Raw genomic sequence first — 226931 nt, forward strand, 5'->3', positions numbered from 1 at the left:
CTTTCGGTGTGACCCTGCCGCTCTATCCGGCGCTGCTGCTCTGGCAGTGGACCGGCGAGCCATGGATGCTCGACTTCCATATGGTCTTCTTCGTCACCATCGCGATGCTGACCGTCCTCGCCGACTGGCGCGCGATCGTGCTCGGCGCCGGGGTGACCGCGGTCCACCACCTGCTGACCAACTTCGTCGCACCCAGCCTGGTCTTCCCGGGCGGTGCCGATCTCGAACGCGTGATCCTGCACGCCGTGGTCGTCGTCGCCGAAACGGCGGTGCTGGTCATGGTCGCGAGCCAGGTAGAGAAGCTCGTCATCGGCCAGGCCTCGGCCCATGCCGAAACCAACCGCCTCGAAGCCGAGACCGGCGCGGAACGCAGCCGCGCCGCGGCCGAACAGCGCCAGGTGATCGACAGCATCGGCGGCGGCCTCAAGGGCCTCGCCCAAGGCGATCTCGCCGCGCGGCTCGATTCGCGCTTTCCCGAAAGCTACGAGGACCTGCGCGCCTCGTTCAACGCCGCCGCCGCCGATCTCAACCGCATGGTCCGTGCGGTCAGCGATTCGGCCGGTGCGATCGACGTCGGCTCGACCGAGATCCGCAGCGCCTCCGCCGATCTCGCCCAGCGTACCGAGCAGCAGGCCGCCACTCTGGAAGCCACGGCCTCGGCGCTCGACCGGATCACCGGCACGGTCCAGGACAGCGCGCGCAGCGCCGTCGATCTCCAGGCGACGGTGCGCCGCACGCGCGACGATGCGGTCCAGGGCGGCAGCGTCGCCGAGCGCACCGTTGCGGCGATGACCCAGATCGAGACCTCGGCGCAGGAGATCAGCCAGATCATCGCGGTGATCGACGGCATCGCCTTCCAGACCAACCTGCTCGCGCTCAACGCCGGCGTAGAAGCCGCACGCGCGGGCGAGGCCGGCAAGGGCTTCGCCGTGGTCGCCGGCGAGGTCCGCGCGCTCGCGCAGCGCTCGGCCGAGGCGGCCAGCAACATCAAGACGCTGATCGAGGCTTCGGCCGCGCAGGTCGCGCAGGGCGTCGCCCTCGTCGGAGAATCGGGCCAGTCGCTGCGCGCGATCGTCGAGGACATCGGCCAGATCGGCGATGCGATCGAGCGGATCGCAGTGAGCTCGCAGGAACAGGCGGGCGAACTGCTCAAGGTCAATGCCCGCACCAAGCAGCTCGATCTCAACACCCAGCAGAACGCAGCGATGGTCGAACAGACCACGGCCGCGGCGCGCACCCTGTCGAACGAGGCGGCGAATCTCGCCGAACTCGTCACGCGCTTCCAAACATCGACGAGCGAGGCCAGCGCACGCGCCATACCCCAGGGAAGCCTGCGCGCGGCGGCGTGAGCCGGAACTTTTACTGGCGTAGCAGATGCCCCTTGCCACCCCGGGTTCGTCTGACTATAGGCCCGCTCCTGCCTCACGGACGCCTGCTTCGGCACGGCGTTACGCGAACGGTCGGGGAATAGCTCAGCCTGGTAGAGCACTGTCTTCGGGAGGCAGGGGCCGGAGGTTCGAATCCTCTTTCCCCGACCACTTCACTGCCTTGAATATCGGCGGATTCCCTTTGTTTTCAGGGATCCGCCCGGTCCCGGCAACAAGGGCTGCACCTCGGGCGGCCGGGAGCGCCCAGTGCCGCCTCAATCGGGCCGGCTTTTCCGCATCAGATAGATATCCATGATCCAGCCGTGCCGAGCGCGCAGTTCTGCTCTCGTGCGGGTGATGCGGCCTGCCGCCTGCTCCAGTGCGCCGCTCTCCAGCGCCTCTTGCGCCATGCCGAGATAGGCGCCCCACCAGATCGTTACGCCACCCGGCGCCAGCGCCGCGAAGGCGGATCCCTGATCCAGCATGACCGCAACGGTATCGGCCCCCTCGGGCCAGCCCTGTGCCCGCAGCATCCGACCCGTGGTGATGACGACCGGTGCGCCGAGATCGTTGAGCGGGATGGCATGGGCGGCGGTCAGCGCCTGCAGGCTGGTGATGCCCGGAACGACGCGGACGCTGATCGCCACGCCGCTATGCCGGAGCCGATCGGCGATGCGCAGGCTGCTGTCGTAGAGCGAGGGATCGCCCCAGACGAGCAGCGCCAGCCTGCCGCCATCGGGAAGGTGCCGCGCGATCTGCTCCGCCCAGGCCTGCGCGATGGCATCGTGCCAGGCGTTGACGCCGCCGAGATAGTCGCCGCCGGCCGCGCGTACGGGCAGGTCGAATTCGACCACGCGCACCGGCCGGGTCAGCACCGCGGCACAGATCCCGTGGCGCAGGTCGACGAGATCCGACTTGGCATCGCCCTTGCGCGGAACGAGGACGAGATCGGCCTCGTTGATCGCCCGCGCCGCCTGCGCGGTCAGGTGATCGGGATTCCCCGTGCCGATGCCGATGAGCTGGAGTTCGATCATCGCTCGCTCGCGACCATGTGGAAGAAGGTGCCGCTGACCAGACCGCGCCGCGATCCCGCCTCGGCGACTGCCGCGCCATCGGCGTCGGTCACGCGCATCAGGGGCGGATCGTCCTGCCGGGCCGTGGTCGAATAGTGGAACTCGTGCCCGCGCAGCCTGGCGCCCGCGGGCAGGCCGGCGAGCGGCGAAAGCAGTTCCGCGCGGCGATAGCCGAGGTGCAGCCGGCGTTCGGCATGACTGGTGACGAGGCTGAGCAAGCCCGCCATGCGATGCGCCGTGCCGTCGCGGTCGATCAACGCCTCGCCCAGAACCATGTAGCCGCCGCATTCGCCGTGGATCGGGCGACTCTCGGCATGACGACGCAAGCCCGCCCGGAACGTCTCGGCCGCGGCGATCCGGCCGGCATGCAGTTCGGGATAGCCGCCCGGCAGCCACACGAGATCGGCATCGAGCGCCGGGGCCTGGTCCGCCAGCGGGGAAAAGGGCAGGAGTTCCGCGCCCGCGCGCCGCCAGCCTTCCAGCAGATGCGGATAGAGGAACGAGAAGGCTCGATCGTGCGCGATGGCGATGCGTTGCGCGGGCGGATCGGACAGGCCCGCCTCGGTACAGGCCGCGCGCCCGACGCGCGCGGCGTCGCGGAGGGCGGCAAGGTCCACCCGCTCGCGCAGCAGCCCCGCATAGCTGGCAATGATCGCATCGAGACCGGCCTGTTCCTCGGCCTGGACCAGACCGAGATGCCGCTGGGGCAGGACAAGGTCGTTGCGCCGCGGCAAGGCGCCGAAGACGCGGATGCCCGCCGCCTCGAAGCCCGCACGGACAAGCCGCTCGTGCCGGGGACTGGCGACGCGGTTCAAGATCACACCCTCTACAGCGACGCCGGGATCGAAACGGCCAAAGCCCAGCGCCGTGGCGGCAGCGGACTGCGCCTGGCCCGAAACGTCGACGACGAGCACGACCGGCCAGCCCATGTGCCGGGCAATGTCGGCCGCCGTGCCGTGGCCACTCGCGCCGTTCCCTGAGACACCGTCGAACAGCCCCATCGCGCCCTCGGCCAGCACCATATCGGCGCCCTGCCCTTGCGCGGCGATGCCATCGATGAGCGCGGCGTCCATCGCCCAGCTATCCAGGTTGAACGATGCCCGCCCGCAGGCGGCGCGGTGAAAGCCCGGGTCGATGTAGTCGGGCCCGCACTTGAACGGCTGGACCGCCACACCATCCTCGCGCAGCGCGCGCAGCAGGCCGAGCGTGACCGTGGTCTTGCCGCTGCCCGAGGCCGGCGCCGATATCAGCAGGCCCGGCGGTGTCACTCGGCCGATCCGGCGTAGCGCGATTCCACATGCTGCGGCCGAAACCGGCGGTCGTACCCCTGCGCATAGAGGCTGCTTTCGGCGAAATCCTCGGCATCGAGCGCGCGGCCGACCAGGATCAGCGCGGTCCGCTCCATGGTGCTCGCAACCGCCGCCTCGATGGTCGCCAGGGTGGCACGGACGATGCGCTGGTCGGGCCAACTCGCGCGCCAGACGACCGCCACCGGGCAGTCGGCGCCATAGACCGGGGCGAGATCGGCCACGACCTTCGCCAAATTGTGGATCGACAGGTGGATCGCCAGCGTCGCTCCCGTCACCGCGAAGTTCTTAAGGCTTTCGGCGGGCGGCATCGTGCTCGCACGGCCCGGCGTGCGGGTCAGCACGAGCGACTGCGCCAGTGCCGGCAGCGTCAGTTCGGCCTCCAGCGCGGCAGCGGCAGCGGCGAAGGCCGGTACGCCGGGCGTCACGGTGAAAGGAATGTCGAGCGCACGCAGACGGCGGATCTGTTCGCCCATCGCCGACCAGACCGAAAGGTCGCCCGAATGCAGGCGGGCCACGTCCTGCCCGGCGGCATGAGCCGCGGCGATCTCGGCGACGATCGCGTCGAGGTCCATCGGTGCCGTGTTGACGATCCGCGCGCCCGGCGGACAGTGATCGAGCACGGCCTCCGGGATCAGCGAACCGGCATAGAGGCACACGGGGCTGGCCGCGATAAGGTCGCGCCCACGCAAGGTCAGCAGGTCGGGCGCGCCAGGGCCGGCGCCGATGAAATGAACCGTCATGTCGAAACTCCTGCCGCCAAGGCGCAAGTCGCCATGCGGTCGTGTGAAATGCTGCGGGGAGCCAACAGGCGCGCGCCGGGGCCGGCCGCAACGAGCGCGCAGGCCTCGGCCACGCTGCCCGCGCCGCGCGCCGCCTGCGAGGCCAGCGATCGCGTCGGGGTGGCGAGGCCGAAGATGCGCGCGGGTGTGACCGCGATCAGCGGCAGCACCAGCAACCGCGCGAGCTCGGCCAGCGCCTCGGCCTTGTCCTCTATCGTCGCCAGATGGGTGACCGGCCAACCAGCGATCCGCGCTGCGTCGAGCGCCGCCCGCAGCGAGGCCGCCGTCGCTCCAGAGCGGAAGCCGAAGCCGGCGACGATCACAGCGTCACGCTCCACTGGACAACCGGATAGCGCGACCGCCAGCCGCGACGGCCGCCGAGCGGCGCCGCGTCGGCCAGTTCGATACGCAGGAGGCTGCCGCCGCGCCGTTCGTGCCAGAGCGCGAGCAGCACTTCGGATTCGAGCGTCACGGCATTGGCGACCAGCCGCGTGCCAAAAGGCAGACGGGTCTCGAGGCTTTCGAGCAGGCCCTGCGACAGTCCGCCCCCGACGAACACCGCCTGCGGCGGTGGGCCTTCGGGCAAGACTTCGGGCGCGATGCCATGGAGCACTTCGAGCCGGTCCACGCCCAAGGCCAGCGCATTGGCGCGCGCACGATCGGCGCGGACAGGATCGGCTTCGACCGCGCAAGCACGGTTGGCGGGATGGGCCAGCAGCCACTCGATCGCGATCGAGCCCGATCCCGCGCCTATGTCCCACAGCATCTCGCCCGCACGCGGCGCGAGCGCGGACAGGGTGAGCGCGCGCACCGGCGCCTTGGTGATCTGCCCATCATGTTCGAACAAGGCGTCTGGTCGCCCGGCGGTCGCGGGCAGGACAGAGCCCTCGCCGTAAACCTCCAAGCCCACCGCCACGGGATGCGCAATGTCGGCGAGCGTCATCGCGCCCGCCTCGACGACACGCCGCCTTTCGCGCGGACCGCCCAGACGCTCCAGGACGTGCAATTGCGAGGGACCGAAGCCCTGCATCGACAGATAGTCAGCAAGCCGTTTCACCGCATCACCGTCGCGCAACAGCACCAGCGCGCGAGCGCCAGGCGCGAGATGCGGGCGCAGGCGTTCGAGCGGTGCTGCGTGAAGGCCTAGACAGGCGGTGTCCTGGATGGCCCAGCCCAGCCGCGCCGCGGCCAGGCCGAAAGTGGATGGTGCCGGATAAGCCGTCCATTCGTGGGCATCGAGCCGATGCACGATGCTGCTCCCCGCACCGAACCAGAACGGATCGCCCGAGGCCAGCACCACGATGCGCTGCCCGCGCCGCGACAGCAGGCGCTCTACGCCCTCGGCGAAGGGCACTGGCCATTCTTCCAGCGCGCAGCTAAGCGCGGGCAGCAGTGCGAGATGCCGGGCCGATCCCATGACCAGCTCGGCCTCCGACAGCGCCGCCAGGCTCGCTATGGACAGGCCATCCGCACCGTCCTCGCCAATGCCGACGATCGTCAACCAGGGCGGAGCATCCGTGTCAGCCACGCCGAATATCCTTCTTCTGGGCGGCACCAGCGAAGCGAGCGCATTGGCGCATCTGCTCGCCACGCGCGGGGACGCGGCGGTGTTCAGCTATGCCGGGCGTACGACCAACCCGCGCGGCCAGCCGCTGCCGCTTCGTGTCGGCGGTTTCGGCGGCGTCACGGGTCTGATCGACTATCTGCGCCGCCACGGCATCACGCACCTGATCGATGCCACACACCCTTTCGCCGCGACGATGAGCGCCCATGCGCTCGAGGCCGCACGCGCGACGGACGTGGCCCATGTCGCGCTGACCCGCCCGGCCTGGCGTCCCGAGGCGGGCGACCGCTGGCGCCATGTCCCCGACTTGGCCGCCGCGGTCGATGCGCTCGATGGACCGGGCCGCAAGGTCATGCTCGCGCTCGGCCGCATGCATGTGGATCGCTTCGCCGCCCGGCCGCAGCATCACTATCTGCTGCGCTTCGTCGACGCGCCCGAGGTCCCCCCGGCCCTGCCCACGCACAGGCTGATCGTCGATCGCGGCCCCTTCACGATCGAAGGCGACCAGTTGCTGATGCAAGAGCACGGCATCGAGCTCGTGGTCTGCAAGAATGCCGGCGGCCCCGGCGCCGTCGCGAAGCTGGCGGCTGCGCGCGCGTTGGGCTTGCCGGTGCTGATGATCGATCGCCCGGCGCTGCCCGATCGGATCGAGCTTCACCGGCCGGAGCAGGTGCTGGACTGGCTCGATCATGGCACTTCGTCCGGGATCGAACGCGGCGTGTAGAGGATCGGCCCGCGCGCCCGCTCGATGACGCGCGTGCGGCTGGAGCCCAGGATCACCATGGTCCGCATGTCGGCCATTTCTGGCCGCGCCTCACCGAGGCTGACGATCCGCAGATACTCCTCCGGCGTGGTCACCGCGCGCGCGAAGAGAATCGGCCGCGCATCGCCGCAAGTCTCGCGCAACACGGCCAGTGCGCGCGCAAAGCCCTCGGGCCGCGCCTTGGAACGCGGGTTGTAGAAGGCCATGGCGAAGTCCGCCTCGGCCGCCAGCCGCAGCCGCCGTTCGATCACGGCCCAGGGCTTGAGATTGTCCGACAGGTTGATCGCGCAGAAATCGTGCCCCAACGGCGCTCCGGCCCGCGCCGCCGCGGCCAGCATCGCAGTGATGCCGGGCAGCACGCGGATGTCGAGATCGCGCCACGACGCGGGTCCGGCTTCGAGCGCCTCGAACAGCGCCGAAGCCATGGCGAAGACCCCCGGATCGCCCGACGAGACCACGACCACGCGCTGCCCCGCCGCCGCCATTTCGAGCGCTTGCGCGGCCCGATCGATCTCCACGCGGTTGTCCGAAGGATGCAGCACCAGCCCTTCGCGCGGCGCCACGCGGGCAACGTAAGGGATATAACCGACCACGTCGGTCGCCTCGGCCAGCGCGGTGCCGACCTCGGGGGTCACCAGCCCTTCGCCGCCCGGCCCGAGGCCCGCGACCGCGACCCAGCCGCTCACGGTCTACGCCCCTGTCCGTGGATCAGCAGGATCGAGAAATAGGGCGTGACCGTATCGACCTCGGCCAACCGCGTGACCCGCTGGCCCGGCATGGCGGCGTGCTCGACCAGCCAGGCGGCCTCGGCGCGGCCGGCGGCCTCGACCGCGCGGCGCAGCTTGGGCAAATGGCGCCCGATCTTCATGACCACCAGCGCATCGGTGTCGCGGATGCGCCGCACCAGTTCCGCTTCCGGCAGCGTCGCCATGGCGACGGTCAGCACGTCGTCGCCCCAGGTGATCGGTACCTGGGTCGCGTTCCAGGCGCCCGCCATGCCGGTAATGCCGGGCACCACCTCGACCGGCACGCTCCCCGCCAACCGGCTGTGCAGGTGCATGAACGAGCCGTAGAAGAAGGGATCGCCTTCGCAGAGCACGACGACGTCGGCGCCGGTCTCGGCCACCGCCAGCAACCGCTGCGTGCATTCGGCATAGAAGGCGGAAAGGCATTCGTTGTAGCGCGGATCGGTCAACGCGATCTCGGTGGTCACCGGATATTCCATCGCCAGCTCGACCACATCGGCGTGGAGCATACCCTCGACGATCCGCCGCGCCTGGCCCGGCCGCCCGGCCTTGCGGAAATAGGCGATATGCCGCCCGCCGCGCACCAGCCGGTCGGCGCGCACGCTGAGCAGGTCCTGCGCACCGGGGCCGAGGCCTACGCCGTAGATCGTGCCCGTCTTGCTCATTCGGCGCCGCTCGCCAGCGCGTTGATCACCGCGACGGTCATCGCACTGCCCCCCAGCCGCCCCTCGACCACGCAGCACGGTACCGGCTGCGCCTGCCACAACGCGGCCTTCGATTCCGCGGCGCCGACGAAACCGACCGGACAGCCGATGATCGCGGCGGGGCGCGGACAATCGCGATCTTCGAGCATGTTCAGCAGGTGGAACAGCGCCGTCGGGGCATTGCCGATCGCGACCAGCGCACCGGATAGATGCGGCCGCCAGAGTTCGAGCGCGGCGGCCGAGCGGGTGTTGCCCAGCACACGCGCCAGGTCGGGCACCGCGGCGTCATGGAGCGTACAAATCACGGCATTGTCGGCGGGCAGACGCGCGCGCGTGACGCCTTCGGATACCATACGTGCGTCGCAGAGGATCGGCGCGCCCTGCGCCAGGGCGTCGCGCGCCACCGTTGCGAAACCGGGCGAAAAACGGATCGACGACGCAAGCTCCACCATGCCCGCCGCGTGAATCATCCGCACGGCGACCGGCTCCTCATCGGCCGAGAAGAGCGCGAGATCGGCCTCGGCACGGATCGTGGCGAAGGACTGGCGATAGATCGCCGCGCCGTCCTTCTCGTAGTCATGGGGCATCAACAGGCTCCGAAATGGGCAAGGAGATCGGCGGCGGTCAGGCCCGCGCGCAAAGGTTCGGCATCGGCGCGGGCGTCCAGCGCAAGGTCGTATCGGCCCGCGCGCCCGGTCAGCATCACGTCGGCCGGGGCCGACCGCGCACAGCCCTTGGCGCAACCGGAGACGTGGAGGCGTCCCGCGACATGGGGGGCGAGGTGGCGCGCCAACGCTCGGGTCTCCACGCCCGCTTGCGGGCAGGCCGGTTGGCCAGAACAGGCATCGACACGCAACAGCGGCGCGGCGGGGTCGGTCGACAGGTCCGGAGCCTCGATCGCGACGTGAGCGCCTTCGACCAGAAGGATGCGCCACGGCGAGACGCGGAAACCGCTCTGCCCATCGGCGAGGCGCAGCAGCGCCTCGACTTCGACGCGACCGAAAGCGAGACCATAGGCCATGCCGCGCGGCCAAGGTCCCGGCAGCAAGTGCGGTCCCGGCGATGCGAGCCGGGCGGCGCCGGCAGCCCACGGCGGAAGTGGCGCATCGTGCCGGGCCATACGTCCTGCACGGCCGCCGCCGCTGGCGACGAACCAATGGGCGAGCCCGATCAAGGCATCGACTTCGCCGCCGCGATCGACGGGCATTCCCACCTGCCGACCATCGGCACGAAGCATGATCCCACCGTCGGCCGCACGTTCGAGCCGGAAATCTCCAGGTTCGTCGGCAAGAACGGGCGCGACGCCGGCATCGATCACGAAGCCGACCTTCCCCGGCAGTTCGGGAAGCTCGCCGATGCGTTCGAGCAATTCGCAGGCCAGGCGATGGCTGTCGTCGGCCTCGCGCCATTCGGGCGCGATCAGCACATTGCGGGCGCGCTCGTGCTCGGCTTGGGCATCGACGAGCCCCGCGTCGAGCAGGCGATCGAGCAGCTTGGGCCAGCTTGCCTCGGTCACCCCGCGAATCTGGAAGTTGGCTCGGCGCGTCAGGTCGATCAGGCCGTTGCCGTGTTCACGGGCTGCGGCGCACAGTTCTGTGATCGCGTCGGACGTCAGGCAGCCGAGGCGCGGCTTCACGCGGACCAGCAGCCCGTCACCCGCCATCATCGGACGCCAGGCGTCGGGGCACCAGCCCCTCACCGCAACGTTCCTGCTGGCTTCGGCCTCGCGGCTCACACCCGATCTCCGCCGCGCCGAACGACGAATGGCGGGGCTTGCCGGAAGACCGGTCGACGCGCGGCGGCGGGCAGGCGCGGCAGGCACCCGTCGCAACGCGACCGTGCAGCCCCAGCCGCACAGTTTCGTCGCCCAGACGGGAATGGACCGTGCCGCGACCAATCCCTGGGTCAGGGCAAGAGCGACCAGAGCGCCGGCAGGTCTCCTGGCTTGCGGGTCGTCGCTCGATGCACACCTTCCCAGACGGATCATATCCGTCCAGTGGCTGCCCTTTCGGACTCGTGCATCTCGCTATCCGCTCACAGTTGCAGGGACAGCCGCGGATTTGGGGGCGAGCCCCGCACCGCATTCCCGATTAAGTTCCTCGCGGAACACCGGCACATTCATGGCATGCCCAAGATTGCTCCGGGGCATCGGCCAGCCCCTAGTGGAAATCAGCCACCAAGCCAAGGTGCGTCACGGTATCGACAGGTCGCGGTAGCGCGCCTTTCCGATTCCGATCGCAACGCGTGAATGGGACAGGTCGCCCTCGCCCCATAAAAGACAACGATGTCATTTGGCTGTAGTGAATAGCTCCTAGCAGCCCCTTCATCCAATGAGGGGGACTGTTACGATGCATGTCGCAGCCAACAAGATTCAGATTATCTCGCTTCTCGCCTCGGCCTCCGCTCTGGCCTGGGCACTGCCGGCCTCAGCGGCTTCGCGCGACGATGAAGCAGCGGCCGAAGCGGCAGCCGATGCCGCTCCCGCGGTGGGCGAAAGCGACATCATCGTCACCGGGGCCGCGCGCGCGCAGCGCCGTTTCGACGTGCCTTACGCGGTGAATTCGTTGTCGCAGGCCGAGGTCGAGCGCATCGCGCCCAAGAGCTTCGCCGACCTGCTAGGCACGGTTCCCGGCATCCAGGTCGAAGCGACCGGCGGCGAAGTGCAGAACATCACGCGCATCCGCGGCATCCCGACCGACCGCGGCTACATGATCTTCCAGCAGGACGGCCTGCCGCTGTACCATGAGATCGACGGCGTGTTCTTCAACTCGGGCGAAGGCATGAACCGCTACGACCTGATGACCGAGCGGGTCGAGATCGTCCGCGGTGGTCCGGCGCCGATTTACGCCTCGAGCGCGGCGGCGATAGCCAACAACATCACCGTTACCGGCACCGACGAGGCGCGCGGGCGCGCTCAGGTGACGATCGGCGATACCGGCCTCTACCGCCTCGATGCGGTGCAGTCGGGCCCGCTCGGCGAGCGTACCTACTACGCGATCGGCGGTTTCCTGCGCCAGCACGACGGCTATCGCAAGAGCGGCTTCCCCAGCGACAAGGGCGGCCAGATCCGCGCCAACCTGAAGCACGATTTCGACAACGGCTTCGTCAAGGTGGCCGTGACCTACGTCAACGACCACAACCTTTTCTATCTGCCGATCCCGATCGCCGATCCGCGCAACCCTGCGGTCTCTCTCGACCGGTACATCGACTATCATCGCGGCACGATGAACTCGCCGGCGCTGCGCAACGTCAACATCAAGTACCGCGATGGCTCGGGCACCGTGCAGGGGCTGAACCGCGATCTCGCCGATGGTCGCCACATGCGCTTCTTCAACGCCAACCTGCACTACCAGGGCGAATTCGGCGACTATGCCGTGTCCGCCAAGGTCGGCTTCACCAAGGGCAAGAGCAGCTTCGACGCGTTCTATTCGACGACCAACCCGGCCGATGCCACCACCTTCGCCAACGGCTATCTCGCCGCTGCGCGCACCGCCTTCGGCGCGGGCGTGGCACGGATGGGCTATGCGATCGCGGGCACCAACGGCGCCACGGCCTATGATCCGAGTACGGCCTCCGGCCTCGTCATGTCGGGTCAGTATCGCGCGGTTGAGGCAGACTTCCACTCGACCCAGGCCGATCTGAGCGTCACCCGCAAGTTCGAGACCGGCTTCGGCACGCACGACATCCGCGTGGGCACCTATGGCTCGATCTATGGCAACAAGAGCCTGCAGGTCTATCAGGACATGCTGATCGAAGTCCGCGGTCAGCCGCGCACGCTCGATCTCCTGGCCTATTCGGCAACGGGCGCGGTGCTCGGCTCGGTCACCGACAAGGGCGTGCTGCGCTATACCACCACGCTCAACCAGGGCGAAGGCGACGCCAAGATGATCGCGGTCTATGCCAACGATACCTGGGACATCACCCGCGGCCTGCGCCTCGACGCCGGCATCCGCAAGGAATGGTACGACCTCGACGGCTTCGCGCTGCTCTCGGCCAATGCCAACCTCGGCGACGCGACGACCCTGGCCGACGACACCACCCGCGCCTTCACCGGCGCAATCGTTTCCAACAAGCTCAAGCCTTCGGCGACAAATTGGACGGTTGGCCTGAACTACGACTTCAATGGCAATCTGGGCGCCTATGGTCGCGTCTCGAACCTGGAAGTTCCACCCAACCTGGGTGTCACGACGAGCACGGCGCCGACCATCATCAAGACCAAGGCCCGCCAGTACGAAGTGGGCCTCAAGGCCAGCTTCGGCCCACACTATCTCTACGTCACAGGCTTCTATACCAAGTTCGATCCGTTCAACGCCTCGTTCGTCGCGTTCAACCCGATCACCGGCCGCAACGACCAAGCCGTGCCGTTCATCGGCGAGGCCGTGTCCAAGGGCGTCGAAGTCGATGGTCGCCTCGCGCCGACCTCGTGGTTCGAGTTGGCCGGTTCGGTCACCTGGCAGGATCCCGAATATCGCAACCTGGCGAACACTGCGGGCGCCGATCCCAGCGCGGTCAACGGCAACCAGATCATCCGCGAGCCCAAGTTCTTCGGCAATCTGCGCCCCACCCTCCACTTCCCCGTGGGCGACGGCGAACTGGAGGTTTCCGGCCGCTACGAATGGACCGGCCGGCGCTATGTCGATCTGTTCAACCTGACCGGGCTGCCCGCCTTCCAGACGATCGGCGCCTCGGTGTCGGTCACCCAGGGCGGCTGGCGTTTCCAGGTGGTCGGCGACAACCTGACCAATGCCAAAGGACTGACCGAGGGCAACCCGCGCACCGACCAACTCGCCGGTCAGGGCGCCAGCGATGCGATCTACGGGCGTCCGTTGTTCGGCCGCAACTTCCGCTTCATCCTCAGCCGGAGCTGGTAATATGCGCAGGTCCTGCGCCGCGGCGCTGATCGCCTGCCTTGCCGCATCTGCGATGATGCCGGCGGCAGCCTCGGCGCAGGACCCGGCCGGCTATGCCGCGCCGTTTTCCGACACTCTCGAAACGCGGGTCTTCCCCCTGTTCGCGATGCTGCACGCGGCGCCGGGCTGGCCGCAGGCGCTCGCGCGCGATCCGGCGCTGCGCAAACTGGCGGCGGATCGCGCCGCCCGCGCGGCGCAGGAGACATGCTCGCCCGCGCCGCTGTGCCTGGCCGATGCCTGGACCTGGACCCCGGCCGACGTGGCCCTGGTCGAGACGCGCCTGCGCGCGCTGTTGCACGACCGGGACCTGGCCGCGGCGCTGATCTCTCGCCAGATGCGGCCTTCGGGTCGCTTCGCCGCCCACGCCGCGTTGCCCGATGGGGATTTCGTCGGCGCGGCCTGGCGCGATGCCGCCGCGGCGATCAACCGAACGATCGCGGTCTATGCCAAAGGCGAAGCACCGCGTTATCCCAAGATCGACGGGTTCATCTTCGACCTCGCCGTGCCCGAATACACACAGGTACTGAGCGCCCACGGCGTCGCGACCGCCGGCCAGGCTCGCGAAAGCGACCTGTTCTTCGATCCTGCCCAGCGCTACGCGGTGGGTCTCCTCCAGATCAACGAGCGCACCGATGCGGCCGGATACCGCCCGCTGCTGGCCGGCGAGAACGCAGCCGCCACCGCCGCAGTCAAGGTGACCGACTGGAGCGTCAAACCCTATGTCGCACTCCTCGTCTTCGGGCACGGGCCGGAGGACGCTCAGTCGCGCACCGGGGTCATGGGCCATATCCGCATGCGCATCGCCGCCGATCTCTTCGCGCGCGGCCTCGCCCCGTTCATCGTGGTGAGCGGCGGCAACGTCCATCCCAACCGCACGCCGTTCAACGAGGCGATCGAGATGAAACGGCTGCTCGTCAGCCAGCACGGCGTGCCCGCCGACCGCGTGCTGATCGAACCACACGCGCGCCATACCACGACCAACCTCCGCAACTGTGCAAGGCTGCTGCTGGCAGCCGGCTTTCCGACCGACCGCCCTGCCCTGATCGTCTCCGATCATCGCACGATCCAATATATTGCGGGCGAGGAACTCGCGCAGCGAAACCTGCGGGAGATGGGTGTGCAACCGGGCCGCATGGCGCCGGGTCCCGATCGCTTCACCGCGCGCTTCACCCCCGATCCTGTCGCCTTCCACGTCGAAGCTGTCGATCCGCTCGACCCATGACGCACACTGGGAGGTTTCTGCTCGGGCACGCCGCCAGCGCGATGATGGGCCTGGCCTCGCCGAGCCAGGCCGAGGAACTCGGCCGGCTGGTCGATCCTTTCGTCGGCACGCTCGCCGATTTCGGGCAGTTGAGCCCGGCCGCGGTGGCGCCGTTCGGCATGGTCCAGCTCGGCCCCGACACGAGCCCCGCAAACCACGCTGGCTACGACTACGCCGCGACGCAGTTGGCCGGCTTCTCGCACACCCGCGCCGTTGGCGTGGGCTGCAGCGGCGCGGGCGGCGACGTGCGGGTATCGCTGAACTATGCCGGCGCACCCGCGCTGGCGCCGATCGACAAGTCCAGCGAACGCGCGCACGCCGGCTTTTTCCGCGTCAGCTATGGCGCGAAGATCGTGGCCGAGATGACCGCCACGCGTGGCGCAGGTGTGATCCGCTACAGCCTGCCGACGAGCGGCCGGATCGCCATCGCGGTCGCCTTCGACCGCGGCTATTCCAAGCGGCTGGACTCGCGCTGGCAGAACGAAGACGGCGATCTGCGCGCGAGCTTCTCGGCGGGCACGGTCTGCGATGCCGGCGCCTATCATCTCCATTCGGCGACGCGCCTGCTGCGCGCGGGTCGGCCGCTGGACCTGCGCTGGGAAGGTCAAGGGTCAGGGGAGGCACGCGCCTGGCTCGACGTGCGCGCCGGCGACACGATCGAGGTCCGCACGGGCCTCTCGTCGATCGACCCCGCCGCGGCGGCTCAGGTGCGCGAGCGCGAAATGGGCGACCTCCCTTTCGCCGCGATCGCCGGGCAGACCCTCGCCGACTGGAATCGAGAGCTCGGGCGGCTGACCATCGACGGCCCGCGCGAGCAACGCGCGCTGTTCTACACCGCGATGTTCCGCGTGCTGCAAACCCCGGTCGCCATCGCCGATCCCGACGGCCGCTTCCGCGGCAGCGACGGCCGGATCGCCACGCTGCCCGCGGGCGAGCAGCACTACACGAGCTGGGCGCTCTGGGACAATTACCGCACGCAGATGCCGCTGCTGGCGCTCGTCGATCGGCAGCGGGCGGGCGCAATCGCCCGTTCGCTCGTGCGCCTGTACCAGACCGGCAAGCAGCGCTGGGCCACGCACGACGAACCTTTTCTCACGGTCCGCACCGAGCATGCCGGGATCGTCCTGCTGGATTTCCGGCGCAAGGGCATCGTCGATTTCGACGCGCGCGCCGCGCTGGCCGGCATGATCGCCGAAAGCGCCACTCTCGCGCGCAAGACGCCCGACGAGCAGATCGAAGCCGCCTATGACGACTGGGCGATCGCCGAACTCGCCGCGGATCTCGGCGAGACGGAGGTCGCGGCGCAGTTCCGTGACAAGGCGCTGTCCTATCGTACGATGTGGCTCGCGACCTTCCGCGATCTCGGCACCGATGCCGACGTGGTCCACGCGCGCGGCCTATACCAGGGAACGCTCGCACAATACCGCTGGGCGCCGGTGTTCGACCTGCCCTGGCTGGCCCAGACGCTCGGCCCGCGCCTAAAGCCCGAGCTCGCGCGGTTCTTCACCGACAACCTGTTCAACATGACCAACCAGCCCGACATCCACGTGCCCTATCTGCTGGCCTGGGCCGGCGCGCGCGCAGAGGCGCAGAGCATCATCGATCGCTACATGCGCCGACCCGTCCCCCATCGCTACACGAACGCCGGCGTACGCGCCCAACCCTGGATCGGCCCGAGCTTCGCGCTCGCGCCGCAAGGCTTTGCCGACGGAATGGACGACGATGCCGGCACCATGTCGGCCTGGTACGTCTGGTCGACGCTCGGCCTCTATCCGCTGACGCCCGGATTGCCGCACTATGTCGCGACGCCCCCGCTGACGCCGCGCGCAAGGCTCGGCCGAAAAGTGATCGGTCCTCGCTCGAGTGGGACCGCCGCGATCGTCGACCATAGCACCGTCGCCGCCCCCTGAGCCTCGCCGGCTCGACCAGCGCCGACTAGACCGCGACCACGGCCTTGTCGGCCAGCCGCGTCGAATTCTCGATGGCGTGGAGTCTATCCTTCAGATCCTTGATGGCAGCGCGATGCGCCGCCTGGATCTGCGGGTGGGTCTCGATCACGAGGCCCGCGGTTTCGACATCGATTGCCGCAAGCGTGATTGCGCGTAGCTGAGATGAGTCCATGTCTGCATCATACCTCGCACGACCACTATAGTCGGTCACGTCGGGGCCCGGCAATCTCATTGCTCGACGTGGCCCATTGCAGGAAGTGGGACGCAGGTTGCCGACTTCGCGATACGCCCTGCCGTCGCTCCCGGTCTAGTCGCTCCCCCGACGCAGCTTGGGGGCGAAAGAATGTTGAGAACGGCTTGCTTTGTGAGTGGTCTGGCGCTGGCGACGGCATTTTCGGGCGGGGCTTTGGCGCAGACCGGTTCGGACCCCGCCGACAGGGACGAAGGCGATGCGATCATCGTCACGGGCACGCGCTCGCAAGGGCGCGAGGCGCTGAAGTCCTCGGCGCCGGTCGACGTGGTGGACGCGCAGAAGCTGGCGGCCACGGGCTATCCCGACCTCGGCCGTGCGCTGAACTTCCTCCAGCCGGCAGTTAACTTCGCGCGGCCGGCGACGACGGCGACCGCGGCCAACGTCCGGCCGATCACCCTGCGCGGCCTGTCGCCGGACCAGACGCTGGTGCTAGTCAACGGCAAGCGCCGCCACGCCAACGCGATCCTCAACGTCAACAATTCGATCGGGCGCGGCACCGCGGCGGTGGACCTCGATGCCATCCCGGCAAGCGCGATCGCGCGCATCGAGGTGCTGCGTGACGGAGCAGCCGCACAGTACGGCTCGGACGCGATCGCCGGCGTGGTGAACATCATCCTCAAGTCCGACGCCCAAGGCGGATCGATCAGCCTTCAGGGCGGCGCGACCGAGGAAGGCGACGGCGAGAACGGCACGGCGATGCTGACCTATGGTCTGCGCCTAGGCGACGAGGGGCACCTCACCCTCTCGGCGCTCTACCGCATCGAGGAGCCGACCAACCGCGCGCTCGTCGACCAGCGCTTCGGCCGCGTGACCTACCGCATCGGCGATCCCAAGAGCGAAGTCGGCAGCCTGGCGCTGGACTTCGCCGCCCCGCTCGGCAGTGGTGAAATCTACGGCTTCGGAACCTATACCCACAAGCGATCGAACAATGGCGCGGGCTTCCGCGTTCCGGGTTTTTCGCCGCTCTATCCCTGGGGCTTCCTGCCGATCATCGAACCGACGATCGACGATGCCGCCGCGACCCTCGGCTACCGCATCTATCTCGGCGACCGCTGGAAAGCCGACCTCAGCCAGACTTGGGGCTACAACGACGCGCATTTCCGCGTGTTCGACACGGCCAACGTCTCGCTCGGCCTGGCCAGCCCGACCGCGTTCGATGCGGGCACGGTGACCTACCAGCAATTCGTCACCGACGCCGTGCTGTCACGCCCGCTCGACGGCGTGCTGGCGGGCGGCAACATCGCCCTTGGCGGACAGTATCGGCACGAGACCTACGAGATCGGCAACGGCGAGCCCGCCGCCTATTCGGGCACCGGTGCCGACGGCTTCGCCGGCTTCAACCCGCGCAATCCCACCGACGCCGGCCGCAACGCCTGGGCCGCTTTCGCCGATCTCGAGCTGCGCCCGGTCGCTGAGCTGCTGCTCGGCGGGGCGCTGCGCTATGACCATTACGACGATTTCGGCGGCAAGCTGACCTGGCGCGCCACCGGCCGCCTCGACCTGATCGACGGCTTCGCGCTGCGCGGGACGATCGGCACTGGCTTCAAGGCGCCCTCGCTCCAGCAGCAGTATTTCAGCGCCGTCCAGGGCGCGCTGAGCGGCGCGACCTTGGTGACGGTGGGCACCCTGCCCGTCTCCGATCCGGTTTCGCGCGCGCTCGGTGCCTCGCCGCTCAAGGCCGAGCGTTCGCGCAACGTCACGGCGGGCGTGGTGGTGACGCCGACCCCCCGCCTGTCACTGACCGCGGACTTCTACCACATCCGCATCCGCGATCGCATCGCCCTGTCCGAGCAGCTCGGCGGGGCGGCGGTCACAGCGATCCTGCAAGCCGCCGGCATCGCCAATTTCCAGCAGGCCCGCTTCTTCACCAATGCCGTCGACACCACCACGAAAGGCGTCGAGGTCAGCGCCCGCTGGCGGGGTGATCTCGGGCCCGAGACGCGCTTCGATCTCGGTCTGGGCTACGGCATCTTCGACACCAGGCTCGACCGGTTGCGTGCCAACCCGGTGCTGCCCACGCTGCCGCTGCTCGGGCTCAAGTCGATCCTGCTCCTCACCCAGGGACAGCCCGAGGACAAGTTCACCGCGCAGCTGACGCTGACCCACGGCCCGGTCGACCTCCAGGTCAACTACGCGGCCTTCGGCAAGTACCAGTCATTGCCGCTGACCCAGCAGCAGGCGTTCCCCGGCAAGTCGACCACCGACGCCGCGCTCGGCTACACCGCCGGGGCCCTGCGGATCGTCGGCGGCGTCCAGAACCTGTTCGACGTTCGGCCGCAGGAGATCGTCTACACCGCCGCCGCCATCGCCTCGACCGGCGGCTCCTTCCCGACCGGCGAGGAAACCCCGATCGGCCTCAACGGACGGACCTGGTATGCTCGCGTCGCCCTACGCTTCTGACGCGGCAAGCGCGAGCGGCGCGAGCGGCGCGAGCGATTGGATGGGAGCGGCGCTTTCGCACCAGCGGTCGAACCGGTCTGCCGAAGCGCGGATCTCGTGCCGCAGCCAGTCGACGAAGACTCGGGCCACAGGCCGCGCGCGGACCTCGGCATTGCTGTGATAGAGCGCGTAGCCCATGCCCACGGGAACCGCCTCGGCCAGGCACGGCCGCAGCCGGCCATCCTGGAGGAAGCGCTCGACCAGGAGCGGCACGGCCAGCGCGACGCCGAGGCCGCAGGCGGCCGCTTCGTACATCAGGTCGTTGGTGTCGAAGACCATGGCCACCGGCGGCACTTCCCCGAAGAAGCCCGCAGCGGCCAGCCAACGCGGCCAGATCCCGGCGGGCGCGCGAACGCCCAGCAGCCTGTGCTCCGCCAGATCGCCGAGCGTTACAGGCGCCGGCCGGCCGTCGGCCAGCCGCTTCGTCGCCACGGGTACGCCGGCCAGTTCTATCAGCATTTCGCCGACGATGTCGGCATCAGCGTCGAACCCACCCCAGACCGCCAGGTCGGCCGCGCCCATGCGCAGGACCTGGGCGTCGCGGGTGATCACCAGTTCGATCTCTATGCCGTGGCGCTGCTGCAGGCCGGCCAAGCGCGGCATCAGCCAGCCGACCGCGAGCGAATGCGAGGTCGCGAGCCGCAACCGCCGCCCGCGCCCGCTGTCGCGCAAGGCGCTGGTCGCCCGACGGATCGCGTCCATCGCGGGTTCGATCTGGTCACGGTAACGCAGGCCCGCCGCGGTCAGAACAATGGCCGGCCCCGAACGATCGAACAGCGCGATACCGAGGAAACTCTCGAGGGCCTGGATGCGCCGCGAGAAACCCGAAGGGCTCAGCGCCAGCGTCTGCGCCGCCGCGCGGAAGCTGGCCGAGCGCGCGGCCACGAGGAAGGCTTCGGTCGCTTCGAGAGGCGGGGCTTGGCGCAGCATGGGAAACTCCGGTCGATCGACCGTCACGCTATCCCGCGATTGTCACAATACCGCGACAATACCCCGACCCTGCCCTGGATGGACTGGAATTCACGATGAGACGGCGCGAATTGCTCAAGAACGGCGTGCTCCTGTCGAGCGGCCTGATGCTCCCGGCGGCCGCGCCCGCGATCGTCGCGTCCGACGGACGGCGCCCTATCGCGCCCCTCGGTGTGATGAGCGGCGATGTCGCCGGGGACCGCGCGATGATCTGGAGCAGCGCCGATCGCCCTGCCCGCATGGTCGTGGAATGGTCGGACGACGCGTCGTTCCGCCAGGCGCATCGCCTCGCCGGTCCGCTCACATCGCCGGACAGCGGTCTCACGGCCAAGCTCGACCTGACGGGCCTGCCCGCCGATCGCCAGATCTTCTACCGCGTCGCTTTCCACGATCCCGACGATTCCCGCGCGATCGGCGAATGGACCACGGGCCGTTTCCGCACGCCGTCCACCATCGCACGGCGTCCCGTGCGCTTCACCTTCGCCGGCGACGAGGCCGGCCAGGGCTTCGGCATCAATCCGGACATCGGCGGCTACCGTATCTACGAAGCGATGCGACGCCAGGCGCCCGATTTCTTCATCCACCAGGGCGATCAGATCTATGCCGACGGCCCGCTGAAGCCGGAAACCGTGCTGCCCGGCGGCCGCGTCTGGCGCAATCTGATGACCGAGGCCAAGTCGCACATCGCCGAAACGCTCGACGACTTTCGCGGCGCCTATGCCTATAACCTGCTCGACGAAAACAAGCGCCGCTTCCTCGCCCAAGTGCCGATGCACGTGCAGTGGGACGATCACGAGGTGCGCAACAACTGGTTTCCGCAAAAGCGGCTCACCCAAGGCCCCGACATGCCCGAACTCGTCGGCCATGCGCGCCGCGCGCTGCACGAATTCAACCCGATCCGCCTGTCCCCGAACGCGCCGGGCCTCTATCGCAGCTTCCGCCACGGCCTACTGATCGAGGTCTTCCTGCTCGACGCGCGCAGCCACCGCTCGGCGAACCAGGCCGGCGGCGGCGCGCGGCTCTTCGGCCCCAGCCAGGTGGCGTGGCTCAAAGCCGGCCTGCGGCGATCGACAGCAACCTGGAAGTTGATCGCCACCGACATCCCGCTGTCGCTGACCGTGCCCGATCTCAACAAGGACATGCCGGCCGGATCGATCGAAGGCCTGGCCGACGGCAAACCCGACGCCCCCGGCAGTCGCGAAGCCGAGCTGGCCGAAATCCTGTCGTTCCTGCGCAGCCAGAAGATCCGCAACACCGTTTGGATCAGCGCCGACGTCCACTACGCCGCGGCAATCGAGTACGAACCCGGTCGCGCGCGTTTCGGTGATTTCGATCCGTTCTGGGAATTCGTCGCCGGGCCGATCAACGCCGGGACGGGCACGCTGGCCGGCAACCCGGTGGACACGACCTTCGGCGCCGAAGTCGTGTTCAAGGCCGTGCCCGAAACGCTGACCGATGCCAGCCCGCTCTCCGGCTTCCAGTTCTTCGGCCAGGGCGAAGTTGATCCGGTCACGCGTGCGCTGACCATGTCCATCCACGACATGACCGGATCCGAGCTGTATCGGCGCGAACTTCCAGCGACCTGATCAAGCCGTCGTGTAGCGCTTTCGCAGGGCCAAGAGATCGGCATGATCCAGCCCGAGCCGGTCGCGCAGATAGCCCTCGGCGCCGCCCGGATGGCTGTCGATCACGCGGAACACGCCCTCGATGTAGCTACGGTCGACACCCATGAAGGCTTTCGCCACCTCGGGCGGGACCTGCCGCCAGATGGCCATGGCCGGATCGGCGGCAGCCGTGGTCAGGTCCGGCCGGAAGCGCTGGTTGGACAGCAGATAGTCCTCGATGATCGTTTCGCGCGGGACGTTCAGCGCCGTCAAGATCAGCGCTGCCGCCACGCCGGTACGATCCTTGCCGGCCGAGCAATTGAACGCCAGCGGCGCATCGGCCGCCAACAGGCGATCGAACAGGCTGCGGTACTGATCGTTGAAGTTGTCGAGGATCCCCGGATAGATCGCGGCCATCCGAGCCCGCGCGCCCTCGCCGGTCAGCTTGGCCAGATCCACGTTTTCCAGCCCCATCGCGCCCTGGCCGTAGTCCCGGACGAGGATCTGCGGCGCGGCCTTTTCCGGCCAGGGCACGGGGGCCGCGGCGCGCTCCTCCGTGCTGCGCAGGTCGACCACCGTTTGCAGGTTCAGCTTGGCGAGATAGTCGAAATCGGCCGCGGTCAGATGGTTCATCGCGCCCGAGCGGAACAGCGTCCGCCACCGCACGGTTCGTCCGTCGAGCGTCTTGTATCCGCCCAGGTCGCGGAAGTTCTGCCCACCCTGGAGCAGCAGCGAGCGGCTTGGCGCCACGGCTGGCGGCGGCGCCTCGAACGACCGGGCGGGCGCGGCGTGAAGCGGCGCGACGCCAGGCAGAGCAGCAAGGGCGATCCCGGCAAGCGCGCGGGCAAGAAGCGTGTAGCGCACGGTCATCCTCCCTTCGCTCAGAACCGGACCGTGGCGTCGACGCCGTAGGTGCGAGGATCGTTGAACATGCCGAACGAGCCGAGCGTCGGATTGGGGCCGCCGCGGTAGAACAGATGGTCCTCGTTGAAGAGGTTGCGGCCCCAGACCGCAAGCTCGAAAGTCGCGCCGCGGCCGAGCTCGATGTCGCCGAGCGAGATGCGGCCGTTGAAGATCGTCGAGGGATCGGACAGCACGTCGGTGCCCGAGGCGACGCGATAGCCGTCAGCGAAATTGCCATCGAGGTGGAAGCGCAAGGTCGCGCCGCCGAGCGGCAGTTCGTAGTCGATCGCCGTGCTCAGCGCGTTCTTCGGCGTGAACACGACATAGGACGGAACCAGCGCGGTGCTCGTGTCGAAGGGATTGTCCGCCGGCGGCAGCTTGCTCTTGGTATAGGCATAGGAGCCGGTCAGCGTCAGGCCCTCGACCGGCGCGATCGTGAGGTCGGCTTCGAAGCCGTCGATCGTACCCTTGCCCGCGGCGTTGACCGTTTCGATCGTCGTACGGTTGCTGCCGCCGAGATTGACCGCGTTGAAGTCGATCTGAATGTCCTTGAACGAGGTGTGATACGCGGCGAGGTTCAGGCGCACGCGGCGGTCGAGCAGTTCCGCCTTGATGCCGCCCTCGATCGTCGAGACCGTCTCGGGGTCGAAGGCGCGATAGGCCAGTGAGCGCGAATTGGCGCCACCGGCGCGATAGGCGGTGCCCCAGCGGCCATAGACGTGGACTGCGTCGGTCGGATCGAAGGCCAGAGTCACCATCGGGTCGAAGCGGTCCCACTTGCCCTTGAACGGAATGTTGCCGGTCACGCCGTTGAGCACGGGCACGGTGCCGTTGACCTTGGTCAGCGCGCCTTCCTTCTTGTCGCTGGTATAGCGGCCGCCGACCGTCAGGTGCAGGCGTTCGTCGAGCACCGGGGGCGTCCAGGTCGCTTGGCCGAACACCGCGATCGAGTCGGTCTTGGCCGTGCTGGCGCGGTCGGGAAACACCGTCGCGGCGCCGGCTGCGAGCGTGGGCAGGCGGGTTGCCGCCGTGCCTGTGGCGTTCCACACCATCGTGTTGGGCGACCAGGCGTCGTCGTCACCCTTCTCGTGATAGTAGAAGACGCCGCCGACGAATTCGAGGCTGTCGAACTTGCCGAGGACCTGCAGTTCCTGGCTGAACTGCTCCTGGCGCAGCGAGGCCAGGCTGTAGCGCGCGAACTGCGCGTTCGGCACGAAGCGACCCGAATGGGCGCCGATGGAATTGTCGAACTGGCTCTGGTCGAGCTTGCGATAGGCGCTGATTGAGCGGACCTCGATGTCGTCGGCCGGATGCCAGGACAGGTGCAGCATGTGGCCGTGGATGTTGCCGATGCTTTCCTGCTGCGGCAGCCCGACGTCGACCACGTCGGTGCGGCGCGCCTGGACCTGGACGAGCGGCGCGAAGTTGGCGGCCGGGGCGCTTGGGTGGCGGTCGATCAGCTGGACGTAGATCGGCGTCGTGCGGTCCTGCGAGATGTCGAAGTCGTAGCGCGCCGAGAAGCTGTCGCTCGGCACCCACTTGGCGCCGAGGTGCAGGCCGCGGCGATCGTAGGCGTTGAAGTCGTCCTCGCCCTCGAGCGTGTTCTTGACCGTGCCGTCGCGCTTGGTCAGCACGCCGTCGATCTTGACCGCGATGTTATTCCAGCTCGGCAGGTCGAGATGCGCCTCGACGCGATGCGCGCCGTAGTTGCCCACCCCGGCGGTCGCGCGCAGGCCGAACTTGCCGCTCGGTTCGCGCGTGACGATGCTGACCGCGCCGCCCGTCGAGTTCCGGCCGAACAGCGTACCTTGCGGGCCCTTGAGCACCTCGATGCGCTCGATGTCGAACAGCGCCGCGCCGAGGCCCTGCGAGCGGCCGAGGATAACGCCGTCGAGATAGACGCCGACGCCCTGGTCGCGGCTGGGCTGGTTGGCGTCGGACGGGACGATGCCGCGGATGCCGACGCTCACGGCCGACTGGCGCGAGAAGAACGGCGCGATGCGCAGCGACGGCACGCTGCCGTCGATCAGGTCGAGTAGGCTCTGCACGCGACGGTTCTTGAGGTCGTCGCCGCCCAGGACCGAAATTGCGATCGGCGTTTCCTGGAGGTTGGTCTCGCGCTTCTGCGCGGTGACGACGATGCTTTCGAGACCCACCGTGGCGTTACCGGCCTCGGCCTCTGCCCTGGCGGTCTCGGCAAGGTCGGCGCTGGTGATCGCCGCCGCGGTCGCGGAATCCGAAAGCTCCGCGGCCGAAACTGCGGTCGCGCCGAACATGGCACTAAGCGCGGCACCGGCCAGCAGCCAGGCGCGCGGATCGGATGAAGAGGTCGGTCGCATATTAGGGTTCCCCGCTCTTGAGTTGGCGGGCCACTAGAACGATTGTATTTCCCTTATGTGACGCTTGTCTTCGCCACTGCGATGTCCGAATATGTCGGCACAGAGGGGAGAGCGGGATGCTGGGCGAGTTCTCGAACGCTTTGGATAATGCCGAAAAAACGCCACAAAGGCTTGTTTCAGCGGTTCTTTCTGCGTGGGAAACGCAGGGTACCACCGGTGCTACGGCGCGCAATTTGGCCGCATTGGCCCACATCCCTGTCTCTTCGATCTATCATCACTTCGGAGATATGGAACATTTGTTACAGGCCGCGCAGGACGATGCCCTGCAGGCTGCGAACCGCTGGTGCTACCGGCAGGTCGAACTCGTGCACGGCGCCCGGGCGAAAGGGCCCGCGGCGCTGGGATCGCTGCTGGCCGCGATCATCGACGACTGGTGCGAAACCCAGCGGACGCTGGCATTCGCCTTTCGCCAGTCGCAGCTCATGGCCCTGCGCGACCTGCAGCATCGCCCCACCCGCGCACATTGGAGCGCGGCCTGGCGATCGCTGTGGCAGAGGATCTGCGGGCATCTCGACCTTGCGGACGTGGCGCTGGCCACGGCGTGGTTCTTCGAAGGCGCGATCGCGCTGCATCTGCTGCGCTGGCGCCGGCCGGTGGATCGCGCTGCCCTGGAAGAGCTTTGCCATGGCTGGGCGGACTGGCTGGACGGCCACCTGGCCGGGCCATCGCCGTGGTTCGACGGCGCGCGCGACGCCGCTGCGGCTCTCGCCGCCGCACAGCGCCTGGCCCCGGCCGAGACCAACGCCGCGAGCATCGCCGCCGCTGCGGCGCGCACGATCGAGCGGCACGGTATCGTCGGGCTTACTCACCGCGCCGTCGCTGCCGAAGCGGGCGTCACGCTGGGCGTGGTCTCGCACCGCTACCGCACCAGTGCCGACCTGCTCAACGCCGCGTTCGAAGCCATCTACTGCCGGATGGTGCCCACCGAGGAGACACGCGAACCAAAACCCATGCCGAGGCAGGAAGCGACCGACCTCCTGCAAAACGCCTATGCCCGGCGCGAGAACGCGCTGGGCCTGGAAGAACTGTCCGTGGCAACGGCCCGCGATCCCGCCTTCGCCGGCTTCGCAGCACAGCTCCGCTATCTTCGTGGACGATCATCAGGGCCTTACTTCCAGGCGATCCTCGGCGAAGAGCGGAGCATTTCGGCGATCGATGCCGCGATCTTCTCAGCTTTTCTGAGCGGGCGCGGCAACGCCTGCCTGCACGAAGACTGGCCAGCGACGGCGGCGGACGTTTCACCCTTGCTCGCGCGCTTGAACCGAACGCGCGCTGTGGTGGGATAAATTCAAGTTGCCGCTCACATCAGACCCTAGTGCGACCATTGGCCAGGGTCAGATCGCGAAATAGCCGGTCAGGAAATCCCATTTGCCGAGGTCAGCAGCGCTTGGGCCCGCATAAGGCCAGGGCTCCGCTCCGAACTGGGGAACGTCGCGATCAGATCCGCCAGCAGGCTCCGCGCCTCGTCCTGCCTGCCGTCTTGGAGCAACAGGTCGGCCAGGGCCGTCGCCGCGCGCAGATCCCAGGCCTGCGCGCTCTGCGCGCGCGCCAGGTCGCGCGCCTCGCGGAGCAGCGCCTCGCTTGCGGCGCGATCGCCGTGCGCGCCGTGAAGTATCTCGGCCTTGATCCGCATCAGTTCGGGCATGGCGAAGAGTTCACCGTTCAGCCTGCAGCCGGCCATCGTCGTATCGACCACCGCGCGCGCTTCGTCGAACCGGCCGTCGAGCGTCAGCGCGCGGGCCAGTGCGAGCGAGAAAAGCGTGGTCTGCAGTTCGTAGCGCGCGTCGCGCATCCGCGACAGGCTCTCCTCAAGTGCGTCGATCGCTTCGCCGGTGGCGCCGCGCTCGATCGCCAGTTCGCCATGAAACCCTACGGCCGCGGCGATGTAGGGACCGAGCGCGTTGGCATGGGCACATGCGGCAAAAGCCGCGAGCGCCGTGTCGGCCGAGGCGAAATCCTCATCCCAGAGATGAACCGTCAGCGACCAGATCAGGGCAATGCAGTGTGTGACGGGGTGATCGAGCCGTTCGGCCTCGGCTACGGTTCGTTCGACGACCCGCCGCGCATCGTCCGGATGCCCCGACAGCCACAGGGCACGGGCCAGCGCGATGCCCGATCGATTGCGATGATCGAAGCCATAGTGGATCGTGCGGCTGCGCTGCGACGGTGGGCTGTTCGCGAGGGATAGTTCCAGCTCGCGGCGCGCCCGCGCCTGGTCACCGGCCAGATGCTGCGAGATCCCCGATAGCGAATAGGCGATACCGAATGCCTCGGGCTCGCCGATGTGCTCGGCCACGCGCACGGCCCGTTCGGCATGTTCTACGGCGATGGCGTAGTCGCCGATCCGCTCGTGGAAGATATGGAGCCGACCGAGCATCCGCAGCTCGTTCCAGCGATCCTCGAGCAAGGTCGCGATCTCGAGCGCGCGATCGAGCGCGGCACCCGCCGCATGGCTGTTGCCGCGTGTGAACATCAGCGAGAGGCCGAGCGCGCCCTGCAATTCGAGCTCGGTCGCGGTCCCTCGCCCGGAATCCTCGATCTGGCCGAGCGCCTGCGCGCACCAGCCGCGGCATTCGATCAGGTGCGAGAGGTTGAGAAATACCGGAGCGCTCGCGGCGGCGAAGCGCACGGCCATTGCGCTGTCGCCGTCGTCGCCGAAACTCCAGGCGAGCGCGCCACGGATGTTGCCCAACTGCTGGCGCAGCGGAGCCATGTCTTCGAGCGCGTTCTCGCCCTCTTCGGGGATCGCCTCAAGCTCGCTCAGGTAGTAAGCGGCATGACGCCGGGCGACGGCCGCGACGGCCTCGCTCCCTTGGGACGAGAGCTTTTCCCGCGCATAGGCGCGCGTCATTTCGAGCAGGCGATAGGTGCCGTTGCGCGCGCGATTGGGGGTGACCAAGGACTTGGCGACGAGTGCATCGAGCGCAGCAACGACTACGTCGGAGCCCAGATCCCCATCGCCCACCACGGCGAGCGACGCATCGATCGAAAAGGGACCGACGAAGACCGAAAGCCGGGCGAGGACGAGCCGTTCGACCGGCGAAAGCAGATCGTGGCTCCAGTCGAGCATGGCCTGCAGCGTCTGCTGGCGCGGCTGCGCCGTGCGGAGACCGGACCAGGAGAGGCTGAAGCGTTCGCCCAGTTGATGCGCGGTCGCGGAAATGCCGTGCGTGGCAACGCGCACCGCGGCGAGTTCGATCGGCAGGGCCATGCCGTCGAGCCGCTGGCACATGTCGCCGATCAGCCGCGCGGCCTCGGCATCGAAGACCATTGAACTGTCGGCAGCCGAGGCGCGCTCCCAAAAGAGCTGTACGGCGGAATAGGCGAGCAATTCCTCGCGCGAGAGCCGCGCGGAATCCTCGGGATAGTCGAGCGCGTGGAGCCGGTGGATGTGCTCGTCGCGGATCCGCAGCGGCTCACGCGACGTGGCCAGGACCCGCACACCAGGACACTCGTCGATGATCCGCTCGATGATCCGGGCGGCGGGCTCGATGATGTGCTCGCAGTTGTCGAGCACGAGCAGGAAGGACAGGTCGCGCAGATGGCCGAGGATCACCGCGAGCGGATCCTCGCTGAGCACGCCGATACCCATGGCGCCCGCGATCATCGACGGCACGAGCGCCGGATTCTCGAGCATGCCGAAGTCGACGAACACGACCTGGCCTTCGAAGCGATCGACCAACCGATGGCCGACCTCGATCGCCAGCGAAGTCTTGCCGACGCCACCCGAACCCAGGATGGTGAAGAGCGGCGTTTCGACAATGCGCGCCTCGAGCAGCGCAAGATCGGGTTCACGGCCGATGAGCTTCGAAAGCCGCGGCGGCAGGTTGACCGGCTTTCCGACATGCTCGATCTCGGACGCCGCGGCCGGCTCGGCCACGGGTGGCGATCGCAGCGATTGCACCGGTGCCACGAAGGCATAACCCACACCGACCTGCGTCGCGATGTAGCGCGCGCCGCCTTCGCCATCGCCCAGCGCCCGGCGCAGGCCGACCATATGGAAGCGCAGGCTGCCGTCCTCGACGATGACGTCGGGCCAGACGCGCTGAAGAAGTTCGCGCTTGGACAAGACCTTACCGGGTTGCTCGACCAGGGCCGTCAGCAGGTCGAGCGATCGCCCGCCGATCTCGATGCGCTCGCCCGCGCGCGTCAGCGAGCGTTCGCGCGGGTTGAGGCAGAAAGGACCGAAGGCCACGTTTCCGATCGAGGAAAGAGCAGGCCTGTCCTCCACAATCAGATGCCTTCCAGCTAGCGCCGCGCAGGGCCTTGAGACCGCCGGTATCGCGCCGTGGGCAGCTCAGCCCAAGTATCCATTGGTATGAGCTTTCCTCGCTTGCGGGACACAGGTCAATGGCGGCGGCCAGTGGCACCAGCGCAAGTTCGGACTGTCCTGGGGGCATGACGGCTTCCTGCTCATCGTCGACCATCCGACAATGCCCGCTTTGCCGCCCGCGACCAGTTAGCCGATGTTAGCGCGCGCGACTGGCGCGGCATGCACGATCTCACGACGCATAACGGGCTTTTCCGACCAATGCCGCCTAGCTCGATAGGCAGCGAAGACCCCACCGGAAGGATGCACGACATGACCATCTTCGACGCATCGAACAGCCTCGATTTCCAGCGCCGCGACTTCCTCGGGTTGGCGACGCTCGCCACGGCCGCCGCGCTGGTGCCCGCCGGCTCCGCACTGGCCACGTCCGTCGCCGCGCCGTTCACCGGGCTCAAGCAGGTCGATGCCGGTCCGCTGAACGTCGGTTATGTCGAGATGGGACCCGCGCGTGGCAAGCCGGTGCTGCTGTTCCATGGCTGGCCTTACGACATTCACGCCTTCGCCGAAGTGGCGCCCATATTGGCGGCGAAGGGCTACCGCGTGATCGTGCCGCACCTGCGCGGTCACGGCACCACGCGCTTCCACGATGCCGCCACGCCACGCAACGGCCAGCAGGCGGCGATCGCCGCAGACGGCATCGCGCTGATGGACGCGCTGGGCATCCGCCAGGCGATCGTCGCGGGCTTCGACTGGGGTGCCCGCACGGCCGACATCATGGCCGCGCTCTGGCCCGAACGGTGCAAGGCGCTGGTCTCGGTCAGCGGCTACCTGATCGGCAGCCAGGCGGCCAATGCCAAGCCGCTGCCGCCCAAGGCCGAACTGCAGTGGTGGTATCAGTTCTACTTCGCCACCGAGCGCGGTCGCGCCGGCTATGCCGCCAACACCAGTGCCTTCAACCGCCAGATCTGGGAACTCGCCTCGCCCCAGTGGGCCTTCGACGACGCCACCTTCGCGCGCTCGGCGGCATCTTTCGTGAACCCCGATCATGTCGACATCGTCATTCACAACTATCGCTGGCGGCTGGGCCTGGCCGAGGGCGAGGCACAGTACGACGCGCTCGAAGCCAGACTCGCGACGGGTCCGACCATCGCGATCCCGACGATCACGATGGAAGGCGATGCCAACGGGGCGCCGCATCCCGATCCGGCCAGCTATGCCGGGAAGTTCACAGGCAAGTATGCGCACCGCCTGATCACCGGCGGGATCGGCCACAACCTGCCGCAGGAAGCCCCCGCAGCCTTCGCCCAGGCCGTGATCGACGTGGGCTCGCTGTGATGCCTCGCACGATCAACCGCCTGCGCGCCGCTGCGGCCGGCCTGGGACTGAGCGCGGTGCTAGTCGTGGCCGTGACCGCCTCTGCTGAAGCAGAGGGCACGCCAGAGGCGTCGCTGGCATCACCGATCTACGGGGTAACCCTGCCCCAGGGCTATCGCAGCTGGGAACTGATCGCGCCAGCCCAAGAGGCCGCACCGCTCGACGAACTGCGCGTCACCCTTGGCAATCCGACCGCGATCGAGGCCTACCGCGAGGGCAAGCTGCCCTTCCCCGACGGGACGGTGCTGGTGAAGCTCGCCTGGAAGCATGTGCCCTCACCCGAGTTCGGGCCAGCTTCGATCCCCGGCGCGGCGACGACCGTCCAGGTCATGGTCAAGGACGCGAAGCGCTATGCCGCCACCGGCGGCTGGGGCTTCGGTCGCTTCGTGAACGGCAAGCCCGTCGATCGGGCGCAACACGAGACCTGCTTTGCCTGCCACCAAGGCTTGGTGAAAGGCCACGACTACGTCTTCACCCGCTACGCGCCCTGATCGGGCCGGGCAGCCATCTTCCCAAGGAAAGGAAATAGCGATGTCAAAAGTTTGGCTGGTCACCGGCAGCGGCCGGGGACTGGGGCTCGAAGTCGTGCGCGCGGCGCTCGCTGCGGGCGACAGCGTGGTCGCCACCGCGCGCGATACCAGCACTCTGGCGCGGCTGCTGGCAGAGCACGAGAACGCGTTGCGCCTGTTTGCGCTCGACGTCACCGACGCCGATGCCGCGCAAGAGGCGGCGGACTTCGCGGTCGCCGCGTTCGGCCGGATCGACGTGCTGGTGAACAACGCCGGCTATGCCCATCTCGCGCCATTCGAGCTGATTGCGGAGGGCGACTTCCGCAATCAGGTCGACACGAACTTCTATGGCGTGATCAACCTGGTCCGCGCGGTCCTTCCGGTCATGCGCCGCCAGCGGGCCGGCCACGTGATCAACGTATCGTCGGTCGGCGGGCGCGTGACCACGCCGGGGCTGTCCGCCTATCAAGCCGCCAAGTGGGCCGTCTCGGGCTTCACCGAAATCCTGGCCAAGGAAACCGCCGGTTTCGGCGTGCGAGCGGTTTCGGTCGAGCCTGGCGGCATCCGCACCGACTGGGGAAGCGGCGCAACCGAGGACGACACCCCGATTCCCGCCGACTACGACGGCTCGGTCGGCGTGGCGCACCGCCGGCTCGCCGAACATACCGGCAGCGAGGTTGGCGATCCCGTCAGGATCGCGCAGGTCATTGTCGACCTCTCGCGCCGCGACGACCTGCCGGCCCATCTGATCCTCGGATCCGATGCGCTCGCAGCCTTCGCCGCCAGCGAGGACTTGCGCCGCCGCGAGATGGCAGCCTGGCTTCCGGTCAGCCAGTCCACCGACTTCTGAAACAGCGAATGGCGGCGTGCCTCCGGGGCACGCCGCCATCGCCTTGCCTTGCGGCCCGCTTCAGTTGGCGACCGCGGCCTTCTCGATCAGCGCAGCGACCGCCGCAGGGTTCGAGACCATCACGACGTGAGAGGCCCCCTTGACCACCACGGTCTGCCGCGAACGCGCGCGTTCGGCCATGAAGCCCAGCGCCTGCGGCGGAATGTTCTTGTCCTTGTCGCCATAGACGAACCAAGCCGGCACGTGCTTCCAGGCCGTGGCGGTCGAAGCCTCGTTGAGCGCCACGTCGGTGATTGGCCGCTGGCCCGCGGCCATCAGCTTGGCCTCCGCCTCAGGCACGTCGGCAGCGAACTGATCGTGGAAGCGTGGCTGCTGGATGTAGAGATCGTTGCCGCCCCCCGCGAGCGGTACCGGCGGCGCCAGCGCCGGCCCCAGGGTCGAACCGGGGAACTTGCCGCTGAGGCCCGCAGCGGTCTCGCCGGTTTCGGGCGCAAAAGCCGCGACATAGACCAGCGCCTTGACGTTGGCATGGCCTTCGGCCGCCTCGCTGATCACCGAACCGCCGTAGGAATGGCCGACGAGGACGACCGGCGCCGGGATGCTGGTGAGCACGTCGCCGACCGCGCGGGCATCGCCGTGCACGCTACGCAGCGGATTGGCGGCGGCGACCACCGGATAGCCATCACGCTCAAGAATGCGGATCACGCCGTTCCAGCTCGAGGAATCGGCGAAAGCGCCGTGGACCAGCACGATCGTCGGCTTGGTGGCCGACGTCTGTGCCTGGACAACGGGGGCGATCAATGCGGCGGTCAGCGCGAGAGCGCCGAAAGCGGCCTTCTTCATGGCAATATCCCTTCGGAATCGGAATCAGACGAGAATGACGGCGGCGTCGATGTTGCCGGCGACCGCCTTCGAATAGGGGCAGGTCCGCGAGGCGGCGTCAATCACCGCCTGCGCCTGCGCGGGATCGAGCCCCGGCAGGCTGACCTTGAGCCGCGCGGCCAAGGTGTAGCCGTCGTCGCCGAGACGCAGATCGACCTCGGCGTCGATCGCCAGGTCGGCCGGCAGGCTGACACCCTGCTGCTTGGCGGCGATGCCCATCGCGCCCTCGAAGCAGGCGGACCAGCCCGCGGCGAAGAGTTGCTCGGGGTTGGTGCCCCCACCCGTACCGCCGGGCGCGGCGAGCTTGATGTCGAGCCGCCCGTCGGAACTGCGCGCCGCGCCTTCGCGGCCGCCGGTGACGTGGACATGCGCGGTGTAGAGCGTCTTGGGACTTTGGGTCATCACGGGTCTCCTTGCGGGTAAGATAGGGACGATCAACGCAGCGGACGGAAGGCAGCACGGACTTCTTCGGTGAAGATCGCGGGTTGCTCCCAAGCCGCGAAATGTCCGCCATTGGCTGCTTCATTGAAATAGGCGAGATTGTGGTAGCAACGCTCGGCCCAGGTCCGCGGCGCGCGGTAAATCTCACCGGGGAAAACGGTGACCGCGACCGGCAGCGCCGCGATGTCGATCGCGTTGAAATTATTGCTGTGGTCTTCCCAATATATCCGCGCGGCCGAGGCGCCGGTGCGCGTCAGCCAGTAGAGCGAGATGTCGTCGAGCATCTCGTCTCGCGTCAGCACCCGCTCGGGATCGCCGCCGCTGTAGGTCCAGGTGGCGAACTTGTCGTAGATCCACGCGGCGAGGCCGAGCGGCGAATCCACCAGCGAATAGCCGATCGTCTGCGGCCGCGTGAGCATCATGCCGGCATAGCCCGAGCTGTCGCGGTAGAAGGTCTCGAGCGCGTCGAAAGCAGCGCGCTCCTTCGTCGAAAGCGTCGCTGGCGCGGGTCCGCCAGCTTTGAGGATCGCGGCGATCTCGGCGGGAACGGTGCCGGGCATGTTCAGATGGATACCGATGAGCCCCGGCACTGTCTGCAAGGCCATGCGCTGCGAGATGACCGAGCCGCAATCGCCGCCCTGCGAGACATAGCGATCGTAACCGAGCCGCCGCATCAGCGTGGCCCAAGCGCGGCCGATACGGTCGGAGCCCCAGCCCTTGCCCGCCGGCTTGCCCGAGAAACCGAAGCCCGGAATCGAAGGCACGACGAGATGGAAGGCATCTTCGGCGCGGCCGCCGTGCGCCACGGGATCGGTCAGCGGACCAATGACCTTGAGGAACTCGAGGATCGAACCCGGCCAGCCGTGCGTCATGATCATCGGCATGGCGTTTTCGTGCCGCGAACGGACATGGATGAAATGAATGTCCAGCCCGTCGATCTCGGTCAGGAACATCGGCAGAGCGTTGAGCTTGGCCTCGAGCTTGCGCCAGTCGTAGGCGCCCGCCCAATGCCGCATCAGCGGCTGGAGCCGATCGGTCTGAACGCCCTGGCTGTCGTCGTCGACGGTCTCGCGCTCGGGCCAGCGCACCGCGGCGACACGGCGCTTCATGTCGTCAATCTCGAAGGGGGGAACGGCAACTTTGAAAGGCCGGATCGGCGGCATGGCGACCTGGGCGCGGACCGCGGCGGGGATTATGCCGGCCGCGCCGGCCAAAGCCGCGGCGGCCACGAACTGGCGGCGTGACGTGGTGAGGCTATCGTCCAAAGTCCATCTCCTGAGGCCGCGACGGCGGCGTGCCAGGTAAATAGGCCTGCGGATGAGCCAGGGCTCGTTATGCCATGTGATGGCGTGTGAGCCGCCGGCCACGCGGAACTAACGCAACCACATCATGCCTAACGCGTGTTCCGCCATTCGCTCTCCTATGTCTCCTTTGCGCGGAAACGCTTCACCGGCGCCCGGGAAAGGAAGTTCACATGTTCAACAAACGCCGATCGCTGGGTTTCACCGCGATCGCCCTGTTCGCCGGCGTCGCGACGACCGCGATCTGCCTGGCCAGCCCTGGCGCGCCCGTCGGTCTCGACGGCACCGCCATCGCCGATACGCCGCCAGATCCGATCCCGCTCCTGCTCGCAGGCCGGGCCTGGCTTAACGGGCGGCCGACGCCGGAAACGCTGCGCGGCAAGGTGGTGCTCGTCAATTTCTGGACCTACTCGTGCATCAACTCGCTGCGACCGCTGCCCTACCTGCGCGCCTGGCAGGCGAAGTACCGCGACCGTCTCGTGGTGATCGGCGTCCATACGCCCGAGTTCGGTTTCGAGAAGGACCCGGCCAAGGTGCGCCGGGCCTTGACCGATCTCGGCATCGACTATCCCGTCGTGCTCGACAGCGACTATGCGCTCTGGCGGCAGTTCGGCAATCAGGGCTGGCCGGGGTTTTACGTGATCAACCCGCAGGGCCGGGTGCGCGGCTATCGCGTCGGCGAAGGCGGCTATGCAGCGATCCAGCGGCTGCTCGATGCGCCGCCGGGGGATATCCCGACGGTCGACGGTCAGGGCATCGAGAAAGCGCCCGACTGGGCCGACCTCGCCTCGCCCGAGACCTACGTCGGCTTTGACAAGGCGATCCACTTTCGCTCACCCGGAGGCCTTCGTCAGCGGCGCTCCTTTGCCTACAGCCCCGCGCCCGACCTGCCACTCAACCACTGGGACCTCTCCGGCCGGTGGACCGTAGGCGGCGAATTCGCGACGCCCGACGAGCCGTCGGCGCGGATCCGCATGCGCTTCCACGCCCGCGATCTCCATCTCGTCCTCGGCACTCCGCAGGATGGCCGCACCGCGCGGTTTCGCATGCTGATCGACGGCAAGGCACCGGGCGCAAACCACGGCACCGACGTCGATCCCGACGGTTGGGGAGAGGTGCATCAGGACCGGCTCTACCAGCTCGTGCGCCAGACTGGAGCCATCGCCGACAGGACAGTAACGATCGAGTTCGAACAGCCGGGAGCGCGGGTCTATGTGTTCACCTTCGGTTGATTGCGGACGGGTACTTGACCATTCGTTCCAGAACCCCCACCTAGCCTCCATGGCAAGACCCAAGCAATTCGATCGCGACCAGGCACTCGACGCGGCGATTGCGGTTTTCCGCGAGCACGGTTTCGCGGGATCCTCCGCGGCGATGCTGACCGATGCCATGAGGATCGGGCGACAGAGCCTCTACGATACCTTCGGAGACAAGTGGCGGCTCTATGCGACGGCGGTTCAGCGTTATGCGCGGGCGGAAACGCAAGCGCATCTCGATGCGCTGCGCAGCGGGGAGACGCCGTATGACGGGCTTCGCCTGATGCTCGAACGCGTCGCAAGCGAGGCCCATACCGCCTGCCTCGGCGTGAACTCGATCTGCGAGTTCGGCAAGGCGAATACAGAGCTCACCGAAATCCGTGAAGCGGCCGGCCGGGTGCTCCACGCCGGTTTCGTCGCAGCCTTGCGCGCAGCGCAGGCGGACGGCGACATCGCGGCCGACGTCTCGCCAGAGGAGGCCTCCGCCTTCCTCAACGCCAGCATTGCTGGCATCCGCATCGCCGCCCGTGACGGCGCCGACGAAGCCCAGCTCCGATCGCTCGCCCGCATCACGCTGCGCGCATTCGCCTGATATTTTTTTGCCCCATAATTGAATGATCATTCAAGAAAGGAAGTCATGATGAATACGGATACGAACAAGGTCGCCCTGGTCTTCGGCGGTTCGCGAGGGATAGGCGCCGCCGCGGTCGCGCGCCTCGCGCGGGACGGACATCGCGTCGCCTTCAGCTATCTCGCGCGCGCCGACAAGGCAGCCGAACTGGTCGACGCCGTGGCGGCAGAGGGTGGCGAGGCCTTTGCGATCCAGGCCGACAGCGCAGATCCGCAACAGATCCTCAGCGCGGTCGGCGAAACGGTTGCGCGGTTCGGCAGGATCGACGTCCTGGTCGTCAATGCCGGCATCTTCCAGCTGGGTGCAGTCGACGCCGTTCCGCTCGAACAATTGGACCGGATGATCGACGTCAATGTGCGCGGCGTCTTCCTCGCCATCCAGGCCACCGTTCCCCATCTGAACGACGGCGGCCGGATCATAACGGTCGGCAGCAACGTCGCGATCCGCACCGGCATGCCGGGTTCGAGCGTCTACCAGTTCACCAAGGCATCGCTCGGTGCCATGGTCAAAGGCATCGCGCTCGACCTCGCGCCGCGCGCGATCACCGTCAACAACGTGCAGCCCGGTCCCACGGACACGGACATCAATGCGGGGAGCCTCGAGGTGCTGGCGACCATGGTTCCGCTGGGACGCGTCGCCACGCCGCAAGAGATCGCGGGACTTATCGCGTACCTTGCCCGCGACGAATCCGGCTTCATGACCGGCGCCAGCCTCACCATCGACGGAGGTTTCACGCTCTGACCGCTCAGCGCCGAGGATCAAAGCCCCAGGGCATCCATCCTCGGCGCTTCGTAGGCGCCGTCCTCCCCCGGATACCGCAGCCGGCCCTCATATCGACCGTCGGCCTTGGCCAGAGCCCAGACGAGGCTTTGCCCCGCAGGAAGCCCTTCGGGCTCGCGTGCGAGCAGCGGCGACGCGAGCGCCTTGTCCGCATCGACGAGGCGCCAGCCGCGCTCTTCGAACATCGCCAGCATGTCATCCAGGAACAGCCCCGTCGTGAGCCTGTGGTGGAGCAGGATCGTGTGATCGATCGAATGACCGAACAGCGACTGCGCGAGACCGTCGTAGAACGTCGCCCGCTCCCAAACATGGCCGAGATAGAAGCGCCGATAGGGCTCCATCGACTGCCGCGGATCGGCCAGCAGTCGGGCTTTCAGGCGGTTGTCGACGTACCAGTCCGACGTATCGATGGTCACCGGCGCGTTGCGATAGCCATGCCGCTTCAGCAGCGCGCGCATGGTGTCGCGTCCCGCGGCGATCTTGCCTTCGGCAAGGTAGGGAAAGCGGAACAGCCGGCGGAAGCCCGCGTAGCCGGAGAGCAATGGCTCGCACTTCAGGACGTCGGCCATGAAGCCAGCGGGATCCTCACCACCGAAATAGCGGTGGGAGAAGCTATGGTTGCCGAGGATATGTCCACCATCCGACCAGCGCGCCAGAACAGCAGGGTCGAGACTATCACCGACATACTTCCCGGCCACGAAGCCGGCCGCCTTCACCCGGTGTCGCGCCAGGGCCGCGCGGATCGCGGCATCGCGCTCTTCGCCGCTCATCAGCGGCGTGTCGGTCAGATCGAAATCGTCGATGGTGACGGCGATCCCGGGAGACCGCGCTGTGCGCCCCTGGGCGCCGGATGCCCATCCGGCAGCGAGACCCGACATCGCGAGACCAGCGAGCACGGACCGACGGTCAGGAGCATGCCGCATCATACGCCCCTGTCGCGTCAGCCGGGATCGCGCACGATGCAGCGGAAGCCGACGTGGCCGGTCGTCGTGTCAACCGGCTGGGCGTAGCGCGCCGCGGGGCGATAGCGCTGACAGTAGTTCTCGGCGCAGAGGTGCGAACCACCCTTGAGCACCTTGCGCGGCATCTTCGCGAGGTCCTGCTTGACGATCGAGCCACCGCGCGTGCCCCCGCGCGGATTGGCGGGGACGCAGCATGAGCCCTTGGCCTTCCGCTCGAGCTTCGGCTGACCATACCAGTCGGCGGTCCATTCCCAGACATTGGCGATCATGTCGTAGAGACCGTAGCCGTTGGCCGGATAGGTTCGCACCGGCGAAGTGCGCAGCCAGCCGTCGGTCAACTGGTTGGCAAAGGGGAACAGCCCCTGCCAGTAGTTCGCGAGCATCACGCCTTCGGGCGCCAGTTCGCTGCCCCAGGCATAGTCGGCGCCGTCGACTCCGCCGCGCGCGGCGAATTCCCATTCGGCCTCGGTCGGCAGGACCTTGCCCGCCCAGGCGGCATAGGCCTCGGCGTCGGCGTGGGCGACATGGACTACCGGATGATCCTCAAGTCCCGCGATCGAACTGCCCGGTCCGGTCGGCGCGCGCCAGCTCGCACCGAAGCGGAAGTGCCACCAGCTCGGCACGCCCGTGTCGACAGGGCGGTCGGTCATCTCGAAAACGGCCGAGCCCGGCTGCGCGAGCGCAGGATCCATGCCCGGATAGTCCTTGGGATCGGGCGCGGTCTCGGCCAGCGTCACGTGCCCCGTCGCCGCGACGAATGCCGCGAACTGGCCATTGGTGACGGGCGTCTCGTCGATCCAGAACGGATCGACGCGCACGCGCCGCACCGGCGCCTCCTCGGGATAGAAACGGTCCGAGCCCATGGCGAATGCGCCGCCGGGCAGGTGGATCATGCCTTGGGCCATCGGCTTAGCGGTCCTTTCCGAGCCAGCCGCGCGGATTGCCCGCCACGGCCTTGCGCATCGTGTCGAGCGCGCCTTGCAGTTCCCGCCGCTCCGCCGGATGCCTGGTCGTCACATCGTGGGATTCGTTGTCGGCCGCCAGATTGTAGAGCCCGCCCTGCCCCCCGGTCGCGCGCTGGCGGGCGATCAGATCGTCGTCGCTCACCGGATCGCGCAGCTTGAAGCCGGCATCGCGCACCGCCTCGATCCGGCCCGCCCAGGACGCCGTGTAATAGAGATGGTCATGTGGCGACTTCGCGCCGGTCAGGATCGGCGCAATGTCCTTGCCGTCGATCACCCGGTCCTTTGGGAGCGGAATGCCGAGCGCCGAGAGGATCGAGGGCAGCAGGTCGATGTTCATCGTCATCTCGTCGCTGACCGAACCCGGTTTCGTCAAGCCGGGCCAGACCACGAAGGCCGGTACCCGCATGCCGCCCTCGAAAGTATCGCCCTTGCGGCCGCGCAGATCGCCGACGCTGGCGAGGAAGTCGCCGCCGTTGTCGCTCGTGACGATGACGATGGTATCGTCGTCGAGCCGGCGCTCGCGCAGCGCCGTCAAGATTCGCCCGACATTGTCGTCGAGATCCTCGACCACGTCGCCGTAGAGCCCGCCTTCGGATAGACCCATGTGGCGCGGATTGGCGAAGTGCGGCCGGTGCGGCGCGGTGAACGAGGCGAAGGCAAAGAACGGCTTGCCGGCGCTTCGATCGATGAAGGCGATCGTTTCGTCAGCGGTCTTTTCGGTGATCGTCGCCTGGTCGAAGCGGGCGGCCGGCGTCTCGATCTTCGTGCCACGCCACAGGTCGGTCGGCTCGGTATCGTTCGGATAGAGCAGGCCGAAGAACTCGGTGAAACCCATGTCGGTCGGGAGATGGCCGGGCGTGTCGCCGAGGTGCCACTTGCCGAACAAACCGGTGCGATAACCCGCGCGCTGGAGCACCTCCGGCAGCAGAATCTCGTCCGCGGGCAGTGCGTTCGTGAGGCCGCGGCTGCGCCGATAGGCCGCCTCGTTCGAACCCGTCGGCATCAGGACATGCGTCGCGAGCCCCGAACGCAGCGGATAGCGCCCTGTCAGCAGTCCCGCGCGCGACGGTGAGCAGACCGGCGAGCTCGCATAGGACGCCGTAAGCTTCATCCCGCGCGCCGCCAGGCCATCGATGTTGGGGGTCTTGATGAGCCGGTTGCCGAACGAAGACAGGTCGCCGTAGCCCAGGTCATCGAACAGGATGAGGACGATGTTCGGCACCTTGCCCTTGGGCTTGCGCAGGCCGGCGAGATAGGCCGCCTTCTGCGCCAGATGCTCGGGCTGCGGCTCGGCGACAAGCGCGGCCGAACGGCGGATCAGGTCGTTCTTGCGCAAGGTCACCACGAGCTGCGCAGTGGCTTCCGCGGGTACATCCACCGTCGAGAAATCGCTCGCAAGGCCCGTCGCCGTGATCGAGACCCTGATTGGCCCGCCGGGCACGGCGGCGATGCGGAAGCGGCCATCCTTGCCGGTGACGTTGCCGCGCTGCAGATCCTCGACCATGACTTTCGCGCCGGACACCGGCTTGCCGTCGGGACCCGTGACCGCGCCGACGATCTCGCCGGCGCCGGCCTGGCCCGCCACCCCGGCCAGCGCCAAGGCGGCACCGGCCAGGAGCATTCGCCGTAGCCCCGTCATGACTCAGTCCCCCAGTTCGTCGTCGAACTGGCGCATCGAGCGGATCGCCTTGGAGGGCTCGGCCAGCGGCGGATCGCTGTACTTGCGCGCCTCGCTCCACCACAGGTTCTGCAGTTCACGCAACTTCTTGGGATAGCGCGCCGCCACGTCATGGGCTTCGGCGAAGTCGGTTGCGGTATCGAACAGGAACCACTTGTCCTGGGCGAAGTCGGTGTCGAAACGATGGATCGCGACGGCCTTCCAGCGCCCCGAAGTGATCGCCCGGTTGCCGCGCAGTTCGAAGAACTGGACCTTGCGGGCGCCCGCGGTCTTCGACGTGAAGCTCGCCGAGATCGACCGGCCCGCGACCGGAATCTGGCGGACGCCGTCGACCTGGTCACGGAACGCTGTGCCCGCGGCGTCGAGCAGGGTCGGCCCGACGTCGATCACGTCGACCATCTGGCCGCGCAGTTCACCCTGCGCCTTGATGCGATCGGGCCAGGACACGATCAGCGGCGTCCGCGAGCCACCGGCGAACGGCCAGAGTTTGTAGCGGTGGAACGGCGCCGAGCTCGCCGCGGCCCAGGGCCGCTGGTAGAGCGCCTGCGTCTCCGGGCCACCGAGCTTGTCGAGCTCGCGCGCCATGTCGGCGACGCTCGTCCCGTCCTGGCGCGCATAGGCGCGGTAACTGTAGGGATATTTGAAACCGCCGGTCTCGTTGCCTTCGGGGGCGCCGCCGTTGTCGGACAGCAGCACGATCAGCGTGTCGTCGTATTGGCCGGTCTGCTTGAGATGCGCGACGATCCGGCCGATCTGCTCGTCGGCGTGGGTAATGAAGCCGGCATAGGTCGCCATGAATCGCGCGAAGACGGTCTTCTCCTGGGCGCTCAGATCAGCCCAGGCCTTGTCGCCCTCCGCGCGAGCCGGAAGTTCGGTATTCGCCGGGATGACGCCCTGCGCCTTCAGCCGTTCGAAGCGCTCGGTCCGGATCGCGTCCCAGCCCTTCGCATAGGCACCTTCGTAGGCATCGATGTAGGCGGGCGCGACCTGGATAGGTGCGTGGGCCGTGGTCGGCGCGAAATAGACGAACTTGGGCTTGCCCTCGGGCGCGGTGTCGCGCGCGCCGAAGGCCGCGATGGCGTGATCGGCCAGGTCCGTGGTCAGGTGATAGCCGGACGTCTTCGGGCTGGTGATCGGCTCGTTGTCCTTGACGAGATCCGGCTTGTACTGATCGGTCCAGCCGCTGAGATAGCCGTAGAAACTGTCGAACCCGCGCTGCAGCGGCCAGGAGGCCTTGGTATTGCCGGGCTTGGCGTCATAGCCGGGCGCGAGGTGCCATTTGCCGATCGCGAAGGTCTGGTACCCCACGGCCTTGAGGGCCTGCGGGACCATCTCGGCATTGCGCGGCAGTTCGCCGCGCGAGGCGGCGCTCTGCGTCGGATCGGGCGCCTGACCCGCGGCGAGGTCCTCCATGTTGACTGTCTGGTTGTTGCGCCCGGTCAGCAGCGAAGCGCGCGTCGGCGAGCAGATCGCCTTGGTATCGAAGTGGTTGTAGCGCAGCCCCTTGGCGGCGAGCGCGTCGATGTTGGGTGTGCGGATTTCCGAGCCGAAAGCGCCGAGATCGGAAAAACCGACGTCGTCGAGGACGATCAGCAGGATGTTCGGCCGCGCGGCCCGAGCAGGCTGAGCCACGCTGGCCGGTTTGGCGAGCGCGGCCGGGGCAAGACCGAGGCCGGCGGTCGCGATCGCCGCGGCGCTGAGGAGGAGGCGGATGCTTCTGGTCATGGGAACGAGCCTTCGTGGTCGATCGGAGGGGGAAACAGAGGTTGAGGCGTGACGAGATCAGCCGGTTCGGCGCGGCCGGCTGCGGCCCTCGCGTTGCAAGACATCCAACGTCGCGGAGAGGCGCGCGACGATCTCAGGACGCCGGTCGTAGAGGTTGTCCTCCTCGCGCGGATCGGCAGCGAGGTCGTAGAGCTGCCCTTGCGGACCGCCGGCAGCCGGTGCGACCGTCTTGGGGGCGGTGAAGCCGCCCGAGCCGAGCCCGACGATCAGCTTCCAGTTGCCCTCGCGAATCGTGAACAGGCCGTCGAGCGAGTGGTCGACGATGTTCGGACGAACCGGCGGACCTGACCGCTGTTCGAGCGCGGGCGTCAGGTCGAAGCTGTCCTCCGCGGCATCGTCGGGCAGCGCCAGTCCGAGTGCCCCGGCCAGTGTCGCCATGACGTCGGCCAGCGATCCGGTCTCGTTCGAGACCGATCCCGGCGCGACTCTTCCCGGCCAGCGTATGACGAAGGGAATGCGGTGCCCCGCTTCCCAGGCATCGGCCTTCTCACCACGCCAGGCCTGGTTCGCCCGGTGGGCGAAGCGCGCCGCATCCTCTGGCTTCCAGTCGGCGCCGTTGTCACTGGTGACGATCACGATGGTCTCTTCGGCGATGCCGCGCGCATCGATCTCGTCGAGCAGGCGGCCGATCATCGCGTCGGTCTCGACGACGTAGTCGCCATAGTCGCCGGCCTGCGACTTGCCGCGATACTCGGGCAGCGGCACCCAAGGCGTATGCGGCGAAGGGAGCGGGAAATAGAGGAAGAACGGATTGCCGGCCTTCGCCGCCTGCCGGACGACGCCGATGGCCTTGTCGGTCAGGGTCGGCACGACCTCCTCCATGCGGAAGCCGGGCGCGATCGCACCGGCGCGCCAGAACACGCCGCGCGGCGTGGCGCTGCCATCGGTATGCGCGGTCGGCGCCTCGACCACGCGATCGTTCTCGAAATAGAGATAGGGCGGAAAGTCGAGCGATGACGGGATGCCGAAATAGTAGTCGAACCCGTGATCGCGCGGGCCGGGCCGCAGCGGCTTGGTATAGTCGGCCGTCTCGCCGCTGCCGAGCCCGAGGTGCCACTTGCCGACCCCGGCGGTGTGATAGCCCGCGCGCTTGAGCAGACCCGGCAGGGTCAGCCGGCCAGGCTCGATCAGATTGGTGCCCGTCCCGTCGAGCACGCCCTTCTTCAACCGCGACCGCCAGCAATAGCGCCCGGTCAGCAGGCTGTACCGGCTCGGCGTGCAGACCGCCGAGGACGAATGCATGTCGGTGAAGCGCATGCCCTCGCGCGCAAGCCGGTCGATGTTCGGCGTCGGGATCGCCGACCAGGGATTGTAGGCCCCCGCATCGCCGATCCCCATGTCGTCGAGCAGGACCACGACGACGTTCGGCCGGCGCTGCCGCGCCGGGGCGGCGACAGCGCCCGCCCCGGCCCAGAGCGCCGCCGCGGCGACGCCCGAGCGCAGGAAGGCGCGGCGATCGAGCCCCGGCACGCTGCTCACCACGCGAACCGCACGCCGCCGAACAGCCGCTTGCCCGCGTCGAGGTAGGACTGCGGCAGGTTGCTGCCGACGAACCGCACGCGCTCATCGGTGTCGAGGATGTTGACGGCTTCGAGCACGACAGAGATCTGGTCGGTGACCTTGACGTTGATGCTGCCGTCGAGCGTGCCGTAGGACAGCGTATATTGGCTCATCGCCGGCGCCACGGCCGCCGTCGACAGGAAGCCGCTGCGCCACGAATAGGACAGGCGCACGCCGATCGGGCCCTTCTCGTAGAACCCCGTGAGGTTGAAATTGTGCTTCGATGCTGCGGTCAGTTGCTGCGGATCGCTGTTGTCGATGAAGGTGTAGTTGAGCACCGCACCCAGACCGTCGAAGGGCTTGGGCAGGAAGGTGAAAGCCTGCTGGTAATAGGCCTCGAAGCCCTTCACCTTGACGCCCTTGCCGTTGACCAGCTTGCTCACCGTGAAGTCCACCGTCGCGGCCTGCTGCGTGCCGTTCGAGTAGAGATAGGTGATCGGCAGGCTCTGCACGGTCGTCTCGCGCCGGATCAGCGAGCGCAGGTCCTTGTAGAACAGCGAAGTGCCGAGCACGCCATCCTTGCTGAAATACCACTCGGCGGTCAGGTCGAGGTTGTTCGAACGGAAGGGATCGAGCAGCGGATTGTTCTGCGTGACCGTACGCGCCGGCCCGTTCACCGTCGTGGTCGGCGAGACGTCGGCGAGATTCGGACGCGAAACCGTGCGCGAGGCCGAGAGGCGGAACAGCAGTTCCTCGGTCGGCTGCCACTTGAGGTTGAAGCTCGGCAGGAAGTCCCAGTAGGAGCGCTTCACCGCCAGCGGAGCCGAGGCCGGCACGCGCGTGATGTTGCCCGCGTCGGGCTGGATCGTGATGCCTGCAAGATCGGGACTGACGCCGATCGTCGATTGCTGCGTGCGCACGGCGCGCAGACCGAGATTGCCACTGAGCGTGCCGAAGGCGAAGTCGGCGCGGCCATAGCCGGCCAGCGTCTTCTCCTGGACATTGGTGATGCCCGTCGCGTCGTTGGTCAGGCTGCCCGGCGATGCAGCGATCAGTTGGGCGTCGGTGAAGCGCGAGACGAAGGCCAGCGTGTTGGAGGCCAGCCAAGATCCCGCGAAGACGGCATCGCCGCTGTAGGAACCGAGGTAGGCCCCCTTGCCGGGGCTGACCACGCGCATGAAGGGCGCGGCGCTGAACGAACCCGCGATCGGACCGGCCGGCAATCCGCCATAGAGCGCCGAGACGCCGGCGGCGGTGACGGTGAGCCGCGAATTGTCCTGATAGACCTTGCGATCGAGATAGCGCACGCCGAAGCGCAGCGCGGTCAGGCCCTCGTCGCCGAACTCGCGCGCGACGTCGCCCTTGATCTGCCACACGCGGTCCGAAGCCTTCTGGTTCAACGGTCCGTTGAGGCTGGCCACGCGATAGGTGTTCGGATTGAAACGCGCCTGATCGAAGCCGTTGTTGAAGATCATGCTCCAGAGCGAGTCGCCCGGGTTGGATACGAATTCGGCGTCGCCCGTGGTGATGTCGGCGATATTGAGCTGGTCGAGCTCCTGCTTGGACGAAGCGTAGCTGCCCTCGAGCGAAGCCGTCCAACCGTCCGCCTCGTACTTGGCGTTACCCGTCAGCGAGTAGAGCCGGGACTGGCGGTCCTCGGTCCGGCTGCCACCGCGCATGTCGACGTCGGCGACACGAAGCCGCGTCGTCGTCGGCAGGCCGTCGAGCACCTGTGTCGTCGCGCTGATCACGCGGTTGGCATTGGCGAATATCTGCAGGAACTCGTTGGTGTTCGCCTTGACGTTGAGCTCGCTGTAGAAGCCGTCGAGCGAGAGCGTGAGCGCGTCGCTCGCCTTGAACTGCAGCGAGGCGATCCCGGAGATGCGCTCGTTGTCCTCTTCGAACATGTGATAGTTCACCTGGTTCGGGAAGCGCACGCGCAGGTTCGGCTCGATCACGCCGTTGCCGTTGAGATCGTCGGGACCACTGCCGGCGGGAATGCCGCTCGCCTCGGTCGAGGTCGTATACCCGAGACTCGCGGCGTGGGTCGCAGGCTTGCGGCGGGTGTAGGACACGCCGACCGAGATCCCGAACCGATCGTCGGCGAAGGTGTCGGAGAAGAAAGCCGAGGCGCGCGGGGCGATCTTGCCCGAATTGGTCTCGTACTCGCCCTGGACCGAGGCCGAGAGCACGCGCTTGCCGATCTCGAACGGCCGAGGCGTGTGGATGTCTACCGTACCGGCCAGCCCGCCCTCTTCCAGATCCGCCGTCGTCGACTTGTAGACCGACAGCGTCCGCACGAATTCGGGCGGCAGCACCATGAAGTCGAAGACGCGGCTGCCGGCGGAATCGCCGTTGGCGTTGGGCAGCACGTGGCCATTGAACGTGGTCAGGGTGAAGTTTGCCGGAAGCCCGCGGATGTTGACCGTGCGGCCCTCGCCGCGCGTGCGGTTGATCTGGACGCCGCTGATGCGCTGCACCGATTCCGCGATGTTGACGTCGGGGAACTTGCCGACGTCCTCGGCGCTGATCGCATCGACGACGCTGGCCGCGGCGCGCTTGACGTCGAGCGAGCGATCGAGGCTCGCGCGGATGCCCTGAACGATGATCTCGCCGCCGGCTTCGTCGGCACCGATCTCCGCTGCGACATCTCCGGCCGCGACGTCGTCGGCCATCGCCGAGGTCGGCAGAAGGAGCGCAGCGGCAAGCACCGCACCGGAGGCACCGGCACGCCAGTCATTTCGCAGAAACATGAGAAAACAAACCCTTCCTGAACGCTTTTAAGCAGATCAGTCGGGTGGTCCCGTCCTGACGGACGCGAATGTCTATCGATATAGTAGATTTATAGGACAATTGAGTTTTTCTAAACCCGGCGAAAGCGAAGCTTGCTCCGCCGCCCGCTTGCCAGGGCGGCGATCGATCCCTTAGCTTGCGTCCGTGCCCGGGCGACCACGCCAGGCGCTCCTCCCCGCACGATCTTGAAAACCCGCTTCGTCGGCGCCCTTAGGCGCCGCGCTCACGATGGAGTTCACCCATGCGCGCTCTTGGTCCCCTTCTGCTCGGCGCGGCGGCGATCGCGCTGTCCGGCACGGCCCATGCGGGCGAAATCGAAGGACGCCTGACCGGACCCGACGGCAAGCCCCTGGCCGGCGCGCGGGTGCTGGTCGACGATCTCCAGCGCGGCGCCATTTCGCAGGCGGACGGCAGCTTCCGCATCGCGCAGCTTCCCGCAGGCCCCGTCCGCATCACCGTGACGAGCGCGGGGCTCGCCAGCGAGACGCGGACGATCGAAGTTCCGCTACAAGGCAACGCCACGAGCACCCTGGAACTGCGACCGAACGACCTCATCCGCCGCGCCGCCGCGCTCAACGTCGAGCCTGCGCCCGAACATCTGGCGCAGAAGGCCGCCTACCTGCGCGGCGTGAAGCCGCTGCGGGGCAAACAGCCGAATATCCTGCTGATCCTGTTCGACGATCTCGGCGCGGGCGACCTGTCGAGCTATGGCAATCGCCTGATCAAGACGCCGAACGTAGATGCTATCGCGGCCCGCGGCCTCAAGTTCGACCAGTTCTATTCGAGTTCGCCGGTCTGCACGCCGTCGCGCGCCGCGCTCCTCACCGGGCGCTATCCGACGCGTGCGCATGCCGCGAACCACGTCTACATGCCGACCGGCACGCCGACGGCAACGCTCCGCGCCAGTCGTGGCTGGGCAAATGCCCTGCCCCGCGACGAGATCCTGCTCCCCGAAGTGCTCCAGCGTGCCGGCTATCGCACGGGCGCCTTCGGCAAGTGGCACCTCGGCGACATTCCCGGCCACCGGCCGACCGACTTCGGCTTCCAGGATTATTTCGGCCTGCTCTACAGCAACGACATGAACCCGACCAACGTCTGGCGCGGGAACGAGATCGTCACTCCGGCGGCGCAGATGGACCAGGCGACGATCAACGAGCGGATCGCCGACGAGGCCATCGGCTTCCTCGATCGCAACGCGGCACGACCGTTCTTCGCCTATGTGCCGTTCAGCGCGCCGCATAGGCCGCACGTTGCCAATCCCCGGCACAAGGACATCTCGGCCGGCGGCACCTACGGCGACGTGGTCGAGGATCTCGACAGCCAGGTCGGGCGGATCATGGCCAAGCTCCACGAGTTGAAGCTCGACGACGACACGATCGTGATCGTCACCAGCGACAACGGCGGCGACTTCGACGGCAGCGTCGGCAATCTGCGCGGCCGCAAGACCGAGACCTTCGAAGGCGGCATGCGCGTTCCCGCCATCGTGGTCTGGCCGGGCCGCACCTCGCCGGGCAGCACGAGCGCCGAGATGGCCATGAACATCGATATCCTGCCCACGCTCCTGTCGAGCCTCGGCATAACCTTGCCCCGCGACCGCATCATCGACGGCGCCGACATGGCCCCGATCCTGAGCGGCGGACAGTCGCTCCACGACCGTCTGTTCTATGTTTCAACCTGGAGCGGCCAGTACGAAGCCGTGCGCGACCGCGCGTTCAAGTTCCGGGACCCCGTGACCGACGGGACGCTCATTTCGCCTCCGCGCGGTGGGGCCGCGCGTACGGCGCTCTATTCGCTTGTCGACGACAATGAAGCCCACGATGTGTCCGCTAGGCACCGGGATGAACGCGCGAAGCTTCAAGCGCAATTGGAGGCGTTTCGTGCCGAGGCCGGTCGCAACGTCCGCGGCTGGCAGGAGCACGCAGCCTCGGCAAATGGCAACTAGGAGCCCGCTCTGCCGCCGTCGCTTACTCTTCCGCCGGTTGCGCGCCGGGCCTGATCAGAACCCGCGATCGTTGGGGAGCGTCTGCTCTTGCCGACCGGCATAGAGCTCCATCACTCGCTCCGGCAGGGCCCGAAAGCTGAACGGCTTGGATATAACGCCGAGCAGTTCCGTCTTCTCCAGCGCTTTGAGCTCGGGATCCATCAGGGCGGCCGAGATGATGATCGCTGGCAGATTCTCGTAGCCCCTCGTGGTGCGCGCTTTTCGTATGAAGTCGACGCCGTGCATCGCGGGCAGTCGAAAATCGACGAGAGCCAGATCGTATTGCCCAGGGCAGTTGGACAGATCTTCTAGCGCTGTGGCGCCGCAATCGAACGACGTCACGTCGAAACGCTGGGTTCTTTCGAGCGACAGTTTGACGATGAACTGGATGCCTTGCTCATCTTCAACCAGAAGGACGCGAATGACCGACATGGGCGGCGGCTTTCTCGAAAGGGGCAGCACCGCCCCGTGGAGCGATCAGCATAATGCACAGAACGCCGATCCAGCCAATTCGTGCCCCATTTTCAAGCCTGGGTTCTTTGCCTCTCGCCAAGCCGTGCCCTTGTCTCGGTCGCTTTCCTATTCCGTGGTCTTGGCGCGCGCCGCCGCGACGATCGCCTGCGGATCGAAATAGTAGGGCTTGATCTCGCAGCACTTGCCGTCGCGGAAGCGGAACAGCTCGCACAGTTCGGCGGGCGGGATCGCCGGATCGGCGAAGCGCATGGTCAGGATCGTCACGGCATAGTCGCCGCCCGCGGTCGTTTGCGTGCGATCGAGCGCGGCGACGTCGAGCATGCCCATCACCTTGATGAACAGGTCGCGCAGCGCATATTTACCGCGATAGACGCCCGCCATCGGCAGGCACTCGGCTTCGGTGATGAAGAAGTCGTCGGTCAGCATCGCCGCAGCCTTGTCCCAGTCCCCTACCCCGGTTGCGGCGTAGAGATCGTCGACGAAAGCGATCATGTCTTCGTGAGTCATGGCCATGGCGTCTCTCCTTGATCGGCGGAGATTGCGGACAATCGCGCGGCAGCGAAACCTAGCGATTAAACTAGCCGTGCCGGCCGCGCGCGGGCGCTATGAACCGGTCATGGAGACCGTGCGCCAGATCGTCCTCGTCCGCCGCCCCCAGGGTGTGCCCCAGCCCGACGACTTCGCGCTCGCCGAAGCGCCGATGCCCCAGCCCGGCGACGGCGAGATCCTGGTGAAGATGCGCGTCGGCTCGGTCGATCCGGCGATCCGCGGCTTTCTCGACGACCGGCCGAGCTATCTGCCCCCCGTTGCGCTGGGTGCACCGATTGCCGGCATGTCGCTCGGCGAGGTCGTCGCCTCGAACAATCCGGACTATACGGCCGGCACTTTGGTCCGCGCCTTCGCCACCTGGTCCGATCATTACGTCATCGGCGCCGATGCGCTTGGCCTCGAAGTGGTGAGTCCCCAGCCAGGCACCGACCTCCATCACTACATGGGCGCCCTGGGTCCGGTCGGCCTGACCGCCTGGGTCGGCCTTTTCGCGGTCGGCGAAGCCAAGCCGGGTGAGACCGTGCTCGTCAGCGCTGCCGCCGGCGCAACGGGTTCCACTGTAGGCCAGATCGCCAAGGCGCGGGGCTGCAAGGTCGTCGGCCTCGTCGGCTCGGCGCAGAAGGCCGAAGTGATCCGCGACCTCGGCTTCGACGCGGCGATCGACTACCGCGCCACGCCGGACATCGCCGCAGAGATCGCCAAGGCCGCGCCCGAAGGGATCGACGTCTATTTCGACAATGTCGGCGGCGAGACGCTCGAAGCCGTGCTGCCGCTGATGCGGCTGCACGGCCGCGTACCCGTCTGCGGCATGGTCGGCCAATATAACGACGCCGATCACCCGCACGGCGTGACCACCTTGTGGCAGCTCGTGGTCAACCGCATCAAGATGCAGGGCTTCATCACTTACGACTATCCCGAGGTTCTCGAACGCGCGCAACGCGAGCTCGACGGCTGGGTCGCCGATGGTCGGCTGAAACCGCTCGCCAATGTCCGCGACGGCTTCGAGAAACTGCCCGAAGCCTTCATCGACCTGATGTCCGGACGCACGATCGGCAAGACGATCGTGCGGATCTAGGCATCCGAATTCATAACCAAAAAGGGAGAGACCAGAGATGCCATTCACCGGCCCCAGCGAAGACCGCCTGGCGATCCGCGAACTGCTCGAGACCTATGCCGATGCGGTGACGCGCAACGATCCCGCGGCTTGGGGCGCGACCTGGGCCGAGGACGGAGAATGGTCGCTGCCCGACTATCCCGAGCTCGGCACCACCAAGGGCCGCGAAGCGATCGTCGCGATGTGGATCGAGGCGATGAAGGCCTATCCGGGCATCATGTTCGAGGCCTGGCCCGGTTCGATCGAGATCGCCGGCGACCGCGCGACGATGCGTAGCTATACCTCGGAAATCTATGACCAGGACGGTTTGACCAAGCGCGACCGCGGCGCCTACGAGGACATCTGCGTCAAGCGCGACGGCCGCTGGCTGTTCCAGAGCCGCACCTTCCGCAACATCCACCGCCAGCACGCGCCGACGGGCGTCTGAGCACAGCTAGCGACCGAGCAAGCCCGCGACCATTGCGAGCAACTGCGCCTCGGTGAAGGGCTTTACCAGGATCGGGATATCGCGAGCCGCCAGGTCGAGCGTCTGCGGCTCGTAACCCGTGGTGACGCCCCAAGGGATACCCAGCGCGTCGCAGCGATTGCCGACGTCGTAGGAGAAGGTGCCATGAAGATTGAGATCGAGAATGGCCGCGTCCACCCTGCTGCCGCGCAGCAGTTCCAGCGCCTGCTCGACATTGGGGACCGGACCCACGACATCATAGCCGGCATCGCTGAGAACCCCTTCGACGACGAGCGCCGGCAGCATCTCATCTTCCAGGAGAAGGATGGTGGGGCGCGCTCCGCTCGTCGTGGCATTGTTCACGTGACGCTCCTCGCTGCGGCGGAAGCGCGCTAAGTCGCCCAGACGCTGACGGGCCGGAATAGGTCAGCGACACAACGCTGTAGCACGGCTGCCTTGGCAGTCGACACGTATCTCTGACTGACGCTGCGGCCTACCCAGGGCCACTTGGCTATTTGGATACGGCCGGTCCGGCCTTGCTCGCGGCAACCATCGAATCCCAGGTGGCCCATTCGATCGAGCGTCCCGGATAGACGACACTCTTGAACGGCCAGTCCTTCTGCACCCAGGCGGTCACCCACTTGTACAGCTCGGCGTCGAAGCCCGCGTCGTAGTCGGCTTTCGTCACCCACATCCGGACCGTGGCATCATGGCCTTTCACCGGGCTCGGAGAGACATAGACGCTGCCGCGCTCGCGCTTTCCGTCGGGCGTGAGCACGGCATAGGCGAAGGACTTCCGGCCCGCGAAGCGCGACTGCTCGTTTTCCATGTCGCGCAGGGCATCTGCATCGGTGATGCCCTGACGCGGCCAACGGTCGCTACGGGAAAAGGTCCGCTGCAAATGCTCGATCGACGACATGTAGGCGTCGAAATCGACCTTCACGAGATCGGGGCCTAGCGGGACGAGCTTGAAGCCCGGCCCCTCGATCAGCGTCGGAACGGCGAAATCCGCCGCGACGAAGGACGGCTGCGGCGCAGATGCCGTCATTGCGACCGTCTTGGTCGCTTCGCTCACCTCCGCGAAGGCCGGGTATCCGGCGATCGCCAGACTCGCGAAAATCAGCCCTGCGCCTATGTCCCTAAGTCTCAACGTCATCGCCCCTTGAACTGTGAGTTTGGCGCCACGGCGCAATGCGCGTTGCCGGTCCGGCATTCCAAATGCGCCATCACCAGGCCAGCGGCAAAAGGCCTATGTGGCGCATAGACGCGGCCTATGCCTGCGTTTGCCCGACATGCGGAATAATCCGCGACATGGCGCGGGATTGAAGCGCCTCGGCATCCGACGCCGAGAGTGGACGTGGGCTTTGCTCACAGCGCCACGATCAACGCCATCGGGTGGTTTACGGTCAGAGACATGCTAGGCACGTTGGCATGACGAAGATCCACAGGCTTGCCGGTACCGTTGATGTAGACGGGCTACGATACGAATGGGAACTCCGGAGCGAGCCGCAGTGGGGCGAGACCGAGGGCTGGAAAGGGATGACCGTGGCGCTGCTGCAGCGCGATGGACCGCGCGGAGCGCTGTTGGAATTCCCTCCGCCAAAGCGCCTGATGAAAGGAATGCAGCGGGGCCGCCTCCAGATGAGCGACGCCACGATCTCCCGGGGCATCCGTGCAGCCTTGCTGGCCGGATGGGACCCTGGCTCAAGAGGCAAGCCCATGGTGTTCATGGTCGACGCGGACGGGAACTAGCCGCAAGTTGGTCCGCGGGAAAATGGCGTGGTTGCGGCTTACGTCGACCAGGTCGCTCACCCTCGCCCAAGCGAAAAAGGGCGGAGCCAAGCCCCGCCCTTTCCGGCATCACGCGCGGTGAGGAACTAGAACCGCTTGGTCACCTGCACCCGCACCGTGCGCGGCAGGTTGGCGAAGCCGAGCTGGTCGGCCTTGACGCCCACCGCCGTGCCCGTGCCGCTGCCCGTCGACGGGCCGTCGACCACACCGCTGACGTAGAAGGCGTTCGTCAGGTTCTTGCCGACCAGTGCGATCTCCCAGTTGCCGTCCTCGGCGCCGAAGCGCACGCCGGCGTCGAGCGTGACGTACTTGTCCTGGCGCGAGCGCGGATTGCCGAAGCCCGAGGCGAGGTAGGAACCGCTGTAGCGGGCATCGACGTTGATGCCGAACTTGAAGCCGTCGCCCACGGCTGCATCGTAAGCGACACCGAGATTGCCCGTCCACTTCGGCGCCACCGAAAGCGCCGCACCGGTCAGGTTCTGGTTCGAGAAGATCCCGCCGATCAAGGTGCAGCCCTCGGCGATCGTCTGGCCGGCGTAGCAGGGCGCGTTGGGGAAATCGGTGTACTTCGCGTCGGTATAGTTGAGCGAGCCGTGCAGGTTCAGCCCGTCGACGCTGCGCGGCGCATATTCGAATTCCATCTCGACGCCCGAGGTCTTCGCATCGGCGGTCAGGGTCTGGAAGGCGAAGATCGGCGAGTTGAAGAAGTCCACCTGCAGGTCGAGGTACTTGTAGGTGAAGGCCGTGAGGTTCAGACGCAGCTGATTGTCGGCCAGCGTGGTCTTGATGCCCGCCTCGAAACCGCGCGCGCGTTCGGGATCGAAGGTCAGGTCGGCCAGCGGATTGGTCGAGAACTTCGAGTTGATGCCGCCGTTCGAGAAGCCGCCCGACTTGTAGGCGGTCTTGAACGCGCCGTAGACCATGATGTCGTCGCTGGGCTTCCAGGTCAGCGTGACTTCGGGCGACCAGTTGTTGAAGGTCTGGTCGGCGGTGATCCGGCCGAGCCCGTCGGGATCGGTCTCGGGGCGGAAGATCGTGGTCACGCCCGGGTTGTTGTAGGGCTGGGTGAAGAAGCTGTCCTTGGTCTCGTGGGTGTAGCGCACGCCGCCCGCGAGCTCGAGCGTGGGGACGATCTTCCACGAGAGCTGGCCGAACACGGCAAAGGTCTCGCCCTTGGTGTAGCTGGTCTTGCGCGTCGCGACGTAGAGGTCGCTGCCCGGCGCGGCGCTGTTCCGCAGGCCGGCGAAGGCGATGTATTGGCCGAAGTCACGCCGCGTCTTCTGATAGAGCGCTCCGATCATGCCATTGAACGGACCGTCGAGCGTGGTCTGCGCGCGCAGCTCCTGCGAGAAGGCCTTCCAGGTCGAGTTCTCGGTCGCCCACTGGCCGGTGTTGCTCGTCTGGAAGTCGCAGGCGCAGGCCCAGCGGTTGTTGTTGGTGTTGTAGTTGGTGACCGAGCTGATCGTCAGGCCGTCGAGCTCGTAGGCGATGTTGCCGTTGAGCGCCCAGGAGCGATAGCGGTTGTAGAGCGAGCCGTCCTTTTCGGCATAGGGGAAGTTCGCGGCGATGTCGGCCGGCATGTTGTTCTGGTGGGTGACGAAGTCGCGCTCGCAGCGATAGCCGGTCAGCTGGCTGAGCCCGCTGGCGAGGCCGCAGTCGAACGCGACGTAGTTCCACGAGGAATTGTTGACCTTGTTGTAGTCGTAGGCCGCCTTCAAGGTCGCGGTCAGACGATCGTTGGGCGTGAACTTCAGGGTCAGGCGCGCGAGCAGTTCATCCTCGCCCGGCGATCGCGACGCGGCGGGGGTAGCGGTGTGACTAATCGGATTGCCGTTGCCGCCCGCAAGCAGGCTCTGGATGTCGGCGGTGACGTAGGTGCGGTTGACCGAGACGTTGCGGAAATAGCCGCCGTCCATCTTCGAACCGCGCACCGCGAGGCGCACGCCGAAGGTGTCGGACAGCGGACCCGAGGCGATGATCTCGCCCTGGTACTGGCGCGAGCGGAACTCGTAGCCGGCGCGGGCGATGAATTCGGGATCGGAACCGGGATCGTTGGTGGTCAGCGAGATCACGCCGGCCGTGGCGTTCTTGCCGAAGAACAGCGCCTGCGGCCCCTTGAGCACCTCGACCCGCTGGAGGTCGAAGAAGCCCTCCTGGATGATGCGGCCCTGGCCGTAGTAGGCGCCATCGACGACGACCGCGACCGACTGCTCGATGCCGATCGAGGTCGAGGACGAGCCGATGCCGCGCAGGGTCAGCTGAGCGCCAGAGCCGTTCGAGGCGCGGCCGACCGTGAGGTTCGGCGTGGCGGAGGCGATCTTCTCGATCGAGGTGATGTCGCGCTGGAGGATGATCTCCTCGGAGATCGCGGTCACGGCAACCGGGACGCTCTGCGCGGTTTCCTGACGCTTGCGCGCGGTCACGACGATGTCCGACAGGCCGCCCTGTTCCTCGACCGCGGGATCGGTGGCCGGGTCCGCGCTCTGTGCCAGAGCCGGCACGGCCGACAGCGAAAGACCGAGAATGCTCGAAGCGAGCAGGCCTGCCTTGGCAAGCGACATCCTAATACCTCCCAATTATTTGACTTGAGAGCGGTTCTAGGCGCGCACCGTCGCTTTGATTCCTGACGAAAATAATAGGCCTATCCCTTTGAGCAGGTTCTCGCTGGACGGCGGATCGGCAGGCCCTGTGCCGGGAGAACCGACATGACGACCAATCGCTTCTGGCAACTCGACCGCCATCCGCAGGGCAGCGACTTCGCCGCTGCGCTGAGCCTGCGCGAGGAGGAACTGCCGCCGCTCGCAGAAGGCGCGGTGCGCGTGCAAACGCTCTGGCTGTCGATGGACGCCGGCACGCGCATGTGGATGAGCCCGCGCACCGACGGCTACCAGCCGCCGCTGCCGCTCGGTTCGAAGATGATCGGCCTGTGCCTGGGCCGCGTCGCCGAGAGCCGCGATCCGCGCTTTCCCGAAGGCACGCTCGTGCGCGGCTTCGGCCAATGGGCCGACTATGCCGACGTCTTGCCCGATCTCGCCGGGCTCGAGGCGCTCGACGAGAGCCTGGCCGATCCGCGCCAGCATTTCGGCGCGCTGGGGATGAACGCCTGGACCGCCTATGTCGGGGTCAAGGAAGTCGCTCTGGTCAAGCCCGGCGAATGGCTCGCGGTCTCGGCTGCGGCCGGGGCGACGGGGAGCCTCGCCTGCCAGGTCGGGCGCAATCTCGGCGCGCGGGTGATCGGCATCGCCGGCGGCGCGGAAAAATGCCGCTTCCTGCGCGAGGAGATCGGCGTCGACATGGCGATCGACTATCGCACAGAGGACGTCGCGGCGGCGCTGGCCACGGTCGAGGGCGGCGTGAACGCCTATTTCGACAATGTCGGCGGGCCGATCCTCGATGCGGTGCTGCCCAACATGGCGCACTACGGCCGGATCGCGATCTGCGGCCTGGTCGCGAGCTACGACGGCGACAAGCCGATGCCCGGCCCCGCGCGCTTCGACCAGATCCTGATGCGGCGGCTGCGCGTCGAGGGCTTCTTCATTCCCGATTTCCTCGAGCGCGGCGCCGAATTCCTGCCGCAGCTGCGCGCCTGGCACGAGGCCGGCCGGCTGGCGACGCTGTTTGACGAGTTCGCCGGAATCGAGCGGACGCTTGAGGCCTATGCCCACATGCTGAGCGGCGGGAACATCGGCAAGGTCGTGGTCAAGGTGGGGTGATGCCCCTCCCGCAAGCGGGAGGGGCGCTCGCTCACTGCGCCGACATGCCGCCGTCGACGATCATCTCGGTCCCCGTGACATAGCGCGATTCGTCCGAGGCCAGGAACAGGTTCATGTTCGCGATCTCGATCGGATCGCCCATGTAGCCCATCGGGATCAACGCGACCGTGGCATCATAGTTGGCGGCGTTGTCCTCGGCCGCAACGTCCTGCATGTTGGTCAGGATCATGCCCGGATGCACCGAATTGCAGCGGATCTTGTCCTTGGCGCCCTCGACCGCGATGACCTTCGAGAACAGCCGGACGCCGCCCTTCGAGGCGGCATAGGCGCCGCAGGCGGGCACGCCGAACAGGCCGGCGACCGACGAGATGTTGATGATCGAGCCACCGTTGCCCGCCTTGCGCATCGCTGCGACGGCGCGCTTGGAACCCAAGAACACGCTGGTCAGGTTGACCTCGTTCTGGAGGTTCCACTCGGCCAGGGTCATCTCCTCGATCGGGCGCAGCACGGCGATGCCCGCGTTGTTGACGAGCACGTCGAGCCGCCCGTGGGCGCCGTCGATGTCCTTCATCACGCGGTCCCAGTCGGCCTCGCTGGTCACGTCGTGCCCGGCCGAGCGGGCGCGGCCGCCCTTCTCGCGGATCGCCGCGGCCACCTTTTCGGCGCCCTCGGCATCGCGGTCGGTCAGCCAGACGATCGCGCCTTCTTCGGCGAAACGCTGCGCCGTGGCGCTGCCGAGCCCCGGCACCGAAGCCGCCCCCGTAACCAGTGCAATCTTGTCCTTGAGGCGGCTCATGGTGTCTCCAATCGTGGGGTTTACATCTTCACGCCGAGCGTCACGCCGTAGGTGCGCGGCTCGCGGGCGGTGGCGAAGGACCAGAGGCCGCCGACGGTGAAACCGTGGGTCATGCCTCTGTCGTTGGCGAGGTTGCGACCGAACACCGTCAGGTAGGCTTCGGTATCGTCGCCGATGGTGAAGCGGGCCGAAAGGCTGGCGTCGAGCAGGCCCTGCGGATCGGTGCGGACGCGCGGATCGTTGCCCGTGACCACGACCGGGCCCGTGGTGAGATTGCCGGTCAGCGTGTTGGTCGAGATCTGCTGGTCGTAGCGGCCGATGTAGCGGTAGCCGATATTGGCAACGACCTTGCCGAAGCTCGTCGGCACTTCGTAGTCCGCGGCGATCGAAGCGGTGACGTCGGGGTTGTAGATCAGGTCGTTGTTCGAGAAGTCGAAGGGGATGACCAGGCCGGTCACCGGCGAGATGCCGCCGACCACGAAGCCCTTGAACTTGGAATCGAGCAGGCCGAGCGAGCCGGTGATCCGCAGCCCTTCCGCCGGCCGCGCGGTGAAGTCGAGCTCGAGGCCCTTGATCGTCGCCGAACCGACGTTCGAGGTGACGGTCTCGTTCTGCGTCGCGCAGACCGCGCAGAACAAGGTCGTGTTCTGCTGGAGATCCTTGTACTTGGAATAGAACGCCGCGACGTTGAACTGCAGCTTGCGGTCGAACAGCTCGAACTTGGCGCCGACCTCGTAGGAATCGACCGTCTCGGGCTGGTAGGATCGGCTGGCCGAGGCCGGCGAACCGGCGCGCGGGCTGAAGCCGCCCGAACGGAAGCCGCGCGACCACGAGGCATAGACCATCATGTCGTCGTTGGGCCGGAAGTCGACGCCGACTTTGGGCGTGAACTTCTTGAACGTGTCCGAACCCTGGCCGATCTGCACGCCACCGAAGGCGTTGCGCAGCGACTTGCGATCGCGCGTGAAGCGGCCGCCGAACGAGAGGCGCCACTGGTCGGCGAACTGCCAGTTGAAATCGCCGAAGAAGGCATAGGACGTGGTCTTGCCGTTCACCTGCTGCGGGTTGGTGTCGAAAACCTCGGGTGCGATCGCGGGATTGAACGCGAACAGGCGTGTCCACTGCTGGAGCTGATACTTCGAGCGGAAGTAATAGCCGCCGACGACGTAGTCGAAGCTGTCACCGATCTTGCCCGCGGCGCGCAGTTCCTGGCTGAACTGGTCGTAGGTCTGCTGACGCAGCACGTAGTAGAGATCGGCGGTCGAGCCGTCGAAGTCCTGCGTCTGCGTCTCGGTCATCTTGCGCCAGCCGGTGACCGAGGTCAGCTTCACCCCGCCAAGGTCGAGGTTCATCTCACCCGTTACCGAAGGCGCCTTGTAGAGCGAGACGTTGGGCAGGCCGAAGACCGTGTAGATATCCGTCGTCTGGTTGCGGTTGCACTCGTTGGCCGGGATGAAGGTGCAGAACAGCTCGCCGGTCTTGGTGATCTCGGCGACCACCGGGTCCATCTTCTGTTCCTGCTGCTCGACCGTGATCAGCGCGTCGAAATTGCCGCCCGGCGCCTTGAACTGCAGCGAGCCGCCGTAGTTCTCGTTGTTCGAGAAGCCGCGCGGCTTGCCGGTCTGCGCCTGCTTGTACCAGCCGTCGGCCTCGTTGTGGAAATAGAAGACCTTCGCGGCCAGCGTCTCGCCGGCCAGCGGCACGTTGATCACCGCGCGCGTCGCCAGCGTGTTGAACCGGCCATAGGAGGCCTCGATCTTCGCGCCGAACTCGCCCGTGGGGCGCGAGCGGCGGATGTTGATCACGCCGCCGATGGTGTTGCGGCCGAACAGCGTGCCCTGCGGCCCGCGCAGGACCTCGATCTGCTCGATGTCGAAGAAGTCGAAATACTGGCCGGTGCTGGTACCGATGAAGATGCCGTCGACGACGACGCCGACAGTCGGTTCCTGCGATTTCTCGATGTCGGCGTAAGTCAGGCCGCGTATCGACAGGTTGGCGGCGGCGGCGCCCGAATTCTGGTTGGTGATGATGAGGTTCGGCGCGGCGCCCATCAGGTCGCCGAGGTTGATCGCCGCCTTGTTCTCGATCATCGCCGCATTGACCGCGGTGATCGCGATCGGGGTGTCCTGCAGCGTCTCGTCGCGACGACGCGCCGAGACGATGATCTCGTTGGGATCGACCGTGGCATCCGAGGCCTGCTCCTCGGCGACACCTTCGGCGAATGCGGGCGCCGCGAGTCCGACGAGCGCAGTTGTGGAAAGCGCTACAACGAGCGCGCAACGACGATATGCGAAGCGCATGAGATCAGTCCCCCAATGGTCCGCGGGACTTCTGCCCGCTGGTACGAACAGGGTATGCTACGATCGGCCGAGGGGGATTAACTGCCAAAAGAAATAGGTGCGTCTTTCCCGTCACCGCGCGAGGTCTAGCCGTCATTTTACGGAGCGCCTTCATGACCGGGAATCGTCAATTCTTGCTAGTACGGCGGCCACAGGGCGCGCCGGTCCCCGAAGATTTCCGTCTGGTCGATACCCCGATCCCGACACCGCCGCCGGGCGGCTTCATCGTGCGCAACCGCTTCGCCTCGCTCGATCCGGCGCAGCGCGGCTGGATGGACGATGCCGAAAGCTACATGCCGCCGATCCCGCTCGGCGATCCGGTGCGCGCGACGACGGTGGGCACGGTCCACGCCTCGGACAATCCCGACTTCCAACCGGGCCAGTGGGTGCTCGGCGTCAACGCGCTCGAGGACTATTCGATCGCCCTGCCCGGCGGCTTCACCATGCCGATCGACGTCGGCCTGGTGCCCTCGCCGTCGAACTTCCTCTCGGTGCTCGGCGCGGTGGGGCTTACGTCCTACTTCGGCCTGCTCGACATGGCCAAGCCGCAGCCGGGCGAGACCCTGCTGGTCTCGGGCGCGGCGGGCGCGGTGGGCTCGGTGGTCGGCCAACTCGGCAAGATCGCCGGCTGCCGCGTGATCGGCATCGCCGGCGGCGCGGACAAGTGCCGCCGGCTGATCGAGGACTACGGCTTCGACGTGGCGATCGACTACAAGGGCAAGACGGTCGCCGCACTCTCCGCCGAGATCGCGGCGGCTGCACCCGATGGCGCGAACATCGTGTTCGAGAACGTCGGCGGCGACGTGATGGACGCCGAACTGCTCAACCTAGCGCTCAACGCGCGCGTCGTGCTCTGCGGGCTGATCAGCGAGTACAACGCGCCCGAGAAGATCGGCATCCGCAATCTCTGGGAGGTCATCGCCCGCCAGGCGACGATCCACGGTTTCCTCATCGCCGCCTATGTCGACCGCTTCGGCGAGGGCGCCGCGGCAATGGCGCAGTGGGTGGCCGACGGAAAGCTGCGCATGGACGAGGATATCCAGGAAGGCCTTGAGCACGCCTATCCCGCGTTCATGCGACTGTTCAGCGGGGCGAATACGGGGAAACTGGTGCTGAAGATCGGGTAATTTCAGGTCCTCCCCCTTTATGGGGGAGGGATACGGAGGCTTGGCGACTTGTCGCCTAGCCGGAGTTGGGTGGGGGTGCGCTCGCGTGCGGACGCCGCACCCACCGGCCCCCTCACCCCCATCCAGCTATGACTAGGTTCGCTACGCTCACCAAGTCTTCGCATCCTTCCCCCATCAAGGGGGAAGGACAGAAAAAACGCGGCGGGCCCGAAGACCCGCCGCGCCAGGTGCGGAGTGGAACCAAAGCCGCTTAGAACTGCACGCGCTTGGTATAGCCGCCGTCGATCACGACATTGGTTCCGGTGGTATAGGATGACGCCGGGCTGGCCAGGAAGGCGATGGTCTTGGCGACCTCTTCGGGCCCACCCCAGCGGCCAAGCGCGAACTGCGCTTCGGTCGCGGCGTGAAGCTCGGGCGCGCCGGCCTTGATCGCTTCCCAGTTACCGCCGGAGAAAGTGATCGGCCCCGGCGAGACCGTGTTGACGCGGATGCCCTTGGCGCCGAGCTGCTGGCCGAGCTGGCTGGCATAGGTGATCAGCGCGCCCTTGAGCGCGTTGAACGCCTGCGGGACCAGAAAGGTCTCTACGCCCGCGGTGCTCGACATGATGACGATCGCGCCAGTGCCCGACTTCTCGAGATATGGCTCGAGCGTCTCGCAGCCGACGACGGTGCCTTTGACGTCGACGTTGTAGCAGGTGTCCCAATCACCCGTCGCGCCCGACCCAGAGGCGCTGGCGCCGGCGACGAAGACGTCGCAGCCGCCCAGCTTTTCCGCAGCGGACGTGAGCCAGCCGGCATAGGCATCGAGGTCGCTCATGTCGAAGGCCTCGCCGATCACCTTGCCGCCGTGGCGCGACAACGAGGCGACCGTCTCCGCGACCTGTTCGGCATTGCGCGAGAAGAAAGCGACGTCGGCGCCTTCCTCGGCGAAGATTTCCAGCGCCGCGCGGCCGATGCCGCGGCTGCCGCCGGTCAGAATGACCTTCTTGCCTTTCAGTCCGAGATCCATCGCGCGCTCCTCACCATAACGTTTTGTCGAGCCGCCTTCTCGCCCCTCGCCTCCTGCCGAACCACTGTTTTTTTGGTCAGGATGGGCGCGGCGCGCGACATGCTAGCCCCCGCAGAAACCAGACGAGGAACGATGCATGGGACAGCTTGCCGGCAAGACCGCCGTGGTGCTCGGCGCCAGCAGCCCGGACAACATGGGCCAGCACATCGCCCGCCGCTTCCTCGCCGAAGGCGCCAGGGTGCTCGTTGCGGGGCGCAAGGCTGAAGTGCTCGACAGCTTCGCCAACAGGACCGACTGCACCTGGGCGGCTTGCGACCTGACCGACGAGGCCAGCGTCTCCGCGCTCGCCGACACCGCGGCGGCAGAGCTGGGCAGCATCGACATCGCCGTCAACGCCACCGGCTGGGGCCTGCTCAAGCCTTTCCTCGAGACCACGCACGACGAAGTTCTGGCGATGACCGCGCTGCAGTTCGTCGGCCCTTTCCACTTCTACCAGGCGATGGTCCGCAAGATGGCCAGGAGCCGTGGCGGACGTGGCGGATCGATCATCCAGATCTCCTCTGCCACGGCGACGATCATGCTCGAGGACCACGCTGCCTATATGGGCACCAAGGCCGGCACCGATCACGTCATCCGCTGCGTCGCGCACGAATTCGGCCACGAGGGCATTCGCGCCAACTCGATCTCGCCGGGGCTCACCGACACGCCGATGACGGCCGGGGCCAAGGAGGTACCCGGCCTATTCGACGCCTTCCTCGCGGGCTATCCGCTCGGGCGCATCGGCACATCGGACGACATCGCCGCAGCCGCCGTCTGGCTGGCGGCCGACAGCTGCTTCATGACCGGCGAGAACCTGCAGGTGAACGGCGGGCTGACCCTGCGGCGCAACCCGAGCAACGCCGAGATCGCCAAGGCCGTGGCCGCGGCTAGCGCTCCAGCTTCGTCTTGATGTCCGCGCGGAGCTGATCCTTGCGTACCTTGCCCGAGGCCGTGCGCGGGAAGTCGGCGACCAGCTCGAACCGCTCGGGGATCTTCTGCCGCGCGAGGCCGCTTGCGGCGACGTGGGCGGCGAGCGCAGCGGGTAGCGGCACCTCGCCATCCTGCGCGATGACATAGGCGCAGACCCCCTCGCCCAGCCGCGCGTGCGGCATGGCGACGACCGCGGCCTCGCGCACCATCGGGTGCAGGTGCAACACGTCCTCGATTTCCTTGGCCGAGATGTTCTCGCCGCCGCGGATGATCAGGTCCTTCTTGCGACCGGTGATCGTCAGCGCCCCGTCGGGCGTGCGCACGCCGAGATCGCCGGTGCGGAAGAAGCCGTCGGACGTGATCGCCTCGCGCGTCTGCGCCTCGTCGGCATAGCCGAGCATCATGCCCGGTCCGCGCGCCAGGATCTCGCCCTCGGTGCCGTCGGGCAGGTCGCGGTCGTCGGCGTCGACGATACGCACCCGGTAGTCGACGATCTCGCCGTCGGTGGTCGCGGCCAGATGCGCGTCACGCGGCCAGCCGAAGGTCACCAGCGGCACTTCGGACGAACCGAAGACGCGGAAGGCCCGGCAGTTCTCGAAAGCGGCATTGGCGGCAGGGATCAGGTCCCCAGGCACGGCCGCGCCGCCGCAGGCGAAGTAGCGGAACGAGGGTAGCCGGTTACCGCTCTCGCGCGCCGCGGCCGCGAGCTCGACGAGGAACGGCGTCGCCGCGGTCGTGCCGACGCAGCGGTGCCTGGTGATCAGCGCCATCGCCTGGGCCGCGTCCCAGCTTTCCATCAGCACGGTGCGCGTGCCGCAGACCAGTGGCGCCTCGAGCCCGTTGGCATAGCCCGAAATGTGCGTGACCGGCGAGGGCATCAAGGTCGCCTCGCCCGGCTGTACGCCCCAGGCGCGCGCCGATTCGGCAAGGATGCGCTGGAGCGTGACATGGCTGTGCAGCACGCCCTTGGGCCGTCCGGTCGTACCCGAGGTGTAGAGCACCAGCTTGACCCCGAGCGGATCGACCCTGGGCCGCGCGAAACCCCGCCCCCAGCCTTCGGCAACGAGCGCGCTCATGTCGTCGGCGCCCGTCCCACGCACAGTGAAGACATGCGCGAGATCAGGCAGGACATCGCCGATGCGCCGGGCCATCGCCGCGAAGTCGTAATTGCGGAATGAGGCCGCGACGAAGAAGGCGCGCGCGCCGCAATCCCCGAGCATCTGCGTGACCTCGTGGTCGCGGTAGATCGTGACGATCGGATTGATCACCAGGCCCGACATCGCCGCCGCGAGATTGATCACCGCCGCCTCGCGCCAGTTGGGCACCTGGAAAGCGATAACGTCCCCCGGTCGCAGGCCACGCGCGTACAAGGTCGTGCTCAGCGCCTCGGCCGCGGAGAGAAGCATGGCGCGCGTCGATACCGCCTCGCCCTCGACGAAAGCGACGAAATCGGGATCGGCACTCGCCAGGACATAGGCCTGGTCGGCGATCGTGCGCTCGTCCCACAGGCCCTGCCCCGCGAATTCGCGCTGGTGCGGCGCCGGGCTTTCCAGCCAGGCCCAGGTCGGTGTCATCCTCTCACTCATGGCGCATGACCTGCCCCTCCCCCGTCGCGCGGCCAACTGGCGAAAAGGCCAAGCTACCTGTTACCTCTCGCAGCTTGTCGGCGCCCCAGGGCTTTGCTCAATTCCTCCCCGAAAGACCATACGGGAGAAAATCGTGGATCGCGTGGAACAGCTTGGCGACGTTGCCGAGATCATGCTCGACTACGTCGAGAACAAGACGACCTTCCAGACCGCCAAGCCGATGACCGTCCCGACGCGGTCCTATACCGACAGCGACCAGTGGCGCGCCGAGATGGAGCTGGTGTTCAAGCGCGTGCCGCTGATGCTGGCCTTCACCGCCGAACTGCCCAATCCCGGCGACTACAAGACGATGGATGCGGTCGGCCTGCCCGTGCTGATCAACCGCGCGAAGGACGGAAAGGCGCGCGCCTTCCTCAACGTCTGCTCGCACCGCGGCGCGCCCGTCGCGGAAGGCAAAGGCAACTGCGCGCGCTTCACCTGCAAGTACCACGCCTGGACCTATGGCCAGGACGGCAAGCTGCTGGGCATTTCCGAGGCGAGCACCTTCGGCGAGATCGACAAGCCGGGACACGGCCTGCGCGAACTGCCCTGCGAGGAGCGCGCGGGGATGATCTTCGTCTGCCTGACGCCCAATGCGCCGATCGACCTCGACCACTATTTCCAGGGCTTCCTCGAGGATTTCGAAGCGCTCGACTTCGCCAACTGGTCCTATCTCGGCTCGCGCGAGATCATCGGCGCCAACTGGAAGATCGCCTTCGACGGCTATCTCGAAGGCTACCATTTCGCCTCGCTCCACCCCGAGACGATCCACCCGCGCACGCCGTCGAACTGCACGCACTACGAAGGCTTCGGCCCGAACATCCGCATCGGCTTCCCGCAGCGGCGCATCGCCGAGGCCTTGAGCGACGTGCCGCGGGCGAAATGGGGAGAGCAGGAGAACAACGGCTACGACTTCGTGCGGATCTTCTTCCCGAACGTGTCGATCTTCATCGCCCCCGAGATCACCCAGATCGCGCAGCTGTTCCCCGGGCCGACGCCCGACCGCAACCGCACCGTCCTGAACTACCTGCGCCGCGAAGCGCCGCGCGACGATGCCGACCGCGAGAGCCTCGAAGGCATGATCAACTTCTTCCGCGACGTGACTTACAACGAGGACTACGTGATCGGGCTCGAGATTCAGCAGGGCCTCGAAAGCGGCGCGCACGACGACCTGACCTTCGGGCGCAACGAGCGCGGCAACCAGTATTTCCACGAATGGCTGAACTGGTATCTCGAGGACGATCCGACCTTGCCCGAACCGGTGATGTGAGAATTGGAGATCCTCCCCTGTAAGGGGAGGTGGCAGCGCGGAGCGCTGACGGAGGGGTGTCGCCTTCTCGATAGCAGGACACCCCTCCACCACCCGCTATGCGGGCGGTGCCCCTCCCCTTGCAGGGGAGGATCTTGGCCTTACCAGGCGTGCTCTTCGCCGTTCCACTTGTAGAAATCGCCCGACCGATCGAGCGTCCAGCGCTCGGCCAGCTCGCGGATCCCCGTGGCGCTGTCCTCGGGAGTGATGTCGGCGCCCGCGCCGCCCATGTCGGTCTGGACGTAACCGGGGTGGATCAGCCCCACGATCACGCCGCGATCCTTGAGGTCGATCGCCACCGAGCGCATCAGCCGGTTGAGCCCGGCCTTGGCCGCGCCGTAGTCGTAGAACCCGCCATAGGGCCAGGTCGAGGCGGCAAGCTGGCTGGTGATGTTCATCACCTTCGCACCCGCCTTCATCCGCGGCAGAAAGGCGAGCAGCACACGCAGCGGCCCTTTGACCATGACCTCGACCGCCTTGTCGAACTCCGCCCAGTCGACATTTTCGAGCTGCGCCGCCGGCGTGCCGAGGATGCCCGCAACGTTGTAGAGCAGATCGATCGGCGCCGCACCCGTGGCCGCCGCGCCAGCCTTGACCGAGGCGTCGTCAGCCACGTCCATCGCATGGACCGTCAGCAGGCCGCTCGATTCCGCCGCCAGCGCATTCAACTCCGCGGCGCCCGCCGGATCGCGGGCCAGGGAATAGACGCGGTCGCCCTGGGCCAGATGCTGGCGCACGAGTTCGAGCGCGATGCCGCGCCCCGCGCCGGTGATCGCCACATTCGCCATTGCTCGTCTCCTTCGTCGCCCTTGCGCGACCCTAGGCCATCGTAGGACCCGGGCAAGGCGGCAAAACTGGCCGAAGTGCCAGATATGCCGCGCCGCCGCCGGTGGCAGACTGCCCGCAAGAACCAGCGGGAGAATCCATGTCCTTCGACCTCGAAGCCGAAGTCCGCGACCTGGCCGCGCGGCGTGACATCACCGAGGCCGTGCACCGCTACATGCGCGGGCTCGACCGGCTCGCCCCCGACCTGCAACGCGCCGCCTTCCACGCCGACGCCTGGATCGACGCGGGAATTTTCAGAGGCGACGCCGCGGCGTTCGTCGGCTTTTGTCAGGATTTCCTCGGCGCGATGGACGCCTCGCACCACCTGCTCGGCCAGGTGCGGATCGAGACGGACGGCAGCGATAGCGCGCGCGGCGAGTGCTATTTCCAGGCCTGGCACGGCATTCGCGACGAAGCCGGAAACCCGCGCGACCTGTTCATCGCCGGCCGCTATATCGACGACTACGCCTGTAAGAATGGCGAGTGGAGGATCGCGAAGCGCAAGCTTATCACCGACTGGGTGAAGGACGATCCGGCCGACCACGGCTTCTTTGCCGCAAACCCCACGACCAACCGCGCCGGACGCCGTGGAGAAGATTTCAGCGACACGCGCTCATGGCAGCGCTGATCGCGATCCTGAGGATGCCAAGATGAACGCCGAGAGCAAGGTTTCCCGTTACTCGCCCGACTTCGACCAGCCGGTCCGCGGCGATGCGATCACCGCCGATCGCTATATCTCCAAGGACTGGATGGATCTCGAGATCAGGAACCTCTGGCCCAAGGTCTGGCACCTGGGTGGAGTGCTCGCCGATCTCGAGGACGAGGGCGACATCGTGCGCCACAACTTCGCCAAGGAATCGGTGATCCTCGTCAAGCAGGAGGACGGCTCGGTCCGCGCCTTCTACAATTCGTGCCCGCACCGCGGCAACCGGCTGATCCTGGGCGAGACGACGAGCGTGCCCGCGATCACCTGCGGCTACCACGGCTGGAAGTACGACCTCGACGGCACCCTGATCCAGGTCCAGGACCCCGACGACTTCGAAAGCGGCAATCCCTGCGGCCGCGTCCACCTGTCCGAGCTGCGCTGCGAGACCTGGGGGCCTTTCGTCTTCTGGTGCATGGACGACGACGTCCCGCCGCTGGCCGAATGGCTGGCGCCCTTCCCTGAGCGGCTTGCGGGCTATGGCCTGGAAAACTGGGTGCGCGTGCTCAACGTCTCGGCCGACTGCGAGTTCAACTGGAAGATCATCCGCGACAACTTCAACGAATCCTACCACCTCCCGACGATCCATCCCGAGCTGGCGACCTTCATCAACGACGGCCTGCCCGACACGCTGTTCGAGATGTATCCTTCGGGTCACAACGCGATGTGGATGAAGGGCCACCAGGCGACCACGCGCAAGGACTACGCCTCGGGCGAGGTGCCCACCCCGCTCGACGCGATCGCCCAGGCCTGGGGCGTCGATCCCGCCGCCTACAAGGGCCGCACCGACGAGGTGCGCGCGGCCATAGTCGAGGCCAAGCGCCGGCTCGGCGCCGAGCGCGGCTATGCCAATTACGACCAGATGACCGACCAGCAGCTCGTCGACTATTTCCACTGCACGCTGTTCCCCAACCTGACGATCACGATGTCGCCCGAGCAGTGCCAGATCCTGCGCACCGAGCCGCACCCGACCGATCCCGAGAAATGCGTGTTCCAGCACTGGTGCCTCTATCCGCCGGTTCCGGGGATGACCGAAGTCGAGACCCCGGTCGGCCCGCTGCCGCTGCGCCACGATGCGCTGAAGCGGCACTCGGTCTACGGCGACGGCGTCTCGGTCGGCTATGTCGCCGACCAGGACCTGTCGATCGGCACCAGCCAGCAGCAGGGCCTCAACTCGCGCGGCTTCAAGGGCTGCCTGCTGCCGCTGCAGGAGAAACGCGTGCAGCGGTTCCACGAACTGCTCAACGACATGGTGCTGGGCCAGTGATGGCGCCGATAGAAGACCGCCTGGCGATCGAGGACCTCGCCGTCGCCTACTGCAGCGCGGTCGATCGGATCGGCGACGTCGAGGGCGTCGCCGCGCTGTTCACGGAAGGCGGGGTCTACGATCTCGCCGAACTCGGTCTCGGCCGCTTCGAGGGACGCGACGCAATCCGCGGCTTCTTCTCCGGCGCCTTCCCGACGATGGCGCACAACGCCCACTTTCTGAGCAACTTCGCCTTGGCCGACTATGCTGCGGACGGCGCCAGCGCGCAGGCCTATGTCCACGGTTTCAGCCGCGGCACCGACGGGAGCGAACTGGAGGTGAAGGCGCGCTACACCTTCGACGTCGCGCGCGAAGACGATGGTTGGAAGATCGCGCGCGTGGGCGTGACGATTTTGATTCCGTAAGCCGCAAAGCCTCGGACTTCATTTCTTCCAAAGCATCGTCATCCCCGCGAAGGCTGGGATTTATCACTCGTCCTGACCCGCCTGCGCGGGGATGTGGGTAAGTCTGCGGACGAGCGGAACGCGGCGAAATCCGCCCGCCAATCTCAATGGTTCGGCAAATGCGTGCCCAGGTGCTTTCCGGCGAGATAGCCGAAGGTCATGCCCGGGCCGAGCGTGCCGCCGGCGCCGCCGTAGCCCTCTCCGAGCACCGCGGCCATGGCATTGCCCGCCGCGTAGAGGCCGGGGATCGGCTCGCCCTGCCAGTCGAGCACCTGCGCGTCGCCGTTGGTCCTGGGGCCGCCGGCCGTGCCGAGCGCGCCCGCTTCCATCTTCACCGCATAAAACGGCCCTTGGTCGATCACGCCCAGGGTGCGGTACGGCGGCTCGAAGTCGGCGTCGCCCCACATGTAGAAGTTGTCGTAGGTGTTGTCGCCGCGGTTGAAATCGTCGTCGTGGCCCTGGCGCACCATGCCGTTGAAGCGCTCCACCGTCGCCGTCAGACCCGCGGCATCGATCCCAGCCTTCTCGGCCAGCGCCGCGAGCGTATCGGCCTGGATCACGAAGGAGGGCAGCGGCGAGGACGGCATCGCGTTGAACAGCGGATACTTGTCGCGATAGCGCTGATCGAGGATCAGCCAGTAGGGCAGGTTGGCATAGGCGTGGGTGCCGGCATCGAAAGCGTGGAGCGCCTTGCCCATCGCGTTGTAGTTCGCCGCCTCGTTGACGAAGCGCTTGCCCTTGGCGTTGACCAGGATCGCGCCGGGCCGCGCGCGCTCGTCCGAGCCGAGCAGGTAGTTGGGCTTGGCCGCGCGGTGCTGCGGCTTGAACTCCAGCACGCTCTGCTGCCAGAATGCGTGCTGCATGTTGCCGAGCTGCGCGCCGGCCTCGATCGCCATGAGCAGGCCGTCGCCCTCGTTCTCGGGGACCGAGACCGGACCCGTCAACGGACCGCGCAGGAAGGTCTTGACCAGTTGCTCGTTCCACTCAAACCCGCCCGTGGCGATGACCACGCCGCGGCGCGCCCGCACGCGGAAGTCGCGGCCGTTGGCGTCCTCGGCGATCACGCCGATCACACGGTCTCCGTCCTTGACCAGCTTGCGCGCGCGCTTCTCGAACTCGACGGGAATGTCGCGGTCGAGCACGGCCTTGAACAGCGAGCCGGCGAGCGCCTGGCCGAGGCCGCGGTAGTCGCCGGCCTCGCGTTCGGCGAGCGTGGCTTCATCGAGCGTGCCGTTAATCGCTTCCATCAGGCTGCCGCGCACCGGGTAGGCCATCTTGGTCGGATTGACCCGCGTCGCCCATTTGCCGAGCCGCTCGAACGAGAAGGCCTCGTTGTCGAGCGAGCGCCCGCCGTCGGCCTTGGCGCCGGGCAGATAGGGCTGGTAGTCGGGGAAGTCGGCATAGGCGTGGAAGCGCACGGGCGTCTTGTCGCGCAGGTAGTGGATGAGCTCGGGCCCGCCTTCGAGGAAGGCCCCCAGCGTTTCGGGATCGAGCTGGCCCGGCGCCAGGGCATCGAGATAGGCGACCACGTCCTCGTCCGAATCCGCGATGCCGGCTTCGACCTGGTAGGGGTTGTTCGGGATCCACAGCATGCCGCCCGACATCGCCGTGGTGCCGCCGACCATCCCGCTCTTCTCGAGGATGACCACGTCCTGCGCGCCAAAATCCTTCGCGGCGATCGCCGCGGTCATGGCCGCGCCGCCGGACCCGAGGACGACGACGTCGGCCTCGCGGTCCCAGTTCAGATCTTCCGACATTCTTGTCTCTCCCGCGTCTGGCTCAGACCTGGCTGAAGCCGCCGTCCATGAGGAATTCGCTGCAGGTCACGAAGCTCGCGGCTTCGGAGCAGAGGTAGACCACGCCGCCGCCCATTTCGTCGGGGCGGCCGAGCCGGCCGATCGGATGGCTCGCGACCATCGCGTTGTACGAGACCTCGCGCGAAGGCACCGCGCCGAGCTCGACGTAGCGGTCCATGATGCTGTCGAGCATCCCAGTCTCGATCCCGCCCGGATGCACGGAATTGCAGCGGATGTTGTAGCCAAGTGCGCCGAACTCGGCGCCCATGCACTTCGACAACATCTTCACCGCCGCCTTGCTCGTGCAATAGGCCGCGTTGAACGCCGCACCGCGCAGGCCGCCGACGCTCGAGAAGTTGACGATCGAGGCCCCGCCCTTGCGCGCCTTGCCGCCCTCCTTGAGCAGCGGCAGCAGGATCTGCGTGCCGATGATGATGCTGTCGACGTTGATCGCGTTGACCCGGTGCCATTCGGCCAACCGCGTGTCCTCGATCTTGCCGACGATCGAGATCGCCGCGAGGTTCACCAGCGCGTCGAGCCGGCCATAGGTCTCGCGTACCAGCGCCTCGACCGCCTGCCAGTCGCCCTCGCTGGTCACATCGTGGCGCAGATAGTGGTCGGCGCCGGGAATGTCTGCGCTGTCGGCGATGTCGGTGGCGATCACCGTCGCACCCGCATCCTTCATCTGCTGCACGACCGCGCGGCCGATGCCGCCGGCGGCGCCGGTGACGACCGCAACTACGTTTTCGAGCCCGATCATTGTGCCGTCCATCCTCCGTCCATGACCAGTTCGGCGCCGGTCATGTAGGCGCTGTCCTCGCTGGCGAGGAAGAACACGCCCGCGGCGAGTTCGGCAGGATCGGCGAGGCGCCCGAGCGGCGTCTGCGCGGCGACCGCGTCGACCAGGTCCTGCGGCTTCTCGGCCGCGCCCTTGTCGACCCAGCGCTGGAAACCTTCCTGGAGCAGCGGCGTCACGACGAAGCCGGGGTGCAGCGAATTGGCGCGGATCGGCATCGCCTTCTTGGCAAACTCGACCGCGATCGACTTGGTGAACAGCCGCACCGCGCCCTTGCTGGCGTTGTAGGCCGAAGTGTCGGTGTAGCCGACCAGCCCCATGATCGAGCTGACGTTGATGATCGAGGCGCCGCCGCGGAATTCCTTCCCGTGTTCGGCGAGCAGGGGCACGAAGGTCTTCACCCCGAGGAACACGCCGTCGACGTTGATGTCCATGATCCGCCGCCAGCCTTCCATCGTCAGGCTCTCGACCGGGCCGGTCAGGTCGATGCCGGCGTTGTTGACCAGGATATGGAGCTTGCCGTGACGGCTTTGCACGGCGTCGCGCGCGCGCTGCCAGTCTTCCTCTTTGGTGACATTGGCCTGGACGTAGCTCGCCGCCTGGCCCAGCCGGCCGCGCACTTCGCTGGCGAGCGCGCTGTCGGGCGCGTCGAGATCGGACAGCACGACCTCGGCGCCTTCGGCGAGGAAGCGCTCGACACAGGCAAGGCCGATGCCGCGCAAACCACCCGAAACGAAAGCGACCTTCCCGGTCAGCCGCTGAGACCCAAGATCCGTCATACACCCATCATCCCTGCCGTGGTTGCCCCGTCGATCACGTATTCGCTGCCCGAAACGAAGCGCGCCTCGTCCGAGGCCAGCCAGGCGACGAGCCCGGCGATCTCGTCGACCCCGCCCATGCGGCCGAGCGGCGACATGCCCTCGTAGGCCGCGCGGGCGGCAGCGGGATCGGGCGCGTTCTCGATCTGCCCGCGGATGATCCCCGTCTCGACCACGCCGGGCAGCACCGCGTTGACGCGGATCTTGTAGCCGCGGTTGCCGCAGTGGACCGCGGCCGACTTGACCAGCGCCACGACCGCCGCCTTCGACACCGAATAGGCGACGAAATTGCCCATGGCCCGGTGCGCGTTCATCGACGAGTTGATGATGATCGAGCCCGTGGCGCCGTCGGGATTGCGCGCCATCGCGCGGATCGCGTGTTGGACGGTCAGCATCGCGCCGGTCTGGTTGACCGCGATCACGTTGTCCCAGCCCTCGATGCCGATGTCCTCGACGCTGGCGTCGCCGTGCTCGGTCCCGGCATTGGCGAAAGCGATGTCGAGCCGGCCGTGCTCGGCCAGGATCGCCTCGATCAGCCCCGGCCAGGCCGCGGCATCCTGCACGCGGTGCGCACGGAACGTCGCGCCGGTCGCCGCGCAGAGCGCCTCGGCGGCCGCGGCGTTCGAGCCGGTGAAAACCACCTTCGCGCCCTCGGCCGTCAGCCGTTCGACCGTGCCGGCGCCGATACCCGACGTGCCGCCCGTAACGAGCGCGACCTTGCCATCCAGCCGTTTCGTCACGGCGTTCTCCCATTTGTTCGTCGAGCCGGTGTGACCGATTCCGCGCCGGCTGCCACCTATGCTTTCGACAAGGTGACGCCCGCTTGCCGGAGCGTCAAAACCGTCGGAGAACCATAAGCGGGAAAAGAGGAGTCGAACCATGGCCGAGCGCGATCCGGGGCTTAACGACGACAAGAACCGGGGGATCAGCTGGACCGATCTGATGGCGATCGATTCGCGTCCGGCGCCCAGTTCGCTGACCGAGGAGAGCTACGAATATCTCGGCTCCGAGCCGCTGCCGGTCAGCCGCTACATCAGCGAAGATTTCGCCAGGGCCGAACGCGAAAAGATGTGGCCCCACGTCTGGCAGTTCGCCGCGCGCGAAGAAGACATTCCCGAGGCCGGCGACTACACCGTGTTCGAGAACGCCGGTCGCTCGTGGCTGATCACCCGGCAGGAGGACCTTTCAGTCCGCGCCTTCCACAACGTCTGCCTCCACCGCGGCCGCAAACTGCGCGCCGAGGACGGCAACGCCGACAATTTCACCTGTCCGTTCCACGGCTTTTCTTGGAACACCGACGGCTCGTTCCGCCAGATGCCCTGCTCGTGGGACTTCCAGCACCTGAGCCAGGAGAAGCTCCAGTTGCCCGAGGCGGAGGTCGAGTCCTGGGGCGGCTACATCTTCCTGCGCGAGGAAAAGGGCGGTCCCAGCCTCGCCGAATTCCTCGCCCCCCTGCCCGAGCATTTCACCCGCTGGCGGCACGAGGAGTGCACGACGGTGATCTGGGTGGCCAAGGAAGTCGCGGCCAACTGGAAGGTCACCGCCGAAGCCTTCATGGAAGCTTGGCACACGGTCGTAACCCACCCGCAGCTGCTGCCCTTCACCGGCGACAGCAATGCCGCCTACTGGACCTGGGGCGACAACGTGAACGTCAACCTCGTGCCCTTCGGCATCGTCTCGCCGCACCTCGGCGATACCGGCCAGCCCGAGCAGTGGATCGTCGACCAGTTCGTCAAGTTCAACGGGCGCTCGGCCGACAATTACGAGACCGCCGAGGCAGATCCCTTCGCGGTCCAGGTGCCCGAGGGCAAGACCGCGCGCGAGGCGCTCGGCGATGCCATGCGCGCGGGCTATACAGCGCAGACCGGCTACGACCACGACAGCGCGACCGACGCCGAACTGCTCGACGCGCTGGTCTACAACGTCTTCCCCAACTTCTCGCCCTGGGGCGGCTTCATGCCCAACGTCGTCTACCGCTGGCGGCCGGGGAAGACCCCCGACACTTGTCTGATGGAAGTCCGCATCCTCGCGCGCGGCAAGAAGGGCGAGCCGCTGCCCAAGGGCGTGCCCATGAACCTGCTGCGCAACGACCAACTCTGGACCGACGCGCCCGAGCTCGGCGTGCTGGGCTCGGTGTTCGAGCAGGACATGGCCAACCTGCCCTTCGTGCAGGAAGGCCTCCACGCCTCGAAGACCGGCGAGATCCAGCTCGGCGACTATCAGGAGGTCCGCATCCGCCAGTTCCACCAGACGCTCGACAAGTACCTGTCGGGCGAACTCGGAGCCAAGGCGTGAGCGAGGCCCATCCCCCCCGGATCGACTGCGTCCTGATCTGCGGCGGGGTCTGGCACGACATGGACTTCGCGCGGCTCGAGCTGCTCAAGCTCCTCGCCGAGGACCAGCGCGTGCGCACGCGCGTGTTCGAGGACTACGAGAATGTCGAAGCCCTCGCCCAGGCCGACATCATCATCACCTATACCTGCGACGTCACCCCCTCGATGGCGGCGCAGGAGGTGCTGCGCGACTGGCTGGCCAAGGGCGGGCGCTGGTACGCGCTGCACGGTACCAATTCGGTGCTGCGCCTGCTCGAAAGCGGCCTGTGGGACGCGCCGCGCTGGGCGCCGCTGTTCATGGACCTGCTCGGCAGCCAGTTTCTCTCGCATCCCCCGATCGCACCCTACACGGTGACGGTCGCCGACCCCGGCCATCCCCTCGTGGCCGGGGTCGAACCCTTCGAGACCACCGACGAGCTCTATCACGTCGAGCGCCACGGCGATCTCCACGTCCTGCTCGAAACCGAGTGCACCGAACCAGGCACCGGCTTCGTCGAGGCCGAGGACGCGCCGGGCACCCAGCCGGTCTGCTACATCAAGCGACACGGCGCGGGCGCGGTGCTCTACCTGACGCTCGGCCACTGCCGCGGGCACTACGATCTCCAGCCGATGGCCGACTGGTGGCCCACGGTCGACCGCTGCGCCTGGGACCTGCCGGTGTTCTACGACCTGCTGCGCCGGGGTATCGGCTGGCTCAAGGAGCGCGAGGCGGCGGAGGCCGAGGGCTGACCCCGCCGACATGGGAGAACGGGGCGATGAGGGCGTATTTTAATCGCCCAACCAATTGGCTGTGATCTCGCCCCTATGCCCCCCGGGTGCCAGCGTGGCGCGCAGGGCTTCGAGCAGAGGCGGCAGCGCCTGCGTGAAGGCGTAGGGCGGGTTGACGATATAAAGGCCCGCGCCGTTGTAGATGCCGGGCTGATCGATATCGTACAACCAGTGCTCCACCGACAGCAATTTCGGAATGCCGAGCTTGCGCAACTGGTGCTTCCACTGCGCATGCGTGGGCCGCTCTTTCAGCGGATACCAGATCACCGTCACGCCATGCGCCCATTTGCGGCAAGCCGCGGCGAGGGTGGCGGTGATACGGGCGCGTTCGTCCGGCTGCTCATACGGCGGGTCGACCACCACCACGCCGCGCGCGGTGCGGGGCGGCACCATCGCCAGCCAAAGCTCGTAGGCGTCGCGCTCATGCACGGCAGCGGATGTGTCGCGCATCGCGCTGCGCAAGGCATAGACGTCCTCGGGATGTTTTTCGTTCAGAACCAGGAAATCCTGCGGGCGCAGAAGCTGGGCCAGAACCTGCGGCGAGCCAGGGTAGAGGTGCAGTTCGGCTCCGACATTCACCGCCTGTACGGCAGCGCGGTAGTCGTTCAGCAAGGGGTTCGGGTCGGCAAAGGCCCGCATCACGCCCTGCGTGGCCTCGCCGGTGCGTTGGGCCTCATCGCCGTTAAGGTCGTACAGCCCGCGGCCGGCATGGGTGTCGATCAGGGTCAGCGCGCTCTGTTTTTGCTGCAAGGCGCGCACGAGGGCGATCAGCAGGCTGTGCTTGACGACATCGGCGCTATTGCCGGCATGGAAGGAGTGGCGATAATTCATTGTGATTCAAGATCCTGCCGATTTGCCTTGTACGCGCAGCTGGGCGCGGAAGCCGAGCGCGATGCGATTGAACTAACCAATCGGGTGCTCGTATAAAGTCTGGCGGAAACCTTCAAAGCACTTCTGCGCGAGGCCTCGAGCCCGCGTTAGCGATCGTCACGAGAGGCGGAGGCGCAAGGCTCCGGGGCGGCGCGGGAATGTTCGATCATCGCGGAGCCGGACGCGACTGGCATTAGCGCCTAGCGCCCGTTCGCCTGATGTCGGCAGGACGTCCATATCACACCGAAAATCAGAACGGACGCTTCTACTTCCGCGTCTGCCTGTGTCCTCCAAGACGACAGGCAATCCGAAATTCGCTCTAAAACCGGCTTGACCGGACCCTACGACAAGGCCGCGAAACCGCTCTCCTACACGCCATCGGCCTCACACGATGCCGCGGCGCTACGCCTTCATCGGCACGCCGGCTCTTTGACAGGTAAAGCGATCCGCAAGGGTGTCGCCCGTCCCTGCAAATCGTTACTTACAAAAGAATTCCTGGCCCTACCTTGGGTGACAGGGGGTGACTTGTGTCACCCTAGCCCCCCGCCGCCGCGAACCGGTCGAGCGCCGCATCGGGCCCGTCGGGCCAGCGCGACAGGACGAGCAGGCGCTTGTGGCCGTGGCCGATCGAAAGTTCGTCGGTGACGCCCATGCCGCCGTGGAACTGGATCATGTCGTGGCCCAACGCGACCGAGACTTCGGACACGAAGGCCCGCACGCCGAGCACAGCGCTGGCGAAGGCGGGCTGCCCCCAGGACACCATCGCCAGGTTCAGCAGGCCGCGCGCCTGTTCGGTCGCGGCATAGTGCGCGACCATGCGGTGCTGGAGCGCCTGGAACGAGGCGAGCCGCGCGCCGAACTGCTCGCGCGTTCGCAGGTATTCGAGCGTCTCGGCGAGCAGGCTTTCCATGATGCCGAGGGCTTCGGCCGCACGGGCAAGGCTCGCAAGCTCCTCGGCCGCCGCAATCTCGGCGAGCCCGCCGGCCAGGCGCCGAGCCTCGACACCGTCGAAACGCAGCGAGGCCGCGACCAAGCCATCGGCCATGCGCCAGGGCTGGATCGTCAGGCCCGAGGCATCGGTGGCCACGAAGAACAGGCCGGCACCCTCGCGATCGTCGGGCGCCCCTGACAGCCGTGCCGATACGACGAAACCGTCGACCCCACCCGCGGCAGGCACATAGGCCTTTGCGCCATGGAGCGTGCCGTCGGCGGCGAGCCGCGTCTCGATCCAGCCGCTGGCGTCGCGTCCGCCGGCCTCGACATGGGCGAGCGCGATCCGGCGGCGCCCCGAGAGCAGGTCAGGCAGCCAGGCTTCGCGCAGCGGTTCGGGCGCGGTGGCGGCGAAGAGCCGGCCGGCCAGGAGAATGTTCTCGATCAGAGGCTCGACCACGAGGCCGCGGCCAAGCGCCTCGAACAGGGTTGCGATGCCCGTGGCGTCGAGATCGAGCCCGCCCGCCTCGGCATCGAACAGCGCGGCGATCAGGCCGAGATCGCCGAGCAGCGACCAGTTGCGCGCGGAAAATCCATCGGGTTCGGCGAGAAAGCGGCGGCGGCTCTCGATGTCGTAATGATCGACGACGAAACGCTCGGCCAGCGCCTTCACCATTTCCTCGTCTTCGCTGAGATCGAAATTCACCCATCCGCTCCCTGGTTGTCGGGACGGATGTATCATCATCGGCGCGCCGGCCCCGCTGAGCAAAAGGTTAGGGTCGCAGGTCCGAATTCGTCGTTCTCCGCAGCGGTTTCCCGTGTACAACGCGCAGGCGGGGAGAAGAGAAATGTCGTTGCTGTCGCAGGCCAACATCGATGCGGTCCGGGTCTCGGGCACCGAGGATATCCGGCGCGCGGCCGAGGCGCTGCATGAGATTGCGATGTCCTGCGGCATGCGCGCAGCTCCCGCCCACGACATCGCCGACAAGCGCACGCCCGTCGATGCCGAAGGCAACCTGCTCGCGCGCGACGTGTTCGGCTGGAACGACGACGACCGCGTCTGGTGGCGCAATTCGCGGATCGCGCTCGATTCGCCGCTGACCACGGCCTGCCGCTTCGAAAGCCAGCCGTTCTGGGTCAATGCCGAGGGTTTCCGCACGCGCCAGCCCAACGCCTATCTCGATGCGATCGACCTCACCAATTTCGAGCAGCGCGCGCTGACCTGGGCGGCGATCGGCGTGCCCGTGCACCTGCCCTTCGGCCAGATCGGTGCGGTCAGCTTCAACCCGCTCGAACGCGACAAGACCGACCTTGCCGAGGATTTCCTCGCGCTCGGCGACGCGTTGGGGCTCTATGCGCGCACCTTCATCTCGACCTACGTCCAGGTCATGGGCTCGGCTCAGGCGCTGCCGGCCGCATCGCGGCTGTCGAAGCGCGAGGTCGAGTGCCTGCGCTGGGCGGCGATCGGCAAGACCGACCTAGAGATCTCGATGATCATCTCGCGCAGCCGCGCGACGGTGCGCTTCCACATCCACAACGCCGCGACCAAGCTCAACGCGGTCAACCGCAGCCAGACCGTGTTCAAGGCCGCACAGCTCGGCTACATCTCGCTGAACAACTCGCGCTAGGGCCCGGAGCGGCCACCTCTACGACCAATGTCCAATTGCGGCGAAGCGCCGCAGTCCCTACCGGCGTCTCCTCGCCGAGGAGCCCGTTCATGCCATTGCCGCGCGCAAAGCACAGCCGGTTGCAAAGACCCGCGCACCCGGACGTTTCGGCGTCGATCTATCAGGTGATGGACCTGGCCCGGTCGCTGGTCGCGACCGCAGCGGGGGTTCCTTTGCACAAGGTGCACATCCGGATCACCCGGACCGATTGAGGCCTTTCAGCCCCGACGCTCTTCCAGCATCAGCCCGGCGCCACGCAAGCCCACGGCCATGGCCGGCGCATTGGTATTGCCGGTGACGTGCCCCGGCATCACCGAACAGTCGGCGACGCGCAGCCCCTCGACGCCGTTCACCCTCAGCCGCGGATCGACCACGGCTTCGGCGTCGCCGCCCATGCGACACGAGCGGATCGCGTGGAGCCCGCAGGACGACAGCTTGCGGAAGGCGGCGAGCAGGTCCTCGTCGCTCTCGACACCCGGCCCCGGCACCATCTCGGCCCCGACCATCTGCCCGAGCGGCGGCGCGGCCATATAGGCGCGCATATATCGCATCAGTGCGACGGCCGATTTCCGGTCGTGTTCGGTCGAGAGCCAGTTCGGCAGGATTTCGGGCGCGTCGGTGCTCCGGGCGCCGGTGATCCGCAACGAACCCTCGCTGGTGAGCCGCAACAACTGGCCGTAGATCGTCACGCCGGGGCGCGGATCGATCTTGTCGAGCGGGACCGGATCGTTGTCATCCCCGACCTTGAACGTATAGCCGCCCAGATAGAGCTGGGTGTCAGTGCGCCCGTCGGGATGCGCGACGTTGCAGAAGGCGCCGACCTCGAAAGGCCCGGTTGCCATGATACCGTCGTGGCGCAGCAGATAGCGTGCCATCGCCAGTGCCGCACCGATCCCGAAGAAGCTCGTGTTGGTGCCTTTGCCCTGCTCGAGCCGATAGGGCATCGACAGCGACAGGTGCTCGATCATCCGCTCGCCGACATCGGGCGAATGGGCGACGACCTCGACGCCGGCAGCCTTGAGCCGATCGCCATGCCCCACGCCCGAGCGTTGGAGCAGCAGCGGGCTTTCCATCGCGCCGCCCGAGACCACGATCTCGCCCGAGCAGTCGAACCGTCGCGGCTGGCCGTTGACCACGGCCTCGACCGCGACAGCCCGACGGCCTGCGAAGACGATGCGCTCGGCCAGCGCACCGGTGACGACTTGGACATTGGCCCGCTTGCGCGCGGCGGCGAGATAGGTGCGCGCGGCAGACTCGCGCTTGCCCTTGCGGATGTTGTGGCTGAACAGGCCCACCCGCGGCCCGGTGCTGCCGTTGAGGTCGTCTACATGGGTCATGCCCAGCGCTTCGCCCGCCTCGATCATGCGATCGGCCAGCGGATAGGAGTAGATCGCCGGGTCGACGTGGACGAGGCCGCCGACCCCGCGCATCAGGCCGGGGCCGGCGGCGTGGTCCTCGAGCGCGAGAAAGGCCGCGGTCATGGTGTCGCCGTTCCAACCGGTGGCGCCGGATTCGCGTTCCCAGGCGTCATAGTCCTCGGGCTCGCCACGGCTCCAGATCATGCCGTTGATCGACGAGGAACCACCGAGTCCTTTGCCGCGGATCCAGACCTCGCCGAGCGGGCCGCCAGGCTCACGCGGCTGGCTGACCGGATAGGTCCACATGTGCTCGGGCTTCTGGACGAGCTTGGCGACGCCCTTGGGCAGGGTCACCCAGAACGAAACGTTCTCGCCCCCAGCTTCGAGCACGAGCACGCGCGACCGGCCGTCGGCGCTCAGACGCTCGGCCATGACGCAGCCGGCCGAGCCCGCGCCGACGATGATGTAGTCCCAATTTTCGGCCATGTTCCGTCTCCCGAGGCATGACCTCGCATGGACTGGCACAAAGGCTACCCTAGCGTTTTGATGAGTCGGAAAGGCGCACCTGCCGGGCCTACACATTACCCATCCGGACCAAATAGCACCGGGGTGGGAGAACGATGCGCGCTATCGCCGAAGGCCTGTTTACCGACGAGACGCCCCCGCGGCTGATCGGCGGGCGCAACCGCGAGACGGGCCGGATCGTCTTCCCCTGCCCCGAGGGCCACGACTACGAACCCCACCCGCTGCGCCGCGAGGGCACGCTGTGGTCCTTCACGATCCAGCGCTATCGCCCCAAGTCGCCGCCATACGCCGGGCCCGAGGCCTTCACCCCTTGGGCTATCGCCTATGTCGAGCTGGCCGGCGAGACGATCGTCGAGGCACGCCTGGCGAACGTCGCGCTCGACGAGATCCGCATCGGCATGCCGCTCGAACTGACGCAGATCGTGCTCGATCCCGCGGCGGCCGAGCCGGTGCTGACCCACGCATTCCAGCCGATCGGAGCAGCAGCATGAGCGACGTCTGCATCGTCGGCGTGGGCATCCACCCCTTCGGCCGCACCGACGGCGTTTCGGGCATCGAGCAGGGCGTCTTCGCCGTGCGCCAGGCGCTGGGCGATGCCGGCATCGACTGGCCGGCGATCCAGTTCGCCTATGGCGGCTCGGACGCGGCGGGCAATCCCGATACGATGGTCGAGCGGCTGGGCCTGACCGGCATCCAGTTCATCAACGTCAAGAACGGCTGTGCCGCGGGCGGATCGTCGCTCGCCTCGGCCTCGATGGCGATCCAGTCGGGCCAGTTCGACCTCGGCCTCGCGGTCGGCTTCGACAAGCACCCGCGCGGCGCCTTCAACGCGCTGCCCAGCGAATATGGCCTGCCCGACTGGTACGGCGAAGCCGGCTACATGATCACCACGCAGTTCTTCGCCGCGAAGATCACCCGCTACATGCACGAGCACGGCATTTTACAGACCACGCTCGGCCGCGTCGCCGAGAAGGCCTTCCGCAACGCCGTCCACGCCCCGCACGCCTGGCGGCGCGAGCCGGTCGACCTGCAGACCATCCTCGACGCGCCCTTGGTCAGCGATCCCTATACCAAGTTCATGTTCTGCTCGCCCGCCGAGGGCGGGGTCGCGCTGATCCTCGCCAGCGAGAAGAAAGCGCGCGAGTTGGGCAAGCCGCTGATCCGCCTCAAGGCCGCAGCGATGCGCACGCGTCCGCCGGGCTCGTTCGAGGTTTTCGCGCCGTCGATCGACGTGACGCGCGGCGGTTCGGCCACCAACATCGCCTCGGCCGACGCCTTCCGCCTGGCCGGGATCGGCCCCGAGGACATCGCGGTCGCGCAGCTCCAGGACACCGAGGCCGGCGCCGAGATCATGCACCTGGCCGAAAACGGCTTCTGCCGCGACGGCGAGCAGGAACAGTGGCTGGCCGAGGGCCGCACCGAGATCGGCGGCGCGCTGCCGGTCAACACCGACGGCGGATGCCTCGCCTGCGGCGAACCCATCGGCGCCTCGGGCCTGCGCCAGGTCTACGAGAACGTCGTGCAGCTGCGCGGCGACGGGGCTGGCCGGCAGGTGCCGGGCGATCCCAAGACCGCCTACAGCCACGTCTATGGCGCCCCCGGCGTATCCGCCGTCACGATCCTGGAACGCTGATGGATATCGACCTTCCTCCCGAAGATGCCGCCTTCCGCGACGAGGTGCGCGCCTTCCTGGCCGCGCACCTGCCCGAAGCGATCCGCGCCGGTGCAGCCGCCTCGCCAACCGTCTTCGTCGAGCCCGAGATCGGCCAGGCCTGGAACGCCGTGCTCAACGCCAAGGGCTGGCTCGGCTATCAGTGGCCCGAAGCGCACGGCGGCACCGGCTGGTCGCCGCTGCGGCGCTACATCTTCGAGAAGGAATGCGCGCTCGCGGGCGCGCCGAACCTGACCGTGCTCGGGCTCAAACTGGTCGCACCGGTGATCTGGACCTTCGGCACCGAGGCGCAGAAGGCCTTCTACCTGCCGCGCATCCTCAGCGGCGAAGACTACTGGTGCCAGGGCTTCTCCGAGCCCGGCAGCGGTTCGGACCTCGCCTCGCTGCAGTGCCGCGCCGTCTTGAACGGCGATCACTACGTGCTCAACGGCTCGAAGATGTGGACCACCCACGCGCACCACGCCAACCGCATGTTCTGCCTGGTGCGCACCGATCCCGGCGCGAAGAAGCAGGCGGGCATCTCGTTCCTGCTCGTCGACATGAACCAGCCGGGCATCTCGGTGCGCCCGATCCTGACCGTCGCGGGCGACCACGAGGTCAACCAGGTGTTTCTCGAAGACGTGGTCGTGCCCGCGCGGGATCTGGTCGGCGACGAAGGCCAGGGTTGGGCGATCGCCAAGTTCCTGCTCGAGAACGAGCGCGGCGGATCGTGCCACGCGCCCAAGTTGATCTACGATCTCGACCAGCTCCTGCAGGCGGCCAAGGGCGAGAGCGACGGCCGTGGCGGCACGATGGCGCAGGAGACGCACTGGCAGCGCCGCGCGGCGCGCGCGCGGCTCGGCGTCCAGGCGCTCGAGATGATCGAGCTCAAGATCATTTCCGAGCTGGCGCAGGGCCGCAAGCCGGGGCCGCAGACCTCGCTGGCCAAGCTGCTCGCCTCGAACCTGCGGCAGGAGATCGACCTGCTCGCGGTCGACCTCTACGGCCCGGCCGGGCTGCAGCTCGAATGGACGCGCCCGCTCTATGGCGACAACGCGCCCGCGCCCGTGCATTCGCGCGATGCGCAAATGGCCGCGCCGCGCTATCTCAACAGCCGCGCCTGGACGATCTTCGGCGGAACCAACGAAGTCCAGGCCAACATCATCGCGCGGTCCGTGCTCGGGCTGGGCGGCTGATGCAAAACAGAATGATCGGGAGCCTGAAATGCAATTGAGCCGCGAGGCGCTGCTGCGCGCCTACCGCCAGATGAAGGTGATCCGCGAATTCGAGGAGCGCCTGCACACCGAAATCCAGACCGGTGAGATCGCCGGCTTCACCCACCTCTATTGCGGCCAGGAAGCCGTGGCGGTGGGCGTCTGCGAGCATCTCGACAATGCTGACAAGATCGTCTCGACCCACCGCGGCCACGGCCATTGCCTGGCCAAGGGCTGCGATCTCGACGGCATGATGAAGGAGATCTGGGGCAGCCGCGAAGGCCTGTGCAAGGGCAAGGGCGGCTCGATGCACATCGCCGACGTCGACCAGGGCATGCTCGGCGCCAACGGCATCGTCGGCGGCGGTGCGCCGATCGCGGTGGGTGCGGCGCTGGCGGCCAAGCTCGATGGCCAGGGCAAGGTCTCGATCGCCTTCTCGGGCGACGGCGCCTGCAACCAGGGCACCACCTTCGAGGCAATGAACATGGCTGTGGTCACCCAGGCCCCGGCGATCTTCGTCTTCGAGAACAACCACTATTCGGAGCACACCGGCGTCGAATATGCGGTGGGCACCCAGAAGGACATCGCCAGTCGCGCCGAAGCCTTCGGCATGAAGGTCTGGCGCGCCGACGGCACCGACTTCTTTGCGGTCCACGCCACGATGCGCGAGGTTCTCGACTTCGTCCGCAACGGCGGCGGCCCGGCCGCGGTCGAGTTCGATACCGAGCGCTTCTTCGGCCACTTCGAGGGCGATCCGCAGCGCTATCGCGGCCCCGGCGAGGTCGACCGGCTGCGCGCCACGCGCGACTGCCTGACCAAGTTCCGCGAGAGCGTGACCGCAGCCAAGCTCCTCGAGGGCGGCGATCTCGACGCGATCGACGCCGAGGTGATGGATGCGATCGAAGCCGCAGTCCAGGCCGCCCGCGCCGCGCCGCGCCCGACCGCCGACGACGTCCTCGCCGACGTCTACATCGCGTACTGAGGACGTAGCATGACCAAGATGATGTACCGCGATGCCGTCGTCTCGACGATCGCCGAGGAAATGGAACGCGATCCCAATGTCGTCGTGCTCGGCGAGGACGTCGTCGGCGGCATGGGCACGGCCGGCGGCCCCGAGGCGATCGGCGGGATCTGGTCGACCTCGACCGGGCTCTACGGCAAGTTCGGCAAGGACCGCGTGATCGACACGCCGATCTCCGAAAGCGCTATCATCGGCGCCGCCTCGGGCCTCGCGCTCGCGGGCAAGCGGCCGATCGCCGAGCTGATGTTCGCCGACTTCATCGGCGTCTCGCTCGACCAGATCTGGAACCAGATGGGCAAGTTCCGCTACATGTTCGGCGGCAAGACCAAGTGCCCGGCGGTGATCCGCATGGCCTATGGCGCGGGCTACAACGCCGCCGCCCAGCACAGCCAGTCGGTCCACCAGATCCTCACCGGCATGCCGGGCCTCAAGATCGTCATGCCCTCGACCCCGGCCGACGTGAAGGGCCTGCTGCGCCAGGCGATCCGCGACGACGATCCGGTGATCTTCCTCGAGCACAAGGCGCTCTATGGCGTCACCGGCGAAGTGCCCGACGATCCCGACTTCGTCATCCCCTTCGGCCACGCGCGCCTCTCCCGCGCGGGCGAGGACGTGACGATCGTCTCGTCCGGCCTGCTGCTCGGTTTCTGCGAGCAGGTCGCCGACAAGCTCGCCGCCGAAGGGATCGGCTGCGACGTGATCGACCTGCGCAGCACCAGCCCGCTCGACGAGGAAGCGATCATCGATTCGGTCGAAGTCACCGGCCGCCTCGTCGTGGTCGACGAGGCGCCGCCGCGCTGCAGCCTCGCGACCGACATCTGCGCGCTCGTCGCTAACAAGGCCTTCGCCAGCCTCAAGGCGCCGCCGCAGGCGGTGACCCCGCCGCACACGCCCGTCCCCTTCGCGCGCGAGCTCGAAAGCGCCTACCTGCCCTCGGCGGACAAGATCGAGGCCGCGGTGCGCAAGCTCCTGGCCTGGCGCTGAGGGAGGATAGGGCCATGGCCGACATCCGCCCCTTCTGCATGCCCAAGTGGGGCATCGAGATGACCGAAGGCGTGCTCGCCGAATGGCAGGTCGCGCAAGGCGATGCCTTCAAGCGCGGCCAGACCTTGTGCCTGATCGAGACCGCCAAGATCACCAACGAGGTCGAGGCCGAATACGACGCGGTCGTGCGCCGCGTGCTGGTGCCGGCCGGCGGCGAGGCGCAGCCCGTCGGCGCGCTGCTCGCGGTCTTCGCCGAGGCCGGCGCGAGCGAGGACGAGATCGACGCTTTCGTCGCGAACTTCCGCCCCGCCGACACTGCGGTCGCGGCCAAGGCCGGTGCGCCTACGTCCACACCTTCGCCCTCGCCGGCTCCAGCGCACGCCGAGCCCGCGAAGATCGTCACCAACCGCCCGATCAGCCCCGAAGCGCTCAAGCTCGCCGAGCTCGAAGGCGCAGACCTTGCGACGATCGAGGGTTCGGGCCGCGACGGCCGCATTACCTATCAGGACGTCCAGCAGGCCTTGCGCCCCGAAGCGCGGCCTGCGCTGCGCGGCACCGCCCTGTTGCCTGACGAAGCCCCCCGTGGAAGCGCCGTTTTCGCTTCCCCCCTCGCCCGTCGGCTCGCCGCCCTGCATGGCGTCGATCTGGCGGGCGTAAGGGGCACCGGCGCGCGCGGCCGCATCTCCAAGGGCGACGTGCTGGCGCTGATCCCAGCCCCCGCAGCGGTGAATGCTGCGGCGCCCTTCGTGCCCGTCGACAACCGCCCGCAGGTCGTGCCCTTCGACGGCGTCCGCAAGGTCGTCGCGCGGCGGCTGACCGAGGCCAAGCAGCAGATCCCGCACTTCTACCTGCGTGTCTCGGCCGCGGCCGATGCGCTGGTGGCGCTGCGCAAGACCGCCAATCTCGTGCTCGGCGCCAAGGCCTCGATCAACGACTACCTGGTCAAGGCTTCGGCCCTGGCGCTGGTCCGCCACCCCGAGGTCAACGTCCAGGTCCACGGCGAGGCGATCCACCGCTTCCCGCACGCCGACATCGCTATCGCCGTCGCCAGCCCCAAGGGTCTGGTCACGCCGATCGTCCGCCAGGCCGACCGGCTGCGGATCGACCAGCTCGCCACCGAAACGCGGCGGCTGATCGACAAGGCCCAGGCCGGACGCCTGTCGATGGAGGACATGGACGGCGGCACCTTCTCGATCTCGAACCTGGGCATGATGGGGGTCGAAGAGTTCGACGCGATTATCAATCCGCCGCAGGCCGCGATCCTCGCTGTCGGCGCTGTGACGCGGCAGCCGGTCGAGCTGCCCGGTGGTGACCTCGCCTTCGAGAGCCGCATCGCGCTGACCCTCTCGGTCGACCACCGCGCGATCGACGGCGCCGCCGGCGCGCAGTTCCTCGCGACGCTCAAAGGTCTGATCGAAGATCCCGAACAGCTCTTCGCCTAAAAAGGAAACGCCATAATGACCGCACGCAGCCCAGGAACTCGGGGCCCATTGAAGGCGCTCGGCGAGATCATCCAGATCGCCTACCTGCCCTCCGATTTCGACGCGACGCTGAAATACTGGACCGAGGTGGTCGGCGTTGGCCCGTTCTTCCTGCTGGAGAACGTCCAGCTCGGCGAGATGAAGTACCGCGGCCAGCCCAGCGACGCGGTGTTCTCGATCGCCATCGGCTATTGGGGCGACATCCAGATCGAGCTGATCCGCGCCGAGAACGACGCGCCGTCGATCTACTCGGGCGAATATGCGGTGAAGGACCAGATGCACCACGTCTGCGTGTTCGTGAAGTCGATCGCCGAGGCGCGCGCTGCCTGCGCCGCGGTGGGCGCCGAAATCCTGGTCGAGGGCAAGGTCGGCGACACCGGCGAAGTGATCTACGTCGATGCCGGCGGCGGACCGGGCCACGTCATCGAGCTGCTCCAGCCGATGGAAGGCTCCGAGGGCCTGTTCCAGATGATGAAGGACGCCGCCAGGGACTGGGACGGCAGCGAACCTCTGCGCCGCGTCGGCTAACCGACGGTATTACCGATCACAGTATTACTTCATACAACTCCATAGTTGTTGCCGAACCATTACATCATGCATGTCGTCGCCGTGCTCTGACTTTCTGACGAAAACGTCCTCACGCGAGGGCAATAAAGTCTAAAAAGTGGCTGATTTCTGCGGTGCAGCATGAATTAGCGCTTGTTGGTGCAGTGCACTCTCACTAAGCACGGGCCGAGCGCAATCGAGAACGCTTGACAGGCAGGTCGAGTCAAAATCCGACTATAAGCCTGACGCAAATCCGAAAAAACAAGATCTCATCAAGAACACATAACTCGCAGGAGAGTAGTATGAAGTACCTCGGCGCCGCCATCGCGGCTGCTACCCTGCTCGCGTCCTCGGCCGTCATGGCCGATGCCCCCAAGGCGCGTGAGCCCGTTTCGATCAACGTCTCGTCCGCGGACCTCGACCTGACCTCGCCCGATGGCGTAGCCAAGCTGCAGGGCCGGATCGACAAGGCGATCGCCGCCGCCTGCAACCCCGGTGACCGGGTGGGCGCGGACCTTTCGCCCGACTACAAGTGCCGTCGCGAAATGGCGTCCAACGTGCAGCCTACGATGCAGCAGATCGCCGCCCGGGCCACGCAGAGCCGCTTCGGTTCCAACACGGGACTGTGACCCCGCGCTGATCCGGCGCGCCATCGGCTGGATGGCACGCCCCACGGATCGCTCGAACGACGCCGGAGCGCTCGCGCGCTTCGGCGTTTTCGTTTGTGTGTAGCGCGTGCGCGAGCGCTGTTTTGCTACTTCGCGGCGGACCTGATGTAGGCGATCACGTTCTGGCGATCGACCGGATTGGCCAGCCCGGGGAAGACCATGCGATTGCCCGGAATATTGCGCGCCGGCGCAGCCAGATAGGCGTCGAGCGCCGCCTCATTCCAGACTCGACCCGATGCCATCATCGCTGGCGAATAACGGAAGCCCGCGACGGCGCCGGCGCGACGACCGACCACACGATTGAGATTGGGGCCGAGCCCTGACGTGTTGCTGGCATCGATCTTGTGGCACGCCATGCAGCGCGCGAAGATCGTCTTGCCCTTGACCGGATCTCCCGCCGGTCCCGCTGCCAGCGAAACCGTGGCGCAACCGGCCGCTACGAGCATGCTGAAAGCCCCGGCAATTCGCATCTTCATCTTCACTGACCACTCGTCCTTCGTTGTTAAACTCGTGCGCCTTCAACCAGCGCCGCCCGCCGGCGCAACCACAGGATCGTATCGGTCGCAATCGGCGGCGCGTGCCGCATCGATGGCGCAATTTCTTCAGTCGCGGTAGTCTCCGATCATCTATGGCGTGCAGTTGCTGCTTCGCCGTACCCTCGCTTGTTCGGCGGTACCTTTCAGGCCCCTTTCTCCCGGGGTGGTCTCGTCAGTTCGCAGAGCGTCAGGGCGCCTTTGCGGCGATCGCCTCGATTTCGACGTACATCGTCGGGCGGCCCAGCGCGGCGATCTGGATGGTCGAGCGTGTGGGCTTGTTGGGCTGTTCGGGCGTGCCGAAGAAGGTCTTGAACACGTCGTTCATCGCCGCCGAGTCCATCTTGCCACCGGGCGTCGGCGCTACGAGGAACACGGTCATCTTCACCACGTCGCCCATCGACATGCCCATGCCCTCGAGCGTGGCCTTCATCTTGGTGAGGATCGAAAGCGTCTGCGCGCGCGTGTCGCCGAGTTCCTCGGGCTTGGCCGGATCGGGCGGCGACGGCGTGGTACCCGAGATGTAGACCGTCTTCATGCCGTCGGGCACGGTTGCCGTGCTGGCGATGACGCCCGTCGGCTGGCCCGTACGCTCGACCACGAGCGGAGCCTTGGCAGGGGCGGCTTCGGCCACACCGGCCGTCAGCGCGCAGGCGGCGGCGAGGCCAACGGCAAGGCTCTTGGAATTTCGCATGATCTTCTCCCGGAGACTAAGATGAAGCACCGGGCAGGCGCGGGCTGCGCGCCTGCCCGGCCCTGGTCAGAAATCGAGCGTGAGGCGCGCGTAGTAGTAGCCGCCGTTGGTGCCGTAGGGTCCGTGGGTATAGGGCGCGTTGATCGTGCCCGAGCCGTTGACGTAAGGCGAACGGCCCGCGAGCAACCAGCCTGCCGTCGATGCATTGTAATCGGCCACCAGCGCCGGAATCTCGGGCTTCTTGTCGAACAGGTTGTTCGCGCCGACCGCGATGTTGAGGAACTCGGTCAGATCGTAGCCAAGCTCGAGGTCGACGATGACCGCAGGCTTGATGACGCCTTCGTAGTAGCCCGGCGTGCCGTCGCCGGTAACCGGCCGCACCGTGGTCGAAAATCCGTTGGGCTGAACCAGCGCCACGGTCTTGCTGTAATAGGTCGCGCGCGCGTTGGCCGAGAAGCCGCCGCTGGTGAAAAGCGCACCGAGCACGGTCTTGAAGTCGGGGCTCGACCGCTCGATGATCGCTTCGGACTGCAGGTTGAACAGCGCGCCCAGGCGGCTGTTGGTGACCTTGGTCTTGTTGTAGTTGGCGCCGAGCGACAGGTCGAGCTTGCCGAAGCTCGTCTCGACCGGATAGCGCGCCGACAGTTCGAGACCCCAGGTCTCGGTGTCGATGCCGTTGGTGAAGGTCTGGATCGACAGCGAGCCCGACTGGAGCACCGTGGGATCGAGCGCCTTGCCGCTGGCCCGGATCGCGTTCTGCACGAGTTCGTAGGCGGTGACGCCGTTGATGATGTTCGTGCGGCGGATGCCCGGTGTCGGGAACGGCTGCGAATCCTGGCCGGTGATCGAGCCCGAGGACACGATGCGGTCCTTGATCCGGATGAAGTAGCCGTCGAGCGTCAGGACGAAGCGCGGGATCGGCCGGAAGACCATGCCGCCCGACAGGTTGAACGATTTTTCCGGCTTGAGCGCACCGAACCCGGCGGCGGCCGAGCCGGGCGAACTCGGCGCGAGTTGGATCGTCGCGCTGGTCGGACCGACGTTGGTCGCGGAATAGCCCGATTCCTGGAGCGACGGAGCGCGGAAGCCCGTGCTGACCGTGCCGCGCAGCGCGAAGGCGTCGCTGAAGTCGTAACGCGTGGTGAACTTGCCGATCGCGGTGTTGCCGAAGTCGGAATAGTCCTCGAAGCGGCCGGCGATATCGACGGTCCATTCGGGCACGGGCTTGAAGATCACGTTGCCGTAGACGGCCACGGCTTCGCGCTTAAGGCTGCCGGCGTCGCTGAGCGCGTAGCCCGGGAAGGACTGGCCGCCCTCGAAATAGCGCGAGGCGTCGTCGCCCGCGCCGATGGTGTAGGTCTCCCGCCGATATTCGCCGCCCACCGCGAAGGTCAGCGGATCGGAGAAGCCGACGTCGAATTCGCGGCGGACGTCGAGCTGGCCGACAAACTGGGTAAACTTGAAGTCGCCATCGTAGAAATCGGACGGCGTGATCGCCCCGGCCTGCCCAGCCGCGATCGCCGCGGCCGAGGTTGCGCTCGCGCCCGGGTTGGCCGCCAGATAGGCGGCGCGGGCGCTGTTGAAGGTGTTGGTGAACATCGAGGCATTGGCCGAATGCGTCGTGAGGATCTTGGCCTTGTCCTCGGCATAGGTGAAGCCGAGATCCCAGTTCCACTCGCTGACCTCGCCACGGAAACCGCCCGTGGCCGAGAACTCGTTCGAGATCACCTCGATCCACGGCACCATGCCGTCGGTGATCGTGCGCTGGAGACAGGTCGCGGGATTGGCCGTGTCGACGCAGACCCGGTTCGGCTGGCGATAGCCCTGGAGCGCCTTGCCGTGGCGGCGCGACACGTCGCCGAAGGCATAGAACTGGACGTCGCCGAAGTCGTAGCCGGCGTTGACGAACATGACGTTGAGCGTCGAGCGCGGCTGGCCGCCGTTGATGCCGGCCGTGCCCTTGCGCGCGTTCAGTGCGTCGTAGATCGGCTTGAACGCGGCCGAGACGTTGGTGACGGTGTTGCCGGTCAGGTTGACCGCCTGGAACTGCCCGTCGCCGATCGTCGTGAAGTCGTTCCAGCGGTGGAACAGGCTGACGTCGACGAAACCCGAGCTGCCGATGGGCAGGCCGAAATTGGTGCTGATCGCGTACTGCAGGCCTTCGCTGTCGTAATACTGACCGACGGTGCCCTTCGCGGTGATGCCCGAATCCTGGCTCTTGAGGATGATGTTGATGACGCCGGCGATGGCGTCCGAGCCATATTGGGCAGCGGCACCGTCTTGAAGGATTTCGATGCGCTGGACGATGTCGGGCGGGATCAGGTCGATCGAGGGTGCGGCCGAGCCGCCGAAGGCACCGTTGATCACCTGGAGGATCGAATTGCCGTGACGGCGCTTGCCGTTGACCATGACCAGCGTGTGGTTCGGGCTGACGCCGCGAAGCCGCGCGGACAGCGAGAAGCTGGCCATGTCGGTACCCTGCGTCTGCGCCGTGAACGAGGGGACGATCTGAGTCAGCGCCTGATTGAGGTTCGGCTGGCCGACCCTTTCGAGTGCTGCTGAACTGAGCAACTGGATCGGCGCCGCCGCATCGGCCGCCTTGGTGCCCACCTCGCGCGTGCCGGTGACGATGATATCATCTGCGCCGGAGGTGGTATCGGAAGTCTGCACTTCCATCGATCCGGACTGGGCATTTGCCGCCTGGCTCACGGCCAGCGCCGTAGAACCCATAAGAACAGCTATGGCAACTTTAGAGATACGCGACATTGGTTGACCCCCATGTTTCGCCGCATCTCTCCCGTCATTTCACAGGTTCGGTCACTCGGGACTTAGCGAGTGGCGACCTGCTTTTCTCTTTTGCTCTCGAGTACGCTTCCCTCCCGAGGTGGCGACTACCCGATTGAGCTTTCAATCCACTCGAAAGCACCGGGCTTGCCCATACGCCGATCTGCGTAGGGTCCATTTCGGAGCGATACCTAGAGTGATGCACCGGGACCCCGCTCGAATCGTGCCATCCGCGGCAGCGAAGCGGGAGCCGCAGGAGTGCGCAGAGGCATGGTCGATCGGCGGGCCGTTCTACGAAATGCGGGATTGACCACGCTTGGCCTGGCAGCGTCCGGCCAGGCGGCCCTGGCCCAGACCCTGTTCTCGCCGCCGCCCGCCCTCATGCCGGTCGCCGCCAGAACCGACCGCATGTTCCGCGTCACCGTCTGCCTGCGCCCCTTCCGCGCGGCAGGTCCGCGGATCGAGATCGAGCCGATCGCGGGCAAGACCGTCCTGCATCACTATGGCCACGGCGGCAGCGGCTGGTCGCTGTCGTGGGGCTCGGCCATGGAGGCCCTGCCGCTGGTGATGCAGACCGGCGCGCGCGAAATCGCGGTGGTCGGTGCCGGTGCGATCGGCATGACCACCGCGATCACGGCGCAGCGCATGGGCCTCAAGGTCACGATCTACGCCAAGGACCGCTTCCCCGACGTGCGCTCGGCGCGCGCGACCGGGACCTGGTCGCCCTATAGCCGCGTGGCGATGGAAAGCGCCGCGACCGAGGCCTTCGCGACGCGCTGGGAGCGCATGACCCGGCGTACGTTCACGGTGCATCAGTCGTTCCTCGGCCTTGCCGGAACGCCGGTCGAATGGGTCGATCAATATGCCCTTTCGGACACCCCGTTCGAGAAGCGGCCGAAGACCGTCATCGCCATGCCCGGCGGCGGCAACGACAGCTTCGTCGACTACAAGGACCGGGTCAGCGACCTCGTGCCGCGGCAGGACGATCTGACCAGCGGCAGCCACCCCTTCCCCGTGTCCTTCGCGCGGCGGACGAGCACGATGCGGTTCAACGTCGCCGACCTGTTCCACCAGCTCGAGAGCGATTTCCTGCTGGCCGGCGGGCGCTTCGTGCCGATGGAATTCAAGGCCCCCGCCGACTTTGCGCGGATCCGCGAGAAGGTGATCGTCAACTGCACCGGCTACGGCGCCCGCGCGCTGATGAAGGACGAGAGCGTCATCCCCGTACGCGGCCAGATCGCCTGGCTGCTGCCGCAGAGCCAGGTCGACTATGGCATCCAGTACGACCACGTCTCGCTGCTGGCGCGGCGCGACGGCATCCTCGTCCAGGCGCTCGGCGCCGACGAAAGCTTCGGCTTCAACGATCCCAACGAAGAGCCCGACCACGCCGCCGCGCGCGCCTCGATCGAGGTCGTCGCACGCGCCTTCCGGCCGAGGCCCGCCGCCGCGGCGCTCTGACCCAGACCGCGCCCCAGATCACAAGGAGAAGACCCATGCGCTTCAAGCTTCTGTCCGCCGCGATCCCTACGCTGGTCGCCGCCGCGCTGCTGCCCGCCGCCGCCCAGGCCCAGGTGACGCGGATCAAGAGCAACCCACAGGCCGTGATCCTCGACGCCGCGAAGGTCAGCGGCGACAGCGAACTGATCTTCGTCTCGGGCCAGCTCGCCTCGCCCGTCGACCCCGCCAAGCCGATGGCCGAGGTCAAGACGCTCGAGGAGATGGGCGACACCAAGACCCAGACGATCAGCGCGCTCGGCAAGATCCGCCAGATCCTGGAATCGCAGGGCTACAAGCTGTCGGACACGGTCAAGCTGTCGCTGTTCGTCGCTCCCGATCCGCGGACCGGCAAGATGGACTTCGCCGGCGCGAACGAGGGCTTCAAGGCTTTCTTCGGCACGCCCGAGACGCCGGTCACGGTTGCCCGCTCGACATTCCAGGTGGCGGCGCTGGTCGGCCCGCACTACCTGATCGAGATCGAGGCCATCGCCGCCAAGCGCGCTGGGTGAGCGTTCTTCCTTCCCGGCACGGGGAGGATCACCGCCCGATCATCTTGATCGCGACCGCCGCGGCCGAGGACCGCGTCTCCACCCCGATCTTCTCGTAGATGTGCTCGAGGTGCTTCTGCACCGTGCGCGGGCTGATCGTCAGCACGTCGCTGATATCCGAATTGGACTTCCCGTAGCTGACCCACAGCAGGACCTCGGCCTCGCGCTGGGTGATGTTGAGGCCGCTCTGCAGGCGCGAAACGTCGCGCTTGGGATCGAGCTCGGTGAGCTGGATCAAGACCTCGTCGCCGCGCAGCTTGTCGACCACGACGAGTTCGAAGGCGCCGTGCGGCTGGTCGATGCGCAACGTGGCGCCGTTGCCGTTCTCCTGCGAGAGCAGCCGGCGCACGCCGCCGCGCAGCAGGGGCGGCAGCACCGTGTCGCCGCGGGTCCAGCCCGGCGCGACCCGGCCGATCGCGCGCTCGGCCAGGGGCGTGCACCAGAGCAGCCGACCGTCACCGTCGGTCGCCATCATCATCCGCCCGGTCGCGTCGAGACCGGTGACGCTGGCATGGACCGCGCGGCTTTGCGCCATGTGTGCCCGCACGCGCGCCAGCAGTTCCTGCCACTGGATCGGCTTGCGGACATAGTCGACGCCGCCCACCTCGAAGGCCTCGATGACGTGCTCGGGCTCGGTCAGCCCGGTCATGAAGATCACCGGGATCGAGGTCAGAACGGGATCGCGCTTGATCCGCGCGGTGGTCTCGAAGCCGTCGATCCCGGGCATGACCGCATCCATCAGGATCAGGTCGGGCTTGACGTGATGGAGCACCTCGAGCGCGTTGGCACCCGAAGTGGCGATCAGCACGGTCAGGTCGGCGGTTTCGAGCATCGCGGTCAGCATCCGCAGCGAATCCGGCTCGTCGTCGATCACGAGCACGGTGTCGGGCCGCGGCGCCACGGCCATGTCAGACATTGTCCAGTTTCCTCTTCATGGCGGAAAGGTCGAAGCGATCGAGATAGTCGTAGAGCTGCGCGATCAGTTCGCGCGCTTCGGGAGCGGCATCGTCGAGCGCGACGATCTCTGCCTCGACGCCGCGGATGTGGCCGATGCGCAGCAGGTCGCGCAGCCGCTCGACGTGGACCATCGCCAGCTCGGACAGGCCGCTGATCGGCGCGCGAAGCGGGCCCGGGGCCGCCTCGCGGCTTTCCCAGCGCCACGACAGCTTGAGCAGGCCGCCCAGGGCGTCGAGCAGCGCGTTGAACTCGACCGGCTTCACCAGGAAGAGGTCGTGGACGATCACCGTCGTCTCGGGCTTGTGGAATTCCTGGACGTTGGCCGAGAGCATGACAATGTGCAGCTCCCGGCCCAGCTTCTCACGCAGATAGGCCGCGGTCTCCCAGCCGGACATGCCCGGCAGCGAGATGTCGAGCACGGCGAGATCGAAGCCGCGCCCGGCGCAGAGCGCGACCGCGGTCTCGCCGTTGGGCACCGCGGCAACGTCGAAGCCCAGCGATTCGAGAAGGCTGCGCAGGAACGAGAGCTGCTGGATGTCGTCGTCGACCACAAGGATCGAACGGCGCGGCCCCTCGTAGCCGACGATGCTGCGCGCGGGGGCCAGTTCCCCCACCCGCCCCGCGACCTGGCCGAGCATAAGGGCCACCTTGAAGCGACTGCCCTCACCCGGCATGCTTTCGAAAGCGAGGTCGCCCCCCAGGATCTGGACGATCGCCTGGGTGATCGACAGGCCGAGCCCGGCGCCGGGTTGCACCGGCCCGCCGGCATGACCGCCGCGCTCGAACGGATCGAAGATGCGCTCGCGATCCTCGTCGCGTATGCCGGGACCCGTGTCGATCACCTCGAACGTCGCGATCTGACCGGCATAGCGGACCTTGAACACGACCGACCCGGCCTCGGTGAACTTGATCGCGTTGGACAGGAGATTGATCAGCACCTGCCGCAGCCGGCTCTGATCGATCCGGACATATTCGGGCAGGCGCTCGGGATAGTCGGCGCGGAACTCGAGCCCTTTCGCCTGGGCGCTGGGCCGCAGCATCCAGAAGATCTGGTCGAGGAACTCCTCGAAGCGCACGGTGTCGTGCTTGACGCGCATGATCCCGTTCTCGAGCTGGCTGATGTCGAGCAGCCCGTCGACCAAGCTCGTCAGATGTTCGGCCGAGCGGCGGATCACCCGCGCCGCCTCGCGCGAAGAGACCTGATCGCCGCGCTCCATCAGCTGCGCATAGCCATAGATGGCATTGAGCGGCGAGCGGATCTCGTGGCTGACGCCCGCCAGATAGCGGCTCTTCGCGAGGTTGGCGGCTTCCGCCGCCTGCTTCTCCCGGCTCAGCAGGTCCGCGGTCCCGTCGGTCGCCACGGCGACGCCCAGCCGCGTCCCCTCGCGCACCAGCGCGGCGGCGGTGACGACGCAGATTGCGGTCAGGCAGACGAGGCCGAGGACGTGCATCTGCGTGTCGTCGGCGGTGGAGAACTCGGCTGCGAAATTGGCGGCGATGGCGATCAAAGCCAGGGCCAGCGCGAACATCGGCGCGGCGCGGAGCATGCCGATGCGCCAGGGGTTTTCCGGGGCCTGCATGCCGCGTCGAAGCCAGTTCGTATTGCGGCGCAGCATCATCGGAGAGTCAGAGCTCCCCGATCGCGGATGCGACATTCGGACGAGACCAACTCGACGTTCTGCGACGTGCGTGACTGCGACCCATGAAACCCAATGCCCTCAAGCGGGGATCTTCATTTTTGCACTTGCGTGACGAATGTTGCACCGCACAACCATCTTGGCAAGCGCTTCGTTTTCAGACCGCCCGACCGCGGAATTGCTTCAACCTCGACAGGTCCAATTGGGGGAAATTCCCGAATCGAGCCGCTGGAGAGGCATTGGGCGACGGCAGTCTCGCGCTGCACTGCGCCGCCCGAAATGCGCACAAAGGCGTATCAACATTTGCCGATCGCCGCCCGATGTCGGTGCCGAGGCGACGCCGCTGGCGCCGCACACGGGGGCAAAACGAACAATGTCGCAAAACCTCAACCCGGGGATGAGCAAGCGCGATCTGCTCAGCCTCATCGGCGCCGCGGCGGGCGGTACCGCGATGTATATGGCGATGGGCGCCTTCGACCAGGCCAAGGCCTCGAACTTCAAGGGACCGGTCAAGCTCGACGGCAGCGCCAAAGGCAAGTCGGTGCTGATCCTCGGCGCGGGCGTGGCCGGCATGACCGCCGCGCTCGAACTCGGCCGCGCCGGCTATCAGGTGCAGATCCTCGAATACCAGGATCGCGTCGGCGGCCGTTCGTGGACCCTGGCGGGCGGCGACACCTACACCGAACTCGGCGGCGCGACGCAGAAGGTCGGCTTCTCGGCGGGCAACTACATCAACCCCGGTCCCTGGCGCATCCCCTGGCACCACCACGGCCTGATCCACTATTGCCACGAGCTGGGCATCGGCCTCGAACCGTTCATGCAGGTCAACTACAACGCCTACGTCCACTCGACCAAAGCCTTCGACGGCAAGCCGCAACGCTTCCGGCACATCCAGGCCGACTATTACGGCCACGTCGGCGAACTGCTGTCGAAGGCGGTCAACAAGGGCGCGCTGGCCGACACGATATCCAAGGAAGACGGCGAGATCCTGCTCGAGTCGCTTCGCTCCTGGGGCGCGCTCGACAAGGACTTCCGCTATGTGAAGGGCCGCGAGTCCAGCAACCGGCGCGGCTGGGACAAGGAGCCCGGCGGCGGCCTGACCGCCGAGCCGATCCCGTCCCAGCCGATGACCGCCGAGACCGTGCTGCGCTCGGGCCTGTGGCGCTCGATCGCCGGCAATCTCACCTGGGATCACGAGTTCTCGATCTTCCAGCCGGTCGGCGGCATGGGCGAGGTCGCCAAGGGCTTCGAGCGCGCGGTCGGCAAGGTCGTGCGGCTGAACAGCAAGGTCACCGCGATCCAGCAGAGCGAGGCCGGCGTCACGGTCAACTACCTCGACACCAAGTCGGGTGCGAAGATGACCGCCAGCGCCGACTATTGCATCTGCACGATCCCGCTGCCGATCCTGGCGCAGATCGAGATGAACGTCGGCCCCGAACTCGCCGCGGCGATCCGTTCGATCCCCTATTCGACGAGTTGCAAGGTCGGCCTCGAGTTCAAGCGCCGCTTCTGGGAGCAGGACGACCAGATCTATGGCGGCATTTCCTATACCGACCTGCCCAACAGCCAGATCTCCTATCCGAGCAGCAATTACGGCGCGAAAGGCCCCGGCGTCCTGCTCGCCGCCTATACGGGCGGCGTGCCCGGCTACGAGCTGACCGCGCTGAGCCCGCAGGAACGCATCGCGCGGGTGCTCGAATGGGGCTCGCAGATCCATACGCAGTTCAAGAGCGAGTTCGTCGGCGGCGTCTCGGTCGGCTGGCACCGCGTGCCCTGGGTGCTCGGCTGCTTCGGCCAGTGGAGCGAGGAAGCGCGCGCCGAGCACTACAAGAACCTCTGCGCGATGGACGGCCGGATCATGCTCGCGGGCGAACACGCCTCCTACTACGGCGGCTGGCAGGAAGGCGGCATCACCTCGGCGATCGACGCCATCACCCGGCTCCATCAACACGTACAGGCGGCCTGATCCCCATGACGATCAAGATGCAGCGCAAGACCCTTTTCCTGATCGCCGCCGCAGCCACCGCGCTGGGCACGATGACCACCGAGATCGCCGCCGCGCCGGCCCCGCTTCAGGGCGACGCCGCCGCGACCGGCGTGTTCACCGGCCGCGACAAGTTCGGCGAGACCAGCGGCGAGGCGATGTATCGCAACGTCTGCGCAGCCTGCCACATGCCCGATGCCAAAGGCGCGGAGGGCGCCGGCATGTATCCCGCGCTCGCCAAGAACCCGAAGCTCGAGGCGGGCGGCTACGTCCTCTCGGTGATGATGCAAGGCATGAACGGCATGCCGCCGCTCGGCCGGATGATGACCGACGAGCAGGCGGCCGACGTCACCAACTACGTCCGCACCCATTTCGGCAACCGCTACAAGGACCGGATGACGCCGGCCGACGCCAAGGCCGCGCGCCCGCAGTAAGGGGCTACTGTGCCGGCCCGTCCTGCCGATCTGCCGGGCGCAGGACGGCAAGCCGGTCGGACTGGAACGAGCCGAGCCAGAGCTCGTCGTTCAGCAGCGCAGCGCTGGACAGGCCGTTGAAACTTGCCTGCGGGCGGCCGTAAGCGAAGGTCGCGATGCGCCGGTTCTGCAGATCGAGTTCGCCCACCACCCAGCCGCGATGGCAGAGCATGGGATCGGCCTTGCCGTCGACGATCTTGCGCAGGCCACCGCAGGCCGGCTCGTCGTAGCGCATGCCTGCCAGCAGCAGACGACCACCGGTCCAATGGATGTTGTCGGGCATGAAGTCCGGCGCCTCGATCCGCTCGATCGGGCCGCCAGGCTGCCGCCGGTCGAACACCATGACCGCGTGCCAGCCGAAGGCGACGACGTAGAAGCGCTGGTCGTCGGGGTCGACTTCGAGGCCATTGTTGCCGGGAAGCTTGGTGCCGGGAAGCTGGACGAAGCCGCTGGCGCCGGGCGCCCATTGCCAGACCGCGCCGGTCGTCCGCCCCTGGACGAAATCGGCGATGACCGTGCCCGGTCGGGTGAGCACGGTGACAAGGACGGTGCCGTCGGCGAAGCTCGCGACGCTGTTGGCCACCTGCCCCTCGGGCATCGGCAGGCAGCCGCGCCAGGTCACGCTCGGCTCGGCCCCCCCGGCGCGCACCTCGAACACCTCGATCGACTCGCGACCGCCGTGGTTCACGACGAGCAGTTGCCAGCGGCCGGGTGCGACTTCGCGCAGCGACAGTCCGCGCGCGTTGAACAGCGCGGGATCGACCGGCCCCGGGCATTGCGCGAAGCGCTTGCGGTCGGGAGCGATCTGATCGGGCGTGCCCGTAAACCACTTGCGGAAGGACCGCCCGCGCGTGTCGACGAGCTTGAGCCCGGCGCCCCGCGCGAAGCCGCTGGCAATCAGCCAGGGCGTGCCCGGCAGAGCCAGCACGTCCTCGGGACGCTCCGGGCCGCAGACATAGGCGAACTCGCTGTCGGCCCCGCAAGCGACGTCAGGCGTTGCACCGGCCAGCGCCGCTGCGAGGACGAGCCCGATCAATCGCGTGGCCTGCCCGGCGTGCGGGCTGCCGGCGAGGCCGTCCGCAGCTTGGCCATGTCGGCATAGTGCGGCCAGGCGATGGGGTGTGATTCCTCGCCGAGCCAGACCAGCCGCGGCTTGCCCGGCACGAAAGCCGGCCAGGCGCCTAGTTTCGTGCTGACCGGGCGGCCGTCGCGCGCGAAGGCCAGCAGCGCGTCCGACATCTCTGCTTCGAGCGACAGGTCCGCCGGCTCCCAGGTACGCGTCGTGCGGAACAGGTTCAGCGCCTCGCGCGTACGCAGCCAGTAGGGCACGTCGCCCGTGTGATAGGCGCCGACCGTCGCCGGATCGTGATCGCTGAAAGTCACGCCAGGGGCATAGGGCTGCCGGCGCGTGAACAGATAGGCATAGGCGGGCGCCTTGCCGTGGCTCTGCTGGAAACGCGCCCAGTCGGCCATCTGCCGCCCGACGCTGGCGTCGCGCGCGATGTCGGCGGCGGCGCGCGCGGGATCGCCGTTCCGATAGGCAGCGAGTATCGCATCCCCCTCGGCCCCGAACCGCGCGCGGACCGCATCGGCCAGGGCCGCGGCGTCCTTGACCGGACCGAGCGGGCCGAAACTCTCGTCGCGGGTATAACCGATCAGCAGCGGCACGTCGTTCTGGCGGCCGGCAGCGAAAACCTCTTCGGCGCTGCCGGTCACGATACGGCCGTCGATCACGATCGGATCGCGCGGCGTCAGCGCCGCGGTGACCTTGTCGCCGGGCAGAGCGCGCAGATCGGCGAGCGAGGCAGCGCCGAGGTCCTTCTGCAAGGCCAGCCCCTGGGCTTCGGCCTTGGCCAGCGGCGAAGGGCCGAGCATGCCGCCGAACGGACTGCCGCTCATGCCGGCGACGCGGGCGAAGAGGCCTTTCGCGGCAGGGCTCATCTGCAGCAGCGCGACCGACATCGAGCCCGCCGACTGGCCGGCGATCGTCACGTTATCGGGATCGCCGCCGAATCTGGCGATGTTGCGCTTGATCCATTCGAGCGCGGCAATCTGATCCATCAGGCCATAGTTGCCCGAGGCGCCATAGCCGGATTCGCGGCTCAATTCGGGGTGCGCGAGAAAGCCGAGCGGCCCGACGCGGTAGGCGATGTTGACGCGGACGACGCCGGCCTGGGCCAGCGGCTCGCCCGAATAGTTGGCCATGCTCGCCGAGCCGATGTTGAAGCCGCCGCCGTAGACCCAGACGATCACGGGCCGCTTCTGCGCGCCGGCGGGCGCCCAGACGTTGAGGTAGAGACAATCCTCGCTCGTCGCCTCGTTGCCGAAATAGTGGTTCTGCCGCGGCGAGCGCAGCGGCTGCAGGCATTCGGCAGCATAGCGGTCGGCGTGCAGCACACCCTGCCAAGGCGCGACCGGCTGCGGCGGCTTCCAGCGCAGTTCGCGCAGCGGCGGCGCGGCGAAAGGCACGCCGAGCCAGGCCTTGACGCCCGAGGGCAGCGTCACGCCCTCGACCGCGCCGCCGTCGACCGCGACGGGCTGAGCGGCGAGCGGCGCGGCCAGCGCCAACAGCGCGGCAGTAAGCGCGCGGCGGATCACTTTGCCGGAACTCCCAGCTTCGCATGGAAGAAGTCGAAGGTGGCATTGGTCGCGCGCAGCGTCGCCTCGCGCGTCTGCGCCGGGGTCTTGCCGATGAAGCTGTGGTCGACGCCGTCGATGTAGATCGCCTCGACCGGCACCCCGGCCCGGCGCAGGGCAGCCTCACCGACGTGCGACTGGCCGACGGGAACGACCTTGTCCTCGGTGCCATGGATCAGCAGGAACGGCGGGTCCTTGGCGTCGATGTAGCTGTCCGGGCTGACCTTGCGTAGCGCTTCGGCGGGACAGGGGCCGGTGCAACCGAGCAACCGCGCGCCGGGGGCGTCGGGGGTGGTGGCCTCGCGCATCGTCGCGAAGTCGTAGACGCCGTACCAGGTCACCGCGGCCTGCACGCAGCCGTCCTGCGCCGCGGCGGGATCGAGCGCGGTATCGCGGCAGGTCAGCGCGGTCAGCGCCGCCAGATGGCCGCCGGCCGAGCCGCCCCAGAGACCGACCCGCGTGGTGTCGATCTTGTACTGCGCGGCATGAGCGCGGAGGAAGCGCAGCGCGGCATTGGCGTCCTGGAGCTGCGCCGGGAAACGCGCCTCGCCCGAAAGCCGGTATTCGAGGCTCGCCACGGTGAAGCCCTCGGCCGCGAGCCTGGCGAGCACCTTCGGGAAATCGGCCAAGGCGCCCGAGTGGCGCGTGTGCCCGCCCATCCAGCCGCCGCCGTGGATATAGAGCACCAGCGGGTGCGGCCCCTTGCCCGCAGGCACGTAGACGTCGACGATCTGCGGGCGGTAGCCGGGCAGGGTCTGGTAGGCCACGTCGCGCCAGGCCGAGACGCCACCCGGGAAACTCACGGCGGGATTGGGGAAGCGATCTTCGAGCACCGGCTCGGCCGCGGTCGGGAAATCGCGCGCCGGGGCCGCCTGAACCGGAGCGGAGACAAGCACCGTGGCAAGGCTCATCGCGCCGCAGATTGCGTTTCGGATCATATGGTTTCTCTCCCTGTATCTTGTCGTTGGGCTCAATCGAGGAATGGCGGCTTGTGGCGCGCCTGGGCGGCCAGCCGGATGGGCGCGTTGATCGCGCCGTAGCCCGCGTAGTCGCGCCGCTCGACGACCTCGAAGAAGACGCGGCGCGCGAAGGCACGGGTGTAGAACTGGAAGTATTCGGCCTCGCCGTCGCGGTCGTAGAGGATGCCGCGCGCGGCCATGCGCTCGACGAGTTCGGGATCGAGCCCCCAGCGGGCTTCGAGATCGTCGTAGTAATTGCGCGGGATCTCGAGCCGGTCGACCTCGAGCGCGATTGCCGCATCGGCCGCGGCGAAGATGTCGGGACAGGCGAAAGCGATGTGCTGGACCCCCGCCCCGAAATAGTTCTGGATGAAGCGCGACGACAGCGACTGGTGCGCGAGCGAGCCGTTGAGCGTGAAGCGCACCTCGCGCCCCGGCGTCTCGACCGCCTGGCTCAGGACGAGCCCCATGGGGTCGGCGATCTCCACCTGCGGCGTCTTCCGCATGTCGAGCAGGCCCAGATAGAACAGCAGCCAGGACAGGAATTCCTCGGACTGCATCGTCTGCGCGACGTGATCGAAGCCCGTGAGCAGCGCTGGCCCCGTCGGTTCGAGCGGATGCGGGAACTCGTGCGCCCACATCGCCGCGCGCGTCGCCGCGTCGACGAGGTAGAGCAGGCTTCCACCGACCCCGCGCACGCTGGGAATCGGCCATTCGTCGGGTGCGACCGCCTGCTCGTAGCGCTGGATGCGCAAGAGGTCGGCGCGCGCGAGCGCCGCGGGGACGTCGGGCACGGCCAGGCCGATCGCGCAGACCGAGGCGCCGTGGACCACGTCGAACGAATGCGCGAGGCCCTCGGGCTCGCAGTTGATAACGAGATTGAGCGCGCCCTGGGTCCAGCGCGTCACGTCCTTGTTGCGGTGGCGCGCGGTCGGGCGGAAGCCGAGCGGGCGCAGCATGGCGCCGAGCTCGTCGGCCTCCTCGTGGCTCGCGGCGAACTCGATGAATTCCACGCCTGTGGTGGAAATGCGCGGGGGAAGTTCGACCGCGGCGGCGGCCGGCCGCTCGATCCCGCCTTCGAGCATGCGCAGCGAGCGATAGCCGTCGACCGCGACCTGGCTGGCCGAGCCGGCGCGGAAGCGATCGTTGAAGATCTCGAGGCTCCAGTAGCCGTCGTAGCCGATGCGGCGGATCGCCTCGGCCCAATCGTCGAGCGGAAACTCGCCCTGCCCCGGCATGCAGCGAAAATGGCGGCTCCAGCCGAGATAGTCCATTTCGAGCATGGGCGCGTCGGCGACCTGGACGATGAACAGCTTGTCGGCGCGGATGTCGCCGATGCTCGACGCGGGGATCCGCCGCGCGAGCGAATGGAAACTGTCGAGCACGAGCCCGACCGCGGAATGATCGGCGTCTCGCACGATCGACCAGGCCTCGCGATGGTCGGCGACATGACGACCCCAGGCCAGCGCCTCGTAGCCCAGGCGCATGCCGCGGCGCGCGGCGCGTTCGCCGGCCTCGACCAGATCGGCGATCGTCCGTTCGCGATCGCCGTCGGCGAGCGGCGAACAGCTCGAACAGACGAGCACGAGGTCGGTACCGAGATCGGCCATCACGTCGAACTTGCGCTCCAGCCGGTCGAAGGCCCGCGCGCGCTGCGGCTCCGGTAGCCCTTCGAGATCGCGGAACGGCTGGAACATCGTGCAGGCGAGACCAAGGTCGCGCATCATCGCGCCGATTTCCTTGGCACTGAGATGCGACGAGAGCAGGTCGTTCTCGAAGATTTCGGCGCCGGCGAAGCCCGCGGCCGCGATCGCCTGCAGCTTGGCGTCGAGCGCGCCGCTGATCGAAACGGTGGCGATGGAGGTCTTCATGGTCTGGCTGCCGCTTCCCAAAACCCGGAGTCACATGCCCGGTCGGCCTTGGCCTAACACGAGCCCTTCCTTGACAAAAGCAAAAATGATAGGAACTAGTTCGTTACATATATGCAAGGATATCGAACCACTGCACGGGAGACGAAGGCCGCAATCGGCGCTATCGGTCGCGGATCACCGCGCCGAGGGCCGAGGCGCATCCAGTCTCACGGAGGGATTTCCTTGAACCAGCCCGCCAAGCCGCCGCGCCGCTCGCATGCCGAAGCGCGCGAGCAGGCGATGAATCAGATCATCGACGTCGCGACCCAGGAATTCGTTGAGAAGGGGCTTGCCGGCGCACGCATCGACGAGATCGCCGGCCGTGCCACCAAACGGAAGATCTACTATTACTTCGAGGGCAAGGACGAACTCTACCGCGCCGTGCTCGAGCGCGCCTATCGCCGCGTTCGTGACAGCGAGCGCGCCGTCGACATCGAGGACGGCACCGCGATCGACGCGCTGCGCCGACTGATCGAGCACGACGCCCGCTATCACTGCGAGCACCCCGAACTGGTGCGACTGGTGATGAACGAGAACATCCATCGCGCCGAACATCTCAAGCAGATCGAGGGTCTGCCCGAACACAACCGCCAGGTAATCGACATCCTTGCGCGCATCGTCGCGCGCGGCGAGGCCGAAGGCACGTTCCGGCCGGGCATCGACCCGATCGAACTGCACATGAACATGAGCGCGCTGAGCTTCTACAACGTCTCCAACCAGTTCACCTTCTCGCACAACTTCGGGATCGACATGACGAGTGCGGAAGCGGTGGAGCGGCGCGCCAAGCAGGTTGCGGACATCATAATAGCCTGGGTGACGCACGCGGCCTGACCGGCGCCGGTAACGGCACGGCAGCCCTGCGTCCGTTCTCCCGGGCACAACGGGAAGAGGGAAAAGTGGCTGCCATTGCAATCGACACCCCGGCCGCGAGCGCGCCGGTCCACTGGACGCGCCGCGCCCTGGCCATCGTCGCGCTGTGCTTCGCGATCAACATGGCCGACGGCGTTGACGTCACCATACTCTCGTTCATCGCGCCCCGCATCCAGTCGGACTGGGGCATAGCCGCCGACGTCATGGGCACGCTGTTCAGCGCCGGCCTGCTCGGCATGGCGATCGGCGGCATGTTCATCGCGCCGCTCGCCGACCGGCTGGGACGGCGAAGGATCATCCTCGCCGCGCTGCTGCTGATGTCGATCGGCATGATCGCCAGCGGCTTCGTCACCAGCGTCGCGCAGTTCTTCGCCATGCGCGTGCTCGTCGGCGCGGGCATCGGCACGGTGCTGGCGGCCATGGCCGCGCTCGCCGCCGAAGCCGCACCAGACCGGCACCGCAATCTTGCGGTCGGGCTGGTTCAGGCCGGCTATCCCTTCGCCGCAGTCTTCACCGGGCTGATCGTCGCGCATCTGCTGCCACTCTACGGCTGGCACGTGCTGCTTGCCGCGGCCGGCGCGACCACGGTCCTGCTGTTCCCCATCGCCTGGGTATTGCTGACCGATGCAGTGCCGATGGACGGCGAAACGGGAGGGCACCGAAGTGGAGTCGGCGGCCTGTTCGCCGACGAATTCCGCGCGCGCACCCTGGCACTCTGGGGCGCGGTCTTCTTCGGGCTGATGGTCCTCTATTTCATCGTCAGCTGGATTCCCAAGCTGTCGATCGAGGCGGGGCTGTCGGAAACCGACGGCATCTATGCGGGCGCGCTCTACAACCTCGGCGCCTTCATCGGCACCGTCGCGATGAGCGTGCTGGCCGTGCGCGTCCCGCTCGGACGACTCGTGCCGACGATGCTCGTCTGCGCGGCCGCGGCGATGTTCTGGTTCGGCGCCGTGGCAATGCCCGTCGGCGCGACGATGGCCAACGCCTTCCTGATCGGCATGCTGCTGCAGGGCGGCTACAACGGCGTCTGGCCGCTGGCCGCGGGCACCTACCCGGCGCGCGTGCGCGCGACGGGCGTGGGCTGGGCGATCGGCATCGGCCGCAGCGGCGCGATCGTCGGCCCCTGGCTCGGCGGCGAGCTGATGGCCGCCAAGGTCCCGCTTCCCGTGCTGTTCGGCGCCTACTGCGTGCCGCTGCTCGCCTGCGCGACCTGCGCCTTCCTGGTCAATCGCGTCGCGCGCCGTGCGGCCGATGCATGAATAAATTGACAGGAACTAGTTCGTAACATAAATGCAGAGTCCTGGCCGGCGATAACGCCGGCAGGGGGAGGATCTTCATGCGTACCATCGGCACTCGCCTTGCGTTTTCCGTCTCAGCTCTGTCCTGCGCCATCGCGCTCGCCGGCCCCGCCTTCGCGCAGGATGCCGCGCCTGCCGAGGACGCCGACGCCACGCCCGCGCGCGAAATCGTGGTCACCGGCTCGCTGATCCAGCGGCCGAACAACGCCGCGGTCAGCCCGATCATCTCGATCAGCGACACCGCCATCAAGGAGAGCGGCACGCCGACCTTGCAGGACGCGCTCAACCAGATCCCGAGCTTCACCGTGGGCGGCAACGCCGCGACCGGCGGCCAGGGCACGGGCGGCCGCGCTTCGATCAACCTCCACGGCCTCGGCACCAACCGCAATCTCGTCCTGCTCGACGGCAAGCGGCTTCCGGTGTCGGACATCTTCGGCAACGTCGACGTCAACATCCTGCCCGATGCAATCATCGGCAGCATCGACACGATCACCGGCGGCGCCTCGGCGGTCTATGGCTCGGACGCGATCTCAGGCGTGGTCAACTTCAAGACGATCAAGAGCTTCGAGGGCGTCAAGGTCGATCTGATGAACTCGATCAGCGAGCGCGGCGATGCCTATCGCTTCAACGGCTCGCTCGCGCTGGGCACCAACTTCGCCGACGATCGCGGCCATCTGATCGCCGCCTTCAGCTATGCCAATCAGGATCCGGTCGATGGCTCCAAGCGGTCGTTCTTCTATGACAAGACGCCGTCCTCGTTCATCGGCACCGGCACTTTCGTGCCGAGCGCGACCAACGCGCCCAGCGCGGCGGTGATCCAGGGACTGTTCGCCGGCTACGGCGTGAGCGCCCTGCCCGCCAACGTCCAGCTCGCCAATCTCGGCTTCAACAACGACGGCACGCTGTTCGTCCAGAACGGCGGCCAGAACTATCGCGGACCGACCAACGGCAACGGTTACCTGCTCGTGGCCAACAACGTCCGCATGCCCGTCGGCCAGCAGATCCAGTTCCTCAACGCGATGAAGCGCAAGAGCGCGTTCCTCAAGGCCGACTACGAACTCTCGCCCTCGCTCACCGCCTATGGCCAGTTCATGTACGTCGATCTCAACGTCAACACCGAGAGCGGCGGCAGCCTGACCCAGTTCCCGACGCTGACGACGATCCCGGTGACCAACCCGTTCATTCCGGCGGGGCTGCGCACGGTGCTTGCCTCGCGTCCCAACCCGACGGCCAACTTCTCGTGGAATGCGCGCTATGTCGGCGTGCCCGACAAGAACTGGGACGAGAGCTACCGCGTCCTCCAGTACATGGCGGGCATGCGCGGCGACATCACCGAGGGCTGGACCTTCGACGCCTTCGCTTCCTACGACGAATCCAACCACGACCAGACGATGCGCAACGCCGTGCTCAAGAGCCAGGTCCAGCGCCTGCTCAGCGCGCCAGACGGCGGCGCCTCGCTCTGTGCCGGCGGGTTCAATCCGTTCGGCGACGCCAATGCCCGCTCGCTGTCGCCGCAGTGCGTGTCCTTCATCACCAAGAACGCCTTCAGCCAGGAGAAGCTCGGGCAGACCCAGGCGCAGTTGCAGGTCAACGGCAAGTTGTTCGACCTGGGTGCCGGACCGGTCCAGCTCGCCATGGTCGCCAACTACCGCCGCAACACCTATTCGTTCTCGCCCGATACCGATTTCATCGCGGGGGCCTTCGCGCCGGGCGGCAACATCGAGGGCGTGGTGAACACGCTGCCGGTGGGCAAGAAGGCGATCTCGGTGAAGGAGCTCGCCGCGCAGATCGACGTGCCGCTGATTTCGGACAAGCCGTTCTTCCGCGAACTCGGCATCGGCGGCGCCTTCCGCGTTTCCGACTATTCGGTGACCGGCAGCGTCACGAGCTTCGAACTCGACGCGCGCTGGAAACCGATCGACGCCCTGATGTTCCGCGGCAGCTACCAGCGCGCGGTGCGCGCGCCGAACATCGGTGAGCTCTTCGCGCCGCCGCAGGGTACCCAGCTCGTCATCGGCACGCCGCCGAGCGCACTCGGCGATCCCTGCGACTCGCGTTCGACCGCGCGTGTCGGCGCGAACGCCACGCAGGTCGCCGCGCTCTGCGTTGCCCAGGGCGTCCCCGCCGCGGCGATCGGCTCCTATCAGTTCCCGACCACGGCGACCGGCCAGGTCGTCGCCGGCAACACGGGGCTGACGCCCGAGCGTGCCACGACCTTCAACGTCGGCTTCGTGTTCAACGCCCCACGCGGCGGCGGTGTCTTCGGCGATTTCTCGCTGTCGGTCGATTACTACAACATCAAGGTCAAGGACGTGATCTCGACCGTGCCCGGGCTCACCGTGCTGTCGAAGTGCTTCAATCTCGATGGCTCGAACACGACCTATTCGAACGCCAACGCCTATTGCGCGCTGATCAGCCGCGATCCGACCACGGGGCAGATCCTCAACGTCGCGACGCCCTATCAGAACCTCGGCCAGGTCAACACCGACGGCATCGAAGTCCAGGCGCGCTGGGGCGTGGCCGCGCCCTTCGTCGGCGAGAGCGGCAAGTTCTACGTCGATACGTCGATCGGCTGGCTCCACAAGTACGAGGTCCAGCTCCTGCCGGGCGCGGCCTTCCTCGACTACACGGGTGTCAGCATCGGCGGCGCCAATCCGGGCTCGGTGCCGCCGCGCGCCACACCGAAATGGCGCGCGCTGACCACCTTCGGCTACAGGTCCGACGTCGTCGGGCTCGGCCTGCGCTGGCGCTATCAGAGCGGCATGAAGGACAACAGCGCCGTGCTGACCCCGGCCAATGCGCAGATCGGCGTTAAGCCCTACGCGCTCTGGGACCTGTTCGGATCGGTCAAGGTGGGCGACAGCTTCGAGCTGCGCGGCGGCGTGAACAACCTGCTCGACCGCGGCCTGCCGATCGTTTCGAGCTCGCAGAACGGCACCGACACAGCGCTCTACGATGCCATCGGCCGCTCGTTCTACATGGGCCTCAAGGTCAACTTCTAACCACCCCTCATGCCGGACCCGCACCATCGGAACGGGTCCGGCACTTTTTTGGTTGAAACACAGATGCTTCGTTCCGGGCTTATCGGCCGTGCCATTGCCAAGTCGCGCTCTCCCCTGCTCCACGAGCAGGAGGCGCGCGCGCAGGGCCTGGACCTCAGCTACCGGTTGTTCGACTTCGACGAGCTCGGCCTGGCCGACGGCGATCTCGCGAACCTGCTCGTCCGACTTCGCGACGAAGGCTTCTGCGGCGTCAACGTCACTTACCCGTTCAAGCAGGCCATCATTCCGCTGCTCGACGAGCTGGCCGAAAGCGCCGCGCTGGTCGGCGCGGTCAACACGATCGCCATCCGCGACGGCCGGCTGACCGGGCACAACACCGACATGGAAGGCTTCCGTGACAGCGTGCGCGAAGGCCTGCCCGGCGCGCCGATGGGCCGCGTGCTCCAGCTCGGCACCGGCGGCGCCGGCGCGGCCGTGGGCTGCGCGCTGCTGTCGCTGGGGGTTGAGCGCCTGATCCTGGCCGACGTCGACCCCGCGCGCGCGCAGGCGCTGGCCGAAGCGCTCGAGGCGCTCTTCGGCGCCGGCCGCGTCGCCGTGCAGGACAGCGCCGCGCTGAGCACCGACGCGGTGGACGGCATCGTCAACGCCACGCCGATGGGCATGGCGGCGAATCCGCAGTCGGCGATCGCGCCCGAGCTGATCCTGCCGCGCCACTGGGTGGCCGACATCGTCTACTTCCCGCTCGAGACCGAGATGCTGCGCCTGGCCCGCGCCAAGGGCTGCCGCGTGCTCAACGGCAGTGGCATGGTCATCGCCCAGGCCGCCAAGGCCTTCGAGATCATGACCTGCCACCCGGCCGACGTCGCGCGCATGCGCGCCAGCTTCGCCACCGCCTAGCCGCGACCGCCAAGCCACGTCCCGCCTCGGCCGCCGCACGCTTCGGCCGTCCGCTTACCCGGTGTTTACCAGCCGATGCCGACCATTCCCGCGGTTCCGGGAGTGAAAGGCACGATCTCATGCAGCGTGACATACCCGCCGCAATCGCGGCAGCTGGACTGGCCGGCACGAGCCTCATGCTCGGGTCCTGCGGCCTCTTCGAAAAGCCCGTCAAACCCGCCGTCAGCCGCGCCGTCGCCCGTCCGGCACTCTTCGAGCGCCGCGCCGAAGGCAGCGAGGCGATCTGGGGCTTGCGCGCCGGGCTCAACGTCGCGGCGCTGTCCTGTCGCGGGCGCGGACGCCCGCCCGTGGCCCCCGCCTATGCGCGCATGCTCATGCGTCATCGCGGCCTGCTTGCGACCGCCCATCGCGAGGAACAGGGGCGCCAGGGCCTGGGCACGTTCGACCGGCAGCAGACGCGCGTCTACAACACCTTCGCCAACCAGGCATCGCCCGTGCGCTTCTGCCATGCCGCAATCACCGTCGCGCAGCGGGCGAACGCGCTCGATTCGGCGCAATTCGCATCCGCTGCACCGCATATGCTAGGCGAATTGAAAGCTGCGCTACGCCGCCCCTGATCGGGTGAATTGCAAACGGTTCGCATCGTCGCTATCGGCGGCAATCAGCGGTCCGGCAGGTGGGGTTCCGCGCGCCAGGCATGCCCTGAGCCGCGATGGGACAAGGCCTGTGCGGACCTTTGTGTTACATTGATTGCAGCACGGCCAAAACATCGCCAAAGGGCGAGCAAAGGATTCCTAAGGAGAATCCATTGGCGGTGCCTGCTAACGCATTTCGTGGGTGGCAGCATCCGCGGTAGATTGCGACGTCCGAACAGGATGCGCAAAGGCTATGGAGACTTGAATGACCGAGCAGAAAGCGATCCCGACCGGGCAGCATGACGGAGGCGCGCCGACGCGGCATGCCGAGTTGATCGCCTGGGTCGAGCAGGTCGCTGGGCTCGTCAAGCCCGCCGCGATTCGCTGGTGCGACGGTTCGCAGGCCGAGTGGGACGAACTGTCCTCGCTGCTCGTCGATGCCGGCACCCTGACCCGCCTCGACAGCGCCAAGCGCCCGAACAGCTTCTATGCCCGCTCCGACCCGCGCGACGTCGCCCGCGTCGAGAGCCGCACCTTCATCTGCTCGGAGAACGAGGCCGACGCCGGCCCGACCAACAACTGGTCCGAACCCGCCGAGATGCGTGACCGCCTGAACGGCCTGTTCGACGGCGCGATGGAAGGCCGCACGATGTACGTCGTGCCCTATTGCATGGGGCCGCTCGGCTCCGAGGCCAGCGTCATCGGCGTCGAGCTGACCGACAGCCCCTATGTCGTGCTGTCGATGAAGATCATGACCCGCATGGGCGCCGGCGCGCTCGATATGCTGGGCGACGACGGCTTCTTCGTGCGCTGCATCCACACCGTCGGCATGCCGCTGACCGAGGGCGTCAGCGACGTCGCCTGGCCGTGCAACGACGAGAAGTGGATCGTCCATTATCCCGAAACGCGCGAGATCTGGTCCTACGGTTCGGGCTACGGCGGCAACGCCCTGCTCGGCAAGAAGTGCCTGGCCCTGCGCATCGCCAGCGTCATGGCGCGCGACCAGGGATGGCTGGCCGAGCACATGCTCATCCTCAAGCTGACCTCGCCCGAACAGCAGGTCCACTACATCGCCGCCGCTTTCCCCAGCGCCTGCGGCAAGACCAACATGGCGATGCTCCAGCCCACGCTCGAGGGCTGGAAGGCCGAGACCGTCGGCGACGACATCGCCTGGATGCGCTTCGGCAACGACGGCCGCCTCTACGCGGTCAATCCCGAAGCCGGCTTCTTCGGCGTCGCGCCGGGCACCGGCTACGCGACCAACCGCAACGCGGTCGAAACGCTGTGGGGCAATGCCATCTTCACCAACACCGCGCTCACCACCGACGGCGACGTCTGGTGGGAGGGCCTGACCGACAGCCCGCCCGAGAACCTGATCGACTGGCGCGGCGAGGCCTGGACGCCGGCCACCGGCACCCCGGCCGCACACCCCAATGCGCGCTTCACCGTCCCCGCCGAGCAGTGCCCGGCGATCGCGGCCGAGTGGAACGATCCCGCCGGCGTGCCGATCTCGGCGATCCTGTTCGGCGGCCGCCGCGCGACGGCCGTGCCGCTCGTGACCGAAGCCTTCGATTGGCAGCACGGCGTCTACCTGGCGGCCAACGTCGCCTCGGAAACCACCGCCGCGGCCGAAGCCAAGGTCGGCCAGCTGCGCCGCGATCCCTTCGCCATGCTGCCGTTCTGCGGCTATGCGATCTCGGATTACTTCGACCACTGGCTGCGCCTGGGCGAGAGGGCCGACAAGTCGAAGCTGCCGGGCATCTATCTGGTCAACTGGTTCCGCAAGAGCGCCGAGGGCAAGTTCCTCTGGCCCGGCTTCGGCGACAACGTGCGCGTGCTCAAGTGGATCGTCGAGCGCCGCGAAGGCACGGCCGACGCGGTCGACAGCGCCACGGGCCGCCTGCCCGTCAGCGGCGCGATCGACACCAGCGGCCTCGACATCAGCGACGCGGCCATGGCCGAGCTGCTGCGCGTCGATGCCGAAGTCTGGCGCGAAGAGGCCAAGGCCTCGGCGCAGGACTTCGCCAAGCTCGGCCAGGTGCCGCAGGCCCTGCTCGACGAGCAGGCCGCACTGGAACAGCGCCTGGGCTGATTGCCGCACGGCTGAGAGAGATTGGGGGCGCGGCGCCACGGTGCCGCGCCCTTTTTCGTGCGCTATCGTCGCGACGATCACCGCGCTGCCCGGATTGCGGATATTGTGATCGTCCCGACCCGCCCCTACCGTTGCGGCCGATCAACCGGCTGGATGGGAGAACACGGTGGCTCTGGCGGAAGACCTGCGCGCGAATTTGACCCTGCCGGCTTTCGCCGCGCCGATGTTCCTCGTCAGCGGCCCAGAACTCGCGATCGCCTGCTGCCAGGCCGGCATCGTCGGCTCGCTGACGCGCAACCACACGCGCGACTTCGAGGAGATGGAGGCCCAGCTCAAGACCGTGCGCGAGGCGCTCGACCGCTTCGCCGACGCACATCCGGGCAAGACCGTCGGCCCGCTGGCGATGAACATCTCGCCGAACTTCAGCCAGGAGGAATTCCGCCGTCACCTCGAATGCTGCAAGCGCTACGGCGTGCGCATCATCGTCACCTCGGTCGGCGATCCGACGCTCAACGCGCCGCTGGTTCAGGAATACGGCCTGCTCCACTTCCACGACGCGACGACGATCCGCTTCGCCGAGAAGGCCGCAGCGGCGGGGGCCGACGGCATCGTCTGCATCGGCGCGGGCGGCGGCGGCCATGCCGGCACGATCAGCCACCTGGCCTTCGTGCCCAAGGTCCGCGCGATCTACGACGGCATGATCGTCATGGCCGGCGCGGTATCGACCGGCGCGGTGATCCGCGCGGCTGAGATGCTCGGCGCCGATCTCGCCTATGTCGGCACGCGCATGATCGCGACGCGCGAATCGTCGGCGCCCGAGGCCTACAAGGCCATGCTCGTCGAAGGCGGCGTCACCGACGTGCTCTATACCGCCGCGGTCAACGGCATGCCGGCCTCGTGGCTCAAGGCCTCGATGCGCGAAGCCGGGCTCGATCCCGACAATCCCGGCCCCGTGCCGCCGCGCCACGACACGAGCCACCTGCCCGCGGGCAAGACCCCCTGGCGCAACATCTGGAGCGGCGGCCAGGGCATAACCCTGATCGACGACCTGCCGAGCGTGGCCGAGCTCGTCGCCCGCCTGCAGCGCGAATATGTCGCGGCTTGCGCGATACCCGACATGGCCGAAGCCGCACGCGCAGCGCTGGCACAGGGCTGATGGACCAAGTCCGGATCGCCCGCGAGGATGCCGGCGGGCTCTGCACGCTGACGCTGAACCGGCCCGACAAGCTCAACGCGCTCGACACCGCAGCCTTCGAGCAACTCGACGCCCATTGCGCCGCGCTGGAGGCCGCAACCGAGACCGTCGGCTGCATCGTATTGCGCGCCCAGGGCAAGGCTTTCTGCGCCGGGGCAGACCTCGGCGCCGTGGGCCTCGATCGGCACGGCCAGCCGGTCGACCCCGCGTTCAAGCCCGGCGTGATCGACCGCCTCGCGGCGCTGCCGCAGCCGGTGATCGTGGCAGTGCACGGCGTCTGCTACACCGGCGGGCTCGAACTGGCGCTGGCCGGCGACTTCATCCTCGCCGATGCCACGGCGCGCTTCGCCGACACCCACGGCAAGTTCGGATTCGTCGGCGCCTGGGGCATGGGCCAACGCCTGTCGCGCCGGATCGGCACGCCCGCCGCCAAGCGCCTGATGATGACCGCGCGCCCGGTGCTCGCCGACGAGGCGCGCGACTTGGGCCTGGTCGACATGCTTGTCGAAGCCGGCGGGCTCGACGCACTGGTGCAGAGCCTCGCGGCCGAGATCCTCGCCAATTCGTGGCATACCAATTTCCACGCCAAACGCATGTTGCGCGAGACCGAGGGCATGGGACTGGCCGAAGCCTTGGCGCGCGAACGCGCGACCTATCCGGGCAACGCCCCCGACCACAAGGAACGGATCGCGCGCTTCAACCAGCGCTGATCAGTCGACCACCACCCAGCCCTTCATCCCGAGCATGCCGTGCATCGTATGCGTGCACCGCAGCTTGTAGACGCCGCGGCGGGGCACCAGGGTGATCGCCTTGTCGCGGTGGCCCGCGAGCTCGACAGTGCCGCGGAACAGGTAGCCGCGATCCTCGGGGCGGATCGTCGCCGCCTGGAAGAATTCGGGCGCGCTGAAATTGTGGCCGCCATCGCCCTGGTTTACCAGGTGAAGCGTCACCGGCCGCCCGGCCCTCAACCGAATTTCAGACGGCGCGAAGTCGAAGCTCGAGAGAATCACCGTCACCGGTTCGGCACGGCTCCAGTCCGGCTCCTGCGCCACGGCGGACGCGGCCGGAACCAGCCCGACGGCAAGCAAGACGATCGCGCGACGCATGGCACCTTTTCGCCCGCCGGCGATTGATCCGGGCTGAACGCATGACGGCTGCGTATAGTGATTGTCTGGCGCCGTCAGCCGGGTACAACCCCGACAACCGATAGGAGCCGCATGGCCGCCCCCCAAGTCCTGATCAATGCGATCGGTTGCGCCGTTCCTCCGCACGACGTCCACCAGGCCTTCATCGACTGGGCCGAAGCGCAGATCGTCGATTCCCGCGAACGCGCGCTGTTCCGCCGCATGGCCGACCGCTCGGGCATCGATCACCGCTGGTCCGTACTGCCCGAAGGACATTCGCCGACTGCGCCGGGCGGTTTCTATGGCGCAGGCATGCCGCCGACCTCCGAACGCATGCGCGTCTATGCCGAGCAGGCACCGGCGCTCGCGCTCGCGGCGATCGCACGGTTGCGCGAACAGGTCGCGCTCGACGGCATCAGCCATCTCGTGGTCGCGAGTTGCACGGGCTTCGTCGCGCCGGGGATCGACCAGATCGTCGCCGATGCGCTGGGCTTGGTCGGGGTCGAGCGTACGCTGGTGGGCTTCATGGGCTGCTATGCCGCGGTCGCGGCGCTGCGCACGGCGCGCCACATCGTCCGCTCCGAACCCGAAGCGCGCGTGCTCGTCGTCACGGTCGAACTCTCCTCGCTCCACCTTCAGGACGACCACGCGATCGAACCGCTGCTGGCCATGCTCCAGTTCGCCGACGGCGCCGCGGCGGCGTTGGTGACGGCGGATGGCGAAGGCCTGGCGATCGGCCGGCCTTTCGCGGTGCAACTGCCCGATTCGGCCAAACTGATCCGCTGGACGATCGGCGACACCGGCTTCGTCATGCATCTGTCGGGCGAAGTGCCCGGACGCATCCAGGCGGCGCTGCGCGATGAGGCCGTGCGCGCCGAGCTCACAGGCGAGCAAAGGCCCGCGGACATCGCGCTCTGGGCGGTCCACGCCGGCGGGCGCTCGATCCTCGACGCGGTCGAGCATGGCCTCGATCTCGCCCCCGATGACCTCGCGACGTCGCGCGCGGTGCTCGCGCGTCACGGCAACATGTCGTCCTCGACCTTGATGTTCATCCTCGCCGACCTGCTCGCCGCGCCGAGCGCCGGCGATGGTGTGGCGCTCGCTTTCGGCCCCGGCCTCGCCGCCGAGGGCTTTCGTTTCCAGCGCGCATGACGACGCTGATCGTCGGTGGTGGCCCGGCCGGCGCGGCGGCGGCGATCACGCTCGCGCGTGGCGGCCACGCCTGCCGCCTGATCGAGCGGACGTCGGGCGAACACGACGTGGTCTGCGGCGGCTTTCTCGGATGGGACGCGCTCGCGCTGCTCGACCGGCTCGGCATCGACGCCGCCTCGCTCGGGGCGCGGCCCATCACGCGCGTGCGCCTGATCGCAGGCGCGCGCCGCGTCGAAGCCGCGCTGCCCCATACCGCCGCGGGACTCTCGCGCCGCCGGCTCGACGCCGCACTGCTGGCGGCGGCCGAGCACAACGGTGTCGAAGTGCTGCGCGGCACGACCGTGCGCTCGGCCGACCCGGAACGGCGCGTGGTCCGGCTGCACGACGAGAGCGAACTGACCTGCGACGCGCTGCTGCTCGCCACGGGCAAGCACGAATTGCGCGGTGTCGCGCGCCCGCTCGCCGATCGGCGCGACAGCCTCGCCGTGGGCCTGCGCACCGCCCTGCCGCCCGAGTCCGCACGCGACGCCGCGCTCGCGGATACGATCGAGCTGCACCTGTTCGACCAGGGCTATGCCGGGCTGTTGCTGCAGGAGGACGGCACGACCAACCTCTGCCTGTCGGTCTCGCAACGCCGGCTCGCCGAAGCCGGCGGCCCGCTCCCGCTGCTGGCCGAACTGGCCGGCGCGCTGCCTGCGCTCGCCGAGCGGCTTGGTCGCGACCTGCCCGCGCAGGTCACCGCAATCGCCGGCGTGCCCTATGGCTGGTCCGCCGACACGACGACCGCAGGGCTGTTCCGCCTGGGCGACCAGGGCGCGGTGATCGCCTCGCTCGCGGGCGACGGTATCGCCATGGCGCTCGCCGGCGGCATCGGCGGTGCCGAGGCCCTGCTCGCCGAAGGTCCCGCGGGCGCCCAGCGCTGGCAGGGCGGATTCGCGCGGCGCACCGGTCGCCAGCGCGCGCTGGCCGAAGTCTTTCGGCACGGCGTGGAACGACCGATCAGCCGCGCCGCGCTGATGGCCTTGCTACGGCTCGCGCCCCGCCTCATCGCCCCCGCCGCTCTTTTGACGAGAACCCGCTGATGCGCCGCAAACTGCTCCCGTTTCTGCTGCCGCTCCTGCTCGCCAATGCGCCGGCCGGCGTCGAGGCCACCTGGCGCACCGACGACGGCAAGGGCCTCGTCCGCATCGGCCGCTGCGGCGCGCAGACCTGCGGCTGGATCGCCGGCGTGCTCGACCGACGCCCCGGCGTGCCGACCACCGACGTTCACAATCCCGATCCCAAACTGCGCAACCGCCCGCTCCTGGGCTTGCCGACCCTGACCGGATTCGCCCGCGAGGGCGCCGTGTGGAAAGGCGGCCGCGCCTATGACCCCAAGACCGGCCGCTCCTATCGCGCGACGCTCGAACTCAATCCCGACGGTTCGCTCAAGGTCACCGGCTGCGTGCTCGTGATCTGCCGCTCGCTGCGCTGGACGCGCGCCGCCTAGCCATTCGGCTTGACCGCGAATTCCTTGTCCGAGGATAGCCGCCCGTCGAACCCGAACAGCGCGGCGACCTTGCCCGACCGCTCGCCGAGGTCCTTGGGGTGAAAGAAGGCCTCGTCGGCCAAGACCTGCGGCATCAGCGCGCGGACCTCTTCGATCGAGCCGATCTCGCCGATCGCGCCCTCGTTCTCGGCGATCGTGATCCGTGCGATCCGGCCGCCGCCCATGGCGAAGATCTCGCCGTTCACCGCGCAGTCCTCGCTGAGCAGATAGGCCGCGCCGGCGGCGACCTTCTCGGGCGGCATCGTCGCGTGGAACCACGCGGCATAGGCCGAAGGATGGAACCGCTCGGTCATCCGCGTGGTCGCCGAAGGCGAGACCGCATTGACCCGGACGTTGTCCCTGAGCCCCTCGAGCGCCAGGCAGCGCGTGATGCCGAGGTACGCCGCCTTGGCCGCAGCATAGTCGGTGTTGCCCATCGCGCCGTAGATCGCGCCCGAGGGCATGAAGACGATCCGCCCGTAGTGCTGCCGGGCCATGTGCGGCCAGGCGGCGCGCGCCATCCACAGCGCGGCGAAGGGATTGACCCGCATGACCAGTTCGAGATCGCGGCTCGACAGGCGATCGACCGCCTTGAGATCGGGGCACGGGCTGGCGAAGTGGGCAAGCCCGTCGATCCGGCCAAAAGCCGCGACGCTGGCTGCCACCGCCGCCTCGGCGCCGGCCTCGGTGGCGAGGTCGGCGGTGCAGGCCACGGCCTGGCCACCGGCCGCGACGATCTCGGCAACGACCGCCTCTGCCGGTGCCTGGCTCGTCTCGCCGCCGTCCATCGCCGTGCCGTTGTCCGCCACCACGACCTGCGCACCGCGCGCGGCCAGCAGCAGCGCCGTCGCCCGGCCCAGCCCGCGGCCCGCTCCGGTAACGAGCACCGCCCGGCCCTCGAAGCGGATATCGGTTTCTGCCATCGCTTTTCTCCCGGAGGACAGGCTAGGCCAGCGCGACGCGATTGCAATCGGCGCTTCAGGCCCCCATCTGACCGCTGCAACGAGCGCCCGCTTGCGGGCGTCGGCGCGGGCCTGTAGAGGCGCCCGCAAATCTTCCGAAATTGCAATCCCCAGAGGAATCCGATGGCCGCGCAATACGCCTATGTCATGAAGGGCATGACCAAGACCTTCCCCGGCGCTCCCAAGCCGGTGCTGAACAACATCAGCCTGCAGTTCTACCAGGGTTCCAAGATCGGCATCGTCGGCCCGAACGGCGTCGGCAAGTCGACCCTGATCAAGATCATGGCCGGCATCGACACCGACTTCACCGGTGAGGCCTGGCCCGGCGAGAACATCACCGTCGGCTATCTCGAGCAGGAACCCCAGCTCGACACCAGCAAGACCGTCCTCGAGAACGTCAAGGACGGCGCGCGCGCCACGGCCGACCTGGTCGATCGTTTCAACGAGATCAGCAACCTGATGGCCGATCCGCCCGAGGACGTCGATTTCGACGCGCTGATGGACGAGATGGGCGACCTCCAGGGCAAGATCGACGCGGTCGACGGCTGGACGCTCGACAACCAGCTCGAACTGGCGATGGAAGCCCTGCGCTGCCCGCCGGGTGACTGGCCGGTGGACAGCCTTTCGGGCGGTGAAAAGCGCCGCATCGCGCTGACCCGCCTGCTGATCCAGAAGCCCGACATCCTGCTGCTCGACGAGCCGACCAACCACCTCGACGCCGAGTCGGTCGAATGGCTCGAATCGCACCTCAAGGAATATGCCGGCGCGGTGCTGATGATCACCCACGATCGCTACTTCCTCGACAACGTCGTCGGTTGGATTCTCGAACTCGATCGCGGGAAATACTTCCCCTACGAAGGCAACTACTCGACCTACCTCGAGAAGAAGTCGAAGCGCCTCGAGCAGGAGGAGCGCGAGGAATCGAGCCGTCAGACCGCGATCAAGAGCGAGCTTGAATGGATCCGGCAGGGTGCCAAGGCACGCCAGACCAAGTCCAAGGCGCGTATCGCCAAGTTCGAGCAGCTCGTCGAGCAGCAGAACAACCGCAGTCCCGGCAAGGCCCAGATCGTCATCCAGGTGCCCGAGCGCCTTGGCGGCAAGGTGATCGAGGCCAAGAACCTGACCAAGGCCTATGGCGACAAGCTGCTGTTCGAGAACCTGAACTTCCTGCTGCCGCCGGGTGGCATCGTCGGCGTGATCGGCCCGAACGGCGCCGGCAAGTCGACGCTGTTCAAGATGATCACCGGTCAGGAGACGCCCGACGAGGGCGAGATCGACATCGGCTCGACCGTGCGCCTCGGCTATGTCGACCAGAGCCGCGATCACCTCGACGACACCAAGAACGTCTGGGAAGAAATTTCCGACGGGCTGGACTACATGAAGATCAACGGCCACGACCAGTCGACGCGCGCTTACGTGGGCGCGTTCAACTTCAAGGGCCAGGATCAGCAGAAGAACGTCGGCAAGCTGTCGGGCGGTGAGCGCAACCGCGTCAACATCGCCAAGATGCTCAAGAAGGGCGGCAACGTGCTGCTGCTCGACGAACCGACCAACGACCTCGACGTCGAAACGCTCGCCGCGCTCGAAGAGGCGATCGAGAACTTCGCCGGCTGCGCCGTGGTCATCAGCCACGATCGCTTCTTCCTCGATCGCCTGGCGACGCACATCCTGGCTTTCGAAGGCAACAGCCACGTCGAATGGTTCGAAGGCAACTTCGAGGCCTACGAAGAAGACAAGCGCCGCCGCCTGGGCGACGCCGCCGACCGTCCGACGCGCCTCGCCTACAAGAAGCTGACGCGCTAAAGTTCAGAAAACCACCCTTTAACCTGAACAGAAGGCTATGTACCCGGTTCACGCTCTCGACAGCGCGAATCGGGTATTTCTTCATCAACGGTCGCCGCGATGGCGCGGCGCAGGGATGATGGAGCGGGCGGCCATGGCCGTAGGCAAGTTCATGAAATCGAGCGGAATCGCGGCGCTGGTCGCGGGTCTCGCGGTACTGGCGGTTCCGGCGCAGGCGCAGGAGCGCGGCGGTTGGGGCGGTCGTGGTGGCGGCAATGCCACCGCGCAGCAGAACAACGGTGGCAACGGCGGCACGCCAAGCTGGCGCGGCAATGGCGGCGGTAGCGAGGGTGGCGGCTGGCGCGGTGGTGGCGGCAATCGCGGCTTCCGCAGCGAACAGTCGACCGGCGCTACAGCAGCCCCGGCACCGATCGAAGCCCGGCCGCAGCGGAACTGGTCGCGCGGTGACACCAACGGCGGTGTGACCGGCGGCTCCACCCGGTGGCAGGGTCGCGGCAACGGCGCCAATACGGATGGGGGCAACCGCTGGAACGGTTCGCGCAATCGTCCGGCCGACCAGGCGCAGGCGGCCCCCGTCCAGCAACAGCCCGGCCAGGTCGAAGCCCAGCGCCGCGCCTGGAACGGAAACGGCACCAATCAGTGGCAGGGGCGCGACCGTGACCGCAATCGTGATCGCGCCGCCTCCAACCAGAATTGGCGCAACGACAACAATTCCAACTGGCGCGGCAACGATGCCTGGCGTGGCAGCGGTCGCGAGACCTGGCGCAACAACGACCGTCAGAGCCTGTCGCGCAACTGGAACCGCGACTGGCGGCGCGACAATCGCTACGACTGGCGCGGCTACCGCAGCTCCAATCGCGATATCTACCGCCTGGGCGCTTATGCCTCGCCCTATCGGAACTACTCGTACCGGCGGCTGAACTCGGGGTTCTATCTCGACACGCTGTTCTTCGGCAGCCGCTACTGGATCAACGATCCGTGGCAGTATCGCCTGCCGCCGGCCTACGGACCCTATCGCTGGATCCGCTACTACGACGACGCGATGCTCGTGGACACCTACTCGGGCGAAGTGGTCGACGTGATCTACGACTTCTTCTGGTGACGCCTTACCGGTAAGTGGTCCGGTACCGAGCCCCTGCCCGCAAGGTGCGGGGGCTCGACGCGTTTCTGCCATTCCCGCCTTGCCCTTCGCCTCGCTTCGACTAGGCATGGCGGGACGATGACCTGCCCTTCCGCTTCGACCGCATGAGTGCCGCTGCCGATCGGGCCGCGCTGGTGCGCATCGGCGCTTCGGTGCGCCAAAGGCTGGAGGTCGATCCCGCGGTCCATCGCGTTCCGGTGGACGAGGCCGAGGTCTTCGTGGTCGGCGGCTTTCTCGACGCCACCGAATGCGCGCACCTGATCGCGACGATCGATCGCGTGGCCCAGCCATCGCGCACCTTCGACCCCGAGACCGGCCCGCGCTATCGCACCTCCTATTCGGGCGACGTCGATCCCAACGATTCCTTCGCGCGAATGATCGAGCGACGGCTCTGCGACCTACTGGGCATCGATCCGACCTGGGCCGAGACCTTCCAGGGCCAGCGCTATCAGGTCGGCCAGGAATTCCAGGCCCACTACGACTGGTTCGATCCCAAGACGCCTTACGGCCCCGGCGAGATCAAGCGCGGCGGCCAGCGAAGCTGGACCGCGATGGCCTATCTCAACGACATGGAAGAAGGCGGCGCCACCGACTTTCCCGACCTCCATTTCAGCGTCCAACCACAGGCTGGCGCGCTGCTGATCTGGAACAACATGCGGCCCGACGGAACGCCCAATCCCAAGGTCCGTCACGCGGCGCAGCCGGTTACCGACGGCGTCAAATATGTCATCACAAAATGGTTCAGGACGCGTCCGTGGGGCTAAAAATCTCGATACAATCACTGCCGCTGACCGCGTTGCTCATCCTCGCGTCACCCGCGCTAGCCCAAGCCCAGACGACGAGCCCATCCCACGCCGGCGCCGAATTCGACGAAGAAGCCCGGCTCGATCGTGTCTTCGCCGACGATGCGCGCCGCGAGGATGCGCTCGATCCGCTCGACGCGCTCTATCGCGGCGCCCGGGTCGACCCCACGGTCCTCGCGCAGCTCTACACCGACTCGCTCGACCGCCGCATCCTCGGCTCGGCGCAGCAGAGCCTGCGCGCGCTCGGCCAGATCGACCGCACCCGCCTCACGCCCGAGCGGCAGATTTCCTACGACGTCTTCGCGCGATCGAAGCGCGAGCAGGTCGCCTGGCTCCAGCCCGACATCCGCGCGCTGACCGGCGTGCGTCCGTTCAACCATTTCGGCGGGCTCCACGTCGAATTCTCCTCGCTGATGTCGAGCGAAGGCGCGATCCGCTTCGAGAAGGAGGCCGACTATCGCGACGCCCTCCTGCTCGACGCGGCCTTTGGCCGGGTGATCGACAATGCGATCGGCCGCTTCCGCCAGGGCATGGCAAGCGGCGTGGTCGAGACCAAGCTCACGGTAACCAACATGATCGGCCAGCTCGATGCGATGACCGCGCAGCCGGTCGAGCAGTCGCCGTTCTATTCGCCCGTGCTCAAGTTCCCCGCGAGCCTGCCCGAACCGCGCCGCACCGAACTGCGCGCCGCCTATGCCGCGACGATCCGCCAGACGATCTATCCGGCCTATGCGCGCCTGCGGCAGTTCCTGTCGGAAGAATACCTGCCGGCGGCGCGCGATCAGGTCGGGCTCTCGGCGATGAAGGGCGGCGCGACGCTCTACAGCCGGCTGATCGAGCGCGAGACCACACTGAAGCTCGATCCCGAAGAGGTCCACAAGCTGGGCCTCTCCGAAGTGGCGCGGATCCAGCGCGACATGGACGGGGTGCGCCGCGAGATGGGTTTCGCCGGCTCGCTGCGCGAATTCTTCGACCACATCCGCACCGATCCGCGGTTCCATCCCAAGACCGCACAGGAGCTCAAGGACGGTTTCGCCAAGATCGCGCGCGAGGTCGATGCGCAGATCCCGCGGTTCTTCTTGGCCGTGCCCAAGACCCCGCTGCTGATTCAGCCCTACCCCGAATTTCGCGCCAAGTACGAGGCCGGCGGCAGCTACAACCAGGGCGCCTCCGACGGGACGCGGCCGGGCATCTTCTATTTCAACACCTACGACCTGCCGAGCCGCTTCCTGACCGGCATGGCCACGCTCTATCTGCACGAGGGCATCCCCGGTCATCACTTCCAGATCAGCCTGGCGCAGGAGGATCAGAGCCTCCCCGGGTTCCAGCGTTTCGACGGCAACAACGCCTTCGTCGAAGGCTGGGCGCTCTATGCCGAGACGCTCGGCTATCCGATGGGCTTCTACAAGGACCCGATGCAGCACTGGGGCACGCTCGACGACGAGATGTTGCGGGCGATGCGGCTGGTGGTCGACACCGGGCTCCATGCCAAGGGTTGGACGCGCGAGCAGGCGATCGATTACATGCTCGCCAATTCGGGCATGGGCCGCACCGACGCCACGGCCGAGGTCGAGCGCTATGTCGCGATCCCCGGCCAGGCGCTGTCGTACAAGATCGGCGCGCTGACGATCCAGCGGCTGCGCGCCAAGGCCGAGACGGCGCTGGGCGACAAGTACGACATCCGCCTGTTCCACGAGCAGGTGCTCGGCTCGGGCGCGCTGCCGCTGCCCGTGCTCGAAGCGAAGATCGACGCCTGGATCAACGCCGTGCAGAAATTGAGCGGGGCCTAGCTGCGGCGCTCGTGGGCGAGCACCGCGGCGCGCAGCGCGGTCGCATCGTTCAGCGCATTGTGCGGGCGAGCGCCGGGCACGATCGGGTCGATGAGCACCGGATCGACGAGTTCGCTGCGGCTGACCGGCATGGTGTCGAGCATCGGCAGCACGTGTTCGGCCACCCACGGCGTCGGCGCCGCGCAAACGAGCGCCGCGTAAAACGGCGCCGTCGCCTCATCCTCGGGCACCAGGGCGATCGAGATCAGCTCGCCGCCGAACCCGTTGTATTCGGCGTCGAGGAAATAACGCATCAGATCTCCGCGTAATCGACGACCGGACGGTCCTCGCGCGTGCCGCGATAGCGCGCGGTGGGATCGTTGGCGTCGCCGGCGATGATGACATGGTCGTCGTGGACCTCGAGCAGGGTGCCGACGAAGGGAAAGCCTTCGAGGCTCCCGGTCACGCGGTAGCTGACCGTGTCGCCGGCCTTGAAGGTCTCCGGCTTGAAGTTGAATTCGAACGGGCAGTTCTCGCCCGTTTCGCCCATGCCTTGCATCGCGTGTCTCCTTTGCCGAGAAAATAGCGACTGTGGCTCACAAATGCAAAAGGCCGCCGGATCGCTCCGGCGGCCTTTTTGTCCACTTGCGTGGGTTGCGCCTGGTTCAGCTAGGCTGAACCAGATCGACGGCTATCAGCCGACGATTTCTTCGGGCTTGAAGAAATAGGCGATCTCGACCGCGGCGTTCTCGTCGCTGTCCGAACCGTGGACCGTGTTGGCCTCGATCGATTCGGCGAAGAGCTTGCGGATCGTGCCTTCGGCCGCGTCCTTGGGATTGGTCGCGCCCATGATGTCGCGGTTGGCCTGCATCGCGTTCTCGCCTTCGAGAACCTGGACCACGACCGGGCCCGAGATCATGAAGCTGACGAGCTCGCCGAAGAAGGGACGCTCCTTGTGGACGGCGTAGAAGCCCTCGGCCTGTTCCTGGCTCATCTGGATGCGCTTCGAGGCGACGACGCGCAGGCCGGCTTCCTCGAGCTTCGCGGTGACCGCACCGGTCAGGTTGCGGCGCGTGGCGTCGGGCTTGATGATCGAAAAGGTGCGGGTCACCGCCATGATAGGGTTCCTTGCGAGGTTTGTGTCTGTCGTTGGATGGCCGCGCCCCTAGCCGGGAAAGCGCGGCGAGGCAAGGTCGCTCAGACCTGCAAGGTGTCCCGCCAGCGGGCATCGACCCAGGCGAATTGCTCGCGCGCCGCGGCGAAGGCCGAATCGACGTCTTCGTGGAAGTCAGAACGGTGGATCTTGCGCCAGTAGACCTTTTGCAGACCTTCGAATTCGAGCGGTTCGATCCGCGCGAGCACATTGAAGCCGACGCGCCCCGCGGCGTCGCGGACGAAGCTGATCACGCGGTCGCGATCGGGATGCATGAAATCGGCGGTCGACTCGCTCACGCCATGCACTCGCTTACGGGCCCTCGACCCACTTGCCGCCCTGCTGCTTCCAGAAGCGTCGGTCGATCCCCCCGCGCTTGCCCAGCATGACCCAGCACTCGCGCGCGGGCTGGAGCGTCTCGTCGTCGAAGATGTAGAAGGTGCGCTCGAACCCGGTGTCGCTGTCGCGCCAGACGCCGTCGGCGATCGCCAGGTATTTGGCGCCGTTACCCGCCGCCATCTCGCCCGAGAGCAGGATCGGCTGGCGCGCATCGTGGTCGCCGCCGGAAAAGCCATGCGCGAGGAACGAATCAGCGACCCGTCCCCAAAGCTCGCGGCTGATAACCCCGAGTTGGTCCTCGCGGCCGGAGACCACCAGCAGCCGCTCGCCCGCCTTGAGCGTGTTGCGCGCGATGAGCGGCAGCACGGCCTCGGCAGGATCGCGACTGAGCTGGTAGAAATCTACGCGCATCAGAACCTTACGGCCTATCCTTCAAAATTGTCTCGAACGAAGCGATCGAGGATACGCACACCGAAACCGGTCGCGCCCTTGTCCCAGGTCTGGCCCGGCTTGTCGGCCCAGACGGTGCCGGCGATGTCGAGATGCGCCCAGGGCGTCTTGTTCTCGATGTAGCGCAGCAGGAACTGCGCGGCGGTGATCGAACCGCCCAGACGCGGGCCGACGTTCTTCATGTCGGCGATCGGGCTGTCGATCATCTTGTCGTAGGCCGTGCCCATCGGGAAGCGCCAGAGCCGGTCGCCCGTGGCCTGGCCTGCGGCGGTGAGCTTGGCCGCGAGATCGTCGTCGTTCGAGAACAGGCCGGCATATTCGGTCGACAGCGCCGCGATGATCGCGCCGGTCAGCGTCGCCAGGTCGACGATCGTCGTCGGCGCATATTCCTTCTGTACCCAGGTCAGCGCGTCGCAGAGCACGAGGCGGCCTTCGGCGTCGGTGTTGATCACTTCGATCGTCTGGCCCGACATCGACGTCACGACGTCACCGGGACGCTGCGCCTTACCGTCGGGCATGTTCTCGACGAGGCCGACCACGCCGATCACGTTGGCCGAAGCCTTGCGCAGCGCGAGCGCGAGCATCGTACCCGCGACCGCACCGGCCCCGCCCATGTCCCACTTCATGTCTTCCATGCCCGCGGCAGGCTTGATCGAGATGCCGCCGGTGTCGAAGGTGACGCCCTTGCCGACGAAGGCCAGCGGCTTCTCGCCGGCCTTGCCGCCGTTCCATTCGATCGCCAGCAGCCGCGCGGGCTTTTCCGAACCCTGCGCCACGCCGAGCAGCGCGCCCATGCCGAGCGCCTTCATCTCGACGTCGTCGAGCACGCGCAAGGTCAGGCCGGTACCGGCCATGCGGTCCTGGCAGCGGGCGACGAAGCTTTCGGGATAGATGACGTTGGCCGGCTCGGTGACGAGTTGGCGGGTGAATTCGATGCCCTCGGCCACGGCGCTCTCGCGCTCCCAGGCGGCCGCTGCGCCGTCGGGTGCACCCGCGACCGCGATCTCCTTGAGCGACGGCTTCTGCTCGTCGGTCAGCTTCGTGCGATAGGTGTCGTGACGCCAGGCACGCAGCCGCGCGCCGAGCAGCACCGAGGCAACCTCGTCGGCCGAAAGCGCCGCGCCCGAAAGGTCGAAGGTCAGCGACGGCTCGCCCGAAGTGAGGAATCGCGCAACAAGTCCGGCGCCCGCGCGTTCGAGCGCGGAGATACGATCATCGGCATCGGGGCTGCCGATCCCGGCGAGGGCGACGCGCACCAAGGTGCCGCCGCGTTCGGCGAAGCCCTCGAAGATCTGCCCGGCCTTGCCCGCAAAGCGGGTCGCGCGCGCACCTTCGGCCAGCACCGGCTCCAGTTCGGCCGGGATCGCATCCTGATTGACGAGGCGGGCGATAAGGCGGGTGGAAGGCGTGGCAGACGCATCAAGGAACTGGATTTGCATGAATTCTCCTCGGTTGGGCCGAATTGGGACCCACCAATTGCCGGGGCGGATTGCAGTTAAGCACGTGCGGTGCGATAGGCAAGGGATGCTCCCTGCCCCGCGGACCCAGTTGCAAGCCCGTGTCCTTCGCTTGCGCCCCTGGCATCTGCTGGCGATGGCGGCGGGCCTTGCCATGCTGGCCGAGCCCGCCTGGGCTCAGGACGGACCGGCCGCCCTGCCTGTCCAAACCACGCCCCAGCCCGCCGGTCCGACGGCCGATGCGGCCCCGGCCGCCGACCTCTCAGACGGCCCGATCGGCTTCGAGGCCGACGAGGTCGAATACAACGACAAGGCCGATACGGTCACCGCCAAAGGTGCGGTCGTGCTGCGGCGCGACGACCAGTCGGTGCGCGCGGATCAGGTAACCTGGGATCGCAACACCGGGAAGATCGTCGCCACGGGCAATATCCGTCTCGTCGACGAGGACGGCAACCAGCTGTTCACCGATCGCGTCGAGCTGACCGACGAGCTCAAGACCGGCGCGATGGAAAACCTGCTGCTCGCATTGCGCGAAGGCGGCCGGCTCGCCGCGCAGTCGGGCCAGCGCCTGCCCAACGGCGATGTCGTGCTCAGCCACGCGTCCTATACGGCTTGCGAGGTCGAGGATGCCGACGGTTGCCCCAAGCAGCCGACCTGGCGAATCACCGCTTCGCAGGTGATCTATCAGGACGATCAGAAGAGCGTGCGCTTCAAGGGCGCGCGGCTCGAAATCTTCGGCATCCGCCTTATGCCGCTGCCCGGCCTGCTCGTCGCCACCGACGGCCGCGCCATTTCCGGCCCACTGATCCCCGATCTGCGCCTCTCGGCCTCGAACGGCGTCGAGATCAGCGAAGGCTATTACCTGCGGCTCTCCGACAGCAGCGACCTGACCGCCACCGGTTACGTCTATACCAAGGCGCCGCCGATGGTCTCGGGGCAGTACCGCGCGCTGACGAGCAAGGGTTCGTACCAGATCACCGGCTATGCCACGAAGAGCGATCTCATCGCGGTTTCGGGGCAACCGAGCAACGCCGCCGAAAGCAATTTCCGCGGCTACGTCTACGCCAACGGCCGCTTCCAGCTCTCACCCGAATGGAGCGTGACCAGCTCGATCCGCCGCAGCACGGACCGCACCTTCCTGCGCCGCTACGACATCAGCCGCGACGATCGCCTGCGCTCGATGGTCGACATCGAGCGGATCGCGCCCAATTCCTACCTGTCGATCGCCGGCTGGTCGACGCAGACCCTGCGCGTCAACGACGATCAGGGCCAGGTGCCCTTGGCGCTGCCCGCGATCGACTATCGCCACCGCTTCACCGATCCGCTGGTCGGCGGACGGCTCGAACTGCAGGTCAACAGCCTCGCGATCCTGCGCTCGAACGGGCAGGACACGCAGCGCGCCTTCGCCGGCGCGCGCTGGGACCTGACGCGGATCACCGGCCTCGGCCAGCAGATCACGCTGACCGGTCTCGTCCGCGGCGACGTCTATCATTCGGACGACAATGCGCTGACTTCGACCGCGATCTATCGCGGCGAGTCCGGCTGGCAGGGACGCGGCATCGCCACGGCCGCGGTCGACGTCAAATGGCCGCTCGTCGGCGCGGTCTTCGGCGGCACCCAGGTCCTGACGCCGCGCGTCCAGCTCGTCGCCACGCCGTCGATCCGCAACCTCGCCGTGCCCAACGAGGACGCGCGCGCGGTCGATCTCGAGGATTCGAACCTGTTCGCGCTCAACCGCTTCCCCGGCTACGACCGGGTCGAGGACGGCGTGCGCTTCACCTATGGCTTCGACTGGCAGTTCGAGGCGCCGCGCTGGAAGATCAAGACCACGATCGGCCAGTCCTATCGCCTGACCACCGAACAGACGCTGCTGCCCGACGGCACGGGCCTGTCGAGCCGCACCTCGGACATCGTCGGCCGCACCGAGGTTCACTATCGCGGCTTCCTCAAGGTCACGCACCGCTTCCGGCTCGACAAGGACAGCTTCGCGATCCGCCGCAACGAATTCGACGCGACGATCGGCGACAACAAGACCTATGCCGAAATCGGCTACGTTCGTCTCAACCGCAACATCCAGACGATCGAAGATCTCCAGGATCGCGAGGAGCTGCGTGTCGCCGGCCGCGTCGCGTTCAAGAAATACTGGTCGCTGTTCGGCTCGGCCGTGGTCAACCTGACCGACCGCAACGAGGACCCGTCCAACCTTTCCGACGGTTTCCAGCCGCTGCGCACGCGCCTTGGCGTCGCCTATCAGGACGATTGCCTCGAACTCGCCTTCACCTGGCGGCGCGACTACGTCGCCACGGGCGACGCGCGCAAGGGCAACGTCTTCCAGGTCTATTTCGCGGTCAAGAACATCGGCGTCCGGTGATATCGGCTGCCGGCGAGCCGCGCGGGGGCGGGGCTCTGCTGGTCCTTGTCCCCTTCCCCCAAACACCCTATCCGGCGCACTCAGTATTGGTTAAGCCGGGCCGCGGCAAAGCGCCGGCCTAGGCCGCGCTCGCGGGATGGGATCAACGACACGGTGGATAAGACTATTCGCACGACATTGAAGAACGGCCGGCTTGCCGCCCTCGGGCTCACCGCGCTCGGGATGGCGATCGCCGCCCCCGCGCAGCAGATCGATCCTGCCGGTCCCAGCAATCCGGCGGGCGCGCCCTCGGATGCGCAGGGCACGATCTCGATTCCCGAAGGCGTGACGATCTTCGGCAAGAACGATCCCAACATGCGCCGCGCGACCGCGCTGGTGAACGGCGACATCATCACCGGCACCGACGTCGACCAGCGCCTGGCGCTGATCCTGGCAGCCAATGACGGCAAGATCAGCGACGAGGAAAAGGAGCGCCTGCGCATGCAGGTGCTGCGCAACCTCATCGACGAAACGCTGCAGATCCAGGAGGCCAAGGCTTCCGACATCACGATCGAAGACGGCGAGATCGACCAGACCTATGCGCGCGTCGCGCAGCAGAACTTCAACCAGAACGTCGCGGCGATGGATTCCTACCTTGCCCGCGTCGGATCCTCGCCGGCCTCGCTCAAGCGCCAGATCCGCGGCGAGCTCTCGTGGCAGCGCCTGCTGCGCCGCAACGTCCAGCCCTTCATCAACGTCTCCGAAGAGGAAGTGAAGGAAGTCATCGCGCGCCAGCAGCAGGACAAGGGCACCGAGGAGTACCGCATCGGCGAGATCTATCTCGCGGCCTCGCCCGACGCCAAGCAGCAGGTCTTCGAGAATGCCAAGCGCATCGTCGACCAGCTCAAGCAGGGCGGCTCTTTCGTTGCCTATGCGCGCCAGTATTCGCAGGCCTCGACCGCCGCAGTGGGCGGCGATCTCGGCTGGATCCGGCTCAGCCAGCTTCCCGGCGAACTCGCCACGGCGTCGCGCGAACTGCAGCCCGGCCAGCTCGTCGGCCCGATCGAGGTCCCCGGCGGCTTTTCAATCGTCTATCTGATCGACAAGCGCCAGGTGCTGACCGCCGATCCGCGCGACGCGGTGCTCGCGCTCAAACAGATCTCGATCAGCTTCCCCGCGGGCACGACCCAGGCCGATGCCACCAGGAAGGCCGGCGAATTCGCCAATGCCATGAAGGAAGCGCGTGGCTGCGGCGCGGTCGACGGCGTCGCTCGCGCGCTCGGCGCGCAGGTCGTCGCCAACGACCAGATCCGCGCGCGCGACCTGCCCGGGCCGCTCCAGGATGCGGTGCTCGGCATGGCCGTGGGCGAAACCTCGCCGCCGTTCGGCTCGATCGCCGACGGCGTCCGCGTGCTGATGCTCTGCGGTCGCGACGATCCGCAGAGCAACAACACCCTGAACTTCGATCAGGTCATGGCGCAGATGGAAGACGAGCGCGTCAACAAGCGCGCGCAGATGTACCTGCGCGATCTCCGCCGCGACGCGATCATCGACTACAACTGATGGTGCGCGGATGACCGCGCCGGCCATGTTACCCTTGGCAGTCTCCCTGGGCGACCCGGCCGGAGTCGGCCCCGAGCTGCTGACCGAGGCCTGGACCCGCCGCGCAGAGGAAGGGCTCACGCCCTTCTTCGCCGTCGGCGGCGCTATGGTCCTCGCCGAAGCCGCGGCGATCCGCGGCATCGCAGCCCCGGTGGAGCGCATCACCGATCCGGCCCAGGCGGCGGAGGTCTTCGCGCGGGCCCTGCCCGTGCTCGATCATGCCGATGGTTCCTACAAGCCCGGTCAACCCGATCGTGCCGGCGCCGAACTCGCGCTCGCCTCGCTGACCGAAGCCGCGCGTCTCGCGGTCGCCGGTGAGGCCGGCGGCGTGGTCACCGGCCCGATCGCCAAGTCGCGGCTCGCCGAACTGGGCTTCGCCCATCCCGGCCAGACCGAATTCGTCGCCGCGGCGAGCGGAGTGGCACTCGAGGACGCGGTGATGATGCTCGCAGGGCCGAGTCTGCGCACCGTGCCGCTGACCGTGCACATCGCGCTCGCAGAGGTTTCGGGAGCATTGAGCGCAGAGCTCATCCAGCGCCGTTGCAGCATCGTTGCAGCGGCCTTGCAGCGCGATTTCGGACTGGCCAATCCGCGCCTCGCGCTCGCGGCGCTGAACCCCCACGCCGGCGAAGACGGCCGCTTCGGCAGCGAGGAAGCGCAGATCATCGCTCCTGCCATTGCCGCGCTGCGGGCCCTGGGAATCACCGTCACCGGGCCACACCCGGCCGACGCGATGTTCGCGCCCCACGCCCGCGGCGACTATGACGTCGCTTTGTGCATGTACCACGATCAGGCACTCATCCCCTTGAAAGCTCTCGATTTCGACAATGGCGTCAATGTCACGCTGGGGCTGCCGATCGTGCGTACCTCGCCCGATCACGGCACCGCCTTCGGCATCGCCGGCAAGCGCCTCGCCAACCCCGGCGCGACGATCGCGGCGCTGCGCATGGCCGGCGAATGCGCCGCGCGCCGGGCCATGACGTCATGAGCCTGCCCGATCTCCCGCCGATCCGCGAGGTCATCGCCCGCCACGGCCTCCAGGCCACCAAGGCGCTCGGCCAGAACTTCCTGCTCGACGAGCAACTGCTCGGCCGGATCGCCAGAATTCCGGGCAATCTCAAGGACCAGGCCGTACTCGAGGTCGGCCCCGGCCCCGGCGGCCTGACCCGCGCGCTGCTCCGCGCCGGCGCCCGCGTCACCGCGATCGAGATGGACCGCCGCTGCCTGCCCGCGCTCGCCGAGCTCGAGGAGGCCTTTCCCGGCCAGCTCCGCGTGATCGAAGGAGACGCCACGAAGATTTCTCCAGCCGATCTCTTTTCCGAACCATATCATATCGTTGCAAACCTTCCTTACAACGTTGGCACAGCTTTGTTCACGGGCTGGCTGTCCGGGGAAACCTGGCCGCCGCAGTGGGCTTCGCTGACCCTGATGTTCCAGGAAGAGGTCGCCCGCCGCATCATAGGCGTGCCCGGAACCTCGGAATTCGGCCGCCTCGCCGTGCTGGCGCAGTGGCGGGCCGAGGCCAAGATCGCGATGAAGGTCCACCGCAGCGCCTTCACTCCGCCACCCAAGGTCATGTCGGCGATCGTCCACGTCGTGCCGGGCGCGATGCCGGCTGGCGTTTCGGCCCGCAAGCTCGAACGCGTCACCGAAGCGGCCTTCGGACAACGGCGGAAAATGCTAAGGCAGAGCTTGAAAGGCCTGCCCGGGGCGCTAGAGGCGCTCGACCGCTTGGGGATCGATTCCCAGCGGCGCGCCGAGACGCTGAGCGTCGCGGAATTCGTCAGCCTGGCTGGCGAATTGTAGAGTATCCCGGAACGCCCTCCCCCTGCATGCGTTCCGACAGACTTAGGAGATACCGGATGAAGCTGTTGCGTTGGACCCTGGCCGGGGCATCCGCCTACGTCATCTACAAGTATTCGATCGGCAAGAAGACCAAGGGCGAGGACGTCTTCGTCGCGCCCGAGGAAGGTGCCGCCGGCGAGCTCTCACCGGCCCGCGAAAGCGCGGCCCCGCCCAAGCGCGCCAAGCCGCGCAAGACCACCAAGACCGCGGGCTAAGGTCCCGAAACCGATCGGTTCGCGTCCCCGCCGAGGCGGGGACGCAAGCCCAGTCAGGCCGCGACGGCCGCCTTCTTCTTCTGACGCCAGGCGTGAAGCAGCGGCTCGGTATAACCGTTGGGCTGCTCGACACCCTTGAACACGAGATCGCAGGCCGCCTGAAAGGCCAGGCTGGTCTCCCAGTTGCCCGCCATCGGCTCGTAGCGTGCGTCGCCGGCGTTCTGCGCGTCGACCTTGGCAGCCATGCGCTGGAGCGATTCCAGGACCTGCTCCTGGGTGCAGACGCCGTGGAGCAGCCAGTTGGCCATGTGCTGGCTCGAGATGCGCAGGGTCGCGCGGTCTTCCATCAGGCCGACGTCGTTGATGTCGGGCACCTTCGAGCAGCCCACGCCCTGGTCGATCCAGCGCACGACATAGCCCAGCAGGCCCTGCGCATTGTTGTCGAGCTCTTCACGGATCTCCTGCTCGGACCAGTTGGTGCCCTGCGCGAGCGGCACGGTCAGCAGGTCGTCCAGACCCGGGACCGGCTGGCCGGCGAGTTCCTTCTGAACGTCGAACACGTCGATGTCATGGTAGTGCATGGCGTGGAGCGTCGCCGCGGTGGGCGAAGGCACCCAGGCGGTGTTCGCGCCGGCCTTGGGGTGGACGGTCTTCTCGGCCATCATCGCGCCCATGCGGTCGGGCGCGGCCCACATGCCCTTGCCAATCTGAGCACGTCCCGAAAGACCGTGCTTCAAACCTATGGCAACATTACGCTTTTCATAGCACGAAATCCACTTCGAGCCCTTGATGTCGTTCTTGCGGATCATCGGACCCGCGCGCATCGAGGTGTGGATCTCGTCGCCGGTGCGATCGAGGAAGCCGGTGTTGATGAAGACGATCCGGTCCTTCACCGCATGGATGCAGGCGCCGAGATTGACGCTGGTACGGCGCTCTTCGTCCATCACGCCGACCTTGACGGTGTGGCGAGGGATCTTAAGCAGATCCTCGACAGCGTCGAACAAGTCATTGGTAAAGGAGCACTCTTCGGGACCATGCATCTTCGGCTTGACGATGTAGATCGAGGCCGTGCGGCTGTTGCCGTGCGTGCCGAGCCCCTTCACGTCCTGCGTGGAGATCGCGGAGGTGATCACCGCATCCATGATGCCCTCGGGGATCTCGCTGCCGTCAGCGAGCAGGATCGCCGGATTGGTCATCAGATGACCGACGTTGCGCACGAACAGCAGGCTGCGGCCCGGCAGGCTGATCTGGCCGCCCCCTGCTTCATTGGCGCCGCCGTTCCAGATGCGGTCGGGCTCGAGCGCGCGGGTCAGGCTCTTGCCGCCCTTCTCGAAGGTGTCGGTCAGATCGCCGCGGATCACGCCGAGCCAGTTGCGATAGGCGGCGAGCTTGTCCTCGGCATCGACCGCCGCGACCGAATCCTCGAGATCGACGATCGTGGTCAGCGCCGATTCGAGCACGATGTCGGCGATGCCCGCGACGTCGGTGGCGCCCACCGGATGCGAGCGATCCAGCACGAGCTCGATGTGGAGCCCGTTGTGCTGCAGGAGAAGGCCTCCCTCCTTGCGTCCGACCAACTGGCTGGCATGGGCCAGCGGCGGATCGCCGGCGCCGTCCCAGTTGGACCAGGAGCCCGAAGCCAAAGGCACGGCGCGGTCGAGGAAGGCACGGCCGGCGCGGATCACCGCGGCGCCGCGCTCGGCATCGTAGCCGCCGGGCCTGGCCGCCGGGGCGTCGAGCGCATCCGTGCCGTAATAGGCGTCGTAGAGGCTGCCCCAGCGCGCATTGGCGGCGTTGAGCAGAAAGCGCGCGTTGAGCACGGGGACGACGAGCTGCGGGCCGGCCAGTGCGGCGATCTCGTCATCGACGTTTTGCGTGGTGACGGTGAAAGCCTCGGGCTCGGGCACGAGATAGCCGATCTCGGCCAGGAAGGCGCGGTATTCGGCGGCATCGAGCGGCTTGCCGGCGCGTGCGGTGTGCCAGGCGTCGATCTGCGCCTGGAGATCGTCGCGCTTGGCCAGCAGCGCGCGGTTCTTCGGCGCGAACGCGCCAAGCAGAGTCGCAAAACCCTGCCAGAAAGCGTCGGCGGACTTGCCGATCGGTGCAAGCACCTCGCCTTCGATGAACTGCGCCAGCTTCGCGTCGACCTGAAGTCCCGCGCGATCGATCCTGTCCGTCATTTGCCTCACTCACCATGCTTGGGCCGCGGCCGCCAGGATGCGGGGCGGCCGGGAATCTGCCGATAATCCCTGGGGAAGGAACGCCGGGCCTATGGCCCAAGCCTGCAGGCTTGGCAACCTGACCAAAGTGGCCGTCACACCCGCCCCGGCCGTCGGACGAATTTACAGTTAGCGCGCGGTTAACCACGCTCTTGCGCGGATTTCAGCCTCTGGCATGGTGGTTGCTACTGAAGCCCGCGAAGGGAATACGATGTTTAGCAAGATCGGCAGGCTGTTCGTGATCAAGACGCGTCTCGAGGCGTTCCTGATCATCTATGCGCTGGCGCTCGGGGCGACCGAGCGTGGCTCGGTCTATCTCGAGCAGTTCCCCGGCTGGGGCGGCAAGCTGCTGTTCCTCGCCTGCACCGCCGCGGTGTTCATGGCGGGCGGCAAGATCCTCGACTGCCTGAAGTTCGAACAGGCGCGCGACGCAGCCGCTGCCGAGAAGACGGCCGCCTAGTCGCCGGTCGCGACGAACAGCCCCTTGGCGCGGTCCTTGACCACGCGATCGGCGCGGAAGACCGAGCCGCTCATGGCGATGTAGACCCCCGGCTCTGCGCACTGGACCGCGGCAAAGGCCATGCCGAGGTTGAAGCTGGCATCGCTCTCGCTGAACCGCGCGGGCGCCAGCGCCCCGACGAGCACGATCACCTTACCCGGAATGTCGGCGAGCGCTCTGGCGGTTTCGGTCATCGTATCGGTACCGTGCGTGACGACGATGTGCGCCTCGCGCGCTGCGGCGATCCGCTCGTGGATCGAGGCGCGATCGGCGTCGGTCAGCTCGAGGCTGTCCTTGCGCGCCACTTCCTCGACGCGGAACGGCCGGCGCACGCGGCCGATCTCTAGCAGGCGCGCGACGACGCTCTCGCCGACCTGATAGTCCGAGAGCGCGTCGAAGTAGATCTTGTCGATGGTCCCGCCGGTGGTCAGCAGCAGGATGGGCGTTTCGGTGGGCAGCATGGCCAGACCATATCACGCCTGAGAAATAAGTGGGACGCTTCTGTTGCCCGGTGCGCCCCGTACCGCTGGTCTCCGTTCTGTTACCCGGTCGGTCCAACCGTGTTCTAACTTTGTAACTTCAGGGCGTTAGCCCCTAGAATTACGCCGCGAGAGCAAGTGCTTCGTTGTCGTTGGCACTTATGAGTTTTGAGCCTTGAACGGGTTACTCAGCCCGGGCAAAAACAGCGTTTTTCAACACACGTCGATCCTAGTTCGGCCCCGTCATTATCCCTGCGACAACAGGGCTCCTGCCCCCGGAAAATCCCGGTTCAGGATGATAATGGTGGAGCCGCCGGGTACCGCCCCCGGGTCCGCTGTGCCTATTGCACGCCGCAATTTATCACCATAGCCGGTCGAAACCGGCGAGGACCTATATAGGCGGTCCTCGCTTAATGTGAAGTGACTAGCGGCCGGCTATTGCACAGCCCCGTCGTCAGGCGCGCTTGCGCAGTTCGTCGCGGATTTCCTGAAGGATATCGACCTCGCTCGGCCCCGCAGGCGCGGCTTCGGCTTCCTTCTTGGCGACGACGCGGTTCACGCCTTTGACCAGCAGGAAGATGATCCAGGCGACGATCAGGAAGTTGACGAGCTGGGTGATGAAATCGCCGTAGCCGATCATCGGCACGCCGGCCGCCTTGAGCGCGGCATAGTCGGTCAGCGAGCCCTTGTAGTCGGCGGGCGGCGAGCCCAGCGCGACGAAGTAGTTGGTGAAGTCCACGCCGCCGGTGAGCCAGCCGACCACGGGCATGATCACGCTTTCGGTCAGCGATGTGACGATCTTGCCGAAAGCCGCGCCGATGATGACGCCGACGGCGAGGTCCATGACATTGCCGCGCGCGATGAAGGCCTTGAATTCGTTGAGCATAGCCACTCCTCCTGTACCGTATCCTCGCGCGGAAGGCTGCCACGTAAGGCGAATGGTCACAAGCGCACGCAGCGCTTGAACCCCCGGCAATCGGCTCTACATTCGCCGCACGATGCCCGGCAGTTCGCCGCGGCGCCTCGGGAGCCGCCTCGCATGACCGCTTCGTCCCTGTTCCGCTTCGCCCTCGCCGCCCTGGCCGCGGCGAGCCTCTCCGCCTGTGGCATCAACTCGATCCCCACGGCGCAGGAGAACGCCAAGGCCAAGTGGGCCGACGTCCAGGCCGCCTTCCAGGAGCGCGCCAACCTGGTCCCCAACCTCGCCGCCGTGGCCAAGGGCGCGGCCGATCAGGAAAAGGGCATCCTCACCGGCGTGGTCGAGGCGCGTGCCAAGGCGACCTCGATCCAACTCAACGCCAATGACCTGACCGATCCAGAAAAAATGGCACAATTTCAGGCAGCTCAGAACCAACTTTCGAGCTCGCTCGCAGGGTTCGGCCGGCTGCTCGCCAACGTCGAGGCCTATCCCGAGCTCAAGTCGATCACCAATTACCAGATGCTGCAGAGCCAGCTTGAGGGCCAGGAGAACCGCATCCGCGTGGCGATCCGCGACTACAACGGCGCGGTTCAGGACTACAACACGCGCGTTCGCACCTTCCCCGAGATGATCGGCGCGAAGATCCGCGGGGCCGAGGTCATGGTGCCCTACCAGGCCGCGACGCCGGGTGCCGAGGTCGCGCCGAGCCTCGAAGGGAAGCTCTGAAAGCGGTCCCAATGCGACACCTCGTTGCCGTTGCCTCGCTCCTGCTGGCGCTGCTGGCGGGCCCCGCGCTGGCCGCGCCGAGCTTCCCGCCGCTGTCAGGGCGCGTGGTCGACGCCGCGAACGTCATCCCGCCCGATGTCGAGGCGCGGATCGACCAGAAGCTCGCCGCGCTCGAAACGCAGTCGCGACGCCAGTTGGTGGTCGCGACGATCCCCAGCCTTCAGGGCTACGAGATCGCCGACTATGGCTATCAGCTCGGCCGCGCCTGGGGGATCGGCGCCAAGGACAAGAACGACGGCGCGCTGCTGATCGTCGCGCCGAACGAGCGCAAGCTGCGCATCGAGGTCGGCTATGGCCTCGAAGGCACGCTGACCGACGGGCTCTCGTCGCTGATCATCAACCAGGCGATCGTGCCCAAGCTCAAGGCCGGCGACATGCCCGGCGGGATCGAGGCCGGGGTCGACGCGATCGTCACCCAGCTGACCCTGCCGCCCGAAGAGGCCGCCAAGGTCGTCGCCCAGGCAAAGCAGGCGCCGCAGCAGGACGAGGCGATCGAGTGGGGCCACTTCGTGGTCTTCGGGCTGATCTTCTTCTTTTTCTTCGTCCTGCCCCTGCTCCGCGGCAAGCGTGGACGCCGCTATCGCAGCGGCGGCTTCATACCGATCGTCTGGGACTCGGGCGGTTCTAGCTGGGGCGGTGGTGGCGGCTTCGGCGGCGGCGGCGGATTCTCGGGCGGCGGCGGCAGCTTCGGCGGCGGCGGCTCGTCGGGTTCGTGGTAGGAGACGCAAGATGGCCGATCTCTCACCGATGACCGAAGCCGACCGCGACCGCGTCGGCGCCGCCGTGGCTGCCGCCGAAGGCCAGTCCGCCGGCGAGATCGTCACGATCCTCGCCGAACGCTCGGACGACTATGGTGACGTCGCGCTCGTCTGGTCGGCGGCGGTCGGCTTGCTGGCGCTGTTGGCGCTCGTCGCCCTGCCCGACTTCTATCTCGGCCTCTACGCGCGGCTGACCGGCGCCTGGGTCCACGAATGGAGCCCGCGCGAGGTCTTCGCCGTGGCCGCGCTGGTCGTCGCGCTCAAGTTCGCGGGGACCTGGCTGATCCTGCTCTGGCGGCCACTGCGCTTGGCGCTGACTCCCGCGACAATCCGCAACCGCCGCGTGCGTGCGCGGGCGATCACCTGCTTCAAGGTCGGCGCCGAGCGCCGCACCCATGGCCGCACGGGCATTCTCGTCTATCTGTCGCTGGCCGAGCACCGCGCCGAGATCGTCGCCGACGAGGCCATTGCCGCGATAGTCCCGGCCGAGACCTGGGGCGACGCCATGGCGGGGATGCTGGCCGAGCTGAAGCGCGACCATCTCGCCGACGGCCTGATCGCCGCGGTGACGCAGGTCGGCGCCGTGCTCGCGCAGCACTTCCCGCGCGCCGACGACGACCGCAACGAACTCCCTGACAGGCTGATTGAAGTATGAGCGACCACCACGATCGCAGCGAACCCGACGAAGTGATGTGGCAGGGGCGCTTCATCACCGCGCGCAAGAAGGGCAAGTGGGAATATGTCAGCCGCGCCCGCGGCATCCGCGCCGCGGTGATCCTCGCAATCGAGGAGGACGAGGACGGCGAGGAATACGTCATCCTGGTCGAGCAGTTCCGCGTACCGCTCGGCCGCCCCTGCATCGAGCTGCCGGCGGGCCTGATCGGCGACCACGAAGAGCACGCGGGCGAACCCGACGAAGTCGCCGCCGCGCGCGAGCTCGAGGAAGAGACCGGCTACCATGCCGAGCGCATGGAAGAGATCGGCCAGTTCTATTCGTCGCCGGGCATGGTCAGCGAGAGCTTCACCCTGTTCCGCGCGCACGGCCTGACCCTGGTGGGCGAAGGCGGCGGCGTCGAGGGCGAGGACATCACCGTCCACCGCATAAACCTCGACCGCATCGACCGCGCGCTCGCCGAATGGCGCGCGCAAGGCCGCGCGATCGACGTCCGATTGCTGACCCTGCTGGGGCCGGGGTTGCTGGGGCGGTAACGCCCATCCCTCCCCGCAGACACCAATCCCGTCCTCCCCAATTTCGCGGGGATGACGGTCATTCTTATGATGACGAGCGTTCTTACAGCGTCGTGAAGATCGCGCCGAAGTCCTTGCCGCCGTTGCCGGCTTCGTTGAACGCCTCGTAGATCTTGGTCGCATGCTCGCCGAGCGGCACGTTCGCGCCCGCGGTCTGCGCGCCGGCCATGGCCAGGCGCAGGTCTTTGAGCATCAGCGCCGAGGCGAAGCCGCCCTGGTAGCCGTTGTCGGCCGGGCTCGTCGCGCCCACGCCGGGGGCCGGCGTATAGTCGTTGAGCGACCAGTTGTAGCCGGTCGACTTCGACGAGATCTCGTAGAACTTCTGCATGTCGAGCCCGGCCTTCTCGGCCAAGGCCAGCGCCTCGCAGGTGCCGATCATGTGGATCGCCAGCAGCATGTTGTTGCACATCTTGGCAACCTGGCCCGCACCGAGCGCGCCCGCATGGATCACCGCCTTGGCCATCGGTTCGAGCACCGCCTGCGCGCGCGCGAAGGCTTCCTCGGTGCCACCGACCATGAAGGTCAGCGTGCCGCCGTTGGCCGCGGCGATGCCGCCCGAAACGGGCGCGTCGACCATCTCGTAGCCCGCGGCCTTGGCCGCCTCGCCGACTTCGCGCGCGGTGGCGAGGTCGATCGTCGAGCAGTCGAGGAACAGCGCGCCCGCGGGCGCCTGACCGAGCACGTCGGCCTCGTAGACGCTCTTCACGATTCCGCCGTTGGGCAGCATCGAGACCACGGCGTCGACGCCCTGCACGGCCTCGCGCACCGTCGTGAAGACGGCGCAGCCATTTTCCTTGGCCTTGGCGAGCGCTTCGGCCGCGAGATCGAAGGCCTGGACCTCGTGCCCCGCCTTGACGAGGTTCGCGGCCATGCCGCCGCCCATGTTGCCGAGGCCGATGAAAGCGATCTTCATGTCAAACGTCTCCTGTCGCGGCGAGCCATTCGCGTCCCTGATCGGTCAGCACGAAGCTCGGCTCGAAATGTCCGGTCGGCTCGAAGGCGAGGATGCCGTCGCGTTCGAGCCGGCTCACGATCGCCCGGTCTAGCCAGACGCGGTCCTTGCGCAGTCGCAGGCCACCGGCCGGCAGCGCGCGCCCGCCGGTGATGCGCAGCCAGGTGCGCAGCCAGGCGAGGCTGGTCAGCGTCTCGACGGCATCGGCCGCATCGGGATCGCCGTGCCACCAGGCAAGCTTCTGGCTGCCCGGGCGCTTCTGCTTCTCGATCGGCAAGGCCTCCGGAGTCGGCAGATCGACCTTGGCGAACTCCTCGTCGAGCATTGCCAGGGCCTCTCCCTTGTGCGGAAAGACCGGCGGCGTCGCCATGGCTTACTTGCCCTTCCAGACCGCCGGGCGCTTCTCGACGAAGGCCTTCATGCCTTCGGCCTTGTCCTCGGTCGCGGCCAGGATGCCCCAGGTGCGGCGCTCGTAGAGCAGGCCCTGCTCGAGCGTCGTCTCGAAGGCGACGTTGACCATTTCCTTGTTCAGCAGCGCGGCGAGGCGCGGCATGCCGGCGATCTCGGTGGCGATCGCGACCACCGCGTCGACGAAGCCCTCGGCGGGCAGGATGCGCGCGACGAGGCCCGACTTTTCGGCTTCGACGGCGTCCATCATGCGACCCGTGAGGCAGAGGTCCATCGCCTTGGCCTTGCCGATCGCGCGCGTCAGGCGCTGCGTTCCGCCCATGCCCGGCGCGACGCCGAGCTTGATCTCGGGCTGGCCGAACTTGGCCTTTTCAGAAGCGATGATCATGTCGGCCATCATGGCGAGCTCGCAGCCGCCGCCGAGCGCGAAACCATTGACCGCGGCGATCCAGGGCTTGCGCACGACCGACGCGATGCCCTTCTGCCAGCCGTCGAAGAAGGCCTGGGCGAAGAATTCTGTGGCGGGCTTGTCGGCCATCTCGCCGATGTCGGCACCGGCGGCGAAAGCCTTCTCGCCCGCGCCGGTGAGGACGGCGGCCCCCTGGCTGTCGTCGGCCTCGAACTTGGCGAAAGCGTCGATCAGTTCCTTCATCACCGTCGAGCTCAGCGCGTTGAGCGCCTGCGGGCGGTTGAGCTGGATCAGCGTGACGGCGCCGCGCTGTTCGACGAGAAGCGTTTCGTAGCTCATAGCGGTTTCCATTCCTTGTCGGCCGGCAGCGGCGCGAAGATTGAATCGATCAGTTCGTCGGTGACGCCTTCGGGCGTCGCCGGATCCCACTTGGGATCGTTGGTCTTGTCGACGATCACGGCGCGGACGCCCTCGGCGAAGTCGGGCCGGGTCAGCACGCGCGCGGCGATGCGATATTCCATGACCATGTTCTCGGCGAAGGAGCCGAGCTTTGCGCTGTCGGCGAGCTGGCGCAGCGCGACCTTGCAGGTCTGCGGGCTCTTGGTCTTGAGCGTCGCCAGCGTCTTGGCCGCCCATTCGCTATCGTCGGCCTCGAGGCTCGCGAGGATGTGCTCGTAGCGGTCCGAAGCGAAGTGCCTGGCGATCTCGGTCGCGTGCGCCGCCAGCTTGGGCTCGGGCGCGGTCACCGCGAGCGCCGACAGGACGCCGCCGATCTCATGACCGCCGACGATCCGCGCCTTGGCCTCGGCCAGCTTGTCGACGGGCAGGTAATGCGTCGCGAGGCCGGCCCAGAGCGCTTCCGAACCGTCGATCCGCGCGCCGGTGAGCGCGAGGTACTGGCCCAGGCGGCCCGGCAGGCGCGAGAGCCACCAGCCGCCGCCGACGTCGGGGAACAGCCCGATGCCGGTCTCGGGCATCGCATAGCGCGTGTTCTCGGTCGCCACGCGGTACTTGGCGGGCTGCGAGATGCCGACGCCGCCACCCATGGTGATGCCGTCGATGAAGGCGACGATCGGCTTGGGATAGACCGTCATCAGGTGGTTGAGCTGGTATTCCTCGTAGAAGAACGCCAGCCCCGAGACGCCGTTGTCGGTCAGCGCCGAATTGCGCAGGAAGGCGATGTCGCCGCCCGCGCAGAAGCCGCGGCCCTCGCTGTGATCGACGATCACGGCCTTGACCGCGTCATCGTCCTTCCAGGCGACCAGCGCGTCGGTCATCGCGTGGTCCATCGCCGCGGTCAGCGCGTGGATCGCCTTGGGGCGGTTGAGCGTCAGGAAGCCCGCGACGCCGTCTCGGCGAACGATGAGCTCTTCGGTCTGGCTCACTTGAGCAGGTCCCGCCCGATGATCATGCGCATGACCTCGTTGGTGCCTTCGAGGATGCGGTGGACGCGCAGGTCGCGCCAGAAGCGCTCGATCGGATAGTCGCGCAGGTAACCGTAGCCGCCGAAGATCTGCAGCGCCTGGTCGACGATCTGCGAACCGTTGTCGCTGGCGAGGCGCTTGGCCATGGCGGCGAAGCGCGTCTTGTCGGGCGCCCCGGCGGTGACCTTGGCGGCCGCGAGATAGAGCAGCGCGCGGCTGGCCTCGAGATTGGTCGCCATGTCGGCCAGGGTGAACTGGGTGTTCTGGAAATCGGCGATCGGCTTGCCGAACTGCTGGCGATCCTTGGCGTAGAGGATCGCTTCGTCGAGGCAACGCTGGGCGCCGCCGAGCGAGCAGGCGCCGATATTGAGGCGGCCGCCGTCGAGGCCGGCCATGGCGAACTTGAAGCCGTCGCCCTCGGCGCCGACACGGTTCTCGACCGGCACCTTGACGTTGTCGAAGCTGACCTGCGCGGTCGGCGAGCTGTTCCAGCCGAGCTTCTTCTCGTTGGCGCCGAACGAGACGCCTTCCTGGTCCTTCTCGATGACCAGGCACGAGATGCCCTTCGCGCCGTTGTCGCCGGTGCGGACCATGGTCACGTAGAAGTCGTTGACGCCGCCACCGGTGATGAACTGCTTGGTGCCGTTGACGACATAGTGGTCGCCTTCGAGGCGCGCGGTGGTCTTGAGCGCTGCAGCGTCGGAACCCGAACCGGGTTCGGTCAGGCAGTAGGAGCCGAGCTTCTCCATGCCGACGAGCTGCGGCAGGTAGCGCTGCTTGATCTGGTCGTCGCCGAACTTGTCGATGATCCACGAGGCCATGTTGTGGACCGAGATGAAAGCCGCGGTCGACGGGCAGCCGTAGGACAGCGCCTCGAAGATCAGCGCCGATTCGAGCCGGCCGAGATTGATCCCGCCCATCTCCTCGGAGATGTAGATCGCGCCGAAACCGAGCTCGCCCGCCTGGCGCACGACGTCGCGCGGGAAGTGCTTGGTCTCGTCCCATTCCGCCGCCTTGGGCGTGATGGCGTCGGCGGTGAACCGGCGGGCCATTTCCTGAATGGCGAGCTGGTCTTCGGTGAGGCTGAAAAGGTCGGTCATGCCGCGCGCCTTATCCGATTTAACCGCTCGGTTAAATACCCTGCCCGCCTATAAATAAGCTCAGGGAGAGATTTTTGTGGTCCCCGGACGCAGCACCGCCCGCCTCTCCGGTGAGAAAGGCGGGCGGCCTGGTTTGCGTCGATCGGGCCTCAGGCCAGAGCGGCGATGATGTCCTTGCCGAACAGGTCCTCGTCGGCCGGGATCACCTTGGTCACCTTGAGCGGCTTCGAGACCCAGGTCTCGTTGATCAGATCGCGCCAGGTGATGTTGTTGTTGGTCGAGTTGCCGCCCCACGAGCCGCAGCCCAGCGAGAAGGTCTGGCGCATGCCGTTCCACAGGTTGCCCGAGTTCGACGGGGCCTGCGGCTGGTTGACCATGACGCGGCTGGTCTTGGTGTTCTCGGCCAGCTTGAGGATGTTCTCGTCGCTGTTCGAATAGATGCCGCACGAGTGGCCCTGGCCCTGGTAGGCCTGGATGCCATTGGTCAGATCGATCGCCTCGTCGATGTCCTTGGCGCGGTAGAGCGCCATGGTGACCGACAGCTTCTCGCCCGAGAAGGGGTGATCGGCGCCGTAGCCGCTTTCGGGAACGATCAGGAAGGTCTTGCCTTCGGGCAGGTCGATGCCGGCCATGCCGGCGATCTTGCTGGCGGTCTGGGCAACGATCGCGGTGTTGAGCGCGCCGTCCTTCCAGATCGTGTCCTGAAGCTTCTGCTTGTTCTCGCCCTCGACGATGAAGCCGCCTTCCTTCTGCAGCTTCTCGAGCATCTGGTCGTAGACCTTGTCGAACAGGATCACCGAGTTGTCCGACGAGCACGAGGCGGCGAGGTCGAGCGTCTTCGAGACGCGGATCTTCTCGGCTGCGTCGTCGAGATCGGCGGTGTCGTCGACGGTGATGACGGCGTTACCGACGCCGACGCCGAGTGCCGGGGTGCCCGACGAGTAGGCGGCGAGCACCATGGGACCGCCACCGGTGGCGAGCACGCGGTCGCACTGGCGCATGACCTCGTTGGTCTTCTCGACCGAGGGAATCTCGATCGGGATGACCAGGTCGGCCGGCGCGCCGAGCTTGACCAGCGCTTCGCGCATCTTGTCGCAGATGATCTTGTTGGTGATCTTGGCGCGCGGATGCGGGCAGATGATGATCGAGTTGCGGCCCTTCACGGCCGAAATCGACTTGATCACCGGAGTCGCCTCGGGATTGGTCGAGGGCGAAAGCGCGCCGATCACGCCGACGGGCTTGGCGATCTTGACGATGTTGCGCTCGGCATCTTCCTCGATCACGCCGACCGACTTGTCGTCGATGATGTCCATCAGCGCGGCGCGGGTCTTGCGCGCGATCTTCAGGTACTTGCCGTCGTAGTTGCCGAGCTGCGATTCATCGACCGTATGCTGCGCGATCTCTTCGGCGACGCCCGGCTGGGCGACGGCCCAGACCATGCCGCGGATCAGGCGATCGACCTGCTCCTGCGTGTAATGCTCGATCTGCTGCTGCGCCTTGCGCGAGCGTGCAACGAGTTCGGCGACTTCCTTGGCTTCGGGCGTGTCGGCAATCGGGCGGGCAGCGGCCATCTTCTTGTCCTATCCTTCGATGTGCGCCGCGATGTCGATGAAGCCCGCAACCGTCGCGCACACGCGTAACGGCCCGGTTCTCAAGCATCCGGCTCCACGCCGCCACTGCACTTTTGCCCAGCGGCGTTCAAGATGATTCGCCGCAAGCCATGTTGCGCAAAACGGCATGGTCGTTTGACTATGCTGCAGCTCAGATAGTGCGGCGTAACGCCGCTTCAAGCTGCCGATAATTCCCCCATAGGAACGTGAGTTCGACATTCCAGACAACAAGCCTGTTGCCCTCCCCCCGCCGCTTCGCCATGAACGCAGCGACGATGACGAACAGCAGGATTTCCGCGTGACTCAACCCAGCATCGATTCCGCTCAGTTCCGCCAAGTGCTCGGCAGCTATCCGACCGGCGTGAGCGTGGTCACGGCGATGGGCGCGGATGGCCAGCCGATCGGCATGGTCGTGGGCACCTTCACGTCGGTCTCGCTCGATCCGCCGCTGGTCGGCTTCCTGCCCGACAAGAAAAGCTCCTCCTGGCCGCAGATCGAGGCTGCCGGCCATTTCTGCGTCAACGTTCTCGCCAGCGACCAGCAGGAGGTCTGCAAGCAGGTCTCGGCCAAGGGGCCCGAGAAGTTCGTCGGCGTCGAATACGAGATCTCGCAGCACAACCTGCCCGTGATCGCCAATTCGATCGCGCGCATCGAATGCTCGATCCACTCGGTGGTCGAGGCCGGCGATCACTGGATCGTGCTGGGCAACGTGCTCGGCCTCGAAGTCACCCGCGACGAAGATCCGATGCTGTTCCACCGCGGCCGCTACGGCGGTTTCGCCGAACTCGCCTAAGCTCTGGACTTGACTCTGCCCATGCCGATGCTGTTCGGGTGTACAGCATTGTATCCGATCGGGAGAGCATCAAGATGACGAGATCACTGAACGGCCGCGTCGCGGTCATCACGGGCGCGGGTTCGGGCATGGGCCGCTCGATGGCGCTGCGTCTGGCCGAAGACGACGCGAAGATCGCGATCTGGGACATCAACGGCGAAGGCGCCGAAGAGACCGCCAAGCTGGTGCGCGACGCCGGCGGCACGGCCATCGCCATTACCGCCGACTGTTCGGACCCGGCGGCGATCAAGGCCGCGGCCGCGCAGACGCGCGCCGAGTTGGGCAAGATCGCGATCCTGATCAACAACGCCGGCATCGCGCCGTTCACGCCGTTCCTCGAGATCGACCTGGCGCTGCTCGAGAAGGTGCTGCGCGTCAACACGATCGGCCCGTTCCTCGTCACCCAGGAATGCGTGCCCGACATGATCGAGGCCAAGTGGGGCCGGATCATCAACATCACCTCGTCGTCGGTGCAGTCGGGCTCGGCGCTGCAGACGCATTACACCAGTTCGAAGGGTGCGCTGCTCGGCTTCACCAAGTGCCTCGCCATGGCGCTGGGCGAGCACGGCATCACCGCCAACATGATCCCGCCGGGATCGATCGACACGCCGATGCTGCGCGGCGCCGAGATCATGCAGCGCGAGGGCGCTGTCGAGGCCTATGGCAACGCGCTGCCGGTGAAGCGCATCGGTACGGGCGAGGACATCGCCGCAGCCGCAGCCTTCCTCGCCTCGGAAGAGGGCGGCTACATGACCGGCCAGACGATCAGCGTGAACGGCGGCCGCTACATGGGTTCGGCCTAAGATGACGGGCGCCTTCACGGTCGACGTCGAAGGCGCCACTCTGGCAGGCGAGCGGATCGGTGCGGATAGCCCGCCGCTCGTCCTGATCCACGGCATGGCCGGCGAGCGCGGCGACTGGGATCGCCTGCTCGCCGCGCTGCCCGCGGACTATCCGATCCTTCGCTACGACCTGCGCGGCTTCGGCCTCTCGCCGAGCGACGATCGCGAATACTCGCACAGCGACGACCTGCTCGCCGTGCTCGACGCCCTCGGCATCGAGTGCGCCGCCGTGCTCGGCTTGTCGATGGGCGGCGGCGTCGCGCTCAATTTCGCGCTCAGCCATCCGACGCGCGTTTCGCGGCTGATCCTGATCAGCCCGGCCATAGTCGGCTGGGAGTGGTCGGCCGGGTGGAAAGGCCTCTGGCACGAGGTGTCGCGCGCGGCGCGCGACGGTGACCTGGCGCGCGCGCGTGAACGCTGGTTCCAGCACCCGATGTTTGCGGTGGTTCGCGAGAGCGCCGCCGCCGAAGACCTGCGCCATGCGATCGACGCCTACCACGGAAGGCAGTGGATCCGCGATCCGCAGCGCATGGAACTGCCCGACCTGGAACGGCTTCACACTCTCGCCATGCCCGCGCTGCTGCTCACCGGCGAGCGCGACGTCGCCGACATGCGTCTCATCGCCGACGTGATCGCAGGCGCCGCCCCCCAGGTGAGGCGGATCGATTTCGTCGGCGCGGGGCACATGCTCCATATCGAGCGTCCGGCCGAGGTGGCGGCAGCAATCCTGGGATGACGCCTCGGCGCGGAGCGGGCAATATGACCGCCCAGCCCAGCCGGAGCCCCCGCATGCGCGCCCTTCTGTTCCCTGCCCTGCTTGCCGTTACCGCCAGTCCCGTCGCTGCGCAGGAACGCCCCTCGCCCGACCGGCTGCGTGCCGACGTCACCCGGCTCGTCGGCTTCGGCACCCGCCATACCTTGTCGAGCACCAGCGATCCCAAGCGCGGCATCGGCGCCGCGCGCGACTGGGCGGCGGCGGAACTCGCGCGGATCGGCAAGGCTTGCGGGCAATGCGTGACGGTCGAGCGGATCGCGCGGCGCTTCGTCGGGCCGCGCGCGCCCGATGGCGTCGTGGTCGAAAACGTATTGGGCATCCAGCGCGGCACCGATCCCAACCGCTACGTCATCGTCGGCGCACACATCGATTCGATGGCGGGCGACGTGATGGATTCCAAGGCTGATGCGCCGGGCGCCAACGACGATGCCTCTGGTGTCGCGCTCGTGCTCGAGGCGGCGCGGCTTCTCTCGAAGCAGCGCTTCGAGGCGACGATCGTCTATGCCGTCTTCTCGGGCGAGGAGCAGGGCCTGTGGGGCGGCACCCTACTCGCCGATACCGCCAAGGCGCGCGGCTGGCAGGTCGACGCCATGCTCAACAACGACATCGTCGGCAATTCGATCGGCCAGGGCGGCGTCGCGGCGGGCGACCGGGTCCGCGTATTTTCCGAAGGCGTCGGCAAGGCCGAGAGCCTGGTCGAAGCGCAGCAGCGCCGCGGCGACGGCAGCGAGGACGACGGCCCCAGCCGCGCCCTCGCCAAGGCGGTCGACCATGTGGCCGAAGCCCTGCCCGGTGGGCTTGATGTGATCGTCGCGCGCCGGCCCGATCGCTTCGGACGCGGCGGCGATCACGAGCCGTTCCTCGCGCTCGGCTATCCGGCGGTACGCTTCACCGTCGGCGCCGAGAACTGGGATCGCCAGCACCAGTACGTCCGTAGCGAGAACGGCCGTGCTTATGGCGACACGGTGGAAGGCGTCGATTTCGACTATCTCGCCAAGGTCACCGCGATCAACGTCGCCACGCTCGCGCGGCTGGCGAAAGCACCGGCCGCTCCGGCCCGTGTCCAGGCCGCGGGCGCACTCAGCCGCAACACGACGCTGGCCTGGGCGGCGGTGCCCGGCGCCGTCCGCTATGTCGTGCGCTGGCGCGAGCAGGACGCGCGCGACTGGACTGGCTCGCAGATCGTCGAAGGCGCGACGACGATCGTTCTCGAAGACAAGCCTGTCGACGATCTGTTCTTCGGCGTCGCCGCGGTCGGCCGCGACGGAGCGGAGAGCCTCGTGACCTTCGCGGGCCGCGCCGCGGTAGATCCGGCCGTACCGCGCCGATGATTTGGTAAAATCTTTATTATTCAGAGTGTGGCTAATGTCACAGACTGGGACAGCGAACCCGGCGAAAAGCTCCCTGCCGGCCGAATGAGGCCAGCCAAAAAAGGGAGCTACGTCGTGGTTCGGAGCGCAGAAGCCTATGTGATGGACGCATCCCATTGGGACGAGTCCTGGTTTTACGAAGCGCGGGGCGACGATCTCACGCGATATCGACATGCCGAACCATCGCTGTTCATCAGCGACCTCGCCGATCGGATCGCGACGATCTGCGTCCCGCACGCCGCCTGTGATTGCGAAGCTGCCGCGCAGAAAACCGAGGCCAGTTTCTCGCTCTTCGCCGCGGATGGCCACATGCGGCCGTTCGAGGAGATCGAGGCCGAAATCATCCGCATCGCGGTGAACCGCTACGACGGCCGGATCAGCGAGGTCGCGCGGCGCCTCAAGATCGGCCGCTCGACGGTCTACCGCAAGATGGACGAGTTCGGGATCGAGCACGCCCAGGCATAGGCCTCTTACCCGACGATCGTGCAGAGCTCCGCCGGCGACGACCTTTCGATCATCCCATAGGTCGACTGGTCGTCCCAGGTGTAGCGCGCGCCGCCCTGGTTGTTGGTCATGCCATTTACCCCGGGATTGCCGACGTGGAAGGTGCCCAAGGTGGTCTCCCCCGCGATCCGCGTGATGCCGAGTTCGGATTCGAGTTCGAGCGAAACGTCGTCGCCCCGCGGCATGACGTTGCGCAGGAACGGGATCCTGGTGGCCCGCGCCGCGTACATGCGGCCGTCCTGATAGATGTAGCCCTCGTTGTAGGTGCTGCCGTCCTCGCGCGGGGGATAGGCGCAATAGCCGAAGGCGCGGCCGTCGGGGAACACCGCCGCCTGCCAGCAGTGACCGCGGAAGGCGCCCATCGGTCGCACCGACTGGCGGTGGATGCGATTGCCGACCGCGCGGAAAGAGCGCGTCTCGCCATCGACGGTGAACTCGCCCTCGCCGCGGAACGTGTGCTCGACCCGCCAGCCGAAGCCCATCAGGCCGGCGTCGGTGCGCTGGGCCTCGGTCATGCCGGCGAGCTTGTCGGGGCGCAGATCCTGGGTCCAGCCCGGGGTCGCCATCTCGATCTCGACGTCGAACTTCACCGGCACCTTGCGCAGCGCGGGATCGACCTCGCTGTCGGCGAAGACGCGGAAGCGGCCGGCGATCTGCTCCTCGACACGGCTGTCATAGGCTTCGTCATCGAGCCGCACGCGCCATTTGCGGAACGGCTCGATGCATTCGAAGCGCAGCCCGCCGGCGCCGAGCACGCCCGTGTCCGAAGGCAGGGTCGGCGCGCGCTTGCTCAGGCGCAGGATGCGTCCATCGGGAAAGGCGAAATTGCCGTCGTAGCGATGCCGATCCCAGACCGCGCCCTGCGCCTCGAGGCCGATGCGCGGGAAGGCGAAAGCGCCGTTCTCCTCGAACAGCCAGATCGAGGCGCTCTCGCGCATCTCGGGATCTTCGGGCCGTCCGGGCAGGATCTGCCCGTCGAGTTCGGATTCGAGCCCGCCCGCCCAGTCCTGCGGCATCGCCATGCGGCTCATCCTCCGACCTTGTTGAGCCAGGTCGAGCGCTCGATCATGCCGTAGGCGGTCTGGCCGTCCCAGGTATACTTGGTGCCGCCCTGGTTGAGCGCGAAGCCCGCGAGTTCGCCCTCGCTGCCCACCTTGAAGGTGTTGAGGCAGCCCGCACCCTCGATGCGGGTGATGCCGAGTTCGGACTGCAGTTCGAGCGAGGTGTTGCCGCCCGTGGGATCGAGATCGCTGAGCCAGGGGATCGTTGTCGCCGTAGCCGGATACCACTTGCCGTCCTGGAAGACGTAGCCCTCGTTGTAGGTCGATCCGTCCTCGGCCGGCGGATAGGCGATATAGCCGAACGCGCGACCGTCGGGGAAGACGGCGGCCTGCCAGCAGTGTCCGCGGAAAGCCTCGAGCGGGCGCACCGACTGGCGGTGGATGCGGTTGCCGACAGCGTTGAACTGGCACTCCTTGCCGTCGATCCACAGCGTGCCGGTGCCGCGGAACAGTTGCTCCATGCGATAGCCGAAGCCCATCAGGCCGGCATCGGTGCGTTCGCGCTCGCTCATCCGCGCCAGGGCCTCGGGCGTGTTGTCCTGCACCCAGGCCGGCGCGACCATCTCCAGGTCGACTTCGTAGCGCAGCGGCGTCGTCCGCTCGCGATCGACCGTGCCCGCGGCGATATGTGCCGAAGTCGTGTCGATCGGCGTGCCTTCGTAGCGGACCTTCCAACGCTTGTAGGGTTCGACGCATTCGAACTGCAGCCCGCCAGAGCCCAGGATCGTCGCGCGGCCATCAGGCCCGATCGGCGAATGGCTGGCACCGTCGAACTTGCTTTCGAAGAGCGCGCGGCCATCGGCGAAGGCGAAGTTGCAATCGTAGCGGTGGTTTTCCCAGACCGAGCCTATCGCCTCGAGCCCGTTGCGGGGAAAGGCGAACTCGCCGTTCTCCTCGAAAATCCAGACCGAGGCGCTTTCGCGCATGTTCGGGTCCTCGGGCTTCTCGGTGAGCATGTAGTCGTAATGCTCGGCCAAACCGCCGCGCCATGCCGCTTCGTCCATCCTGCGCTCTCCAGCCCTTGGCGTTCCTGGGGAATCATCATGCGAAAGGGCCGCCCAACCATGACGGTTGTGCGGCCCCCTGCAAGCGCGAGTTGGATCGCCCTGGCGATAGTGGTTACTATCAGAACTCGAAACGGAGTTCCCCGCCCCACATCCGCGGCAGGCCGGGATTGACGACGTTGGTGTTGCCGCCGTTCGACGCGGCGTTGCCGCCCGACCAGTAGCGACGGTTGCCGAGGTTGCGCACGAAAGCCGAGGCCGAGAGCTTCGAGCCCATGATCTCCGACCAGGTCAGGCGCGCGTTGAACAGCGCGTAGCCCGGCAGGGTTGTGTTCGGGTTCACCGTATCGCCGACGTTCGAGAAGTTCATCTTGGTCTGGCCATAGGCGTCGCCGCGCAGGGTCAGCTTGCCGGCATCGCCCAGCGGCACGCCGACTTCGGCGAAGACCGTGCCGCTCCACTTGGGCACGTCGGCGAAGGGGCCGTAGTTGATCGTCGAACCCAGGATCGACACCGCGTTGCTGGTGTAGCGGGCATTGGTGTAGTTGCCCGAAGCGCCGAACTGCAGGTACTCGGTCGGCCGCACCGAGAAGTCCACCTCGAAGCCGGTGATCTGCGCCTTGGGCACGTTGACCGTCAGCAGCGAAACGCCGTTCGCGGTGAGGATATAGGCCGAGCGCTGGATGTTCTTGACCCACTGGTTGAACACGTCGGCATTGAAGGTCACCGGCACGCCCAGGCTGCTGCCCGAATACTTGATGCCGCCCTCGATGTCCTGCGTCGTCTCGGGCAGGAACAGGTTCCCGCCGCTCGCCGCGGTGACGTTGAGCGGGGTGACCGAATAGTTGTAGCCGCCGGCACGCCACGAACCGCGGTGCGCGACGTAGACCATCAGTTCGGGCGTGACCTGGTAGTCGAGGCTGACGGTCCAGCTCGGCTTGCTGGCCGAAGTCTTCTCGGTGCCCGGGAAGAACGGCAGGAAGGCCGAGCCCGGAAGCTGGAAGATCTCGGTCTTGTCGTGGGTGTAGCGGAAGCCGCCGGTCAGGCTGAACTGATCGGTGACCTTGAACGAGGCCTGGGCGAAGCCCGCGACCGATTCGGTCGAGATTTGCGCGGTGTAGGCGAAGGGCGCCGCGAAGATCGGCTGACCGAAGGTCAGGTTCGAGACGATCCGGTCACGCTGGTTGAGGTAGTAGAAGCCCACGACGTAGTCGAGCCGGCCGTCGATCGCCTTGCCCTGGAGCTGGAGCTCGTCGGAGATCTGGCGGGTGTTCAGGCGGAAGCCGTTGGTCGGGACGACCTTGACCTCGTTCGCCGTCAGCGTGCCCTGGGTCTCGAAGAAGTGGTAGGGCGAGCCATCGTAGTCGTAGCCGTCGTCGGACTTGGCGCGGTTGTAGCCGAAGATGTTCTTCAACGTGATGTCCGAACTCAGCTCGAACTCGGTGGTGTTGATGACGTAGGTGCTGCTCGCCTTGTGATAGGGCGGATAGGACGCCAGGCTCTGCCAGGGGCCAAGTTGGCGCTGCAACGCAACCGCAGCGTTGAGGCCACCCTGGAACACCGCCGGATGGGTCGCGAGATAGGCGACCAGACCCGGGCTCGTCGCCGGATTGAGCAGGCAGTAGGCCGCTGTCCCGTTCGCCGGGTTGGCGCAGTTCACCGGATTGACCGACCACAGCTGGTACGGCGTGTTGGTGCCGTCCTCGTCGGTGTACTGGAATACGGTCGTGTTGGTGAAGCCTGCGGTCGGGGTCAGCTTGAGCGAGACGCGGACCGACTTCTGGTCGAGATCGCCGTACTTCTCGCCGGTGAAGTAGTCGCGCACGAAGGCGCCGCCGCCGGTCAGGCTGCCGGCGACGCGCAGCGCGCCGATGTCGCCCAGCGGCAGGTTCACCGCGCCCTGGAGATTGCGCGCATCGTAAGAGCTATAGCGGCCCTGGACGTAGCCGCCGAACTCGTCGCTGGGCTTGGCGGTTTGGTAGAGCACCGCGCCGCCCGTGGCGTTGCGACCGAACAGCGTACCCTGCGGGCCCTTGAGGACCTGGATGCCGCCCATGTCATAGAAGGTCGAGGCGTTGTGCGTGACGATCTGCACTTCGTTCACATAGGGCAGCACGCTCGGGGGCGAGTTGGTGAAGGTGTCGACGCTCTGGCCGCGGATCGAATAGTTGAACGAGTGGACGCCACCGTTCTGGCGGATGACGAGGCCGGGCACGGCCGACTGCAAGTCGTTCTCGTTGTTGATCGCGCGCTTGGCGAGGTCCGCGCCCGAGATCGCGGTGATCGCGATCGGCACTTTCGACAGACTTTCCTCGCGACGACGGGCCGTCACGATGATCTCATCACCGCTGGCACTCGTATCGGCAACGTCCTGGGCATAAGCAGGCGCAAACGGCACCGAGACCCCAGCCATAAGACCGGCGACGATCAACTTCCTCATAGGTTCCTCCTCATTTCACGCTCGGGCGTAAAATCTTGTTTTATCGAAACGACAGCATATGCGTTATTTTCCGAAAGCGTTCTGACGCCCTCGGTTATTGCCGCTCTATTGATTCATTTGGAACGCGAGTGTCACGTGCCTTTTGCCTCACGGGGCGATTTCGACACGCCACCGCAGCATTTGCGCAACACTCGAAGCGGGAGGCATACCGGCACGCCTCCCGCCGAGCCGGATCACCGCTTGTCGTAGGTGATCGGCAGCGACTCGATGGTGTGCGTGGCCACGGTCGGCAGATAGGTGATCTCGCTCTCAGGGATCGCGAGCTTGATGTTCTTGAGCTGGCGCGCGACTTCCTGCGCCGCGAGCTTGACCTCCATGCGCGCGAGCGCGAGGCCGACGCAGCGGTGCGGACCGCCGCCGAAGCCGACGTGACGGCCGAGGTTCGGGCGGTCCATGTCGAACTTGCGCGGTTCGGGGAACACGGTCTCGTCGTCGTTGCCGCTATCGTAGACCAGCAGCATGTGCGAACCGGCCGGAATCAGCGTGCCGTTCACCACGGCATCCTTGACGGCCATGCGCGACAGCGCGCGCACCGGCGGCTCGTTGCGCAGGTGCTCCTCGACGAAGCGGTTCATGCGGCGATCGTCCTCGGCGACTTCGAGCAGCGTTTCCATCATGCCCGGCTTGGTCGCGAGCACGTAGAACAGGTTGCCGATCGCGGTCGCGGTGGTGTCGTTGCCGGCGATGACCATCGCGCGGATCAGCGAGACGGCCTCATCGAAGGTCAGCTTCTCGACCGTGCCGTCCTCGTTGGTGACCGAGGCATGGACGATGTCGGAGATCATGTCCTCGCGCGGCTCGGCCTCGCGGTCCTTCATCTTGCCGATCAGGTACTGCTGGAGTTCGGCGATCTTGGCGGCATTGGCCAGCATGGTCTCGCGGCTCTGCATCGCGCCGATCTGCGCGGTGACCGCCATCGACCATTCGATGATCTTGTCTTCCATGCCGTGGTCGAGGCCCATCTGCTCGACGATGACGCGGATGGTCAGCGGCTGCGAGATGTCGCGCACGGCATCGCACGAACCCTTGTCGGCGAATTCGGCGATGAGGTCGCGGACGATGGCGTGGAGACGCGGCTCAAGCTCTTTGACGCGGTGCGCGGTGAACGCGCGCTCCATCAGCTTGCGGATGCGCGTGTGGTACGGCGGGTCCGACATGATCGCGTCGGGGAAATAGCCGCCGCCATGCTCGCGCAGGTAATTGCGGAACTCGTCCTGCATGCCGCGGGCCTGCTGCTCGTGGTAACCGTGCTGGACCGAGAAGGTGATCGGGTCCGACTGGACCGCCCAGATGTCCTCGTGGCGCGTGACCAGCCAGGAGTTCAGGCCCTTGTCGTGATAGATCGGCTGCCCCTTGCGCATGGCGCGATAGAAGTCGCGCGGGTGAGCCTGGATCGCGTGATCCTTGAGCGTGCCCTCTTCGATCAGGCGTTGCTCTTCGGCGCTCAGGGGCAACCTCTCGGACGGCGGGCGTTCCGAAGTCTGGGTTTCCGTCGTCGATGCCATAGCCCTGATCCTACTCGCCAAAATCTGGTTTCAATGCGTAGCGAGGCCGGCAAGACCGGCCCCACTCGGGTTTCATCCTATCATGGAAACCGGCGCGCGGATAAGCCATGCCCACCTTCGAAGCACGGCTTGTCCCAAGAGGTAAGGCCCAGCTCAGCGCCCGAGCGATGCCTGGCGGCCGAGGCCCGATACGGCCCCGACCGTAAGGTCAATAGCCGGACCTTCAGTAGCTCGATGCGGGCGCGACAGTGACCTCGATGCCATCGATCTCGGGCGACATCTTGATCTGGCAGCCGAGACGGCTGTTCTGCTTCATGACGTCGGCCACCATGTCGAGCATGGCGAACTCGATGTCGTCGGGCTCGCCGACCTTGGCGAACCAGTCGCCATCGACATAGACATGGCAGGTGGCGCAGGCGCAGCCGCCGCCGCAATCGCCCATGATGCCGGCAACGTCGTTCCGCTTGCCCAGTTCCATCAGGCTGGTGCCTTCCTCGACCCCATCGAACGTCTTGGACACGCCGTTGACGTCCGTCATCGTGACCTTGAGATTACCCACTTCGACAACCCTCCTCGATCCGCCTCGCGGAATCATTGCTCCCCATGCCCAAGAATCCCTCACGGCGCAAAGGCTCCTGCGGGCGGCATCAGTTGACTGCGGGCGCACCCGCCAGACCTCAATTTGCTGACCAAGTTCTTAGCAGTACAGACCCCCTTGTCAATTTGCCGATGGCCGATGTGATCGATTGGCCACCGCCATGGAAAACCACTTCTGCCCTACCAGTCATTTGGCGTAGTCTGCTCTGAGCCTATTGGATAGAACAGCAAATTTGCAGCGCCTTAGGGCTCCCCGGGCGCCGCGACGAGGAGAGGCCAGTGGCCACGACACTTATCCGCAACGCCACCATCTTCGATGCGACCGGCGCCAAGCCGTTCCAGGGCAACCTGCTCGTCGATGGCAACAAGATTGCCGCCGTCGGTGCGGCAGCAGCCAGCGCGCAGGCCGATAGCGAGATCGACGCGACGGGCCTGTTCTGCATGCCCGGCATGACCGAGGGCCACGCCCACCTCTCGTTCGAAGGTGTCTGCGCGACCGAGAACCTGATCACGCCGACGCCCGAGGAACAGGTCTTCACCGCCGCGCGCGGTGCCAAGGCGCTGATCGAAATGGGCTTCACAAGTTCCTATGGCGCTTCGGAAGCCAAGCTCCGCCTCGCCGTCGCCGTGCGCAACGAAGTCAACGCCGGCCGCCTGCCCGGCCCGCGCATTCGCGCCGGCGGGCTCGAACTCAGCGTCACCGGCGCCATGGGCGACGAGAGCAAGGAGCACGACCTCCGGCCCGGCGGCCCGTCGCAGATCGTCGACGGCGTCGAGGAAATGCGCAAGGCCGTGCGCTTCCAGATCCGCGAGGGCATCGACAACATCAAGCTCGATGTCTCGGGCGACCCGTTCTACCCCTCGACCCCCGGCAATTCGACGCCGATGACCTTCGAGGAGATCAAGGTCGCGGCCGACACGGCGCACGGGCTCGGCCGCAAGATCAACGCGCACACGCGCTCGGTCGAGGGCTCGAAGCACTGCGTCCGCGCCGGCGTCGACGGCCTGTTCCACTGCGAGTTCTCCGACGAGGAAATGCTCGACCTGATGGAAGAGGCGAAAGACCGCATCTTCGTTTCGCCGACGGTCGGCCTGCTCCACCAGATCATGACCGGCGAAGCCGCTGGCAACGGCCTTTCGGCCGAAATCGGCGGCTACATGGGCATCGGCGAACTGCTGGAGAACTCGGCGAGGACTCACACCGAACTGCGCAAGCGCGGCATCCGCCACCTGATCGGCGGCGACTATGGCTTCGGTTGGTCGAAGCAGGGCGAGCAGGCGAAGGACATCGCGCTGTTCATGCAATACTACGGCTACTCGGCCGCGGAAGCGCTGATCTGCGCCACCCGCAACGGCGGCCGCGCGATGATGGACGGCGACGGTCTCGGCACCTTGGAAGCCGGAAAGCTCGCCGATTTGATCCTGGTCAATGGCGACGTGCTGGCCGACGTGTCACTCCTGACGGACCATGGGCGCATTGCGCTCGTGATGAAGGATGGCGCGATCCAACGGATCTCGCCCGCACTCAACCAATCCCACCATTCCCCCGCGCTCGAAGCCGCGGAATAAGGAGTCACGCCTAATGAACGTCGAAACCGGCAAGCTGAAGCCCGGTGAGGCCCGGTGCCCGGCCGAGACCACGCAGGAGATCATCGCGCGCGACAAGGTCGCCGCCCCTGCCTGGGCCGCCAGCGAGAGCTACGAATACCTCGGCAGCGAGGATATCTCGAAAGAACGCTACACCACCGCCGAATTCGCCCAGGGCGAGTTCGACCGCATGTGGACGCGCACCTGGCAGATGGCCTGCCGCGAGGAGCACATCCCCGACGTCGGCGACTATTACGTCTACGATCTCGGGCCTTACTCCTTCGTCGTGACGCGCAGCGGCGAGGACCAGATCCAGGCCCATTTCAACTCGTGCCTGCATCGCGGCACGAAGCTCAAGCCCTCGGGCACCGCGGGCTTCTCGAACAACCTCAAGTGCCCGTTCCACGGCTGGACCTGGAACCTCGACGGCAGTCTCAAGGAAATCCCGGAAAAGTGGGATTTCAGCCATACCCAGGATCGCAAGATGTGCCTACCCGAGGCGCGCGTCGAGCGGCTGGGCGGCTTCGTCTGGATCAACATGGATCCCGACGCGCCGAGCCTGGCCGAATACCTCGGCAAGGAAATCATGGAGCACATGAAGGCCTGGAAGCTCGAGGACCGCTACATCTACCTGCACGTCCAGAAGAGCTACCCGGCCAACTGGAAGCTGACGATGGAGGCTTTCATGGAGGCCTACCACGTCGGCGACACGCACCCGCAGGTGGCACCGGCCAACGGCGACGTGAACTCGCAGTACGACTGGTACGAGGATCACGTCGACCGCTTCATCTCGACGCTCGGCGTCGTCAGCCCCAAGCTCTACGGCAAGTATTCCGAACAGGACATCGTCGAGAACTTCACCATGGGCGACAGCTCGTCGATGGGCGGGCAGAAGCCGCAACTGAAAGACGGCGAGCGCGCGCGCCAGGTCATGGCCGACATGTTCCGCAACATGTTCGAAACCGCGACCAAGACCGATCTCAGCCACGTCTCGGACACCGAGTTGCTCGACACATACAGCTACACGTTCTTCCCGAACCTGTTCCTGTTCCCGGGCATCTCGCTGCCGATGATCTATCGCTTCCGTCCCGACGCGCGAGACCATCGCCGCACGATCTACGAAGTGATGTTCATGCGCCCGCGGCCCAAGGACGGCACCGAGGTCGAGACCGCCGAGGTCGAGATCCTCGAAGACCACCAGTCGTTCTCCGAAGCCGTCGGCATGGACCCCGGGTTCGGCCACATCCTCGATCAGGACACGGACAACCTCTACGCCCAGCAGGAAGGCCTCGAAGCCAGCGCCAAGCCCGGCATCACGCTCGGCGACTATCAGGAAATCCGCGTCCGTCACTTCGAGAAGACGATCGACAAGTACATGGCGATGGGCCCCAAGCTGCCGAACTGGGAAAAGCTCCAGCGCGATTGCTGATGCGCCGCACGCTTAGTCGATGAAATTGCGGGCGCGTCCTTGGTGGGCGCGCCCGAACTGCGCAAAGAACCAAAACACGCGAACGGCGCCCCCTTGCCGTCCGCCAACCGGGAGAGATTTCATGCGAGCAACCCTGCGCCGGCCGCCGGCCGAGGAACTGGTCCTCTATTCGAAGGATCCGAAGACCAAGATCGCAACGATCACGCTCAACCGGCCCGACGCGCTCAACGCGCCGACGATCGCCGCGCGCCTGCGCTTCGCCGAACTGGTCCACCGCGCGAACATCGACGATGACGTCAAGGTCCTGGTGATCCGCGGCGAAGGCAAGCACCTGGGTTCGGGCGCCGACCTTGAGGAACAGGACGGCATGCTCAACCCGCAGCCGGGCACCTCGCTGCTCCACGAATTCAAGATCCCCGAGGACGGCTCGGTCAAGTATCCGCCGGCCGGTTCGTACCGCTTCCTCGGCTCGATCACCAACCTCTACGCCGACGACAGCTTCGGCTGCCGCTCGCTGCAGAACTTCAAGAAGATCTCGATTCTCGAGTGCAAGGGCTACAACTACGGCTGGCACTTCTACCTCGCGGGCGATGCCGACATCGTCGTCTCGTCGGACGACGCGCTGTTCGGCCACGCCGCCTTCCGCTACGTCGGCTGGGGGCCGCGCATGTGGACCTGGTGCGAGATGATGGGCGTGCGCAAGTTCATGGAGATGGTCTTCACCGGCCGCCCCTTCACGGCCCAGCAGATGTACGACAGCAACTTCATCAACTCGGTCGTCCCGCGCGAGAAGCTCGAGGAAGAGACAATGAAGTACGCGCTGTCTTGCTCGATGACGCGCCCGAACGACACGGTCGTCGCGCAGAAGACTTTCTTCGAGATCTACAAGCAGTACCGCGGCGAATACATGGGCTCGCTGCTGACCGGCTTCCTCGAAGGCCTCAAGCCGATCATGACCGACGACGCCGGCGGCATGGACCAGGGCCTGGGCGACGACGTCATGGAAAAGGGCCTGGCCAACTCGGTCAAGGACAACGATCTGCGCTTCCCGCCCGACTGGCGCCTGAGCTTCGGCGGCCGCGCGAAGCCCTGATGCAGTACACGCAGCTCGGTTCGACGGGCCTGATCGTCTCGCGTCTCGCCCTGGGTGGATCCACGTTCACCCAGGGCGACAAGTCGCTCGGCGCCTTCTACAAGGTCGGCCCCGAGCTCGCGGACGAACTCGTCGGCAAGGCGCTCGACGCCGGCATCAACTACTTCGACACCGCCGACGTCTATGCCAGCGGCCAGTCGGAGGAACTGCTCGGCGCCGCGCTCAAGCCGCACCGCGACCGCGTGGTCCTGTCGACCAAGGTCGGCAACCGCGGGGCGGGCAACCGCGAGCTGCTGCATTCGGGGCTCTCCCGCCGGCACATCCTGTGGTCGGTCGACCAGAGCCTCAAGCGGCTCGGCACCGACTGGATCGACTACTACATCGTCCACAAGACCGACGTCTTCACCCCGCTCGAGGAAACGCTCGAAGCGCTCGACGCGGTCGTGAAGGCGGGCAAGGTCCGCTATATCGGCTATTCGAACTGGCCGGCCTGGGAAGTGGCCAATGCGATCGCCGAGCAGAAGGCCAGGGGCCTCGCGCGGTTCAGCCACGGGCAGATGTACTATTCGCTGCTCGGCCGCGACGTCGAGCGCGACACCACGGCGATGATGCGGCATTTCGGGCTCGGCATGACCGTCTGGAGCCCCCTCGCCTACGGCTTCCTCGCGGGCAAATACACCGCCGAGGACATGCAGAAGGACGACAACCGCTTCGCAAATTTCGACTGGCTGAAGTTCGACCGCGACCAGGCCTTCGCGCTGCTGCCGATCCTCGAGGAGATCGCCAAGGCCAAGGGCTGCTCGATGGCGCAGCTGGCGATCGCCTGGCTGCTGACGCGGCCGCAGGTCGACAGCGTCCTGCTCGGCGCGACCAAGACCCATCAGCTCGAGGACAACCTCGGCGCGGTCGACGTCGTGCTCGACGCGGAAGACCTCGCGCGGCTCGACGAAGCGACGCGCAACGCGCCGATCTATCCGAGCTCGGACTGGGTCGAGATCGACGGCCTCGTCCGCAAGCGGCTGGGAGCACACCGCAAATGACAGCTACACGCCCTGGTGAGACTTTGGGCGCCCTCTCCGGCATCACCTTGATCGAGATCGCCGAGCGTCCGGCCGGCGAGAACACCGGCAAGCTGCTCTCCGATTTCGGCGCGACGGTGATCAAGGTCGAACGTCCCGGCGGCGCGCCGACGCGGCATATGGGCCCGTTCAAGAACGGCGAGTCCGCACTGTTCGCCTTCCTCAACACCAACAAGAAGTCGGTCGTGCTCGATCTCGCGAGCCCCGAGGACCGCGCCACGCTCGACAAGCTGCTCGCGCGCGCCAACGGGCTGATCGACGATCACGACGAAGCCTGGGGCGCCAGACACGGCCTGACATCGGCAGAAGTCGCAGCGGCGCACCCCCACCTCGTCCACTGCGCGATCACCCCCTTCGGCCAGGGCGCCCCCGCCGAGTGGCAGAACGCACGCTCGATCAACGTCATCAACGCCGGCGGCTGGGCCTATCACTCGCCCAGCGAGATGCCGCACGAGAAGCCGCCGCTGAAAGGCGCGGGCCGCTTCCTGCCCGATTACGAAAGCGCGATCGACGCCGCCATGGCGACGCTCGCCTCGCTCCACCGCCAGCGCAGGACCGGAAAGGGCCAGTTCATCGACCTGTCCGAGGTCGAAGTGCAGCTCAATCGCATCGACTGCGTGCTCGACCGCATGGTCGCCGGCGACGCCGATCCCAGCGACGAGCGCACGGCCTACGACATGGGCGGCCCGGGCACCTCGTTCGCCTGCAAGGACGGGCACATCTACCTGTTCATGACCACCAAGGGCCATTGGAACGGGCTGCGCCAGTTGATGGGCGATCCCGACTGGGCGAAAGAATTCCGCGAGGACTGGCTCGAGTTCGACTGCACCAAGGACAACGTCGTCCGCTTCCGCGAGAAGTTCTCCGAATGGATCGCAGGCCAGGAGAAACTGGCGATCACCGAGGCCGCGCAGAAGGGCGGCGTCGCGATGGTCCCGGTCAACACCGCCGCCGACCTGCCGCAGCACGAGCAGTTCATCCACCGCGGCTTCTTCCAGCAGGCCGAGCATCCGGTGTTCGGCACGGTCTCCTACCCGACCGTCTCCTACAAGATGAGCGCCACGCCCGTACGTGTCGTCAGTCCCGCCCCGGCGCTCGGCGCACACGACAGCGAAGTGGAGGCCCTGTGATGCCGCACCCCGCAACTCGCGGCCCCGGCGGCCCGCTTGCCGGCGTCCGCGTGCTCGAGATCACCAAGGTCTGGGCCGGGCCCTATGCGGGCAAGATGCTCGCCCACCTCGGCGCCGAGGTGATCAAGGTCGAGTCGATGTCGAACCTCGACGAGATGCGCGCCTATGGCGGCGTCGACATCAACGCCGCGCCCTATTTCACCTCGATCAACCAGGAGATCCTCTCGGTTCAGGTCAACATGAAGACCCCAGAGGGCCTCGACCTGGTCAAGCAGATGGTCGCGCAGTCGGACATCGTCATCGACAACATCCGCCCCGGCGCGATGGAGCGATCGACGCTCGGCTACGAGGACCTGCGCAAGATCAAGCCCGACATCATCCAGTGCTCGATCAAGATGTGGGGCAACGAAGGCCCGCTCGGCTATCAGACTGGCTATGCGCCGAGCTTCGCCTCGCTTTCGGGCCTGACCGCGCTCGTCGGCCATGAGGGCGAGACGCCCAAGGGCATGAACATCCGCTACGGCGATTCCAGCTCGGGCGCCTGCGCCGCGCTCGCCTGCATCGCCGCGCTGCACCACCGCGAGGCCACCGGCGAAGGCCAGTATATCGATCTCGCCGCGGTCGAATCGATGACCAGCCTGCTCGGCGACAGCCTGTTTTCCTACAGCGTCACCGGCGAGGTTCCCCAGCCCGACGGCAACTTCCACCCCGAGATGTGCCCGCACGGCGCCTACCCCTGCCAGCTCACCGACTGGATCAGCCTCGCCGTCGGCACCGAGGACGAATGGCGGGCGCTCTGCCAAGTCCTCGGCGAAGATGGGCTCGGCGAGGACAGCCTGTCCAGCGATCCGCGCTTCGCCACCCTGACCCAGCGGCTCGAGAACCGCCACGCGCTCGACGCGGCGATCGCCGATCTCACGGGACACCAGGACGCCGCCGAATTGGCCGAACAGCTGCGCCATGCGGGCGTTCCGGCGTTCAAGTCGATGAGTTCGATCGACCTGTGTTCGGACGATTTCCTCTGGGGCCGCGAGGCCTATCGCATGGTCAGCGACCACAAGAACGGCACGCGTCCGATCATCGGCCCTTCCTGGCGGATCAGCCCCGAAGGCCCCAAGGTCGAACGCGGCGCGCCGCTGCTCGGCGAGCACAACGATTACGTCTATCGCGAAATCCTGGGCTTGTCGCAGGAGCGATTGGACGATCTGATAGCGCGCAAGGTCGTCGACTGAGGCAGATTCGCCCGGTCGACGCATGCGATCGGGAGAGATCATGGAACTGGCATTCGGCATGCCGCACATGGTGCGGCTCAAGGCGATGGGGCAGAAGGCCTGGGAGGCTGCGGTCACCGGCGCCGATCAGACCAAACTCGCGAAATGGGCCGAGAAGCTCGGCTACGCGATGATCGCCGTGCCCGAGCACCACATCATCCCGCGCGCCCATGTCGACCTCTCCGGGCCGCACTATTTCCACGCCTATACCGGCATGGCCTATTTCGCCGGCGCGACCGAGACCGTGCGGGTCAACTCGTGCATCGCCATCCTGCCGCTGCAGAACCCGATCGTCACCGCCAAGGCGCTGTCGACGATGGACTGGCTGTCGAGCGGCCGCGTCACCGTGACTTTCGCGGTTGGCTGGCTGCAGGAGGAATTCGACATCCTCGGCGTGCCGTTCAAGGAACGCGGCGCGATGTCCGAGGAATACACGCGCGCGATCATCGAGCTCTGGACCCAGGACAATCCCGAGTTCGAGGGCAAATACGTCTCGTTCAAGGATGTCGCCTTCGAGCCCAAGCCGATCCAGAAGCCGCATATCCCGATCTGGTTCGGCGGCGATGCCGACGCCGTGCTGGGGCGCGCCGCACGCTATGGCACCGGCTGGTGGCCCTTCCTGACCAAGCCCGAGGACATTCCGGCGAAGATCGACTTCATCAAGTCGCGGCCCGACTATGCCGGCAAGCTGACGGACGTGTTCTACGGCATGTCGACCGGCCGCGTCGGCGAAGGCCATGCGGTGCTCGACGATCCCGACGCCAGGCCCAGCCACGACAAGCAGTGGATCGTCGACCGGCTCGGCGCGCTCGCGGACCTCGGCGTGACGATGAGTTCGGTCACCACACCCGACGTCGACGATCTCCAGGCCTTCTACGACTACACGCAATGGGTGGCCGAGGAGATCATGCCGGCGGTTAGATAGCGGGCGCTCCGCTGACGCGATGCTTTCGAAATATGATGCGAAAGGCTTGACCGGCGAGGGCCCGGTCCGGCTATTCGCGGAAGGGAGAGGAACGGGATAATGGCAATCGGCAATCTCGACGGGCTCGGCTATCGCGACGCCACCGTCGTGCTCACGGGCGGCGCCTCGGGCATGGGCGAGGCCGCGGCGCGGCTGCTCGGCGAGCTCGGCGCGACCGTGCACATCGCCGACGTCGCGGAGCCCAAGGTCGCCTGCGCCAGCTATACCCGCGTCGACCTGTCCGATCCCGAGAGCATCAGTGCCGCGACCGCCAAGCTGCGCGAACTGGGACCGATCGACTTCCTATTCCCGATCGCCGGCGTGCCGCCGCATGCGGTCGGCGCGCTGACCTGCCTGCAGATCAACTATGCCGGCACGCGCCAGTTCACCGAGGAACTGCTGCCCGCGGTCAAGGACGGCGGCACGGTTTGCCTCGTCACCTCGACCGCCGCGCGCGGCTGGTTGCATCACCTGGCCGAGAACCTCGAGATCGTCGCGCTCGATCCGCGCGATGTCCGTGCCTTTTACGAAGCCAATCCCGACAAGCTGCGCGACGGCTATAGCGCCTCGAAGGAACTGCTGACCGTCTGGATCCACCAGGCGTCGATCGGCCTCGCGCAGGACCGCCGCATCCGCCTCAACGCCATCGCCCCTTGCGCCACCGGCACGCCCTTCATGGAGGCGAGCGCGCAGCATCTGGGCCAGGCCTTCATGGACGCCTATCCGCACCCGCTGCTTGGCCGCATGCCCAGCGCCGAGGAACAGGCCTGGTCGCTGCTGCTGTTGTCGAGCCCGCTCAACGCTGCCGTCACCGGCGCGGTGCTGGCGACCGACGAAGGCAATGTCGGCGGCATGATCACCGGCGCGCTGACACCCAGCTACGCCCGCCCGAACTGAACTTTCCCGAACCGGAGCCCACAAACCATGTCTTCAGCCCCTCCGCCGCCATCGTCGCCCCCGGCCCGGCCCGTCCCGAAGCTCGACGCCGAGAACCGCGCGTTCTGGACCGGCGGCGCCGAAGGCAAGCTCAACATCACCCAGTGCGGTGACTGCGGCCAGTTCACCCATCCGCCGCGGATTCTGTGCCGCCACTGCCAGTCCGAGAACGTCGCGCCCGCGGCGGTCGCCGGCACCGGCGTGATCGACACGATGACGGTCAACCACCAGCCCTGGGCGCCGGGTCTCGAAGTGCCCTTCGTCATCGCGCGCGTCGCGCTCGACGGCGTGCCCGGGGTCTACCTGACCACCAACGTGGTCAATTCGCCGGTCGACGAGGTGAGCTTCGGCGACAAGGTCCGCGTCACCTTCGAACAGCAGGGCGACATCTACTACCCCCTCTTCGAGAAGGCGAACTGACATGGCCCGCGAAGCCTATATCACCGGCGTCGGCCAGTCCGAGGTTGGCGTCCGCCTGCCGCGCCATCCGCTGCTGCTGACGGTCGATGCGGTCAACGTGGCGCTCGCCGATGCCGGGCTCACGCTCGACCAGATCGACGGCGTGTTTTCCTTCCCCGGCAAGGCGCAGGGCTATCTCGCCTTCTCGCCCGTGGGCACCGACGACCTGATCGAGGTCCTCGGCATCAAGTCGAAGTGGCAGATGGGCGCGATGGAGCAGCCCGCGCAGCTTTCGGCGATCGCCATGGCCGCCTGGGCGGTCAAGGAAGGCATCTGCCGCCACGTCATCTGCTTCCGCACGGTCTACGAAGCCGGCGGCATGGCGAACCCGGCCGAGTACATGCCGCTCCAGCAGAAGACGACCTCGGGCTCGTCACAGTGGACCTCGCCGTTCTGGGCGACCTCGGCCGCCTGCTGGGTGGCGCAATACGCCGCGCGCCACGTCCACAAGTACGGCATGACGCGCGAGCAGCTCGCGCAGATCGCGATCAACGGCTCGAAGAACGCCCTGCTCAATCCGAACGCGCGCGCGATCACCAAGGAGGAGCTGACGCTCGACAAGTACATGTCGGCGCGGATGATCTCGACGCCGCTGTGTCTCTACGACTGCGACCGCTTCAGCGACGCCTCGACCGTAATCATCGTCTCGGCCGGCGACGCGCTCGACGAGGTCAAGGCCACGCCGATCCGCATCGCCGCCAGCTCGGGCTCGGTCGACCGCTATTCGTGGGACCAGGTCGAATGGTCGGCCGCCTACGACGCCGGCCCGGACCTCTGGAAGAACACCGACTACACGGTCAAGGACGTCGACACCGTCCAGTTCTACGATGGCTTCGCCTTCCTGCCGATCACCTGGCTCGAAGGGCTCGGCTTCGTCGAGAAGGGCGAAGGGCCCAAGTTCATCGAGGGCGGCACGCGCATCGCCCGCGACGGCGAACTGCCGCTCAACACCGCGGGCGGCCAGCTCGGCGCCGGACGCCTCCACGGCTTCGGCTTCGCGCACGAGGCGGTGACCCAGTTGCGCGGCGCGGCCGGCGAACGGCAGATCCCCGGCGATCCCAAGGTCGCGGTCGCGACCTCGGGCGGCGGACCGATGGCGGCAGCGCTGCTGCTGGCGCGCGATTGAGACGACAACCCCTCCCGCTTGCGGGAGGGGAACCGTCCGCTGGGGAAAATTCCCAAATGCATCCTTGAGTTTCCGTATAGGAAACCGGTAGCACCCGCGCATGTCCAAGCCGACGATCAACGATGTCGCCGCCGCCGCCGGCGTCTCCAAGAAGACGGTCAGCCGCGTCATCAACAATTCGCCGCTGCTCAATCCCGAGACGCGCGCGAAGGTCGAGCGGGTGATCGCCGAGCTCGGCTATGTCCCCAACCCGCAGGCGCGCGCCTTGGCGATGGGGCACAATTTCCTGATCGCGCTGCTCCATGACAATTCGAACCCCGAACTGGTCCTCGCCGCGCACCACGGCGTGTTCGAAGCGATCCGCGACACCGAATATGCGCTGATCCTGCGCCCCGTCGATCGCAGTTCCGCGAGCGTGGAAGACGACCTGCGGCACTTCCTCGAAACCCAAAGGCCCGCGGGCGTGGTCCTGCTGCCCGGCGTGGCCGAGAACAATTCGCTGGCGAACGTCTGCGCCGCGGTCGGCTGCAAATACGTGCGGATCAGCGCCTCGGTGCGCGATGCCAAGGCGATCACCTCGAACGACCGCGAGGCAGCCGCGGCCGCAGTCTCCCACCTGATCGGCCTCGGCCACCAGCGCGTCGGCCTCGTCGCCGGCCCCGACGAGGCGGGCACGGCGCAGCAGCGCGAGCTTGGCTATCTCGATGCCATGGCCGACCACGATCTCGACCGCGGCCCCGCGCTCATCGCCAGCGGCGACCTGAGTTTCGAGGCCGGCATGGCCGCGGGCAACCTGCTGCTCGAAGTCAGCCCGCGCCCCACCGCGATCTTCGCGGTCAACGACGCCATGGCGGCGGGCGTGCTCCACGCTGCCTATTCCTACGGCATCAGCGTGCCCGATCAGCTCTCGATCATCGGCTTCGAGGACACGCCGATCTCGGCGCGCGTGTGGCCGCCGCTGACGACGGTGCACGTGCCCATCGCGGTCATGGCCTGCGCCGCCGTGTTCAAGATCATCTATCCCGAGCAGGCCGCGACGCTGCCATCGCACTTCCCGCTCGAATTCGTCGAACGCGCCTCGGTGGCGAAACCCGGTGCCTGATCAGGCGGGCTGTGCCCGGCCCGCGGCGTGCGGGCGCTTCACCCATTCGGGATAGCCGGGCAGGCCGAAGATCAGGAAAGCGCTGATCAGCGTGCCGACGATGCCGATCCACAGATAGGGATCGTAAGTCCCGTAGCGATCGAAGACATAGCCGCCGAGCAGCGGCCCCAGCCCCGAACCCGCGGCGATCAGGCTGGCCATCGTCCCGAAGATCGCGCCGAAGTTCTTCATCCCGCCATAGGCCGAGGTCAGATAGCCGGCGATCTGCAGCTTGGTCCCCGCGGCATAGCCGTTGATGAACATGGCCGCGAAGATGATCGGCATCGTGCGGTTTGGCACGAGCAGCAGCACGAAGGTCAGCGCCGTCGCCGCCAGTGTCAGACCGCCGACCCAGCGCGCCGGATAGCGATCGAGCAGCCAGCCGGTGACGAGCTTGCCCGCGACACCCGCGAGCCCGGCCATGCCCGCATAGTTGGCGGCCGCGGTGCGCGACACGCCGATCGACTGCAGGATCGGGATCTGGTGGACGACCAGCGCGATCGTCACGACCATGATGACGAAGGTCGAGATCGCGATCCGCCACAGCGCCACGCTGCGCCAGGCCTCGGGGATCGACAGTCCCGGCGCGTCGGCGAGCAGCGCCTTCGACGACGGCGCCTCACCGCTGGCGGCGCGCGCCTTGCGGCTGGCGTCGTAGCCGTCGAACAGCAGGAAGGCGCAGAGCAGGATCGCCAAGCCACCCCAGCCGAGGCCCAGGCAGACCAGCGCCGTGCGCCAGCCGTAGGCGTCGATCAGCCAGTTGGTCAGCGGCGGCGTGATCGCCTGGGCGAACGCACTCCCCGACAAGGTCAGCCCCAGCGCCAGCCCGCGCCCGGAATCGAAGGCGCTCGCGACACCCGCGGTCCAGACCGTGGACTTGGTCGCCAGCGCGGCGACGGCATAGACCGTCCACACCGCGAACCACATCCACACCGAACCGTCGAGCAGGCTCAGCGAGGCCATCGTCGCGGCCAGCAGCACCAGCCCCGGCAGCGCCATGCGCCGCGTGCCCATCCGGTCGATCAGCACGCCGAACACGGGCGAGAACAGGAAGGTCGTGACCGAGGTGATCGACATGCCCGAGGACAGCAAGGTCCGGCTCCAGCCGAACTCCTTGGTCCAGGGATCGATGAACAGCCCGGTCGAGGCGGTCATGACCGAGGTGAAGGAGAACGCGAATGATGCCGCCAGCACGAGCGGCCAGTGCCTGCGCCACTCGGCCCGCGCCAATGCTTGGGTATCGCTCAAACTCTTCTCCTCTCATCCTCCCCGATACGGGGAGGGGGACCGCTCGCAAAGCGAGTGGTGGAGGGGGGCGGCCGGCAAACCCAACGCCAACCGATAGCCCCCTCCACCACCGGCTTCGCCGGCGGTCCCCCTCCCCATTCTGGGGAGGATTACTTCTTCAACATATCCAGCCCAAACGAATTGCCCGGTGCGGTCTGCTGGACCTCGATGACGTTGCCTTCGGGGTCGTAGCCGTAGAGCGTCTTGACGTGGCCGACGTCGACGAAGTCGCGATCGTTGAAGGTCATGCCGCAGTTCTGCAGGTGAACGATGTCGTTCTCCATGTCGGTCACGTCGATGCAGAAATGGGTGTAGGCGCGATCGTTGGGACGCATCGGCCTGTCGATGTCCGAAGCGGGCGCGCTGTACTGGAACAGTTCAATATAGCAGGTGCCCGCGCGCATCATCACGCCCTTGGCCGCCGAACCCTTGAGATCGACGATGTGATCCATCATCGGCTCGTTCGCCCAATCGAAACCCTCGTCGACCGGCTCGAAGCCGAAGGCCTCGGCGTAGAAGCGCTTCATGCGATCGATGTCGCGGCAGTTCATGCCGATATGGTGGATGCCACGGATCATTGTCTCATCTCCCCAGATGCTTTGGCCCCGCTTATCCGCGATGGTCCAAGGCGGGGCAAGCGGACGAGCTTGCCCCGGTGCGATCGCCAATTAGTCCGGATCGACCCACTTGGTGTTGGTCACGCGCGGGCTCAGGTACTTGGTCTTGGTCCAGCCGCCGTCGACCACGATCGACTGGCCGTTGATCATCTCGCTGCCCGGCGAGCAGAGGAAGGCGATGACCGCGGCGGTGTCCTCGGGGTCGGCGAGGCGCGGATAGGGCGTGGTCTCGACGTTGACGCGCTTGAACGCCTCGTCCTCGAAGCGGTGCGCGACCATCTCGGTGCGCGTGACGCCCGGCGCGACGCAGTTCGAGCGGATGCCGCGCGGGCCATATTCGCAGGCCATGTGCTCGGTCAGCGACTTGAGGCCACCCTTGGCCGCCGAATAGGCGCCGCCGCGACGGCCGCCGATATGCGCGAAGGTCGAGGTGATGTTGACCACCGAAGCGCCCTCGCCGAGGTGCGGGATGACCTCGCGGCAGAGGCGGAACGGCGCGGCGAGCATGATGTCGAGGAAGTAGTCGAGCATCTCGTCGTCGGTCTCGTCGAGCGGCTTGGGGCTGCCGACGCCGGCATTGTTCACCAGGAAGTCGATGCGGCCGAACTGGCCCAGCGCCAGTTCGACGATCCTCTTCGGTGCATCCTTGGCGGTGACGTCGACCGAGATCGTCGCGACGCGCTCGCCGCCGAGTTCCTGCTCCAGGTTGGCCAGCTTGCCCGTGTCGCGGCCGACGCCGACGATCGCATGGCCCGCGGCGTGGAGCAGCTTGGCGGTCTGCAGGCCGATGCCGCTGCCCGCCCCGGTGATGATCGCAACCTTGGTATCGCTCATGTCTCTTCCCTGTAGCCTGTGCACGTGTTCAGCGCGCTGCCTAGGCGTTCGTCGCGGCTATTTCAAATGCAGCGAGACGTCCGGATCCTTAGGCGCCTTCGCCTGGCCGCGCAGTTCGGCGGCGCGGGCACGCAGATAGTAGCGGATGTCGTCGATCTGCGCGTCGGTCAGCTCGGCGAATCTGGGCATCCCCTGCGCTTCGAGCGCCCCTTCCCGGACGATCTGGACGAAAGTCGCACGGTCCTGCGGCAGCGGCGAGCGGCGCAGGTCGGGCGCCTGGATCGCACCGACAGCGAGGCTGCCGTGGCAGTCGCCGCAATGCCGCGTATAGGCCATGGCCCCGGGCATGAAGCGCACCTGATCGAGCTTGAAGCCCGGATCGGCCGGCGGCTGCGGAGCCGGCGCCCGCGGTGGCAGGACCTGCTTGCCGCCGATCGCGAAAGTCAGCACGCGCCGCGCCTGGCTGCGCGGATCGAGGCCGTAGCGTTCGGCATTGGCAGGGTCGAGCGCGCCCATGTTCTTGGGATAGGCCATGCCGAGGCCGGTCAGCACGGTGACGTACTGCGTGCCCTTGGCCTCGTAGGTGATGGCCGGCGCGATCATCGGCGCGCGCGTGTCGTAGGACCAGAGCACCTTGCCGTCGCGCGCCGAATAAGCCTTGAACAGCCCATCGATCGCGCCCTGGAAGACGAGATCGCCGCCCGTCGCCAGCACGCCGCCGTTGACGTAGGTCGGATGATCGACGCGCCAGACGGGCTTCTGCGTCACCGGGTTCCAGGCGATCAGCGCGCCGACCGGCGGCTTGCGGCCGATCAGCGGTCCGCCGATCATGTTGGCGCCGGCATCGGTGTTGCGATCGGTCGCCGGCTTCCAGTCCTTCGCCGGCTCCGAATAGTCGACATCGAACTCGACGGCGGGGATGTAGACCAGCCGCGTCTGCGGGCTGAAGGCCATCGGCAGCCAATTGTGCGCAGCGAGCGGCGACGGCGCGATCGTCGCGGCCTTGCCCTGATCGTAGCGCGCGCCGGGCACCTCGACCGGGCGCCCCGTCGCGAGATCGATCTTCGAGGCCCAGGTCACGGGCACGTAGGGCTCGGCCGAGATCAGCTTTCCGTTCGTGCGGTCGATGACGTAGAGAAAACCGTTCTTCGGCGCCTGCATCAGCACCTTGCGCGGTTTGCCGGCGATCTCGAGATCGGCGAGTTCGATGTCCATCGTCGCGTCGAAGTCCCAGGTGTCGCCAGGGACGGTCTGGTAGTGCCAGCGATACTTGCCCGTCTTGCCGTCGACCGCGACGATCGAGTCGATGAACAGGTTGTCGCCCTTGCCTTGGCTGCGCAGCCGGTGGTTCCACGGATAAGGACTGCCGACGCCGAAATAGACGAGATCGAGATCGGGATCGTAAGCGATCGAATTCCACACGTCGCCGCCGCCGCCGAACTTCCACCATTCGCCGCCCCAAGTCTTCGCGGCCATTTCCATGGCCTCGTTCTCGAAGCCCTTCGCCGGGTCGCCGGGGACCGTGTGGAAGCGCCAGAGCTGCTTGCCGGTCTTCGCGTCGTAGGCGGTGATATAGCCGCGGCTTACCCCGTTCGAACCGCCGTAGCCGATCAGCACGCGCCCGCCGAGCACGCGCGGCGCGCCGCTGATATAGGCGGCCATCTTGGGATCGAAGGTCTGTTGCGACCAGGCGGGCTTGCCGGTCTTGGCGTCGATCGCGATCAGACGGCCGTCCTGGGTGCCGACGTAGATCCTTCCCTGCCAGTACGCGACCCCGCGCACGCCCCAGCCGACGCGCAGGTTGAGCCCGGCGGCCTTGCCGACCTCGGGATCGTATTGCCAGAGCAGCTTGCCGCTGACCGCGTCGACCGCCGAGACCACCGAAAGTCCCGCGGCGAAGTAGACCACGCCGTCGACTGCGATCGGCTGGGTCGCGGCATTGCCGAGCGGCAGGTCCATCGACCAGGCGAGCCCGAGCGTACCGACGTTGGCCTGGTCGATCGCGGCGAGCGGGCTGAAGTGCTGCTGGCCATAGGTCCGGCCATAACCCGGCCAGTCACGGCCGCTGCTGTCGTCGAGCAATTGCGCTTCGGGCGCTGCCGCCCCGCCCAGCCCGAAACCGTCGAAACTGCCCAGTGCCAGTGCCGCGACGGCAAGCATGCCCAGCAACGGCAGCCGGCTTCGAGCGATCATGCGTTCTCTCCCTGTCCTGCCGCGCGACTATCGTCACTTTGGTAGCGCTGGCAATGGCACCGCGACGAAATAACCAACGCTGTTGATCGCCATGGCGTATGGTAGCCCCTTGCCCCTCGCCGGATTGGATGCTTACAGGCTGACATGAGCATCAAACCCAGCGCCCTCGACGGCATCCGCGTAATCGACATGAGCCGCGTCTTCGCGGCGCCGGTCGGAGCCCAGATCCTCGGTGACCTGGGCGCCGATGTGATCAAGATCGAACGCCCCGGCGTCGGCGACGACGGCCGCGGCTACGGCACGGCCTGGGTCGAGGGCAAGGACGGCCTGGAAACCCGCCAGTCGAGCTTCTTCACCGTGTCGAACCGCAACAAGCGCTCGATCACCCTGAACCACTCGAAGCCCGAGGGGCAGGAGATCATCAAGAAGCTCGTCGAGACCGCCGACGTGCTGATCGAGAACTACAAGGTCGGCGATCTCAAGCGCTTCGGGCTCGACTACGAGACGCTGAAGGCGATCAACCCGCGGCTGATCTACTGCTCGGTCACCGGCTTCGGCCAGACCGGCCCAAGCGCCGCGCTCCCCGGCTACGACGGCCTGTTCCAGGCGCAGGGCGGCATGATGGCTGTCACCGGCCTGCCCGACGGCCATCCCGGCGCGGGGCCGCTCAAGGCCGGACCCAGCCTCGTCGACTTCATCACGGGCCACAACACCGCGCTCGCGATCCTCGGCGCGCTGATGTACCGCGAGCGCACCGGCGAGGGCCAGTACATCGACATCGCCCTGCTCGACACCTCGGTGGCCATGGTCAGCCACATCATGCAGGACTACCTGATCAGCGGCGTTGCGCCGCCGCGCCTGGGCAACGGCGGCAACGGCGGCGGCCCGGCCGACCTGCTCCACGCCAGCGACGGCATCGTCTATCTCACCGCAGGCACCGACGAGCACTATCGCCGCCTGACCGTGCTGATGGACCAACCCGAGCTGTTCACCGACGAGCGCTTCGATTCCAACTTCAAGCGCGCGCGCTCGGGCCAGGCCGAGTTGATCCGCATCATCAACGCGTGGTCGAGCAAGATCCCCGTGACCGAACTGCTGGCCAAGTTCGACAGCGTCGGCATTCCGGCCGCCAAGTACAACGAGCTCGACGACGTCTGGCAGGACCCGCAGGTCCAGCATCGCGGGCTCAAGGCGACGACGCCGCATGCCCATGCCAAGGCGGGTTCGGTCGACCTGATCGCCAGCCCGTTGGCGCAGATGTCGGCGAGCCCCGCCGCGATCCGCCGCGCGCCGCCGCTGCTGGGCGAGCATCTTGACGAGGTCCTGGCCGAACTCGGCTACAGCGCCGAACGCATCGCCGAGCTGAAAGACGCGAAGATCGTCTGAGTTACTCCCCTTCCCCCTTGATGGGGGAAGGATGCGAAGACTTGGGCGCTTGCGCCCTAGTCGTAGCTGGATGGGGGTGAGCGCGCCGCAAACCCTGCGCTCGCCGGAGACGTCACCCCTACCCAACTCCAGCTAGGCAGCAAGCTGCCAAGCTTCCGTATCCCTCCCCCATCGAGGGGGAGGGATACGGATCAGTTACCCTTGAACTCGGGCTGGCGCTTACCAGCAAACGCCGTCACGCCCTCGACGAAATCCTCGGTCCGGCTCGCCGCGAGCTGACCCGCGCGTTCGTTCTGCAGCGCCTGTTCGAGACTGCAATCGGCCGCAGCCCAGGCGATGCGCTTGATCATGCCGAGCGAGCGCGGCCCCTTGGCGAGCTGGGTCGCCAGCGCCAGGCCCGCGCTCTCGACCTCGTCGTCGGGGACGACGCGGTTGACCAGGCCCCATTCGAGCGCCTGCGCGCCGTAGAGCCGCTCGCCCAGCAGCATCATCTCCATCGCCCGCACGCGGCCGACCGCACGCGTCAACAGCCAGGACGAACCGCCGTCGGGCACCAGACCGACGTGGCGGAAGGCCTGGAGGAAGAAGCCGCCCTCGCCGCAGACGATCATGTCGCCGGCCATGGCCAGGCCGCAGCCCACGCCCGCCGCCGCGCCGCGCACGGCGGTGACGATCGGCTGCTCCATCGCCTTCATGCGGGTGATGATCGGGTTGTAGTAGCGGTCGAGCAGATGGCCGACGTCGCGCATGGGATCGTCGAGCACAGCCTCGGCATCGGCCAGGTTGGCGCCCGAATTGAAGCCCTTGCCCTCGCCGGTGAACAGCACGGCGCGGCTTTCGAAGGCGGCACGGTTGAACGCGTCGACCAGTTCCTCACCCATCTGCGCCGAACCGGCGTTGCGCGTGGCCGGATCGTTCATCGAGATCCGTGCGACGCCGTCGTCGTTCAGCGAATAGAGGACTTTCTCGTAGGTCATTTCCTGGAACCTTCCTTCACCTCACCCATCCCCTCAGCCGTCACCCTGAACTTGTTTCAGGGTCCATTTCTCATCCCGCACGAACTTTGCCGGGAGGCGCGATGGATCCTGAAACAAGTTCAGGATGACGATGAAGGCAAGCGGTGAGTGTTAACCCACCATGCCGCCGAAGCGCTGCTTCACGATCGCCTCGGCATCGCCGATGATGCGGTCGATCAGGTCCTGGCACGAGGGAATGTCGTGGATCAGGCCCTGGACCATGCCGGCCCAGAAAATGCCCTGGTCGACGTTGCCGCTCTGCAGCATCTCGCGGCCGACCGCGCCGGCGACGTAGGGCTTGATGTCCTCGAACACCGCGTCGGGGTTGGCCGAGATCTCGACCACCTTGTCCGATACCGAGTTCTTGCCGACGCGCGCGGTGTTCTTGAACTTGCGGAAGATCAGGTTGGTGCCGCGCTCGTCGTTCTGGACGTAGAGCGCCTTGATGTTGTCGTGGATCGGCGCTTCCTTGGTCGCGCAGAAGCGCGTGCCCATGTTGATGCCCTCGGCGCCCAGCGCCAGCGCGGCGACCAGACCGCGGCCGTCGCCGATGCCGCCCGAGGCGAGCATCGGGATCTTCACCTTGTCGGCGGCCGACGGGATCAGGATCAGGCCGGGGATGTCGTCCTCGCCCGGGTGACCCGCGCATTCGAAGCCGTCGATCGAGATGATGTCGCAACCCGCACGCTCGGCCGAGAGCGCGTGGCGTACGGCGGTGCACTTGTGCAGGACGGTGATGCCGTGCGGCTTCACCATTTCCCAGATCTCGCGCACTTCCTGCGTGCCCGCGGTCTCGATGATCTTGATGCCGGCGTCGATCGCCGCCTGGGCATAGCCCTTGTAGTCGGGCGGCAGGATCGTCGGCAGGACGGTGATGTTCACCGCGAAGGGCTTCGAGGTCATCGACTTGCAGCGCTCGATCTCCTCGCTGAGCGCCTTGGGGCTCGGCTGGGTCAGCGCGGTCAGGGTGCCGAGGCCGCCGGCATTCGACACCGCGCTCGCCAGCTCGGCGAGACCGACGCCCTGCATGCCACCCTGGACGATCGGATGTTCGATACCGAGCATTTCGGTGATGCGCGTCTTGAAGGCCATTGCGTCTCGTCTCCTGAAATTAGGCTGGTATCTGGCGGGTTCGGCTCAGGCCGGTATTTGGTCGAATGGCACGCCTTTGTCCGGACGGTGGTCCTGCGGCAAGCCCAGAATCTTTTCGGCAATCGTGTTGAGCAGCATTTCGTCGGCGCCGCCCGCGATGCGCCCGGTGGGCGCGGCGAGCCACGAGGCGACCCAGTCGTCCTTGCTGCTCGCGAGCGGGTCCCAGGCTAGCCCGAGCTGGCCCATGAGGTCGATCGCCAGCTCGGACAGCTTCTGTCGGCTGCGCACCGACACGAGCTTGTTGAGCGCGCCCTCGGGCCCAGGCTCCATGCCCGCGGCCATCATCCGCATCGCCCGCGTGGTGATCGCTTCGAGCCCCGCGCGCATCGCGTGGCTGCGCGCGATGGCCGAGCGGATGCGGCCATCCGCGATCGCCGGGCGCCCGTTGATCTCGCTGCTTTTCGCCAGGTCGACGAAGGTCGCCGTGGTCGGGCCGAAACCGGCGGGATCGGAGGCCGAGTAGCGCTCGATCATCAGGGTCGCCATGGCCGTCGCGAAGCCGCCGCCGACCGGGCTCAGCCGCTGGCCGTCGTCGAGCCGGACGTCGTCGAAGAACACCTCGTTGACGTGGTCGTGCCCCGCCGCGGCGAGCTTGATCGGGCGGACCTCGACGCCGGGCGCCTTCATGTCGAGCCAGAAGAAGGTGAGCCCCTTGTGCTTGAGCGCCTTGGGATCGTTGCGCGCGATGATGACGCCGTAGTCCGAATGCTGGGCGAAGGTCGTCCAGAGCTTCTGGCCGTTGAGCTTCCAGCCGTTTCCTTCGGTCTCGACCTTGGTTCGGAGGCCGGCGAGGTCCGAGCCGCCCGACGGTTCGGAGAACAGCTGGCACCAGATCTCGTCGCCGCGCAGCGCGGCAATCGCGCGTTCCCGCGCCCAGGCGCGATCCTGCGCAAAGCGGAGCACGACGGGGACCGAGATGCCGAGCGAGACGCCGAAATAGGCGATCGGCATGCCGAAGCCCATTTCCTCCTGCTCGAACACCACCTTGTGCAGCGGCGTCAGCCCCTGCCCGCCGAGTTCGGGATCCCAGTGGATGCCGGCGAAACCCGCTGCGAACTTGGCGGCCTGGTAGGCGCGGCCCGCGGCCAGATGCTCGGCTTCGGACAGGCCCTTGAGCGCGTCCTTGCCGAAGGCCGGGGCGACCGACTCCAGCCAGGCGCGGGCCTTTTGCCGAAATGTCTCGATCTCGCTCATGCGCTGGCTCCCGCAAGTTCGTCGACGAGAATGTCTTCCCAGAACAGCATGTTGCCCTGCTCGATCGCCAGGCTCCGCGCGCGGCGCATGTGGAGGTGGAGCCCGCTTTCCCAGGTCGTGCCGATGCCGCCGTGGACCTGGACGGCATCGCGCGCGGCCGTGTCGTAAGCCTCGGTCGCGGTCAGTCGCGCGGCGGCGGCGGCGGCGAGGAAGCCCGGCTGCCCCTCGATAGACGCGGCATGGATTGCGTTGGCGCGGGCGATCTCGACGAGGCCGTAGAGCTCGGCCAAGCGGTGCTTGACCGACTGGAACGCGCCGATCGGCTGGCCGAAGGCCTTGCGTTCGTTGGCATAGTCGCGCGCGATGAACAGCAGCGCCTCGGCGCCGCCGACCTGTTCGTGCGCGGTGACTACGGCCTGGCGGGCGAGAATATCGAGCGCGAGAATGCGTGCCGCGTCACCCGTAGCGAGCAAGGAGGCGGGGCTATCGGCGAAATCGAGATCGGCGAAGAGGCGGGCGTTGTCGAAGCTGTCGACTGCCCGGCGCGCGACGCCGTCGAGCGTGGCGAGGACCAAGGCCGGCTCGCCGCCGTGCGAGGCCCAGACCACGGCGAAATGAGCAGAGAGACCGGCCGTGACCCCCGGTTTGGTGCCGTTGAGCCGACCATCGGCGAAGGTCACGGTCGGGAGCGACGGCAGCACGGCATTGCCCTCGGCGGAGGCGATCGCAGCCAGCGCTTCCCCGCTCGCGAGTTTGGGCAGCCAGTGCGAGGCCGCCTCGCCGTCGCGGCCGGCCAAGGCGCGGATCGCCCCGTAATTGCTGGTGAGGAACGGCGCCCCTGCGGTCGCCGCGCCGCTGGCCTGGGCGACGAGGCCGAGTTCGATCAGGCCAAGCCCCAACCCACCCTGCGCCTCGGGCACGGCGAGTGCGGTCCAACCCTGTTCGATCGCGGTATCCCAGAACGTCCGGTCCCACTCGCTCGTCCGCTCCAGCAAGCCGAGCAGCCGCGCCTTGTCCACGCGCGCGTCGAGCACGCGGCGGGATTCGCGTGCAATCGCCTGTTGCTGCTCGTCGTAGACTATCGACATGCCGAGCCCCTCTCCCTTGTGCGGCTAGTGTAAGCCGATCGCGGCATCAAGCGCGATAGGGAGGCGATGCGCGGCTGCGGCTGACTGTGGCCGATGCCGCCATGCTCCCGGGCCGCAATCGCCGTCCGAACGGCGGATCAGACGCCGGTAAGCAGGAAGTCGACCGCGTTGCCGATGGCGAAGTCGTGCTGCGCCATCCGAACTGACGATATTTCGCCAAGGGCAACTCGTTCTTGGCCGCCCAGTTGCCGTGGCTCCTGCGGATGCTTGTGCGCGGTCACCCGCGCTCTTTCGCGATCACCGCAACGGTGAAGCGCGAAATGCAGACGAGCTTGGCCGCCTCGTCCTCGATGCGGATCGACCAGACGTGGGTGCTGCGGCCCAGCGCTTCGGGCCGCGCGGTGGCGTAGACCCAGCCCGAGAAGGCCGGGCGAATGTGGTTGGCGTTGATCTCCTGCCCGACCGCGACCCATTTCTCGCCGTCGATGCACAGGTTTGCGGCGATCGAGGCAACGGTCTCGGCCAAAGCGACCGAAGCGCCACCGTGAAGCCGCCCGAACGGCTGGTGCGTCCGCTCGTCGACGGGCATGCGCATGCGCAGCCAGTCGTCGCCGCAATCGACCACTTCCATGCCGAGATGCGCGTGGAGCCCGCGACTGCGGACATGCTCGAGCCGCTCGGCCGAAGGGCGCGTTCCGCCGAACCAGATCATGCGATGCCCGCAACGGGATGCGGAACATAAGGCGCCGAGAGTTCTGCCAGTTCCTCCGCCGAAAGCGCGACATCGAGCGCGCCGAGCGCATCGTCGAGATGCCGCATCTTCGACACGCCGACGATCGGCGCAGTGACGCCGCGCTGCGCCAGCACCCAGGCCAGCGCGATCTGCGCCATCGGCACGCCGCGCGCCGCGGCGATGCGCCCGACCGCGGCGACGACCGCCCGGTCGCTCTCCTCGGTCTTGCTGTAAAGGTTGTGCTGGATCTTGTCGGTCTGCGCACGCGCCGTATCCCCACCCCAGGGACGCGTGAGGACACCGCGCGCCAGCGGGCTCCACGGAATCACGCCGATACCCTGATCTCGGCAGAGCGGCAGCATCTCGCGCTCTTCCTCGCGGTAGATCAGATTGACGTGGTTCTGCATCGACACGAAGCGTGCCCAGCCGCGGCGCTCCGAAATGTTCAGCGCCTTGAGGAACTGCCAGGCGTACATCGACGAGGCGCCGACATAGCGCGCCTTGCCCGCACGGACGATGTCGTTGAGCGCCTCGAGCGTCTCCTCGATCGGCGTCTCGTCGTCCCAACGGTGGATCTGGTAGAGATCGACATAGTCGGTGCCGAGCCGGCGCAGGCTGTCATCGATCGCCTGGAACAGCGCCTTGCGCGAAAGACCAGACTGGTTCGGCCCTTTGCCCCAGCGGCCGTGCGCCTTGGTGGCGATGACGATCTCGTCGCGCCGGGCGAACTCCTTGAGCGCGCGGCCGGTCACTTCCTCGGACGAACCGGCAGCATAGATATTGGCCGTGTCGAAGAAATTGATTCCCGCCTCGACCGCCCGGCGCAGGATCGGTCGGCTGGCCTCCTCGTCGAGAATCCACGGATGCCAGCCCTTCGACGGATCGCCGAAACTCATGCAGCCGAGACAGAGTCGCGAGACCTTGAGGCCGGTCTTTCCGAGGTTGATATAGTCCATGAAGTCGGGGTCCTATCGAGCCGCCGGAATACGGTCGGCGAAACCTTCGGATTGCGGATTTTCAGACACTTGAGACAAGGATCTGATATTCTTGTAAAATCTTAAACCGCTGGCACAAGCGGGAATTCCGCCGGCGCGGGATCGGCTCGTTTCGTCGCATACGAGGGGGGTCATAATGGCGTTGTTAACCACGATCCTTGTATTCTGGAAGGCGTGGAACAAGCAGATGGTCGCGATAGAGGAAATCGGAACTGGCTGAGTGCGCTCGCGCTCGCCACGCTCTATTTCGCGCTTGCGGCGCTGACCTTGCGCTACACCCGTTTCAACGGCGGCGTCGCGCTGATCTGGATCGCCACGGCTCCGCTGCTCGCCTACCTCGTCACCCGTCCGACACGGCTATGGCTGATTCCGGCGCTCGCCTGCGGCGTGGCGGGCGTCATCGCTACCATTATGTTCGGCCTTGGCCCCAAGGCCGCCCTGCCTTTCGCGCTGATCAACCTCGGCGAAGCGATCGGCGGCGCGCTGATTCTGCGTCGACTGCTGCCGCGTTCCTACCGCTTCGAGTCGCTGCGCGAGATCGGCATATTCCTCGGCGTGGCCGGCATTCTGATGCCCGCGCTCGCCGGCTTCTTCGCCGGCCTGACCGCAAACGCCGTCACCGGCCTGCCGATGCTGCGCAACTGGTTCGACTATTTCACCGGTCACGGCCTCGGCGCGATCGCCTTCACCCCGCTGGTCCTGCTCGCCTCGAGCGGCGAGGTGCGCAACTGGACGGCCAGCGCCAATGCGCGCGAGCGTATCGAGGCCACCTTCCTCGTCCTCGTCATGGGCCTGGTGACCCTGGGGTCATTCAGCCAGGACGTTCTGCCGCTGCTGTTCCTGCCGATACTGCCGATGATGATCGCGGTGTTCCGCATCGGCCGCCTGGGTGCAGCCCTGACGATCACGCTGCTGACGGTGATCGCGCTGATCTGCACGATCGATGGCTACGGACCGATCAACCTGATCGCCGGAAGCAGCGGCATGCACGCGCAGTTCCTGCAATTCTACCTGGCCTGCGCGGTGCTGATCGCCTGGCCCGCCGCCGCCGAACTCAAGCACCGCAAGATCGTCCACGGCCAGCTCCAGGCGGCCTCGGCGGTCGCGCGCCTGGTGGTCGACCGCACGGGCGACGTGATCATCTATTTCGCGGTCGACGGCACGATGCAGTACATTTCGCCCGCGATCGAGATCATCGCCGGTTACGGGCCAGACGAACTGACCGGCAAGATGCCGCACTCGCTGATCCATCCCGCCGACATGGACGAAGCGATCCGCGTTCACCGGCTCGCGCTGCAGCGGCCCGACGACATCTTCATCGTCGAATACCGCGCGCGCAGCGCCGACGGCTCCTATTCCTGGTACGAAGGCCACAGCCGCGCCGCAGTCGACGGAATGGGCCAGGCGACCGGTGTGGTCAGCATCATCCATGGCGTCTCGGCGCGCAAGGACGCCGAAAGCGCGCTGGTCCGCGAGGCGCAGACCGATCCGCTGACGGGCGTGTTCAACCGCCGCGGCTTCGACGCCGCCCTGGCCGAACGGTTCGCCGACGGCGCCCCGGCCACGCCGTTCACGGTCGTCATGTTCGACCTCGATCACTTCAAGGCGATCAACGACACTTACGGCCATGAAACCGGCGATCTCGTCATCAAGGCCTTCGCCGAACACCTGCAGGGCACATTGCGCCGGAACGATGTCATCGCGCGCTTCGGCGGCGAGGAATTCGTCGCGATCCTCGACGGGACCTCGGCCCAGGCTGCGCACGAGGTCTGCGAGCGGCTGCGCGTCGGCTTCGCGCAGTTCGAACGACAATCCATTGATGGCCGCGGGTTCCGCGTAACCGTCAGCGGCGGCATCGCGGTCTATCGCGAGGGTATCGACATGGCGCTGCTCCTGGCCGAGGCCGATGCCGCGCTTTATCGGGCGAAGTCCGAAGGCCGCAATCGCCTGGCGCTCGCCGCCTAGGCCGGCTCCGCGCAGTCGCGCGCGTTCAGGTCAGCAGCAATTTGTCCGCGGGCGCCTGATCGAACGGCAGATCGACGTGGAAGATGGTACCGACACCCTCGCGCGTGTTGACGTGAATGCGGCCGCCGTGTCGCTTGACGATCCCCTTCGAGATGGCAAGCCCCAATCCGGCTCCCGCATGACCATCGCGCGATTCCTGGGCGAAGCGCGAAAACAGCCGCTGCCGGAACTCCTCGGATATCCCCGGACCGCGATCGATGACGCTGATCCGCAAGCCCTCGGCACCAGGCCGCAGCCGTACGCGCACGCGGCTGCCCTCGGGCGAGAACTTCGCGGCGTTCGACAAGAGGTTGTCCATCACCTGCAACATCCGGTCGCGATCGACTTCCGCCGTGATCGGGGCCTCGGGCACTTCGAGATCGATCTCGACTCCGCGGCTCTGCGCATAGATCTGGTTCTGCTCGATCGAATCGCGCAACATCGCGATCACGTCGATCGGCTCGAAGCGGAATTCGAACATGCCCGCCTCGAGCTTGTCGATTTCGAGCAGGTCGTTGACGATACGCGCAAGCCTATCGGCATTCTTGCCTGCGACGTCGATCAGATGCTCGCCCCGCGGCTCGATCGGCCCGCCGAGCCCGCCCTGAAGCAGGCCGAGCGCGCCGACGATCGCCGTCAGCGGGGTGCGCAGCTCGTGGCTGACGGTCGTGACCAGCTCGTCCTTGAACCGCGCGGCCGAACGTTCGGCCGTGACGTCGCGCAGGCGAAACAGGAAAGCGCCGTCCTCGAACGGAATCCAGGCCACTTCCACCACACGGCCATTGACCATCTCGCGCTCGCCGCGGGCCGGCTGGCGCGAACGGATGTTTGCCGCGATGGCGTCCGCCAGGGCTGCAGGATCGCCGGGGCCATATTCACCGCGATCGGCCAGGGCCCGGATCAGCGGCATGACCGGTGCGCCTTCGCTCAACAATTCGAGCGGCAGTTCGAGCATTTCGGGGAAGACGCCGTTCCACAGCCAGACGCGGTCCTCCGCGTCGAGCACCATGAAGCCCTCCTCGAGATTATCGAGCAAGGCCCGCAAAAGCGGGGACAGATTGCGACCCTTTTCCAGGCAGTCGGATCCCTTCGACGCGCCAGGCCCTTAAGACCCTGAATTTAAATACGCTCCCCACCGAGGCTTGTCGATCCGGCGCGCATCCAATTCGGAGGAATCGCGGAATTATGGAACTTAAGTTCCAACCTTGTGCGATCGACAAATCCTGTTATCGACCGCGTCAGAAGAGAACAGACCGGGGAGCCGAGATGACCGACGACGCGCTGCACCGCCCGCTCCACACCGCGGACCTGCTCGTCAACGCGCTGAGCAGCGCGACCGATCGGCCGATGCTCCACCTGCTTGGCGGCCCGACCTTGACCGCGGGAGAAGTGCGCGACGAGACCAGCCGCATGGTGCAGGCGCTCGCCGGCCTTGGTGTCGGCCGCGGCACGCGCGTCGGCCTGATCTCGCCCAATCGCCCCGAAGTGCTTCATGTCAGCCACGCGGTGCAGATCCTCGCGGCGGTCTACGTGCCCATGCATCCGCTCGCCGGGCTGGCCGACCACCTGCACGTGATCCGCGATTCGGGGGTCGAACTGCTGATCTTCGACGGCGAGCGCTTCGCCGATCGCGCCGCCGAGATCGCAGCTGAAGCGCCCGACCTGAAACTCATGGCCTTCGGCGCCTGCGCGATCGCTGCGGATCTCTCCCGGCTCGCCGCCGGTTTCGCGCCGGGGCCGCTCGTGGCGCCGCGGGTCGAACCCGGCGATGTCATGCGCCTCGGTTATTCGGGCGGGACGACGGGCAAGCCCAAGGCGATCCCCTCGATCCAGCGCGTCGCGGTGACAACCTTGCAGATCATGATGACCGACTGGGAATGGCCGGCGGAACCCAGGGTCCTCACCTGCACGCCGCTGAGCCATGCCGGCGCGGCCATGTTCCTGCCGACCTTGCTCAAGGGAGGGTCGATGGTCGTGCAACCGGGCTTCGAGCCCGTCGCGGTAATGGCGAACATCGAGAAGTACCGGATCAACTGCATGATGCTGGTACCGACGATGATCTATGCGCTGCTCGATCACCCGCGCTTCGACGAGTTCGACCTGTCGAGCCTCGAGACCGTATTCTACGGCGCCTCGGCGATCGCGGCGGCGCGTCTCAAGGAAGCGATCGAGCGGATCGGGCCGGTGTTCCAGCAGTTCTACGGTCAGGCCGAAGCGCCGATGGCCCTGACCATCCTGCGCAAGGCCGAGCACGACGTGACCGACCTGCGCCGCCTCGCGAGCTGCGGCCGGCCGACGCCCTGGGTGAACCTCGCGCTGCTCGACGCCGCGGGCCAGCCCGTGCCCGACGGCGAGCCCGGCGAGATCTGCGTGCGCGGGCCGCTGGTCATGGACGGCTATCGCGACAACGACGCACTCAACGCCGAGACCTTCCGCGACGGCTGGCTGCATACGGGCGACGTCGCGGTGCGCGATCCGGGCGGTTTCCTGCGCATCGTCGACCGCACCAAGGACATGATCGTGACGGGCGGCTTCAACGTCTATCCGCGCGAAATCGAGGACATCGTCGGCGAGCATCCCGCGGTCGCCCAGGTCGCGGTGATCGGCGTGCCGCATCCGAAATGGGGCGAGGCGGTCAAGGCCTTCGTCGTGCTCCGCCCCGGCATGAGCGCCGATCCGGCCGCGCTCACCGCCGTGGTGGCCGAACGCAAAGGCTCTTTCCAGGCGCCCAAGGCCGTCGAATTCGTCGCCGCGATCCCGCAGACGCCGGTCGGCAAGCCCGACAAGAAGGCGTTGCGCGCCATGGCCGAGGTTGCCGCCGGCGAATAGACTGCCTAGAGCACCGATCGGATACATTTTGGGAGTCGTCATGATCCAGCTCGAACAGGCCCGCACCGTCATCGCCGCCGCCCGCGCCCATGGTCGCGAGCACGGATTGAAGCCGCTGACCCTCGTTGTCCTCGATGCCGGCGGCCACGTCGTCGCCTCGGAGCGCGAGGATGGTTCGGGATACGGCCGCCCGCAGATCGCCCAAGGCAAGGCAGCGGGCGCGCTGGCCATGGGCACCTCGAGCCGGGTGCTCGGCGAGATGGCCGCCGACCGCCCGACCTTCATCGCCGCGCTCTCGGTCGCCTGGGACGGCAAGCTGATCCCCGCCGCGGGCGGCGTGCTGATCCGCGACGATGCCGGAACCCTGCTCGGCGCCATCGGCATCAGCGGCGACCTGTCTGACAAGGATGAAGGAGCCGCCCTCGCCGGCATTCAAGCCGCGGGTCTGCACGCGGGCTGAGCCCGGCGCTTGATCCCCTCGCCGCCGCATGATCTCTGGCGGCGAGAGGGAGATTCCGCAATGAACGACAATACGCCCAGCCACGGGCTGCAGCTCACGTCGACGCTCGATGCTGACGGAACCTTGCGACTGGCACTGATCGAGGCGCCGCTCGATGCCCCCGCATCCGACGAGGTCCTCGTCCGGCTCGAGGCCGTGCCGATCAACCCCTCGGACTTGATGCCGCTGCTCGCCGGCGGCGATACCGCGACGGCGCATTTCGGTGGCAGCGCAGCGCGGCCCGAAGTGGCGATCGCGCTGCCACCCGAAGCCGCGCAAGCCTATGCCGGACGCACCGGCGCGGCGCTTCAACCCGGGCTGGCCGGGGCCGGCACCGTCGTAGCGGCCGGCGCGGACGCGCAGCATCTGCTCGGCCGGCGCGTCACGCTGTTGTCGCTGCGCCGGGGGACGTTCGGCCAGTACGTCACCGTCACGACCGCCGAATGCGCGCCCCTGCCCGAGGACCTGTCTTCGCGCGAGGGCGCCGACGCCTTCTGCAACCCGATGACCGCGCTGGCCATTGCCGAGACCGTGCGGCTCGACGGGCACAAGGCGCTGATCCACACCGCCGCCGCCTCGAACCTCGGCCAGATGCTCGTGCGGATCTGCGCCGAGGACGGCCTGCCGCTGGTCAACGTGGTTCGCCGCGCCGAACAGGCGCAGCTGCTGCGCGATCTCGGCGCCGAGCATGTCTGCAATTCCGCCGATCCCGATTTCGCCGCGCAGCTTCGCGACGCGATCGCCACGACCGGCGCGACCGTGGCCTTCGACGCGATCGGCGGCGGGGCTTCGCCCGGCCTGCTGCTCGAAGCGATGGAAGACGTCGCCGCGGCGGCGATGGGCTTTTACAGCCCTTACGGCTCGCTAACGCTGAAACAGGTCAACATCTACGGCCACCTCGACCGCACGCCGACCGTGCTGCACAACGCGCGCTACGGCATGCTCTGGGACGTCCGCAACTGGGCGCTGCCGCGCACGCTCGGCCAATTGCCGCCCGAACGCATCGCCGCGATGAACGCGCGCGTGCTTGGCGGGCTCAGGACCACTTTCGCCAGCCATTTCACGCGCGAGATCTCGTTGGCGCAGGTGCTCGATCGCGAGACGATGGCGGCCTATGCGAAGCTGGCGACCGGCGAAAAATTCCTGATCAATCCGACGCTTTAGCGCGCCGTTCGTTGGCCATGATGCCGTCGATGACGAAATCGGCGATCGCCTCGCGGATGTCGCCGTCCTTGGCCATGCCGGCGGGAAACAGCCAGTCCTTGAACATCAGGCTGGCGAGTACCGCGACGAAGGAAACGCGGACCATCAGTTGCGGATCGACCGACGCGCCCTCACCCACGCGGCTGGTCATGACGCTGGCGCCCTGTTCGAAATAGGCGCGCAGGCCTTCCATGTCGCTGACCGGATTGGTCGCTTCGGGCGAATAGGCCGAGGCCACGATCAACGACATGAACATGCGCGAATGCTGCTCGACGAAGTCCTGCAGCTCGCCGATGTAGCGGCGCGCCATCTCGCGCATCGTCGTGTTGTCGCCGAGCGGCACCTGGTTCGCCTCGTGGAAGGCGACGAGGTGGCGGTTGAGCGGCTTGAAGATCGCCGCGCGAAACAGCTCCTGCTTCGAACCGTAGAAGCGGAATATCTGCGCCTCGGTCACTTCTGCACGGCGCGCGATCGCCGCGGTCGTGGCGCCCGAATAGCCGGCGGTCTCGAACTCCTCCGCGGCGGCGTCGAGGATGCGGTCGGCCACTTCCTCGGACGAACGGCGCTTGCGGCGCGGCTGGTCGGTCAATGTCGCGCTCTTGCCACCCTGCGCCTTCGCCACCTGGTACTCCCCGTTCGCCGAAAGACGATCCCTAATGTTACATAGCTTTGCTGCCAAGTTCCGGCGGGGCAAACGCGTTGAAACTTCACGCTCCTATCCTAGATTCATCCGGGATGAACGGGAGAATTTCTTCGTGAACGGATTGAAGACGGCCATGCTGCTGGCGGCGCTGACGGCGCTGTTCATGGCCTTGGGATACATGTTCGGCGGCACCGGCGGCGCGATGATCGCGCTGCTGATCGCCGCGGGCATGAATCTCTTCACCTACTGGAACGCCGACAAGCTGGTCCTGCGCATGCACAATGCGCGCGAGGTCGACGCTGCGAGCGCGCCCGACTTCTACGGCCTGGTCGCGGAATTGGCGCGGCGCGGCAATCTGCCGATGCCCAAGGTCTACGTGGTTGACGATCCCAGCCCCAACGCCTTCGCGACGGGCCGCAATCCCGAGAACGCCGCGGTCGCTGCCACCACCGGCCTGCTGAACATGCTCACGCGCGACGAGGTCGCCGGGGTCATGGCGCACGAGCTCGGCCACGTTCGCAACCGCGACACCCTGGTCATGACCATGGTCGCGACGATCGCCGGGGCCGTATCGATGATCGCCAATTTCGGCCTGTTCTTCGGGGGTAACGGCGAGGACCGCCCCAACCCGCTGGTCGCGCTGCTCGCGGTGTTCATGGCGCCTTTCGCGGCGATGATCGTGCAGATGGCGATCAGCCGCACGCGCGAATACGGCGCCGATCGCGCCGGCGCCGAGATCAGCGGCAACCCGCGCGCTCTGGCCACTGCCCTCGCCAAGATCGCCGGCCCCGCCCAGCAGCGGCCAAGCGAGGCGGCGATGCGCAATCCCGCCGCCGCGCAGCTCTACATCGTGCCGACCTCGGTCTCGGAAATGTTTTCGACCCACCCCGCCACCGACAAGCGGATCGCCGCACTGAACGCGATGACGGGCATGGAGACCGGGATGAGGGCGCCACAGCCCGCGGGCCGCTCCGCACTGGACCCGCATCGACGCTGAGAGGAGCTTGCTCCTTGCGGATCAAGGCCTTTTCCCGCGACGCGTCTTCGCTGCAGCGATGACTGAGAACACCCCGGGTTGAGACGAAACGGGGGCTGTGGCAAAGTCCCGCTCAAGCGCGAGTGAGCAACTCCCTCTTTGCACGGGCTGGAGGGGTGTCGTACACTTGTTCAGCAGAACAACGAATCCAAGAGGTGTGGGAGTGCTTAAATCAGCTAATACGGGCCTGCGCGACGTGCCGTTCCCGATCGAAGATCCCGAACGCATCCCGGCTCAGCGGTATTACGATGCCGAATTCTACCAGATGGAGCTCGACCACGTGTGGCCGCACGTCTGGCAGAACGCCTGCCGCATCGAGCAGATCCCCGACGAGGGCGATTGGATCGAATATCAGAACGTCGGCAAGTCGGTCCTGATCGTCAACACCAAGGACGGCATCAAGGCATTCCACAACGCCTGCCGCCACCGCGGCGTGCCCATTGCGGGCAACCCGCTCAAGGACGACCTGACCGGCGGCGGTCATGGCAACTGCCGCAAGTCGGGCTTCGTCTGTCCGTTCCACGGCTGGCGCTGGAACGCCGAAGGCGAAAACACGCTCGTCTACGGCAAGCATCTGTTCTCGGAGCGGCAGCTCGATCCCGCCGATATCAACCTGGTCCCCTGCCGCGTCGACACCGCGATCGGCTGCGTCTGGATCAACTTCGACGACGACGCACCGAGCCTTCGTGAATCGATCGGCCCGCTGATCGATCGGCTCGAAGCGCACAACCTGCACAAGCTGCGCGCCGAGTGGCAGTTCGGCACGGTGCTGCCGGCCAACTGGAAGGTCGCGATGGAAGCCTTCATGGAAGGCTACCACGTGATGAAGACCCACCCGCAGCTTCAGGCCGCGCATCCCGAGATGTACGGCTCGATGTACGAGAAGCCGCGCGGCCCGATGCCGCAGATGGCCGATCCGGAGCTCTCGCACACCGAAAACCAGCGGATCCAGGTCGGATCGATGGCGCTGCTCAGCGAAGGCATGGCCGGCATGCTCCACGCCAAGGAGCTCGAGATCGCGCGCGGTATGGTCGGCATCGAGGAAGGCCTGCCCGAAGACAAGAACATGGCCGTGTTCCAGTGGCTGGGCATGGTCATGCACCAGATCTCCACGCAGCTTCAGGCACGCGGCGAGCCCGTGCCGGACCTGTGCGCGGTGACCCAGAGCGATCCGATCAAGTCGGTCGAGTTCCTGTTCCCGCACTACTTCCTGCTGCCCTATTTCAGCAGCTTCTCGGCCTATCGCATCCGGCCGCTCGGTCCGGAATCGTGCTTCTTCGAACTGTGGTCGCTCACCACCTTCCCCGAAGGGGAAGAGCCCGAGCCGGTCATGGAGCCGACGATCCTGCCTTACGACAGCCAGGAATTCCCGCCGATCCCGCGGCAGGACTATGCGAACATCCCGATCCAGCAGCAGGGCATGCACGCCAAGGGCTTCGAATTCATGCGCCTGTCGCGCGACGTCGAAGGCATGATCAGCAACTACCAGCGGATCATCGACGGCTACATCTCCGGCGTTCCGCAGGAGAAGCTGGCGCAGGCCAATCAACTGCTCGCCGGCAATTTCGACGGTCCGATCCTCGAATTCGATTTCTGATCGGATCGCAGAGGCGAAAACACGAAAGCCCCGGACGCGAGTCCGGGGCTTTTTCGTTGTTCGATCTTCCGCCGATGAGGGAGGATCTCCAAAGCCTCACCACAGCGGCCGTTCCTGCAGCGCGCGCCGGCGTTCGCGGATGATTTCCTGGCGTTGCTCGGGCGTGACCGTGGCGACGCCCTGGGGCAATACCTTCAGCACCTCCGCCAGCTTGACCTTGCGCGTGACGGGGATCGGCTGGCTGTCGCAGCCCGTCCAGCGCCCCTGGATGATCCCGGTCGGATTGCCCGCGGTGTCGAGCCAGTTCTTCGCGCCCGGATCCCTGGCCGAGACGACGACGCGCAGCTTGCCGTCGGGGTCGGCACCCGCCTGGGCGTGGTTGAGGCTCGAATGGTTGTTGTACCAGTCGGTGGTCTCGTAGATCTCGTTGGTCAGGATCAACGAGCGATAGTCGCACTTGGTCGGAATCGGCGATTCGATGATCAGCGCCTCGTCATCCTTCAGATCGTAGGTGCCTTCGTAGTAGAACTGGCCCTGCAGGATCGAGCCCGGCGGGTTGAAGATCTTGAGGCTGTTGACGAAGCCCTCCTGGCGCAGCTTCTCGACATGATCGACGAAGAGCTGGGCGATGAAATCGACCTGCTTGGGCAGCGCCCGCAGCCGCTGTTCGAGCTTCGCCGCGGGCGGGCGCGGACGCTCGGCAGGGCGATCGAGGCGCTCGATGGCGAGGGTCGGTTCGACCTCCTTGCCCCAGTCGGCGCTGACGAGACGGACCATCAGCCGGTTCGCGCTGGGCTTCAGCTCCCACCAGTCGCCCGCATGGCCCGCGGGCTTGGTCGCGCTCAGCAGCACGTCGAAGCGACCGTCCTTGTCGACCGCGAGCTTCGACAGGTCGAGCTGTGCGGCGGCGCCCTGGTTGCGTTCGGCCGGCGGCAACACCTGCTGCATCACCGCCAGGGACACGTTCCCCCGCTGACCGCGCAAGCGATAGGTGCCGCCCGGCGTGATCGTCGCGCTGCGGTAGATCGTATCGGCATTGGGCTGGCCGACGTTCAGCACCTGCCCGAGCGAGGGCAGGAACTGTGGCGCATCACCGTCACCGCCGATCGCCTCGAGCGTCTGCGAAGCCAGCGCCTCGAGCGCGAGCCGCGCCACCTCCTGCTGGACCTGCGGATCGCGACGCTGGGCTTCGGGCAGTTTCGCCAGCATCCGCTCGGGCAAGGTGCGCAGGCTCTCGAAGAAATCCTGCCAGCCGGCCACCATCGGCGGTGCCGGCATGTCGGCGGGCGCGGCGGCGGCGCGCGCGGTCCAGCCGAGCGAAGCCAAAGCGACGGCGGCAAGGCCCAACGGCCAGAGGGTCTTCTTCACGGTATCGTCCTCCTCGATCGCGAAGCTCCAGTCTGACCACCAGCAGCCTGTCAGGCAACGCCCGTCGCGTCCGACGGGCCTTTCATCGCCTTGGCAGCACCGCCCGTCTGGAACATTGCGCCCGGCTGGGCTTTGTGCGGGAACCAGTTCAAGGGATGACAGCCATGCAACGTTCGCTTCTTATTCTCGCCACAGCGGCTCTCACGATCGGAACCGCCACCAGCGCCGAGGCGCGCAGCTGCCGCCGGCTCAACAAGACCGAAGGTGCCGTCGTCGGCGCGGCGGGCGGTGCGGTGCTGGGTGCGATCGTCGGCGGGCGCGGTGCGCCGATCATCGGTGCGGTCGGCGGCGGCATCGCGGGCCACGAGATCGCGCGCAACAAGTACAACAAGAACTGCCGCCGCGTGTATCGCCGCAGCCGGCGCTGACAGGATCGGTGCGGCAGGGACATTCGTCCCTGCCCGCGTTCCCTATTCGCCGGACAGGAAGGCGACCAGCGCCTTGACCTTCTTCTGCCGCCATTGCGGCAGCGGCGCGACCAGCCAGTAACCGCGGCGGCCGATCTCGATCGGCCCTTCTGGCTTGACGCGGCCGTCGTCGATCCAGCTCTGCGCCAGCAGCGCGGGCACGCGCGCGCGGCCGAGGCCCGCGGCGGCCGCGGCGATCGCCTCGCCCGCGTCGCCGACGATCAGCGGCGCCTTTTCGTGCCCTTCGATATGCGCGAGGTCACCGGGCCAGGCGATCCACTCGCCCTCGCCCACGGTCACGCGCTCGGGCTCGCCCAGCGCCACGCCCTCGAGATCGCCCGGCCCTTCGGTCCAGCGCACGGCGATGTCGAGATTCGCCTCGGTGAAATCGGTCATCTCGCCGTCGACGAGGACGTAGCGGACCTGCGGATTGGCGGCGCGGAAGGCGGCAAGCCGCTCGGCCAGCCAGGCGACGAAGAAGTCGCGCGGCGCGGCGATCGTGTAGACATGGCTCGACTGGCCTGCCTGCATCGCCTGCACCGCGTCCTCGAAATGGAGGAAACCGGTGCGCAGCGATTCGAGGCCGGCCGTCGCCTCGTCGGTCAGTTCGAGACCTTTCGATGTGCGGCGGAACAGCACGACGCCGAGCAGGTCTTCGAGCGCGCGGATCTGCTGGCCGACCGCGGCCGGGGTCACGGCCAGTTCGTCGGCGGCGCGGGTAAACGACAGATGCCGGGCGGCCGCATCGAAGACGCGCAGGGCGTTGAGCGGCAGATGGGTGCGCTTCATGCCTCGGTCCTATGGCAAAGCCGAGATGGATACAACGCCTGGGAGTGAGACCGGATCAGCCCGCGGTGGCTGGGGCCGCCAACGGGAAGAACGGGATCGCCGCCTGGAATTCGGAGCCGTCGTGGCGACGGAAGGTGTAGTGACCTTCCATCGAACCGTGCGGCGTGGTCAGCGGGCAGCCCGAGACATAGTCGTGGCTCTGCCCCGGGCGCAGGATCGGCTGTTCGCCGACGACGCCGTCACCGTCGACGAAGTTGACCATGCCGCGACCATCGGTGATCCGCCAGTGGCGGGTGATCAGTTGGACGGTCTCGTCCGAATCGTTCTCGATGCGGATGTGGTAGACCCAGAACCACTTGCTCGCCTCGATCCGCGACTGTTCGGGCAGGAAGTTCACCGCGACGCGCACGGTGATCCCGCCACTCGCAGCGGCCACGGCTGCGCCGCTCGCGTCGATCACGCTGACCGGGGTGATCGCGGCGTGCTGGAAGAGTTCCTTCATAGCGGCCGGAACCTAACGCCTGAATCCGAGGCGTTCAACACCGGTCCTGTCGAATTCGGCGGTGAGCCGGGTCAAAGCCCGGCCTTCTTGAACGCCCGGTCGAGATCCTCGATCAGATCGTCGGGATCTTCGAGCCCCACGTTCATGCGCAACATGCCGTCGACCACGCCCATTTCGGCGCGCGCCGCATCGCCGATCGAGCTGTGCGTCGTCGAGGCCGGGTGGCAGATCAGCGAGCGCGTGTCGCCGATGTTGTTCGAGATGTCGATCAGTTCGAGCGCATCGAGCACGGCCCAGGCCTGTTCGCGCCCGCCGTCGAGCAGCATCGAGAAGATCGCCCCGCCGGCGCTCATCTGCTTGCGCGCGAGATCGTACTGCGGGTGGCTGGGCAGGCCCGGATGGAGGATGCGCGGCACGCGTTCCTCGACGAACCGGCCGACCTTGAGCGCGTTCTCGCTCTGCTTGTGCGCGCGCAGGTCGAGCGTCTCGAGCCCCTTGAGCACGATCCAGGCGTTGAACGGCGCCAGGGTCGGGCCGGTGTTGCGCTGGAAGGGCAGCAGCTTGCCGTCGATCCAGTCCTTCGAGCCGCAGACGGCGCCCGCGAGCACGCGGCCCTGGCCGTCCATCAGCTTGGTCGCCGAATAGGCGACGACGTCGGCACCGAGTTCGAGCGGCCGCTGCAGCGCCGAGGTGCAGAAGGCGTTGTCGACGACGGTGACGATGCCGTGCGCCTTGCCGAGCGCCGAGACGAAGGCAATGTCGACAACGTCGAGCGTCGGGTTCGCCGGCGTCTCGAAGAAGAAGACCTTGGTGTTCTTCTCGATCGCCCTTTCCCAGGCGTCGTTGTCGCGGCCGTCGACGAACGAGGCGCTGATGCCGAAGCGCGGCAGCAGATTGTCGATCACCCAGCGGCAAGGCCCGAACATGGCCTTGGCCGCGACGAGATGATCGCCGACCGAGAGCTGGCAGAGCAGGGCCGCGGTCATCGCCGCCATGCCCGAAGCCTGGGCGCGGCAGGCCTCGGCGCCCTCCATCATGGCGATGCGCTCTTCGAGCATCTGCACCGAAGGGTTCTGCGTGCGCGAATAGGTCATGCCCGGCTTCTCGCCGGCGAAGCGCGCGGCCGCTTCGGCAGCGCTGTCGTAGGTGTAGCCCGAGTTGATGAACATCGCCTCGCTGGTCTCACCCTGTTCCGAGCGCCAGGTGCCGGCACGCACGGCATGCGTGGCGGGGCGCCATTTCGAGGTGATCGAGCGGTCCTGTCCGGTAGAGCGTTTCATAGGTGCCGGCTTTAGGAGTCGCGGCATTCCGGCGCAAGTCGAACGCGAAGCCTCGCTTCGGGGGCTTTGTCTTTTGTCCGGGTTCCTTTATCCGACGCGGCGATGCAGACCTCGCCCGTGCAAGACCGCGACCCGCTTTTCTGGACGGCCGGGATCGCCCTCGCCTTCCTCGCGCTCGTCTGGCACCGGCTCGGCATCCCGACCAAGATCTACTTCGACGAGGTCCACTACGTCCCCGCGGCGCGCAAGCTGCTGGCACTGCAGTCGGCCAATCCCGAGCACCCGATGCTCGGCAAGGAGGCGATCGCCGCCGCGATCGCGCTGCTCGGCGACACGCCTCTGGCCTGGCGCCTGCCCTCGGCGCTGTTCGGCGCACTCGGCCTCTTCGCCTTCGGGCGACTGATGTGGTGGGCCAGCCTGCGCCGCTTCGCCAGCCTGAGCGCGCTGTTCCTCGTCGCCACGGGCTTCGCCTGGTTCATCCAGAGCCGCATCGCCATGCTCGACATGGTCATGGCCGGCTTCGGCATGATCGCGCTCTGGCAATTCGCCGCGGCGATGCGCCTGCCCACGAAGCGGGCGCGCTGGCGGCTGGCGCTGACCGGCGCCTGCTTCGGCCTGGCGCTCGGCGCCAAGTGGTCGATCGCGCCGGCGGCGATGCTGCCGGGGGTGCTGTTCCTGGTTCAGCGCCTGCGCGATCACGGCCGGCATTTCCTGACGCGCAGCGACACGGGACCGGTGCCCGGCGTGTCGCTGATCGAAGCCGCCTTCTGGCTCGGCTCTGTGCCGCTGATCGTCTACTGGCTGACCTATCTGCCGACCTTCTTCTACACCGACCATGCAGTCGCCTGGTGGAACATCGCCGGGCACCACCGCTACATGCTCGAACTGCAGGACAGCGTGAAGAAGCTGCACCCCTATCGCAGCGTCTGGTACGAATGGGTCACCAACTGGCGCGCGATCTGGTATCTGTACGAGGTGGTCGACGGATCGCAGCGCGGGGTCTTGCTGATCGGCAATCCCTTCACGATGCTGGCCGGACTGCCAGCGCTGGCCTGGGCGCTATGGGCCGGGATCATGCGGCGGCGCAGCGACGCCCTGGCCCTGGCCGTGCTCTATGCCGCGAGCCTGGGGATGTGGCTGGTCTCGACCAAGCCGATCCAGTTCTACTACCATTACCTGCTGCCCGGCACATTCCTGATGGGCTGCCTCGCGCTGGCGCTCGACGAGGTCTGGCGCAAGGGCGGACGCTGGCAATGGATTCCGACAGCCACCTTGGCGCTGGCGGGGGCGATGTTCGTCTGGTTCTACCCGATCATCTCGTCGGCCCGGCTGCATGAGGGTCGCCCGTCGTATATCCACTGGATGTGGCTCAACTCCTGGCGCTAGACCAGTTGCAGTTTAAGCAATCACCGATCGATATTTCGCACTTGCAGCAATTGCTGCGTCGCAACATAAGGGGCGTGCCTTTCAGGCATCCTCTCCCAAAACTTCCAGGGCCCGGTCGGCAACGATCGGGCCTTTTTTTGTCCCTCGCGATCGTCAGGACGAGCCGCGAAGCAGCGCGGCATCACAGACGGAGCAGTGAGAGAAGCCGGGTCTATGAGGCTGTAGCTTGCGCGAGCGGCGGACCGCTCCAGCGCTTGGCCGCGATCAGCGGCGGGCGAGCTTGCTCGCGCCCCCGACCGAACCGGCCGGATAGATGAAGCCGAAGGTCGGCGATTGGCGGATACCGAGCGAACGCGACGGACCATACCAGACGCGGACGTTGCTCCAATCACCGGCTTCCGAAACGTCGACCGCCATGACGCCGCGCTCGACCAGGCCTGGCCCCGACCAGTTGGCATGATCGATCAGCACATGGCGCGCATCGATGATCTTGCTGACCACGGCGACATGGCCATAGGGCATTGCCTGGGTGCCGCGGAACGCGAGGACCGCGCCTTCGCTCGGCTGCTGGCCGCGGGCATAGACGCCGGCGGCGTTGCCCCACCAGTCACGCGCATTGCCGCTGATCTGCACGTCGGAGACCGAACGCGCATAGGTCACGCACTGCAAACGCGCATGGGCCGCGGTGGGAAGAGCGAGAAGAGCGGAGAGCGAAAGGAAGGCGCTGAGAACGATTCGAAGCATGGACAGGCTAAGTACGGATCTGGAGAGATTCGCGAACCCCTTGGTTCCTCAGCTAAACCCGCGCGATGAACCGTTCGTCCCCAGTCAGAAAGGTCTTGTTAACAAAGTCCGCTAACCTTTTGGTCAGCATAACGCTTGACGCCATTCGGACGATGGCCTTCTCTGCCGCCAACGGCTTCGCGCCGCGGGAGAGAACATGCGTATCTATTTCGGCTGGTGGATCGTCGCGATCACCGTACTCGTCTACACGCTCGCGATCGGCGCCTCGATCCAGGCCTATGGCGTCTTCGTGCTGCCGGTATCCGAGGCTTTCGGCCTCAGCCGCGCCGAGACCAACACCGGCGCGATCGCGCTCAACATCGGCATGGCCCTCGCCGCGCCGCTGATCGGCCGCCTCGCCGATCGCCACTCGGCCCGCCTGATCATGGCGATCAGCGCGCTGGTCTTCGCCGGCAGCTTCGTCGTCCTCGCGCTGTCGGACAACCTCTGGCTCAGCACCCTGGTGCTGACCGTGGGCGTCGGCGGCTCTCTGGTCGGCGCGGGCACGGTGACCTCGCCCGTGCTCGTGGCGCGCTGGTTCACCGTCCACCGCGGCCGGGCCATGGCGATCTCGTCGATAGGCGTCTCGCTCGGCGCGATCGTCGTGATCCCGTTGATCGGCCTGCTGATCGAGGCGGTCGGCTGGCGCCAGTGCCTTGTCGTCCTCGGTCTCGGCGTCGGCGCGATCCTGCTGCTGCTCGCCGCGCTCGCCCGCAACGCGCCCGGGCCGAACGACGTCGAGCCCGGCTCGGATCACACCGTGCCCGGCGACGAGACGCCCGCCGCCGCCGCCACGCCGCTGGCGATGGGGCGCCTGCTGCAGCTGCCGCAGTTCTGGACGATCGCCGTGCCCTCGGCGCTGGCCTTCGCGATCATCACCACCAACATCGTCTCGATCGTGCCCTTCGCGCAGGGCCAGGGCCTGTCGGTGACCGAGGGCGCCAGCGCCATGTCGGTCTATGGCGCCGCCGCCCTGCTCGGCACCCTGCTCTACGCCTGGCTGGGCGACCGCCTGCCGCGCGTACCGACCTTCGCCGCGCTCTGCCTCCTGCTCGGCGTGGCGACGGGCCTGCTGCTCACCGCCCACGGCTATGCGCCGATCATGGCCTATGTCTTCCTGATGGGCATGGCCGGCGGCGCGATCACGCCGGGCTTCCTGGCGCTGCTGGCCGACGCCTTCGGCGCGATCAACTTCGGCAGCGCCGCGGGCACGGCAAGCTTCCTGTCGACTTTCGTCTCGGCGATCATGATCCGCTTCGGCGGCGAGGTGTTCGACCGCACGGGCAGCTACGACGCGATGTTCGTCAGCTTCTTCGGCCTGGCTCTCGCCGCCGCAGCACTGGTGCTGTCGACGACGACGCTGTCGCGCCGATATGCACTGGAGGCTTAGTAGCGCCCCCAGACGAAGCGCGAACTCAAGGCGAAATTCCAGACCGAACCGACGATGATGCCGGTGATCGCCGAGGGATATTCGTGCACGCCGAAGCGCACGAGGATCGCGGCGACGCCGATGTTGGCGGTCAGGCCGACCGAGCAGGTCAACGCGAACTTGCACCAGCCCTTGAGCAGCGGAACGAAGCCCGTCAGCCGCTTGTCCGAATAGGTCAGCGCGTTGTTGAGCACGAAGTTGAAGGTCATCGCGACCATCGCCGCACAGGTCTGGCCGAGCTCGAAGGCGGTGACGAGCTGACCGCGCACCGGCGGCCCGCCGAAGATCTGCAGGAAGGTGCCCAGCACCGCCATGTGGACGACGACGCCGATCGCGCCGATCGTGCCGAACAGCGCGAAGCGCGTCGGGATGATGCGGCCGAGCCAGCGATCGTAGAGACCGACGAGGAACTCGAAGACGACGGTACGGTCGAGCTTGGACTCGCCGGTTGCGCGCGCGGCGAAATGCATGGGGAATTCCTTGACGCGCAGGGCCGTGTCGACCGTCGCCATGATATCGAGCAGGATCTTGAAGCCCACGCCCGACAGGCGATGGGCATCGGCGCGCAGCGTCTCGGTGCGCAGCATGAAATAGCCGCTCATCGGATCGCTGAGTTCGACCCCGGTCAGCTTGCGCGCGAGGCTGTTGGCGATGCCCGAGGCCTTGACGCGGTCGGGCCGGCCCCAGGCTTCGGTGCTCGCGCCCTCGGCGAAGCGCGAGGCGATGGCGACGTCGTAGTCGCCGCTCTCTACTGCTTTCAGCATCTCGGGCAGCAGGTTGGGATCGTGCTGGTGATCGGCGTCCATCACCGCGACGACGGGCGCCGCGGTCGACAGCATGCCCTCGATCGCGGCCGAGGCCAGGCCGCGGCGGCCGATGCGCTGGATCACCCGCACGCGCGGATCGCGCTGGCTGACCTCGCGCGCCTCGTCCGAGGTGCCGTCGGGGCTGTTGTCGTCGACGAAGATCGCTTCCCAGGCGACGCCGGCCAGCGCCGCGTCGAGGCGCTCGATCATCGAAGCGATGTTCGAACGCTCGTTATAGGTCGGCAGGACTACCGCGAGTTGCACGCTCATGCGGATCAGAGCCGTTCGAGAACCGCGTCGCCGATCGCGACGGTGCCGTGGCTACCGCCGAGATCGCCGCCCTTGATGCCGTCGGCCAGCGCCTTGGCCACGGCATGCTCGATCCGCCGCGCTTCGGCCTCGAGGCCGAACGAGTGGCGCAGCAGCATCGCCGCCGAGAGGATCGTCGCCATCGGATTGGCCAGGCCCTTGCCGGCGATGTCGGGCGCCGAACCGTGGATCGGCTCGTAGAGGCCGAGGCTGCCTTCGGACAGCGAGGCCGAGGCGAGCAGGCCGATAGAGCCGACGCACATCGAGGCCTGGTCCGAGAGGATGTCGCCGAACAGGTTGCCCGTGACGATCACGTCGAAGGCGCCGGGGTTCTTGACCAGCTGCATCGCCGCGTTGTCGACGTACATGTGGCTGAGCTCGACGTCGGGATATTCCTTGGCGACCTCGATCACCACGTCGCGCCAGAGCTGCGAGGTTTCGAGCACGTTGGCCTTGTCGACCGAGCAGAGCTTCTTCGAACGGCCCTGCGCGGCGCGGAAGCCGACATGGGCGATGCGGCGCACTTCGGCCTCGTTGTACGACATGATGTCGTAGCCTTCGCGCAGGCCCTCGGCGGTCTGGCGCATGCCCTTCTCGCCGAAGTAGACGTCGCCGTTGAGTTCGCGGACGATCAGCAGGTCGATGTCGCGCGCGACTTCGGGGCGCAGGGTGGTCAGGTCTTCGAGACCCTGGAACACCGTCGCCGGGCGCAGGTTGGCGAAGAGGCCCAGCTCCTTGCGCAGCCCGAGGATCGCCTGTTCGGGGCGCAGGTGGCGTTCGAGACCGTCGAGGCTGAAATCGCCGACCGCGCCGAACAGGATGCCGCCGCTGGCCTTGGCGATGTCGAGCGTCTGCTGCGGCAGCGGGTGGCCGTGCTTGCGATAGGCCGCGCCGCCGACGTCGCCTTCTACCAGTTCGAGGCCGGGAAGACCGAGTGCCTGCAGTACGCGCACGGCTTCGCGCGTCACTTCCGGACCGATGCCGTCACCGGCGAAAACCGCGATCTTGATCGAATTCGTCGTCACACTCATGCCCCATCAATCTTGGCCAGCCGCTCCCGCAGCATGGCGCGCGCCGCCATAACATCGACGCGGCGATGGGCAAGCGGGAAGCGCGCGAGATCGCGCCCGAGCCGGTCGAACACTGTGAGCAAGTCCGCCCAGCCTTCCGACTGCGGGCGTTCGATCGGCCCACCATAGCCGAGCTCGCGCATCAGCAGGACTTCGTAGGACAGCAGCGGCAGGGTCCAATCGCGCGCCGAGGGCGCCAGGCACACCGCATCGAGTAGCGCGGTCAGCGCCTCGTAGAGCGCAGGGAACGGCTGGCGCTCGGGCAAGGCAGAGGCGGTCAGCGCGGTCACCCAGACGATCGCCGCCGATTGCAGCGGCTCACCGAGCCAGGGCCCGCGGCTCTGCACGAGTTCGAGCCGGGCGAAGGGCAGCTGGTTGTCCGAGCGTGCGCGCAGCTCGGCCTCGACGAGATTGCCGGGGATCAGCACGGGGCGCAGGTCGCGTCCCCTGCCCCCGGCGACATAGCCCGCGACGAGGCCGTGGTCGGCGGTCAGCAGACGCGCGACGACCGCGGTCTCGCCATTGGGGCGACTGGCGCAGACGACGGCGGGCGCGCGGACATGCATGGCGGGGGTGTGGCGACAAAGCCCCGCGATTTCAATCGCGGCCCATAACGGGAGGGGCGGTTACTTGCCCAGCTTCGCCTCGATCGCGTCGAGCCGCGCCTTGAGCGCCTCGCTGTCCTCGCGCGCCTTGGCGGCCATTGCCTTGACCGCGTCGAACTCGTCGCGGCTGACGAAGTCGAGCCCGCCGATCGCTTCCTTGGCGCGTTCGCGCGCGCTGTCGCGCGCTTCGCGGGTCATGCCCGCGAGCGTGCCGGCGGCGCTGTTCATCAGCTTGACGAAATCGGCGATCAGGGGGTTTTCGCTTTGCATGGCGCCTAAATGGTAAGCCGCGCGCCCCAAGGCAAGCTAGATCTTGACCCGAACCGCGGCACCCGAGACGTTCTCGCCATCAGCCCGCGGATTGGCTTCGTGGAACTGCCAGGTCAGCACGGTCGCGAACAGCACCCAGAGCAGATAGGGCACCAGCAGAAGCGCAGCGACGGGGCGGACCAGGCGGAACAGCACGATCGTCCCGATCACCGCGATATCGAGCACGACGATGAGGACGAGAGCCGCAACGATCTGATGCGCAGCGAAGAACAGCGGGGTCCAGGCGAGATTGAGGGCGAGCTGGACCGCGAAGACGATCAGCGCCGCCAGCCGCCATTGCGCACCGCGCGCCGAAGCGACCATGGCGAGCGCGAAGCCGATCAGCGCGTAGAGGATCGTCCAGACGATCCCGAAGACGGCCGGCGGCGGATAGAGCGGCGGCTTGACGAGATCGGCGAACCACGGATTTTCGGCGCCACTGCCGGCGAGCTGCCCCGAAAGGATGCCCAGCAACAGCACGCCCGGCACCAGCACCAAAGCCCACCGAAGCAGGCTTCCGCGCAATTGATCCCGTGAGGCAAGCTCAGTCATCCGCGGATTTCCCCGAATCACGTCTATGGAAGGTACGGGTTTGTGGCGAGCGCCAGGGGGCGTGGCAACGGGGTTGTTGGGAGAATTTACAGGGGTTCGCGCGGTTTTACGCGTCTCTGTGCGCCGAAATGAGAAACTCGACGTTGCCCTCGGGTCCCGTGATCGGGCTCTGGGCGATTCCCTGGACGCTCCAGCCGCCCGTTTCGAGCCAGTCGCGGACCTCCTGGCAGACGCGCTCGTGCAGCACGGGATCGCGCACGACGCCGCCCTTGCCCACCTCGCCGCGGCCCACTTCGAACTGCGGCTTGATCAGCGCGACGAGCCGGCATGCGGGTTCGGCCAGCCGCAGCGGCACCTCGAGCACCTTGGCGAGCGAGATGAAGCTCGCGTCGCAGACCACCCAGGTCACCGGTGCGTCGATCTGCGTTCGAGTCAGCACACGCGCGCTGGTCTGTTCGAGCACGGTCACCCGCGGATCCTGGCGCAGCTTCCAGGCGAGCTGGTTGGTCCCCGAATCGACCGCGAAGACATGGGCCGCGCCCTTGGTCAGCAGCACGTCGGTGAAGCCGCCGGTCGAGCTGCCGACGTCCATCGCGGTCACGCCCGTGGGATCGAGCCCGAAATGGTCGATCGCATGGGCCAGCTTGATACCGCCGCGCGAGACCCAGGGATGATCGCGCCCGCGCACTTCGAGCGGGGCATCGCCGGGAATCGTCTGCCCCGACTTGGCGATCTTCGTCTCACCCGAGAAGACGAGCCCCGCGAGCACCAGGGCCTGCGCCCGCGCCCGGCTTTCGGCGAGGCCGCGTTCGACCAGCATCTGGTCGACGCGCTGTTTCGCGGCGGGCTTGCCCTCGGGCTTTCCGGAGGGTTTGGCGGCGGGACGAGGGTTCGGCGGGCTGTTCACGGCATTCCAGGGGTTGTGGCGCAGAGCGTCAGATTCCATACGGAAGCGATGATGGCAAATCGCCGCTCGGCGCTCCGTTCCGTTTTGGCCCCCCTCGCACTGGCAGCGGCGCTCGCCGCGGTGACCTCGGCCTGCTCGCAGCGGGTCGTCCCGCCGCCGACGCCGGCGCCCTCACCGCGGCCGTCGCCCGCCCCTGCGCCGCTGCCACAGCAGCAGCGCCCCACCAGCACCGATTGGCGCGACATGCCGATCACGCCTGGCAACTGGACCGCGGGAACCGAGAGCGGCCAGCCCGTCGCACGGTTCGCGGGGGGGCAATTCGTCCTGCGCTGCGATCGCGCCGCGGGAACGGTCACGCTCCAGCGTGCGGGCGCGGCCACGGGGCCCGAGCCGATGACCGTGACGACGAGCAGCGGCTTCCGCACGCTTTCCGCCGCGCCGCTCGCCGCGGGCGGAATCGGCATTGCTCTTGGCGTTCGCGATCCGCTGCTCGACATGATGGCCTTCAGTCGCGGCCGCTTCGCGATCGAGGCGCCCAACCTCGCCCCGCTCTATGTGCCGAGCTGGCCCGAAGTGAGTCGCGTGATCGAGGACTGCCGATAGAGCGTGTTTCCGCCTGAAAACGGTATTCGCGCGACCTTCGCGAGGCGCGCCCTCGGCGCCCGAAGAGCTTGGGCAAAACCCGGCGTTCAAGCTGGGGATATCTGGCCGAAGCGCCAATTCTGACGGCAAATAATTTGATTGCAAGTCTTGTTGTGCGTTGCGGAATCGCCCAAATATTGAAGCAAGGCGGGATTGGGTCGCAAGCCTAACCTTAACGCCCCAGCCGCGAGAGCGGCGCCTTGGCTCTAACAGCGCGAAAGGAGGTGATCCGATGTCTCATGGTCCAGCAGAGAGGTCGGCAATTTCCGTCGCGAGGCATTATCGCTGATTCTAGATTAAGCGATAAAGGCTTCGTAGGCGGCACTTCCGGCCGCTGACCATGCGAAGGGCCGTATCCGGGACCGGGTGCGGCCCTTCTCATTTGGGGTTTCGCCAGCCCGCCAGACACCGACATCGCCCTGCTCGCGCGAGTTCTTCGGCCAACCGCCACACGGCGGCCTTCTTTGCCCCGGCAAGCCTCTCGCCCTCGCCGCCCTCTTCCCTCGCCCGCCGATTCCTCCTATCCCGAAATGCAGAAAACGCACTTGTCGTTTATGTCTTTTCAATTGCCGTTGACGTAATTTTTGTTCAACAGCACATGATAGTAACCGAGGGGATCTGCCCATGGCGACAACCGCCAAGACCGAAATCGCTTTCACCAGCCTGTCCCATCCCGCGCCGACCTCGGTCGAGCAGCGCGAGCAGGTCCTGACGAACCCCGGCTTCGGCACCAATTTCACCGATCACATGGTCTCGATCGAATGGACAGAAGGTCGCGGCTGGCATGATGCCACGATCGGCCCGCGCGGCCCGATCGCGCTCGATCCCGCCGCCTCGGTGCTGCATTACGCGCAGGAAATCTTCGAAGGGCTCAAGGCCTACAAGCACGGCGACGGCTCGATCGCGCTGTTCCGCCCCGAGGCCAACGCCCGGCGCTTCAACCAGTCGGCCGAGCGCCTGGCCATGCCCGAGCTGCCCGAAGCGCTGTTCGTCGAATCGATCCGCCAGATCGTCGCGGCCGATCGCGACTGGATTCCCTCGGCCGAGGGCGCCTCGCTCTACCTGCGCCCGTTCATGATCGCGACCGAGGCCTTCCTCGGCGTGCGTCCGGCCAAGCAGTACAAGTATCTCGTCATCGCCAGCCCGGCCGGCAACTACTTCAAGTCGGGCGCGCCGGCCGTGTCGATCTGGGTCTCGGACTACACGCGCGCAGCCCCCGGCGGCACCGGCGCGGCCAAGTGCGGCGGCAACTATGCCGCCAGCCTGGTGCCCCAGGCCGAAGCGATCGAGCGCGGCCACGACCAGGTCGTCTTCCTCGACGCCGCCGAGCACAAGTGGATCGAGGAACTCGGCGGCATGAACCTCTACTTCGTCTTCGCCGACGGCACCCTGGTGACGCCCGCGCTGACCGGCACGATCCTGCCCGGCATCACCCGCGATTCGATCCTCGCGCTCGCCCGCGACGAGGGCCTGACCGTGCGCGAGGACCGCTACAGCCTCGAGCAGTGGCAGGCCGATGCCCAGTCGGGCAAGCTGGTCGAGACCTTCGCCTGCGGCACCGCCGCGGTGGTCACGCCGGTCGGCAAGGTCTCGGGCCGCGAGGTCGAGTTCACGATCGGCTCGGGCGGCCCCGGCCAGCTAACGCAGAAGCTCAAGAACCGCCTCGTCTCGATCCAGCGCGGCGAAGCGCCCGATCCGCACGGCTGGGTGATGAAGATCTAAGCAAACTATCCTCCCCGGTACGGGGAGGTGGCAGCGCGAAGCGCTGACGGAGGGGGCTCTCGGCAGAGCAAGGCTTGTGCCGAGAGCCCCCTCCACCCCCGCCTGCGGCGGCGGTCCCCCTCCCCGTTACCGGGGAGGAATTTTCCTACATCGCCTGGTCGTGACAAAAGCGGGTCATGACCGCTCGCCTCCCGCTCGTTCGTCATTGCTCGTCCGGCCCACAAGGTGACAGATCCTGCGCAAAAGCCCTGTCGCTTTCGTCACTTTCGTCACCTTACCGCCGATCAATACTCCCCCTCGCCCACGGTGTTGAACTGCGGATGCGCCGCCTTCCAGCGGTACATCCAGTCCATGCCCTCCTTGGCGCGCTTCATGTCGTCCTCGCGCGGGGCGAGTGCGGCCGTCGCCGCCGCCGCGACCGCGGGCAGGACCGAGGTGTCCCAGCCCTGCTCCTCGACGTCCTTGGCCAGCCGATCGGCCCCCGCCCGGCGCAGCAAGGTCGGCAGCCGGTCGCGCAGCGCATTGACCACCCAGGGAATCATCGGCCCGTTGGTGTCGGGATCGTAGCCCCACAGCGTGTTGTGGTTCGTTTCGTTGTGGATGTAGTGGTAGTGCAGCACCACGCCGAACACGTCGAAGCGCAGGTATTCGTCGCTGCGGGTGGCATCGAACACGTGGATCGACGGCCCGCGCACCATCCGCTCGGGGCTATCGCCCAGCGCGCGCGCCTCGACCGCGATCGAGACCGGACCGGCATCGAACCAGGTCGCGTGCTCCTCGAGCATCGGGATCAGCGCGAACTTGTGGTACTGGCCGCGGATCGTATCGACCTGGCGATTGCTCAGCGGCGCGGTCGGCGGCGGCGGGTTGTCCATCGTGGCACCCATGACCCATTCTCCCATGTGAAACTTTGTTCGCTGCATTCATTGCAACTTTCTTTGGGGGGCGTGTCAATTCTCCTTGCTTGATCGAACGTCCAGCAGACCCAATCTTCGCGTCTTTCCCCCTTCAGGAGCTCGCCATGGCCGAGGATTACACGCCGCCCGAAATCTGGACCTGGGACAAGGACGCGCCCACGCCCTTCCGCGGCAACCGGCCGATCGCCGGCTCCACCCGCGACTCCGTGCTGCCGCGCGGCGATCATCCGTTTCAGCTCTATTCGATGGGCACACCCAACGGGCAGAAGGTGACGATCCTGTTCGAGGAACTGCTCGCCGCCGGCCATGCCGGGGCCGAATACGATGCCTGGCTGGTCGAGATCATGAAGAACGACCAGTTCGGTTCGGGCTTCGTCGCGGTCAATCCGAACTCGAAGATCCCGGCCCTGCTCGACGTCTCGGGCGAGACGCCGGTCCGCCTGTTCGAATCCGGCGCGATCATGCTGCACCTGGCCGAGAAGTTCGGCGCTTTCATCCCCGCGAGCGGTCCGGCTCGCGCCGAGGCCCTGTCCTGGCTGTTCTGGCAGATGTCGACGGCGCCCGTGCTCGGCGGCGGCTTCGGGCACTTCTATGCCTATGCGCCCGAGAAGATCGAATATGCGATCAACCGTTATGCGATGGAGGCCAAGCGCATCTTCGACGTCGCCGACCGGCGCCTGGCCGAGGCGCGCTATTTCGCCGGCGACGAATACACAATCGCCGACATGGCGATCTACGGCTGGCTCGGCTACTTCCACCGCGGCGAGGCCTACAACGGCGGCTCGAAGTTCCTCTCGTTCCACGAGTACGAGAACATCGATCGCTGGGCACGCGAACTCGGCGAAAGGCCGGGGGTGAAGCGCGGCATCGTGGTCAACCGCAGCGGCGATGGCTTCACCCAGGAACGCCACAGCGCCGCGGACATCGACGCGGTGCTCGGCTGAGCGGGTTGGACTGAATAAAGCGTCCGGCCTGCCCCCGCAGGCCGGACGCCCGCGACGTCACTTGCCGAAGCTATAGCGCAGCCGCATGCCGTAGATGCGCGGCTGGCCGATCAACAGCGTCTCGATGCCCGCCGAGTAGAAGGTGCCGCCGACGTAGACCGGATACTTCTCCTTGGTCACGTTGGTCGCGAACAGCGAGAGGTCGATCGGCGTACCCGCGATCCCTTCCCAGCTGGCGTTGAGGTTCACCAGGTTGGTCGCCGGCAACCGGCCGAGCGGCGAGTCCGCCGAGGCGATCTGCGTGCCGGTATAGGTATAGGTCGCGCCGAAGGTGATCTTGCCCACGCTCTCGTCGAGCGGCAGCGTATAGCTGCCCGTTACGGTCAGCTTGTGCCGCGGCGACAGCGCCAGATCCCCGCCGATTTCCGAGGTTGGCGTCGGCGGCTGGAACAGCGGGAAGTTCGGCGGACTGTAGGACTTCAGCTCCGTATCGAGATAGGTGTAGCCGCCCGAGAAGCGCAGCCCCTCGGCGGGGCTGATCAGCGCCTCGACCTCGACGCCCTGGATCTTCGACTTGCCGGCATTGACGATCGCGGCCGAAGGCGATGCCGTATTGCCCGGCAGCGGCACGAGGTTCGCCTGGAGCTGCTGGTCGCTGAAGTCGTTGTAGAACGCCGAAATGTTGAAGTAGCCGTTGACCGAGCCGTGGAAGCTGGCCTTGGCACCAAGCTCGAAGGAATCGACCTTCTCCGGCCCCCAGACGATCGGCAGCGTGTTCGACGGATTGACGCCGCCCTGACGATAGCCGCGCGCGTATTTGGCATAGATCAGCAGGTCGTTGCTGGGCTTGTAGTCGAGCCCGAGCAACCACGTCGGCCGCTTCGATTCCTGCCGCAGGGTGGTCAGGCAGCCCTCGGGCTGCGGCGAGACTGCGCCGGTCGAACCGCAGATCGGCACCGAGACGTTCGGTGCGGGGAAGATGAAGGTCCGCACCGAGCCCGTGCCCTCGGCCTTGTCGATCGTGTAGCGAATGCCGCCGGTCAGCGAGAGCTGGTCGGTGAACTTGTAGCTGGCCTGGCCGTAGAAGCCGATGTTCTCGAAATTGTAGCGCGTCAGCGTGTTCTGGACGAAGCCGCCGGGCGCACCGGTCAGCGGGTTGCGCAACACGTCGGTGCACTGGAGCGCCGGAACGTCGGTACAGCTCGCGAAGATCGAGGTGCGCGTACCCTGCCAACGCGAGATCGGGCCGCTCTTCTCGTAGTAGGCTCCGACCTGGTAGGTGAACTTGCCGTCGCTGGTATTGCCCTGGAGCTGCAGTTCCTCGGTGAAGGTATACTGCGAGACCGTATCGTAGTTCGGATCGCTGTAGACGTTGACGTAGCCGAACGGCAGCCCGCCCGCGGTCGGGAAGCGGATGTTGTCGCCGAACAGGTTGGCGCTCTGGCTCTGGCGCAGTTCGACATAGCTGGCGATGTTCTTGACCGTCAGCGTGTCGCTGGCCTTGAGCGTGGTGGTGTTGACCACCTGCCAGGTCTCGGCGTCGAGGTGGGCGTCGGGATTGCTGTTTTCGACGTCGTAGTAGCCGTAGCCGGCGAAGCGCGCCGACTGCTGCGCGCAGACCAGCGGCCCGATCAGCGCGCCGGCTCCGGTGATCGGTGCCCCCGTCGGCCCGACGCCGGGCGCGCAGGGCACCCCGCCGATCGTCTGCGTATTGGTCAGCGCCAGCCGCGGCACGTTCCCGTTGGTGTCCGACTTCGCATAGGTGAAGATCAGGTAGTTCTCGAGATCGGGCGTCAGGTCGCCGACGATGCTGCCACGGAAATAGACATAGTCGACGTCGTTGAAGTCGTCGGGGCCGATGCCCGAGCGATTGCGCAGGTAACCGTCGCGCTTCATCCGGTCGACGCCGAGGCGGACGCGGAAGGTGTCTGACAGCGGAATGTTGAGAACGGCCTGGCCGCGCTTCATGTCGTAGTTGCCGATCGAGCCTTCGACGAAGCCCTCGAGGCGGTCGGTGGGCTTCTGCGGCACCAGCAGGACGGCGCCGCCGGTGGTGTTGCGGCCGAACAAGGTGCCCTGCGGACCTTTCAACACCTGGACGTTCTGCAGGTCCATGAACGAGCCCGAAGGCACGTTGTTGGCACCGGCGAGCGACGGCTGCCCACGCGCGGCGACGACGTCGGCGAAATAGACCGCCACCGAAGGCGCCGTCTGCGCTTCCTGGACGAAGCCGCGGATCGCAAAGGAAGCGGTCTCGTTGCCGAAGCGCGAATTGGCGCTCAACGACGGCGTATAGGTCGCCAGATCATTGGCCGAGACGACGTTGCGCTCGTTGAGCTGCTGCTGGTTGTAGACCGTGATCGAGATCGGCACGTCCTGAAGGCGTTCCTCGGTGCGGCGCGCCGTGACGATGATGTCGCCGGCGTCGCCGCTGGCATCCTGCGCCATCACCGGGCTGATCGCGCCCAGGGCGGTACTCGCCGACAAGGCCAGTAAAATCGATGCTCGCATGCCACTCTCCCACGGTCTTTTGATCGCGATCCGCCAGCGCCGTGCGCCGTGTCGGAAACAACGTTCTCAAACCTGTCGGAATTCGCAGGGTGCCGCAACCACTTCACATCGCCACTTTCACCCGCTAAGCGCCCCCTTCCTGCTGGGGCGTCGCCAAGTGGTAAGGCACCGGTTTTTGGTACCGGCATTCGCAGGTTCGAATCCTGCCGCCCCAGCCAGCCAGATTCTCTAGAATCGGCTCTGCGCAGGAACTTACGGCAAATCCCTCAGAATCTGACTTAGACTGGGTTAGACTCAGTTGGACTGGGTTAGACGGCTATTCTGCCAGGATTTCTGCCATGATTTTATCGCGCCGGAACCGCTGGAATCGGCCATGGCAAGACAGTTTCAATTCACTCCGGGTCAAATCGATCTGCTAGGATTTGGCACCCACCGAGATTCCCTCGTGCCCGGGCTGGCAATCGAAGTATTGAGCAGCGGCAAAAAGCGCTGGCGATACCGTCGACAGATACCCCGAACGAGAATCATCGCGACTCTCTTCGGCGGCCTCTACCCGGCTGTCACGATCGCCGCGGCCCGTGAATGGGCAGACGGGCTCAATCATCAGGTCGAGGCAGGAATTGATCCCCGGGAAGTCACCCGGAACGAACGAAGGCGCGCCGAAATGACGGTCGCCAAGGCCCATGGGCTTTACATGGTTGCGGTTCGGGAAGGACGCTCGTCGCGCGCAAAGCGACCCAACAAGCCGCGCACCATCAAGGAAAAGCTCGAGATCTACGAACGCGATATCGCGCCCAAGCTCGCGAAGGCGAACATCTATGAGGTCACGGAAAGAGACCTCATCCGCCTGGTCGAAGCCAAAGGCAGGAAAGCCAAGATCCGGGCGAATCGCCTGGCTGCGGAGCTCAAGGTATTCTTTGGCTGGGCTGCCTCCCTGCGCGGCCTGGAAGTGGGCCTCGAAACTGACCCGTCGCTGCGCCTTGGTGACCTCCGCTTTCCCGAGACTGCCCGGTCGCGAAAGCTCGATCTTATGGAAATCCGCTGGTTCCTGCGCGCTGTCGTCGACGAAGAACGCGATTTCCAGCGCGGCATGATCCTCTGGCTGCTCACCGCAGCGCGGATTTCGGAGGTAGCTCAGGCCCGCGGAGCGGAGCTCGTCGGCGACATCTGGACCATTCCTGAGACCCGCGCCAAGAATTCCTGCGCCCACAGCATTGCACTCGGGCCGTGGGGGCGATCGCTGATGCGCACCAATCACGAATGGGTATTTCCCGCCCCTCGTGCCCATGGCCCCCGCAACAATTCGGTCTGGTACAAGGCACGAGACCGGGTCTGGGCACGCATGGAAGAACTTGCTGGCCACGCAATCGAGCGCTTCACACCCCATGATTTCCGCCGAACGGCACGCTCGAATACCAAGCGCCTCAAGGTCGATTTCGAAACGGCCGAAGCCATGCTCAATCACGTCAAGAAAGGGATGGAGCGGACCTACGACCGCTACGAGATGGAAGATGAGAAGCGCGCCTGGTTCATCACCTGGGAGCGCGAGGTCGCCAAGATCGCCATCGATGCCGGCGTGGCCGATGCATTGGGCGTTCCGGACTATAATGCCGAGACGCGCGCAAAAGCCTACGCGATCAATTTCAGCCTACCAAAGCGCGCGGGAGCTCATCCAGCGCTCGACGTCCGCCCGCTTGAAGCGCGGGCAGTGCCGGTACTTGCTGTCACCCGAGCCGAGATCGTATTCGCGAGGGAACCCGGGCGGCCTCCTCTTTCGGAGCCGGTCGATCTGCCGCCGGGATAGTCGTGCCAGATAGGCGAACTCCTCGACCGTCACGTAGTCCGAGGGTTTGGAGGGCGAGGTGACGGCCACGGATCGAGAGCGACTAGGTTCGCCGGTCGGCCGCGTCGCGGCACCAGCGGCCAAAGGCCTTATCGCCATCGAGGAAGGCGGCGACGATCGCGGGCAATAGATCCGCGACCGTCTCTTCGCTCCCATAGGCCACGTGATAGAATGCGGCGTAGCGGCCGAGGGTGGCAGCGAGTTCGGGATTCAGGCTGACATTCAGCCGAACCGGCGTGCGGTCGGGTAGCTTGGCGAGGCGAATCTGGCTCATCGCGAAGGCCCCCGCTGGGCCCACGGCGCAAGAACGAGGTCCTTGTGAACAACCACCCGCAGCGGCCAGCCTGGCCGGACCTTCAGTGTCGGCTGGATGTCCATACTACGCCCGACCAGCTGATCTCCCGCCCTCACTCCATTCTGCTGTGCCGACTGGCGCAGCGCGCGCACGAGATCGCTACGCTCGTCGCCGAAGCTGATTTCTGTACCAACCCCGAGCAGCGTCGACAGGGCTATCCCCTTCAAAAGCTGCCATGTGTGACGATCGATACTGTCGGAAAGGCCGGCATAACCACTGGTATCCGTCGCAGGCATGTTGTCGATGCGGATCGAGGACCCGTCCGGGAGTACGATCCGATTCCACGTGACGAGCGCGCGGCCCTGTCCGAAGGCAATGACGCTGTCATAGCGACCGATCAAGCGAGCTCCTTGGGGGAGCAACAGGATCTGGCCCGTAGCGCTGTCGTAGGCATTCTCGCTAATTTGCGCCGTAACGAGACCCGGCAGATCGGAGTTGAGCCCAGTGATCAAACTCGCCGCAATGATGCTCCCGGCGCTCAGAGTGTAAGGTGATGGTGCGCCCACGAGCCGCCCAAGGTTAACGTCTGATGCCGCGTCGCCCTGACGCAGGAAACTTGCCTTGCGACGCTGCGCATTCGGATCGGCAGTCCGATCGATATCGAGACTGCGATCCTCGCTGGCGACCTCTCCATCGGGCAACGCCACACGCACTGCAGCTGCGCCTTTGCCCTGCCCCGCGGCGGCGCCACTGGCGATCTGCATCATAACGCCGGACTCGCGGGCCGCCTTGCGGTCCGCTTCGATCCGCTGACGTTCGGCCTCGGCGTCCTGCGCCGACCGGTCGATGGCCGGCTCGGTCGCCATGACAGCGCGCTGATGGGCCAGGATTGGCCGACCAAGATCGCCGGGCAATGGCGCACCGAGCCTCGGAGCGTCGCCATAGGATTTGGGCGCATTGGCCAATTGATCAGGAGGCGACGCCCCTTCGATCTTGTCGCTCGCTTCCGCTACCATGCGGAAGGACGTAGGCCGCAGGCCCAGCCAGGCCACGCCGACAATGGCAACCGATCCCAGAGCGGCAGCGGCAATGACCGCGCTGCGCCGGAAACGAACGGCTTTGCGCGGCGTGGCTCGCAGGACCAAGGTTTCAGGATCGATCTTAGGCCGATGAGCGAGATCGGCTTCTGCCTCATCATTCATGGCCGGTCTCCCGGCGGCGGGAGGCCTGCGACGTTATGCGGACGACGCTCTGCCGCTTACCGCCGAGCCGCAGTTCGGCGGCGCCGAAAAGCCGATCAACGACATAGTGGCGGCCGCTCATCCGGTAGTTGACCAGTTCGGCCTGGCCGTCCTGACCGAGCACGAACAGCGGCGGCGCTTCGCCCACGGCAATTCCCGGGGGAAACTCGATGAAGGTCTGACGCCCGTCGTCGAATGCCCGCGTTGGGCGCCAGGCCGGCTTGTCGCCCGAGATCCGATAATCGAAACGAAGGCGATCGACCGCTAGCCCGCCAGCGACCGGCGCCGCAGCAGCATCCGCTTCTCGCTGGCGCTGAAGTGCCAGCATCTCGTCCTGTGGGTAGGTCCACGAGAGCGCCGCCATGGCCGTGCGGCCCGTGCTCTCGAGCTGGAGTCGGTAGACGCGCCTGTCGGTCGCGATGACGAGATTCGTGGTCAGCCCTGACGCGTATGGCTTCACGAGGATATGCACGCGCTTGCCCGAGCCCGAGCCGCTCGTCGTGTCGCCGACGGTCCAGCGCGCGGTGTCGCCGGCCGCCACCGATGTGATCGCTTCGCCCGGCTGTAGCGCGATGTCGGTGACGCGCTCGGGCGCGGCGAAGAGCCGATAAAGCGCCCCCTCTGAATAGGGATAGACCTGGACGGCCTGGACGAAGCCGGCGCGTGCCGGTTCGCGCAATGCGGCGCGGTTGGCGTTCGCGACCCGACTGGCCGCGCCCGCTCCGCGGGCATCTGCGGTCCCCGACAGCGCGAGCGTAACGAGGCTGGCGACGACGATAGTCTGCCTGATCATGGGTTCGTCCCTTCGGTGAGAGTGACGGCGGCCGGCTGGGCGAGGCCCGGATCAAGCGGAGATCCCAGCGGCAGGTTGGTCGGTGCCTGCGCGCGCTGTATCGGTCGCGGCGGCTGGGCGGCTTCGCCCGCACCGTCGAGCTCGCGGCTCCAGTCGACCGCCTCGACGTAGAGCCCGAGCGGGTTCTTCCGCAAGATTTCGGCAGAGCGCGGCGTCCGCACGGCGATCGTCAGGATCGCGGTCCAGCGCGACGTGCCCGCCAGGCTGCCGCGCTCGAAAGCGCTTTCGCGCCACTGGACCTGAAACGACTTGTCCGAGGCACGCACGACGCTCGTCACCTGGACCGAGACGGTAATGTCGCCGACATTGGCGAAGGGATCGTTCGACCGGGCGTATTCGCTGAGGAAGACGCCGCCCTTACGGCTCACAAAGTCGTAAGCCTGGAGCCAGTTCGCGCGCATCAGCACCGGATCGAGCGAGCGCGACCGGATATTGGTCACGAACCGCGAAAGGAACCAGGCGATCTGTGCGTCGCTCGGCTCATAGGCTGCGGTGGCGGGGGCGACCGCCCTCGCCTCGCCGAGCTTGTCGACCTCGACGACATAGGGCGTGACCCGGCTCTGCAACGATTGCCAGACCAAGGCCGCCGAAAGACCGGCTGAGACCGCGAGACCACCCAGCGCCATCAGCCGCCAGTTGCTCGCCTGGGCTCTCGCCGAGCCGATCCGCTCGTCCCAGACCTGCCCGGCGCGCTGGTATGGCGTTTCAGGTTCGGGGGTGCGTCCATAGCGCTGCACGGCACGTTTGAATGGCATGGCTAGTCATCCCTTTCCTTGATGTCGGGGGTGGCGGAGGCCCCGCCGCGGTCGCCGTCACGGATCGTGTGGAGCGCCAGCTGACGGCGATTGCGCGCGCTCTGCTCGGACTGCAGCTTCTGGGCCCAGGCCGGCATCGAGCCTTGGTTCTCGCTAGGCGAGGCGCCAGTGGCGCCCGTAGTGGTGCCGGAATTCCAGGCCGCCTGCTTGCCGCGCTCGGCCGCTTCGCCGAGCCCCAGCGCGGAAGAAGCCTTCTGCGCCGCCGCGCCGCGCGCTGCGGTCGCCATGCCGCCAATGCCAGCAGATACCGATGATGATCCGCTGGATTCCTGGCCAAGCTTGTAGGCAGTGGATGCGGCCGAGCCCATCGACGTTCCAGCGCGGATCGCGCCCATTCCGGCGCCGGCCAGACCCCGCGCCGCACCCACAGCGCCGGCTCCGACCATGGCCAGACCGCCCGCCGCGACAGCGGTGGTAGCGGCCGCCGATCCGGCCCCAAGCTGAGGCGCGCCCGCGACAAGCCCGGAAGCGACCGCAGGACCGAATATGCCCAGGCCCAGCAGCGCGAGGCTTGCCAGCATCAGGGACAGTGCCTGATCGATATCGGGCTCCTGGCCCTGCAGCGCATCGACGAACTGGCCGAAGTAGTTCGAGCCGATCCCGACAATGACGGCCAGAACCATCACCTTGATGCCGGAAGAAACCACTGCTCCCAGAACACGTTCGGCGAGAAAGCTCGTGCGGTTCCAGAGGGCGAAGGGCACAAGCACGAAGCCCGCGAGGCTCGTCAGCTTGAACTCCAGAATCGTCACGAACATCTGCACCGCGAGCACGAAGAAGGCGACGATGACGATGATCCAGGCGATCACGAGCACGGCAATCTGTACGAGGTTCTCGAAGAAGGCGATCGGTCCGACGAGCTCGCTCGCCTGCTCGAGCAAAGGTGCCGCGGCCTCGAAGCCGACGCCGGCCAGGTGGCCGGGCTTCAGCAGTTCGTCGGCGGTGATCGTGCCGCCGCCGGCCGTGAGACCCAGGCCGGCAAATGACCGAAAGATGATGTCGGCGAGATCGTTGAAGCGGTTGAGGATGAAGGCGAAGACTCCAACATAAAGTATTTTCTTCAGGAACTTGGCGATGACATCGTCCTCACCACCTAAAGCCCAGAAGAGCCCGGCGAGCGTGATGTCGATGCCGATCAGCGTCGTCGTCAGGAAGCCAACGTCGCTTCCGAGCAGGCCGAAGCCCGAGTCGATGTAGCGGATGAAGGCGTCGAGGAACTGATCGATGACGTTGAGATCGTTCACGGCACTGTCCTGATCCAAGAAGACAAAGCGCCGCGAGAACCCGAAACCCATGACACAGGAGAGGTTCGAAGTCCTCGCGGCGAGGTGCGCCGGCAAAACCCGAAATGCCGGCGCGGCGGGAGCTCAGTTGCGAGGGCTGTAGGCCTTGCCATCCCCAAGGAAGCGCGCGGTCGCTTCTCGCGCTTGCCGCTCGATCTGGCCGCGGCGCGCCTGCTCGAGCGCCTCGGCGCGGAACTGCGACGCCATCAGGTTCTGGATCTGGAACTGCTGCTTGGTCGTGAGCGCGAGCAGTTGATTCGTAGCCTGCTGCGCGGCGAGCGAACCTTCGGCGCCCTGGCTGCGCAACACGATCGCCGCGAGTATCCGCGCATCGCCTTCCACGTTTTCAGCGATCTGGCTCTGGATGCTCATAGTCTGGCGGAAGCTACCCATGGCCGCTTCGAGCTGCGCGCGCGCCGAAGTCAGCCGCTGACTGCGCGTGCCGAGGCCGGTGAAATCCTGCGGGAACAGATTTTCAAACTGGCGGTCTAGCGAGCCGACCTTGAAGTCGATGCCCTGGGCCTGGCCCATGAGGCGGTCGATCTCCTGGAGCTTAGCCTGCAGTTCCTGGAGCTGCGGGAAGTCGACGCGCGCCAGATTCTTCCCCTGATTGATCAGCATCTGCGCTTCGTTCTGCAGCGACTGGATCTGGTTGTTGATCGAGGTCAGTGTGCGCGCCGCCGTCAGGATATTCTGCGCATAGTTGCTCGCATCGAACACGGGGATCGCGAGAGCCGGCGTTGCCAGAGGCCCCACGTAGACGACGGCAGCGGCGGCGCCGCTGACGAGTGCAGCCGAACTGACGGCGGACAGGATCTTGATCTTCATCACAGCTTACTCCTTGCGGTTCAGGTGTCGGAACGGGAGAAATGAGGGAGGACGTCGGCCGCCCAATTGAGGCCGGATTCCGTCAGGAAGGCCGCCAGGAAGTCGGCGCGGGAATGGTCGGCAAGCAGCCTGTCGATCCGCTTCTGCGAGGCCGGATCTGACGCGCCGCAGATGGCAAGCGCCGCGCTGCCGAGGCCCAGCTCGAACAGGCGATTTCCGCGGGCCGACTGCAGGTAATAGTGCCGCTTGGGTGTCGCCCGGCTGATCAGCTCGATCTGGCGTTCGCTGAGGCCGAAGCGCGCATAGGCCTCGAGGCTCTGTGGCTCGATCGCCCGGTCGTTCGGCAAGAGAATTCGCTGCGGACAGCTCTCGATGATGGCCGGCGCGATCGTCGAACTCGAGATATCGGCAAGGCTCTGCGTCGCGAAGACGACCGCGACGTTCTTTTTCCGCAGGACCTTGAGCCATTCGCGAATGCGCGCGGCGAAGAGCGGGTGATCGAGAAAGACCCAGGCTTCGTCGAGCACGATCAGGGTCGGCCGACCGGTGAAGCGCTCCTCAAGCCGGTGAAACAGATAGGTGAGAACGGGCGCGACGCCGCCGGCATGACCGAGCAGCGATTCGGTCTCGAAGCATTGGACGTCTGCTACCTCGAGCTGGTCCTCGGCGGCGTCGAGCAGCCGGCCAAAGGCTCCTTCGAGCGTATAGGGCGCGAGGGCCGAACGCAGCGGCAGGGACTGGAGCAGCAGCGATAGGCCGGTCAGCGTGCGTTCCTCAGGCGGCGCGCTCGCCAGGCTCGTCAGCGCGGACCAGACCGCCTCCTTGATGTCTGGCGTGACGAGCACGCGTTCGTGCTCGAGCAAAGCCCCGATCCACTCTGCCGCCCAGGCACGATGTTTCGCATCCTCGATCCGGCGAAGCGGTTGGAAGGCCAGCGCGCCGGCGCCATCACCGTCGACGGTGCCATCTTCGCCGCCAAGCCCGAGGGCATGATGCGCGCCGCCCATCGCAAGCACGGCCGCGCGCGCCGAGAACCCCTTGTCAAAGACGTAGATCTGCGCGCCCGCATAGCGGCGGAACTGGAGCGCGAGCAGGGCCAGCAGCACCGACTTGCCCGCGCCCGTCGGCCCGACGATCAGCATGTGGCCGACGTCGCCCACGTGGGTGGAGAGCCGGAACGGTGTCGAGCCCGAGCTCGTCGCATGGAGCAGCGGCGGTCCGCCGAGGTGCGCGTTCTTGTCGGGCCCGGCCCAGACACTCGACAAAGGCATCAGGTGCGCGAGGTTCAGCGTGTGGACGAGCGGCTGGCGAACATTGGCGTAGGTCTGACCGGGAAGGCTCGACAGCCAAGCCTCGACGGCGTTGACGCTCTCGCGGATACAGGTGAAGCCGAGCCCATTGACGATGCGCTCGACACTGCGGACGATATCCTCGACGCGCGCGCGATCTTCGTCGGCGACCGTGATCGTTGCGGTGAGGTGCCCGAAGGCAACATGGTCGCCGCCAAGCGCCTGGAGCGCGAGATCGGCGTCGGCGGTCTTGTTGTCGGCATCGCTGTCGAGCAGCTGGACGGGCTGATTGTACATGACCTCGCGCAGCAGCGCGGTCACGGATTTGCGCTTGTTGAACCACTGGCGACGCAGCTTGGTCAGCGCCCTCGTTGCCTCGGTCTTGTCGAGCGCAATGAAGCGGGTGACCCAGCGATAGGCGAAGCCCTGGTGATTGAGCGCATCAAGGATCCCAGGCCGGCTGACATTGGGAAACCCGAGGACAGAGAGCGTGCGCACGTGCTGATCGCCGAGCATCGGCTCGAGGCCGCCGGCGAGCGGCGTGTCGGCGAGCAGTGCGTCGAGGTAGATCGGCGTCTCGGGCACCGCGACCGCATGCCGCCGCGCCGAGACCGTGCCGTGGAGATAGGTCAGCGTGTCACCGTCATCGAGCGGGGCGATCTCGGGCATGAAGCCGGCGAAGAGATCGAAGGCACGATTGGTTTCGGCGACGAAGGCGGCAAGCGCCTGGCGCCAGTCGCGTCCCTCTCCGACCGCTTCGCGCTCGATAATCAGGCGCCCGGCGCTTTCAGCCTGATCGATGCCCGGCAGGAAGGTCAGCGTCAGGTAGTAGCGGCTCTCGAAATGCTGCCCCGCGGCCTCGAAGGCGCCGCGCCGCTCCTCATCGACGAGCCAGGAAGCCGGATCAGGGAAATGGCTCTTCGGATAGCCAAGCGCCTCGCGGCGCTCGGCCTCTATGTGGAGCGCCCAGCCCGTGCCAAAGCGCTTGAGCACATTGTTCACCCGGGCGCAGGCCGAGATCAGCTCCGACTGGCTGGCACTCTCGAGATCGGGACCGCGAAAGCGCGCCGTGCGCTGGAACGACCCATCCTTGTTGAGCACGACGCCGGGCGCGACGAGCGCCGCCCAGGGCAGATGGTCGGCGAGCCGGTCGGCCCGCTGGCGATATTCGCGAAGGTTCAGCACGAGAGATATCCCTTCTGGCGAAGGTGGCGCAGGGCGACGGGCGCAAAGTCGGGATCGCGCTTGGCTGCGAAAACTGCGGCGGTGTGGCCGAGCGCCCAGACCACCAGCCCGGCGAGCCACTGCTGGAGGCCGAGCCCGAGCGCGGCGGCGAGCGTACCGTTGACGATCGCGATCGCGCGCGGGGCGCCGCCAAGCAGGATCGGCTCGACGAGCGCGCGGTGGATCGGCGCCTCGAAGCCTTCGCAGGGCTGGTCGGGCGCGGCGATCATACGACGAGCGCCCCACCGCCGAAGCTGAAGAACGAGAGGAAGAAGCTCGAGGCGGCAAAAGCGATCGACAGGCCGAAGACGATCTGGATCAGGCGGCGGAAGCCGCCGGCAGTCTCGCCGAACGCGAGCGTCAGCCCGGTCACGATGATGATCATGACCGCAACGATTTTGGCGACAGGCCCCTGGACGGATTCCAGGACCTGCTCGAGCGGCTGCTCCCAGGGCATGCCCGAGCCCGCGGCGAATGCAGGTCCGGCGAGCGCGAGCGCGCTGGCGGCAGTGATCAGCCGAGCGCCGACGCGCATGAGGAAGTTGGCCGACATATTCAGTCTCCTTTGCTGAGCGGGAAGGTTTCAGGGGTGAGATCGATCAGCGCGTAGTTCCCGTCCGGACCAAGGCCGGTGACGCGCGCGATCGCCTCGACGCGGCGGGCCAGGCCGCGGCCGTTGATGAACACGATCGTGTCGATGGCCTCGGCGATCAGCCGGCGCGGCACTGTGACGACCGCTTCCTGGATTAGCTGCTCGAGCCGGTGGAGCGCGGCGCTGGCGGAATTGGCGTGGACGGTGGCGATCCCGCCGGGGTGGCCCGTGTTCCAGGCCTTGAGCATGTCGAGCGCTTCGCGCCCGCGCACTTCGCCGACGACGATCCGGTCGGGTCTCAGCCGCAAGGTCGAGCGCACGAGGTCCGCCATCGTGACGCTGTCCGAACGCGTGCGCAGGGCGACGACGTCGCGTGCGGCGCACTGCAACTCGCGCGTGTCCTCGATCAGGATCACGCGGTCTTCGAGATGCGCCATTTCTGCCAGCAGCGCATTGGCGAGCGTCGTCTTGCCCGATGATGTGCCGCCGACAACGAGGATGTTGCGGCGATCGACCACGGCCTGGGCCAGGACCCTTGCCGTTTCGGGCAGCATGATGCCGTCGTTGACGTAGTCGATCAGCGTGTAGATCCTGGCCGCGGGCTTTCGGATCGAGAAGCAGGGGGCGATGCTGACGGGCGGAAGAACGCCTTCGAAACGTTCGCCCGCGCCCTCACCGTGCGGCGGCAGCTCCGCCGAGACGATCGGTGCGGCCAGATGCACCTCGGTACGGGCATGCGAGGCGACCAGGCGCACGATGCGTTCGACCTGTGCCGGCTCGTAGCGGACGCCCGTCTCGCAGCGGCCCTCGCCCAGCCGATCGAGCCATAAGACACCATCGGGATTGACCATGATCTCGATCACAAGCGGATCGCCGAGCGCGGCCGCGATCGTGGGGCCCATGGCACTGCGCAACATGCCGCGTTTGCGGGCATCGGAGACCTCAAGCGTCATGCCCCGGTCTCCGCGCTCAAGCCGCCTCGCGCCGCCTCATCGTTCGAGGCGCTGAACGCAGTGCCCTTGGAGATGTTGACGCCAAGCCGATCGATGAATTCCTGGTATCGCTTGTCGCCCTTCGCCTTCGCCGCCGGATCCATCTCTTGGAGCGAGGCCGTCACCGTCAGTTCGTGATGGACGAGGAGCATCAGCGCCTCGAGCGTGTAGACGGCGAGCTCGAGGCCTTGATGCACCTGCTGGCTCACGCGGTCCTGCTTGCGCGAGATGCGGTCGAGCCGTTGCTGTAGCATGGTGCCGGCGCTCTTCTCGGCACGGATCCGCAGCCACTCGCGCAGCCCGTCGTTCACGAGCTGCGACTTGTTGCCCCCCTTATGACCGGCGAGCGCATCAAGCGCGTCGGCGACGTCGCGTTCGAAGTAGATGTTCTGGCGAAAGCGCATGGGTTCACATCCCTGGAAAGAGGTCGGGTTCCTGATCGCGGCCCTGGTTCATGGCGTGGGCGCGGACGATCGCGCTGGTGACGCGATCGATCGCGCGCTTGTCCGAAACCGGATCGCTATCGTCCCGTTCGGGCTCTGCGATCTCCTCGGCTGGCGCGATCTCGGGCTTGGCTGATGCAATCTCCTCGCCGGGCACCTTCTGCTGCTCGAGTCCGCCATCGTCGGCCGTCGGATCGCCGGGTCCCGCTTCGCCATCGTCACCGAGGCCTGGACCTGCAGCCAGGCCTTCCCAGTCGTCGGGACGCACGGCCGGGCGATCGCAATAAATGCCCGTGCCGAGGCGCGGCGGATCGACAACGCGGCCCGCAAAATTGGGATCTTCGTAGTAGCGCAGCTTGGTCGCCCGGATCGGCGACATACCGGCGACGAGAACGAGCTCATCGTGGGCCGGGAGCTGCATGACCTCGCCCTGCGTCAAGAGCGGACGCGCGGTCTCCTGGCGGCTGACCATGACATGAGCGAGCCAGGGGGCGAGGCGATGCCCGGCATAGTTGCGCATGGCGCGCTGCTCGGTCGCGACGCCGAGCGCTTCGGAAATCCGGCGCGCGGTACGCTCGTCGTTGGTCGCGAAGGCGACGCGCACGTGGCAATTGTCGAGGATCGAATTGTGCTCGCCGTAGGCCTTCTCGATCTGGTTGAGGCTTTGGGCGATCAGGAATGCGCGCACCCCATAGCCTGCCATGAAGGCGAGGCTCGTCTCGAAGAAGTCCAGGCGGCCGAGCGCGGGAAACTCGTCGAGCATCATGAGGAGCTGGTGCCGGCGCGCGCCGCCTTCGTCCTCGAGTGTCTCGGTCAGGCGCCGGCCGATCTGGTTCAGCACGAGCCTTACGAGAGGCTTAGTCCGGCTGATGTCCGAAGGCGGAATGACGAGGTAAAGCGAAACCGGGTGCGCAGCGTCGACGAGATCGGCGATCCGCCAGTCGCTGCGCGAGGTGACCTCGGCGACCGTCGGGTCGCGGTAGAGGCCAAGGAACGACATGGCGGTCGAGAGCACGCCCGAGCGCTCGTTCTCGCTCTTGTTGAGCAATTCGCGCGCAGCCGAGGCGACGACGGGATGAACGCGGCCCTTACCCAGATGCTCGGCGGTCATCATCCGCTTGAGCATCGCGGCGAACGTGCGTTCGGGATCGGACAGGAAGGTTGCGACCCGCGCGAGGGTCTTTTCCGGTTCGGCGTAGAGCACGTGGAGAATTGCGCCCACGAGCAGCGAATGGCTGGTCTTCTCCCAATGGTTACGACGCTCGAGCGCGCCTTCCGGGTCGACTAGCATGTCGGCGACGTTCTGCACGTCGCGAACCTCGTGTTCGCCGCGGCGCACTTCGAGAAGCGGATTGTAGTGCGCCGAGCGCTTGTCGGTCGGGTTGAACAGGAGCGCGTGGCCAAAGCGCGAACGCCAGCCGGCGGTCAGCTTCCAGTTCTCCCCCTTGATGTCGTGGACCACGGCCGAGCCGGTCCAGGCGAGCAGGGTCGGGACCACCAGGCCCACGCCCTTGCCCGACCTGGTCGGCGCGAAGGCGAGCACATGCTCGGGCCCATCGTGCCGCAGATAGCGGCGCCCGCAGCGGCCGAGGAAGAAGCCGCGGTCACCGAAGAGCCCCGCCCGCACCATATCCCGCCGTGTCGCCCAGCGAGCCGAGCCGTAGGTCGTGACGTGGCGGGACTGGCGTGCCCGCCAGAGCGAGCCTGCAATCGCCGATGCGCATCCCAGGAAGCCGCTGGCGCCGGCCAGTGCGCCGGCCTTGTCGAAAATCTCAGGCGCGTAGGCCTCGTAGAAGTACCACCAGACGAAGAGGCTCCAGGGGCGATAGACCGGATAGCCCGCAAACGAGAACCACGCCGGGCCGAGCTGCTCCTGGTAGCCGAGCATCGCCGCGCACCATTGGGTCGCGGCCCAGACGCCCGCCAGGACGATCGCGAAGACCAGGAGGATCTGACCGATGAGGAGCTTGGTCGGCGACATGGCAGGCCTTGGGACAATGGGTGGGAACCGGTCTTTCGGCCCCGCCAATTTCCCACGTCGGGCCCCCCCAAGTTAGCGTCTCTGCGCCGACTCTCGCCGACTCCCGCCGACTCCTGCCGACTCGCTTCTCGCGGTCCGATGATGCCGCGGCCCTCTCCGCCCCCCCTGCGCGTGCGAGTCGCGGCTTGAGCAAAATTGCTGGCTCGCAGGCTGGCTGGATGGTCCGTTACGGTATTTTTGCCGGTGGATTTCGCGCCGTGGGCCGATGGACCGTGCATTTCGCGCGCGATATCCCGCGGTCCAGATTTTCAAGGAGACGCCTGATGAACAATTCCGAACTCGTTGACGCCCTCGCCGCCCAGCTCGATCTCACCAAGGCCGATGCCCGTAAATATGTCGACGCGGTCTTCTCGGTGATCACCGAGGCCGCGACCAAGGGTGACGAGGTGTCGCTCAACG

Annotated in this window: 206 protein-coding genes, 2 tRNA genes, 1 other RNA gene and 1 riboswitch (2 of these 210 running past the window's edge); of the genes, 99 read left to right on the forward strand and 110 right to left on the reverse strand. The window is 67.0% G+C overall.

Features of this window, described 5'->3' with window-relative positions:
• Both WG901_RS06965 and WG901_RS06970 read left to right on the forward strand, forming a co-directional pair.
• Nucleotides 1-1349 carry the 3' portion of a methyl-accepting chemotaxis protein gene (locus WG901_RS06965; protein WP_339586283.1) on the forward strand. It extends 193 nt beyond the left edge of the window, so the window shows 1349 of its 1542 coding nt (coding positions 194-1542); its start codon lies beyond the left edge, outside the window; the stop codon is at nucleotides 1347-1349.
• Nucleotides 1350-1461: 112 nt separating this feature from the next.
• Nucleotides 1462-1538: transfer RNA gene (locus WG901_RS06970), tRNA-Pro, on the forward strand.
• A gap of 104 nt (nucleotides 1539-1642) precedes the next feature.
• On the opposite strand, the gene cobF is transcribed toward WG901_RS06970, so the two are convergent.
• The 5 genes from cobF to cbiE are packed head-to-tail and all read right to left on the reverse strand — an operon-like array spanning nucleotide 1643 to nucleotide 6057.
• Nucleotides 1643-2401, reverse strand: a complete 759-nt coding sequence (gene cobF / locus WG901_RS06975) for a precorrin-6A synthase (deacetylating) (RefSeq protein WP_339586284.1) — start codon at nucleotides 2399-2401, stop codon at nucleotides 1643-1645.
• Entirely contained in the window at nucleotides 2398-3708 is a 1311-nt protein-coding gene (locus tag WG901_RS06980) for a cobyrinate a,c-diamide synthase (protein WP_339586285.1), read from the reverse strand. Before WG901_RS06980 ends, cobF begins: the two co-directional genes overlap by 4 nt.
• A complete protein-coding gene (gene cobM, locus WG901_RS06985; protein WP_339586286.1) occupies nucleotides 3705-4490 on the reverse strand; it encodes a precorrin-4 C(11)-methyltransferase in 786 nt (261 codons plus the stop codon). Before cobM ends, WG901_RS06980 begins: the two co-directional genes overlap by 4 nt.
• Nucleotides 4487-4867, reverse strand: a complete 381-nt coding sequence (locus WG901_RS06990) for a cobalamin biosynthesis protein (protein WP_417602461.1) — start codon at nucleotides 4865-4867, stop codon at nucleotides 4487-4489. Before WG901_RS06990 ends, cobM begins: the two co-directional genes overlap by 4 nt.
• The gene (cbiE, locus tag WG901_RS06995) at nucleotides 4849-6057 is read right to left on the reverse strand and encodes a precorrin-6y C5,15-methyltransferase (decarboxylating) subunit CbiE (protein ID WP_339586287.1); all 1209 of its coding nucleotides are present in this window, start codon (nucleotides 6055-6057) and stop codon (nucleotides 4849-4851) included. The genes WG901_RS06990 and cbiE overlap by 19 nt, the downstream gene beginning before the upstream one ends.
• Between cbiE and WG901_RS07000 the strand changes: the two genes are divergently transcribed.
• Nucleotides 6014-6817 (forward strand): cobalt-precorrin-6A reductase, encoded by an 804-nt coding sequence (locus WG901_RS07000; protein ID WP_339586288.1) that lies wholly within the window; start codon nucleotides 6014-6016, stop codon nucleotides 6815-6817. The genes cbiE and WG901_RS07000 overlap by 44 nt on opposite strands.
• Here the strand turns inward: WG901_RS07000 and cobJ are convergent.
• From cobJ to WG901_RS07020, 4 genes are read right to left on the reverse strand one after another with little or no spacing between them, the layout of a single operon-like run.
• Nucleotides 6781-7542, reverse strand: a complete 762-nt coding sequence (gene cobJ / locus WG901_RS07005) for a precorrin-3B C(17)-methyltransferase (protein ID WP_339586289.1) — start codon at nucleotides 7540-7542, stop codon at nucleotides 6781-6783. The two genes, WG901_RS07000 and cobJ, sit on opposite strands and share 37 nt — an antisense overlap.
• Entirely contained in the window at nucleotides 7539-8267 is a 729-nt protein-coding gene (gene cobI / locus WG901_RS07010) for a precorrin-2 C(20)-methyltransferase (protein WP_339586290.1), read from the reverse strand. The genes cobJ and cobI overlap by 4 nt, the downstream gene beginning before the upstream one ends.
• Nucleotides 8264-8893 (reverse strand): precorrin-8X methylmutase, encoded by a 630-nt coding sequence (locus WG901_RS07015; protein ID WP_339586291.1) that lies wholly within the window; start codon nucleotides 8891-8893, stop codon nucleotides 8264-8266. The genes cobI and WG901_RS07015 overlap by 4 nt, the downstream gene beginning before the upstream one ends.
• On the reverse strand, nucleotides 8893-9972 hold the full coding sequence (locus WG901_RS07020) for a cobalamin biosynthesis protein CobG (RefSeq protein ID WP_339586656.1): 1080 nt from the start codon (nucleotides 9970-9972) through the stop codon (nucleotides 8893-8895). The genes WG901_RS07015 and WG901_RS07020 overlap by 1 nt, the downstream gene beginning before the upstream one ends.
• 247 nt (nucleotides 9973-10219) lie before the next feature.
• A riboswitch (cobalamin riboswitch) is annotated at nucleotides 10220-10435 on the reverse strand.
• A 219-nt stretch (nucleotides 10436-10654) separates the two neighbouring features.
• On the opposite strand from WG901_RS07020, the gene WG901_RS07025 reads away from it, so the two are divergent.
• Genes WG901_RS07025 through WG901_RS07035 form a run of 3 tightly spaced genes read left to right on the forward strand, consistent with a single transcriptional unit; the run spans nucleotide 10655 to nucleotide 16387 of the window.
• Entirely contained in the window at nucleotides 10655-13177 is a 2523-nt protein-coding gene (locus WG901_RS07025) for a TonB-dependent receptor (RefSeq protein WP_339586292.1), read from the forward strand.
• Between the two features lies 1 nt (nucleotide 13178).
• Nucleotides 13179-14438: a YdcF family protein gene (locus WG901_RS07030; RefSeq protein WP_339586293.1), complete on the forward strand. Its 1260-nt coding sequence runs from the start codon at nucleotides 13179-13181 to the stop codon at nucleotides 14436-14438.
• Nucleotides 14435-16387: a glycoside hydrolase domain-containing protein gene (locus WG901_RS07035; protein WP_339586294.1), complete on the forward strand. Its 1953-nt coding sequence runs from the start codon at nucleotides 14435-14437 to the stop codon at nucleotides 16385-16387. Before WG901_RS07030 ends, WG901_RS07035 begins: the two co-directional genes overlap by 4 nt.
• A gap of 25 nt (nucleotides 16388-16412) precedes the next feature.
• Here the strand turns inward: WG901_RS07035 and WG901_RS07040 are convergent, their stop codons facing one another.
• Nucleotides 16413-16598: a hypothetical protein gene (locus WG901_RS07040; protein ID WP_339586295.1), complete on the reverse strand. Its 186-nt coding sequence runs from the start codon at nucleotides 16596-16598 to the stop codon at nucleotides 16413-16415.
• A 192-nt stretch (nucleotides 16599-16790) separates the two neighbouring features.
• Here WG901_RS07040 and WG901_RS07045 point away from each other — a divergent pair, with 192 nt between their 5' ends.
• Nucleotides 16791-19079, forward strand: a complete 2289-nt coding sequence (locus tag WG901_RS07045; RefSeq protein WP_339586296.1) for a TonB-dependent receptor plug domain-containing protein — start codon at nucleotides 16791-16793, stop codon at nucleotides 19077-19079.
• On the opposite strand, the gene WG901_RS07050 is transcribed toward WG901_RS07045, so the two are convergent.
• Nucleotides 19068-20048 (reverse strand): LysR substrate-binding domain-containing protein, encoded by a 981-nt coding sequence (locus WG901_RS07050; RefSeq protein WP_339586297.1) that lies wholly within the window; start codon nucleotides 20046-20048, stop codon nucleotides 19068-19070. The two genes, WG901_RS07045 and WG901_RS07050, sit on opposite strands and share 12 nt — an antisense overlap.
• A gap of 95 nt (nucleotides 20049-20143) precedes the next feature.
• Here WG901_RS07050 and WG901_RS07055 point away from each other — a divergent pair, with 95 nt between their 5' ends.
• Nucleotides 20144-21673 carry an alkaline phosphatase D family protein gene (locus WG901_RS07055; protein ID WP_339586298.1) on the forward strand — a complete coding sequence of 510 codons (1530 nt, stop codon included), beginning with the start codon at nucleotides 20144-20146 and terminating at the stop codon, nucleotides 21671-21673.
• Here WG901_RS07055 and WG901_RS07060 read toward each other — a convergent pair whose 3' ends face one another.
• On the reverse strand, nucleotides 21674-22561 hold the full coding sequence (locus WG901_RS07060; protein ID WP_339586299.1) for a tyrosine-protein phosphatase: 888 nt from the start codon (nucleotides 22559-22561) through the stop codon (nucleotides 21674-21676). It lies immediately after the preceding gene.
• Nucleotides 22562-22572: 11 nt separating this feature from the next.
• Nucleotides 22573-24933, reverse strand: coding sequence for a TonB-dependent receptor (locus WG901_RS07065; RefSeq protein WP_339586300.1), 2361 nt, complete (start codon nucleotides 24931-24933; stop codon nucleotides 22573-22575).
• Nucleotides 24934-25049: 116 nt separating this feature from the next.
• On the opposite strand from WG901_RS07065, the gene WG901_RS07070 reads away from it, so the two are divergent.
• Nucleotides 25050-26279 (forward strand): TetR/AcrR family transcriptional regulator, encoded by a 1230-nt coding sequence (locus WG901_RS07070; protein ID WP_339586301.1) that lies wholly within the window; start codon nucleotides 25050-25052, stop codon nucleotides 26277-26279.
• A gap of 68 nt (nucleotides 26280-26347) precedes the next feature.
• On the opposite strand, the gene WG901_RS07075 is transcribed toward WG901_RS07070, so the two are convergent.
• Nucleotides 26348-29188 carry an ATP-binding protein gene (locus WG901_RS07075; RefSeq protein WP_339586302.1) on the reverse strand — a complete coding sequence of 947 codons (2841 nt, stop codon included), beginning with the start codon at nucleotides 29186-29188 and terminating at the stop codon, nucleotides 26348-26350.
• A 387-nt stretch (nucleotides 29189-29575) separates the two neighbouring features.
• Between WG901_RS07075 and WG901_RS07080 the strand changes: the two genes are divergently transcribed.
• The 3 genes from WG901_RS07080 to WG901_RS07090 are packed head-to-tail and all read left to right on the forward strand — an operon-like array spanning nucleotide 29576 to nucleotide 31996.
• Complete coding sequence (locus tag WG901_RS07080; RefSeq protein ID WP_339586303.1) at nucleotides 29576-30598, forward strand: alpha/beta fold hydrolase; 1023 nt, start codon at nucleotides 29576-29578, stop codon at nucleotides 30596-30598.
• Complete coding sequence (locus WG901_RS07085; protein WP_339586304.1) at nucleotides 30598-31128, forward strand: cytochrome P460 family protein; 531 nt, start codon at nucleotides 30598-30600, stop codon at nucleotides 31126-31128. Before WG901_RS07080 ends, WG901_RS07085 begins: the two co-directional genes overlap by 1 nt.
• A 40-nt stretch (nucleotides 31129-31168) precedes the next feature.
• Entirely contained in the window at nucleotides 31169-31996 is an 828-nt protein-coding gene (locus WG901_RS07090) for an SDR family NAD(P)-dependent oxidoreductase (protein WP_339586305.1), read from the forward strand.
• 60 nt (nucleotides 31997-32056) lie between these two features.
• Here the strand turns inward: WG901_RS07090 and WG901_RS07095 are convergent, their stop codons facing one another.
• Genes WG901_RS07095 through WG901_RS07105 form a run of 3 tightly spaced genes read right to left on the reverse strand, consistent with a single transcriptional unit; the run spans nucleotide 32057 to nucleotide 34584 of the window.
• Entirely contained in the window at nucleotides 32057-32839 is a 783-nt protein-coding gene (locus WG901_RS07095; protein ID WP_339586306.1) for an alpha/beta fold hydrolase, read from the reverse strand.
• 24 nt (nucleotides 32840-32863) lie between these two features.
• A complete protein-coding gene (locus WG901_RS07100) occupies nucleotides 32864-33280 on the reverse strand; it encodes an organic hydroperoxide resistance protein (protein WP_339586307.1) in 417 nt (138 codons plus the stop codon).
• A 32-nt stretch (nucleotides 33281-33312) separates the two neighbouring features.
• Nucleotides 33313-34584 carry an epoxide hydrolase family protein gene (locus WG901_RS07105; protein ID WP_339586308.1) on the reverse strand — a complete coding sequence of 424 codons (1272 nt, stop codon included), beginning with the start codon at nucleotides 34582-34584 and terminating at the stop codon, nucleotides 33313-33315.
• A gap of 209 nt (nucleotides 34585-34793) precedes the next feature.
• Between WG901_RS07105 and WG901_RS07110 the strand changes: the two genes are divergently transcribed.
• From WG901_RS07110 to WG901_RS07120, 3 genes are read left to right on the forward strand one after another with little or no spacing between them, the layout of a single operon-like run.
• Nucleotides 34794-35852 (forward strand): redoxin domain-containing protein, encoded by a 1059-nt coding sequence (locus WG901_RS07110; RefSeq protein ID WP_339586309.1) that lies wholly within the window; start codon nucleotides 34794-34796, stop codon nucleotides 35850-35852.
• 49 nt (nucleotides 35853-35901) lie between these two features.
• Nucleotides 35902-36468 (forward strand): TetR/AcrR family transcriptional regulator, encoded by a 567-nt coding sequence (locus WG901_RS07115; protein ID WP_339586310.1) that lies wholly within the window; start codon nucleotides 35902-35904, stop codon nucleotides 36466-36468.
• 48 nt (nucleotides 36469-36516) lie between these two features.
• Nucleotides 36517-37248 (forward strand): SDR family NAD(P)-dependent oxidoreductase, encoded by a 732-nt coding sequence (locus tag WG901_RS07120; protein WP_339586311.1) that lies wholly within the window; start codon nucleotides 36517-36519, stop codon nucleotides 37246-37248.
• A 17-nt stretch (nucleotides 37249-37265) separates the two neighbouring features.
• Here WG901_RS07120 and WG901_RS07125 read toward each other — a convergent pair whose 3' ends face one another.
• The 6 genes from WG901_RS07125 to WG901_RS07150 all read right to left on the reverse strand — a co-directional run bounded on the left by WG901_RS07125 (nucleotide 37266) and on the right by WG901_RS07150 (nucleotide 46930).
• Nucleotides 37266-38165: a polysaccharide deacetylase family protein gene (locus WG901_RS07125; protein ID WP_339586312.1), complete on the reverse strand. Its 900-nt coding sequence runs from the start codon at nucleotides 38163-38165 to the stop codon at nucleotides 37266-37268.
• Between the two features lie 62 nt (nucleotides 38166-38227).
• Nucleotides 38228-39142, reverse strand: a complete 915-nt coding sequence (locus WG901_RS07130) for a formylglycine-generating enzyme family protein (protein WP_339586657.1) — start codon at nucleotides 39140-39142, stop codon at nucleotides 38228-38230.
• Nucleotides 39143-39158: 16 nt separating this feature from the next.
• Nucleotides 39159-40835: a sulfatase-like hydrolase/transferase gene (locus WG901_RS07135; RefSeq protein ID WP_339586313.1), complete on the reverse strand. Its 1677-nt coding sequence runs from the start codon at nucleotides 40833-40835 to the stop codon at nucleotides 39159-39161.
• Nucleotides 40836-40856: 21 nt separating this feature from the next.
• Nucleotides 40857-42617, reverse strand: coding sequence for an arylsulfatase (locus WG901_RS07140; RefSeq protein ID WP_339586314.1), 1761 nt, complete (start codon nucleotides 42615-42617; stop codon nucleotides 40857-40859).
• Between the two features lie 57 nt (nucleotides 42618-42674).
• Entirely contained in the window at nucleotides 42675-44156 is a 1482-nt protein-coding gene (locus WG901_RS07145) for a sulfatase family protein (RefSeq protein ID WP_339586315.1), read from the reverse strand.
• Nucleotides 44153-46930, reverse strand: a complete 2778-nt coding sequence (locus tag WG901_RS07150; protein WP_339586316.1) for a TonB-dependent receptor — start codon at nucleotides 46928-46930, stop codon at nucleotides 44153-44155. The genes WG901_RS07145 and WG901_RS07150 overlap by 4 nt, the downstream gene beginning before the upstream one ends.
• A gap of 281 nt (nucleotides 46931-47211) precedes the next feature.
• Between WG901_RS07150 and WG901_RS07155 the strand changes: the two genes are divergently transcribed.
• Nucleotides 47212-48912: a sulfatase-like hydrolase/transferase gene (locus WG901_RS07155; protein ID WP_339586317.1), complete on the forward strand. Its 1701-nt coding sequence runs from the start codon at nucleotides 47212-47214 to the stop codon at nucleotides 48910-48912.
• Between the two features lie 54 nt (nucleotides 48913-48966).
• On the opposite strand, the gene WG901_RS07160 is transcribed toward WG901_RS07155, so the two are convergent.
• Both WG901_RS07160 and WG901_RS07165 read right to left on the reverse strand, forming a co-directional pair.
• Complete coding sequence (locus tag WG901_RS07160; RefSeq protein ID WP_339586318.1) at nucleotides 48967-49383, reverse strand: response regulator; 417 nt, start codon at nucleotides 49381-49383, stop codon at nucleotides 48967-48969.
• Nucleotides 49384-49530: 147 nt separating this feature from the next.
• Complete coding sequence (locus tag WG901_RS07165; protein WP_339586319.1) at nucleotides 49531-49938, reverse strand: nuclear transport factor 2 family protein; 408 nt, start codon at nucleotides 49936-49938, stop codon at nucleotides 49531-49533.
• Between the two features lie 70 nt (nucleotides 49939-50008).
• Here WG901_RS07165 and WG901_RS07170 point away from each other — a divergent pair, with 70 nt between their 5' ends.
• Both WG901_RS07170 and WG901_RS07175 read left to right on the forward strand, forming a co-directional pair.
• Nucleotides 50009-51049: an NADP-dependent oxidoreductase gene (locus WG901_RS07170; protein ID WP_339586320.1), complete on the forward strand. Its 1041-nt coding sequence runs from the start codon at nucleotides 50009-50011 to the stop codon at nucleotides 51047-51049.
• A 37-nt stretch (nucleotides 51050-51086) separates the two neighbouring features.
• Complete coding sequence (locus WG901_RS07175) at nucleotides 51087-51515, forward strand: nuclear transport factor 2 family protein (RefSeq protein ID WP_339586321.1); 429 nt, start codon at nucleotides 51087-51089, stop codon at nucleotides 51513-51515.
• A 6-nt stretch (nucleotides 51516-51521) separates the two neighbouring features.
• Here the strand turns inward: WG901_RS07175 and WG901_RS07180 are convergent, their stop codons facing one another.
• Nucleotides 51522-51896: a response regulator gene (locus WG901_RS07180; RefSeq protein ID WP_339586322.1), complete on the reverse strand. Its 375-nt coding sequence runs from the start codon at nucleotides 51894-51896 to the stop codon at nucleotides 51522-51524.
• A gap of 148 nt (nucleotides 51897-52044) precedes the next feature.
• Complete coding sequence (locus tag WG901_RS07185; RefSeq protein WP_417602475.1) at nucleotides 52045-52746, reverse strand: twin-arginine translocation pathway signal protein; 702 nt, start codon at nucleotides 52744-52746, stop codon at nucleotides 52045-52047.
• Between the two features lie 218 nt (nucleotides 52747-52964).
• On the opposite strand from WG901_RS07185, the gene WG901_RS07190 reads away from it, so the two are divergent.
• Nucleotides 52965-53285 carry a hypothetical protein gene (locus tag WG901_RS07190; protein ID WP_339586323.1) on the forward strand — a complete coding sequence of 107 codons (321 nt, stop codon included), beginning with the start codon at nucleotides 52965-52967 and terminating at the stop codon, nucleotides 53283-53285.
• A gap of 125 nt (nucleotides 53286-53410) precedes the next feature.
• Here the strand turns inward: WG901_RS07190 and WG901_RS07195 are convergent, their stop codons facing one another.
• On the reverse strand, nucleotides 53411-55885 hold the full coding sequence (locus WG901_RS07195; protein WP_339586324.1) for a TonB-dependent receptor: 2475 nt from the start codon (nucleotides 55883-55885) through the stop codon (nucleotides 53411-53413).
• Between the two features lie 144 nt (nucleotides 55886-56029).
• On the opposite strand from WG901_RS07195, the gene WG901_RS07200 reads away from it, so the two are divergent.
• Complete coding sequence (locus WG901_RS07200) at nucleotides 56030-57037, forward strand: NADP-dependent oxidoreductase (protein WP_339586325.1); 1008 nt, start codon at nucleotides 56030-56032, stop codon at nucleotides 57035-57037.
• 31 nt (nucleotides 57038-57068) lie between these two features.
• Here the strand turns inward: WG901_RS07200 and WG901_RS07205 are convergent, their stop codons facing one another.
• Together WG901_RS07205 and WG901_RS07210 are read right to left on the reverse strand one after the other, a co-directional pair.
• Nucleotides 57069-57833 (reverse strand): SDR family NAD(P)-dependent oxidoreductase, encoded by a 765-nt coding sequence (locus tag WG901_RS07205; protein ID WP_339586326.1) that lies wholly within the window; start codon nucleotides 57831-57833, stop codon nucleotides 57069-57071.
• A 20-nt stretch (nucleotides 57834-57853) separates the two neighbouring features.
• Nucleotides 57854-60133 carry a TonB-dependent receptor gene (locus tag WG901_RS07210; protein ID WP_339586327.1) on the reverse strand — a complete coding sequence of 760 codons (2280 nt, stop codon included), beginning with the start codon at nucleotides 60131-60133 and terminating at the stop codon, nucleotides 57854-57856.
• A 152-nt stretch (nucleotides 60134-60285) separates the two neighbouring features.
• On the opposite strand from WG901_RS07210, the gene WG901_RS07215 reads away from it, so the two are divergent.
• The gene (locus tag WG901_RS07215; protein ID WP_339586328.1) at nucleotides 60286-61299 is read left to right on the forward strand and encodes an NADP-dependent oxidoreductase; all 1014 of its coding nucleotides are present in this window, start codon (nucleotides 60286-60288) and stop codon (nucleotides 61297-61299) included.
• A 250-nt stretch (nucleotides 61300-61549) separates the two neighbouring features.
• Here the strand turns inward: WG901_RS07215 and WG901_RS07220 are convergent, their stop codons facing one another.
• Nucleotides 61550-62308 (reverse strand): SDR family NAD(P)-dependent oxidoreductase, encoded by a 759-nt coding sequence (locus WG901_RS07220; RefSeq protein WP_339586329.1) that lies wholly within the window; start codon nucleotides 62306-62308, stop codon nucleotides 61550-61552.
• Nucleotides 62309-62444: 136 nt separating this feature from the next.
• Here WG901_RS07220 and WG901_RS07225 point away from each other — a divergent pair, with 136 nt between their 5' ends.
• A complete protein-coding gene (locus tag WG901_RS07225) occupies nucleotides 62445-63257 on the forward strand; it encodes an SDR family NAD(P)-dependent oxidoreductase (RefSeq protein WP_339586330.1) in 813 nt (270 codons plus the stop codon).
• Here WG901_RS07225 and WG901_RS07230 read toward each other — a convergent pair.
• Nucleotides 63235-64851, reverse strand: coding sequence for an AMP-binding protein (locus WG901_RS07230; protein ID WP_339586331.1), 1617 nt, complete (start codon nucleotides 64849-64851; stop codon nucleotides 63235-63237). The two genes, WG901_RS07225 and WG901_RS07230, sit on opposite strands and share 23 nt — an antisense overlap.
• A gap of 145 nt (nucleotides 64852-64996) precedes the next feature.
• Between WG901_RS07230 and WG901_RS07235 the strand changes: the two genes are divergently transcribed.
• On the forward strand, nucleotides 64997-66172 hold the full coding sequence (locus WG901_RS07235; protein ID WP_339586332.1) for an aromatic ring-hydroxylating oxygenase subunit alpha: 1176 nt from the start codon (nucleotides 64997-64999) through the stop codon (nucleotides 66170-66172).
• 140 nt (nucleotides 66173-66312) lie between these two features.
• Here the strand turns inward: WG901_RS07235 and WG901_RS07240 are convergent, their stop codons facing one another.
• The gene (locus tag WG901_RS07240; protein WP_339586333.1) at nucleotides 66313-66999 is read right to left on the reverse strand and encodes an SDR family NAD(P)-dependent oxidoreductase; all 687 of its coding nucleotides are present in this window, start codon (nucleotides 66997-66999) and stop codon (nucleotides 66313-66315) included.
• Between the two features lie 137 nt (nucleotides 67000-67136).
• Here WG901_RS07240 and WG901_RS07245 point away from each other — a divergent pair, with 137 nt between their 5' ends.
• The 3 genes from WG901_RS07245 to WG901_RS07255 are packed head-to-tail and all read left to right on the forward strand — an operon-like array spanning nucleotide 67137 to nucleotide 69410.
• Complete coding sequence (locus tag WG901_RS07245) at nucleotides 67137-67664, forward strand: nuclear transport factor 2 family protein (RefSeq protein WP_339586334.1); 528 nt, start codon at nucleotides 67137-67139, stop codon at nucleotides 67662-67664.
• Nucleotides 67665-67686: 22 nt separating this feature from the next.
• Nucleotides 67687-69006, forward strand: coding sequence for an aromatic ring-hydroxylating oxygenase subunit alpha (locus WG901_RS07250; RefSeq protein ID WP_339586335.1), 1320 nt, complete (start codon nucleotides 67687-67689; stop codon nucleotides 69004-69006).
• Entirely contained in the window at nucleotides 69006-69410 is a 405-nt protein-coding gene (locus tag WG901_RS07255; RefSeq protein WP_339586336.1) for a nuclear transport factor 2 family protein, read from the forward strand. Before WG901_RS07250 ends, WG901_RS07255 begins: the two co-directional genes overlap by 1 nt.
• A gap of 143 nt (nucleotides 69411-69553) precedes the next feature.
• On the opposite strand, the gene WG901_RS07260 is transcribed toward WG901_RS07255, so the two are convergent.
• From WG901_RS07260 to WG901_RS07275, 4 genes are read right to left on the reverse strand one after another with little or no spacing between them, the layout of a single operon-like run.
• On the reverse strand, nucleotides 69554-71206 hold the full coding sequence (locus WG901_RS07260) for an FAD-binding protein (RefSeq protein ID WP_339586337.1): 1653 nt from the start codon (nucleotides 71204-71206) through the stop codon (nucleotides 69554-69556).
• Nucleotides 71207-71228: 22 nt separating this feature from the next.
• Nucleotides 71229-72005, reverse strand: coding sequence for an SDR family oxidoreductase (locus WG901_RS07265; protein WP_339586338.1), 777 nt, complete (start codon nucleotides 72003-72005; stop codon nucleotides 71229-71231).
• Nucleotides 72002-72820 (reverse strand): SDR family oxidoreductase, encoded by an 819-nt coding sequence (locus WG901_RS07270; protein ID WP_339586339.1) that lies wholly within the window; start codon nucleotides 72818-72820, stop codon nucleotides 72002-72004. Before WG901_RS07270 ends, WG901_RS07265 begins: the two co-directional genes overlap by 4 nt.
• Nucleotides 72817-73599 carry an SDR family NAD(P)-dependent oxidoreductase gene (locus WG901_RS07275; RefSeq protein ID WP_339586340.1) on the reverse strand — a complete coding sequence of 261 codons (783 nt, stop codon included), beginning with the start codon at nucleotides 73597-73599 and terminating at the stop codon, nucleotides 72817-72819. The genes WG901_RS07270 and WG901_RS07275 overlap by 4 nt, the downstream gene beginning before the upstream one ends.
• Nucleotides 73600-73738: 139 nt before the next feature.
• Here WG901_RS07275 and WG901_RS07280 point away from each other — a divergent pair, with 139 nt between their 5' ends.
• Together WG901_RS07280 and WG901_RS07285 are read left to right on the forward strand one after the other, a co-directional pair.
• Nucleotides 73739-75154 (forward strand): aromatic ring-hydroxylating oxygenase subunit alpha, encoded by a 1416-nt coding sequence (locus WG901_RS07280; RefSeq protein WP_339586341.1) that lies wholly within the window; start codon nucleotides 73739-73741, stop codon nucleotides 75152-75154.
• Nucleotides 75151-75921 (forward strand): ThuA domain-containing protein, encoded by a 771-nt coding sequence (locus WG901_RS07285; RefSeq protein ID WP_339586342.1) that lies wholly within the window; start codon nucleotides 75151-75153, stop codon nucleotides 75919-75921. The genes WG901_RS07280 and WG901_RS07285 overlap by 4 nt, the downstream gene beginning before the upstream one ends.
• Nucleotides 75922-75960: 39 nt before the next feature.
• Here the strand turns inward: WG901_RS07285 and WG901_RS07290 are convergent, their stop codons facing one another.
• Together WG901_RS07290 and WG901_RS07295 are read right to left on the reverse strand one after the other, a co-directional pair.
• Complete coding sequence (locus WG901_RS07290; protein ID WP_339586343.1) at nucleotides 75961-76791, reverse strand: 23S rRNA (adenine(2030)-N(6))-methyltransferase RlmJ; 831 nt, start codon at nucleotides 76789-76791, stop codon at nucleotides 75961-75963.
• Nucleotides 76792-77365: 574 nt separating this feature from the next.
• Nucleotides 77366-78466: an acyl-CoA dehydrogenase family protein gene (locus WG901_RS07295; RefSeq protein WP_339586344.1), complete on the reverse strand. Its 1101-nt coding sequence runs from the start codon at nucleotides 78464-78466 to the stop codon at nucleotides 77366-77368.
• A gap of 142 nt (nucleotides 78467-78608) precedes the next feature.
• Between WG901_RS07295 and WG901_RS07300 the strand changes: the two genes are divergently transcribed.
• Together WG901_RS07300 and WG901_RS07305 are read left to right on the forward strand one after the other, a co-directional pair.
• Nucleotides 78609-79388, forward strand: a complete 780-nt coding sequence (locus WG901_RS07300) for a helix-turn-helix transcriptional regulator (RefSeq protein ID WP_339586345.1) — start codon at nucleotides 78609-78611, stop codon at nucleotides 79386-79388.
• Between the two features lie 89 nt (nucleotides 79389-79477).
• A complete protein-coding gene (locus WG901_RS07305) occupies nucleotides 79478-79639 on the forward strand; it encodes a hypothetical protein (protein ID WP_339586346.1) in 162 nt (53 codons plus the stop codon).
• Nucleotides 79640-79645: 6 nt separating this feature from the next.
• Here the strand turns inward: WG901_RS07305 and WG901_RS07310 are convergent, their stop codons facing one another.
• Nucleotides 79646-81271, reverse strand: coding sequence for a GMC family oxidoreductase (locus WG901_RS07310; RefSeq protein WP_339586347.1), 1626 nt, complete (start codon nucleotides 81269-81271; stop codon nucleotides 79646-79648).
• Between the two features lie 134 nt (nucleotides 81272-81405).
• Between WG901_RS07310 and WG901_RS07315 the strand changes: the two genes are divergently transcribed.
• The 8 genes from WG901_RS07315 to WG901_RS07350 all read left to right on the forward strand — a co-directional run bounded on the left by WG901_RS07315 (nucleotide 81406) and on the right by WG901_RS07350 (nucleotide 88836).
• On the forward strand, nucleotides 81406-81801 hold the full coding sequence (locus WG901_RS07315; RefSeq protein WP_339586348.1) for a Zn-ribbon domain-containing OB-fold protein: 396 nt from the start codon (nucleotides 81406-81408) through the stop codon (nucleotides 81799-81801).
• The gene (locus WG901_RS07320) at nucleotides 81798-82943 is read left to right on the forward strand and encodes a thiolase family protein (RefSeq protein ID WP_339586349.1); all 1146 of its coding nucleotides are present in this window, start codon (nucleotides 81798-81800) and stop codon (nucleotides 82941-82943) included. The genes WG901_RS07315 and WG901_RS07320 overlap by 4 nt, the downstream gene beginning before the upstream one ends.
• Nucleotides 82943-84157: an acyl-CoA dehydrogenase family protein gene (locus tag WG901_RS07325; RefSeq protein WP_339586350.1), complete on the forward strand. Its 1215-nt coding sequence runs from the start codon at nucleotides 82943-82945 to the stop codon at nucleotides 84155-84157. The genes WG901_RS07320 and WG901_RS07325 overlap by 1 nt, the downstream gene beginning before the upstream one ends.
• Nucleotides 84158-84185: 28 nt before the next feature.
• Nucleotides 84186-85157, forward strand: a complete 972-nt coding sequence (locus WG901_RS07330) for a thiamine pyrophosphate-dependent dehydrogenase E1 component subunit alpha (protein WP_339586351.1) — start codon at nucleotides 84186-84188, stop codon at nucleotides 85155-85157.
• A 9-nt stretch (nucleotides 85158-85166) separates the two neighbouring features.
• Nucleotides 85167-86180, forward strand: a complete 1014-nt coding sequence (locus WG901_RS07335; protein ID WP_339586352.1) for an alpha-ketoacid dehydrogenase subunit beta — start codon at nucleotides 85167-85169, stop codon at nucleotides 86178-86180.
• Between the two features lie 14 nt (nucleotides 86181-86194).
• Nucleotides 86195-87622, forward strand: coding sequence for a 2-oxo acid dehydrogenase subunit E2 (locus WG901_RS07340; protein ID WP_339586353.1), 1428 nt, complete (start codon nucleotides 86195-86197; stop codon nucleotides 87620-87622).
• A 15-nt stretch (nucleotides 87623-87637) separates the two neighbouring features.
• Complete coding sequence (locus WG901_RS07345) at nucleotides 87638-88189, forward strand: VOC family protein (RefSeq protein ID WP_339586354.1); 552 nt, start codon at nucleotides 87638-87640, stop codon at nucleotides 88187-88189.
• A gap of 320 nt (nucleotides 88190-88509) precedes the next feature.
• On the forward strand, nucleotides 88510-88836 hold the full coding sequence (locus tag WG901_RS07350; RefSeq protein WP_339586355.1) for a UrcA family protein: 327 nt from the start codon (nucleotides 88510-88512) through the stop codon (nucleotides 88834-88836).
• Nucleotides 88837-88961: 125 nt separating this feature from the next.
• On the opposite strand, the gene WG901_RS07355 is transcribed toward WG901_RS07350, so the two are convergent.
• From WG901_RS07355 to WG901_RS07365, 3 genes are all read right to left on the reverse strand, one after another.
• The gene (locus WG901_RS07355) at nucleotides 88962-89321 is read right to left on the reverse strand and encodes a c-type cytochrome (protein WP_339586356.1); all 360 of its coding nucleotides are present in this window, start codon (nucleotides 89319-89321) and stop codon (nucleotides 88962-88964) included.
• Between the two features lie 277 nt (nucleotides 89322-89598).
• Nucleotides 89599-90102, reverse strand: a complete 504-nt coding sequence (locus WG901_RS07360; protein WP_339586357.1) for a Rid family hydrolase — start codon at nucleotides 90100-90102, stop codon at nucleotides 89599-89601.
• Nucleotides 90103-90168: 66 nt separating this feature from the next.
• Nucleotides 90169-92832 (reverse strand): TonB-dependent receptor plug domain-containing protein, encoded by a 2664-nt coding sequence (locus WG901_RS07365; protein WP_339586358.1) that lies wholly within the window; start codon nucleotides 92830-92832, stop codon nucleotides 90169-90171.
• Nucleotides 92833-93192: 360 nt separating this feature from the next.
• On the opposite strand from WG901_RS07365, the gene WG901_RS07370 reads away from it, so the two are divergent.
• Nucleotides 93193-94344: an FAD-dependent oxidoreductase gene (locus tag WG901_RS07370; protein WP_339586359.1), complete on the forward strand. Its 1152-nt coding sequence runs from the start codon at nucleotides 93193-93195 to the stop codon at nucleotides 94342-94344.
• A gap of 35 nt (nucleotides 94345-94379) precedes the next feature.
• Nucleotides 94380-94892 carry a Rid family hydrolase gene (locus WG901_RS07375; protein ID WP_339586360.1) on the forward strand — a complete coding sequence of 171 codons (513 nt, stop codon included), beginning with the start codon at nucleotides 94380-94382 and terminating at the stop codon, nucleotides 94890-94892.
• A gap of 28 nt (nucleotides 94893-94920) precedes the next feature.
• On the opposite strand, the gene WG901_RS07380 is transcribed toward WG901_RS07375, so the two are convergent.
• The gene (locus tag WG901_RS07380) at nucleotides 94921-95847 is read right to left on the reverse strand and encodes a response regulator transcription factor (RefSeq protein WP_339586361.1); all 927 of its coding nucleotides are present in this window, start codon (nucleotides 95845-95847) and stop codon (nucleotides 94921-94923) included.
• On the reverse strand, nucleotides 95840-97468 hold the full coding sequence (locus WG901_RS07385; protein ID WP_339586362.1) for an ATP-binding response regulator: 1629 nt from the start codon (nucleotides 97466-97468) through the stop codon (nucleotides 95840-95842). The genes WG901_RS07380 and WG901_RS07385 overlap by 8 nt, the downstream gene beginning before the upstream one ends.
• A 430-nt stretch (nucleotides 97469-97898) precedes the next feature.
• Here WG901_RS07385 and WG901_RS07390 point away from each other — a divergent pair, with 430 nt between their 5' ends.
• Entirely contained in the window at nucleotides 97899-99491 is a 1593-nt protein-coding gene (locus WG901_RS07390) for a flavin monoamine oxidase family protein (RefSeq protein WP_339586363.1), read from the forward strand.
• A 5-nt stretch (nucleotides 99492-99496) separates the two neighbouring features.
• Nucleotides 99497-99943, forward strand: coding sequence for a c-type cytochrome (locus tag WG901_RS07395; RefSeq protein WP_339586364.1), 447 nt, complete (start codon nucleotides 99497-99499; stop codon nucleotides 99941-99943).
• Nucleotides 99944-99947: 4 nt separating this feature from the next.
• On the opposite strand, the gene WG901_RS07400 is transcribed toward WG901_RS07395, so the two are convergent.
• The 4 genes from WG901_RS07400 to WG901_RS07415 are packed head-to-tail and all read right to left on the reverse strand — an operon-like array spanning nucleotide 99948 to nucleotide 105449.
• Nucleotides 99948-101018, reverse strand: a complete 1071-nt coding sequence (locus tag WG901_RS07400) for a hypothetical protein (protein ID WP_339586365.1) — start codon at nucleotides 101016-101018, stop codon at nucleotides 99948-99950.
• Nucleotides 101015-102580 (reverse strand): carboxylesterase/lipase family protein, encoded by a 1566-nt coding sequence (locus tag WG901_RS07405; protein WP_339586366.1) that lies wholly within the window; start codon nucleotides 102578-102580, stop codon nucleotides 101015-101017. The genes WG901_RS07400 and WG901_RS07405 overlap by 4 nt, the downstream gene beginning before the upstream one ends.
• Complete coding sequence (locus tag WG901_RS07410; protein ID WP_339586367.1) at nucleotides 102577-103557, reverse strand: alpha/beta hydrolase; 981 nt, start codon at nucleotides 103555-103557, stop codon at nucleotides 102577-102579. The genes WG901_RS07405 and WG901_RS07410 overlap by 4 nt, the downstream gene beginning before the upstream one ends.
• Nucleotides 103558-103589: 32 nt before the next feature.
• Nucleotides 103590-105449 (reverse strand): bifunctional sugar phosphate isomerase/epimerase/4-hydroxyphenylpyruvate dioxygenase family protein, encoded by a 1860-nt coding sequence (locus tag WG901_RS07415; RefSeq protein WP_339586368.1) that lies wholly within the window; start codon nucleotides 105447-105449, stop codon nucleotides 103590-103592.
• Nucleotides 105450-105671: 222 nt separating this feature from the next.
• Here WG901_RS07415 and WG901_RS07420 point away from each other — a divergent pair, with 222 nt between their 5' ends.
• From WG901_RS07420 to WG901_RS07455, 8 genes are all read left to right on the forward strand, one after another.
• On the forward strand, nucleotides 105672-106319 hold the full coding sequence (locus WG901_RS07420; protein WP_339586369.1) for a TetR/AcrR family transcriptional regulator: 648 nt from the start codon (nucleotides 105672-105674) through the stop codon (nucleotides 106317-106319).
• 65 nt (nucleotides 106320-106384) lie between these two features.
• Nucleotides 106385-107620, forward strand: coding sequence for an MFS transporter (locus tag WG901_RS07425; RefSeq protein WP_339586370.1), 1236 nt, complete (start codon nucleotides 106385-106387; stop codon nucleotides 107618-107620).
• A 77-nt stretch (nucleotides 107621-107697) separates the two neighbouring features.
• Nucleotides 107698-110661, forward strand: coding sequence for a TonB-dependent receptor domain-containing protein (locus tag WG901_RS07430; protein ID WP_339586371.1), 2964 nt, complete (start codon nucleotides 107698-107700; stop codon nucleotides 110659-110661).
• A 63-nt stretch (nucleotides 110662-110724) separates the two neighbouring features.
• Entirely contained in the window at nucleotides 110725-111558 is an 834-nt protein-coding gene (gene aroE, locus WG901_RS07435) for a shikimate dehydrogenase (protein ID WP_339586372.1), read from the forward strand.
• A 119-nt stretch (nucleotides 111559-111677) separates the two neighbouring features.
• Nucleotides 111678-112175, forward strand: a complete 498-nt coding sequence (locus WG901_RS07440; protein WP_339586373.1) for a hypothetical protein — start codon at nucleotides 111678-111680, stop codon at nucleotides 112173-112175.
• 283 nt (nucleotides 112176-112458) lie between these two features.
• Nucleotides 112459-114285 (forward strand): phosphoenolpyruvate carboxykinase (GTP), encoded by a 1827-nt coding sequence (locus WG901_RS07445; protein WP_339586374.1) that lies wholly within the window; start codon nucleotides 112459-112461, stop codon nucleotides 114283-114285.
• A 166-nt stretch (nucleotides 114286-114451) separates the two neighbouring features.
• The gene (locus tag WG901_RS07450; RefSeq protein ID WP_339586375.1) at nucleotides 114452-115441 is read left to right on the forward strand and encodes an NAD(P)H-dependent flavin oxidoreductase; all 990 of its coding nucleotides are present in this window, start codon (nucleotides 114452-114454) and stop codon (nucleotides 115439-115441) included.
• Nucleotides 115441-116190: an enoyl-CoA hydratase/isomerase family protein gene (locus WG901_RS07455; RefSeq protein ID WP_339586376.1), complete on the forward strand. Its 750-nt coding sequence runs from the start codon at nucleotides 115441-115443 to the stop codon at nucleotides 116188-116190. The genes WG901_RS07450 and WG901_RS07455 overlap by 1 nt, the downstream gene beginning before the upstream one ends.
• Here WG901_RS07455 and WG901_RS07460 read toward each other — a convergent pair whose 3' ends face one another.
• Complete coding sequence (locus tag WG901_RS07460) at nucleotides 116191-116586, reverse strand: cupredoxin domain-containing protein (protein WP_339586377.1); 396 nt, start codon at nucleotides 116584-116586, stop codon at nucleotides 116191-116193.
• Nucleotides 116587-116697: 111 nt separating this feature from the next.
• Between WG901_RS07460 and WG901_RS07465 the strand changes: the two genes are divergently transcribed.
• From WG901_RS07465 to WG901_RS07475, 3 genes are read left to right on the forward strand one after another with little or no spacing between them, the layout of a single operon-like run.
• Nucleotides 116698-117756, forward strand: coding sequence for a type III polyketide synthase (locus WG901_RS07465; RefSeq protein WP_339586378.1), 1059 nt, complete (start codon nucleotides 116698-116700; stop codon nucleotides 117754-117756).
• Nucleotides 117753-118838, forward strand: a complete 1086-nt coding sequence (locus WG901_RS07470) for an NAD(P)/FAD-dependent oxidoreductase (RefSeq protein WP_339586379.1) — start codon at nucleotides 117753-117755, stop codon at nucleotides 118836-118838. Before WG901_RS07465 ends, WG901_RS07470 begins: the two co-directional genes overlap by 4 nt.
• Nucleotides 118838-119245, forward strand: a complete 408-nt coding sequence (locus WG901_RS07475) for a DUF2147 domain-containing protein (protein ID WP_339586380.1) — start codon at nucleotides 118838-118840, stop codon at nucleotides 119243-119245. Before WG901_RS07470 ends, WG901_RS07475 begins: the two co-directional genes overlap by 1 nt.
• Here WG901_RS07475 and WG901_RS07480 read toward each other — a convergent pair.
• Nucleotides 119242-120207: an SDR family NAD(P)-dependent oxidoreductase gene (locus WG901_RS07480; RefSeq protein ID WP_339586381.1), complete on the reverse strand. Its 966-nt coding sequence runs from the start codon at nucleotides 120205-120207 to the stop codon at nucleotides 119242-119244. The two genes, WG901_RS07475 and WG901_RS07480, sit on opposite strands and share 4 nt — an antisense overlap.
• A gap of 162 nt (nucleotides 120208-120369) precedes the next feature.
• On the opposite strand from WG901_RS07480, the gene ettA reads away from it, so the two are divergent.
• From ettA to WG901_RS07500, 4 genes are all read left to right on the forward strand, one after another.
• A complete protein-coding gene (gene ettA / locus WG901_RS07485; protein ID WP_339586382.1) occupies nucleotides 120370-122049 on the forward strand; it encodes an energy-dependent translational throttle protein EttA in 1680 nt (559 codons plus the stop codon).
• Nucleotides 122050-122182: 133 nt separating this feature from the next.
• Nucleotides 122183-123151, forward strand: coding sequence for an RcnB family protein (locus WG901_RS07490; protein ID WP_339586383.1), 969 nt, complete (start codon nucleotides 122183-122185; stop codon nucleotides 123149-123151).
• Nucleotides 123152-123294: 143 nt separating this feature from the next.
• Nucleotides 123295-123954 (forward strand): prolyl hydroxylase family protein, encoded by a 660-nt coding sequence (locus WG901_RS07495; protein ID WP_339586384.1) that lies wholly within the window; start codon nucleotides 123295-123297, stop codon nucleotides 123952-123954.
• Nucleotides 123945-125783, forward strand: coding sequence for a DUF885 domain-containing protein (locus tag WG901_RS07500; protein ID WP_339586385.1), 1839 nt, complete (start codon nucleotides 123945-123947; stop codon nucleotides 125781-125783). The genes WG901_RS07495 and WG901_RS07500 overlap by 10 nt, the downstream gene beginning before the upstream one ends.
• Here the strand turns inward: WG901_RS07500 and WG901_RS07505 are convergent.
• The 6 genes from WG901_RS07505 to WG901_RS07530 form a co-directional block, all read right to left on the reverse strand.
• Nucleotides 125780-126076, reverse strand: a complete 297-nt coding sequence (locus WG901_RS07505) for a hypothetical protein (RefSeq protein ID WP_339586386.1) — start codon at nucleotides 126074-126076, stop codon at nucleotides 125780-125782. The genes WG901_RS07500 and WG901_RS07505 overlap by 4 nt on opposite strands.
• Entirely contained in the window at nucleotides 126076-126321 is a 246-nt protein-coding gene (locus tag WG901_RS07510; protein ID WP_339586387.1) for a hypothetical protein, read from the reverse strand. Before WG901_RS07510 ends, WG901_RS07505 begins: the two co-directional genes overlap by 1 nt.
• A gap of 135 nt (nucleotides 126322-126456) precedes the next feature.
• Nucleotides 126457-126879, reverse strand: a complete 423-nt coding sequence (ndk, locus tag WG901_RS07515; protein WP_339586388.1) for a nucleoside-diphosphate kinase — start codon at nucleotides 126877-126879, stop codon at nucleotides 126457-126459.
• An 80-nt stretch (nucleotides 126880-126959) separates the two neighbouring features.
• Complete coding sequence (locus WG901_RS07520; protein ID WP_339586389.1) at nucleotides 126960-127214, reverse strand: hypothetical protein; 255 nt, start codon at nucleotides 127212-127214, stop codon at nucleotides 126960-126962.
• A gap of 13 nt (nucleotides 127215-127227) precedes the next feature.
• A complete protein-coding gene (locus WG901_RS07525) occupies nucleotides 127228-127665 on the reverse strand; it encodes a DNA polymerase III subunit chi (protein WP_339586390.1) in 438 nt (145 codons plus the stop codon).
• A gap of 14 nt (nucleotides 127666-127679) precedes the next feature.
• Complete coding sequence (locus WG901_RS07530) at nucleotides 127680-129143, reverse strand: leucyl aminopeptidase (RefSeq protein ID WP_339586391.1); 1464 nt, start codon at nucleotides 129141-129143, stop codon at nucleotides 127680-127682.
• 85 nt (nucleotides 129144-129228) lie between these two features.
• Here WG901_RS07530 and WG901_RS07535 point away from each other — a divergent pair, with 85 nt between their 5' ends.
• The 5 genes from WG901_RS07535 to WG901_RS07555 all read left to right on the forward strand — a co-directional run bounded on the left by WG901_RS07535 (nucleotide 129229) and on the right by WG901_RS07555 (nucleotide 135173).
• Nucleotides 129229-131532, forward strand: a complete 2304-nt coding sequence (locus WG901_RS07535) for an LPS-assembly protein LptD (RefSeq protein ID WP_339586392.1) — start codon at nucleotides 129229-129231, stop codon at nucleotides 131530-131532.
• Between the two features lie 153 nt (nucleotides 131533-131685).
• Nucleotides 131686-133074, forward strand: coding sequence for a peptidylprolyl isomerase (locus WG901_RS07540; RefSeq protein ID WP_417602501.1), 1389 nt, complete (start codon nucleotides 131686-131688; stop codon nucleotides 133072-133074).
• 25 nt (nucleotides 133075-133099) lie between these two features.
• Nucleotides 133100-134101 (forward strand): 4-hydroxythreonine-4-phosphate dehydrogenase PdxA, encoded by a 1002-nt coding sequence (gene pdxA, locus WG901_RS07545; RefSeq protein ID WP_417602585.1) that lies wholly within the window; start codon nucleotides 133100-133102, stop codon nucleotides 134099-134101.
• 2 nt (nucleotides 134102-134103) lie between these two features.
• Complete coding sequence (gene rsmA / locus WG901_RS07550; protein WP_339586660.1) at nucleotides 134104-134919, forward strand: 16S rRNA (adenine(1518)-N(6)/adenine(1519)-N(6))-dimethyltransferase RsmA; 816 nt, start codon at nucleotides 134104-134106, stop codon at nucleotides 134917-134919.
• A gap of 56 nt (nucleotides 134920-134975) precedes the next feature.
• A complete protein-coding gene (locus tag WG901_RS07555) occupies nucleotides 134976-135173 on the forward strand; it encodes a hypothetical protein (protein WP_339586394.1) in 198 nt (65 codons plus the stop codon).
• A gap of 53 nt (nucleotides 135174-135226) precedes the next feature.
• Here WG901_RS07555 and WG901_RS07560 read toward each other — a convergent pair whose 3' ends face one another.
• Entirely contained in the window at nucleotides 135227-137353 is a 2127-nt protein-coding gene (locus WG901_RS07560; RefSeq protein WP_339586395.1) for a malate synthase G, read from the reverse strand.
• A gap of 250 nt (nucleotides 137354-137603) precedes the next feature.
• Between WG901_RS07560 and WG901_RS07565 the strand changes: the two genes are divergently transcribed.
• Nucleotides 137604-137852 (forward strand): hypothetical protein, encoded by a 249-nt coding sequence (locus tag WG901_RS07565; protein WP_339586396.1) that lies wholly within the window; start codon nucleotides 137604-137606, stop codon nucleotides 137850-137852.
• Here WG901_RS07565 and WG901_RS07570 read toward each other — a convergent pair.
• From WG901_RS07570 to mscL, 3 genes are all read right to left on the reverse strand, one after another.
• Nucleotides 137849-138352 (reverse strand): asparaginase domain-containing protein, encoded by a 504-nt coding sequence (locus tag WG901_RS07570; RefSeq protein WP_339586397.1) that lies wholly within the window; start codon nucleotides 138350-138352, stop codon nucleotides 137849-137851. The genes WG901_RS07565 and WG901_RS07570 overlap by 4 nt on opposite strands.
• Before the next feature lie 66 nt (nucleotides 138353-138418).
• Nucleotides 138419-138794: a transfer-messenger RNA gene (gene ssrA, locus WG901_RS07575) on the reverse strand.
• 30 nt (nucleotides 138795-138824) lie between these two features.
• Complete coding sequence (gene mscL, locus WG901_RS07580; RefSeq protein WP_339586398.1) at nucleotides 138825-139256, reverse strand: large conductance mechanosensitive channel protein MscL; 432 nt, start codon at nucleotides 139254-139256, stop codon at nucleotides 138825-138827.
• Nucleotides 139257-139409: 153 nt separating this feature from the next.
• Between mscL and WG901_RS07585 the strand changes: the two genes are divergently transcribed.
• The 4 genes from WG901_RS07585 to WG901_RS07600 are packed head-to-tail and all read left to right on the forward strand — an operon-like array spanning nucleotide 139410 to nucleotide 142042.
• Nucleotides 139410-140015 (forward strand): LemA family protein, encoded by a 606-nt coding sequence (locus WG901_RS07585; RefSeq protein WP_339586399.1) that lies wholly within the window; start codon nucleotides 139410-139412, stop codon nucleotides 140013-140015.
• 11 nt (nucleotides 140016-140026) lie between these two features.
• Nucleotides 140027-140794 carry a TPM domain-containing protein gene (locus tag WG901_RS07590; RefSeq protein WP_339586400.1) on the forward strand — a complete coding sequence of 256 codons (768 nt, stop codon included), beginning with the start codon at nucleotides 140027-140029 and terminating at the stop codon, nucleotides 140792-140794.
• 10 nt (nucleotides 140795-140804) lie between these two features.
• Nucleotides 140805-141488 (forward strand): TPM domain-containing protein, encoded by a 684-nt coding sequence (locus WG901_RS07595; protein WP_339586401.1) that lies wholly within the window; start codon nucleotides 140805-140807, stop codon nucleotides 141486-141488.
• Nucleotides 141485-142042 (forward strand): NUDIX hydrolase, encoded by a 558-nt coding sequence (locus tag WG901_RS07600; RefSeq protein ID WP_339586402.1) that lies wholly within the window; start codon nucleotides 141485-141487, stop codon nucleotides 142040-142042. Before WG901_RS07595 ends, WG901_RS07600 begins: the two co-directional genes overlap by 4 nt.
• 82 nt (nucleotides 142043-142124) lie before the next feature.
• On the opposite strand, the gene mmsB is transcribed toward WG901_RS07600, so the two are convergent.
• The 6 genes from mmsB to WG901_RS07630 form a co-directional block, all read right to left on the reverse strand.
• Entirely contained in the window at nucleotides 142125-142994 is an 870-nt protein-coding gene (gene mmsB / locus WG901_RS07605) for a 3-hydroxyisobutyrate dehydrogenase (RefSeq protein WP_339586403.1), read from the reverse strand.
• Between the two features lies 1 nt (nucleotide 142995).
• The gene (locus WG901_RS07610; RefSeq protein ID WP_339586404.1) at nucleotides 142996-143403 is read right to left on the reverse strand and encodes a hypothetical protein; all 408 of its coding nucleotides are present in this window, start codon (nucleotides 143401-143403) and stop codon (nucleotides 142996-142998) included.
• A gap of 3 nt (nucleotides 143404-143406) precedes the next feature.
• Nucleotides 143407-144189, reverse strand: coding sequence for an enoyl-CoA hydratase-related protein (locus tag WG901_RS07615; protein WP_339586405.1), 783 nt, complete (start codon nucleotides 144187-144189; stop codon nucleotides 143407-143409).
• Entirely contained in the window at nucleotides 144186-145235 is a 1050-nt protein-coding gene (locus tag WG901_RS07620) for an enoyl-CoA hydratase/isomerase family protein (protein WP_339586406.1), read from the reverse strand. Before WG901_RS07620 ends, WG901_RS07615 begins: the two co-directional genes overlap by 4 nt.
• On the reverse strand, nucleotides 145232-146374 hold the full coding sequence (locus WG901_RS07625) for an acyl-CoA dehydrogenase family protein (protein WP_339586407.1): 1143 nt from the start codon (nucleotides 146372-146374) through the stop codon (nucleotides 145232-145234). The genes WG901_RS07620 and WG901_RS07625 overlap by 4 nt, the downstream gene beginning before the upstream one ends.
• A 149-nt stretch (nucleotides 146375-146523) precedes the next feature.
• On the reverse strand, nucleotides 146524-147945 hold the full coding sequence (locus WG901_RS07630; RefSeq protein WP_339586408.1) for an aldehyde dehydrogenase family protein: 1422 nt from the start codon (nucleotides 147943-147945) through the stop codon (nucleotides 146524-146526).
• Between the two features lie 337 nt (nucleotides 147946-148282).
• Between WG901_RS07630 and WG901_RS07635 the strand changes: the two genes are divergently transcribed.
• The 5 genes from WG901_RS07635 to WG901_RS07655 all read left to right on the forward strand — a co-directional run bounded on the left by WG901_RS07635 (nucleotide 148283) and on the right by WG901_RS07655 (nucleotide 152268).
• Complete coding sequence (locus WG901_RS07635; RefSeq protein ID WP_339586409.1) at nucleotides 148283-148777, forward strand: flavin reductase family protein; 495 nt, start codon at nucleotides 148283-148285, stop codon at nucleotides 148775-148777.
• Nucleotides 148778-148851: 74 nt separating this feature from the next.
• A complete protein-coding gene (locus WG901_RS07640) occupies nucleotides 148852-149619 on the forward strand; it encodes an SDR family NAD(P)-dependent oxidoreductase (protein WP_339586410.1) in 768 nt (255 codons plus the stop codon).
• Nucleotide 149620: 1 nt separating this feature from the next.
• Nucleotides 149621-150394 (forward strand): alpha/beta fold hydrolase, encoded by a 774-nt coding sequence (locus WG901_RS07645; RefSeq protein ID WP_339586411.1) that lies wholly within the window; start codon nucleotides 149621-149623, stop codon nucleotides 150392-150394.
• 53 nt (nucleotides 150395-150447) lie between these two features.
• Nucleotides 150448-151764: a M20/M25/M40 family metallo-hydrolase gene (locus WG901_RS07650; RefSeq protein WP_339586412.1), complete on the forward strand. Its 1317-nt coding sequence runs from the start codon at nucleotides 150448-150450 to the stop codon at nucleotides 151762-151764.
• Between the two features lie 114 nt (nucleotides 151765-151878).
• Entirely contained in the window at nucleotides 151879-152268 is a 390-nt protein-coding gene (locus tag WG901_RS07655; protein WP_339586413.1) for a helix-turn-helix domain-containing protein, read from the forward strand.
• 5 nt (nucleotides 152269-152273) lie between these two features.
• Here WG901_RS07655 and WG901_RS07660 read toward each other — a convergent pair whose 3' ends face one another.
• From WG901_RS07660 to WG901_RS07680, 5 genes are all read right to left on the reverse strand, one after another.
• Complete coding sequence (locus tag WG901_RS07660) at nucleotides 152274-153329, reverse strand: DUF7064 domain-containing protein (protein ID WP_339586414.1); 1056 nt, start codon at nucleotides 153327-153329, stop codon at nucleotides 152274-152276.
• Between the two features lie 5 nt (nucleotides 153330-153334).
• The gene (locus WG901_RS07665; RefSeq protein ID WP_339586415.1) at nucleotides 153335-154372 is read right to left on the reverse strand and encodes a DUF7064 domain-containing protein; all 1038 of its coding nucleotides are present in this window, start codon (nucleotides 154370-154372) and stop codon (nucleotides 153335-153337) included.
• Between the two features lie 121 nt (nucleotides 154373-154493).
• Nucleotides 154494-156812 carry a TonB-dependent receptor gene (locus WG901_RS07670; protein ID WP_339586416.1) on the reverse strand — a complete coding sequence of 773 codons (2319 nt, stop codon included), beginning with the start codon at nucleotides 156810-156812 and terminating at the stop codon, nucleotides 154494-154496.
• A 233-nt stretch (nucleotides 156813-157045) separates the two neighbouring features.
• On the reverse strand, nucleotides 157046-158377 hold the full coding sequence (locus WG901_RS07675; RefSeq protein ID WP_339586417.1) for a cytochrome P450: 1332 nt from the start codon (nucleotides 158375-158377) through the stop codon (nucleotides 157046-157048).
• Nucleotides 158378-158600: 223 nt separating this feature from the next.
• Complete coding sequence (locus WG901_RS07680; protein WP_339586418.1) at nucleotides 158601-158936, reverse strand: 2Fe-2S iron-sulfur cluster-binding protein; 336 nt, start codon at nucleotides 158934-158936, stop codon at nucleotides 158601-158603.
• 317 nt (nucleotides 158937-159253) lie between these two features.
• Here WG901_RS07680 and WG901_RS07685 point away from each other — a divergent pair, with 317 nt between their 5' ends.
• From WG901_RS07685 to WG901_RS07735, 11 genes are all read left to right on the forward strand, one after another.
• A complete protein-coding gene (locus WG901_RS07685) occupies nucleotides 159254-160543 on the forward strand; it encodes an amidohydrolase family protein (RefSeq protein WP_339586419.1) in 1290 nt (429 codons plus the stop codon).
• Between the two features lie 13 nt (nucleotides 160544-160556).
• Nucleotides 160557-161990, forward strand: coding sequence for an aromatic ring-hydroxylating oxygenase subunit alpha (locus WG901_RS07690; RefSeq protein ID WP_339586420.1), 1434 nt, complete (start codon nucleotides 160557-160559; stop codon nucleotides 161988-161990).
• A gap of 121 nt (nucleotides 161991-162111) precedes the next feature.
• A complete protein-coding gene (locus WG901_RS07695) occupies nucleotides 162112-163083 on the forward strand; it encodes an enoyl-CoA hydratase/isomerase family protein (RefSeq protein ID WP_339586421.1) in 972 nt (323 codons plus the stop codon).
• On the forward strand, nucleotides 163083-164123 hold the full coding sequence (locus WG901_RS07700; protein ID WP_339586422.1) for an aldo/keto reductase: 1041 nt from the start codon (nucleotides 163083-163085) through the stop codon (nucleotides 164121-164123). Before WG901_RS07695 ends, WG901_RS07700 begins: the two co-directional genes overlap by 1 nt.
• Nucleotides 164120-165292: a CaiB/BaiF CoA transferase family protein gene (locus tag WG901_RS07705; RefSeq protein WP_339586423.1), complete on the forward strand. Its 1173-nt coding sequence runs from the start codon at nucleotides 164120-164122 to the stop codon at nucleotides 165290-165292. The genes WG901_RS07700 and WG901_RS07705 overlap by 4 nt, the downstream gene beginning before the upstream one ends.
• Nucleotides 165292-166524: a CaiB/BaiF CoA transferase family protein gene (locus WG901_RS07710; protein ID WP_339586424.1), complete on the forward strand. Its 1233-nt coding sequence runs from the start codon at nucleotides 165292-165294 to the stop codon at nucleotides 166522-166524. The genes WG901_RS07705 and WG901_RS07710 overlap by 1 nt, the downstream gene beginning before the upstream one ends.
• A gap of 40 nt (nucleotides 166525-166564) precedes the next feature.
• A complete protein-coding gene (locus WG901_RS07715; protein ID WP_339586425.1) occupies nucleotides 166565-167488 on the forward strand; it encodes a TIGR03619 family F420-dependent LLM class oxidoreductase in 924 nt (307 codons plus the stop codon).
• 99 nt (nucleotides 167489-167587) lie between these two features.
• The gene (locus WG901_RS07720) at nucleotides 167588-168424 is read left to right on the forward strand and encodes an SDR family oxidoreductase (protein WP_339586426.1); all 837 of its coding nucleotides are present in this window, start codon (nucleotides 167588-167590) and stop codon (nucleotides 168422-168424) included.
• Nucleotides 168425-168451: 27 nt separating this feature from the next.
• The gene (locus WG901_RS07725; RefSeq protein ID WP_339586427.1) at nucleotides 168452-168883 is read left to right on the forward strand and encodes a Zn-ribbon domain-containing OB-fold protein; all 432 of its coding nucleotides are present in this window, start codon (nucleotides 168452-168454) and stop codon (nucleotides 168881-168883) included.
• A gap of 1 nt (nucleotide 168884) precedes the next feature.
• A complete protein-coding gene (locus WG901_RS07730; RefSeq protein WP_339586428.1) occupies nucleotides 168885-170048 on the forward strand; it encodes a thiolase family protein in 1164 nt (387 codons plus the stop codon).
• 100 nt (nucleotides 170049-170148) lie between these two features.
• The gene (locus WG901_RS07735) at nucleotides 170149-171150 is read left to right on the forward strand and encodes a LacI family DNA-binding transcriptional regulator (RefSeq protein ID WP_339586429.1); all 1002 of its coding nucleotides are present in this window, start codon (nucleotides 170149-170151) and stop codon (nucleotides 171148-171150) included.
• Here the strand turns inward: WG901_RS07735 and WG901_RS07740 are convergent, their stop codons facing one another.
• From WG901_RS07740 to WG901_RS07755, 4 genes are all read right to left on the reverse strand, one after another.
• Nucleotides 171151-172437, reverse strand: coding sequence for an MFS transporter (locus WG901_RS07740; protein WP_339586430.1), 1287 nt, complete (start codon nucleotides 172435-172437; stop codon nucleotides 171151-171153).
• 149 nt (nucleotides 172438-172586) lie between these two features.
• On the reverse strand, nucleotides 172587-173054 hold the full coding sequence (locus WG901_RS07745) for a VOC family protein (RefSeq protein ID WP_339586431.1): 468 nt from the start codon (nucleotides 173052-173054) through the stop codon (nucleotides 172587-172589).
• Between the two features lie 90 nt (nucleotides 173055-173144).
• Nucleotides 173145-173927 (reverse strand): SDR family NAD(P)-dependent oxidoreductase, encoded by a 783-nt coding sequence (locus tag WG901_RS07750; protein WP_339586432.1) that lies wholly within the window; start codon nucleotides 173925-173927, stop codon nucleotides 173145-173147.
• Nucleotides 173928-173984: 57 nt separating this feature from the next.
• The gene (locus WG901_RS07755) at nucleotides 173985-176120 is read right to left on the reverse strand and encodes a PQQ-dependent dehydrogenase, methanol/ethanol family (RefSeq protein ID WP_339586433.1); all 2136 of its coding nucleotides are present in this window, start codon (nucleotides 176118-176120) and stop codon (nucleotides 173985-173987) included.
• 144 nt (nucleotides 176121-176264) lie between these two features.
• On the opposite strand from WG901_RS07755, the gene WG901_RS07760 reads away from it, so the two are divergent.
• A complete protein-coding gene (locus WG901_RS07760) occupies nucleotides 176265-177506 on the forward strand; it encodes a CaiB/BaiF CoA transferase family protein (RefSeq protein WP_339586434.1) in 1242 nt (413 codons plus the stop codon).
• Nucleotides 177507-177697: 191 nt separating this feature from the next.
• On the opposite strand, the gene WG901_RS07765 is transcribed toward WG901_RS07760, so the two are convergent.
• From WG901_RS07765 to WG901_RS07795, 7 genes are all read right to left on the reverse strand, one after another.
• Nucleotides 177698-178483, reverse strand: coding sequence for an enoyl-CoA hydratase-related protein (locus WG901_RS07765; RefSeq protein ID WP_339586435.1), 786 nt, complete (start codon nucleotides 178481-178483; stop codon nucleotides 177698-177700).
• Between the two features lie 150 nt (nucleotides 178484-178633).
• Entirely contained in the window at nucleotides 178634-179614 is a 981-nt protein-coding gene (locus WG901_RS07770; RefSeq protein WP_339586436.1) for an NAD(P)H-dependent flavin oxidoreductase, read from the reverse strand.
• 45 nt (nucleotides 179615-179659) lie between these two features.
• Nucleotides 179660-180868: an acyl-CoA dehydrogenase family protein gene (locus WG901_RS07775; RefSeq protein ID WP_339586437.1), complete on the reverse strand. Its 1209-nt coding sequence runs from the start codon at nucleotides 180866-180868 to the stop codon at nucleotides 179660-179662.
• The gene (locus tag WG901_RS07780; protein WP_339586438.1) at nucleotides 180865-181956 is read right to left on the reverse strand and encodes an acyl-CoA dehydrogenase family protein; all 1092 of its coding nucleotides are present in this window, start codon (nucleotides 181954-181956) and stop codon (nucleotides 180865-180867) included. Before WG901_RS07780 ends, WG901_RS07775 begins: the two co-directional genes overlap by 4 nt.
• A gap of 137 nt (nucleotides 181957-182093) precedes the next feature.
• The gene (locus WG901_RS07785; protein ID WP_339586439.1) at nucleotides 182094-182237 is read right to left on the reverse strand and encodes a hypothetical protein; all 144 of its coding nucleotides are present in this window, start codon (nucleotides 182235-182237) and stop codon (nucleotides 182094-182096) included.
• Nucleotides 182234-182668 carry a hotdog fold thioesterase gene (locus WG901_RS07790; RefSeq protein WP_339586440.1) on the reverse strand — a complete coding sequence of 145 codons (435 nt, stop codon included), beginning with the start codon at nucleotides 182666-182668 and terminating at the stop codon, nucleotides 182234-182236. Before WG901_RS07790 ends, WG901_RS07785 begins: the two co-directional genes overlap by 4 nt.
• A complete protein-coding gene (locus WG901_RS07795) occupies nucleotides 182665-183645 on the reverse strand; it encodes an aldo/keto reductase (protein WP_339586441.1) in 981 nt (326 codons plus the stop codon). The genes WG901_RS07790 and WG901_RS07795 overlap by 4 nt, the downstream gene beginning before the upstream one ends.
• A gap of 213 nt (nucleotides 183646-183858) precedes the next feature.
• Here WG901_RS07795 and WG901_RS07800 point away from each other — a divergent pair, with 213 nt between their 5' ends.
• Nucleotides 183859-185649 (forward strand): sensor domain-containing diguanylate cyclase, encoded by a 1791-nt coding sequence (locus WG901_RS07800; RefSeq protein ID WP_339586442.1) that lies wholly within the window; start codon nucleotides 183859-183861, stop codon nucleotides 185647-185649.
• Between the two features lie 25 nt (nucleotides 185650-185674).
• Here the strand turns inward: WG901_RS07800 and WG901_RS07805 are convergent, their stop codons facing one another.
• Nucleotides 185675-186724, reverse strand: a complete 1050-nt coding sequence (locus WG901_RS07805) for a sensor histidine kinase (protein ID WP_339586443.1) — start codon at nucleotides 186722-186724, stop codon at nucleotides 185675-185677.
• 230 nt (nucleotides 186725-186954) lie between these two features.
• Here WG901_RS07805 and WG901_RS07810 point away from each other — a divergent pair, with 230 nt between their 5' ends.
• From WG901_RS07810 to WG901_RS07820, 3 genes are read left to right on the forward strand one after another with little or no spacing between them, the layout of a single operon-like run.
• A complete protein-coding gene (locus WG901_RS07810) occupies nucleotides 186955-188517 on the forward strand; it encodes an AMP-binding protein (protein ID WP_339586444.1) in 1563 nt (520 codons plus the stop codon).
• Nucleotides 188518-188557: 40 nt separating this feature from the next.
• The gene (locus WG901_RS07815; protein WP_339586445.1) at nucleotides 188558-188977 is read left to right on the forward strand and encodes a GlcG/HbpS family heme-binding protein; all 420 of its coding nucleotides are present in this window, start codon (nucleotides 188558-188560) and stop codon (nucleotides 188975-188977) included.
• 60 nt (nucleotides 188978-189037) lie between these two features.
• Nucleotides 189038-190180, forward strand: coding sequence for a zinc-binding dehydrogenase (locus WG901_RS07820; RefSeq protein ID WP_339586446.1), 1143 nt, complete (start codon nucleotides 189038-189040; stop codon nucleotides 190178-190180).
• Here the strand turns inward: WG901_RS07820 and WG901_RS07825 are convergent.
• Nucleotides 190164-190841, reverse strand: a complete 678-nt coding sequence (locus WG901_RS07825) for a TetR/AcrR family transcriptional regulator (RefSeq protein ID WP_339586447.1) — start codon at nucleotides 190839-190841, stop codon at nucleotides 190164-190166. The genes WG901_RS07820 and WG901_RS07825 overlap by 17 nt on opposite strands.
• Nucleotides 190842-190974: 133 nt before the next feature.
• Here WG901_RS07825 and htpX point away from each other — a divergent pair, with 133 nt between their 5' ends.
• Together htpX and WG901_RS07835 are read left to right on the forward strand one after the other, a co-directional pair.
• Nucleotides 190975-191859, forward strand: a complete 885-nt coding sequence (gene htpX, locus WG901_RS07830; protein WP_339586448.1) for a zinc metalloprotease HtpX — start codon at nucleotides 190975-190977, stop codon at nucleotides 191857-191859.
• Between the two features lie 202 nt (nucleotides 191860-192061).
• Nucleotides 192062-193495, forward strand: coding sequence for an aromatic ring-hydroxylating oxygenase subunit alpha (locus WG901_RS07835; RefSeq protein WP_339586449.1), 1434 nt, complete (start codon nucleotides 192062-192064; stop codon nucleotides 193493-193495).
• 96 nt (nucleotides 193496-193591) lie between these two features.
• Here the strand turns inward: WG901_RS07835 and WG901_RS07840 are convergent, their stop codons facing one another.
• Nucleotides 193592-194863, reverse strand: coding sequence for a DUF1214 domain-containing protein (locus WG901_RS07840; protein WP_339586450.1), 1272 nt, complete (start codon nucleotides 194861-194863; stop codon nucleotides 193592-193594).
• Between the two features lie 164 nt (nucleotides 194864-195027).
• On the opposite strand from WG901_RS07840, the gene WG901_RS07845 reads away from it, so the two are divergent.
• Nucleotides 195028-195291, forward strand: coding sequence for a glycine zipper domain-containing protein (locus tag WG901_RS07845; RefSeq protein WP_339586451.1), 264 nt, complete (start codon nucleotides 195028-195030; stop codon nucleotides 195289-195291).
• Nucleotides 195292-195333: 42 nt separating this feature from the next.
• On the opposite strand, the gene WG901_RS07850 is transcribed toward WG901_RS07845, so the two are convergent.
• From WG901_RS07850 to WG901_RS07860, 3 genes are all read right to left on the reverse strand, one after another.
• Nucleotides 195334-196119 (reverse strand): LysR family transcriptional regulator, encoded by a 786-nt coding sequence (locus WG901_RS07850; RefSeq protein WP_339586452.1) that lies wholly within the window; start codon nucleotides 196117-196119, stop codon nucleotides 195334-195336.
• A 55-nt stretch (nucleotides 196120-196174) separates the two neighbouring features.
• A complete protein-coding gene (gene apaG / locus WG901_RS07855; protein WP_339586453.1) occupies nucleotides 196175-196621 on the reverse strand; it encodes a Co2+/Mg2+ efflux protein ApaG in 447 nt (148 codons plus the stop codon).
• Between the two features lie 71 nt (nucleotides 196622-196692).
• Nucleotides 196693-197901, reverse strand: coding sequence for a trans-sulfuration enzyme family protein (locus WG901_RS07860; RefSeq protein ID WP_339586454.1), 1209 nt, complete (start codon nucleotides 197899-197901; stop codon nucleotides 196693-196695).
• 102 nt (nucleotides 197902-198003) lie between these two features.
• On the opposite strand from WG901_RS07860, the gene WG901_RS07865 reads away from it, so the two are divergent.
• A complete protein-coding gene (locus WG901_RS07865; RefSeq protein ID WP_339586455.1) occupies nucleotides 198004-199287 on the forward strand; it encodes a phospholipid carrier-dependent glycosyltransferase in 1284 nt (427 codons plus the stop codon).
• 264 nt (nucleotides 199288-199551) lie between these two features.
• Here the strand turns inward: WG901_RS07865 and WG901_RS07870 are convergent, their stop codons facing one another.
• Complete coding sequence (locus tag WG901_RS07870) at nucleotides 199552-200031, reverse strand: CHAP domain-containing protein (protein WP_339586456.1); 480 nt, start codon at nucleotides 200029-200031, stop codon at nucleotides 199552-199554.
• 196 nt (nucleotides 200032-200227) lie between these two features.
• Between WG901_RS07870 and WG901_RS07875 the strand changes: the two genes are divergently transcribed.
• Entirely contained in the window at nucleotides 200228-201460 is a 1233-nt protein-coding gene (locus WG901_RS07875) for an MFS transporter (protein WP_339586457.1), read from the forward strand.
• Here WG901_RS07875 and WG901_RS07880 read toward each other — a convergent pair.
• The 6 genes from WG901_RS07880 to WG901_RS07905 all read right to left on the reverse strand — a co-directional run bounded on the left by WG901_RS07880 (nucleotide 201457) and on the right by WG901_RS07905 (nucleotide 205970).
• Complete coding sequence (locus tag WG901_RS07880; protein ID WP_339586458.1) at nucleotides 201457-202575, reverse strand: glycosyltransferase; 1119 nt, start codon at nucleotides 202573-202575, stop codon at nucleotides 201457-201459. The two genes, WG901_RS07875 and WG901_RS07880, sit on opposite strands and share 4 nt — an antisense overlap.
• Nucleotides 202576-202580: 5 nt before the next feature.
• On the reverse strand, nucleotides 202581-203624 hold the full coding sequence (leuB, locus tag WG901_RS07885) for a 3-isopropylmalate dehydrogenase (protein ID WP_339586661.1): 1044 nt from the start codon (nucleotides 203622-203624) through the stop codon (nucleotides 202581-202583).
• A 17-nt stretch (nucleotides 203625-203641) separates the two neighbouring features.
• A complete protein-coding gene (recO, locus tag WG901_RS07890; protein ID WP_339586459.1) occupies nucleotides 203642-204250 on the reverse strand; it encodes a recombination protein O N-terminal domain-containing protein in 609 nt (202 codons plus the stop codon).
• 60 nt (nucleotides 204251-204310) lie between these two features.
• Nucleotides 204311-204559 carry an accessory factor UbiK family protein gene (locus tag WG901_RS07895; protein WP_339586460.1) on the reverse strand — a complete coding sequence of 83 codons (249 nt, stop codon included), beginning with the start codon at nucleotides 204557-204559 and terminating at the stop codon, nucleotides 204311-204313.
• 36 nt (nucleotides 204560-204595) lie between these two features.
• Nucleotides 204596-205150, reverse strand: a complete 555-nt coding sequence (locus WG901_RS07900) for a TspO/MBR family protein (RefSeq protein WP_339586461.1) — start codon at nucleotides 205148-205150, stop codon at nucleotides 204596-204598.
• A gap of 106 nt (nucleotides 205151-205256) precedes the next feature.
• A complete protein-coding gene (locus WG901_RS07905; protein WP_339586662.1) occupies nucleotides 205257-205970 on the reverse strand; it encodes a TlyA family RNA methyltransferase in 714 nt (237 codons plus the stop codon).
• 171 nt (nucleotides 205971-206141) lie between these two features.
• On the opposite strand from WG901_RS07905, the gene WG901_RS07910 reads away from it, so the two are divergent.
• Nucleotides 206142-206660, forward strand: a complete 519-nt coding sequence (locus WG901_RS07910) for a hypothetical protein (RefSeq protein WP_339586462.1) — start codon at nucleotides 206142-206144, stop codon at nucleotides 206658-206660.
• Nucleotides 206661-207323: 663 nt separating this feature from the next.
• Nucleotides 207324-208421, forward strand: a complete 1098-nt coding sequence (locus WG901_RS07915; RefSeq protein WP_339586463.1) for a branched-chain amino acid aminotransferase — start codon at nucleotides 207324-207326, stop codon at nucleotides 208419-208421.
• A 284-nt stretch (nucleotides 208422-208705) separates the two neighbouring features.
• On the opposite strand, the gene WG901_RS07920 is transcribed toward WG901_RS07915, so the two are convergent.
• On the reverse strand, nucleotides 208706-209308 hold the full coding sequence (locus WG901_RS07920; RefSeq protein WP_339586464.1) for a DUF7700 domain-containing protein: 603 nt from the start codon (nucleotides 209306-209308) through the stop codon (nucleotides 208706-208708).
• A gap of 134 nt (nucleotides 209309-209442) precedes the next feature.
• Here WG901_RS07920 and yghU point away from each other — a divergent pair, with 134 nt between their 5' ends.
• Entirely contained in the window at nucleotides 209443-210282 is an 840-nt protein-coding gene (gene yghU / locus WG901_RS07925; protein WP_339586465.1) for a glutathione-dependent disulfide-bond oxidoreductase, read from the forward strand.
• Between the two features lie 57 nt (nucleotides 210283-210339).
• Here yghU and WG901_RS07930 read toward each other — a convergent pair whose 3' ends face one another.
• Nucleotides 210340-212793 (reverse strand): TonB-dependent receptor, encoded by a 2454-nt coding sequence (locus tag WG901_RS07930; protein ID WP_339586466.1) that lies wholly within the window; start codon nucleotides 212791-212793, stop codon nucleotides 210340-210342.
• Nucleotides 212794-212936: 143 nt separating this feature from the next.
• Between WG901_RS07930 and WG901_RS07935 the strand changes: the two genes are divergently transcribed.
• A tRNA-Gln gene (locus WG901_RS07935) sits at nucleotides 212937-213011 on the forward strand.
• A gap of 155 nt (nucleotides 213012-213166) precedes the next feature.
• Complete coding sequence (locus tag WG901_RS07940; protein WP_339586467.1) at nucleotides 213167-214597, forward strand: tyrosine-type recombinase/integrase; 1431 nt, start codon at nucleotides 213167-213169, stop codon at nucleotides 214595-214597.
• An 82-nt stretch (nucleotides 214598-214679) separates the two neighbouring features.
• Here the strand turns inward: WG901_RS07940 and WG901_RS07945 are convergent, their stop codons facing one another.
• The 12 genes from WG901_RS07945 to WG901_RS08000 form a co-directional block, all read right to left on the reverse strand.
• A complete protein-coding gene (locus WG901_RS07945; protein WP_339586468.1) occupies nucleotides 214680-214910 on the reverse strand; it encodes a DUF2274 domain-containing protein in 231 nt (76 codons plus the stop codon).
• Nucleotides 214907-216133: a TraB/TrbI/VirB10 family type IV secretion system protein gene (locus WG901_RS07950; protein WP_339586469.1), complete on the reverse strand. Its 1227-nt coding sequence runs from the start codon at nucleotides 216131-216133 to the stop codon at nucleotides 214907-214909. Before WG901_RS07950 ends, WG901_RS07945 begins: the two co-directional genes overlap by 4 nt.
• Complete coding sequence (trbG, locus tag WG901_RS07955) at nucleotides 216126-216965, reverse strand: P-type conjugative transfer protein TrbG (protein WP_339586470.1); 840 nt, start codon at nucleotides 216963-216965, stop codon at nucleotides 216126-216128. The genes WG901_RS07950 and trbG overlap by 8 nt, the downstream gene beginning before the upstream one ends.
• Nucleotides 216962-217780: a conjugal transfer protein TrbF gene (trbF, locus tag WG901_RS07960; RefSeq protein ID WP_339586471.1), complete on the reverse strand. Its 819-nt coding sequence runs from the start codon at nucleotides 217778-217780 to the stop codon at nucleotides 216962-216964. The genes trbG and trbF overlap by 4 nt, the downstream gene beginning before the upstream one ends.
• 2 nt (nucleotides 217781-217782) lie before the next feature.
• Nucleotides 217783-219084, reverse strand: coding sequence for a P-type conjugative transfer protein TrbL (trbL, locus tag WG901_RS07965; RefSeq protein WP_339586472.1), 1302 nt, complete (start codon nucleotides 219082-219084; stop codon nucleotides 217783-217785).
• A gap of 123 nt (nucleotides 219085-219207) precedes the next feature.
• Nucleotides 219208-219951 carry a P-type conjugative transfer protein TrbJ gene (gene trbJ / locus WG901_RS07970; RefSeq protein ID WP_339586473.1) on the reverse strand — a complete coding sequence of 248 codons (744 nt, stop codon included), beginning with the start codon at nucleotides 219949-219951 and terminating at the stop codon, nucleotides 219208-219210.
• Nucleotides 219952-219971: 20 nt separating this feature from the next.
• The gene (trbE, locus tag WG901_RS07975) at nucleotides 219972-222425 is read right to left on the reverse strand and encodes a conjugal transfer protein TrbE (protein ID WP_339586474.1); all 2454 of its coding nucleotides are present in this window, start codon (nucleotides 222423-222425) and stop codon (nucleotides 219972-219974) included.
• Complete coding sequence (locus tag WG901_RS07980; protein ID WP_339586475.1) at nucleotides 222419-222694, reverse strand: VirB3 family type IV secretion system protein; 276 nt, start codon at nucleotides 222692-222694, stop codon at nucleotides 222419-222421. Before WG901_RS07980 ends, trbE begins: the two co-directional genes overlap by 7 nt.
• Nucleotides 222691-223017: a TrbC/VirB2 family protein gene (locus tag WG901_RS07985; protein WP_339586476.1), complete on the reverse strand. Its 327-nt coding sequence runs from the start codon at nucleotides 223015-223017 to the stop codon at nucleotides 222691-222693. Before WG901_RS07985 ends, WG901_RS07980 begins: the two co-directional genes overlap by 4 nt.
• A 2-nt stretch (nucleotides 223018-223019) precedes the next feature.
• Nucleotides 223020-224009, reverse strand: coding sequence for a P-type conjugative transfer ATPase TrbB (gene trbB, locus WG901_RS07990; protein WP_339586477.1), 990 nt, complete (start codon nucleotides 224007-224009; stop codon nucleotides 223020-223022).
• Nucleotides 224006-224452 (reverse strand): CopG family transcriptional regulator, encoded by a 447-nt coding sequence (locus WG901_RS07995; RefSeq protein ID WP_339586478.1) that lies wholly within the window; start codon nucleotides 224450-224452, stop codon nucleotides 224006-224008. Before WG901_RS07995 ends, trbB begins: the two co-directional genes overlap by 4 nt.
• Before the next feature lie 4 nt (nucleotides 224453-224456).
• Nucleotides 224457-226472: a conjugal transfer protein TraG gene (locus WG901_RS08000; protein ID WP_339586479.1), complete on the reverse strand. Its 2016-nt coding sequence runs from the start codon at nucleotides 226470-226472 to the stop codon at nucleotides 224457-224459.
• 323 nt (nucleotides 226473-226795) lie between these two features.
• On the opposite strand from WG901_RS08000, the gene WG901_RS08005 reads away from it, so the two are divergent.
• A protein-coding gene (locus WG901_RS08005; RefSeq protein WP_339586480.1) for an HU family DNA-binding protein crosses the window boundary here: on the forward strand, nucleotides 226796-226931 show its start. 140 nt of this gene lie beyond the right edge of the window; only the first 136 of its 276 coding nucleotides appear in the window; its start codon is at nucleotides 226796-226798; its stop codon lies beyond the right edge, outside the window.

Source organism: Novosphingobium anseongense (assembly GCF_037482895.1).
GTDB lineage: Bacteria > Pseudomonadota > Alphaproteobacteria > Sphingomonadales > Sphingomonadaceae > Novosphingobium > Novosphingobium anseongense.

Excerpts from the sequence above, each read along its gene's own strand:
- cobF (WP_339586284.1), bottom strand. The coding sequence starts at position 2,401 with ATGATCGAACTCCAGCTCATCGGCATCGGCACGGGGAATCCCGATCAC.
- cobM (WP_339586286.1), bottom strand. The coding sequence starts at position 4,490 with ATGACGGTTCATTTCATCGGCGCCGGCCCTGGCGCGCCCGACCTGCTG.
- WG901_RS07000 (WP_339586288.1), top strand. The coding sequence starts at position 6,014 with ATGCCGACGATCGTCAACCAGGGCGGAGCATCCGTGTCAGCCACGCCG.
- cobI (WP_339586290.1), bottom strand. The coding sequence starts at position 8,267 with ATGAGCAAGACGGGCACGATCTACGGCGTAGGCCTCGGCCCCGGTGCG.
- WG901_RS07015 (WP_339586291.1), bottom strand. The coding sequence starts at position 8,893 with ATGCCCCATGACTACGAGAAGGACGGCGCGGCGATCTATCGCCAGTCC.
- WG901_RS07020 (WP_339586656.1), bottom strand. The coding sequence starts at position 9,972 with ATGATGGCGGGTGACGGGCTGCTGGTCCGCGTGAAGCCGCGCCTCGGC.
- WG901_RS07025 (WP_339586292.1), top strand. The coding sequence starts at position 10,655 with ATGCATGTCGCAGCCAACAAGATTCAGATTATCTCGCTTCTCGCCTCG.
- WG901_RS07030 (WP_339586293.1), top strand. The coding sequence starts at position 13,179 with ATGCGCAGGTCCTGCGCCGCGGCGCTGATCGCCTGCCTTGCCGCATCT.
- WG901_RS07035 (WP_339586294.1), top strand. The coding sequence starts at position 14,435 with ATGACGCACACTGGGAGGTTTCTGCTCGGGCACGCCGCCAGCGCGATG.
- WG901_RS07040 (WP_339586295.1), bottom strand. The coding sequence starts at position 16,598 with ATGGACTCATCTCAGCTACGCGCAATCACGCTTGCGGCAATCGATGTC.
- WG901_RS07050 (WP_339586297.1), bottom strand. The coding sequence starts at position 20,048 with ATGCTGCGCCAAGCCCCGCCTCTCGAAGCGACCGAAGCCTTCCTCGTG.
- WG901_RS07055 (WP_339586298.1), top strand. The coding sequence starts at position 20,144 with ATGAGACGGCGCGAATTGCTCAAGAACGGCGTGCTCCTGTCGAGCGGC.
- WG901_RS07060 (WP_339586299.1), bottom strand. The coding sequence starts at position 22,561 with ATGACCGTGCGCTACACGCTTCTTGCCCGCGCGCTTGCCGGGATCGCC.
- WG901_RS07065 (WP_339586300.1), bottom strand. The coding sequence starts at position 24,933 with ATGCGACCGACCTCTTCATCCGATCCGCGCGCCTGGCTGCTGGCCGGT.
- WG901_RS07070 (WP_339586301.1), top strand. The coding sequence starts at position 25,050 with ATGCTGGGCGAGTTCTCGAACGCTTTGGATAATGCCGAAAAAACGCCA.
- WG901_RS07080 (WP_339586303.1), top strand. The coding sequence starts at position 29,576 with ATGACCATCTTCGACGCATCGAACAGCCTCGATTTCCAGCGCCGCGAC.
- WG901_RS07085 (WP_339586304.1), top strand. The coding sequence starts at position 30,598 with ATGCCTCGCACGATCAACCGCCTGCGCGCCGCTGCGGCCGGCCTGGGA.
- WG901_RS07090 (WP_339586305.1), top strand. The coding sequence starts at position 31,169 with ATGTCAAAAGTTTGGCTGGTCACCGGCAGCGGCCGGGGACTGGGGCTC.
- WG901_RS07095 (WP_339586306.1), bottom strand. The coding sequence starts at position 32,839 with ATGAAGAAGGCCGCTTTCGGCGCTCTCGCGCTGACCGCCGCATTGATC.
- WG901_RS07100 (WP_339586307.1), bottom strand. The coding sequence starts at position 33,280 with ATGACCCAAAGTCCCAAGACGCTCTACACCGCGCATGTCCACGTCACC.
- WG901_RS07110 (WP_339586309.1), top strand. The coding sequence starts at position 34,794 with ATGTTCAACAAACGCCGATCGCTGGGTTTCACCGCGATCGCCCTGTTC.
- WG901_RS07115 (WP_339586310.1), top strand. The coding sequence starts at position 35,902 with ATGGCAAGACCCAAGCAATTCGATCGCGACCAGGCACTCGACGCGGCG.
- WG901_RS07120 (WP_339586311.1), top strand. The coding sequence starts at position 36,517 with ATGAATACGGATACGAACAAGGTCGCCCTGGTCTTCGGCGGTTCGCGA.
- WG901_RS07125 (WP_339586312.1), bottom strand. The coding sequence starts at position 38,165 with ATGTCGGGTCTCGCTGCCGGATGGGCATCCGGCGCCCAGGGGCGCACA.
- WG901_RS07130 (WP_339586657.1), bottom strand. The coding sequence starts at position 39,142 with ATGATCCACCTGCCCGGCGGCGCATTCGCCATGGGCTCGGACCGTTTC.
- WG901_RS07135 (WP_339586313.1), bottom strand. The coding sequence starts at position 40,835 with ATGCTCCTGGCCGGTGCCGCCTTGGCGCTGGCCGGGGTGGCGGGCCAG.
- WG901_RS07140 (WP_339586314.1), bottom strand. The coding sequence starts at position 42,617 with ATGACCAGAAGCATCCGCCTCCTCCTCAGCGCCGCGGCGATCGCGACC.
- WG901_RS07150 (WP_339586316.1), bottom strand. The coding sequence starts at position 46,930 with ATGTTTCTGCGAAATGACTGGCGTGCCGGTGCCTCCGGTGCGGTGCTT.
- WG901_RS07155 (WP_339586317.1), top strand. The coding sequence starts at position 47,212 with ATGCGCGCTCTTGGTCCCCTTCTGCTCGGCGCGGCGGCGATCGCGCTG.
- WG901_RS07160 (WP_339586318.1), bottom strand. The coding sequence starts at position 49,383 with ATGTCGGTCATTCGCGTCCTTCTGGTTGAAGATGAGCAAGGCATCCAG.
- WG901_RS07165 (WP_339586319.1), bottom strand. The coding sequence starts at position 49,938 with ATGGCCATGACTCACGAAGACATGATCGCTTTCGTCGACGATCTCTAC.
- WG901_RS07175 (WP_339586321.1), top strand. The coding sequence starts at position 51,087 with ATGCCATTCACCGGCCCCAGCGAAGACCGCCTGGCGATCCGCGAACTG.
- WG901_RS07185 (WP_417602475.1), bottom strand. The coding sequence starts at position 52,746 with ATGCCGGACCGGCAACGCGCATTGCGCCGTGGCGCCAAACTCACAGTT.
- WG901_RS07190 (WP_339586323.1), top strand. The coding sequence starts at position 52,965 with ATGACGAAGATCCACAGGCTTGCCGGTACCGTTGATGTAGACGGGCTA.
- WG901_RS07195 (WP_339586324.1), bottom strand. The coding sequence starts at position 55,885 with ATGTCGCTTGCCAAGGCAGGCCTGCTCGCTTCGAGCATTCTCGGTCTT.
- WG901_RS07200 (WP_339586325.1), top strand. The coding sequence starts at position 56,030 with ATGACGACCAATCGCTTCTGGCAACTCGACCGCCATCCGCAGGGCAGC.
- WG901_RS07205 (WP_339586326.1), bottom strand. The coding sequence starts at position 57,833 with ATGAGCCGCCTCAAGGACAAGATTGCACTGGTTACGGGGGCGGCTTCG.
- WG901_RS07210 (WP_339586327.1), bottom strand. The coding sequence starts at position 60,133 with ATGCGCTTCGCATATCGTCGTTGCGCGCTCGTTGTAGCGCTTTCCACA.
- WG901_RS07215 (WP_339586328.1), top strand. The coding sequence starts at position 60,286 with ATGACCGGGAATCGTCAATTCTTGCTAGTACGGCGGCCACAGGGCGCG.
- WG901_RS07220 (WP_339586329.1), bottom strand. The coding sequence starts at position 62,308 with ATGGATCTCGGACTGAAAGGCAAGAAGGTCATTCTGACCGGCGGCAGC.
- WG901_RS07225 (WP_339586330.1), top strand. The coding sequence starts at position 62,445 with ATGGGACAGCTTGCCGGCAAGACCGCCGTGGTGCTCGGCGCCAGCAGC.
- WG901_RS07230 (WP_339586331.1), bottom strand. The coding sequence starts at position 64,851 with ATGACACCGACCTGGGCCTGGCTGGAAAGCCCGGCGCCGCACCAGCGC.
- WG901_RS07240 (WP_339586333.1), bottom strand. The coding sequence starts at position 66,999 with ATGGCGAATGTGGCGATCACCGGCGCGGGGCGCGGCATCGCGCTCGAA.
- WG901_RS07245 (WP_339586334.1), top strand. The coding sequence starts at position 67,137 with ATGTCCTTCGACCTCGAAGCCGAAGTCCGCGACCTGGCCGCGCGGCGT.
- WG901_RS07250 (WP_339586335.1), top strand. The coding sequence starts at position 67,687 with ATGAACGCCGAGAGCAAGGTTTCCCGTTACTCGCCCGACTTCGACCAG.
- WG901_RS07255 (WP_339586336.1), top strand. The coding sequence starts at position 69,006 with ATGGCGCCGATAGAAGACCGCCTGGCGATCGAGGACCTCGCCGTCGCC.
- WG901_RS07260 (WP_339586337.1), bottom strand. The coding sequence starts at position 71,206 with ATGTCGGAAGATCTGAACTGGGACCGCGAGGCCGACGTCGTCGTCCTC.
- WG901_RS07265 (WP_339586338.1), bottom strand. The coding sequence starts at position 72,005 with ATGATCGGGCTCGAAAACGTAGTTGCGGTCGTCACCGGCGCCGCCGGC.
- WG901_RS07270 (WP_339586339.1), bottom strand. The coding sequence starts at position 72,820 with ATGACGGATCTTGGGTCTCAGCGGCTGACCGGGAAGGTCGCTTTCGTT.
- WG901_RS07280 (WP_339586341.1), top strand. The coding sequence starts at position 73,739 with ATGGCCGAGCGCGATCCGGGGCTTAACGACGACAAGAACCGGGGGATC.
- WG901_RS07290 (WP_339586343.1), bottom strand. The coding sequence starts at position 76,791 with ATGAATTATCGCCACTCCTTCCATGCCGGCAATAGCGCCGATGTCGTC.
- WG901_RS07300 (WP_339586345.1), top strand. The coding sequence starts at position 78,609 with ATGTCGTTGCTGTCGCAGGCCAACATCGATGCGGTCCGGGTCTCGGGC.
- WG901_RS07305 (WP_339586346.1), top strand. The coding sequence starts at position 79,478 with ATGCCATTGCCGCGCGCAAAGCACAGCCGGTTGCAAAGACCCGCGCAC.
- WG901_RS07310 (WP_339586347.1), bottom strand. The coding sequence starts at position 81,271 with ATGGCCGAAAATTGGGACTACATCATCGTCGGCGCGGGCTCGGCCGGC.
- WG901_RS07315 (WP_339586348.1), top strand. The coding sequence starts at position 81,406 with ATGCGCGCTATCGCCGAAGGCCTGTTTACCGACGAGACGCCCCCGCGG.
- WG901_RS07320 (WP_339586349.1), top strand. The coding sequence starts at position 81,798 with ATGAGCGACGTCTGCATCGTCGGCGTGGGCATCCACCCCTTCGGCCGC.
- WG901_RS07325 (WP_339586350.1), top strand. The coding sequence starts at position 82,943 with ATGGATATCGACCTTCCTCCCGAAGATGCCGCCTTCCGCGACGAGGTG.
- WG901_RS07330 (WP_339586351.1), top strand. The coding sequence starts at position 84,186 with ATGCAATTGAGCCGCGAGGCGCTGCTGCGCGCCTACCGCCAGATGAAG.
- WG901_RS07335 (WP_339586352.1), top strand. The coding sequence starts at position 85,167 with ATGACCAAGATGATGTACCGCGATGCCGTCGTCTCGACGATCGCCGAG.
- WG901_RS07340 (WP_339586353.1), top strand. The coding sequence starts at position 86,195 with ATGGCCGACATCCGCCCCTTCTGCATGCCCAAGTGGGGCATCGAGATG.
- WG901_RS07345 (WP_339586354.1), top strand. The coding sequence starts at position 87,638 with ATGACCGCACGCAGCCCAGGAACTCGGGGCCCATTGAAGGCGCTCGGC.
- WG901_RS07350 (WP_339586355.1), top strand. The coding sequence starts at position 88,510 with ATGAAGTACCTCGGCGCCGCCATCGCGGCTGCTACCCTGCTCGCGTCC.
- WG901_RS07355 (WP_339586356.1), bottom strand. The coding sequence starts at position 89,321 with ATGCTCGTAGCGGCCGGTTGCGCCACGGTTTCGCTGGCAGCGGGACCG.
- WG901_RS07360 (WP_339586357.1), bottom strand. The coding sequence starts at position 90,102 with ATGCGAAATTCCAAGAGCCTTGCCGTTGGCCTCGCCGCCGCCTGCGCG.
- WG901_RS07365 (WP_339586358.1), bottom strand. The coding sequence starts at position 92,832 with ATGGGTTCTACGGCGCTGGCCGTGAGCCAGGCGGCAAATGCCCAGTCC.
- WG901_RS07375 (WP_339586360.1), top strand. The coding sequence starts at position 94,380 with ATGCGCTTCAAGCTTCTGTCCGCCGCGATCCCTACGCTGGTCGCCGCC.
- WG901_RS07380 (WP_339586361.1), bottom strand. The coding sequence starts at position 95,847 with ATGTCTGACATGGCCGTGGCGCCGCGGCCCGACACCGTGCTCGTGATC.
- WG901_RS07385 (WP_339586362.1), bottom strand. The coding sequence starts at position 97,468 with ATGCAGGCCCCGGAAAACCCCTGGCGCATCGGCATGCTCCGCGCCGCG.
- WG901_RS07390 (WP_339586363.1), top strand. The coding sequence starts at position 97,899 with ATGTCGCAAAACCTCAACCCGGGGATGAGCAAGCGCGATCTGCTCAGC.
- WG901_RS07395 (WP_339586364.1), top strand. The coding sequence starts at position 99,497 with ATGACGATCAAGATGCAGCGCAAGACCCTTTTCCTGATCGCCGCCGCA.
- WG901_RS07410 (WP_339586367.1), bottom strand. The coding sequence starts at position 103,557 with ATGATCCGAAACGCAATCTGCGGCGCGATGAGCCTTGCCACGGTGCTT.
- WG901_RS07415 (WP_339586368.1), bottom strand. The coding sequence starts at position 105,449 with ATGAAGACCTCCATCGCCACCGTTTCGATCAGCGGCGCGCTCGACGCC.
- WG901_RS07430 (WP_339586371.1), top strand. The coding sequence starts at position 107,698 with ATGCGTACCATCGGCACTCGCCTTGCGTTTTCCGTCTCAGCTCTGTCC.
- aroE (WP_339586372.1), top strand. The coding sequence starts at position 110,725 with ATGCTTCGTTCCGGGCTTATCGGCCGTGCCATTGCCAAGTCGCGCTCT.
- WG901_RS07440 (WP_339586373.1), top strand. The coding sequence starts at position 111,678 with ATGCAGCGTGACATACCCGCCGCAATCGCGGCAGCTGGACTGGCCGGC.
- WG901_RS07445 (WP_339586374.1), top strand. The coding sequence starts at position 112,459 with ATGACCGAGCAGAAAGCGATCCCGACCGGGCAGCATGACGGAGGCGCG.
- WG901_RS07455 (WP_339586376.1), top strand. The coding sequence starts at position 115,441 with ATGGACCAAGTCCGGATCGCCCGCGAGGATGCCGGCGGGCTCTGCACG.
- WG901_RS07460 (WP_339586377.1), bottom strand. The coding sequence starts at position 116,586 with ATGCGTCGCGCGATCGTCTTGCTTGCCGTCGGGCTGGTTCCGGCCGCG.
- WG901_RS07465 (WP_339586378.1), top strand. The coding sequence starts at position 116,698 with ATGGCCGCCCCCCAAGTCCTGATCAATGCGATCGGTTGCGCCGTTCCT.
- WG901_RS07470 (WP_339586379.1), top strand. The coding sequence starts at position 117,753 with ATGACGACGCTGATCGTCGGTGGTGGCCCGGCCGGCGCGGCGGCGGCG.
- WG901_RS07475 (WP_339586380.1), top strand. The coding sequence starts at position 118,838 with ATGCGCCGCAAACTGCTCCCGTTTCTGCTGCCGCTCCTGCTCGCCAAT.
- WG901_RS07480 (WP_339586381.1), bottom strand. The coding sequence starts at position 120,207 with ATGGCAGAAACCGATATCCGCTTCGAGGGCCGGGCGGTGCTCGTTACC.
- ettA (WP_339586382.1), top strand. The coding sequence starts at position 120,370 with ATGGCCGCGCAATACGCCTATGTCATGAAGGGCATGACCAAGACCTTC.
- WG901_RS07490 (WP_339586383.1), top strand. The coding sequence starts at position 122,183 with ATGGCCGTAGGCAAGTTCATGAAATCGAGCGGAATCGCGGCGCTGGTC.
- WG901_RS07495 (WP_339586384.1), top strand. The coding sequence starts at position 123,295 with ATGAGTGCCGCTGCCGATCGGGCCGCGCTGGTGCGCATCGGCGCTTCG.
- WG901_RS07505 (WP_339586386.1), bottom strand. The coding sequence starts at position 126,076 with ATGCGTTATTTCCTCGACGCCGAATACAACGGGTTCGGCGGCGAGCTG.
- WG901_RS07510 (WP_339586387.1), bottom strand. The coding sequence starts at position 126,321 with ATGCAAGGCATGGGCGAAACGGGCGAGAACTGCCCGTTCGAATTCAAC.
- ndk (WP_339586388.1), bottom strand. The coding sequence starts at position 126,879 with ATGGCGGTGACCCGCACCTTTTCGATCATCAAGCCCGACGCCACGCGC.
- WG901_RS07525 (WP_339586390.1), bottom strand. The coding sequence starts at position 127,665 with ATGCGCGTAGATTTCTACCAGCTCAGTCGCGATCCTGCCGAGGCCGTG.
- WG901_RS07530 (WP_339586391.1), bottom strand. The coding sequence starts at position 129,143 with ATGCAAATCCAGTTCCTTGATGCGTCTGCCACGCCTTCCACCCGCCTT.
- WG901_RS07535 (WP_339586392.1), top strand. The coding sequence starts at position 129,229 with ATGCTCCCTGCCCCGCGGACCCAGTTGCAAGCCCGTGTCCTTCGCTTG.
- pdxA (WP_417602585.1), top strand. The coding sequence starts at position 133,100 with ATGTTACCCTTGGCAGTCTCCCTGGGCGACCCGGCCGGAGTCGGCCCC.
- WG901_RS07555 (WP_339586394.1), top strand. The coding sequence starts at position 134,976 with ATGAAGCTGTTGCGTTGGACCCTGGCCGGGGCATCCGCCTACGTCATC.
- WG901_RS07560 (WP_339586395.1), bottom strand. The coding sequence starts at position 137,353 with ATGACGGACAGGATCGATCGCGCGGGACTTCAGGTCGACGCGAAGCTG.
- WG901_RS07565 (WP_339586396.1), top strand. The coding sequence starts at position 137,604 with ATGTTTAGCAAGATCGGCAGGCTGTTCGTGATCAAGACGCGTCTCGAG.
- WG901_RS07570 (WP_339586397.1), bottom strand. The coding sequence starts at position 138,352 with ATGCTGCCCACCGAAACGCCCATCCTGCTGCTGACCACCGGCGGGACC.
- mscL (WP_339586398.1), bottom strand. The coding sequence starts at position 139,256 with ATGCTCAACGAATTCAAGGCCTTCATCGCGCGCGGCAATGTCATGGAC.
- WG901_RS07585 (WP_339586399.1), top strand. The coding sequence starts at position 139,410 with ATGACCGCTTCGTCCCTGTTCCGCTTCGCCCTCGCCGCCCTGGCCGCG.
- WG901_RS07590 (WP_339586400.1), top strand. The coding sequence starts at position 140,027 with ATGCGACACCTCGTTGCCGTTGCCTCGCTCCTGCTGGCGCTGCTGGCG.
- WG901_RS07595 (WP_339586401.1), top strand. The coding sequence starts at position 140,805 with ATGGCCGATCTCTCACCGATGACCGAAGCCGACCGCGACCGCGTCGGC.
- WG901_RS07600 (WP_339586402.1), top strand. The coding sequence starts at position 141,485 with ATGAGCGACCACCACGATCGCAGCGAACCCGACGAAGTGATGTGGCAG.
- mmsB (WP_339586403.1), bottom strand. The coding sequence starts at position 142,994 with ATGAAGATCGCTTTCATCGGCCTCGGCAACATGGGCGGCGGCATGGCC.
- WG901_RS07610 (WP_339586404.1), bottom strand. The coding sequence starts at position 143,403 with ATGGCGACGCCGCCGGTCTTTCCGCACAAGGGAGAGGCCCTGGCAATG.
- WG901_RS07615 (WP_339586405.1), bottom strand. The coding sequence starts at position 144,189 with ATGAGCTACGAAACGCTTCTCGTCGAACAGCGCGGCGCCGTCACGCTG.
- WG901_RS07625 (WP_339586407.1), bottom strand. The coding sequence starts at position 146,374 with ATGACCGACCTTTTCAGCCTCACCGAAGACCAGCTCGCCATTCAGGAA.
- WG901_RS07630 (WP_339586408.1), bottom strand. The coding sequence starts at position 147,945 with ATGGCCGCTGCCCGCCCGATTGCCGACACGCCCGAAGCCAAGGAAGTC.
- WG901_RS07640 (WP_339586410.1), top strand. The coding sequence starts at position 148,852 with ATGACGAGATCACTGAACGGCCGCGTCGCGGTCATCACGGGCGCGGGT.
- WG901_RS07645 (WP_339586411.1), top strand. The coding sequence starts at position 149,621 with ATGACGGGCGCCTTCACGGTCGACGTCGAAGGCGCCACTCTGGCAGGC.
- WG901_RS07650 (WP_339586412.1), top strand. The coding sequence starts at position 150,448 with ATGCGCGCCCTTCTGTTCCCTGCCCTGCTTGCCGTTACCGCCAGTCCC.
- WG901_RS07660 (WP_339586414.1), bottom strand. The coding sequence starts at position 153,329 with ATGGCGATGCCGCAGGACTGGGCGGGCGGGCTCGAATCCGAACTCGAC.
- WG901_RS07665 (WP_339586415.1), bottom strand. The coding sequence starts at position 154,372 with ATGGACGAAGCGGCATGGCGCGGCGGTTTGGCCGAGCATTACGACTAC.
- WG901_RS07670 (WP_339586416.1), bottom strand. The coding sequence starts at position 156,812 with ATGAGGAAGTTGATCGTCGCCGGTCTTATGGCTGGGGTCTCGGTGCCG.
- WG901_RS07675 (WP_339586417.1), bottom strand. The coding sequence starts at position 158,377 with ATGGCATCGACGACGGAAACCCAGACTTCGGAACGCCCGCCGTCCGAG.
- WG901_RS07690 (WP_339586420.1), top strand. The coding sequence starts at position 160,557 with ATGAACGTCGAAACCGGCAAGCTGAAGCCCGGTGAGGCCCGGTGCCCG.
- WG901_RS07695 (WP_339586421.1), top strand. The coding sequence starts at position 162,112 with ATGCGAGCAACCCTGCGCCGGCCGCCGGCCGAGGAACTGGTCCTCTAT.
- WG901_RS07700 (WP_339586422.1), top strand. The coding sequence starts at position 163,083 with ATGCAGTACACGCAGCTCGGTTCGACGGGCCTGATCGTCTCGCGTCTC.
- WG901_RS07705 (WP_339586423.1), top strand. The coding sequence starts at position 164,120 with ATGACAGCTACACGCCCTGGTGAGACTTTGGGCGCCCTCTCCGGCATC.
- WG901_RS07710 (WP_339586424.1), top strand. The coding sequence starts at position 165,292 with ATGCCGCACCCCGCAACTCGCGGCCCCGGCGGCCCGCTTGCCGGCGTC.
- WG901_RS07715 (WP_339586425.1), top strand. The coding sequence starts at position 166,565 with ATGGAACTGGCATTCGGCATGCCGCACATGGTGCGGCTCAAGGCGATG.
- WG901_RS07720 (WP_339586426.1), top strand. The coding sequence starts at position 167,588 with ATGGCAATCGGCAATCTCGACGGGCTCGGCTATCGCGACGCCACCGTC.
- WG901_RS07725 (WP_339586427.1), top strand. The coding sequence starts at position 168,452 with ATGTCTTCAGCCCCTCCGCCGCCATCGTCGCCCCCGGCCCGGCCCGTC.
- WG901_RS07730 (WP_339586428.1), top strand. The coding sequence starts at position 168,885 with ATGGCCCGCGAAGCCTATATCACCGGCGTCGGCCAGTCCGAGGTTGGC.
- WG901_RS07735 (WP_339586429.1), top strand. The coding sequence starts at position 170,149 with ATGTCCAAGCCGACGATCAACGATGTCGCCGCCGCCGCCGGCGTCTCC.
- WG901_RS07745 (WP_339586431.1), bottom strand. The coding sequence starts at position 173,054 with ATGATCCGTGGCATCCACCATATCGGCATGAACTGCCGCGACATCGAT.
- WG901_RS07750 (WP_339586432.1), bottom strand. The coding sequence starts at position 173,927 with ATGAGCGATACCAAGGTTGCGATCATCACCGGGGCGGGCAGCGGCATC.
- WG901_RS07755 (WP_339586433.1), bottom strand. The coding sequence starts at position 176,120 with ATGATCGCTCGAAGCCGGCTGCCGTTGCTGGGCATGCTTGCCGTCGCG.
- WG901_RS07760 (WP_339586434.1), top strand. The coding sequence starts at position 176,265 with ATGAGCATCAAACCCAGCGCCCTCGACGGCATCCGCGTAATCGACATG.
- WG901_RS07765 (WP_339586435.1), bottom strand. The coding sequence starts at position 178,483 with ATGACCTACGAGAAAGTCCTCTATTCGCTGAACGACGACGGCGTCGCA.
- WG901_RS07770 (WP_339586436.1), bottom strand. The coding sequence starts at position 179,614 with ATGGCCTTCAAGACGCGCATCACCGAAATGCTCGGTATCGAACATCCG.
- WG901_RS07775 (WP_339586437.1), bottom strand. The coding sequence starts at position 180,868 with ATGAGCGAGATCGAGACATTTCGGCAAAAGGCCCGCGCCTGGCTGGAG.
- WG901_RS07780 (WP_339586438.1), bottom strand. The coding sequence starts at position 181,956 with ATGTCGATAGTCTACGACGAGCAGCAACAGGCGATTGCACGCGAATCC.
- WG901_RS07790 (WP_339586440.1), bottom strand. The coding sequence starts at position 182,668 with ATGATCTGGTTCGGCGGAACGCGCCCTTCGGCCGAGCGGCTCGAGCAT.
- WG901_RS07795 (WP_339586441.1), bottom strand. The coding sequence starts at position 183,645 with ATGGACTATATCAACCTCGGAAAGACCGGCCTCAAGGTCTCGCGACTC.
- WG901_RS07810 (WP_339586444.1), top strand. The coding sequence starts at position 186,955 with ATGACCGACGACGCGCTGCACCGCCCGCTCCACACCGCGGACCTGCTC.
- WG901_RS07815 (WP_339586445.1), top strand. The coding sequence starts at position 188,558 with ATGATCCAGCTCGAACAGGCCCGCACCGTCATCGCCGCCGCCCGCGCC.
- WG901_RS07820 (WP_339586446.1), top strand. The coding sequence starts at position 189,038 with ATGAACGACAATACGCCCAGCCACGGGCTGCAGCTCACGTCGACGCTC.
- WG901_RS07845 (WP_339586451.1), top strand. The coding sequence starts at position 195,028 with ATGCAACGTTCGCTTCTTATTCTCGCCACAGCGGCTCTCACGATCGGA.
- WG901_RS07850 (WP_339586452.1), bottom strand. The coding sequence starts at position 196,119 with ATGAAGCGCACCCATCTGCCGCTCAACGCCCTGCGCGTCTTCGATGCG.
- apaG (WP_339586453.1), bottom strand. The coding sequence starts at position 196,621 with ATGAAGGAACTCTTCCAGCACGCCGCGATCACCCCGGTCAGCGTGATC.
- WG901_RS07860 (WP_339586454.1), bottom strand. The coding sequence starts at position 197,901 with ATGAAACGCTCTACCGGACAGGACCGCTCGATCACCTCGAAATGGCGC.
- WG901_RS07865 (WP_339586455.1), top strand. The coding sequence starts at position 198,004 with ATGCAGACCTCGCCCGTGCAAGACCGCGACCCGCTTTTCTGGACGGCC.
- WG901_RS07870 (WP_339586456.1), bottom strand. The coding sequence starts at position 200,031 with ATGCTTCGAATCGTTCTCAGCGCCTTCCTTTCGCTCTCCGCTCTTCTC.
- WG901_RS07875 (WP_339586457.1), top strand. The coding sequence starts at position 200,228 with ATGCGTATCTATTTCGGCTGGTGGATCGTCGCGATCACCGTACTCGTC.
- WG901_RS07880 (WP_339586458.1), bottom strand. The coding sequence starts at position 202,575 with ATGAGCGTGCAACTCGCGGTAGTCCTGCCGACCTATAACGAGCGTTCG.
- recO (WP_339586459.1), bottom strand. The coding sequence starts at position 204,250 with ATGCATGTCCGCGCGCCCGCCGTCGTCTGCGCCAGTCGCCCCAATGGC.
- WG901_RS07895 (WP_339586460.1), bottom strand. The coding sequence starts at position 204,559 with ATGCAAAGCGAAAACCCCCTGATCGCCGATTTCGTCAAGCTGATGAAC.
- WG901_RS07900 (WP_339586461.1), bottom strand. The coding sequence starts at position 205,150 with ATGACTGAGCTTGCCTCACGGGATCAATTGCGCGGAAGCCTGCTTCGG.
- WG901_RS07905 (WP_339586662.1), bottom strand. The coding sequence starts at position 205,970 with ATGCTGGTCGAACGCGGCCTCGCCGAAAGCCGGGCGCGGGCGCAGGCC.
- WG901_RS07915 (WP_339586463.1), top strand. The coding sequence starts at position 207,324 with ATGGCGACAACCGCCAAGACCGAAATCGCTTTCACCAGCCTGTCCCAT.
- WG901_RS07920 (WP_339586464.1), bottom strand. The coding sequence starts at position 209,308 with ATGGGTGCCACGATGGACAACCCGCCGCCGCCGACCGCGCCGCTGAGC.
- yghU (WP_339586465.1), top strand. The coding sequence starts at position 209,443 with ATGGCCGAGGATTACACGCCGCCCGAAATCTGGACCTGGGACAAGGAC.
- WG901_RS07930 (WP_339586466.1), bottom strand. The coding sequence starts at position 212,793 with ATGCGAGCATCGATTTTACTGGCCTTGTCGGCGAGTACCGCCCTGGGC.
- WG901_RS07940 (WP_339586467.1), top strand. The coding sequence starts at position 213,167 with ATGGCAAGACAGTTTCAATTCACTCCGGGTCAAATCGATCTGCTAGGA.
- WG901_RS07945 (WP_339586468.1), bottom strand. The coding sequence starts at position 214,910 with ATGAGCCAGATTCGCCTCGCCAAGCTACCCGACCGCACGCCGGTTCGG.
- WG901_RS07950 (WP_339586469.1), bottom strand. The coding sequence starts at position 216,133 with ATGAATGATGAGGCAGAAGCCGATCTCGCTCATCGGCCTAAGATCGAT.
- trbG (WP_339586470.1), bottom strand. The coding sequence starts at position 216,965 with ATGATCAGGCAGACTATCGTCGTCGCCAGCCTCGTTACGCTCGCGCTG.
- trbF (WP_339586471.1), bottom strand. The coding sequence starts at position 217,780 with ATGCCATTCAAACGTGCCGTGCAGCGCTATGGACGCACCCCCGAACCT.
- trbJ (WP_339586473.1), bottom strand. The coding sequence starts at position 219,951 with ATGAAGATCAAGATCCTGTCCGCCGTCAGTTCGGCTGCACTCGTCAGC.
- WG901_RS07980 (WP_339586475.1), bottom strand. The coding sequence starts at position 222,694 with ATGATCGCCGCGCCCGACCAGCCCTGCGAAGGCTTCGAGGCGCCGATC.
- WG901_RS07985 (WP_339586476.1), bottom strand. The coding sequence starts at position 223,017 with ATGTCGGCCAACTTCCTCATGCGCGTCGGCGCTCGGCTGATCACTGCC.
- trbB (WP_339586477.1), bottom strand. The coding sequence starts at position 224,009 with ATGACGCTTGAGGTCTCCGATGCCCGCAAACGCGGCATGTTGCGCAGT.
- WG901_RS07995 (WP_339586478.1), bottom strand. The coding sequence starts at position 224,452 with ATGCGCTTTCGCCAGAACATCTACTTCGAACGCGACGTCGCCGACGCG.
- WG901_RS08000 (WP_339586479.1), bottom strand. The coding sequence starts at position 226,472 with ATGTCGCCGACCAAGCTCCTCATCGGTCAGATCCTCCTGGTCTTCGCG.